Origin of the sequence: Rhizobium changzhiense (assembly GCF_013087625.1) — a bacterium.
Taxonomy (GTDB): domain Bacteria; phylum Pseudomonadota; class Alphaproteobacteria; order Rhizobiales; family Rhizobiaceae; genus Rhizobium; species Rhizobium sophorae.
In genome coordinates this window covers 343,366-521,917 of record NZ_JABFCQ010000005.1, presented here as the reverse complement: position 1 = coordinate 521,917, position 178,552 = coordinate 343,366, and the positions used below count along the sequence as shown (strand labels likewise).

The window sequence follows — 178,552 nt, the reverse complement described above, 5'->3', positions numbered from 1 at the left end:
TTGAGTTTCACCAGAACGAAAGACTTCGTCGCCAGCAGCGCCGCCGCCCTCGTTCAGTGAGGGGGCTTATAGAACTAACCCCTGCAGACAGTCAACAGCGCTTTTTGAAAAATTTGATTTTTCTTTCAGGCCATTGTTTTTCAAGATAAAATTTCGAGCGACGCTCAAAAGCGGTCCTTTCCCGGATTCCGACCGGCCTTACATGGCCAGGAAAGATGAACGACTTTCGACTTTTCGTGGAAAGAACGCTCTTTTGTCTCCTGCGCCCCGACATCATCACAATCTGCTGGTCTTAAGAGACGCATGATTCACACAGGCAAATGCAGGCAGACTGCCTTTTCCTGAGTGATTTGACTTCCGTGCCCAAAATATGCACATCTTTCGCCCCAGCCAGGATGGCCGATACATGCTCCCACAGACGCCTGATGTAAGGACGCGGACCCGACTGCCATGATGACGGAGAAAATGATGATCCGCTCGTTGGGCAACGAGCCTCCGCTTCTAGCCGACGGCAGACGCGCGCCCGACCGGCGCGAAGTTTCCTTGCGCTGGCTCTCGGGCACGTTCCTCACCGGCATTACATCGTCCGTCCTGATGGGTGTCGCCCTTTTTGCCGCCCTTGATGGCCGCCAGCAATTGGCGATCCCCGCCGAAGCCTATGCGAGTGTTGCGGCAGACGCGCATGAGGATACGACAGTGGTCCGCGGTGGCCGGCTGATCGCGCCCGCCATCGCCGCAAAACCGTCCGACCGTGCCATCATGGAAGTGTCCACCGTCGTCCACGACGGCGAAAAGGAAGTCGTGCGCCGCCAGCCCTTCGCGCATGTGAAGATGACGCTGGCCGCCAACCATGTGGCGACGGAGGACTATCCCGACTTCGATCCTCTGGCGATCTTTTCCGCAGACGAGCCGCAGCCCGCACCGCAAAGCCGCACAGGCGCGCTTTACGGCTCCGACGTCGAATCCGAAGTCAGCCTGAAGACCATTCCCTTCCCGACCGGCAAGACCAGCATGCAGATGGCGTCCGGCCTGTCGCTCGAGGAGGTCGAAGAGAACGTACGCTCCAACGGCTCGGTGCTGACCGACGGCAACACTCAGCTCGCAGCCCTTTATTACGTCGATCCGCGTCGCTTCTCCAATGAGGACTCCGATGTCGATCTGACCGCCGGTCTGTCCGCCCGCGTGCTCGAACAGAACATGACGGTCTCCGCATCGGAATCGATCACGCCGCAGACTGAAGAATTCGCCGACGACATCCTGCCCGTGCGCGTCGACACGCCGATCGCCAAGGCGCTGACGGATTCAGGCTATCCGCAGCAATATGCCGATGGCATTGCCGGCTATATCGCGCAGCAACTGGGTTCTGGTGATCTCGACAAGGGCGATGTGCTGCGCATCGGCATCATTCAGAAGGGCGAACAGGCAAAGATCATCCGAGCCAGCGTCTATCGCGGCACGCGCCATCTCGTCACCGTGGCCGTCGACGACAAGGGCAGATATGTGCCCGGCAGCGAGCCGCCGATGTTGGATGCCATCGCCACCGCCTTTGATGACAATTCCTTCGCACCGCCCCCCGGCCAGAACCTGCCGCGTGTCTATGACGGCATCTATCGTGCTGCCCTTTCCTACGGCATGACCAAGGATATGACGGCGCTGATCATCAAGCTGCTCGCCAGCAATGTCGATTTCCAGGCGCAGCTGAGGCCGACCGACAGTCTCGAGGCCTTCTTCTCCGTCGCCGACAGCGCCGGTCAGGCGACCGAGGATTCCGAACTGCTCTATGTCAACGCCCGTTTCGGCGATACGCAGACGCGCTTCTACCGTTTCCAGGACCCCGACGACGGCACGGTCGATTATTTCGACGAGAACGGCAAGAGCATCCGCCAGTTCCTGCTGCGCAACCCGGTTCCGAATGGCATCTTCAAATCGGGCTTCGGCATGCGCCGCCACCCGATCCTCGGTTTCGCCCGCATGCACACCGGCGTCGATTGGGCTGCACCCCGTGGCACGGCGATCATCGCCGCCGGCAACGGCACGGTCGAGAAAGCCGGCTGGGATTCCGGCGGTTATGGCAACCAGACGATCGTGCGCCATGCCAACGGCTATGAATCCTCCTACAATCACCAGAGCGCCATTGCCAAGGGCGTCGTCCCCGGCGCCAAGATCCGCCAGGGCCAGGTGATCGGTTGGGTCGGCACGACGGGCGAATCCACCGGCCCGCACCTGCATTACGAGCTGATCGTCAACGGCACCAAGGTCGATCCGCTGCGCATTCGCCTTCCGGGCGGAAAATCGCTGCAGGGCGAGGCGCTGGCGAAATTCGAAGACGAGCGCAAGCGCATCGATACGCTGCTGAACAACCAGACGCCAGACCAGGTGGCGAGCAAGTAGCGTCCCTTACGCTGCTTCCGCTCCAATAGACGCCTCGGCCACCAAACGAAAAATGGCGGCCCGAAGCCGCCATTTCCCATATCCGGCAAACCGATTTACGCTGCTTCGCTCACCGTCTGCCTCGTCCTGAACTGCAGCCGGTCCGAACCGCTCGTCACCGTCACCGTCGATCCATCCGGCACCTGGCCGGACAGGATCTGCTCGGCCAGCGGATCCTGCACGAACTTCTGGATCACCCGCTTCAGCGGCCTTGCGCCGTAGACCGGATCGTAACCCTTGTTCGCCAGCCAGTGGCGGGCTTCCTCGTCGAGATCGATGATGATCTTGCGCTCGGACAGCAGAGCCACCAGCCGCTTCAGCTGGATATCGACGATCGCGCCCATCTCCTCGCGCTTCAGGCGATGGAAGAGGATGATCTCGTCGATGCGGTTCAGAAATTCCGGCCGGAAATGTCCGCGCACGACCTCCATCACCTGCTCGCGAACCGTGTCGCTGTCGTCGCCGTCCCTCAGCTGCGTCAGATATTCGGCGCCGAGGTTCGAGGTCATGATGATCATCGTGTTGCGGAAATCGACCGTCCGGCCCTGGCCGTCCGTCAGACGTCCGTCGTCCAGCACCTGCAGCAGGATGTTGAAGACGTCGGGATGCGCCTTTTCGATCTCGTCGAACAGCACGACCTGATAGGGCCTGCGGCGCACGGCTTCCGTCAGCGCTCCGCCTTCATCATAACCGACATAGCCGGGAGGCGCACCGATCAGCCGGGCAACGGAGTGCTTCTCCATATATTCCGACATGTCCATGCGCACCATCGCCGTTTCGTCGTCGAAGAGGAAGCGGGCGAGCGCCTTGGTGAGCTCCGTCTTGCCGACGCCGGTCGGGCCGAGGAAGATGAACGAGCCGATCGGCCGGTTCGGATCCTGCAGGCCGGCGCGCGCGCGGCGAACGGCGCGCGACACGGCCTGAACCGCATCGCCCTGGCCGATCACCGATTTCGCCAGCTCGTCTTCCATCCGGAGCAGCTTGTCGCGTTCGCCCTCCAGCATCCTGTCGACCGGAATGCCGGTCCAGCGGGAAACGACATGGGCGATATTGTCGGGGGTGACCACCTCCTGCACCATCGCGCCGCGATCGCCATCCTGCTTCTCGGCATCGACGAGCTGCTTTTCGAGATCGGGAATGACGCCGTAGGTCAGCTCGCCGGCACGCTGGAATTCGCCTTTGCGCTGGGCGATCGCCAACTCGTTGCGGGCATCGTCGAGCTGCTTCTTGAGATCGGCGGCAAGGCCGAGTTTCTGCTTTTCCGCCTGCCAGCGGGCCGTCAGCGCATCGGCCTGTTCCTCGAGATCGGTCACTTCGGTTTCAAGCCGCTTCAGACGGTCGGCGGACGCGACGTCCGTTTCCTTTTTCAGCGCCTCGCGCTCGATCTTCAGCTGCATGATGCGCCGGTCGAGTTCGTCGAGCTCTTCCGGCTTGGAATCCACCTGCATGCGCAGCCGCGCTGCCGCCTCGTCCATCAGGTCGATCGCCTTGTCGGGCAGGAAACGGTCGGTGATATAGCGGTTGGAAAGCGTCGCAGCCGCCACCAGCGCCGCATCGGCGATGCGCACCTTGTGATGCTGCTCGTATTTTTCCTTCAGGCCGCGCAGGATCGAGATCGTATCTTCGACCGTCGGTTCGTCGACGACGACGGGCTGGAAGCGGCGGGCAAGGGCCGGATCCTTCTCGACATGTTTGCGATATTCATCGAGCGTGGTCGCACCGACGCAATGCAGCTCGCCGCGGGCAAGGGCGGGCTTCAGGAGGTTGGAGGCATCCATCGCCCCATCCGCCTTGCCGGCGCCGACCAGCGTGTGCATCTCATCGATGAACAGGATGATCTCGCCGTTTTCCGCCTGGACTTCATTGAGCACGGCCTTCAGCCGCTCCTCGAATTCGCCGCGGTATTTCGCACCGGCAATCAGCGCGCCCATGTCGAGCGCCATCAGCTTCTTGTCCTTGAGCGATTCCGGCACGTCACCGTTGACGATGCGCAGCGCCAGGCCCTCGACGATCGCCGTCTTGCCGACGCCGGGTTCGCCGATCAGCACAGGATTGTTCTTGGTGCGGCGCGAAAGCACCTGGATGGTGCGGCGGATTTCGTCGTCGCGGCCGATCACCGGGTCGAGCTTGCCCTCGCGGGCTTCGGCGGTGAGATCGCGTGCGAACTTCTTCAGCGAGTCGAAACCCTGCTCGGCATTGGAGGAATCCGCCGTCCGGCCCTTGCGGATGTCATTGATGACCTGGTTGAGGCCCTGGGCCGTCACGCCTGAATTCTTCAGCGTCGAAAAGGTCGAGGCGGAGGATTCGATCGCCAGTGCCTGCAGCAGACGCTCCACCGTGACAAAGCTGTCGCCGGCCTTTTTCGCCGCCTCTTCGGCGGTCGAAAGGACCTTGGCGAGCGGTTGTGCCAGATAGATGTTGCCGTTGCCGCCGGAGATCTTCGGCAATTTGGCGAGAGCCGCGTCATTGGCAAGACGGGCGGCCTTGGCATCGCCGCCGGCGCGCTCGATCAGCGACGCCGCCATGCCCTGATCGTCGTCGAGCAGGACTTTCAGCACATGTTCGGGCGTAAATTGCTGGTGACCCTGTGCCAGCGCATAGGTCTGGGCGGACTGGATGAAACCGCGCACCCGCTCCGAATATTTCTCGATATTCATATTCTACCTCCATGGATCGCCCTGCCCTGAAGAGGCGCAGACCGATGATTGAGATCGACCCCCTGAAAAGGCAGGTCGCGCTTTGCCCGTATGGGATTCGGGCGAAGCAGTTCGGAGAGAATATGGTAGCCTGTTCTGCGAGTTTAAAGAGCCCGTAAAACGAAAATCCCCGGCACAAGGCCGGGGATTTTCAAGCTAATTCTGTAGACGGCATGAACTTCACGCTCTCCCCTGAAGGGGAAGCGAGATCCTCATTCCGATGCGACGTCAGCCAGCACTGGCGCCTCGGTAGAGGCGCCCTCGCCTTCAGCAGCGGCTTCTTCGCCCTCAGCACCGCGGCGCGGGCGACGGGGACGGCTGCCGGTGCTGCGGCGGCGGGGCTGGCGTTCACGTGGCTGGCCGCCGGCACCTTCCTCGTCCATGGCGACTTCGGCCGGAATGCCTTCGATCTCCGGCTGTGGGCCGGTTCCATCGATCAGTTCGGACTGGGGTGCCGGTGCAGGCGTCTGAGCGGCTACCGGCTTCGGCTGTGCCTGCGGCTGGTGCTGTCTGCTCTGCTGCTGGTGCGGCCTGCTCTGCGGCGGCTGGACGATAACGACATCGTCGCCGTCATTGTCATTCTCGTTCTCATTGTTGTCCATATCGTCGCCGTCGCGGTCCGCACCGTCGCGATCATTGTACTCGCCGCGGTCGTCGCGCTGGAAACGTTCCTGCATCTGCGCCTGGGCGCTGGCAATGATACGATTGTAATGTTCAGCGTGCTGGAGATAGTTCTCGGCCATCACGCGGTCGCCGGAGCTTTGGGCGTCGCGGGCGAGCTGCGCGTATTTTTCGGCGATGTGCTGCGCCGTACCGCGAATCTTCACATCGGGGCCGGAACTGTCATAGGACCGGGTCAGCGGATTGCCGCCCTTGCGGTTGAAATTGTTGTTATTGTTATTTCCACCGCCGCCACCGCCGCCGTTGTTATTGTTACCACGCCCTCGACCGCGCTTGTTCTGCTGTCCTGGCCTCATAGATCGTTCACCTGAATTCTCTGTTTGTGATGGATACATGGCACCAACCGCCATGACCGGAAAACCGGGTCAGGACCTTTGTGCCGCGAGCATACTGCGCCTTTGCGCCGACCTGCCGCTTGGTTCTCAAGTCAGTTTGACTGATTCACGCATTGGGTCGTGTTCAACCGTTGAAACTCTCGTTTAAAAGAGCGGACCCCCGAGGCAAACCAAGTACCGAACGAATCTCGTTCATTCCTATCTGCCCAACACGTGACCGCAACCTATATTGCTTCACCGGGAAATCCAAGCCTTTTCTTCGCAATAACAATAATGTCCTGTTCAATGCCGCATTATCGTCTTTCACGCGAGCGCAAACACGAGCACCCTGTCGTTCTGACCATAATCTTTCACGGATTTGAGGCACCTGAAGCCTTTCGCTTCAAAGATCGCCGTCACGTCGTTTCGCTGATCGTAGCCGATCTCCAGTCCGACGACCCCATCGGGCCTGATGAACCTTGCCGCATCCTTGGCTATGGCTTTGTAAGCGTCAAGCCCATCCGGGCCGCCATCCAGAGCCGCAGCCGGATCAAATTTCGTCACTTCGGGAGCGAGATCGTCAATGACATTGGAAGCAATATAGGGCGGATTTGAGACAATCGCGTGAAAGGATCCCTGGATCTTCTCGAACCAATTCGACTTTACGGCCTCAAAACGATCCTGCAACCCGTTTCTTTCTGCATTCGATCTTGCCGTCAAAAGTGCATCCGCCGATATGTCGCTGCCGACACCTGACGCATCAGGACATTCGCTCAAAAGCGCAAGGCATATCGCCCCGGTCCCGGTTCCCATGTCAAGGATATGGAGACGGTTTTGCGTCTTTGCAAGGTCTTTGAGATAGACGAGAACCGTATCGACCAGGATTTCCGTATCCGGCCGCGGTTCCAGCGTTTCCGCCGAAAGCCGAAGCGGCAGGCCGTAGAATTCCCGCTCGCCGAGAATGCGATGCACCGGCTCATGACCGAGCCGCCGCTCCAGCGCCTTGAAAATCACTTCGGCCTGCTCGGCAGAAAGCCTCTCGGCCGATCGCGTCAACAGCTCGGTCGGCGACAATTTCAGAAGACCCGCGACCAGCAGCCGCGCATCGGTCGCCGGGTCGACGATACCTGCTTCGGTGAAGCGACGGCGCGCTTCGGCAAGCATATCGGCGACCGTCGAGCTCATTGTTGCTCGCCGAGCTGTGCCAGCTGGCTGGCCTGGTAATCGGCCATCAGCGCGTCGACGACCTCCTCGATCTCGCCTTCCATCATCCGGTCGAGCTTATAGAGCGTCAGATTGATGCGATGGTCCGTTACCCGCCCCTGCGGGAAATTATAGGTGCGGATACGTTCCGAGCGGTCGCCGGAGCCGACCTGGCTCTTGCGATCGGCAGAGCGCTCGCTGTCGGCTCTCTGCCGCTCGGCATCGTAAAGCCTGGAGCGCAGCACCTGCATCGCCTTGGCGCGATTTTGGTGTTGCGACTTTTCCGAGCTGGTGACGACAATGCCGCTCGGCAGGTGGGTGATGCGCACAGCCGAGTCCGTCGTATTGACGTGCTGGCCGCCCGCACCCGAAGAGCGCATCGTGTCGATGCGGATATCTTCAGCCCGGATCTCGATGTCGATCTCCTCGGCCTCCGGCAGCACCGCAACCGTTGCGGCCGACGTATGGATACGCCCGCCCGCCTCGGTTTCCGGCACACGTTGCACGCGATGCACGCCGGATTCGAATTTCAGCTTGGCAAAGACCCCCCTGCCGGTGATCGTCGCGATGATTTCCTTGTAGCCGCCGGCTTCGCCCTCACTTGCCGAGAGCACCTCCACCTTCCAGCCCTTTTCCGCCGCAAAGCGCTCATACATGCGAAAGAGATCGCCGGCGAAAAGGGCCGCTTCCGAGCCGCCCGTGCCGGCGCGGATTTCGAGGATCGCGCTCTTTTCATCCGCTGCATCCTTCGGCAGAAGCAGGATCTGCATCTCCTGCTCGAGCGACTCGATCTGTTCCTTCACCTCGGGCAGCTCGAGCTCGGCGAGGTCGCGCATCTCGCGGTCGACCGATTTATCCTCGAGCAGCGTTTCGAGATCGGCAAGCTCGGCGACCGCCTTCTCATAGACGCGGATCTTCGTCACGACAGGCTGCAGCTCGGAATATTCGGATGCGAGCTTCACATAGACATCGGCAGCCGGGCCAGCCGACATGCGCGCCTCGATCTCGCCGAAACGACGTTCCAGCTCGCGCATCTTTTCAACGGGAAGCTTCGCCACCCTTCACTCCGATTCTTCTTAATCTCTGTCTAAAGGGGAATATTGTGGCTCTCGGCGAAGCGGGCAAGCACCTCGCGCATCGGCATCAAGGCGTGGTGATCGTCCAGCACCTCGTCCATCGCCTTCGTCAGTGCCCCGACATCGAGCCCGAGCAGCATCGCCTTCACCGGTCCGATCGAGGCCGGCGACATCGAGATCGAGCGGAAGCCGATACCGAGCAGCGCCATCGCCGAGATCGGTTTGCTGGCGAGCTCGCCACAGAGCGTCACCGGCGTCTTGTTCCGCTCCGCCCCGCGCACGATATCGCGGAGGATGCGCAAGAACGGCTTGCCCAGTGGATCGAAGCGGTCCGAGACCCGTGCATTGCCGCGATCGACTGCCATCGAGAACTGGAAGAGATCGTTCGAACCGACCGAGACGAAATCAACCGCCTCCATCAGCTCGTCGAGCTGCCAAAGCAGTGCCGGCACCTCTAGCATCGCCCCGAATTGCAGCTTGCGCGGCAGCCCGTGGCCGAAGCGCGAGAGGTGCTGCACTTCCTTCTGCAACAGCTCGCGCACCATCTTCAGCTCGGAAACCTCGGTCACCATCGGCACCATCAGCTTCAGCTCGGTGTCGGCCGATGCCTTCAGCAGGGCGCGCAGCTGGGTGCGCAACAGTCCCGGCCGGTCGAGCGACAGCCGGATGGCGCGCCAGCCGAGTGCCGGATTCTCTTCTTCATGGCCGCGGAAATACGGCACGACCTTGTCGCCGCCGATGTCGAGCGTACGGAAGGTGACGGTGCGGCCCGCCGCCTGCTTTATCACATTGCGATAGAACTGCTCCTGCTCCTCCGCCTTCGGCATGGTGGAGGCGATCATGAACTGCAGCTCGGTGCGGAACAGGCCGATCCCCTCGGCACCCGATTCCGAAAGTTGCGGCAGGTCGACCAGCAGGCCGGCATTCATCATCAGCGCGATCCGCTGCCCATCCTTGGTCACCGGCTCGACGGCGCGCAGCGCCCGGAACTGCTCCTGCCGTCTGGCGCGGAAGCGAACCTTTTCCTCGTAGGAGCGCCGGTGATCGGCCATCGGCCGCAGATGCACATGTCCCTCGTCGGCGTCGATGATCACAGCATCGCCGTTCTCGGCGAGCGCCACCACGCCAGCAGCCTGACCGATGACCGGAATGCCCATGGCCCGCGCAACGATCACCACATGGCTCGTTACCGCCCCTTCTTCCAGCACCAGCCCGCGCACATTGGCACGCGGATAATCGAGCAGTTCGGCCGCTCCCATGGCGCGCGCCAGGACGATCGCATCGCTGGGGAAACCTTCCCCGGTCGTCCGGCCGGTATAACCCGTCAACTGTCTGAGCAGCCGGTTCGCCAGATCCTCGAAATCATGCATGCGTTCGCGCAGATAAGGGTCGGTCAACCGCATCATCCGCGCCTTGGTGTCGCTCTGCACTTTCTCGACTGCTGCTTCCGCCGTCAGGCCGTTGCGGATCGCCTCCTCAAGCTTGCGCACCCAGCCCTGGTCATGCGCAAACATACGATAGGTTTCGAGCACCTCGCGGTGTTCGCCCTCCATCGAGACGTCGCGACGCGACAGCATGTCGTCGATCGAAATCCTGAGCGAGCCCATGGCTTCGGCCAGCCGCCGGATTTCCTTCTCGGCATCCTCGTTCAGCAGATTGGTGACGACGATGCGCGGCTCGTGCAGCACGACGTAACCGAGGCCGATGCCGTCATTATAAGTATCGCCGTCGACGGTGACCGAACGCGTCAGGTCGAGTTCGAGGCCCGGCTTGGTGATCTTCTTGAGCTCGCCGGTGGCGATCATCTCTGCCAGCACCATCGCCGTCGTCTCGAGCGCTTCCAGCTCTTCCTCGCGATAGTTGCGGCTCGCCTTGTTCTGCACGACGAGAACGCCGAGTGAGCGCCCGGTCCTGAGGATCGGCACGCCGAGGAAGGAATGGTAGATTTCTTCGCCCGTTTCCGGCAGGTAGCGGAAGGCAGGATGCGACTGCGCGTCGGAAAGGTTGAGCGGCTGGGCCGAGGCCGCGATGGTGCCGACCAGGCCTTGCCCCATCTTCAATTGCGCCAGGTGCACAGCCTCGCGGTTGAGGCCTTCGGTCGCATAGAGTTCGAGTACGCCGTCGGCGCGCAGCACATAGACGGAGCAAACCTCCGCCACCATGTTGCCGGCGATTTGGCGAACGATCCGGTCAAGACGCTCCTGCGGCTCCAGCGGCTCCGCCATCAACTCGCGCAGCCGCCTGAGCAGCACGCGCGGACCGCCGGAAAGGTCTCTCATGGCGTCTCAAAGCTCCCGAAACAACGCACTTGGTCCCGGCGGGCCGGCCTCATCTCCTCAACCTGAAGGGGCAGGCCGCCCGCTGGGAATCAATTCTTATCCAGACCGTAGCAGGAATGCAAAGTCCTGACAGCGAGTTCTGCATAGGGACCGTCGATGAGGATGGAAATCTTGATCTCGGAGGTGGTGATCGCCTTGATGTTGATGCCTTTTTCGGCAAGTGCACGAAATGCGGTAGCGGCAACGCCCGCATGGCTGCGCATGCCGATGCCGATGACCGATACTTTCACCAGCCCCGATTCGTTCTGCACGACATCGTAGCCGATCTTCTCCTTATGGTCGCCGAGCACCTTGATCGCCTTCTCGACGTCGCCCGACGGTACGGTGAAGGTCATGTCGGTCTTCGACCCGTCCTCGGAAATATTCTGGACGATCATGTCGACATTGATATGGGATTCGGCGAGCGGCCCGAAGATCGCCGCGGAAACGCCCGGCCGGTCGGCAAGACGGCGAAGCGAGATCTGAGCCTCATCCTTGGCATAGGCGATGCCGGTGACTACTTCCTGTTCCACGATTTCATCCTCGTCACAAATCAGCGTTCCGGGCGGGTTCAGCAGATCGCCCATGCCCGGAGCATCGGGATCTTCGAATGATGAGCGCACGAAGGTGCGCACCTTGTGTACCATGGCAAGCTCGACCGAGCGCACCTGCAGTACCTTGGCGCCGAGCGAGGCCATTTCCAGCATTTCCTCGAAGGCGATCTTTTTCAGCCTGCGCGCCTTCGGCACGATGCGCGGGTCGGTGGTGTAGACGCCGTCGACATCAGTGTAGATATCGCATCGGTCTGCCTTGACGGCTGCCGCGATTGCAACGGCCGAAGTGTCCGATCCGCCGCGCCCGAGCGTCGCGATACGGTTGTCGGGTCCCAACCCCTGGAAGCCGGAGATGACGGCGACCTGCCCCTCACCCATCCGTTTGACGATGTCAGAGCCGTCAATCTCCATGATCCGTGCCGCGCCATGCGCGTTGTCGGTGTGGATCGGGATCTGCCATCCCTGCCAGGAACGGGCATTGATATCCATCGCCTGCAATGCGATTGCCAGCAGACCGGAGGTTACTTGCTCGCCGGATGCGACCACCGCATCATATTCCCGTGCATCGTAAAACGGAGAATTGGCGCCGATCACCTTCGGCGTGCCCTGGACCCAGCCAACCAGTTCATTGGTCTTGCCGGACATGGCCGAGACGACCACCGCCACCTCGTGCCCGGCATCGACTTCGCGTTTTACGTGGCGGGCAACGTTCTTGATGCGGTCCAGGTCAGCGACGGACGTGCCGCCGAATTTCATTACGATGCGTGCCATATGCCTCTACCACGACTGGCGCCGGGAAAGCGGAAAACCGGACCCGGCATCACGAAAGCTCTGGGGCAGACCGCTTGGGCCAAAGAACCGGATTGCCAACTTCTGGAACCGCTCTAAAAGCCCAGGCCCCAAAGGCCCCAAGTTGCGGCGTCTCTTAGCGAGTTTGGCGGGGGGAGGCAAGCGCACGCGATAAAAGCTATTGGCGAGCGGGTCCGCGCTCGCCAATCCCCTGATCTGCGCCCCTTGACTTATCCCCTCGATCATCCGACTTCACATGTCAGAACGCAAGGAGTGGACGATGACGGAAACCGCCAGAAGCACGATCGACCAGGGCGAAGTGGACCGCTTCTCGGCGATGGCGGCGGAATGGTGGAGCCCGACCGGCAAATTCAAGCCGCTGCACAAGTTCAATCCCGTCCGGCTCGCCTATATCCGTGACAAGGCCTGCGAGAATTTCAGCCGTGATCCGAAAAGCGCTCGCCCGCTCGAGGGCCTGCGCGTGCTCGATATCGGCTGCGGTGGCGGCCTGTTGTCCGAACCCGTCGCCCGCATGGGCGCCTCCGTCGTCGGCGCCGATCCGTCCGAGAAGAATATCGGCATCGCCTCCACCCACGCGAAGGCCTCCAGCGTTTCGGTCGACTATCGCGCCGTCTCCGCCGAGGAACTCGCGGACGCTGGCGAGACCTTCGATATCGTCTTGAACATGGAAGTGGTGGAGCACGTCGCGGATGTCGAATTCTTCATGACGACCTGCGCAAAAATGGTCCGCCCCGGCGGCCTGATCTTCGTTGCCACCATCAACCGCACGATGAAGGCGGCAGCGCTTGCCATCTTCGCCGCCGAGAACATTCTGCGCTGGCTGCCGCGCGGAACGCATCAGTATGAAAAACTGGTACGCCCGGAAGAGCTGGAAAAGCCGCTGATGGCGAGCGGCCTTGAGATCACCGACCGCACCGGCGTCTTCTTCAATCCGCTGTCGAACCAGTGGAACCTGTCCAAGGATATGGACGTGAATTATATGCTGCTGGCAAAGCGGCCTGCATAGCTCCGACCATCAATAAGTCGGCTAACTTTTAACAGTGCGACATGCAGGCCGAAACTGCAGAAGCCAGACGCTCGGACTGCATGTCAGTTCACGTCTTCCGGCAAGACGGGAATGGCGGCGATCTCAATGCCCTCTTCGAGAAGCGCCTGTGCTTCATCGACCGTCGCTTGGCCGATGATGCCGCGGGCGTCCGCCTCGCCGTAGTGAATCTTGCGGGCCTCCTCGGGAAACTGCGTGCCGACGTCCTCGGAATTGGCCTTGACCGCCGCAACGGCCTCTTTCAGCTTTTGCATGGCCTCCTGGCGCATGGCATCCATCGCCAGCGTCTGCCTCTCGTCCTTCTTCCGCGCCGTTGATACCGAAGGCGCCATCAGCAGCTTGGACACGGCGGCGGAATGGCAGACCGGGCAGGTGAGGAAACCCGTCGCGACTTGGCGGTCGAAATCGGCGCTTTCGGAAAACCAGCCTTCGAATTCATGGGCATTGTCACAGGTGAGCGAATAGCGGATCAAGCGGCGACGCCTCCGGCGATTGCCCCCGCAACCTTCTCGACCGAGAATTCCCGCCCATTCCTCAGGTTCGGGATCTTGTCATGCGCAGCCTTGACCGCACTCGGATCGATCTCAGCGACGATGACCGCCTCGCCGGTGGCCCCGGCCGACGCCAGCACCGTGCCCCAGGGGTCGATGATCATCGAATGGCCGAAGGTTTCGCGGCCGTCCTCGTGCCGGCCGGCCTGCGCGGCGGCGATGACGAAGACACCGTTCTCGATTGCGCGAGCCCTGAGCAGGATCTCCCAATGCGCCTCGCCGGTCTGCTTGGTGAAGGCGGCAGGAACTGTCATCACCTCGGCGCCGGCAACCGCCTGGGCGCGGAAGAGTGCGGGAAACCGCACGTCGTAGCAGATCGCAAAGCCCATTTCGGCAAAGGGGAGCGACAGGACGCGGGCCTCCGAGCCGGCTGTATAGGCGGCACTTTCACGCCAGCTCTCGCCATTGTCGAGGTCGACGTCGAACATATGGATCTTGTCGTAGCGATTGAGAATTCTGCCGTCGGAACCGAACAGGAAACCGCGATTGGCGATCTTACCGTCGGCAAGGGCGATCGCCGTCGAGCCGACATGCATGTGGATGCCGAGTTCCCTGGCGAGCTCCGAGCCGGTCTTGACGATGACGTCATGGGTCTCGTCGGCGAGTACGGCGCGCGCCGCCGCGCGGTCGCGCTGCAGCATGCCGGTCATCTCCGGCGTCTGCACATAGGTCGCGCCCTGGCCAGCGGCCTCGCGCACCAGCCGCGCCATGGCGGCGGCATTCTTCACCGGATCGACCCCGGAACACATCTGGACGGCAGCGGCCTTGAAGCTCATCGGTTCTTCCTCAGGCTGCCAGCATCGGATCGAGCTTGCCGGCCCGATCGAGCGCAAAGAGATCGTCGCAACCGCCGACATGATCGGCGCCGATGAAGATCTGCGGAAAAGTGGTACGCCCGTTCGACTTGCCGATCATCTCCTGGCGAAGATCCGGCGAGTAGGTGGCGTCGTGCTCGACATATTCGACACCCTTTTCTTCGAGAAGGGACTTGGCGCGGGTGCAATAGCCGCAAAACTGCCGTGTATAGATTGTGACGGGTACCATAATCTCTCCAGACCGATGCCGAGTATTTCTGTCATATAGGCTCGGAGAGAGCCCTTGCAAAGGTCAAAACCGTTATGTCGGTCGCACCCGCCTTGCGCAGTGTCCGGCTTGCTGCAGCGACCGTCGCCCCTGTTGTATAGACGTCGTCGACGAGGACGATGCGCTTGCCGAAAATGTCGTTTTCGCAACCCTTGGCGATCGCAAAAGCGCCCCTGACATTGTCTTCGCGCGCCTTGGCGCCAAGACCGACCTGCTGGCTGGTGCGCTTGACGCGCATAAGCGTGGCGGCAAGCAGCGGCTTGTCCGAGAGCCTTGCCATATGGCGGGCAAGCTCGGCTGCCTGGTTAAACTTGCGCGCCAGCATCCGGCTACGGTGTAGCGGCACCGGGATCAGCGCATCGCAGCTTTCGACCGTCCCGTCAGAAGCGCGCAGCATCCAGGCGGCCATCATCGGCGCTAGATCGGTGCGATCGCGATACTTGAGCCCATGAACAAGATCGCGGACGGCATGGTCGTGGGTCGCAGCCGACCGCAACCGGTCGAAGGGCGGCGGGTTGGCGATCGCCTCGGCGCTGAGGATGCCGACGCCGAGATCGTGCGAGAAGGGAATGCCGAGCACCTCGCAATAGGGCCGTTCAATGAAGCGGATGCCGGACCAGCATTTTGCGCAGAGGCCGCGATGGCCGCCTGTGGAAATACCGCAGACGGAGCAGGCGGGCGGATAGAAAAAATCGGCAAGCACCGAGAACGGCCGCAAGAGATGCGCCCGCAAGAATTCTGCCGGTCTTTCGAAATCGATTGGCCCCATGCCGTCGAGACTAGCGTGTTCTTAGCGAAAGGAAAATCGTCTTGCCGCACAGGCGGCGCGGGACTAAGGACATCGTCATGGAAACGATCTTTGACAGAGCCCTGGTCGCCGCACATCGCCATCGCGCGCTTGCAAACAACGACCCGAAAGCCGCCTTCCTGCTTGACATTGCCGCGGAGGAAATGGGCGAAAGGCTTTCCGTGGTCGAGCGGACTTTCGATACCGCCGTCGAACTGCATGGCGCAACCGGTGCTACCGCCCGTGCCGCGCTGGCGACGGGCAAGATCGGCACGATGATCCGCGTCGAGAGCGAGAGGGCCTATGCGATCCCAGGAGAAACCTTGATCGAGGCGCCGCTCGAGGACGTGCCGCTCGAACCGCAATCGGCCAATCTCATCCTTGCGCCGCTCAGCCTGCATCTGACCAACGATACGCCGGGTGTCTTCATCCAGATCCGCCGCGCCCTGAAGCCGGACGGCCTTTTCCTGGCCGCGATCCCCGGCGCCGGCACCCTGCAGGAACTGCGCGAGGTGCTGCTGGCTGCCGAGGTCGAGATGACAGGCGGCGCAAGCCCGCGCGTCATTCCCTTCGCCGATGTGCGCGATGTCGGCAGCCTCATGCAGCGCGCCGGCTTCACGCTGCCGGTGATCGACGCGGAAAACTATACCGTGCGTTATGATTCGCTTTTTCCGTTGATGCGGGATCTAAGAGCGATGGGCATGAGCAATCCGCTCGCAGCCCGTGGCCGGATACCGCTGACGCGTGCTTTCTTCCTGCGCGCAGCGGAGATCTATGCCGAACGCTATGCCGATCCCGACGGACGCATCCGCGCGACCTTCTCCATCATCTATGTCTCGGGATGGGCGCCGCACGAGAGCCAGCAAAAGCCGCTCAGGCCGGGCTCGGCCAAGGCGCGCCTTGCCGATGCGCTGAGGGTGGACGAGCACAAGCTCAGACAGTAGCAGCTGGCTGCTTCTTCAATTCACGGTCAGATTGTTGTTGACCACGTTGAAGACGTCGTGCAGGGCGCCGGAGAAGATTCCAAGAGCCGAAACGAGAGCGCCGCCAATGAGGGCGGCGACCAGGCCATACTCGATCGCCGTCGCACCTCTGGTATCTGCAACAAATGCTTTCAAAAGACGCATGACCCCACCGCTGCGAGAAACCGACAACAAACGACCAATTCCACGACCATCGGGACGACGGCCGGTATTCTTCAGCAACCGGCGCCGACGCCGTAGCCCTGGACGACGCAGACCGAGCCGGGCGTATCCTGGAGGACGCTGCGGCGGATCGTATAACGCTTGCCGCTTTCGCTCTTGGGGATCGATCCTGTCGTGATCGTATCGAAATCCGCCGGAGCACTGGCAAAGACGCTTTTCTTCGAGGAATCCGCAAGCATCGGCGTCAGGATCAGCGTCAGCGCGACCACCGCCGTGCCGAACAGGAGGGCGATATTCAGCGCACCCGTCCTGCGCGAGGCAGACGAGGCCCGTTCCTTTTCCCGGACAGCTTTCCAGAAATCATCGTCCATGACGTCAAGCCTTTTAATACACGCACGCCAGATGCTTGATTGAGGCCGATCTTTGGCAGAAGGTGTTAAACGATCCATTAATATCCACAGCCGAAAATGGTGTGGCACAATAATAATCAGACAATGCTAAAGTAAATCCTGCAACATCGGGATGAGCGGCTCGTCGGCCGGCGGCATCGGATAATCCCGCAGCGCCTGCGGCCGCACCCATTTCAGCGCCTGACCCTCGCGGCCCTGGGGAATGCCCTCATAGCGCCGGCAGATATAAAGCGGCATCAAAAGATGGAAGGTCTCGTAGGAGTGGCTGGCAAAGGTCAGCGGCGCAAGGCAGGCGATCTTGGTGTGGATGCCAAGCTCTTCCTCGAGCTCGCGCACCAATGTTTCCTCGGGCGTCTCACCCGGTTCGACCTTACCGCCGGGAAACTCCCACAACCCGGCGAGCGACTTTCCCTCGGGGCGCTGTGCCAACAGGATACGCCCATCGGCATCGATCAGCGCACAGGCGGCGACCAGCAATATCTTCCGGCCCGCCTCGCTCATCGCGGCTCCCGCTGCCAATAGCAATAATGATAGGCGTCGCGAAAACCGAGGCGCTCATAGAGTGCGATGGCCGGACGGTTGGACAGCTTCACCTGCAGCCAAGCCGAACGGGCGCTGCGCATGCGCGCCCAGCGCAGCGCCGAGGTCAGGATTTCGGTGCCGAGCCCCTCGCGCCGCCGCGCCTCGGAGACCGAAAGCGACATGATGCCGGCGAGGTCGTTGTCCTGGACGCAGAGCACGGTCGCAAGCGGGCCGTCCACCGCGTTCTCGATCATGAACAGGCCGGATGGCGGCTTGATCGCCGAAATGATCTCGGCAAGCGCCGGCTTCAGCGTCAGCGGCGCCTGGTCGACGGCAAGGTTGGCGTCGACGAAGCGGCCGACATCATGGGTCGGCAGGTGATCAAGCGTATCCGGCAGCTCCGCCTCGGCAAGGTCGCAGGTCATCACCACCGTATCGTCGAAGCGCGTCCAGTTCTGCGCGCGGAGAAGTTCGATCAGCACCGGCGAGGCAAGCGGCGTCTGGCGGACCACGGCGGCGCGACCATAGGCTTCGAACTTCCGGCTCGCCTTTTCCAGGCGGATTTCGACGTCGCGATGATCCGAGGGATCGAGCGGCACGATCGAATTCAGCCGGTTGGACGGGTGGCCGGCCGTCAGCCGCACCTGCCAGCTGCCGTCATATTGCACGGATGCCGCCGGCCAGGCGCGGAAACCGACGGCCTCCAGCCTGCGCACCAGCGGCAGATTGTGTGAGGAAATGGATGCCTGCGCCAATGAACGATCAGCTCCGATAGTCGCCATTGATCGCAACATATTCCTTGGTGAGGTCGCAGGTCCAGACCGTTGCCGTGCCCGCACCGAGCCCGATATCGACTTTGACGGGGATATCCTGCGCCTTCATGACGTCCGAGGCAGCCGCCTCGGAATAATCGGGATCACGCTCGCCGTTGACGGCGACCCTGATATCGCCGAACCAGATGGCGAGGCGGTCGCGGTCGGCCATCTCGCCGGATTTGCCGACGGCCATGACGATACGGCCCCAATTGGCGTCTTCGCCGGCGGCCGCGGTCTTGACCAGCGGCGAATTGGCGATCGACAGCGCGATGCGCTTGGCGGCGGCATCGCTCTCGGCACCCGTCACGGTGATTTCGAGCATCTTGGTGGCACCCTCGCCGTCCCGCACCACCTGCAGCGACAGATCCTTCAGCACTTCGTTGAGTGCGGCCCGGAAGGCGGCAAGGCGCGGGTCGTCGGCGCGTTCGATGTGGGCCTGGCCGTCCTCGGCCGCGGCACCCGTTGCAAACAGCATCAGCGTGTCGGACGTGGAGGTGTCGCTGTCGACGGTCATGGAATTGAAGGTCGGGCCGACGCCATCGGACAGAAGCGTCTGCAGCGCGGCAGGCGCAATGTCGGCATCGGTGACGACGAAGGAAAGCATCGTCGCCATATCAGGCGCGATCATGCCGGCGCCCTTGGCGATACCATTGATCGTCACGGCGACGCCGCCGATCTCGGCGCTGCGGGTCGAAACCTTCGGATAGGTGTCGGTCGTCATGATCGCCTTGGCGGCCTCGAACCAGAAATCGCCGGTCGCTTCGACCTGCATCCGGTCGAGGACGCCTGCGAATTTGGTGGCATCGAGCGGCTCGCCGATGACGCCGGTCGAGGCCAGATAGACTTCGTTTTCGGCGCAGCCGACGGCAGCGGCAGCCGACTTCGCCGTCAGTGCGGTCGCCTGGCGGCCCTTCAGGCCGGTGAAAGCATTGGCATTGCCCGAGTTGACGACGACGGCGCGGGCACTGCCATGGGGGAGATTGGCCCGGCAGAAATCGACCGGCGCCGACGGGCACTTCGAGCGGGTGAAGACACCCGCAACTGCCGCCGGTCTGTCGAAGACCATCATCAACACGTCGGTACGGTTCTTGTACTTGATGCCGGCGGACGCGGTCGCCATGCGTACGCCGCGCAACGGCGGCATCGAGACGAAGGATTTCGGAGCGAGCGGAGAGACGGAACCGGACATGATGAGACCTGCCAATGGGCATTTCCAGGCGAAAAATGGAACCGGCTCGCCATCGGGAAATGCGACAACAACGACGATAGTGAAGGGCCCGGAAGAACCGGGCCCTGATGCGAATATTACTGCTTCGGCGCCGGGGCGCCGGGCTCGCTGCCCGGCTCCGGCTGCTTGTTGGCCTGGTCGTAACCCTTGCGCAGCGTCTCGTCCGTGATCTCGATCTTGGCGGACGTCTTTGCCTGGTTCAGAAGCGCAAGATACTTGTCGCGCATGACGAGTTGACGAACCTGATCCTGCACCTGGTCGAAGGGCGGCGGCGGGGCATCGCGCTTATCTTCGACCTTGATGACGTGAAAGCCGAAATCGGTCTTGACGGGCGTCTTGGAATAGGTGCCCTTCTCAAGCGCGAAGGCTGCGTCTTCGAATTCCTTGACCATTCGGCCGCGCGAGAAATAGCCGAGATCGCCCCCTTCCGACTTGTTCGGATCGGTGGACTTTTCCTTGGCGAGTTCGGCGAAATCCTTGCCGGCGTCGAGCTGCTTGATGATGTCCTTGGCTTCGTCTTCAGTCTTGACGAGGATATGACGGGCGTGGACTTCCTCCTGCTTCGGCAGGGCGGCGACTTCCTTGTCGTAGCGGGCCTTGACTTCTTCAGGCGTCACGATGTCGACGACATGTTTCTTGAAATAGGCATTGTGCAACTCGCGGTCGGAGAGATACTGCATGCGCTTCTTGAATTCGTCGGTCTGATCGAGCTTCTCGGTGGCAGCGTCGGCGGCGAGCAGCTTCACGTCGATGGCGGCGGAAAGGGCTGCGACCTTCTTCTGGTCATCGGGAAGCTGCGCCAACTGCGGGTCGAGATTGGCGACGGCGAGGTCGAGTTCCGACTGGTGGATCTCCAGGGTGCCGACCTTTGCGATGACGGCGTCATCGGCATAGGCCGGGGCCTGGAGAGCAACAAAAGTTGCAAACGCCAGAACGGCAAGTTTGTTGGTGCTCAACATGAAATACCCTTCACAGTTACATCGCCGGTTTCAGCATCCCCTGAATCCAGCCCAAAATAGCCATCAACACCGGATTGTGGCCTTTCTGTATCCGCCAAATCCGTTGACATCATTCGACCCCCCTCTTATCTGTCACGCAACCTCGCGTCCAGAACAGTTTCCGGGCGTTTTAAGGCGCGCGCCTGATTTTCGGCTGGGCCGCGGACAAGCAACGCCGGGGATGAATATTGAGAAAGGGCCAGTCATATGGTCAGCTTTGGCGGTATAGCCCGCAAGTTATTTGGGTCTTCCAACGACCGCCGCGTGCGGTCCTACCAGCCGAACGTCACTGCCATCAACTCTATCGAAGAGAAGACGAAGGCCCTGACGGACGAGCAGTTGGCGGCAAAGACCGCGGAGTTTCGCGCCTTGCTCGCCGAGGGCAAGACGCTCGACGACATTCTGATCCCGGCCTTTGCCGTCGTGCGCGAAGCCTCGCGCCGCGTTCTCGGCCTGCGACCTTTTGACGTACAGCTGGTCGGCGGCATGATCCTGCATTCGAATGCGATCGCCGAGATGAAGACCGGCGAAGGCAAGACCCTCGTCGCCACCCTGCCGGTCTATCTGAACGCGCTTTCCGGCAAGGGCGTGCACGTCGTCACCGTCAACGATTACCTCGCCCAGCGCGATGCCGCCACCATGGGCCGCGTCTACGGCTTCCTCGGCATGACCACCGGCGTCATCGTCCACGGCCTTTCCGACGAGGAACGCCACGCGGCCTATGCCTGCGACATCACCTACGCCACCAACAACGAACTCGGCTTCGATTATCTGCGCGATAACATGAAGTACGAGAAGAACCAGATGGTCCAGCGCGGCCACAACTTCGCGATCGTCGACGAAGTGGACTCGATCCTCGTCGACGAGGCGCGCACGCCGCTGATCATCTCCGGTCCGCTCGACGACCGCTCCGAACTCTATAACACGATCGACGCCTTCATTCCGCTGCTGTCGCCCAGCGATTACGAGATCGACGAGAAGCAGCGCTCCGCCAACTTCTCCGAAGAGGGCACAGAGAAGCTGGAAAACCTGCTCCGCCAGGCCGGCCTCCTGAAGGGCAACGCACTCTACGACATCGAGAACGTCGCGATCGTCCACCACGTCAACAACGCGCTGAAGGCCCACAAGCTCTTCCAGCGCGACAAGGACTATATCGTCCGCAACGACGAAGTGGTCATCATCGACGAGTTCACCGGCCGCATGATGCCGGGCCGCCGCTATTCGGAAGGCCAACACCAGGCGCTCGAAGCCAAGGAAAAGGTGCAGATCCAGCCGGAAAACCAGACGCTGGCCTCAATCACCTTCCAGAACTACTTCCGCATGTACGACAAGCTCGCCGGCATGACCGGTACGGCGCAGACGGAAGCGGAAGAATTCGCCAACATCTACAATCTCGACGTCATCGAGGTTCCGACCAACCTGCCGATCAAGCGCCTGGACGAGGACGACGAGGTCTACCGGACCTTCGACGAGAAGTTCAAGGCGATCATCGAGGAGATCCTCGACGCCCACAAGCGCGGCCAGCCGGTGTTGGTCGGCACCACCTCGATCGAGAAATCGGAACTGCTCGCCGAGCGCCTGCGCAAGCAGGGCTTCGACGACTTCAAGGTGCTGAACGCCCGCTACCACGAGCAGGAAGCCTATATCGTCGCCCAGGCTGGCGTGCCGGGCGCCATCACCATCGCCACCAACATGGCCGGCCGAGGCACCGACATCCAGCTCGGCGGCAACCTCGACATGCGCATCGAGCGCGAACTCGGTGAAGTCGAAGCCGGTCCGGAGCGTGACGCCCGGATCCAGGCGATCATCGAGGAGATCAAGGAACTCAAGCAGAAGGCGCTCGAAGCCGGCGGTCTCTACGTCATCGCCACCGAGCGCCATGAAAGCCGCCGCATCGACAACCAGCTGCGCGGCCGCTCCGGCCGTCAGGGCGACCCTGGGCGTTCGAAGTTCTACCTCTCGCTTCAGGACGACCTGATGCGCATCTTCGGCTCCGACCGCATGGACAGCATGCTGACCAAGCTCGGCCTCAAGGAGGGCGAGGCGATCGTCCATCCCTGGATCAACAAGGCCCTGGAGCGCGCCCAGAAGAAGGTCGAAGCCCGCAACTTCGACATCCGCAAGAACCTCTTGAAGTATGACGACGTTCTCAACGATCAGCGCAAGGTGATCTTCGAGCAGCGCCTCGAACTGATGGAATCGACCAATATTTCCGAGACCGTTTCCGACATGCGCCGTGAGGTGATCGAGGACATGGTCGAAAAGCATATCCCCGAACGCGCCTATGCCGAACAATGGGACGCCGCCGGCCTGAAGACCGCTGCTTTGAACATCCTCAATCTGGACCTGCCGATCGAGGACTGGGTGAAGGAAGAAGGTATCGGCGAAGACGATATCCGTGAGCGCCTGACGGAAGCCACCAATGCCGCCTTCACGGAAAAGGCCGAGCGTTTCGGCGACGACATCATGCATTATGTCGAACGTTCGATCGTCATGCAGACGCTCGATCATCTCTGGCGCGAGCACATCGTCAACCTCGACCATCTGCGCTCCGTCATCGGCTTCCGCGGCTATGCCCAGCGCGATCCGCTGCAGGAATACAAGTCGGAGGCCTTCGAGCTCTTCACGGCGCTGCTCAACAATCTGCGCGAGGCCGTCACCGCCCAGCTGATGCGCGTCGAGCTGGTGCAGCAGGCCCCTGCCGAGCCCGAACCGCCGCTGATGCAGGCCCATCACCTGGATCCGACGACCGGCGAGGACGATTTCGCGCCGGCGATCTACCAGGCATCGGAAGTCATCGTTTCTCCCGAAAATCGCAACCCGGATGATCCAGCCACCTGGGGCAAGGTCGGGCGCAACGAGACCTGCCCCTGCGGCTCCGGCAAGAAATACAAGCACTGCCACGGCGCCTTCGAGCAGGTCTGAGGCAAGCCCGCAAAGATCCGCGAAAATGCCGCCTCCGGGCGGCATTTTCTTTTCTGCGGCAATGCCGTAAAGCCGGAATTTCAGCCTTGGACGGCAGACCGATCCGGAACCGTTTCTTAACCCTGTTCTGTCAAGACTTCAGGGGCGATTTGCCTGACCTCAGAGTTTTGCGTGTTCATCGTGGCGGTCATAGAAACAGCGGAGAAGATGCTGCCCGCGGGCCTGCGCCCGATCGGCGGCCGCACGCTGCGCATGCTTGCTGCCGTGCTGACCGAACGCGGTGAGAGGGCGGCCGCCCAGCGCATGGCGCTGACGGCCTTTTCGATTCGTATCCTCAGCGCAGCCCTTGCCTTCGTCTCCCAGATCGTGCTCGCCCGGCTAATGGGCGAATATGAATATGGCATCTTCGTTTTCGTCTGGGTGCTGGTCGTCGTCTTCGGCGATCTCTCATGCCTCGGTTTCCACACCGCGATCGTCCGCTTCCTGCCGCAATACAGGGCAGCGGGCGCTTTCGAGGAAATCCGCGGCCTGACCGGCACGGCTCGCATCTTTGCGCTGCTGTCCGGCACGGCGGTGCTCGCCGCTGGCATGCTCGGGCTGCATTTCTTCGGTGATATGATCCAGGTCTATTATCTCGTCCCGATCTTCATCGGCCTGCTCGCCATGCCGATGATCGCGCTCGGCGACATTCTCGAAGGCACGTCACGGGCAAACCATTGGCCGGTGATGGCGCTGAGCCCCGTCTATATCGTCCGCCCGATCCTTATCATCCTCTTCATGCTGATCGCGATTGCCGTCGGTGCCGAGCATACGGCCGTCACCGCGATGCAGGCGGCGCTCGTCGCCACCTTCGTCACCGCGCTTGGCCAGTATGCCGCCACGCTCTACCGCCTTCGCCGGCATTATGACGACGGCCCGCGCAAGGTCGATTTCCTCGCCTGGTTCAGCGTCGCCTTCCCGATTTTCCTAATCGAGGGCGTGAGCTTCCTGCTCACCAATTCCGACGTCGTCGTCGTCGGCATCTTCCTCGAGCCGCACGATGTCGCCATCTACTTCGCCGCCTCCAAGACGATGGCGCTGGTGCATTTCATCAATTTCTCCGTCAAGGCGGCCTCCGGCCCGCGCTTTTCCTCGATCATCGCCGAAGGCGACCACGCCCAGCTGGCAGCCGCTGCCATCGACGCCGCTCGCTGGACCTTCTGGCCGGCGCTCGGGGTCGGCCTTGTCGTGCTTGCGGCCGGTCATCTGCTGCTGTCGCTCTTCGGCGGCGCCTTCACATCAGGTTATCTGGTCATGGCGATCCTGCTCGCCGGCATCCTCGCGAAATCGCTGGTCGGCCCAGCCGAAACGCTGTTGATGATGGCAGGCAAGCAGAACCTCTGCGTCGCGCTCTATGCCGGCGCATTGACGGCCAATGTCGGCCTCAACCTCGCTTTAATACCGCATTACGGCATCGAAGGCACGGCGATCGCCACGGCTTCGGCCATGGCCGTCGAGGCAATCCTGCTGCATGTCGCCGTGCGCCGCACCCTCGACATCGTTCTTTTCGCCTTCGCCAGCCCCTCCGCCGCAACGCCAGAAATGAGAGTTCGATAGATGGTGCGTGTCCCCCCCGTTACCGAAAGCACCGACAGCGCCGCAAACCGCATGGTGCATGATCTCGCAGCGCTGCATTTCGAAGCGCCGCAGGCCGAGGCTCGCGCCGAGATCGGCCGGCCGGGGCGCGAGCTCTGCCTCTATCCCGGCAAGCTCGGCTATGAGCTTCAGGATGAGCTCGATTTCCTGTCCAACCGGGCGATGGAACCGAATGTCTTTTTCTCCGGCCGCTTCCTCGCCCCCGCCATGCCGCGGCTCGAAGACCGGCAGGTGAACTTCGCCCTGATCCGCGACCACAATGCCGGCCGCAGCCGCATGCGCTTCCTCTTGCCTTTTTCGGTCGACAAGCCGGGCTTTGCCGTCGGCCCATCGATCATCCGCGGCTGGTCGAACAGTTTCGGTCCGCTCGGCACGCCGCTCGTTGATGGCGAGGATGCCGCCGAAACCCTCGACAACCTTTTCGAGGGGCTGACCGCGCGTGATCTTAATCTGCCCGGCATATTGGTACTGCCGGATCTCAGGCTGAACGGTATCTTCGTGCGCATGATCAAGGCCGTGGCGCTCAGCCGCAATCTTCCCGTCACCGTTACCAATCCCTACCTGCGCCCGATGCTGCAGAGCGAGGAAGAGGCGCCGGTCTATCTCGGCAAAACCATCTCCTCCGCGCATATGCGCGAGATGCGCCGCCAGTGGCGCCTGCTGGAGGAACAGGGAACCGCGGTCTATGCCGTCGCCCGCCAGCCGCGCGAAATCCATACCCGCTTCGAAGAATTCCTGGCGATGGAAGCGGGCGGCTGGAAGGGCAAGCGGCGAAGCGCTCTCGTCACCGATCGCTATCATACGGCCTTCGCCCGCGAGGCGGTGTCGAACCTTGCCGCCGTCGATGCCGTGCGTATTCACACGATCGATCTCAACGGCAAGGCGATCGCCGCCATCGTCGTGCTGATGATGGGCGGCGAGGCCTATACTTGGAAGACCGCCTATGACGAGAACTATGCCCGTTATTCGCCGGGCAAGCTGCTGATGAGCGAACTCACCGAATGGCATCTCGACGACGCCAACATCGTCCGCTCCGATTCCTGCGCCGTCTCGGATCATCCGATCATGAGCCGTTTCTGGCAGGAGCGCGAGGAGATGGGAACGCTGGTGATCGGCCTGACGCAGAACAGCGACCGCGACATGCGCCAGGCCACCGCCCAACTTCACATGTATCGCAGCACCCGCAATATGGCGAAGATGCTGCGGGAAAAGATCATGTCGCTTGCCGGCCGGGGCTAAACATTTCAGCAAAATGCGTAGCGGTTCTATCCCTCGCTGGCAGCTCTCTCCCGCAGCAGCCGGCGGATCACTTTGCCGGTGGTGGTTAGCGGCAATGCATCGATGAATTCCACTTCGCGCGGATATTCGTGCATCGAAAGCCGCGTCTTCACCCATTCTCTTATCTCGGCGGCCAGCGCCTCGCTTGGATGATGGCCTGGTGAAAGCACGATATAGGCCTTGACGATCTCGGTGCGCACGGCATCGGGCTTGCCGACGGCGGCGGCGAGCTGCACGGCGGGGTGGCCGATCAGGCAGTCCTCGATTTCGGCCGGGCCGATGCGATATCCCGACGAGGTGATCACGTCGTCGTCCCGGCCTTCGAAGGTCACATAGCCCTCGGCGTCCTGCCGGCCGATATCGCCGGTGAGCAGCCAGCCTTTGGCGAATTTTCGTTCCGTCGCCGCCGCGTCGTCCCAGTAGCCGAGAAACATGACAGGATCGGGACTGGCGATGGCTATCTGGCCCGGTTCGCCGACGGGCAATTCGTCGCCCGTCTCGCTGACGATCGCGACACGATGCCCGGGCACCGCCCGGCCTATGGCGCCCGCTTTGGTGACGCCATAGGCCGCACTCGAAGCGAGCACGAAATTGCACTCCGTCTGGCCGTAGAATTCGTTGACGGTGATGCCGAGCGTATGACGCGCCCACTCATAGGTCTCGCGCCCGAGCGCCTCCCCGGCCGAGCCGATGGTGCGCAGCACCAGATCATAGTTCGAGCGCGGATCGGCAACCGATCTCATCAGCCTTAGCGCCGTCGGTGGAATGAAGGCATTGCGCACCTTCATTTGGGCCATGATGCGATAGGCCATCCCGGCATCGAATTTCTGCGCCGGCGACGAGACCACGGGAACACCGAGCAGAAGGCTCGGCAGCAATGCGTTGAGCAGACCGCCGGCCCAGGCCCAGTCGGACGGCGTCCAGACCTTATCGCCCGACCGCGGAAAACCCTCATGGGCGAACTGCATGCCGGGAATATGGCCGGGCAGGACGCGGTGGCCATGCAACGCGCCTTTGGGTGGCCCCGTCGTTCCCGACGTGAAGATCATCAGCGCCGGGTCGTCCGGACCGGTTTCGGCGATGTCGAAGACAGAGGGATGGCCATCCACCAGTTCGGCGAAAGCAGTCGCATCGGCCCTCGTCCCGTCGATGCTGATGACATGTTTCAGCATCGGCAAGCGATCGCGGATCTGCCGGATGCGTTCGAGACCGAAGCCATTGGTGACGACGGCCGCGGCACCTGCCGCCTTCAGCCGGTATTCCAGCGCCTCGACGCCGAAGAGCAGCGCCAGCGGCAGCGCGACAGCGCCGATCTTGTAGATCGCCACATGTGCGATCACCGTTTCGAAGGATTGCGGCAATAGCAGCGCGACGCGATCGCCGCGTTTGATATCAAGTGAAACGAGCGCATTTGCAAATGCCGACGAACGGTCGGCGAGCGCGCGATAGGTCATTGCGCGGTGATCGCCGTCGGGGCTGAAATGCTCAAGGCAGACGCGCTCGGGATCTCTCGCGGCCCAGTCGTCGCTGACGGCGCGGCCGATATTAAAATCCTCCGGAATCCGCCAGGAGAAATCGCGATAAAGATCGTCGTAGCGATCGTGGGACGGCAGTTGCATGGTCGGATTCCGATAAAATGCTGCATCAGCTAACATCTTGCGGCGCGGATGTGCAAGCTGCAGCCCGAATCGACAGCGATGAGCGCGGCTTCAGAAGTCTCGATCACGGATCATTGTGCGCATGCAGCATAGAATTCTTCATTTGCCACCCTGCGACTTTGGCTGTCTCGCGCTAAATCATGGACACCGCCTGGGGGTCATCCAATTCATCACGGAGTCGTTTCATGGAATACGCAAAATTTGGCAAGACCGGTCTCGAGGTGTCGAAGATCTGCTTGGGCTGCATGACCTTCGGCGATCCCGGGCGCGGCAATCATGCCTGGAGCCTCAGGGAAGAAGAAAGCCGGACGATGATCAAGCAGGCGATCGACCTCGGCATCAATTTCCTCGACACCGCCAACACTTATTCCAACGGTTCCTCAGAGGAGATCGTCGGCCGTGCCATAAAAGACTTCGCCAAACGCGAGGACATCGTGCTGGCGACCAAGGTGTTCAACCGCATGCGGCCGGGCCCGAACGGCGCCGGCCTGTCGCGCAAGGCGATCTTCGACGAGATCGACAACAGCCTGCGTCGCCTCGGCACCGACTACGTGGATCTCTACCAGATCCACCGCTTCGACTATACGACGCCGATCGAGGAAACACTGGAGGCGTTGCACGACATAGTCAAATCGGGCAAGGCGCGTTATATCGGCGCCTCCTCCATGTATGCCTGGCAATTCGCCAAGGCGCTCTACGTCTCCCGGCTGAACGGCTGGACCGAATTCGTCAGCATGCAGGATCACCTGAACCTGCTCTACCGTGAGGAAGAGCGTGAAATGCTGCCGCTCTGCGAGGATCAGAAAATCGCCGTCATTCCGTGGAGCCCGCTTGCGCGCGGCCGCCTGACCCGTGACTGGGACGAGACGACGGCACGCAGCGAAACCGACGAATTCGGCAAGACGCTCTACACCCAGTCCATCGATGCCGACCGCAAGATCGTCGGGGCCGTCGCCGAAATCGCCAAGGCCCGCAACATCTCCCGCGCCCAGGTCGCAACCGCCTGGATCCTGCAGAAGAGTGCGGTGACCGCCCCGATCATCGGCGCGTCCAAACCGAACCACCTGACGGACGCCGTTGCCTCGCTCTCGGTCAAGCTTACCGCCGAGGAAATCGCGGCCCTGGAGGCACCCTACATCCCGCACGCCATCGCCGGCTTCAAGTAGCCGCTGGCTTCTCGGTCCTCAGGCACATGCAAGATAGATCCCTCTCCACTTGGAGAGGGAGATCGAAACTAGCGCCATCCTCGATTGAGATTATTTCTGGCTTTCAGGATCGAGCTGCCGGCGCATCGTCACCAGAAACTGCTCGGCAAGCGCCCTGTCCTCGACCGCGCGGGCAAGAATGACAGCACCCATCATCGATGAGAGTGTCGTCGTCGCATTGGCGCGGCGCTCCTCTTCCGTTTCGCCGGGAACGATATCGGCAAGCGTGTCGACCAGCACGGACAGCCCATCGCTGAAGACCGCGCGGACTGCGCCGCGGCTGCGGCTGACTTCCTGGATCAGCGTCGCAAAGACACAGCTGCCGCCCGGATCGTCAACGGTGCGCCAGTGGATATAATGGTCGAGAAGCGCTGCCAGCGGCCGGTCCGGCGATTCGGCGATATGTTCCTTCCAGCGCGTTTCGACCTTGTCGATCAGCTTGCGGCTGACCTCAAGCGCCAAGTCGTCCTTCGAACCGAAATGACCGTAAAAGCCGCCATGCGTCAGCCCCGCCGCCTTCATGATATCGGCGACGCCGACCCCGTCGAACCCGTTTTCGCGGAAAAGCACGCCGGCAACGCTCAGGATCTTTTCGCGGTTTTCGGCAAATTTTTCGCGGCTGACCCGCATTGTCGTCTCCAGAAATAGTCGCTTGACAAAATATATGACGTCCATCATCAATACGCAAGAAATATGATGGCCATCATGTAAATCGGTCCAGTATCTTCTCGAAGCTGAATTCAAACGGAATCTTGCCCATGGTTTCCACCGTCCTCGCCTCCACCCTTGCCCGGCGCAACATCCACTACGGCTGGGTCGTCGTTGCCGCGACCTTCCTCACCATGCTGGTCACCGCTGGCGCTATGGGCGCACCCGGCGTGCTCATCAAGCCGCTGCAGGATGAGTTCGGCTGGGAGACCTCGCAGATTTCCTCGGCGCTGGCGATCCGCCTGATCCTGTTCGGCTTCATGGGTCCGTTCGCCGCCGCCTTCATGAATTATTTCGGCGTGCGCAAGGTCATCGTCTTCGCGCTGGCGCTGATCGGCGCCGGCTTCATCGGTTCGCTGTTTATGACGACGCTTTGGCAGCTGCTGCTGCTCTGGGGCATCGTCGTCGGCTTCGGCACGGGCCTGACGGCGATGGTGCTCGCCGCGACGGTCTCTTCCCGCTGGTTTACCAAGCACCGCGGCCTCGTCGTCGGCATGCTCTCGGCAAGCTCGGCCACCGGCCAGCTCGTTTTCCTGCCGCTGATGGCCGAGCTGACGGAACGTTACGGCTGGCGCTCAACGGTGTTTTTCGTCTGCGCCATGATCATGGTCGCAGCCCTTGCCGTGCTGGCCTTTATGCGCGACCGCCCGGCCGACCTCAACCTGCCCGCCCTCGGTGAGACGCAGGTGACGCCGCCGCCGGCAAGCACCTCGCTTGGCGTCGCGCTGATGACGCCGATCACCGTCCTTGGGGAAATTTCGAAGACCTCGACCTTCTGGATCCTCTTTGCCACGTTCTTCATCTGCGGTCTCAGCACCAACGGCCTGATCCAGACCCATTTCGTCACCCTCTGTGGCGATTTCGGCATCGTGCCGGTGGCCGCGGCAAGCGTGCTGGCCGTCATGGGCATCTTCGATTTCTTCGGCACCATCGGCTCCGGCTGGCTGTCCGATCGCTTCGATAATCGCTGGCTGCTATTCTGGTATTACGGCCTGCGCGGCCTGTCGCTGCTCTACCTGCCCTTCAGCGATTTCAGCTTTTACGGCCTCTCCATCTTCGCCATCTTCTACGGTCTCGACTGGATCGCCACCGTGCCGCCGACCGTCAAGATCGCCGCCGACCGCTTCGGCCCTGAAAAGGTCGGCCTCGTCTTCGGCTGGGTCTTTGCCGGCCATCAGCTGGGAGCCGCCACCGCCGCCTATGGCGCCGGCCTCTCGCGCACGGAGCTTTCGAGCTACCTACCCGCATTCTTCGTCGCCGGCGCCTTCTGCCTCTTGGCCTCGATCCTGGCGATTACGCTGAAGAAGTCCGGCCTGAGCAGCCCGGCACCGGCCGCCGCCCATTGATATCGGACAAGATCCGGCCTCGAGCGAGGCCGGATCTCTCTACCGGATCAGTCCGATAACTTCGCTTGCCCGTCTTGCGCGTCCAGGCGCTCGCATGTTAGACAGCCGCCCGTTCATATCCGTTGCCCCATTGGCGGAATTGGTAGACGCGCTCGACTCAAAATCGAGTTTCGAAAGAAGTGCTGGTTCGACTCCGGCATGGGGCACCACTAAAATCTTCAAGCTCTTTGTCAGATAGTTCAAGCAACGCAAGCGGGCTGCGTCGTCTCGCGCGGAAGATCTGCGAAAACCCCGCCCACAATGTGAGAGAGCGGCGAGGACAATATCGTGTCACAGAACTTCAAAGACTTCGTATTCGACGCCGCCCGGACACCTGCCGCCCTTGGCAACCGCGACAATGCTGTTGAGCCACCCATGCGCAGGCGCGGCGGTCTCGAAATACGGTGTCGTGCGCAGATAATATTCCGAAGCGTCGACCGTTTCGCCGCGCGCCAAACGCTCGTCGACGGCCTGTGACGCACGCCTTACGCCGCGATAGGTCATGAGGACGAGGCCCCCGTCGTCGGCGACGAGGAGGAGCCTGACATCTTGCTGAAATGTGCCGTCGGCACGAGCGAGCAGGAGATCCGATCCGATCAGCGGCGATACTTCTCCTTTCAGGCGCTCCCCTTGGAAATGTCCGCCCGAGACAGGAAAAATGCGCCGGCCGCCGGCCGGCGTCTGCCCAAGCTCCAGCGTCGGATGAAGCGCGATGAAGAGTGTAAACAGGTGCTGAGATTGCAGGGACACGGTAAATCTCCTATTCTTGGCTGCCTCCAAATTGCGCCAGAGCGTTCCGCCTTCAAAACGCGCTTTGCTTGTCGTCATCGCAAGATAAATTGATCGTGAAGGGAAGCTGATCATGCGACCGTCATTGGAGTCTCTGCGCGTATTGGAGGCGTGTGTCTCCGCCGGCAGCTTCGCGCGCGCAGCCGAACGCTTGTTTCTGACACCGGCGGCGATCAGCCTTCGTATTCGCACCCTGGAGGCTGAACTCGGTCAGCCGCTATTTATCCGCGGCGGTCGGCGAGTGGTCCCGACGGCCGCCGCCTCCGTTCTGGCAAATCGGGTCCGGGAGGCATTAACCGGGATCGGTGAGGCGCTCGCAGAATTTCAGGCGGCGACGCCGCCACTCAGGCTCACGGCGCCGCCGACTTTTGCGTCACACTGGCTTGCACCGCGTCTGGCACGCTATCCTACGCCTGGAGCTTCCGTCATCGAGGTCGACGTCTCGGCGGAAATACGTGATCCGGGCGCATTCGACGTCGCCATAAGGACGGGTCGCGGTGGATGGGCCGGGCTGGAAGAATATCGGCTCGCTCCCGTAGAAGTGACTCCGATGCTATCGCCTTCCCTGCTTGGAACACAGACGCTCGCCGCGCCGGAGGCGCTGACTGACTTCGAGCTTTTGCCGCACCCTGATTGGGAGCAATGGTTTAAGGAGGCTCAATGCGCGACCCCGCAGGGTTTGCGCTTTTTGGCGGTCGATTACCCCACGCACGAGTTGGATGCCAATGCGGCGCTGGCAGGCGTGGGTGTGGCGCTGTTGTCGCCGTCGCTGTTTCGGCCACTTTTGACCGAGGGCCGGTTGATCGCGCCGTTCCCATACGTGCTGAGCGGGCCAGCCTGGCATTTTGCGCTCATCCGCGCCAATGACGCGCGCCAGGCGCCGCGGCAGCTCTGCGCATGGCTTTGCGAGCAGGCACGTGAAGTCGCATGATTCCGAACCAAAGGCACTGTGAAGGCTTGGGCGTGATGGGGCGCCGGCGCTGGCGGCTGTGCGCCAGCGAAAGACGACGCTGCATTACCGCCCGTACCCGATACAATTCTTATTGGCCAGGTCGCTTTGGCGGCGATCTCCGGTCCCCCGAAAAGTCAGATATGAGCCCGTCATACCCCGTTCGGCTGGGAGGCTTGTGAAAATACTCAGCGCCTAAGCGAACCTTACTTGTTCTTCAGCAGCCACATCTTACCGGCCATCGTGATGCCGTAGACATCTTTTGATGCGTCGTCATCCAGGTGCCGCCTTTCGAGAAAACCCGGCTCCTTCAACTCGCCCAGTGTCTTGGCAGTGACCGACTTTATTTTCTGAGGCCGCTCTTTCCACCGGTCAGTTTTTGCATAAGTCACTGTCGCGTTCTCGTGCGTCCATTTATTGGCCGGCTGAGGATAAAGGTCTCCATCCCTGGCGAGTTTAAGTGCGGCAATCTGGGACGGTGTAAGCTCAATCATACTAAAAGATCCTGTGCGGGCGGTGTTTGCGCTGGGAACGCGCTGTTACCAAAGGCGTGCTCATAACACCGACAGACGACTTTCACCACTGCATTGAAATATTCGTGCCACAAAAGGCGAAAACCCGGCTCGTCGGAACCGGGCTTCTTCTTTATCGCATATTTTTTCGTTAATTGCAGCGTCGGACCGTCCTGGTGACCTCGCCTTCGTCGGTCTGGCGGGTGACGCTCCTGGTTTCGCAGCCATTATCGCGATAGCGGCGGTGCTCACGTTCGCGCACAGCACCGAAAGTGACGCCACGTTCGCTGATGGTGATGCCGGGTTGTACCCGCTCATGGCGATAGCCGTCGTCATAGGAACGCTCCCTCACATAAACGCTGTCGGCAAGAACAGGCGCAGCAAACGAGCAGGCGGCAAGGGCCGCCACAGTACAGTTCAGGATGATCTTCCGCATGTCGTTCTCCTTGTCTGATGAAAGGGCAACGAGACAAGACGCAACTGGTTCCAACATCGGTGACGGCCCGACCGTGCAGTGGACGACGTCTGCGCCGCACTAGGCCAGGACTGAGAACGAAGGCTTCAAACAGTAGCCCATCACCCAAATCAACTGTTTAATTTTGCTTGCGCTTCGTCCAAAGTGGCCGCCGCTATAACAAGAGAGGGCGGACGTGCATCAGGAAGTAGGACTTATCGCGACGGTTGCTGTCAGTTTCGTTTTTGCAGCAATTCTGGGCTATGGCGCCGACCGGCTTCGGCTGCCGCCACTCGTCGGCTACCTGATGGCGGGCATCCTGATGGGGCCGTTCACGCCGGGCTTCGTCGCCGATACCGCCCTTGCCAGCCAGCTCGCCGAGATGGGCGTCATCCTTTTGATGTTCGGCGTCGGCCTGCATTTTTCCGCCTCCGACCTGCTCGCCGTGCGCGGCATCGCCGTGCCTGGCGCGATCGGACGTATTATCCTCGCGACCCTCTTGGGCATTGGCCTTTGCAAACTCTGGGGTTGGAGCCTCGGCGCCGGCATCGTCCTCGGCCTCAGCCTGTCGGTGGCGAGCACCGTCGTGCTCTTGAAGGCGCTGGAGGAGCGCAATCTCGTCAACGCGGCAAGCGGACGCGTCGCCGTCGGCTGGCTGATCGTCGAGGACCTGGTGATGGTGCTGGCGCTGGTGCTGCTGCCGGCGCTCGCAGAGCTTCTGGGTGGCAATGCCGCCAATGCGACCAACCACGGCCTCGGCGACCTGCCGCTGGCGATGACGATCGGCCTGACGCTGCTGAAGGTTGTGGCCTTCGCCGCCATGGCGATCTTCCTCGGCCCTCGCATCGTGCCCTGGCTGCTGACGATGATCGCCCGCACGGGATCGCGCGAACTCTTTACGCTGACGGTGTTGGCGATCGCACTCGGCATCGCCTTCGGCTCGGCGGCAATCTTCGGCGTCTCCTTTGCACTCGGCGCTTTTTTCGCCGGCGTCGTCATGAGCGAATCCCAGCTCAGCCACAGGGCGGCGGCCGACTCGCTGCCGTTGCAGAATGCCTTCTCCGTGTTGTTCTTCGTCTCCGTCGGCATGCTCTTCGATCCCTCGATCCTGGTGCGCGAGCCGCTGGCCGTGATCGGCGCGCTGGCGCTCGTCATCCTCGGCAAGGGCATCATCACCTTTCTCATCGTCATGCTGCTCAGATATCCGATCAGCATGGGACTGACATTAGCCGGCGGCCTTGCACAGATCGGCGAGTTTTCCTTCATCCTCGCCGGCCTCGGCGTCTCACTCGGGCTTTTGCCGCATGAGGGCCAGGATTTGATCCTGGCTGCCGCGATCCTGTCGATCACACTCAACCCAATCGTGATCTTCGCAACCGACGGCCTGAAGAAAGTTATCCATTCGAGGTGGCCCTCCCTCTGGGAAAGCTACGGCAGGAAGAGGCAGAAGGCGCTCGGCAAAGAACTGGAAAAGATCAGGGCGCTCGGCGAAGAGCGCGAGCGCCAGCATCAACTGAAGATGCAGCAGCTGATCGAGACTTTCCCGCTGTTCTCCCAAGTCAACGAGGACGCGCAGGAGGAGCTGCTGCTGCTCTTCAAGGCGAAATCCGCACCGCCCGGCGAACGCGTCATCCGCCGCGGCGACCGCGGCGACAGCATGTATTTCATCTCGTCCGGCGCGGTGGAAGTGCGGCTCGCCAGTGGCGCGATCCGTCTGGAACCGGGCGCCTTTTTCGGGGAAATGGCGCTGCTGACCGGCGCACGGCGCACCGCCGACGTCATCGCAGTCGATTTTTGCCAGTTCGAGGTGCTCGAGCGGCGCGACTTCAACATGTTCATGTCCCACCATCCACATCTGCGCGCCGCCGTCAGCGAAATGGCCCAGAAGCGGACGGAAATGAACGTCCTGCGGCAGCAATGGGAAAAGTCGATGGACCTGTCCTGACGCCAACATCACCGCATGTCAGCGGCAATTACGCTGCCGCGATTGCGTCAGCCCGCCGGCCAATAGCCGTCGGAGCGGAAATCCTCCGGGATCGGATCGAGCCGCGACAACGTCTCTGCTGCGAAATCGATCTGCAGCGACAGGTATTTAAGTGATGCCAGCATCGGCACGCCGGTCGCGAATTCCCGAATTCGGGACAGATGATAGCCGCTCTCGCTGATCCGCCGCGCAGCCTCAAGGCGCACATCGTCTCTGCTTGGTCCGCGCCGCGCTTCGGACCAGTCATCCATTTGCACGGCCTGCCCACGGCCGCCTTCGATCACTTTGAACATTCTCACGCCACCCTGTACGTCGACCCTAAATCAGCTTGCCGCAGAATGGCCGATTCGCAATCCCGTGAAATCTTGGGAGAGGCGCTGACACCCGTCATCACGAATTTTTTTGACGGCGGTGGCAGGAAGGACACGGGCGAGCATTTACAGCACCGCGCCCGGCCCCTAAAGCTTTTTGCACTGCAACAGGAAGGAAACGGAATGCTCCGCAGACTTTACGACTGGACCATGTCTCTGGCCGCGCGCAAATCGGCCGAAATCTGGCTCGCCGTCATCGCCTTCGTCGAAAGCTCCATATTTCTCGTCCCCGCCGATGTGCTGTTCCTGCCGATGGCGCTTGCCAGGCCGGAACGCTCCTATCGCTACGCGCTGGTCGCGACCGTCGCTTCCGTACTCGGCGGCATCGCCGGCTGGGCGCTCGGCTTTTACGCCTATGAGACGGTCGCGCGGCCGGTTCTCGAATTCTACGGCAAGCTCGATGCCTTTGAGCAGATGAAGGCCTATGTCACCTACGAGTGGATCCTGCTGCTGCTTGTCACATCAGGTCTTGCGCATCTGCCGCCGATCAAGATCGTGACGATCCTGTCTGGCGTCATCCACGTCAATCTGGGCCTTTTCATTGTTTCGGCGATTATTGCACGCGGCGCGCGTTTCCTCTTCCTCGCTTGGCTGCTGCGCCGCTACGGCGAGCCGATCCGTGACTTCATCGAGAAGCGCCTCGGCCAGATCGTTGGCATCGGTGCCGCTACGATGATCGTGCTATATGTCGGCTACCGCTCTTTCGCTCACTAGAGCATTTTCGTTTTTCTTCGAATAACGAAGACGCTCTCTCACTATATATGACGCAATTCCGGACGCAAAACCGCTTCACACTTTTGCTGGAATTGCTCTAAGCCAAACTTCGCGGAGTTCCGCCATGCCTGCCACTTCCTCGCCGCTCGCCCGCCCCGGCTTTGTCTATTCCATGTTGCTCGCCATCGGCATGGCGGCGGCGGTCGGCACGGCGCTCGGTTTCCAGTATATCGGCGGCTATATTCCCTGTGCGCTCTGCCTGTTGCAACGGCAGCCCTATTATTACGCCATCCCGATCGCGATCCTGGCCGCACTCTCCGAGCTCGTCGGACTGCCGAACTGGATCACCCGGGCGCTCATTCTCGCGGCCGGCATGTTGATGCTGGTGACGGCAGGCATGGGAGTTTATCACGCCGGTGTCGAATGGCACTTCTGGCCCGGCCCGGCCACCTGCTCGACGACGGCAAGCAGCATGACGACCAATGCCGGCGATCTGCTCGGTGAGCTCAACACCATCAAGGGCCCGTCCTGCACCGATGCGGCGCTGCGCGTGCTCGGCCTGTCTTTTGCGGGCTGGAACGTGATTGCCGGAATCCTGCTCGCGGCCTTCGCCTTTGTCGGCGTTCGCAAGGCCGCCGCATAAAATTATGCAGCACTCGAAGGGCTGCAGCGTCCATTGCGCCCCTGAAGGGACGCGTGGCGCTGCAGACAGTTCGATCAGGGCTGCAGTTCGGTATCCCAATAGAGATAGTCGAGCCAGCTTTCATGCAGATAGTTCGGCGGGAACAGCCGGCCGTTATTGTGCAGATCCTGCACCGTCGGCTGGTAGGGCTTCTGAGCCGGGAACATGCCTGCCTGCTTCGGAAGCTTGCTGCCCTTGCGCAGATTGCAGGGCGAGCAGGCTGCCACGACATTCTCCCAGGTGGTCTCGCCGCCATGGGCGCGCGGGATGACGTGGTCGAAGGTCAGGTCGTCATGGGCGCCGCAATACTGGCATTCGAACCGGTCGCGCAGGAAGACGTTGAACCGGGTGAAAGCGGGATTGCGGGACGGCTGAACGTAAGTCTTCAGGCACACGACACTCGGAAGCCGCATCGAAAAGCTCGGCGAGGAAACCGAATGTTCATATTCTGCAATGATGTTCACACGGTCGAGAAATACCGCCTTGATCGCGTCCTGCCAGGACCACAACGACAAGGGGTAATAACTCAGTGGCCGGTAGTCAGCGTTCAGGACGAGCGCCGGCAGGGCCTGTGGGGAGACTGCAATCGTCAAGGGACTCTCCTGATCGATTCGGCATCTGCACCTGTATATTAGGCCGGTTGTTACAGGATTGTGAAGTCCAATAAATTCAGAGGATAAAGGCAATTTGAAGAGTGTTGCCGATCAGCCGATCGGCACCATGTCACGGCGCATCCTCGTGGCGTAGTAGGCCCAGAAAAGCCGTGCCGCTACCGAGCGCCACGGCGACCAGACTGCCGAAAGCTCAGCAAGCGTCTTCGCCTGCGGCCGTGCAGCGAGACCCAATGCTGCCCCGACGGCATTCTGCAGCGCGACATCGCCGGCCGGGAAGACATCGGCATGGCCGCCGCAAAACATCAGATAGACCTGTGCCGTCCACGGTCCGACCCCCTTCAGCGCGGTTAGTTCGCCAAGCGCCTCGCCCGGCGGCTTCAGGCAGAGCCCGGAGAGGTCGAGACGGCCGGAGGCGACCGCTTCGGCGATCCGCGACAGCGTCTCCGCCTTGGCGCGTGACAGGCCGAATTCGCGCCATGCCTCGGCGTGAAGCAGTGCGTAACCTTCGGCTGTCAGCAAACCGTCCGCCGGCAGCATGCGCCGCCAGATCGCCTCGGCGCTGGCGCGCGACACCATCTGCGAGACGATGATATGGGCAAGACCGGCAAAGCCGGGCTCGCGCAACCTGAGCGGAATGGCCCCGGCCTCCGCAACGATCGGCGCAAGGCGCGGATCGAGGCGAAGCAGCGCTTCGAGCCCCTGCGTGACATCGTCTTCGTTGCGAATGATCTGCACTTTGCCTCGCAGTGGTTCAAAAGCCGAATCCATGGCAGAAGAAAGCATGACCACGAGTGAGCGTCAAAAACCTGTCTTTCGTTTTGCGCCGAGCCCCAACGGACCGTTGCATCTCGGGCATGCCCTCTCGGCCCTTCTGAACCGCGACATGGCGCAGGCCGAACAAGCGCGCCTGCTGCTGCGCATCGAGGATATCGACCAGACGCGCTGCACGCCCGAGTTCGAGGCCGGCATCCTCAGGAATCTCGAATGGCTTGATATCAGCTGGGAAAGCCCGGTGCGGCGCCAGTCGGAACACTTTCCCGAATATCAGGCGGCGTTGCACGCACTGATCGAGCGTGGACTGGTCTATCCGGCCTTTCTGACGCGCGGCGAGGTGAAGGCCAGTGTCGCCGCCTACGAGGCGTCGGGTGAATCCTGGCCGCGCGATCCCGACGGCACTCCGCATTATCCCGCAAATGATCGCGAGCGTCCGGCAGACGAATGGCGGGACATGCTGACCTCGGGGAAGAAACATGCCTGGCGGCTCGATATGCGCAAGGCGCTCGACCTGATCGGCGAGCTGCTGTTCTGGACCGAAACGGGCGACGGCAGGACAGGCGAGATTGCCGCAGAACCCGACGTCTGGGGCGACGTCATCCTGTCACGCTCGGATGCGCCATCGAGCTATCATCTTTCCGTGGTTGTCGACGATGCGCTGCAGGGCGTCACCCATGTCGTGCGTGGGCTCGACCTCTTCCACGCGACATCGGTGCACCGGCTGTTGCAGGTGCTGCTCGGCCTGCCGCAGCCGGTCTATCACCATCACCGTCTCATTCTTGGCGCCGATGGCCGCAAGCTTTCGAAAAGCCAAGGCGACAGCGGGCTTGGCGAATTGCGCGCCCAGGGCATGTCAGGGGCGGATATTCGCCGTCTTGTCGGGCTCTGATTGCCTTTCGACACGTTCTCTGCCGACGATCGACAGCGTGTGGGAGAACATCCGGAAGACGCGGAACTTGATCAGCGCAGCATTGATCTCCGCCCCGATGATGAAGATGACGCCGACCATATAAAGGAAGATCAGCACGATCATGACAGAGGCGAGACCGGCATAGGTTGCCGTATAATTGGCGAAGGTCGCGAGATAATAGGCAAAGATCAGCGCGCCGGCGAGCCAGAGAAGCAGCGTCAGCAGCACCCCGGGGATGACGTCGAAGACCCTCCGCTTGCCGGCCGGCAGCCAGAGATGCATGACCAGCAGTCCGACGGTCAGAACCACCAGCGTGCCGTAAATGCGCCAGCTGAAGACGATGTCGAGCGTATCGGCAAACAGCGGGAACCATTTCCTCGAATAATCGAGCGCCAGCGGCAGGGCGACCAGCAGAATGCTGATCGCCGTGAAGATGATGACCGCGATCAACACGTAGCCCAGGCTGGCGAGACGGGTGAAATACCAGGCCCGCGTTTCCTGCACCCGATAGGCGCGATTGAGCGAAATGCGCAGCGCCTCGACACCGTTCGAAGCGAAATAGGCGGCCGCCAGCACCGAGATCGTCAGCAGCCCGCCGCGCGGAATGGTCAGCACCTGCAGCACCTGGTCGGCGAGCGGTTTGGCGATCGCCTCGGGCCAGGTGTCGAAGATCAGATGGATGGCGGTCGAGGAGAACTGATCGGCGCCGAGAAAGCTTGCAAGCGCCGTGCCGAAGATCAGGAAGGGGAAAACCGCAAGCAGGCTCGACAGCGCCACATGGCTTGCCATGGCAAAGCCGTCGTCCTCGACCATGTGACAGATCGCGTCATAGACCACGTCGTAGATCGTGCGCAGCACCTTCGGCATTCCGTCTCCGGCTTTCCAGATTGTATCCTCTGGCCGAATATGGGAAACGAGTCCCATTTTGTACAGGAATCATTCCATGGCGGGAGAGCGCACCATCGTCGTGACCGGATGTTCGTCCGGTATCGGCGCTCATTGCGCGAGGGCGCTGAAAGCCGATGGCTGGCGTGTCTTCGCGACGGTGCGCAAGCCGGACGATCTTTCGGGGCTGGAAGCAGAAGGCATCGAAGCCTTCCTGATGGACTATGCCAGGACCGAGACGATTTCCGATCTGGTCGGCGCGGTTCTGGAACGCAGCGGCGGTCGCATCGACGCCCTCTTCAACAATGGCGCCTATGGCCAGCCGGGCGCCGTCGAGGATCTGTCGACGGCAACGCTGCGCGCGCAGTTCGAGGCGAATTTCTTCGGCTGGCATGAACTGACGCGGCAGGTCATTCCGCCGATGCGCAAACGTGGCCAAGGGCGGATCGTGCAATGCTCGTCGATCCTCGGCGTCGTCCCCTATCGCTATCGCGGCGCCTACACCGCTTCCAAGTTCGCGCTGGAAGGCCTCAGCATCACGCTCCGCATGGAGCTGCAGGGCAGCGGCATCCATGTCAGTCTGATCGAGCCGGGACCGATCGCCACGCGGTTCACTGCCAATGCGCTCGCAAAGATCAAGGAGCATATCGATCTCGAGAATTCGCCGCACGCGGTCGATTACATTAGACAATTGGCGAGACTCGACGGATCGGGGCCGGTCAACCGCCATAAACTCGGCCCGGAAGCGGTCTATTCCGTGTTGAAACACGCATTGAACTCGAAAAATCCGAGGCCACATTATCCTGTAACGACTCCGGCTAAGCAGGGCATGTTGCTGAAGCGGCTGCTTCCGGCAGACCTCTTCTACCGCCTGATGCGCTGGATGGACTGACTGAGAAAGCTGAATCCATGTCCACGGTCACTTATATCCTCGCGATCATCGTCATGGGCGTCGTCGCCCTCGTCCTGATCCGCGGCCTCTTCAACATGATGAAGGGCGGCGATCCCAACCGTTCCAACAAGCTGATGCAGCTTCGTGTGCTGTTGCAGGCGATCGCCGTCATCCTGATCATGGTGACGCTGTGGCTGACCGGCGGCGGCCGCCCGACCTGAGGGGACCAATGGAGCGGGTATTTGTGATGATGGGTACAGAGAGATGAGTGCCGGCTTGAGGAAACACCCCGACGCGGTGTGCGTCAGCATGCCGGGGAGAGTTTGGCGAGAAGGCCAACCCCACTCTCCGTCATCCTCGGGCTTGACCCGAGGATCCATGCCCGTAGCGGCTGATGGACGTGGTGTGGATGCCCGGGTCAAGCCCGAGCATGACGGAGGACGGAGCAGGCGGAAGGAGCCATTCACGGCGCAGACGCCCGTGTCAGGGACATCATCTGCCAACGAAATCAACAATATCGGCCCCAGGCTGAACAGATTTGGTGCGGGAGGATGGGATGATGCGAACGCCCTCCCGTCAAGGGGCGGTGCCATATGGTAAAACTCAACAAGATCTACACGAAAACAGGCGATGATGGCACGACCGGGCTGGTGTCCGGCCCGCGCCGGCTCAAAGACGATCTGCGCGTCGAGGTCTACGGTACGATCGACGAGGCCAATTCCGCGATCGGCCTGGCGCGGCTGCACACGGCCGGCTTGCCTGAACTCGATGCCATGCTGATGTCGATCCAGAACGACCTCTTCGATCTCGGCGCCGATCTCGCTACCCCTGACACTGGTGAGCCGCCGGCCTACGAGCCCCTACGGATCGTCGAGACGCAGGTCGACCGCGTCGAGCACGATATCGACCAGTTGAACGCCGGTCTGGAGCCACTGAAATCCTTCATCCTGCCGGGCGGCAGCCCGGCTGCCGCCCATCTGCATCTTGCCCGCACGATTGCACGACGCGCCGAGCGTTTGATGGTGGCGCTTGCCCGCACCGACGGCGAAATCGTCGGCGAGCCGGCGATGAAATATGTCAACCGGCTCTCAGATTTCCTCTTCGTCGCCGCACGTCATGCAAATGACCGGGGCCATGCGGATGTACTTTGGGTTCCGGGAAAAAACAGATAGGCTTGTCCCGATCACGATCGCCGGGGGGCCTTTATGTTCATACCACTTCACGATGCCAATACGCTGAAACATATCAAGGTCCAGTGGGTGACGCTCGCACTGATCGCCCTGAATATCGCGGTCTGGCTTTTGACCAGCCTGGAGAGCGAGCAGGCAGCCCAGGCAACGACCGTCGGGCTCGGCTACATCCCGGCAATCGCCTTCGGCCACGCGGTGCTGGCGCAGGGCCTCGAAATCGTACCGGAGCCGCTGACCTACCTGACCTACGCCTTCGTCCATACCGGCTTCTGGCATCTCGCCGGCAACATGATCTTCCTCTGGGTTTTTGGCGACAACGTCGAGGATGCGATGGGGCATCTGCGTTTCCTGATCTTCTATTTCGTTTGCGCGGCCGCCGGCGCGCTCTGCCACGGCCTGCTGACCATGACCTCGGAAGCACCGCTGGTCGGCGCATCGGGGGCGGTCTCCGGCGTCGTTGCCGCCTATGTCATGCTGCATCCGCGCGTCCGGGTCTGGGTGCTGGTGTTTTTCCGTGTGCCGCTGCCCCTGCCGGCCTTCGTGCCGCTGCTTTTGTGGATCGGGCAGCAGTTCTTCATGCTGGCGATTGCACCTGATGGCGACGTCTCCTGGGGCGCGCATGTCGGCGGCATCCTTGCCGGCGCTTTCCTGATCCTGGTGCTTCGCCGGCCTGGTGTGCCGCTCTTCGACCGGCAGATCGTCACGCCCCGCGCCGTGAGAAACGACGCAGGCGCCGGCCCGGCCATCGCGGCCGGCACGGACGGGCGGACGGCGCAGCGCTTTCCCTGGGGCCGGCGCTAAACGACAATATTGACGTGAACGTAAACGTCCATATATTGCCGAAGCAAATCGTCTGCCGGCGTCATGGAAGCGTTGAATTTGGAGGAAAAGCGCGTATCCATGTCGCCATTCGACAATCGAAGCGGCGCCCAAGCGCGCATTTTCTAAAAAAAGTCTCTGAAGCCAGTTTCTCCTGAAGGAAGGACCCCATGAAGATACTCGTGCCAGTCAAACGGGTTGTCGACTACAACGTGAAGATCCGGGTAAAGCCGGATGGCACGGGTGTCGAGCTTGCCAATGTGAAGATGTCGATGAACCCGTTCGACGAGATCTCGGTGGAAGAGGCGCTGCGGCTGAAGGAAGCCGGCAAGTGCGAGGAAGTGGTGGTCGTCTCGATCGGTCCGGCCAAGGCCGAAGAGACGCTGCGCACCGCCCTTGCCATGGGCGCCGACCGGGCGATCCTGGTCGAGACCGACGATGCGGTCGAGCCGCTCACCGTCGCCAAGATCTTGAAGGCTGTGGCCGATGCCGAACAGCCCGGTCTGATCATCGTCGGCAAGCAGGCGATCGACGACGACAGCAATCAGACCGGCCAGATGCTGGCGGCGCTGATGGGAATTGCCCAGGCGACCTTTGCCTCGAAGATCGAGATCGGGGATGGCAAAGCTCAGGTCACCCGTGAAGTCGATGGCGGCCTGCAGACGATCGAGATCAAGCTGCCGGCGGTCGTCACCACCGATCTGCGCTTGAACGAACCGCGCTATGCCTCGCTGCCGAATATCATGAAGGCGAAGAAGAAGCCGCTCGACAAGAAGACGCCGAGCGACTTCGGTATCTCCACCACGCCGCGGTTGAAGGTGTTGAAGACCGAGGAGCCGTCGGGCCGCAAGGCCGGCATCAAGGTCAAGTCGGTCACCGAACTCATCGACAAGCTCAAAAACGAAGCCGGCGTGCTGTAATCAGGTTGGAACAGGAGCCATCATCATGACCATTCTTCTTCTGGCTGACCACGACAATACAAGCCTGTCCGATCAGACCGCCAAGGCGTTGACGGCAGCAGCCAAGATCGCCAAGGAACAGGCAAGCGATATCCATGTGCTGGTTGCCGGCAAGGGCGCCAAGCCCGCCGCCGATGCCGCCGCCAAGCTTGCCGGCGTCTCCAAGGTGCTGCTGGCCGAAAGCGACGAACTCGCCAACAACCTGGCCGAACCGCTGGCCGACCTGATCGTCTCGCTGGCTGGCAGCTACGACACGATCCTGTCTGCCGCCACCTCGGTCGGCAAGAACGTGCTGCCGCGGGTGGCAGCCCTCCTCGATGTCGCCCAGGTCTCGGAAATCATCGAGGTGATCTCTGCCGATACCTTCAAGCGGCCGATCTATGCCGGCAATGCCATCCAGACGGTGCAGGCGAACGATGCCAAGAAGGTGATCACCGTGCGCACCGCCTCCTTTGCCTCCGCACCGGAAGGTGGCTCAGCCACTGTCGAGGCAATCCCGGCGGTTTCCGATCCCGGACTTTCGACCTTCGTCGCCGATGCGCTGTCGGCCTCCGACCGTCCGGAACTGACGTCTGCCAAGATCATCATCTCCGGTGGCCGGGCACTCGGCTCGGCCGAGAAGTTCAGGGAAGTCATCCTGCCACTCGCCGACAAGCTCGGGGCTGCCGTCGGTGCATCCAGAGCCGCCGTCGATGCCGGTTATGCGCCGAACGACTGGCAGGTCGGCCAGACCGGTAAGGTGGTGGCGCCGCAGCTCTACATTGCCTGCGGCATTTCAGGTGCCATCCAGCATCTGGCCGGCATGAAGGATTCGAAGGTGATCGTCGCCATCAACAAGGACGAGGAGGCGCCGATCTTCCAAGTCGCCGACTACGGATTGGTCGCCGATCTCTTCGAGGTCCTGCCGGAATTGCAAAAGGCGCTCTGACTGCGTCAAATGCTTTTCTTTCGCACTTGCGAATGACTGGAAAATTATCTTTTATCGGGCTACTACTGCTGCCGGGCGATCCTTCGTCCGGCAGTATTGCTAGAAAATGCGGCGGCGCGGGGGCGAATGCCGTGCGGGGGTTTGGAGATGAATGCGGTGTTGAAGAATATTGGTATTATCGGTGCCGGCCAGATGGGCTGCGGCATCGCGCATGTTTCGGCCGCCGCAGGTTACAGGGTTCACATCTACGATCTCTCGCAGGACCGCATCGAATCCGGCCTTGCCACCATCAACGGCAACCTGGCCCGCCTGGTGACGAACGGCAAGATGACCGAAGAGGAACGCAAGTCGACCTTGTCGCACATCACCGGCTCGTCCGATGTCAATGATCTTGCCCCGTCCGATCTCGTCATCGAGGCCGCCACTGAGGATGAAGCGGTCAAGCGCAAGATCTATACGCAAGTCTGTCCGGTCCTGAAGCCGGAAGCACTGCTTGCCACCAACACCTCTTCCCTTTCCATCACCCGCCTTGCTGCCGCCACCGACCGCCCCGAACGCTTCATGGGCATACATTTCATGAACCCGGTGCCGGTGATGAAGCTGGTCGAACTGGTGCGCGGCATCGCCACCGACGAGAAGACCTTCTCCGCCGCCAAGGAATTCGTCGGCACGCTGGAAAAGACCATCACCGTCGCCGAGGATTTCCCGGCCTTCATCGTCAACCGCATCCTGTTGCCGATGATCAACGAAGCGATCTACACGCTCTATGAAGGCGTCGGCACGGTCGACGCCATCGATACGGCAATGAAGCTCGGCGCCAACCATCCGATGGGACCGCTGCAGCTTGCCGATTTCATCGGCCTCGACACCTGCCTCTCGATCATGCAGGTGCTGCATGACGGCCTGGCGGACTCGAAATATCGTCCCTGCCCGCTGCTGGTGAAATATGTCGAAGCCGGCTGGCTCGGACGCAAGTCCGGCCGCGGCTTCTATGACTATCGCGGTGAAGTACCGGTCCCGACGCGGTAATCAGGCCATCACTAAAACGGGCGAATGGACCGAACGCCCGCGAAATGCTTTCCTTGCCCGGAACGGGAGGAAACGCCATGTCGACCGAAACACCCATGTTCCTGCTGCAGTGCTGCGTCCTGATCGGAATCGCGGGCGTCTTCCTCATAAGAGGAAATGGAGACTCCTGATCGTCGTTACGACCCGATCGCACCCTTGATCAGCGCCTTGGCGTCTTCGCTGTCCCAGGCGGCGGGGCCGTTCATGCCAGAGATCAGGCAGCCCTTGTCGTCGAGCAGCAGCGTCACCGGCAGGCCGAAGGCAAGGCCTTCCTTCTTCAGGCTGTTGAAGACGCCGATCGTGTTGTCGCGGTAAAGCTGCAGCGCATCGACGCCGGTTTCAGTCAGGAAAGTCTTCGGCTTCTCGTCGTCGCCGGTGTCGATATTGACCGGCACGACTTGGAACCTGTCGCTGCCCATCTCCTTTTCGAGTGCGTTCAGCGCCGGCATTTCCTCGCGGCAGGGCACGCACCAGGTGGCCCAGAGATTAAGAAGCACGGTCTTGCCGGCGAAATGGTCGAGCGTCAGCGGCTTGCCATCCGGCCCGTTGAAGGAAACCGCCGTCAGCTTGCGCGGCTCGGTGGCGGCAACCATGGCGGCCACCTGCCCCTTCATCAGCGGTGCCAGATTGGCAGCACGCTCCTTCGCCAGCGAGCATTCGGCCGAAGCGCTGCTGCCGATCCCATTGCCAATCCCTGTCTCCTTCACGTATACCGCTGCCGCACCTGCAACGACACCTGCGACGGCGGCGATTGCGATCAATTTTCCGGACGGCAGGCCGAAGGGTTTTTTCGTCGTCATTTCATTCTCCAGGACGGGCATCTTCCATGGCCGAGAACAACACGGACACCAAATCCTCCAACCAGATGTGGGGTGGGCGTTTCGCCTCCGGCCCGGACGCGATCATGGAGGAGATAAATGCCTCGATCGGTTTCGACAAGAAGCTATTCGCCCAGGACATCCGCGGTTCGATCGCCCACGCGACCATGCTTGCCCATCAGGCGATCATTTCATCAGACGATAAGGACAAGATCGTTCACGGGCTAAACACGATCCTGTCAGAAATCGAAAGCGGCAATTTCGAATTCTCGCGTCAGCTCGAAGACATCCACATGAATGTCGAGGCACGCCTGGCGACGCTGATCGGACCGGCGGCCGGCCGCTTGCACACCGCCCGCTCGCGCAATGATCAGGTGGCGCTCGACTTCCGTCTCTGGGTGAAGGAAGAGCTGCAGAAGACCGAGCAGATGCTGACCAGCCTGATCGCGGCTTTCCTCGACCGCGCCGAAGAACATGCCGAAAGCGTCATGCCGGGCTTCACCCATCTGCAGACCGCCCAGCCCGTTACCTTCGGCCATCACTGCATGGCCTATGTCGAAATGTTCGGCCGCGATCGCTCGCGGGTGCGCCACGCCATCGAGCATCTGGATGAAAGCCCGATCGGTGCCGCCGCACTTGCCGGAACCGGCTATCCGATCGACCGCCACATGACGGCCAGGGCGCTCGGTTTCCGCGAGCCGACCCGCAACTCCATCGATACGGTCTCCGACCGCGATTTCGCCATCGAATTCCTGTCGATCGCGGCGATTGCGGGCATGCACCTGTCGCGTCTGGCAGAAGAGATCGTCATCTGGTCGACCCCGCAATTCGGTTTCGTGCGCCTGTCCGACGCCTTCTCGACCGGCTCGTCGATCATGCCGCAGAAGAAGAACCCGGATGCCGCCGAATTGGTGCGCGCCAAGACCGGCCGCATCAACGGCTCGCTGGTGGCGCTGCTGACGATCATGAAGGGTCTGCCGCTCGCCTATTCCAAGGACATGCAGGAAGACAAGGAACAAGTCTTCGACGCTGCCGAGAGCCTGGAATTGGCAATCGCCGCCATGACCGGCATGGTGCGCGACATGACCGTCAACACCGCGCGCATGAAGGCGGCGGCCGGCTCCGGCTATTCGACGGCGACCGATCTTGCCGACTGGCTGGTGCGCGAAGCGGGCCTGCCCTTTCGCGACGCCCATCACGTCACCGGCCGCGCCGTAGCGCTCGCCGAAAGCAAGGGCTGCGACCTTGCCGAGCTGCCGCTCTCCGATCTGCAGGCGATCCATCCCGACATCACCGACAAGGTCTACGACGTGCTGACCGTCGAGGCTTCGGTCGCCAGTCGCAAGAGCTTCGGCGGCACCGCGCCGTCCGAAGTGCGCAGGCAGATCGCCTTCTGGCGCGCCCGCAACTAAGAGATAGCAGGCGTGGCGAAAAGCCGCCGCCCTTCCTGCGGGCCTCGAAAGACCGCCCAACAATCAGGGTGCACAAGGCAGATAAACTTCGTTATGAAGATGTCCATCATTCGATATGAATGATGCCATCACATGCCGCAGAAGAGGATATCCATGCAGAAGAGCTTGCCGCACCTCGTCCGCCTGACGGCGGTTCTCGCCGTCATCGGCCTTGCCGTTGCCGGATGCGGGCGCAAGGGCGACCTCGATCCGCCGAGCGCTGCGGCAACCAAGGAAGGCGACGTTTCCAAGCCGACGAAACGGCCGGGAACCGTCGACAAGCCCTTCCTTCTCGATCCCCTTCTTTAAGGCACAAACCCGTGAACCATTTCGAGTACCGCGACGGCGTCCTTCATGCGGAGAACGTCCCCGTTCCCGAGATCGCCAAGGCGGTCGGCACCCCTTTTTACGTCTATTCCACCGCGACGCTGGAGCGCCATTACCGCGTCTTTTCGGAAGCCTTCGCCGACATGGACTCCATGGTCTGCTATGCGATGAAGGCGAATTCGAACCAGGCGGTGCTGAAGACGCTGGGCCGCCTCGGCGCCGGCATCGATGTCGTCTCGGAGGGCGAGCTGCGCCGCGCGCTTGCCGCCGACATTCCGGCAAGCCGCATCATGTTCTCAGGTGTCGGCAAGACGCCGTCCGAGATGGATTTTGCCCTTGAGGCCGGCATCTACTGCTTCAACGTCGAATCCGAGCCGGAGCTCGAGATCCTCAACCAGCGCGCCGTCAGCGCGGGCAAGAAAGCGCCGGTCTCCTTCCGCATCAACCCTGATGTCGACGCAAAGACGCATTCCAAGATCTCGACCGGCAAGAAGGAAAACAAGTTCGGCATCTCCTGGGAGCGCGCCCGCGCCATCTATGCCCATGCCGCCAGGCTGCCGGGCATCGAGGTCACCGGCATCGACATGCATATCGGCAGCCAGATCACCGAATTGCAGCCCTTCGACGACGCCTTTAGGCTGCTGCACGACCTTGTCGCGACGCTACGCGCCGACGGCCACACCATCCATCACGTCGATATCGGCGGCGGCCTCGGCATTCCCTACAAGGACGACAACAATCCGCCGCCGCTGCCGGATGCCTATGCCGCAATCGTCAAGAACCAGCTGCGCGGCCTGGACTGCAAGATCATCACCGAACCCGGACGCCTGATCGTCGGCAATGCCGGCATCCTCGTGACCGAAGTCCTCTATGTGAAGGATGGCGGCGAAAAGACCTTCGTCATCGTCGACGGCGCGATGAACGATCTCATCCGCCCGACGCTCTACGAGGCCTATCACGAGATCCGCCCGGTGACGATTTCGGCGGCCAACGCGCCCCGCATCCGCGCCGACGTGGTCGGTCCCGTTTGCGAGACCGGTGATTATCTGGCGCTGGACCGCGAGATGGCGATGCCGAAGCCCGGCGACCTGATGGCCGTCAGCACTGCCGGCGCTTACGGCGCGGTCCAGGCTGGCACCTATAACAGCCGCCTGCTGGTGCCCGAAGTTCTGGTCAGAGGCAGCGATTTTCATACGATTCGCCCGCGCAGAACCTACGCCGAACTGATCAGCCTCGACTCCGTTCCGGCCTGGCTCGACTGAACAAGCCATCACTTTTTGGCGAATAAACGTGAAAAGCCGGTATTACCGGCCGCTCGCCCTCGCCTTCGCCACAAAGAGTGTTATCCTTTCGTTCATGAGCGTATTGCCCCGCAATCGCCGGAAGCGCCCTCTGTTCCAGAACGCCAGATCGCGGAGACCGGACCGATGACAAGCCCCTCGCGGCAGAAGAAAGGTGCATTTGCGTTCCGTCCCTCGCTTGCCCGGCTTGTGACGACGAAACGCCTGTTGGCGCGCATCGTGCTCTTTTTCGAGCAGCTGATGCCGCCTTTGATGCCGGTCCTGTCCGTCATCGCCTTTTATCTCTGCGCCTCCTGGTTCGGCCTCTTCCGCAGCGTGCCGGACTGGCTGCGCATCGTGCTGCTGATTGCCTTTGCCGCCGCTTTTCTGGTTTCGCTCCTCCCGTTCCGCACCCTGCGCTGGCCGAAAGTCGCAGAAGCCGACCGCATGCTGGAGGAGCGCAACGGCCTGCCGCACCAGCCGGTCACCGTCCAGGAGGACGAGCCGGCCTTCGATACGCCCTTCGGCCGGGCGCTCTGGCGCGAGCACCAGACGCGCATGGCTGAAAAGATCGCAGCGCTCGATGCCGGACTGCCGCGGCCTGATATTGCCGCGCATGACCGTTTCGCGTTGCGCGCCGTCCCGGCGCTGCTGCTCGTCACGGCCTTCGGTTATTCGCTGTCGATCAACGGCGGCTCCATCCGCGACGCGTTGCAGGCAGCACCCGAGCAGGTGGTCAGCGATCCGGCGGTGCGCATCGACGCCTGGGTGACGCCGCCCTCCTATACCGGCCGCGCCCCGGTTTACCTGACGGCTGACGGCAACGAGCAGGCGCCGATCGGCATTCCGCAGTTTTCAGGCCTCACTGTCCGCGTCAGCGGCGGAAAGACGGCCGAAAAGGTCGTGTTCCGCAAGGCGACCGGCGAGGCCCAGGATATCGCCGTGCAGGCGGATACCAAGCCGCAGCAGACGGCGGCATCAGCCAGCGAGCAGCAGACGGCGGCACCGGCCAGCCAGGCTCTTGTCGCGCAGACGCATATGATGAAGCTCCAGGAGAACGGCGCACTCGAGGTCAACGGCCGCCGCTGGAGCTTCGACGTGCTTCCCGACAAGGCGCCGGAAATTGCCTTCGACGGTTTGCCGAAGCCCAGCGTCAACGGCGCGCTCGAAATCGGTTTCACCGTCAAGGACGATTACGGCGTCCAGGAGGCGCATGCGGAGATCGTTCCTCTGGAAAACGACCCGACGGCAACGCCGCTCTATCCGCTGCCGGAATATCGGCTGGATATCCCCCGTCGCAACGCCCGCGACGCCAAGGGCGTGACCAGCCGGAACCTGACCGAACATCCGCTTGCCGGCAAGCGCGTGCGCATCACCCTCGTCGCCAAGGATGCCGCCGGCCAGACCGGCCGCAGCCCGCCTCATGAGATGGTGCTGCCGTCGCGGCCCTTCAACGAGCCGCTTGCCGCAGCCGTCGCCGAGGAACGGCAGGTCTTCGCGCTCGATACCCGCAAGATGCCGCAGGCAATCGCCCTGAACGAGGCGCTGACCATCCGTCCCGAGGAGACGATCCCCAAGCTTACCAACTACTTGCTGCTCGAATCCGCCTTGGCGCGCATGAAGCTCGCAAAGGGCGAGGATGCGCTGAAGGATACGGCCCAATATCTGTGGGAGATCGCCCTCGGCATGGAGGACGGTGATCTCTCGCTGGCCGAGCGCAAGCTGCGTGAAGCCCAGCAGAAGCTTGCCGACGCGTTGGACCGCAACGCCCCCGACGCGGAGATCAAGAAGCTGATGGACGAGCTGCGCAAGGCGATGCAGGACTATATGACCGAGCTCGCCCAACGCATGCAGAACGCGCCGATGCAGCCGAACCAGAATGCGCAGAATATCCTGCGCCAGCAGGATCTGGAACGGATGATGGACCAGATCGAGAATCTTGCCCGCTCCGGCAATCGTGACGCGGCCCAGCAGATGCTGTCGGAATTGCAGCGGATGATGAACAACTTGCAGGCGGGCCGGCCGCAGCGCGGTCAGCAGAGCCAGGAAAACAGCGAAGCCCGCAAACAGATGGACAAGCTCGGCGAGATCCTGCGCGACCAGCAGAAGCTGATGGAACAGACCTTCCGGCTCGATCAGCAGCTCAGGGACCGCATGCAGCGCGGCGAGACTGACATGGGCGAGAACGATCCACTGCTCGATGAGATGAATCCCGGAGAGAATGGCGAGCCCCAGGATCAGCAGCAGGGCCAGCAAGGCAAGGAAGGTGAGCAGCCCTCCGACCAGATGACGGCGGAGCAGCTGCGCGAGGCGCTGAAACAGCTGCGCGCTCAGCAGGATGCGCTCGGCAAGCAGCTCGGCGAATTGCAGAAGAGCCTCGGCGAGATGGGCATGAAGCCCGGCCCGGGCTTTGGCCAGGCGCAACGCGAAATGGAAGGTGCCGGCCGTGAACTCGGCCAGGGCCGCGGCCAACCGGCCGTCGAGGGCCAGGGCCGCGCGCTCGAAGCGCTTCGCCAGGGCGCCCGCGACATGATGAACCAGATGATGCAGGCGCAGCAGGGCCAGCAGGGTCAAGGTCCAAACGGCCAGGTGGGCCAGGGCGACCAGAACGGCCGCGACCCACTCGGCCGGCCACGCCGGACCCAGGGACCTGATTTCGGCGATGACGTGAAGGTGCCTGACGAAATCGACGTTCAGCGGGCACGAGAAATCCTTGACGCGATCCGCGAAAAGCTCGGCAACAATCCGCCGCAGGAAATGGAACGGCGCTATCTCGAGCGGCTGCTGGACATTCAGTAGGTCCTACGCCACCACACAATGCATCGCAGTCGCTTTAACAGAATGATTTTAGGCCGGAGCGGCCTAAAATCTAAATCCGGACATCAATCGAGGAAGGTGAGCACCATCTCGTCCGAAGAACGCTCACACCTTTCGGCATTATGCTCTAAGCGACGAGCGCCCGGGCGACAGCCTTGCGGATATCGGGAAGCGCGAAGGGTTTGGCGACGACATCGATGATCTTTTCGGCAAGATCGTCGGCCCGTTCGCGCTGTTCGGCGTAACCGGTCATCAGCAGGATCTTCAGACCTGGAAAGGCGTCTTTTGCCTGATGGGCGAGTTCAATGCCGTCCATCACCGGCATGCGGATATCTGAAAGCAGCAGATCGTAGACCCCGTCCTTGAGCTTCTCCAAGCCCTCGGCCCCATCGGCCGCCTCATCGGTCTCGTGGCCATCAAGCCGCAGGGCTCGGGCCACGAAGGACCGCAGGGAGTCCTCGTCTTCCGTAATCAGAATTCTTGCCATATGTGCATCGCTCCGTATCAGCCCCGCGACGGAAATCACCAGACTTTCCTTTTCGATCGGTAAAGATGACGAAGCGATGGACGAGATGGTTAACAACCCGTCTTGAAGGCAACGCTCAGGCGTCCCCGGTAACCACGCCGACGAAGGGCAGTTCGCGAAAGGCATAGGCGACATCCATGCCGTAGCCGACGACAAAATAGTCGGGGCATTCGAAGCCGACATAGTCGGCCTCCAGCTTTTCCTTGCGCTTGACGCGCTTGTCGAGCAGCACGGCGATCGTGACGTTGCGCGCGCCACGTTCGAAGAGCAACTCCTTGGCAAAGAGCAGCGTCCGGCCGGATTCGAGGATATCGTCGATCAGCAGGACGTCGCGGCCATGCACGTCGCTGTCGATATCCTTGACGATGCGCACACCCTGCGAAACCGTGCCGATGCCGTAACTCGACAGCGTGATGAACTCGACCTCCGGGGCAAGCCCGCTATCATGCAGGGCGCGAATCAGGTCGGCGGCGAAGATGAAGGAACCCTTCAGCACCGCGATGACGAGCAGGTCCTTGGTCGGGCCATTGGCGATCTCCCGCGCCATCGCATGATTGCGCTCGGCGATCTGCTCGGCGGTGAAGAGCGGCTCGATGTTTTTTCCGCGCACGACAGGCATAAGGGCTTGCTCCATGAAAAGAAGGGTAAGCCGTTAGCACATATGCGAGCCTGAAACAGCCTCGCCTGCCATGAAATTAACGGGATTGGCGCGACCTGCGACGCAAAAACCGGCAATCCATGTCCTGTTACGTCTATGGCAGGAAGGAAAGCCGGACTTCCGGCATTTTTCTGCCGGCATGCTGGACGCGAGCCGAGAAGCCACGGCTCTGGCCGCCATAGATCACATCGGCGGGCGGGTTGATGACGATGCTTGCGGTCAGCCGTTCGTCGGTCACGAGATCGGCACGGATCGGATGCACCGTCTGCGTCGTGCCGCTGTCGTTCTCGATAATGCCGTTGATGACGAGCACGCGCATGCCGTTCGCATCACGCGGCGTCACCGTGACATGGGTAAAATGCAGTGATGCGCCGGAAGTGGCTCGCTCGCCGGAAAGGCCGGAAAAACCACCCGCAAGCCCAAAGACGAGCACGGTGAGCGCCAGTACCAGCGCTGCGAAGCTCCGCGTCGACGCGCGCTGAAGCCAGGATTCCACGGTCTGCAGAACAGAAGCAGCCATTGCCGACATGAACGGCGGCGGTGCGGCGTTTGCGGCAGCCATGCGCTTGCGATTGTCGTTATAAGTCCTTGCACTGAATTCCCTAGGCCGCACTTTGCCGAGGGTGACGAATTCGGCGTCGGAGATATCGGCAGGACGCGCCGAGCGGTACCGACGGTTGGCGGGTTCCGGCGGCAGGAAATCATAGGTCTGGCCCGTCCGGCGACTGAAGGAGGATGCTTCCATGATGGCTGCCTCGCAGATGTCCACATGGTTTCGCTGCCAGGGGAAATCTTGGCATTGAAACGAATCCTGCTCAGTCGTAAATTTTAATGGTTAATGCTTCGCAAAGATCGCCATCAAACGGGCGTCTTTCCAGCAAAATTTACCGGCTGTTAACGGTGTTGGTTAACAAGTCGTGCGGTGAAACCCACAACAGACTGAGCTGCCCGTTGATCCATTTCGAGAATGTCGGTTTGCGCTATGGCATGGGCCCGGAAATCCTCCGGGACCTGACCTTCGACATTCCGAAGAAATCCTTTCAGTTCCTGACCGGCCCATCGGGCGCCGGCAAGACGTCGCTGCTGCGGATGCTTTTCATGTCGCTGCAGCCGACGCGCGGCCTAATCCGCATGTTCGGGCGCGATATTTCTGAAATCCCCCGCCCCGAACTGCCGCTTCTGCGCCGTCGCGTCGGCATCGTCTTCCAGGATTTCCGCCTCCTCGACCATCTCACCACCTATGAGAATGTCGCTTTGCCCTTACGGGTACGTGGCAAGGATGAGAGCTCCTACAAGACCGACGTCCTGGAACTTTTGAAATGGGTCGGCCTCGGCGAACGCATCAACGTGCTGCCGCCTGTACTCTCCGGCGGCGAGAAGCAGCGCGCCGCAATCGCCCGTGCGCTGATGGACCGGCCGGAAGTGCTGCTGGCCGACGAGCCGACCGGCAATGTCGACCCGCCGATGGCCAAGCGCCTGCTCAACCTTTTCCTCGAGCTGAACCGCCTCGGCACGGCGGTCGTGATCGCCACGCATGACCTGGCGTTGATGGAGCAGGTGGAGGCTCGCCGCATGATCCTCTCAGAGGGGCATCTCGATATTTATGACTGAGCCCCCGTCCAGACCCCCCGAGAAGGCGTCTGCCAAGACCCAGCAGAAGCGGCCGGAATTGCGCGTGCGTCCGACCGCGCCGATCCTGCCGCCTTCCAACATCCAGGGCAGCGCCTTGATGGTGGTGATATCGATCATGGCCTTTCTCGCCTGCCTGACGCTCGGCGGCGTCAGCATGGTGCGGTCGACCGCGGCAAGCTGGGAGAGCCAGATCTCGCGCGAGATCACCATCCAGATCAAGCCGGACGACAATCTCGACATGGAAAAGGCGCTGACCCAGGCGCGCGACCTGGCGTTGACCTTCGTCGGCACCAAGAGCGGCCAGATCGTCGACGAGGCGGCGACCGCACGGCTGCTCGAACCCTGGCTCGGTCCCGGTCTCGATCTCAAGGATCTGCCCGTTCCTCGCCTCGTCATCATCACCATCGACGAGAGCAATCCTCCGGATTTCGATTCGATGCGGGCGCTGCTGAAGGAAAGCATTCCGCAGGCGACCCTCGATGATCACCGCACCTGGGTCGACCGGCTGGTGTCCATGGCGCACACGACTGTGATGATCGGCACCGGCATCCTGCTCCTGGTTTTCACGGCGATGGTGCTCACCGTCGTCTTCGCCACGCGCGGCGCGCTGTCGGGCAATCGTCACGTCGTCGAAGTGCTGCATTTCGTCGGCGCCGAAAGCTCCTTCGTCGCCACCGAATTCCAGAAACATTTCCTGAAGATCAGCCTCAAGGGTTCGGCGATCGGCAGCGCGCTTGCCGCTCTCTTCTTCGCCACCGCCGGTTTCTGGCAGAGCCGCACCCTCGCCACCCCCGAAACGGACCAGGCGACCGCGCTCTTCGGCACCTTCTCCGTCGGCGTGCTCGGTTATGCCGGCATCTTCGCAACGATGATCGTCATCGCGCTCCTGACTACCTTTACCGCGCGGCTGACCGTCATGCGGACGATCTACGAAATCGATACGCTACGCTCGGACCCGACACGCACCGACGGCATCGGAAGTTGATCGTGACCGTTCCGTTTTGCCATGAAAGCGTCTGTTCTGCGCCGCAATCAGCGTATAATCACGATTCATGACGATGGGACACACGACACCCAACCCGATTCATCAGGACCCGGAGCTTGATCGCCCGGCAGCTTTGCCGCCGCGGCGCGGGCCGATCCGCCGCCTGCTGCGCTGGGGCGGCTTTGCCTGCTTGCTGGCAATCGCCTTGGTGTTCGGCGGGTTCCTGCGTTTCGCCGATTCCGTGACGACGCTGAAGCCCCCGGCCGAACCGAAGGCGGATGCCATCGTGGTGCTGACGGGTGGTTACCAGCGCATCGACCAGGCCGTGGAGCTGCTGCAGAAGGGTGCCGGCAAGCGCTTGCTCATTTCCGGCGCCCACCCGACGACGACGCCGGCACAGATCCGCAAGATGACGCAGGGTTCGGCCGATCTCTTCTCCTGCTGTGTCGATATCGGCTACGATGCGATAGACACGATCGGCAATGCCGAGGAAGCTTCGAACTGGATCCACGCCAAGGGATACCGGAGCGTTCTGATCGTCACCAACAACTACCACATGCCGCGAAGCCTCGCCGAGCTCTCCTATGTCGATCCAGGCATCGAGTTCATCGCTTATCCCGTGGTCAACTCGGATTTGAAGAGCCGCAACTGGTTCACCGATCCGAATGCGATGCGCGTCATGCTAGCCGAATATGTGAAAGTGCTGCTGACCGGCGCCCGCAACATCACCGGCTTCGGCCGCCACACCGGGCTGCGCTCGGCAGGCGTATCCGCCTCAGACTGAGCTTTTACATCAAGGCAGCATCAAATGCTTTTTATGATCGGCAATATCGTGTAGGCCGGTCGCGTGAGCATGCCTCGGGAAAGTTTCATGATCGCTCTGCGTTCCGTACTCTTCAACACGATCTTCTACGCCAACCTCATCATCCGGATGATCGTGCTCTCGCCCTACTATTTCGTGGTGTCGCGCAAGATCGCCTATGCGATCCCGAAGAACTGGGCGCGCTCCAACCACTGGCTGATGCGGGTGATCGTCGGCACCACCTTCGAGATCGAGGGCCTGGAGAACCTGCCTGACGGCAGTTACATCCTGGCGCCGAAGCATCAGTCCTTTTGGGATACCTACGCACTGCTGCCCTGGCTGAAAGATCCGGTCTACATCCTGAAGCGCGAACTGATGTGGATTCCGCTTTTCGGCTGGTATGCGAAGAAACAGCGCATGATCCCGGTCGATCGCGGCGCCCGCGGCAAGGTGATGGTGGAAGTGCTGAAACGCACGAAGGAAGAGCTGTCGACCGGCCGCCAGCTCATCATCTATCCCGAGGGCACCCGCCGCCCGCCGGGCGCAGAGCCGCTCTATAAATACGGCATAGCCCGCATGTACCGCGACCTTAACCTCCCCGTCGTGCCGGTCGCCATGCATCCCGGCCTCTTCTGGCCGCGGCGGAGCATTCGTCGTTATCCCGGCCATTTCAAGGTGAGGATCCTACCGCCGATCATGCCGGGAATGGATCCGGACGTCTTTTTCGCCCATCTGATCGAGGTATCGGAGCGGGCAAGCGACGAGCTTCTGCTCGAAACCGTCGCGCAAAATCCGCATCTGCCGCTCCCGCCGACGGCGGTCGACAGACTGGGCGAGCTGCGCAAATTGAACGCGGCAACTGGCTGAGATCAGGCGGCGCGCAGCCGCTCCACTTCGTTGACGACCTGCTCCAGCCAATGGTCGCGAATGCCCATCTGCTTCAGATGCGTCAGCGTGTTGAAGACATAGGCGTCATTCGGACCAGACTGGCCTTTTGCTTCGTTCACCACCCGCGCCGCCGCAAGCGCATCCAGTGCGCCGGCATATTGTTCATGCTCGCGGTCGATGATGTAGGCGACCGCCTCGACCCGGCGCCGGCCGGCAAGCTGCAACCGCACCCGGCGCTCCAGATAGACGTTGGTGACCAGCTCGCGGGCGCGGAGATAATCGATCACTTCATCCCATTTTTCCGGCGCAATACGGAAAGCCATGCCGCGGCAGGCGCCACCCCTGTCGAGGCCGAGAACCAGGCCCGGATTGTCGCGGGTGCCGCGATGGACAAAGGAGCGGACGCAGAGCGAACGCCTGTAGCCGTAGACCAGGGCCTCTGCCCGCTCCATGAACTCGAAGCCCGGATTCCACATCAGCGAACCGTAGCCAAATACCCAAAATTCGTCCATATCGCACGCCAGACCGGAATCACATTTGCGATTCACCATTGGAGAACATCATGGCAGCGTCAAGCCGATCCGGCAGCAGCCAATTCGGCAGCGGCAAGAAATTCTGGTTGCTGGGTGGAGGCGTCCTCCTGGCGATCGCGCTTTATACCGGCGGCTGGTTCTATGCGGCGTCGGCGTTGAAGACCACGGTGCTGAAGGCGATCGCGCCGCGCGACCAGGCAGGCGTCAGCGGTGAATGCTCCGATATCGAATTCCGTGGCTATCCCTTCCGTATCGGTCTGTTTTGCTCGAAGATCGACGTCGACGACAATGTCAACGGGGTCTCCGCCACCTTCGGCGCGCTGCGCTCGGCAGCCCAGGTCTATGCGCCCGGCAATATCGTCTGGGAACTCGATTCGCCGGCCGAAATCCGCACCAGCAACGGCCTTTCGATCTCGGCCCAGTGGACGAACCTGCAGGCGAGTCTTGCAACCAGGCTGCAGGGCATCGACCGCAGCTCGACCGTCATCGAGGGTCTGAAGGCGATGGCCTTCTCCTCCTACACCGGCCAGACCATGAGCTTCGATGCTGCTCGCACCGAAATCCATCTGCGCCAGAACGGTGCCGATCTCGACGGCGCGATCTCCGTGCAGGACGCCAATACGGCGATCAAGGACTGGCCGCAGATCTTCCCGAAATTGTCGGCGAGCATCGATCTGACCGTCGCCGGCAAGGCCGGCCTGATCGACGGAAGCGACCGGAACGGCCTCAATGGCTCCACCGGCGACCTGCGCCGCATCGTCGCCGACATCGGCGACGGCAAGGTGATGACGCTCACCGGCCCCTTCTCCTTTGACGAGCAGGGCTTCCTCTCCGGAAAATTCAAGCTGGAGATCGAACAGCTCGGCCCCTGGGGCGACAGCCTGAAACAGGCCTTTCCGGATATCGCCTCGACCGTCAACACGGCGACGAAGCTCTTGAAGGCGCTTGCCGGCGGCGGCGACAAGGTCTCCGTCGATCTCGTCGTCGATCGCGGCAATGCCACCGTCAGCGGTTTCATCCCACTCGGCCGGATTCCGCCGATCTGATGCATCTCGCCCAAAAGTGTGCAGCGGTCTTGGGATAACGGGATGCATAGGAAAAGGCCTGAAGCGCCTCGCATGATTCCGGTTCGACGCGAGGCTCTTTACGCTATTCGCTTGATGAAGAAGACTTCCGGGACCGATTGCAGGCCGGGCAATTCGATCGAGCCGGTTTCGGAAAATCCGTTGCGGCGATGCCAGTCCTGAGGCCGGCTTTCATCGCATTCGCTCGACGTCATCAGCAGGCGGGCGCCATCGCCGCGCATGGCGTCTTCCCAGGCAAGAAACAGCGCCGTTCCAACGCCGGACCGGCGGTGTCCGGGCAGGACGCGGATCATTTCCATATAGGGAACCCTGCCCCAGAAGCGGGAGAAGCGAAGGAAACCGACGATCTCATCGGCCTCCCTGGCAACCAGATATTCGCCGAGCGCGACGCAGCGCGATACCCACGCTTCACCGGCACTGGCATCCTCGCGCGCCAGCCAGTCGATATCTGCCTGGCCGGCGCTTACGACCTCCACCATCGCGGCGATTACTTCTTGTCCAGAGCGTGGCGGCCGAAATCCGGCGCGTCGACATCCTGGCCAGCCTGGACGATCGAACGGCGGATGGCGCGAGTGCGGGTGAAGAGTTCGAATATCTTGTCGCCCTCGCCCCAGCGGATGGCGCGCTGCAGATAGGCGAGATCCTCCGAAAAGCGCGCCAGCATTTCGAGGATCGCATCGCGGTTGTGCAGGCAGACATCGCGCCACATGGTCGGGTCGGAGGCAGCAAGGCGGGTGAAATCGCGAAAGCCGGAGGCGGAATATTTGATGACCTCAGACTCCGTCACCGTCTCGAGATCGTCGGCCGTGCCGACGATATTGTAAGCGATGATATGCGGCAGGTGCGAGACGATGGCGAGCACCTTGTCGTGATGCTCGGCATCCATCTCGTCGACCTTCGAGCCCAGCGCTTCCCAGAAGCTGCGCAGCCGCTTCAGCGCCGCCTCGTCGGTGCCGGCGACCGGCGTGAAGATGCACCAGCGGCCTTCGAAGAGGCCGGGAAAGCCGGCATCCGGGCCGGATTTTTCGGTGCCGGCCAGCGGATGGCCGGGGATAAAATGCACATTATCAGGCATATGCGGCAGCATCTGCGCAATGACAGAAGCCTTTGTCGAACCGACATCGGTGACGATCGCCCCGGGCTTCAGGTTTCCCGAGATCTCCTTCGCCACGCTTTCCGAAGCGCCGACCGGCACCGAGACGATCACCAGATCGGCATCCGTGACGGCATCCTGCGACAACGTCGTATAGCGATCGCCGAGGCCGAGTTCTTCGGCGCGCTTCAGCGTATCGGGGCTGCGCGTAGCGACGACGATCTCCCTTGCAAGACCAAGCCGCCTGATGTCATAGGCGAGCGAAGAGCCGATCAGGCCGATGCCGATCAGCGCGATACGATCGAACTGCACGCTCATCGCTGATGACCCATGAATTCGGTGAGCGCGGCAATCACGCCGCGATTGGCCTCCTCGGGGCCGATGCTCATGCGCAGCGCATTGGCGAAGCCATAACCGCGCACGGCGCGCAGGATGTAGCCGCGGCTCGTCAGCAAATCGTCGGCATCCGCGGCGCGCTTGCCGTCGATCTCCGGGAAATGGATGAGGACGAAATTGGCAACGGACGGCGTCACCTTCAGCCCGATCGCTTCGAGCGCCTGGGTTAGTGTCTCCACCCACATCTGGTTGAAGGAGACGGCCTGCTGGATGAAGACCTGGTCGCGGATGGCAGCGGCGGCGGCGGCGATTGCCGGTGCGTTCAAGTTGAACGGCGCGCGCACGCGGTTCAACGCGTCGACGATCTCGGCCGGCGCATACATCCAGCCGACGCGTAGCGCCGCAAGACCGTAGGCCTTCGAGAAGGTGCGGGTCATCACCACATTGGCATTGGAGGACACGACCTCGATGCCGGCTTCATAATCGTTGCGGCGCACATATTCGGCGTAAGCCGCATCGAGCACCAGGACGACATGTTTCGGCAGTCCGGCCTGCAGGCGGCGGATCTCGCTGACGGAAACATAGGTGCCGGTCGGATTGCCGGGATTGGCGATGAAGACGATCTTCGTCTTCTCCGTCACCGCCGCAAGGATGGCATCGACATCGACGGTATAGTCCTTCTCCTTGACGACGACAGGCGTGGCGCCTGCGCCCAGGATCTGGATCTTGTAGACGAGGAAGCCGTGCTCGGTGATGATGCCCTCGTCGCCAGCGCCGAGATAGACATGGCACAGCAGGCCGAGCAGCTCGTCCGAACCGTTGCCGCAGAGGATGTTTGCCGAATTGAGGCCGTGCACGGCAGCGATCGCCTCGCGCAGTTCGATCGCCTGCCCGTCAGGATAACGCCCCAGATTGTCGGCAACCGTCTTGAAGGCCTCGATTGCCTTCGGGCTGGCGCCGAGCGGCGTTTCGTTGGACGAGAGCTTGTAGACACGGGCAACACCCGGCGCATGTTCCTTGCCCGGCACATAGGCTGCGATATCGAGAATACCGGGACGCGGAACGGGTTTGCTCATCTCAACGCTCATGGTTCGACCTTGGAATTGCCGGTAAATCCGGGCTGAAAAACACCAAGTGGCATTAAAGCGGAATGCGATTGTTGTCGAGAGCTATGGGCGTGACACAAGCAGTTGGAGACCATCGGGAGCGACGTCATCTACTACGTGTGGTCGGCACGCCGTGCGGTGCGAGAACCGGCACGAAGACGCGGCGGGAGGCCCGCGCCGCAACCGGCAGCCCCTGATACAGCCGCTTCTGCGCTTCGACGATGATGACGCCCGAGAAGGCCGGCCAAAGCGTTCGGCCGATCCGCTCGAAGGCGCGCCGCAGGCGCAGGATGGTCCTGAGCTTCGAGGGCGGGAAGAACAGCGCTTCAGCCGTCGCGCCCGGCGTGAAATTCGTCTCGCGCAGCAGATTTGTCAGCTGACCGCGGGAATAGGGCCGGCCCGAACCGAAGGGCGTATGCTCCATGCGTGCCCAGACGCCGCGCCGGTTCGGCACGACGATGACCAGCCGTCCGCCCGGCGCCAGCACCCGCCAGAGCTCCTTCAGCGTCTCGCGCGGGCTTTCGGCAAATTCCAGCGAATGCACCATCAGCACCCGGTCGATCGACGAATCCGGCAGCGGCAGTTCCTCGTCGAAAATCAGCGCCGTCGTCGAAAGCGAGCCCATCGGCCAGTTCACCGCGCCCTGCCCGGCCGGCATGAAGGCGAAGGTGCGCTCGGTATCGGCCTGGAAGCGATCGAGGAAGGGCACGGCATAACCGATACCGACCAGGCGCTCCTGCGGCAGCCGCACCCAGAGCGAGGACAGCGCCATGGCGATCGACTGCTCGGCAAGACGTCCGAGCTCGGAATGATAGAACTGGCGTAAGTCGACGATATCGGCGTGCATCGCGACAAATGTTATCAGCGGGCGGTTGGACTTCAAGGCCGGAACCTCTACATTTCCGCGAGACTCCTGGGATAAGGGATTATTGAACGATGAAACCTTTGGAATTAGACGTTTTTCTCTGCCGCACCGACAATTTCGGCGTTCTCGTGCACGATCCGGAGACAGGCTTTACCGCGGCGATCGATGCGCCGGAGGAGGCGCCGATCCTGGAGGCGGCGACACGTCGCGGCTGGAAAATCACCCATATCTTCACCACGCATCATCACACCGACCATGTCACGGCCAACCTGGCGCTGAAGGAACAGTTCGGCTGCGAGATCATCGGCCCGATCAACGAGGCCATTGCCATTCCCGGTCTCGATCGGACGATGGCCGATAGCGACAGCTTCCTTTTTGGCGACCACACGGTCAACGTCATCGAGACGCCCGGCCACACCGCAGGCCACATCTGCTATCACTTCGTCGATGACAAACTGCTGTTTGCCGCCGACACGCTGTTTGCGCTCGGCTGCGGCCGGCTGTTCGAACGCCCGGCCGCCGATATGTGGCATTCCCTGCAGAAACTCGCCGTGCTGCCCGATGAGACCGCCATCTATTTCGGCCATGAATACACATTGTCCAATGCCCGCTTCGCGCTGACCATCGATCCCGACAATGAGCGACTGAAGCACCGCGCCGCCGAGATCGAGGCCTTGCGCGCCGACGGCAAATTCACCATCCCGACGACGCTGGGGCTGGAAAAGGAAACCAACCCGTTTCTGCGCGCCGCCGATCCGGCGATCCGCCGCAATCTGCTGATGGAAGGCAAGACCAACGAGGAAGTCTTCGCAGAGATCCGCAAGCGCAAGGACCATTTCTGATGTCGCCTGAGGACATCATCCGCGAACTCGGCATGCAGCCGCATCCCGAAGGTGGCTGGTACGTGCAGACATTCCGCGATACGGCGGGCGGAGAACGCGGCCATTCGACGGCGATCTATTATCTGCTGAGCAGGGGGCAGTGTTCGCACTGGCATCGTGTCCATGACGCAGCCGAGATCTGGCATTATTACGCCGGCGCGCCGCTCTCGCTGCACCGGTCGGAAGACGGAACGGCAAGCGAGACCCTGACGCTCGGAACGAATCTTCCTGCCGGCGAACGGCCGCAGGCGATCATTCCCGCCAATTGGTGGCAATCGGCCGAGTCCCTCGGCGATTTCACCCTGGTCGGCTGCACCGTCTCGCCCGGCTTCGAATTTTCGAGCTTCGAGATGGCGCCGCCCGGTTGGAAGCCCGGCGGTTAGAGCATGATGCCGAAAAGTGTGAGCGGTTTTCGGGCGACATCATGCTCCAACTATCTAATTTAGAACAGGATTCAGATTTTAGGCCGACCGGGCCTAAAATCTGAATCCTGTTCTAAGGCCTATGCTGCAGCCGCAGGCTGCGCAGGAGTTTTGCCGCGAAACATGTCCTGAGCGGCGAGCACCGCCCCGCCGGTGACGAGCAGGCAGGCGAGAGCAATGCGCCAGCTCGGCTCGGCAAATCCGAACAGCACCAGAATAAGCGTCGAAAGCAGAGGTGCTGCATAACTTGCCGCGCCGAGAATTTGGATATCGCCGTTCTTGACGCCGTAATCCCACGCGTAGAAGGCAGCACCGACCGGAAAGAGCCCGAGCCCGGCGACGGCGACCCATTCGAAAACCGTTTCCGGCCAGACGGTCGTCTCAAGGCCGAGATGGCAGAAGAGCGACAGCATGGAGGTTGCAAGGCAGAAGCCGGTGACGACGTCCGTGGAGACGGCGTCGAAACGCCGCGTCAGCAGCGAATAGCCGGACCATGTGAAGGCGCAGAGAAAAGCAGCGCCGTAACCAATGGCATAGGCGCCGTCGAAATCGATGCCGTTGCGGCTAACGATCAGGAAGGTGCCGCAAAGCCCGGCAAGCGCACCTGCCACATGATACCAGCGCAGCCGTTCGCCCGGCAGCAGCGCCGAACCGACGACGATCAGCAGCGGCCAGAGATAGGCGATCAGCCCCGCCTCCACCGCCGGCGCGTTCCGGAGCGCGGTAAAATAGAGGAAGTGATAACCGAACAGCCCGGCAATGCCGGTTATCCAGACCTTGGCCGGCTGCTTCAGCAGCGCCAGCCGCGAGGGATCGAGGGTCAGCACGACGAGGCCGGGAATGCTGCCGATCGCAAAGCAGACGGCCGAAAGCTGGAACGGCGGCATCTTGCCGGAAGCGGCCGTGAACAACGCCAGGAACGACCACATCAGAATGGCCGTAAAACCGATCAACGTCGCGCGAAGCTTCACCTGTCCCCTTTCACGGAGGCAGAAGCCCCGTCAGCTGTTGCTGCCGTATTTGACGGCAGTGATCGTCACCATTCCATATTCGGTTGGAATGCGCACATAGACAGGAGCGTATACATTTGCCGCGTCCGACTTGGCAAACCAGATTTCCATGCGGTTGCTCTTGCTGAGATAGTCGATGTCCTTGCGGCCTTTCTTGTAGCCCGAGCGTGGCACGAAGCGCACGCTGCAAACGGTCGCCTTGCCCTTGAAGCCATTGGTGGAAAAATCCTCGTCGCCTTTCGGCGACAGCACCAGATCCATGCGCGTCTCGCCGTCGAAGATCGGCAGCGTCTGCGAGCAGACCTTGGTATCGCCGGTGAAGACCAGACCGGAGATCGGATCGAGCACCGAGCGCATGTCGCGCGGCGTGACGTCGATCCAGTTCTTCGGACGCTTCGGCATCGGTGTCGTCGTCGCCGAAATGATGTTGCCGTTGCGGTAGCTGACCTCGTAGACGCGGGCCTTCCTCTTGCCGCTCTTGTAGTAGAGCGAATATTTCAACGCCTGCAGCCTGTTCTTGCGCACGACGCCGGTGACACTGGTCTTGGCCGAAATCGTCGTGACGAGATCGGCAAGACCCGCAGAATTGATGTCGCCGGCGATCTTGTAGCTGTGATCGTCCTCGATCTGCGTCAGGAACGCGGCACGCGCGATCGGCAGGCCGGCGAGCGCCACCCGGTATTCCGTCCGATGCTGGATTTCGGCCGCCGATGCCGGTATGGCAAGAAGTGCGGCGATGGCCGAAATGAAAATCCGTCTGCCCGAATGAGCCATGGAAAAAAGCCTTGTCTTGCTGCGCGCCGGCAGGCCTTGCTGAGCGCTCTATACTCCTGCCGTGAAGGGAAGAAAACAGCAGCTTTTTGACAGAATTGCGGGAAAGGCCAAGGTTTGGCTTGACGCGAGCAGCCTGTCTGACTATAGAACCGCAACTTTCCAATCATGCCCGTTGGATTGCGCGCCTGGCTTTGCCGGGAATGGCAATTTGATGGCCCGAGAAAAACAAGAATAGGTGTTCCATGTCCCGCGTGTGCGAATTGACCGGCAAGGCCGTCCTGACTGGTAACAATGTCAGCCATGCCAACAACAAGACCAAGCGCCGGTTCCTGCCGAACCTGTGCCAGGTAACGCTGATTTCCGACGCTCTCAACCAGCGTTATCGTCTTCGCGTTTCGGCTGCCGCTCTTCGCTCCGTCGAGCATCGTGGCGGCCTCGATGCCTTCCTGCTGAAGGCCAGCGAAAACGAACTGTCGATGCGCGCGCGCCTGCTGCGCCGTCAGATCGCCAAGAAGACCGCTGAAGCCGCTGCTGCGTAAGCTTCTGCCCTTCTTTCATACGGCTTCAAAAGGCTTGAACGGATAATACCGGACAAGCCTTTTGCTTTGCCGGTTTGCTCCTCCAACTGGTGGCATCACCCAGGATAAAAAAATGCTGAAGAACCGCTATACCATTGCCTATGTCGCGCTGATGACGCTCGTCGTCGTCGCCTCCAACTTCCTCGTCCAGTTTCCCCTGAACGCCGAAGTCGCCGGCATCAACCTTGCCGACATCCTGACCTGGGGCGCTTTCTCCTATCCGATCGCCTTCCTGATCACCGATCTGACCAACCGCCAGTTCGGCCCGCAGGCAGCCCGCAAGGTTGTCTTTGCCGGCTTCGTCGTCGGCGTGACGCTATCCTTCTTCACCTCGGTGCCGCGCATCGCGATCGCCTCCGGCTCGGCCTATCTCGCCGGCCAACTGCTCGATATCGCCGTCTTCAACCGCCTTCGCCGCCAGGCCTGGTGGCGCGCGCCGCTGGTCGGTTCGCTGATCGGCTCGGCGCTCGATACGGTGATGTTCTTCTCGCTGTCCTTCGCCGCGTTCTTCGTCTTCCTCGGCCCGAACGATCCCTTTGCGCTGGAAGCAGCCCCCATCCTCGGCGTCTTCGCCACCGAGGCTCCGCGCTGGATTTCCTGGGCGATCGGCGATTTCGCCGTGAAGATGATCGTCGGCCTCGTCATGCTGCTGCCTTATGGCGCGCTGATGAATGTGCTGCGGCCGATGCAGGCTGCTCGCGCCAGCTAATTGAAGCTACGGACGCCGCCGGACCGCGCCGGCGGCGATGGCTGGATGCAGCAGCACCTCTGCTGTCAGATCGTCGATATCACGCGATGAATCGAGCCGCAGCACCGGCGCCGTCTGTGTTGCCAGCCATTGCTCATGTGCCGCAAGGCTGCGGCGTTCGGGACCGGCCGTATCGTAGCTGGCCGCCCATTCCAGGAATTCCCCGCTCTTTACGGCCATGTCGCCGCCGGGCCTGATTCTGTTTCCGTATCGGGCAAGCTCCCGCGCAAGGATGCGCGCCATTCTAAGCTCCGGGTCTATCCTGAGGAACACGATCAGATCGTAGAGCGGCTCAATCGGCCTCCCCCATTTGAGCGCCGATCCGGAAAGTAGCCAGCCTTCGTGCCGCGCCACCTCATCGAGGAGCAGCCCCATGCGCTCGTCGGCCTCCCTCGGCGTCGTGAACGGCGGATCGGTCGGCAACCAGAAGAAATCGTCGGTGTCGAGATGGGCGATATCGAGCTTTTCGGCGAGCGCACGGCCGAGCGATGTCGTGCCGGAACCGGACGCGCCCATGACATGGATATGCACCATGATTTTCCTCCGATAGCTGCTTTAGAACAAAGGCTCAAGCCGGCCGGCTGCGGTTCAATCCGATAGCCAAAGCTTGTGACATCAGTCTGACGCAGCCTGCTTCACACTGTCGGAAAGCCGGAATTCCAGCATCAGATTGCGCTGCAGGATCGAATGATTGTCGTCCGATACCAGGATGATATGGGTCATGCCGTCGGCGGCCTGGAAAGCATCGAGCCCTTCCATATTGTCGATCTGCGAGTTGAAATTGCCTTCCAGCAGCAATTCGCCGTCAACGACAGCGCCGGGCCTGATGTCGGCGCCCTTGATGCGCCGAAGGCGCATGCCGATGCCTTCGGCCATGTTGAAGCGGCGCTCCAGCAGCAGCAGGTCGCCGTCCGGCAGGAAGGCGCCGTCGGTGATGTCGAAGCTGCCGTCCCGCTTGACCGAGAAACGCCCTTTCAGCGGCCCGCTGAGAATGGCCGCCAGCCGATTGCCGTCACTGTCGAGACCGCGTTCGGAGACGACGACTACGCCGCCCCGCAGCGGGCTTGATGCCGGCGCCACGGTGATCGTTTCGATGCCGCGGTTGTCGTCCAGCATCTTTCGCGGGATGAGGATCGGCAAAGTGGCGATCGCTCCCGAGTCGGCAAAGCCAGGATCGGGATAGACATCGACGCGATGAGCCTGCTCGAAGGAGACCAGGATCCGGTCGCCGTCAAGCGCCAGGCCTTCGGCATCCATATGTCCCTTGCCTTCGAAGCTACGCCCGGCGCTGTTCTTCATCGGCGTGATCTCGACATACGAAAGGCCGGAAAGCCTGCCCTTGACGTCGCGCTCGATGCTGCCGGTCAGCCACTGGCCGGTATCGAGCACGACGACGAAATGTTTTTGGTCCGGCCGGAAACGGATGGAGGAGAGCGAGCCGAATAGCGCTCTGCTGGAGACCATCTCCAGCCCGCCGAGAAATTCCAGCGATCCGAATTGCGTCTCTGAAGAGCCGATCCTGAAATCGGAGATTTGCCGGCTAATGACCGGCACCTCGTCGCCGGCCCATGACGAGGAAGCGCCGGCTGCGATGCAGAGAGCGATCGACGCCGCACGGCAGAGGCGCTTGACCGTCATTCTTCCAGCAGCGTCAGCCGGCACGGCGTATCCGGCCGCCGCGCGGCTGGACGGATTGGTCCTCGAACAGTGAGGCAAGCTGCTCGGTCATCGCACCGGCAAGCTCGTCCGCATCGACGATCGTCACGGCGCGGCGATAGTAGCGCGTCACGTCGTGGCCGATGCCGATCGCCAGCAGTTCGACAGGCGAGCGCGTCTCGATCCGTTCGATGACGGCGCGCAGGTGCCGCTCCAGATAATTGCCCGGATTGACCGACAGCGTCGAATCGTCCACCGGCGCCCCGTCCGAGATCATCATCAGGATGCGGCGCTGCTCGCGGCGCGCGAGCAGGCGATTATGCGCCCAGATCAGCGCCTCGCCGTCGATATTTTCCTTGAGCAGGCCCTCGCGCATCATCAGCCCGAGATTGGCGCGCGCGCGCCGCCACGGCGCGTCGGCCGACTTGTAGATGATATGACGCAGGTCGTTGAGGCGGCCCGGTGTCTGCGGCTTGCCGCCGGCAAGCCAGTTTTCACGCGCCTGCCCGCCCTTCCAGGCTTTGGTCGTAAAGCCCAGGATCTCGACCTTGACGCCGCAGCGCTCCAGCGTGCGGGCGAGAATGTCGGCACAGGTGGCGGCAACCGTGATCGGCCGGCCGCGCATCGAGCCGGAATTGTCGATGAGCAGGGTAACGACGGTATCGCGGAACTGGGTGTCGCGCTCCATCTTGAAGGAGAGCGCCTGCATCGGATCGATGATGATACGCTGCAGCCGGGCCGGATCGAGATAGCCCTCTTCCAGGTCGAAATCCCAGGAGCGGTTCTGCTGCGCCATCAGGCGCCGCTGCAGCCGGTTGGCGAGACGACCGACGGCGCCCTGGAGATGCGCCAGCTGCTTGTCGAGGAAGGCGCGCAGGCGCTCCAGCTCGGCGGCGTCGCAAAGTTCCTCGGCGGTGATGATCTCGTCGAACTCTTCGGTAAAGACGTGATAATCGACCTTCTCGTTGAAATCGGCAAAAGGCGTGTTCGGCCGGCGGGTCTCGCCCGGCGTTTCCGAATCGTCCTCACCCTCTTCCATCATGTCGTCGTCGGAGATTTCGGCGCCTTCGGTCTCGCCGTCCTCCATCTGCTCGTCGGCGACCTCGCTGTCCTCGACGGGGGCGGCATCGGTGCCGGCATCCTCGTCGACCTCGTCCTGGTCCTGTTCGTCGCCGCTCGGCTGGTCTTCCTGCTCCGACTGGTCGTCATTGTCGGCGTCGCTGTCATCGTCGCCGTACTCCTCGGCCATTTCCATGGCCGACAGCATGTTGCGGATGACCTTGGCGAAGGCCTGCTGGTCGTTGATCGCGTTCGACAGGTTGTCGAGTTCGGACCCTGCCTTGTCCTCGATAAAGTCGCGCCAAAGGTCGAGCACCTTGCCGGCGGAGGCCGGCGGGCGCTGGCCGGTCAGCTTCTCGCGCACCATCATCGCAACCGCTTCGCCGACCGGTGCGTCTTCCTGGCGCTCGATGCCGGTGAAATTCGCCTTGGAATATTTCTCTTCCGTCATGGAGCGCAGGTTCGACGCCATGCCCTCCATGCGCAGCGCGCCGATCGATTCGACGCGCGCCTGCTCGACCACATCGAAGATCGCCCGGGCATCCGAGCCCTGCGGCGCCATCGTCGCATGCACCCTCTCGTCATGGCAGGCAAGCCGCAGCGCCATCGAATCGCCAAGGCCGCGAGTGACCGCCAGCTCATGCGCGGTCGGCCGCTTGGAAAGTTCCGGCAGCCGAATGCGCTCGCCGGTCATCCCCGGCCGTTCATTGGCGAAGGTCACCTCGACATCGCCGTCGCCGGCGATCGAGCGCACGCAGCCGGTTATCGCCCGGCGCAATGGCTCGACGTCGACGGGCGCACCGGGCTTTGCTTTCGAATTGTCACCGCGAGCTGCCATGATCGGTCGGTCTCAAGCTCCGAGAACGATATTGGCGGCACTTTCCTTCAGCTCGACGCCGAAGGCACGCTGATAGTGCTCGGCGACCAGCGGGCGTTCCAACTCGTCGCACTTGTTGAGGAAGGTGACGCGGAAGGCAAAGGCAAGGTCGCCGAAGATTTCAGCATTCTCGGCCCAGGTGATGACGGTACGCGGGCTCATCACGGTCGAGAGATCGCCGTTCATGAAGGCAGCGCGCGTCAGGTCGGCGACGCGCACCATCTTCGAAACCGTCTCGCGGCCGTTCTTGTCACTGCCGAAGCTCTTCACCTTGGCGGCGACGATATTCACTTCGTGATCATGCGGCAGGTAGTTCAGTGTGGTGACGATCGACCAGCGGTCCATCTGCGCCTGGTTGATCTGCTGCGTGCCGTGATAGAGGCCGGTGGTGTCGCCGAGGCCGATCGTATTTGCGGTCGCAAACAGGCGGAAGGCCGGGTGCGGCCGAATGACGCGGCTCTGGTCGAGCAGCGTCAGGCGGCCGGAGGATTCGAGCACGCGCTGGATGACGAACATCACATCAGGACGGCCGGCATCATATTCGTCGAAGACGAGCGCGACATTGTGCTGATAGGCCCAGGGCAGGATGCCGTCCTTGAATTCGGTGATCTGCAGCCCGTCCTTGACGACGATCGCATCCTTGCCGACGAGATCGATACGGCTGACATGGCTGTCGAGGTTGATGCGCACGCAAGGCCAGTTGAGCCGCGCGGCCACCTGCTCGATATGCGAGGACTTGCCCGTGCCGTGATAACCGGAGATCATCACGCGGCGGTTATGGGCGAAGCCTGCGAGAATGGCGAGCGTCGTGTCGCGGTCGAACAGGTAGTCGGTATCGAGGTCCGGCACATAAGCGTCGCCCTTGCTGTAGGCGGGAACGCGGATGTCGGAATCGATGCCAAAGGCCTCGCGAACCGAAACGGTGGTATCGGGCAGTTCGGAAATATCAAGGTCGATCTTGCTCATCATGTCTCCAAGGCGGGTGATGCCACCCGGCCATACTGTCTCAGGCCATGTCGCAACCGTGACGCCGCGTTTTTTATTCCGCGCCCGTCCAGGTCGGAACGTCGGCGATGCTTCTCCGGGACTGAAACGAAACCTCGGCGGGATAATGACCGCGTGCGAGCATTCTTGAAAGAGTCCCGGACAAGAAACGCCGCGTCCGGAAGGTCGGCGGAGGCGATGTCGGGAAAACGCACAAATATGAGCCGCGTTTGCCTGCGGCCTCAGCCGATTTGGACCATACCCGATTGAAGCCCAAGAGCAAGGACGGGAATTAACAAAAACCGTTCTGCTTCAACAATTGATAGGCCTGGATGACGGCGCGGAAACGCTCCTCCGAGCCGCGGTCGCCGCCATTGGCATCCGGATGGTGTTTCTTCACCAGTTCCTTGTAGCGGCTCTTGATCTCCGCCGACGTCGCATTGGCGTCGAGGCCCATCGTTTCGAAGGCCTTGCTTTCCAGAGATTTCAGCTTGCGCGCCTGCGGAAAACGCGGCCCGCTGCCCTTACCGCCTTCCTTGACGAAGCCGAAGGGATCGCGAACGCGGGTATAGGCGCCGGAGCGGATCTCCGAATGCAGCGGACTGTCCTTCGCCGCCTTGTTGACGCCGACCGTCCATGTCGGCCGATGGCCGGTAATCGCCTCTTTCTGGTAACGCGCGATCTCGCCGTCCGAAAGACCGGAGAAATAATTGTAGCCCTTGTTGTATTCCTTGACGTGCTCGAAGCAGAACAAGAAGAACTGGCCTTCCGCATTGCGGCCGACGGGAGCGCGATGCGCCCCCTTCTTGTCGCACCCGTCCCATTGACAGGTAGGCGGCGCCTGCTCTGTCTCCGGCTCGCGTTTGCGGCGTGTACGGATGCGATCGAAATATTTGGAATCAAGTCTCATGACGGCGCTAATTATGGGGCTGTCGCGAAGCGACAACAAGAATTGACAAACGGGAATGTTGCAGGCTTGGTAGGTACCCTTTTCGCGAACCAGCAAGACCGGATGATGACCCTGCGAACCCGCATCGAAGAAAAACTTGTCGAAGCCTTCGCGCCCGAACGCGTAAGCGTCATCGACGAAAGCCATCTGCATGCCGGCCACCAACCTGATATCACCGGCACCGGCGAAACCCATATGCGAGTGAGGATCGTTTCCGGAAAATTCGCCGGCATGTCGCGGCTGGCGCGCCACCGGGCAATCACCGACCTGTTGAAACCGGAGCTCGATGCCGGCCTGCATGCGCTGGCTGTCGAACCGGCAGCACCCGGCGAACCGACCCGCTGGTAGCGGCACGCAACCCATATGGGCATTGGCCGTCTAAGATCCAAGCAAAATCAGGCTGGCTTTGCGCCGTCTTCCCCGGCCGGACGGATGCGCAGCTTGGTGATGCGGTTCTTCTCCCGCTTCATGACGATGAAACGCTTGCCGTAGAAGGTGAAGGCCTGTCGCTCTTCCGGGATGGTCATCGATTCGTGGATGACGAGGCCGGCGATCGTCGTCGCCTCCTCATCGGGCAGGTTCCAGTCGAGCGCTCGGTTCAGGTCGCGGATCGGCACACCGCCGTCGACGACGACGGAACCGTCGGCCTCCTGGCGCACGCCCTGTATCTCGATATCGTGCTCGTCGGAAATGTCGCCGACGATTTCCTCGAGAATATCCTCCAGCGTGACGATGCCCTGCACCTCGCCATATTCGTCGACGACGACGGCGAAATGCTGCTTGCGCCGCAGGAAGGCGTTGAGCTGGTCCTCGAGGTTGGTGCTGTCGGGCACGAACCACGGCTTCTGCGCGATCTTCACGATATCGAGGTTCTGCGGCTCCATGTTGGGTTCGGCAAGCGCGCGCAGCAGATCCTTGGCGTGGACGACGCCGATGATGTTGTCGATCGTGCCGCGCCGCAACGGCATGCGCGTATAGGGGCTTTCGAGGATGACGCGTACCACGGCTTCCGGCGGATCGTCGGCGTTGATCGCCCGCATCGCGGTGCGGTGGACCATGATGTCGGACAGTTCCAGCTCACCGAGATCGAGTACGCCGCCGAGCCGGTCCCGGTCGGCCTTCACCACCGATCCCTCGCGGTGCAAGAGGTCGACGGCGCCGCGCAGCTCCTCATGTGCCGTTAGCATCGACATCTCCCGCGAGAGATTGATGCCGAACAACGAAAGGATCCGGCGCACGATCGCGTTGACGAAAGAGGAAACCGGGCCGACGACGAGGACGAAAAGCCTGGCTGGAAATGCGACGGCGAGCGCGAAGCGCTCAGGCCTAGAAATCGCCCAGCTCTTCGGCAGCACTTCCGCGAAGATGACCAGGATAACAGTCATGGCCAGCGTCGCCAGCGCCACGCCGGAACTGCCGAACAGCCCGAGGAAGAGGCTGGTGGCGATCGAAGAGGACAGAATGTTGGCGAGATTGTTGCCGATGAGCAGTGCGCCGATCAGCCGGTCGCGTCGCTCGATCAACTGCCGGACGAGGCCGGCACGTTCGTCGCCGTTGACCTCGAGCGTATGGATACGGCTGCGCGAAACGGCGGTCAACGCAGTCTCGGAGCCGGAAAAGAAGGCGGACATGAGCACCAGCGCCGTGATCGAAAGGATCTCCGGCCAGTATGTCGAAAGAAATGCCAGAGCGCCTTCGACCGACATCAGGGATGTTTTTCCCGGAGAAAGCTGATCACTTCGGACGCCGGAACGTCGTCGGCGACGAAGGACTGGCCGATGCCGCGTGTCAGGATGAAGGTGAGCTTGCCGCTCTTGACCTTCTTGTCCTGCGCGATCGCGTCCATCAGCGATTCCGCCGGCGGCAGGTCGCCCGGAATCTCGGACATGCGGGTCGGCAGGCCGACCTCCTTCAGATGCCGCCCGACGCGGCGCGCATCGTCGGGACTTGCGAGGTTCATTCGTGCGGAGAATTCGTGCGCCAGCACCATACCGATCGAAACGCCCTCGCCATGCACGAGGCGGGAACTGTCATAGGCGGTCGCCGCTTCCAGCGCGTGGCCGAAGGTATGGCCGAGATTGAGCAGCGCCCGCTGGCCATTTTCACGCTCGTCGGCAACGACGACATCGGCCTTCGCCTGGCAACTGGTGGCGATCGCCTCGATGCGCGCGGAGCCGCCTGCAAAAACCGACTTCCAGTTCGCTTCCAGCCAGGCGAAGAAATGCGGCTTGTCGATCAGTCCGTATTTGGCGACTTCGGCGTAACCTGCGCGGAATTCGCGCTCGCTCAGCGAATTCAGCACATCCGTGTCGGCCAGAACCAGGTCCGGCTGATGGAAGACGCCGATCAGATTCTTGCCGTGGCGGGAATTGATGCCGGTCTTGCCGCCGACGGAGGAATCGACCTGCGACAGCAGCGAGGTCGGCACCTGGACGAAGCGCACGCCGCGACGGACGATGCCGGCCGCAAATCCGGAAAGATCGCCGATGACGCCGCCACCGAGCGCGATGACGTAATCATTCCGCTCGACGCGCGCCTCAAGCACCTTGTCGCAGGCCGTCATCAGATGTTCGAAGCTCTTGGTCTTCTCGCCGGCCGGCAGGACGACCTCAGCCGAGGCGATACCCGCTTCATCCAGACTTGCGACGAGGGCCTTGAGATAGAGCGGAGCGACATTTTCGTCGGTGACAATAGCCGCCTTGCGGCCCTTGAGGCGGGTGGCGATCTCGGCGCCGGCCCGCGCAATCAACCCCGGCCCGATCAGGATGTCGTAGGCGCGCTCGCCGAGCGGCACATGCACCGTTCGGATGGCGGAGGCGGAGGTTATCGCATTCATGACGCTGCACTTTCCTTCTGAGCTTCGATCACGGCCTGTAAGACCTCGTCGGCCATGATTTCCTTGCGCACGTCGCGCGAGAGCACGGTGAGATCGGCCTGCGCATAGATCGGATAACGCGCATTCATCAGGCCCTCGAGCGTCTGCTTCGGATTTTCGGTCTTGAGCAACGGCCGCGTATCGCGCTTCGCAACCCGGTCCCAGAGCACGTCGAGATCGGCCTTGAGCCAGACGGAAAGGCCGCCCTTCTTGATATGCTTGCGCGTCCGGCCGTTGATGAAGGCGCCGCCTCCGGTGGAGACGACACGCGGCCCGCTCTTCAGCAGCCGCTTGATCACCCGCGCTTCCAGCGCCCGGAACTCCTGCTCGCCATAGGCGGCGAAAAGCTCGGCGATCGTCATGCGCGAAACCCGCTCGATCTCGAGATCGCTGTCGATGAAGGGAATGGCGAGCTGGCTGGCGACGATGCGCCCGACGGAGGATTTGCCGGCGCCCATCAGGCCGACAAGGATCAGATTGCGTGAACCGAGCGCGGCGCGAGCTCTGTCTTTCAAGCTGTCAGCAACGGTCAGCAGTTGTTCACTCATCGGTCCATTCACACTTTGTTTGCAAACGGTATCGACAAATGCAGGTGGAGCGTCAAGTCGCAGGCAAGGGAATCATGGCTTGAATACCGCTTCTTGCACTTGCAGATAGGCTTCTTATAACAGAAGCAGAGCATGAAGGAGTTGCTGGATGCCGACCCTGTTCCGTTTCCTGTTCGTCTGCGCGATCCTCGCCGGGACGGTCTACGGAGCGATGCTGGCGCTTGTGACCTTCGTGGAGCCGCAGCAGCGCGACGTGACGATCCGCATTCCGTCCGAGCGGGTCAATCCGCCCGCTACGGGCGCCATCGACACGACCAGGAAGTGACCGGCATGGTGGATCTCGGCCGCGTCCACGTGGAATCCTTCCTGGAGATGATGAGCGCCGAGCGCGGTGCTGCCGCCAATACGCTGCAATCCTATGAGCGCGATCTCGACGACGTCCGCTCCTTCCTGACGGAGCGCAGCATACGGCTCACCGAAGCCGCCTCCGCCGATCTCGCCGCCTATCTCTCCTCGCTCGCCCGAAAGGGCTTCAAACCCTCGTCCCAGGCGCGCCGGCTTGCCGCCATGCGGCAATTCTACAAGTTCCTCTATGCCGAGGGTCTGAGGACCGACGACCCCACAGGCATACTCGACGCGCCGAAGAAGGGCCGTCCGCTGCCGAAAACGATGGGCGTCGAAGAGGTCGGCAGGCTGCTTTCGCAGGCAGTGGCCGAGGCGGAAGATGCGGCTCCGGGCCAGCTGCAGCGCCTGCGCATGCTGGCGCTCCTGGAACTGCTCTATGCCACCGGAATGCGGGTCAGTGAACTTGTCTCGCTTCCCGCCCGCGTGCTCGATCAGGAAGGCCGTTTCCTGATGATCCGCGGCAAAGGCAACAAGGAACGGCTGGTGCCGCTGTCGCATTCGGCAATATCGGCGCTCAAATCCTACGGGCGCCTCCTGGCGGCGGAAAATGCAGCAGTGAAGGAGCCACAGGAAAGCCCATGGCTCTTTCCCGCTGCCTCGAAGGAGGGCTATCTGCCGCGCCAGGTTTTCGCCCGCGACCTCAAGAACCTGGCGATCCGCGCCGGCCTGACGCCGTCGCTGATCTCGCCGCATGTCATGCGCCACGCCTTTGCCAGCCACCTGCTTGCCAACGGCGCCGATCTGCGCGTCGTACAGGAACTCCTCGGCCATTCGGACATTTCGACCACACAGATCTACACGCATGTCCTCGAAGAGAGGCTGCAGCAGCTTGTCCAGACGCATCACCCCCTTGCCAAACAGGCGAAAAAGCACGAATAGGACCGGCGACATGGGGCGGAGCCAGGAAAACGCCCCGGGCACAAGGAACGGAAACGCACCTCATGCACAATTATCTCGACTTCGAAAAGCCGATCTCCGACCTCGAAGGCAAGATCATCGAGCTGAAGAAGCTCGCAACGGAAGACGAGAGCATCGACACTAGCGATGAGATCGGCCGGCTGGAGGTTCGCGTCCGCGAGGCGATCGTCGAAATCTATTCCAAGCTCAATCCCTGGCAGAAGACGCAGGTCGCCCGCCATCCGCAGCGCCCGCATTTCGCCGATTACGCCAAGACGCTGTTCCAGGAATTCACGCCGCTCGCCGGCGACCGCAAATTTTCCGAGGATGCCGCGATCCAGGCGGGCCTTGCCCGTTTCCGCGGCCAGCCCGTCGCCGTCATCGGCCAGGAAAAGGGCAACGACACCAAGAGCCGTCTGAAGCATAATTTCGGCAGCCCCCGCCCGGAAGGCTACCGCAAGGCGATCCGCATTCTTGAAATGGCCGATCGTTTCGGCCTGCCGGTGATTTCGCTGGTGGATACGGCAGGCGCCTATCCTGGCGTCGGCGCCGAAGAGCGCGGCCAGGCCGAGGCGATCGCCCGCTCGACGGAAATGTGTCTCGGCGTCAAGGTTCCGCTGGTCTCCGTCGTCATCGGCGAAGGCGGCTCGGGCGGCGCCATCGCCATTGCCACCGGCAACAAGGTCTATATGCTCGAGCATTCGATCTACAGCGTCATCTCGCCGGAAGGCGCCGCCTCCATCCTCTGGCGCGATTCCACCCGCGCCCGGGAAGCGGCGACCAACATGAAGATCACCGCCGAGGACCTGAAAACGCTCGGCGTTATCGACGGCATCATTTCCGAGCCGCTCGGCGGCGCCCATCGCGATCCCGACAGCGTGATAGCGGCAACCGGTGACGTGATCGCCAATGCTCTGGCCGAAATGGCACCCCGCTCCGGCGAGCAACTGCGCAATGACCGCCGCCAGAAATTCCTCGCCATGGGCCGCAATCTCTAACGGACATTCGGCTCTTCGCCGATTGGGGCCAAATCTTGGCCACATTGATGTTATCTGTAGCATTCGCGCTTGCGGGGATGTTCCAAGCACGTCATAGGCTGGTAAGGACTTGTAAAGTATAAACCGTCTATGATTCCGTTTGATGCCTGGACTCCATGGGCGGACCGGGTCGCATTATCTTTATGGGCTAGTTGGGATGCGCATACGTCATTTTGCCTATATCTCCCTCATGGCGCTGGCTCTGTCCGGCTGCAATGACGCGTTGGAAACCGCGCAGGTCGATCTTTCCAAGGTCAAGAACAAGGTCGAGCAGCCGCTTCCCAGCCATATCCTCGCTCAGATGTCCGCCAAGGGCATGGACCGCAATTCGCCGATCATGATCCGCATCTTCAAGGAAGAAGGCGCCATGGAGATCTGGAAGGCGAAGACCGATAACCGTTTCGACAAGATCGCCGATTACAAGATCTGTGCCTGGTCCGGCCGTCTCGGCCCGAAGGTAAAGACCGGCGATCGGCAGGCGCCGGAAGGTTTCTACGACCTGACGCGCGCCAACCTGAACCCCAACTCGAAATATTATCTGGCGATCAACACCGGCTTCCCGAACCGCTACGACGCAGCAAACGGCCGCACCGGTTCCGATCTGATGATCCACGGCGCCTGCTCCTCCTCCGGCTGCTATTCGATGACCGACCAGCAGGTGCTGGAGATCTACGCTTTTGCCCGCGACGCTTTCAAGGGCGGTCAGGCGACAGTGCAGCTGCAGGCTTTCCCCTTCCGCATGACCGCGGAAAACATGGTCAAACATCGCCTCGACAGCAATTACGACTTCTGGAAGATGCTGAAGGTCGGCTACGACAATTTCGAAGTGACGAAGCGCCCGCCCGAGGTGAATGTCTGCGAGAAGAAATACGTCTTCAATCAGCAGATAACCGACGGCGGCGCCTTCAATGCCGCCGGCAAGTGCCCTGCTATGTCGACGCCGCCGGCACTGACGGCGGCTCTCGCCTCCTACGGCAAGACCTACGATGCCGACTATGCCAAGGCGATGAGCAAATTTGACGGCATGGCCTGGTACGATCCCACGGAAGCCGAACGCAAGGCCGTGGTCGCCAAGCTGCGCAAGGGCCGCGAACTTGCTTACGCTCCGACCGGCACCTCGCTGGAGGCCGGCCGCATGGTCAAGGTCGCCGAACTCGAAGACCTGATGGCCAAGCGCACCGCGCAGGGCCTCGCCGCCAAGACCGCGCCGGGCGCCACGCCTGCAGCACCTGCCCAGCCGCAGGCAACGGCTGTCGCTGCCGCGACACCTGCGGCCGTGCCGGTGCCGATGCAGAACCCGCTGGCCTTTGCGGCGCCCGAACCGCAGGAAACGGCGGACGCCACGGCAAAGAAGCCGTTCTGGAAATTCTGGGCGAGGAACTGAACGGCTTGAACCCCGTTCTCTACGATCTTCGCGGCTTGAAATGCCCACTCCCCGTGATCAAGACACGCAAGAAGCTTGCCGCCATGGCGAGCGGCACGCTCATTCGCGTCGACACCACCGATCCGCTCGCCGTGATCGATATGCCGCATTTCTGCAATGAGGACGGCCACGAGCTGGTCGAGACGGAAAAGACCGAAAGCGGCCACCGCTTCCTGATCCGCAAGCGCTAGAGCCTTTCCGGGTTAGATTGAAGCATTCTGCCGGAGCAGGTTTTCGTCAGGGCAGAGGCGATTGGCGAAGGGCATACCCCTTGGTACGTCCGAGCCGATCGCCTCTGATCCGGCCCTTCGGGTTGGCTGAAACGGGCCGGCTGATCGACCGGCCGGCTTGGCCGTAGAACTGGGCTACGGCGCGCGCCGGCCGGTCGACCATCCGACTCCGTTTGAGCCAACAGAATGCTGCAATCTAACCCGGAAAGGCTCTAAAGCGCGTCGCGCAAACCGTGCAGCGGTTTTCGCGATAACGAGATGCGTAAAAACAAAGACCTGAACGCGACGGGCAAACCTGAACGATCGCCACGCGCCGAGGTATCTGACCCTAGATTTTTGCGGCGCACATCTCTGCCAACCAAGGCAGAGACTAGCGATCCGCCGAACCCCCACAGTGCACATGAACGAGCCTGAGGGTTCTTACGAAGCGGACGCCTCCACCATAAGGCTGTCGCCCGCGTCTCCAACCTTGCCTGCTCGCGCTTTCGCAGCCGCCGGTGGGAGACCAGGCGCGGCGAAAATTCATCATACAACTACACAGCTTTTGTATGTTGACATTGCACTTTACAGGTTCTAGCCATAGTAAGCCGGTCGGAGGAACGGCAAGAATAGAGGAGGCTATCGATCCAAGTCTTCTGTTTCCACAAGAAGAGCGACAGTGTTCGCGTGTAGAGGTAAGCAGCTGCTCCATCGGACCCGATGAGCATCGCTGATCCATGTTGGTATGTCTCGATGAGCCTTCCAACTCGCGCACCTTTCGGGCCGACCATCAGTGCCCGAGCGTGGAAATATCGCTGGAAGGAGGCGAAGCGTGCAGAGGACTTTCCTCTAAGTCGCAAAGCCGGGGATACAGACTCTGAGAATTCATCGTCATGCAAAACGGGAGGAAAGCATGAAGAACTTTGTTAGACTGGCGGCCGGTCTTATGGTTGCCGCTTCATTCATGAGCGGCGCGGCCAGCGCTCAAACGGTGCTGAAATCGTCCGATACGCATCCGGACGGCTATCCGACAGTCGAGGGCGTCAAATATTTCGGCGAGCTGTTGAAGGAGCGCACGCAGGGCCGCTATTCCCTCGAAGTCTATCATTCCGCCCAGCTCGGCGAGGAGAAGGACACGATCGAACAGGTGCGCTCCGGCGTAATCGAGCTGAATCGCGTGTCGATGGCGCCCTTCAACGGCACTGTGAAGGAATCGATCGTTCCGGCCCTGCCCTATATCTTCCGTTCGGAAGAGCACATGCACAAGGTCATGGACGGCGCCATCGGCGACCAGATCAAGAAGGCGTTCGAGCCGGCCGGTCTGGTGGTGCTTGCCTTCTACGATGCCGGCGCGCGCTCGTTCTACAACAAGACGAAGCCGATCAATTCGGTTGCCGATATGAAAGGTCTGAAGTTCCGCGTTATCCAGTCCGATATCTTCGTCGACATGGTGGCCGCCCTCGGCGCCAATGCCACGCCGATGCCCTATGGAGAAGTCTATTCGGCAATCGAAACGGGCGTCATCGACGGCGCGGAAAACAACTTTCCGAGCTACGACACCGCCAAGCACGCGGAAGTGGCGAAGAACTACTCGCTCGACGAGCATACGATCCTGCCGGAAGTGTTCGTCATGAACAAGGCGGCGTTCGACAAGCTGACGCCGGAGGATCAGGCGGTCTTCAAACAGGCAGCCAAAGACAGCGTCGCCAAGCAGCGCGAGCTGTGGTCAGCCAAGGTCGCTGAATCGCGCGCCAATGTCGAAAAGCTCGGCGCCCAGATCACCATGCCGGACAAGCAGGGGTTCATCGACGCCATGGCCCCGGTTTACGAAAAGCACGTGAAAGACGACGTACTGAAGAAGATGGTCGAGGATGTAAAGGCTGTGCAGTAGCCCTAGCCTGCTTTCTTTGTCGCGGAAAGCGGCGTCGGTTATCGGGGTGGAGAGTTATCGCCACCCCGGTTCACCGCCGCTTCGTGCACATCTTTCTCGTTTCCTCCCGCCAAGGGAGAGTGAGCGCCCAATTTCGACGAGGCCCTGATGTCGAACAACCTGACACCCGTCGTCAATTTTCTGACGCGCCTGAGCAACGCCGCCCTTTGGCTCGCGGGCACCGGCTTGGTGCTGATGACGGTCTTTGTCGCCTGGCAGGTATTTTGCCGCTATGTGCTGAACGACTCGCCGAGCTGGACGGAGCCGGGCTCGGTCATGCTGATGAGCTGGTTCATCTTCCTCGGGGCCGCCGTCGGCATCCGGGAGAACAATCATCTTGGTTTCGACGTGCTGCTTTATGTACTGCCGAAATCCGGCAAGCGCGTCCTGCGCATGATCTCGGACATCGTCATTCTCGCCTTCGGCGCCGGCATGGTCTGGTACGGCGGCGCGCTCATGAGCCTGACCTGGAACACAATCTTGCCGTCGCTGGGTATCTCCGGCGCGTTCGACTATCTGCCGCTCGCAGGCGGCGGCGTGCTTGCCGTGATCTTCTCGCTGGAGCGCATCGTGCTCCGCCTCGCCGGCGAACCGATCGACGATGCGCTGGATGAGATTCTGCCGGCGGAAATCGCCGTCGAGATCGAAAACATCAATGCCGATCCGAACGTCAAATTGAAAGTGTAGCGCGATGGAACTCTGGATCCTGTTCGGTGTTTTCACCACCCTGATGCTGATAGGCACGCCGATCGCCTTCTGCCTCGGCGTCGCCAGCTTCGCCACAGTGCTCTACATGGGCCTGCCGCCGCTGGTCATCTTCCAGCGGCTGAATTCTGGCATGAGCGTATTTTCGCTCCTCGCCATCCCCTTCTTCATCTACGCCGGCGATCTGATGGTGCGCGGCGGCATCGCCAGCCGCATCGTCGCCTTCGCCGCATCCCTGGTCGGCCACGTGCGCGGCGGCCTCGGCCAGGTCAACATCGTCACCGCCACACTGTTCGGCGGCATCTCCGGTTCGGCAGTGGCGGAAGCCGCAGCCGTCGGCGGCCTGATGATCCCGCAGATGAAGCAGCGCGGCTATGGCGCCGATTATGCAGTGAACGTCACTTCGATGGCAGCGCTGATCGCGCTGCTCCTGCCGCCCTCCCACAACATGATCATCTATTCGATCTCGGCCGGCGGCAAGATCTCCATCGCCGACCTGTTCACCGCCGGCGTGTTGCCCGGACTATTGCTCGCGGCTGCGCTCATGGTGACCGCCTACATCGTTGCGCGCTCGCGCGGCTATCCGACAGAACCCTTTCCGGGCTTCGTCATGGTGGCGAATTTGCTCGCCGTCGCGTTGCCAGGGCTGCTGCTGATTGCAATCATCTTCGGCGGGGTGAGGTCCGGCGTCTTTACTGCGACGGAAAGCTCTTGCATCGCAGTACTTTACGCGCTGCTGATAACCCTCCTGGTCTACCGGCAGATGAGCTGGAGAGACTTCGTTCACGCCACGCAGGGCGCCGTGCGCACGACGGCGATGGTGCTTTTGATTATCGGCACAGCCGCCGCCTTCTCCTGGTTGATGGCCTTCCTCAAGGTGCCTGCCTCGCTGGTGATCTGGATGAAGAGCGTCGCCGACGATCCGCTGACGGTGCTGCTCCTGCTCAATGTCCTCATGCTTGTGCTCGGCACTTTTATGGACATGGGGCCGACCATCATTATCTGCACGCCGATCTTCCTGCCGGTTGCGCAGGCTTACGGTGTCGACCCGGTGCATTTCGGCGTGATCATGATCCTCAATTTCGGCATAGGGCTGAACACGCCTCCGGTCGGCGCGGTGCAATTCGTGGCTTGTGCAGTCGGCAAGATCACGGTCTGGGAGGCTATGCGCTCGATCTGGCCGTTCTACGGTGCGGGCATCGTGGTGCTCGGGCTGGTCACCTACATCCCGGCGATTTCGCTGTGGCTGCCGAGCGTGTTCAAATAGGAGTGCGACATGGCGACCGACACGGCCGCAGGTTTCAGGGTCGAGCGAAGGCCGAAACTCTCCGAAGGCGTCGTTTCGGCCATCCGCGCTCAGGTCGTGTCCGGAGTGTACGCGCCCGGCCAAAAGCTGCCGACGGAGACCCGGATGGGCGAACTCTTCGGCGTCAGCCGCACCGTTGTCCGTGAGGCGATTGCAACCCTTGCCGCCGACGGCCTCGTCGAGGCGCGGCAAGGCGCCGGTGTCTTCGTCAAGAACCATCCGACGATTGCCTTCGGTTCGATCAGCGCCGATGTCGGCAACAAGGTTTCCCATGCGCTCAACATAATCGAAGTGCGCATGGGCCTGGAAATCGAGAGTGCAGGGCTTGCTGCGCTACGGCGCAATGCGGCCCAGGAAGCGCAGATTCAGGAAGCATTCTTCGAATTCGACCGGCTGCTCGAGCGCGGCGAAGCAACCGGGAAGAGTGACTTCGCTTTCCACCGAGAAATCGCGGCTGCCACCAATAATTCATATTATGTCGAAGTTCTCGATGCGCTTGGCCTGCGGGCGATCCCCTGCGACGTCGCCTCGCCTTGGGGTACAGATAGCACCCTGTCGCGTGACTATCAGGAAGGCCTGCAGCGCGAGCATTTGGCGATTTTGAAGGCGATTTCTGCCGGGGACCCAGAAGCCGCCCGCGCCGCCATGCGCGCCCATCTGGCGGCAAGCCAGGAGCGCTATCGCAGCCTTCTGAGCGGCCAGCAGGCCAAGTGGCTTTCAAGTATCCTTAGACGCAAGACCTGAAGAAGGTCGCGTAACAACAAACATCAACGATTTAGATCCGCATGCCGGGAATGGCGAGCGGATTGTCCGACAGCGCCGCACGATCGGGCATATCGACGCGCGGCTTGCCGAGGAAGGCGTCGAAGAGATCCTTTACGAAGGCTTCCGGCAGATCCCGGGTGATCAGCACCATGCGCGTGCGCCGGTCTTCCCCCGGCCAGGCGGGAAGTCGCACCGGCGGGTGGAAGATGCTCTGCACCCCATGCAGCACCAGCGGCCGATCCGGCCGGTCGGAAACGGACACGATCGCCTTCATCCTCAACAGCTTCTCGCCATGGGCCGAACGCAGAAGATCGATGAACATCTCGAGCGCCATCGGATCGATCGGCTTCTCCTCAATGATCGAGAAAGAGCGGATCGAGGCATCGTGACGATTGACGTCGTGCGGATCCTGATGTGCGTGCCCTTGTTCGCCAAGATGGTGATGATCATGATGGTGGTGAATGTGGCCATCACGATCATGATCGTGATTGTGATCGCCATCATGATCGTGATGATGATGCGCCTCGTGTGCATCCTCGTCCTGCAGCCAGCGGCCGACATCGGCGATCTTCGTCGCCGGATCGTAGAGCCCATTGACCAGCACCGCGGCACTGCCCGCCTCGGCGCTGTCGGCATCCATCATCGTCGCGCGCGGATTGAGCGCCCGCAGCCGCTTTTCCAGCCCGTCCGTTGCCTCGGCCATCGTCTTTTTCGAGACGATCAGCCGGTCGGCGACCGCCGCCTGCTTGCGGGCTTCCTCGTGATTGTCGAGCGTCTGTAGCCCATTCACCGCGTCCACGACGGTAACGACGCCGTCGAGTTCGAAATTCGTGGCGATGACGGGATTGCCCATGATCGCCTGCATGACCGGTGCGGGATCGGCAAGGCCCGTCGTTTCGATGACGACGCGCTTGACCAGTTTGACGCGGCCCGTCTGCACGGCGTCCATCAGGTTCGCCAACGTATCGACAAGTTCGCCGCGCACGGTGCAGCAGAGGCATCCGTCGGACAGCTCGATAATCGAATCGCCGGAACTTTCGACCAGCAGGTGGTCGATGCCGACATCGCCGAATTCATTGATGATGACGGCCGCATCCTTCATCACCGGATCTTTGAGGATGCGGTTGAGCAGCGTCGATTTGCCGGCGCCGAGAAAGCCGGTCAGGATGGTGACCGGAATCCTGTCGTTGAACGCGCTCATGTTATTTTACCTTAAAGCTCAGAAGGATGTCGGGCGCGGCATTGGCACCGGCACGTTGGCGATCGCGCCCGCCGTATCGCCGCGCGCCATTTTTTCGGCTTGCGCGGCCGGCTGCGGATCCTGGCCCGGAATGAGGCCGGCAAAGACGAATTGCGGATCGTGGTTCATCGGTTGGATATAGGGTGACTGCACCTTCATGCGGCCGACTTCGTCGCGCGTTTCGCTGCGCACCTTGGCGCCCTTGGCGCTGCAGATATCGGCGCTGATGTCGGTCACCTGGTCCTGCCCCGACCCATAGGGTCTCAGCGAACCCAGCGTGTCGTTGCTGGCAGGCTGGGTGGTGAAGCCCTTCTGCAAAAGGTTCGCCGTCGCATCGGCGCGGGCTGCAAGGCTGTCGGTGCCGAGCACGACGGAGACCAGCGTGCGGCCGTTGCGCGTCGCCGACCCGATCTGGTTGAAGCCCGAAGCGCAGATGAAGCCGGTCTTCATGCCGTCCGCGCCGGCGAAACGGCCGATCAACATGTTGAGGCTCGGCACGTTCTGCTGGCCGGTGGTAAAACCCTCCAGTGCGAAATAACCGGCATATTGCGGAAAATCGCGGCGCAGCGCCACCGTCAGCACCGCAAGGTCGCGTGCCGTCGTATACTGCCCCTTGCCGGGCAAGCCGTTCGGATTGACGAAGTGCGAATCCGTCATGCCGAGCTTCAGCGCCTCGCCGTTCATCCGCGTCACGAAGCCTTCCTGCGTGCCACCGATAGCTTCGGCGACCGCGACCGCCACGTCATTGGCGGACTTCACCAGCAGGATCTTCAATGCGCTATCGAGCGTCAGTTTCTGCCCCGGCTTGAAATACATCTTGGCGGCCGGCTGCGCGGCGGCGCGTTTGCTGATGACGATGGGCGTATCGAGGCTGATCTGCCCGGCGCGGATCGCATCGAACACGGTGTAGACAGTCATCAGCTTGGTCAGCGAGGCCGGATACCATTTGCGGAAGGCTTCTTCATGCTCGAGCACACGGCCGGTCTGCACATCGACGAGAATGTGCGGATTGGCATGGGCCAGCGGAACGGAAGCCAGAAACACGGCAGTCGCCGCTGACACGAAAGAAAGCGGCCGCAAGGCAGCAAACAAACGGAAGTGGCTCGTCGACACGGTTCGTCCTTCGGATATCAGGAAAATCTCGAAATCTTCCCCTATTTAGCCTATATGGCTATGACATGGCAAAGGTCATTGACTAAGTAATTTCCACGAGCCTCACACCCTTGTGATGCGATGAAAGATTGTCGAGATTTCATAACAGGAACGCCGATATGCCGATTTTGAACAGAGCCGCGGAGTTGCAGGACGAGGTCGCGGAATGGCGCCGCCACATCCACGCCCGGCCCGAACTCCTCTTCGCGGTGGAAAATACGGCCGCCTTCGTCGCCGAAAAACTCAAGGAATTCGGCGTCGACGAGATCGTCACCGGCATCGGCCGCACCGGTGTCGTTGGCCTCATCAAGGGCAAGGGCGAAGGCCGCCGCACGGTCGGCCTGCGCGCCGACATGGACGCCCTGCCGCTCACCGAGATCACCGGCAAGCCCTGGGCTTCGAAGACGGCGGGCAAGATGCATGCCTGTGGCCATGACGGCCACACCGCCATGCTGCTCGGCGCCGCGAAATACCTGGCCGAGACCCGCAACTTCAACGGCAATGTCGCCGTCATCTTCCAGCCTGCCGAAGAAGGCGGCGGCGGCGGCAATCTGATGGTCAAGGACGGCATGATGGAGCGCTTCGATATCGAAGAGGTCTACGGCATGCACAACCTGCCGGGCCTGCCTGTCGGCCAGTTCGCCACCCGCAAGGGCGCGATCATGGCGGCGACCGACGAATTCACCGTCACCATCAAGGGCCGCGGCGGCCATGCCGCCCAACCGCATAAGACGATCGACCCGATCGCCATCGGCGCCCAGATCGTCGCCAATCTGCAGATGATCGCCTCGCGCACCGCCGATCCGCTGCGCTCGGTGGTCGTCTCGGTGACCAAGTTCAATGCCGGCTTCGCTCATAACGTCATTCCGAACGATGCGACCTTCGCCGGTACGGTTCGCACCCTCGACCCCGAGGTGCGCACGCTCGCCGAGACGCGGTTCCGGCAGATCATCGAGGGTCTGGTCGCGGCCCACGGCGCCGAGGCCGAAATCAGCTTCCACCGCAACTATCCCGTCACCGTCAACCACCCGGATGAGACCGAGCATGCGGTCGCCACCGCCAGCGCCATCGCCGGCGAGGCAAACGTCAACGCCGAGATCGATCCGATGATGGGCGGCGAGGATTTCTCCTACATGCTGAACGCCCGCCCCGGCGCCTTCATCTTCATCGGCAATGGCGATAGCGCCGGCCTCCACAACCCGGCCTACGACTTCAACGACGAAGCCATCGCCCACGGCATCTCCTACTGGGTCCGACTTGCCGAACAACGCCTCGGTCTCTAAAGCGCGTCGCGATCTTTCAGATTCGCTTGCCGCACTTTAGGTCTTTGTTTTCCGCATGTCCTTGGCGCAAAACCGCTGCACACTTTTGCGCGACATGCTCTGGCAACAATTAAGGCTTGGCTTCGCGCCAAGCCTTTTGTATGCATGGCACTCAAGTGGTCCCGTAGCTCAGCAGGATAGAGCACCAGATTCCTAATCTGGGGGTCGCGCGTTCGAATCGCGCCGGGATCACCATTCTTTTCAATCACGTAGATCCCTAATTGCCTGCCTCCGTGTTCAAATGTTTTGACGTGACCGTCGAGCTTGTTCCAGATGAACAGGATCAGAAGCCTAAGCAGGAACTCTGCGCCGCCTTTTGCCGCGGAGCGATCGGTCATCAGCCGGCTTGCCTTTGGCCCTCGATGACCGCGCCATTCGAGAAGATCATGGGCGGGTTCGAAGCGGATGCCGGTGTCTTTGATCATGTCGTCAGGCGGCAGGGGTCGGATCACGGCCAGAACATCCATATCAGCGCGAGTACAACGCAGACGCAAATGACCAGCAGCGTGCCTCGCTCGATCTTCCCGCTCATAAAGGCCACCATCCTGGTAGAGATGCCAGACCGAACGTCAGCGCCACCAGAGCGAGATAGACGCACCATACGAGAGCGTTGCGAACAAGACGAGGTAGGCGAGCCAGATGGCCTTGCAGATGATGTGCAAGGCCTGGTCTTGGGCGAAAGTCGTCTTCCCCCTCACCTTCGCCTCGTCGATCGTCGTGTGTGCCAGCCATTCGAGAAGACCTAGCCACATGTTGCCCGTGACCACTGCGACGCCGGCGCCTTGAATGCCGGAGTGAGCGATCAGGTGATAAACGCGCAGCGGGCCTGATTGTTTGGCGTCGGAGAGGAACTGGCCCTGCAGGGGATAATCGAGAAGCCAATGGACGGCGAGGAGCATAAGCGCCAGCCAGAGAATGGATTCGATCATGGCCGTACCTTTGATGGATGCGTTAGAGAGCTGGCATTCATTCCCCAGATGGCAAAAGCCGCCCGGCGGTAACGGAGCGGCTGGCAATGTGTACAAAGTGCGTAAAAACCCAAATCAAAGGAGCGCTTTCAATGACAGCCCAAGAACTGGTTTCTATGCGCAAGAAAATGCAAATGACCCAGACGCAGGTTGCGAAGGTCATGGCCTTTCCCTGCAAGAATACCAAAAGCTTGAAGATGGTGAAAGCAATATCCGAGAAGTCTATAGGCTCGCCTGGGAACGCTTATCACCACATCGGCGGCCGAGCATCGAGATGTTTCGATCGCCGGTCGACCCAAACTGGATAATCCGAAGCAACCCCTGAACATCCGCCTCGATGCCGATATTATCTAGCTCTACAAGGCCACTGGCAAAGGCTGGCAGTCAAGGATGAACGATGCATGCGAAAGGCGGCCGGCTTAAAGCGCCCTCGATGTTTGTGGACGTGAGAGCTATACGGACACGCAGGCTGCGCTCGCCGCCCGGTCAGCTCGCTTGACGAACGCCCTTCCGTCTTCGCGAAGCTCGACGGGCGCCCAACCCCAGCAGCGCTGCCACAACCCATCCGCCGACAAAACCGATTACGCCCCAGACGAGGCCGGCGAAGCTCACCGGCACCCCAGGCACGAAGTCCCGCCAGGTATTGGCGAAAACCACATCATCCGCATTCCGCATCAGCACGAAGGGCTTGGCGACGGGGGCGGCGGTGCCGAGGCGGAGCTGCTGCGAGAGCAGCGTTTCGTAGCGCGTGATCGTGCTTTGCATCGAGACGCCGCGATCGCGCAGGAAATCGTCGGATGATTGCGAATAGGCGTTCAGCGCCTGCTGGCGATCGAGATCGTGCTCGGCGGCTTGGCGATTGAAATCCTCGACGATGACGCGCAGTTCGTCGATCGCCCCGCCGATCCGCTGTCGGTATTGCTGCGCAAATTCCGGTGCCTGCGAAAAAACCGTGCCGCTGGCAAGCCCGGCGACGATGGTGATGATCCTTGCAATCGGTCCCATGATCGATGCCTCCGGCTATCCCCTGCGCTAACGATCCGCGGCCGGAAAGGTTTCTGCCGTCGAGACAATCGGTAACTCTATGTGATTGAACCGGCGGCGCTTCCGGTGAGTTGATGCCCTGACCAACCCAGAATGACCAACTCAGAAAGAAGGCTTGTCATGAAACAGATTATCCTTGCCTGCACGCTCGCTGCTGCGTCCATCTTTTCAGCAATGCCGTCCCAGGCGGCAAGTGTGACGATCACCACAGATGACGCGCGTCCCCATTACCGGCATGCAGAACGGCCCGATTACCGCCATCCCATGAGGGCGCGGCACGTTTCCCGCAGTTGTTTCACCAAGACGGAAAAGATCCGCCGCCACGGTCATACGATCGTCAAAGAAACCCGGATGTGCCGATAAGGCAATCCATGCAGGAAAAGCCCGGCCGATCCTCCCCGGCCGGGCTTCTCTTCTGATCTCGCCGATGAGGAACTTCGCCATAACAGCCGCGTTTATCGCGAAACAGGAGTATTCATCATGCGTATCAAGATGACTCTTTTGGCCATCGCCTATGTCGCCGTCAGCGTCCTGCTGCTCGCCATCGCTTACCAGCCGCAGGGATCAGGCGCTGCGCAGAAAACGGATCGTCTGGCCGGCTCGTCGTTCCTCGTCGAACGCTTCGCCGGTTGACCGGCTTATAGGCGATGCTGTGGAAATAGTCCTCGCCCGGCGGGGGCCGGGCTCGGAGCGGCCCGTCGTTGGTTAATGCGGGCCGTCGAGCGGAGATCCCCCAAGCAGGATCCGGTTCTGCACCGCATGCACGCCCTCGACCGCCTTGGCGACCGCGGTTGCCCGTTCGATTTCGCCCACCGTGCCAACGGTGCCGCTCAACACAATCTGGTCGTTCTCCATCGTCACCTCGACATCCGACGCATCGATGCCGCCGGCGATCGCCAGCGCGTTGGCGACAGCCGCCTCGACCGATGCGCGATTGGCGATCTCTATTTCCATCTCGGGTTCGAGCCCGTGAAATGTCTGCTCCTTGAAAACCATGATCCGTTCCTCCGTGAAACCTCGTAGGAAACGCTGATCGGCGGAGTTTGGTTCAGCACCCACTACCAGTTGACGCGATAGCGGAGATTGACGCTGCCCGCCTCACCCGCGGAAAATGGGTTGCTCACCGCAGCATCGAGATTGAGGTTCGGCAGAATGGCCTGGCTGACCCCCACCGTGCTCGAGAAGTCGCCGCTGGCATTGCTGACACCTGTTCCTGCCGAAAGCGAGGTTCCCGTCCAGGGATGGATCAGCTTCAGCGCCTGCGATGCCGTCACCGAAGCCTGCCGAGCCTCGACCGCGTCATATTGCACGCTGATGGATCGGCTCGACTGCATATCGAGCGAATCGGACAGGATCCAGCTGCGCGAGCGGCTGAGGGTCAGCGCGCCGCTGCCGCGCAGCGTATCGACGCTGACGCTGGCACCCTGCTGTGACCGGCTTGCCGGGGTGACGCTCGTCCTGGTGATACTGCCCCAAAGCATTGCTTGTTCGGAATCGGGCAACAGCGCCCCGCCTTTGGTCGAGGCAAGCGCGATGTCGGCGCCAGCGCTCGTCTCCCATTCCGCCGGCAGGCGAAAACCCATCGTCGCCTTGTAGGACCGGTCCGACAGCTTGGCCGGCGACCAGATCAGCAGGTCGTCCGCCCTGGCTGCGGCAGTGAGCGAGGGCACGATGGCGAAAAGAATGCATGCTATTTTGAATGTCGTCATGAAGCAGAACGTTTTGCCTGACACAGGGCTGCGGCTCCGAAACCGAAGCAGCAGCGCACAGAAGCGCTCGCAGCGAACGCGATGAGGGATCACGGCCAAGCCGCTCATCCCGGTTTCATCCTCGATTTAATGTATGGCCAAAAGGCCGGCGGCACCGAGTGCCTGTTCTTCGATGGACGCCGCGGCGCCCCGACTTGCCATGCGACCATCACCGGCCGCGGCGGAAGCGAATCCGCCAGCAATGTTATAAGGATCACATCCGGCCGCTGTTCTGTAAACCCCTCAGGGGTTGAAATCTGCTGCACCGCACACTTGCCGCCCCCTCCAAAGCCTAGTAGAGCCTGAGCCTACGAGAGAAATTTTCGCGAAATTCTACATGATGACCGGCAAAAGCGCGCCGCGGCGCCTCAGCATCTTCGGTTCGACGGGTTCGATCGGCCAGAATACACTCAATGTCGTCGATCACCTGGGCGGACGGGAGAACTTCGAAATCTCCGTGCTGACCGGCAGCGGCAACGTCGAATTGCTGGCCCGGCAAGCGAAATCATCCGGCGCGCGGCTGGCGGTGACGGCAAACGACCGGCATTACGAATCACTGAAGAGCGAACTTTCCGGCACCGGCATCGCGGTCGCTTCGGGAAAATCCGGGCTGATGGAAGCCGCGGACCGCGAAGTTGACTGGGTAATGGCGGCAATCGTCGGCACTGCAGGCCTGGCACCGACCCTTGCCGCCGCCCGCCGCGGCGCCGATATCGCCCTTGCCAACAAGGAATGCCTGGTATCGGCCGGCGATCTGTTCATCGCAGCAATCCGGGAAGGCGGCGGCAGGCTGCTTCCGGTCGACAGCGAGCACAACGCGATCTTCCAGGTGCTGGAAGAGAACCAGCGCCACGCCGTCGAGCGGGTCATCCTGACGGCGTCGGGTGGTCCCTTCCGCACCGCCTCGCTGCGAGACATGGCGGATGTGACGGTGGAAACCGCGCGCGCCCACCCGAACTGGTCGATGGGATTGAAGATCTCGATCGACAGCGCCTCGATGTTCAACAAGGCGCTGGAGATGATCGAAGCCCGGCACCTTTTCGGCCTCAGACCCGAACAGATCGAGGTCATCTTCCATCCCCAATCGATCATCCATTCCATGGTCGGCTATACCGATGGGTCGGTGCTGGCCCAGCTCGGCGCGCCCGATATGCGCACGGCCATTGGTTATGCCCTGTCCTTTCCGCGCCGGCCGAACCTGCCGGTCGAGCGGCTGGATTTCGCCAAGCTCGCCAGGTTGGATTTCGAGGCGCCGGATGAGGTGCGGTTTCCGGCGCTGCGGCTCGCGCGCCTGGCGATGACCCGCGGCGGTGTTCAGGGCGCGGTGCTGAACGGCGCCAAGGAAGTGGCGCTCGAGGCCTTCATCGAAGGGCGGCTGTCCTTCCTCGCCATGGCCGAGGTCACCGAAAGGGTCATGGACGACCTCGCCGGCCTGCCGCCGGCTGCCGGCATGGACGATGTCTTCGCCGCCGACAGGGAAGCCCGGCAAAGGGCGGCGGAGCTCATGACACTCGCGATCGCCGAGTGAAATTCAGGCGGGCCGATCGCCGAGTGGTCGCCCGCCTGTGATCCTGACGCCCGCGATTAGCGCAACCGGTTCCCACCCTCGTCGAACAATCGGCAATCCGACGGTTCAAACAGCAGGCTCACCTGCTCGCCCGCCGCAATACTGATCGGTGACCGATGTTCGACGGTCAGTGACTGGCCATCGGCAAGCTGGCAATAGAGATATTGCGTTCCCCCGAGATACTCCGAAAAATCCACCCTGGCCGTCAGGCTGCCTGATAGGTCGGATGCCACCTTTAGATGCTCCGGCCGCAGGCCGAGCGTCACCGCGCCACCAACCGGCCTGTCTGCCGGCGGCAGGCCGCTTTCGATCTGCCGGCTGGCGACCTCGACCAGGCCCCCCTCACCCCAGCGGGCATTGAGCAGGTTCATCCTCGGCGAGCCGATGAAGCCCGCCACGAAGGTATTCGAGGGATTCTCGTAGATTTCCCGCGGCGTTCCCGCCTGTTCGACGCGGCCGTCGCGCAGCACGACGATCTTGTCGGCGAGCGTCATCGCCTCCGTCTGGTCGTGCGTGACATAGATCATCGTGTTGCCGAGTTCGCGGTGGAGGCGGGCGATCTCGATGCGCATCGAAACGCGCAGTTCCGCATCGAGATTGGACAGCGGTTCGTCGAACAGGAAGACGTCGGGCTTGCGCACGATCGCCCGGCCGATCGCCACACGCTGCCGCTGGCCGCCTGAAAGCTGTCCCGGCCGCCGGTCCAGAAGATGATCGATCTTCAGGATGGCGGAGGCGGCCTTGACGCGGGTCTCTATCTCGGCGGCATTCGTGCGCGCCATCTTCAAGCCGAAGGCTAGGTTGTCGCGCACGCTCATATGCGGATAGAGCGCGTAGGACTGAAAGACCATGGCGATGCCGCGCTCGGATGGATCGAGATCGGTGACGATACGTCCCTTGATCTCGACCTCCCCGTCGGTCACGTCTTCCAGGCCGGCGATCATGCGAAGAAGCGTCGATTTTCCGCAGCCGGAAGGGCCGACGAAGACGACGAATTCGCCCTCTGCGATCGTCAGGTCGATCCCGTGGACCACCTGCAGATTGCCATAGCTTTTTCGCACGTCCTGGAGCACGACGCTCTTGTTACCCATACCGTTCGTCATCCCCAAAAAGACCTATCTGTCCGACTGGACCCAGACGAGCATCTCTCCGGGCGCGCGGTTGTCCCAGAGATGATAGGGCACGAAACGCGCGGTGGCGACCTGCCTTTCGGCCGGCGCCTTGCGGTAGAGCGCTGTTCCCCAGTTCGAGGTTTCCTCGCGCTCGACCTTGAGATTGAGGGCAACGGCGTCATTGAGATCCTTCAGCACAACGGTTTCGGCTGTGGAGAGCTCACGCGGCAGGACGATGGCGTTGAGGTCTTCGCCATTGTCCGTGGTTTCGACGCAATAGACCAGCGGGCCGCGCATCAAAGCGACGCGGCCGGCATCCTGGCGCACCTTCGGGTTGGCATATTGCGGCCGAAGCGCCAGCGGCAGGTAGAGGGCGACACGATCGCCCGCGGCCCACTCACGATCGATCCTGACATATCCATCGCGCATATTGGCATTGAGATCGAGCATCTCTCCATTGACGCTGAGGGTTGCACCATCAGCCCAGTCCGGAATGCGCAGCGACAGTGCAAACTTCGCCGGCTTCTCCAGCCTGGTGGTAAAGGCGACCGCACCTTCCCACGGATAGTTGGTGGTCTGCTCGAGTTCGACCTCGGCGCCGTTGGCAAGCTTCAGCCGCGCGGTGCTCTCGCCATAGAGGTGCACGGCGATCTCATTATCCGAAACGGCGTACATGTAGGAGCCGATCGAGGTCACCAGCCGGGCGATGTTGGGCGGGCAGCAGGGGCAATGGTGCCACTTCCACCGGTGGTGCTTGCCGGCACTTTCGAGTGGATTGTCATAGAAGAAGGTCTTGCCGTCGGTCGAAAGCCCCGGCAGCGCGCCGTTGTAAAGCGCCTGCTCCATGATGTCGGCATAGCGCCGATCCGGACCGCGGCCAAGCATGCGGCTCGCCCAGAACACCAGGCCGACCGAAGCGCAGGTCTCCGCATAGGCGGTATCGTTCGGCAGATCGAAGTAATCGGTAAAGCCTTCGTTGGAGGCCGCCGGTCCGATGCCGCCGGTGATGTACATCTGCTTGGTCGTCAGATCGTCCCAGAGCGTTTCCAGCGCCGCGGTCAGGCTATCGTCCTTGTATTCGGTGGCGATGTCGGCCATGCCCGAATAGAGGTACATGGCGCGCACGGCGTGGCCGACGACCTTTGTCTGCGCGCGCACCGGCTGGTGCGCCTGCGCATACTCGTAGGTTTTCTGGTGGTATTCGGAGACATCGCGGCCATCGCGGCTTGCCTCGGCGGTGAAGAAATGCGGTTCGGTACCGCGCTCGTCGATGAAGTATTTCGACAGGTCGAGATATTTCTTCTCATCCGTCACGCGGGCGAGCTTGACCAGCGCCAGCTCGACTTCCTCATGGCCGCAATAGCCTGAGATCTGGCCTTCGCCATGGCCGAAAATCTTGATCATGTAATCGGCATAGCGGCACATGATGTCGAGCAGCTTGCGTTTGCCGGTCGCCTGATAATAGGCAACCGCTGCTTCCATCAGATGGCCGGCGCAATAGAGCTCATGATGGTCGCGCAGATTGGTCCAGCGGCGGGCAGGCTCGACGCGCTGGAACCAGGCGTTCAGATAGCCGTCTTCGTCCTGCAGCTTCTCATACATATCGATGATCTCATCGGCGCGGGCCTCGAGCTTCGGGTTCGGCCGGCGATAGAGCGAATAGGCGATCGTTTCGATCGACTTGGCGAGGTCGGAATCCCAGAACATCTGCGTCGTCCCGCCCCATGGCTGAATGGGAATGACGACCCCCGGGCTCGGTTGGTCGACATCGATCGCCTTCAGCATGCCGGCCTCGACGCAGCGGTCGAGCAGGGTTTCGGCCGTGGAATTGCAGACGGCGTCCTGCCATTTGCCCCAGAAGCCGCCGAGCTCCACATCGGGAACGGCGACGGGACGAAACTGGCGGTCATTGGTTGATTTGGTCATGGGCTCTACCTTCTTGGGATCATTTCACGGCGCCGGCCATCAGCCCGCGCATGTAGTAGCGTTGCAGGAGCAGGAAGACGATCAGGCAAGGGATCGTCATGACGACGACACCGGCCTGGACCGCTCCCCAATTGATGGCGCCGAGCCGTCCGGCGCGAACCGCCGTCATCAGCACCGGTAGGGTGTATTTCTCATTGCTGGAGAGCAGCACGAGTGCGGCGAGAAACTCATTCCAGGCATTGAGGAAGGCAAAGATCGCGACCGTCGCGACGCCGGGAAGCACCAACGGCAGAAGAACGCGCACCAAGAGCCTGAGGTCGCGTGCACCGTCGATGCGCGCGGCCTCTTCGATCTCCTTCGGCACGGCATCGAAGGCGTTGCGCATCATGAAGACCGAGAAGGGCAGTTGCAGCGTCACATAGACCAGCGTCAGCCCAAGCAGCGAATTGTTGAGGCCGAGCTTTGCCAGGATGATGAAGAGCGGCGTCAGGATCGACTGGAACGGGATCATCAGCGTCGCGATGATCAGCACGAAGAGCGCGTTCTTCAGCGGGAATCGATAGCGCGAGAAGCCGTAACCGGCGAGCAGGCTGACGGCGACGGTGAGCACCACGGTGGCGACCGAAACGAACAGCGAATTGATCATGTGCCGCCAGATGCCGGCGCCGAACGTATCGAGCAGTGCGTAGGAATCAATGCTGACGCCTGAGGTCGGCCATGGCGGCAAGGGCGGCAGGCTGGCCTCCGTGCCATGCCGGAAGGACGACAACAGCGTGATTACGAAGGGGGCGAGAAAGAAGATCGAGATAGCGATGCCGGTCAGGTGATAGGCCGACTTCGTCCGGATGGCCTTGCGCGCGCGGCGCTCCCTTGAGGTGGTCATGGACGCTCCTCCCCGACGCGAAGCAGCCAGAGCTGCACGATGCTGATCGCCACCAGGATGGCAAGAAGCACGATCGAGAGCGCTGCGCCATAGCCGAGATTGAACGACACGAAGGACTGATTGAAGATGTAGTAGACCACCGAGATCATCTTGTTCTGCGGTCCGCCTGACGTCATGATGTAGAACTGGTCGAAGGCGAGGATCGAACCGGTGACGGAGACGATCAGCGCCAGCGCAATCGTCTTGCGCATCAGCGGCAGCGTCAGATGCCGGAAACGCTGCCAGCGGCCGGCGCCGTCGATGCGGGCGGCCTCCGTCAGCTCGGACGGAATGGCCTGAAGCCCGGTCAAAAGAATGATCATGGTGAAGCCGGCGATCTTCCAGACGACCATCACCACGATCGTCAGAAAGGCGGTGTCGAAGGTCGCAAGCAGGTTGGGGCTCTTTTCGACGAGGCCGAGCGCCTTCAAGGCCGGGCCGATGAAGCCGCTATCGACATTGGCGAGCCAGACCCAAAGCAGCGAGGCGGTCGCAAGGCCGACGACGACGGGCAGGAAGATGATCGTCCGGTAGGCGCCGACGAACTGCCGTTCCTTTTCGACGAAGATTGCCAGCGGAAAGGCGATCGCAAAGATCGCGATGGTGACGATCACGGTGTAATAGGCCGTGAAATTCAGTGCCGTCATGAAACGGGTATCGTTGACCATGCGGAAATAATTGTTGAAGCCGATCCAGCGGGACGCCCCCATCAGCGGCCAGTTGTGCAGGCTCATCCATCCGGTGAAGAGAACCGGCATGATAAAGAAGACGATGACCAGCGCCATAGCAGGCGCGATGTAGACGAGGCCGCGCCAGTTCGATCTGCGCCGTCGCCTGCGTCGAGGCAATAGGGTCTCTGAACCGGAACCGGTCATCAAACGCTCCGCATCTGTCAATTGAATTTGGCCGGGAAGCTGCCACCGCTCCCCGGCCGCGGCCGAGGGAGAGTTTACTGGCCGCTATCGATGATCGATTGCATTTCCGATTGCGCACTCGAAAACGCGCCGTCGACGTCGTCGCCGAAGATCGCGGCGTTGGTGAAGCTTGCCCATGGCCCGTTGGCGCTGTTGATCAAGTCGTTGAACTGCAGCGTATAGGGGGTCTTGGCCACACCGATCGCCTTCAGGCCGACCTGCATGCGCGGATCAAGGCCCTCAAGCACCTTGTCGGCGATATCGCCGCGCGTCGGCAGGCTGCCATACTTCGCCATGATCTTCTGGCCGTCCATCGAATATACATATTCGAGGAACTCCTTCACCGCGTCGATCTTCTTGGTGCCTTTGGTGATCACGAAGTTGTCGCCGCCGGCAAAGGACGAAGGCTTTCCGTCAACGCCAGGAATGAGCGTTACGCCGAAGTTGATATCGGGATGCTCGGTCACCAGCGTGCCGATGGCAAAGGCGCCAAGGCTCTGCTGACCGATCTTGCCGTTGGTGAAGGTCAGGAAGTTGGCGCCGTTGTCGCTGGCGGCTCCTGCCGGGACGAGGTCCTTCTTGACCATGTTGCGGTAGATATCGACGGCCTTGCGCATCTGCGGCGTATCGAGCGTCGCCGTCTTGCTGTCGGCCGACAGGATATCGGTGCCCGCACCCCAGACGAGCGGCGTGAATGTGAAGATCATGCAGCCGCCGCAGCCGCCGCCGGAGAAATAGAAGCCGTAGGTATCGTCACCCAGCGCCCGGATCTTCTCGGCATTGGCGGTGATTTCGTCCCAGTTCGCCGGTGCCTTTTCCGGGTCTAGACCGGCCTTCTTGTAGAGATCCTTATTCCAGGCAAAGACGGAGGTCTCGACCGAAAGCGGCAGGCCATAAATCCGGTCCTGATAGGTGCCGAGGCGAACATGTGATGGCGAAAGCGAGTTGAAATAGGGCAGGGATTTTGCCCAGTCCGTCAGGTCTTCCAGCTGGCCGGCCGCAGCAAAGGCAGGGTTATAGATCAGATCCATCGAAAGCGCGTCCGGCGCCTGTCCGCCGGCGATCGCCGTCGCATATTTCTGCACTAGTTCGGAGAACGGCACCTCCGTCATCACGACCTTGTTCTCGTGACCAGAATTATAGGCTTCGACGACCTTCTTGAAGGCGTCGCCGATCCCCGTACGAACCCACATTTCGACATTCTCGGCGGCTGACGCGGCCGAAAACAGGCACAAGGTAGCGATGCTGGTCGCCGCCAATAGACGCTTGATCATGACTCTCCTCCCGATATGGCGCATCTCCTCGCGCCTTTGCTCATTCTCTTGTTCTCATTCCTAGGGGGCTTCACCCCCGCATGACTGCCGGACGATCAGCCGGCACGGCAATTTCCTCACTCCCGGTTCGACAGGCCGTCCTTCCGCAAGCGCAAGCACCGTCAATCCGGCTTGCCGCCCGAGCTCCTTCAGTTCCATGTCCACCGTCGTCAGCGGCGGTCGCGTCTGGGCCGCAACAATCTCCCAATTGTCGAAGCCGATGACCGAGACGTCCTGCGGCACCTTGACGCCGCGCTCGCGCAACGCATCCACCGCGCCGCGGGCGATCTGGTCATTGCCGCAGAAGAGAGCATCCGGTTTTTCTCCCGACCTCTTCCAAAGCTGTTCGACCGCATCATGCCCCCAGCTTTCCGACCAGACGCCGTAGAGCACCGGCTCACGGTGACCTGCCACCTCGTGATAGGCGCCGGCACGTTCCCGCACTGAGAAGAAGTCCTCCGGCCCGGTGATGTGCGCAATCCGCCGCCGTCCGATCTTCACGAGCCATTCCACAGCCAGCCGCGCACCCTGTTCGTCGTCCGAACGGAAGGTGACACTGTTCTGCGTCCCCTCCGTGAATGCGTAGACGACAGGCACATGCAAATTCGAAAGATCGACAGGCAGGCGCCGATCCAGGCGTTTTCCCGTCGCAATGATGCCGTCGACCTGTTTGTCCAGCATCGCGTCGACATGGATCTGGGCGAGCGCCGGATCGTCTTCGATGGCGCACAGGAAGACCGAAACGCCGTGATCGACGAGAGCATCCGAGATACCCGCCATGACAGGCAGCGTGAAACGGCCGTAGGTGTCGTTGGTCAGCAGCCCGATGGTGAAGCTGCGCTTGCTGAGAAGACCTCTCGCCAGCGCATTCGGCCGATATCCGATTTCGCCGGCGATCCGCTTCACCCGCTCGCGCGTTTCCGCTCCCATCCGGCCGGTATCATTGAGAGCTTTCGACGCCGTCGAGATGCTCACAGCAGCCGCCGCCGCCACCTCGTGGATGGTGATCCTGCCTCTTTTTCCTCCCGATATGTTCAGAACGTCCCTCCTTCTGAAGTGATCTGAGAAAAGCTTTTACCAATCCTTATGTCAAGTGAGAAAAGGTTTTCTCACTTGACACCCGAGGCTCGCAATTGCGGCAGGAGGCAAACACAGGGAAAAGATTCACGCGAATCGGTCAGGCCGATTGCGATGTGTCAGAGGCGTTAAGACCAAGCGCAGAGCGGATGATCTTGGACGAGCAAGGGAGGTTTGCTGCAGCGCCTTGCGGGAGCAAGACCGATCGCTGTCAGAGCCTCCAAGTGGAGGCCCTGAACTACGGTTCGAACCGAGCGATCATCGAAAAATCAGGCGACGTGCCTTGCGAGGGCGCAACGCGACCAGAGCGAATGCAGCGCCTCGACCAGATGGGCGATATCGGCGTCGGAATGCAGCGGTGTCGGCGTGATGCGCAGCCGCTCGGTCTTCTTAGGCACGGTCGGATAGTTGATCGGCTGGACATAGACGCCGCAATTGTCGAGCAGCAGATCGGAGATCCACTTGCACTTGGCCGCATCGCCGACCAGCACCGGCACGATATGGCTCGGATTGGGCATATGCGGGATGCCATTCTGGTCGAGCAGCGCCCTCAGCTTGCGGACACGGTCCTGATGGCGGGCGCGCTCGAACTGGCTGACCTTCAGGTGCTGGATCGAGGCGACGGCGCCGGCGGCAAGCGCCGGCGGCAGCGCCGTGGTGAAGATGAAGCCGGAAGCGAACGAGCGGATGAAATCGCAAAGTGCCGTCGAAGCGGCGATATAACCGCCCATCACCCCGAAAGCCTTGCCGAGCGTGCCTTCGATGACGGTCAGCCGGTCCATCAACCCTTCGCGCTCGGCGATGCCGCCGCCGCGCGGGCCATACATGCCGACGCCATGCACTTCGTCGAGATAGGTCATCGCGCCATATTTGTCGGCGAGGTCGCAGATCTCCTTGATCGGAGCGATATCGCCATCCATCGAATAGACGCTCTCGAAGGCGATCAGCTTCGGTGCCTTCGGATCGGCGGCCTTGAGCTTGGCTTCGAGATCGGCCACGTCATTGTGCTTCCAGATCACCTTTTCGCACTTGGCATAGCGGATGCCCTCGATCATCGAGGCATGGTTCAGCGCGTCGGAGAAGATGATGAGGCCGGGGATCTTGGCGCCGAGCGTGCCGAGGGCCGCCCAGTTGGAAACATAGCCCGACGTGAAGATCAGCGCTGCTTCCTTGCCGTGCAGATCGGCAAGCTCACGCTCGAGCATGACGTGATGATGGTTGGTGCCAGAAATATTCCGGGTGCCTCCCGCACCCGCGCCACAGTGGTCGATGGCGTTCTTCATCGCCTCGATCACCTTCGGATGCTGGCCCATGCCGAGATAGTCGTTGGAGCACCAGACCGTGACTTCCTTTTGGCCATCCGCGGTGTAGCGCGTCGCCCGGGGAAAATTGCCGCGGTGACGCTCGAGATCGGCAAAAACGCGGTAACGGCCCTCGGTATGAAGCCCGTCCAGCTCGTTTTTGAAAAACGCTTCGAAATCCATCATATGCTCCAGTATCGCGCGAATGTTCTTGATGACTGGACGTCCGCGCGTCAATGCTTACCCTTTGCTTTAACATCAACTGCGGCAAAAGGCCCATATTTTTGAATGATTCCAGATAAAAAATATGCGAGCCGCGATCAACGAAATTGATGCCGTAGAAGGCACCCGAGTTTGCGGACCGTGCAAAAGGCGACGACAGCCCGATTGCAAAAAAATCGGCGCAGCAGTGGACAACCCTTTCTTCCGACATAGTTTTCGGTCTAGCCTGACAAAAAAATAAAAGGGACGGCCTTTGCCCGCTGGGCAACAACCTCGGAGAGAAAAGATGAAGAAAGTTGTCATACTCGCATTGATCGGCCTGTCGATCGCAAGCTGCACGCCGACGCAGCAGGGCGCCGGCATCGGCGCTGCATCCGGCGCCGTCATCGGCGGCGCAGTCACCGGCAACGTCCGTGGCGCGGCAGTCGGCGCCGCTATCGGCGGTGTGTCCGGCGCCCTCATCGGCAGCGTCGCCGAACAGCCCGGCCAGTGCTACTATCGCGACCGTTACGGCCGCCGCTATATCGATACCTGCCCGCGCTGAGCGCGCTCTGAAATCGGCAAATTCAGAAAATCCCGGACACAGGTCCGGGATTTTTTGTGCTAAATTAGCGCGTTGGCAATTTAAAATGGTACACCCCGCGCGATTTTGTCGCTAAGCTGTTCATGGCTGGGCAACGAAGCTTCATTGTAGGCATAACCAAAAGCGGCGGATGCGGATCAGAGGGACAAGCCCGAAAACAGGTACTGCGTATCGGCGAACAGGCACCATGATGGTGGTCGCAGCGGCAGCTGCGTTCTCACCGGTCCTGATCGGCGACGCTTACGCCTTCAAGCTTTTCGGCATCACCATTTTCGGCAAAGAAGAAGACGAAGGCGAACAGGTGCCCGATCCGGTGCGCTACCACGTCGACCTCAAAGCCGATACCGCCGATCCCGACCTGAAAGAAGCGTTGGAAAACAGTTCCCGTCTCCTCAGTGACCAGAAACTGCCGGTGTCCGGCGATCTCGGCGTCGTCGTCAAGGCGCGCGACGATCGAGAGCGGCTGATCGCCACTCTGTATGAAAAGGCCCGTTATGGCGGCCTGGTGACGATTACCATCGACGGTAAAAATATCGACGACCTGCCGCCCAATCCGACATTCGACCGGTCAGGGCCGATCCCCGTCACCGTCGACATTGCTCCCGGCCCCGTTTTCAAGGTCAGGGAGGTCCAGTTCGGCGGCGATGCCGCAAACCATAATCCCGCCGATTACGATCTTGCCCCGGGCGCTGAGGCCGGCTCGCTCGCCATCATCAAGGCCGGCGACAAGATCGTCGAACAATTGAAGAGCGAAGGCCGGCCCTTCGCCAAGTTGACCGAACGCAAGGTCGTTGCCGATCACAACAGCGACACTGTCGATATCGTCCTTGCTGCCGAGGGCGGTCCCATCGCTCCGATCGGCGATGTCGGCGTCACCGGCGAGAAGACCGTCAGGCCAGCTTTCATCCAGCGTTATTCCCGGCTGAACAAGGGTGAAGCCTATTCGCCGGAAACGCTGAAGAAAGCCGGCGAGCGCCTTCGCGCCCTCGGTGTCTTTTCGAGCGTCACCATCCACGAAGGAGATGCATTGGCATCGGACGGCACGTTGCCGATGACGATCGAGGTTTCCGAAGGCAAGAGGCGCTACTTCGGCGTCGGCGCGCAATATTCCACCACCGACGGCTTCGGTATTCAGGGCTATTGGGGCCACCGCAACCTGTTTGGCGAGGCGGAAACACTGAGGATCGAGGGATCGGTCTCGCGGCTTGGCGAAACGACGGATGTCGGCAGCCTCGACTATTCCGCCGGCATTCTCTTCACCAAGCCCGGCGCCTTCTTCCCCGCCGCCACGCTGAAGGCCGGCATCGTCGCCAAGACCGAAAATCCGGATGCCTATAACGCCACGCTCGTCACCGCCTCGCTCGGCCTTTCCTACGAACTAACCGACCAGGACACGGTCTCGGCAAGCGGCGAGCTCAGCTGGGAGCGCGACGACGACGCCTTCGGCACGAACGACTATCTGACTTTCACCTTGCCGATCCAATATGACCGCGACGCACGCGACGACAAGTTCAACCCGACGGAGGGTTATCGCGCAACATTGTCGGCAAAGCCCGGTTACGAGATCTTCAACACCACGCCCTATGCGGCATTCGAGGGCTCGATTTCCGGCTATCTGCCGTTCGGCCAGGAAGACGGCCTGGTGCTTGCCGGCAAGGTTGCCGCCGGCGTCCTGATCGGCGGCGACAGCATTGGGGACATTCCCGCCACACAGCGCTTCTTTGCCGGCGGCGGCGGCTCCGTGCGCGGATACAGCTATCAGGAAATCTCGCCCTACAACGACGATGGCGATCCCACCGGCGGCCGTTCCTATGTGACCGGTTCGCTGGAGGCCCGCATCAAGATCACCGATACGATCGGCATCGTGCCCTTCATCGACGTCGGCACCGTATCGGACAGCACCTTTCCGGGTTTTTCCGATATCCGCGCCGGCGCCGGCGCCGGAATACGATATGCAACGCCTTTCGGCCCGCTGCGGCTTGATTTTGCCATGCCGCTGAACAAGTACGAAGATGGCACAGATTACGGAATCTACGCCGGTATCGGCCAATCCTTCTAGGATTGCCGATTCCGCTGTGTTCCGATCTGTGGGCCGTCATGAAAACGGGGTAGTGTCCGCGCCGATGCAAACGCTGACAAAAATCGTCAACTGGGTCGTACGGCTCACCGGCTATGTCGTCGGCGCCACCTTGATTCTCGCGGTCGTGGCACTGGCGATCTTCGGCTTCACCAGTTTTGGCGCCCGCATCGTCACCGAAAAGATAGCCTCCACGCTGTCCAACCGCGACATGACGATCGAGGTTCGCGAACCGCAAGGCCTTTTGACCGGCGGGCTTCGCGCCGCCGAGATCTCCATTTCCGACACCAGGGGTGTCTTTGCGGAAATTCATGGCGTCGCGATCGACTGGAATCCGCTTGCGCTGCTGACCGGAACCTTCCATGCCAAACGCTTCGAGATCGAAGCGATCAACGTGCTGCGCAAGCCGGTACGCACCCTGCCCTCGCGGCCCGAAGCTGAAAATTCCGGCGGATTCAGCCTTCCGATCAAGGTCGATATAGACCGCATCGCGCTGCCCGATATCAAACTTGCCGCACCGCTGGCCGGCCGCGCCTTTGCGCTCGCCGCCGAAGGCAGCCTTTCGGCGAACGGCGATGGCGGCGAGGCCGTCGTCAATGTCAGCCGTCATGCAGTGCCGGACGCGCGGCTTGCTGCCGACATCGCTTTTGCGCCAGCCGAAAACCGGCTGCGGCTGAAGGCGCAGCTGTCCGAGCCGAAGGGCGGGCTGCTGGCAGGCTTTCTCGGCCTGCCGGACAGCCCGGCCGTCAACATCGACCTGGACGGCCAGGGGCCGATATCCGATTGGAAAGGCAAATTGCAGGCTGCCCTCGACGGGCAGCAGCGCGCCGCAATCGAAGCCCGCCATCAGATTACGGAAGACGGGCTGCACCACCTCGACCTCAAGGGCGGCGGTGACCTGAGCTCGCTGCTTCCATCGGCATTCCGGCCGCTTTTTGCCGGCCAGACCAATATCGATCTTGCCACCACCTTCGACAATCACGGCAAGATCGATATCCAGACCGGCAATATCGCCACCGGCAGCGTCGTAATCGCCGCCTCGGGCACCCTCGATCCGGCCGGCAACAACAGCCTGAACGCCAATCTGCTCGGCACGTCGGGGCCTGTCGATTTCCGCTGGCCGCTCGCCGAAGGCGAAGCGCGCTTCCTTATATCAGGTCTCAACCTGGCACTGACCGGCGATGCGCAGACCGCCAGACTGAACGTCAGCGGCTCGCTCGACACCGCAACCCTGCCGCAGGCCGATGTCGGCAACGTCAAGCTGACGGCCAAGAGCGACGCCTTCAATCTCGCCGCCCGTTCCGGCAGCGTCCAGCTGCGCCTCGTTGCCGGTGACATGAGCTTTGCCGAGTCGAACCTCAATCGCGCCATCCAAGGACCGGTCACGATCGCCTCACCGCTGCAGATCTCGCCTTCCGGTATCGGCTTCAACGGCACCACCGTCGAAAGCGCCAATATCAACGGCAGCCTCAACGGCTCCTATCGGCTGACAGACCAAGCGCTGACCGGCAACCTCAAACTCACCATCAACCCGGCAGCTCTGCCGGCTGCGGCAACAGGCAGGTTCGACGGACCGATCTCGCTCGAAAGCCAGGTGGTCGGCACCATTCCGTCGAAATTCGCGCTGTCCAACCTCGTCCTGAAGTCCGGCACGCTCGAAGCCGCCGGCAACGTTGCGCTCGACGGCGGGATCTTGAACGCCGATCTCTCCGGCCGGTTGCCTGACATCGGCAAGCTCATCCCCGGCGCCAGCGGTGGGGCGGGTTATGCGTTGAGAGTGGGAGGTGAGCTCCCGGCAATCTCCGTCACGGCCAATCTCAAGGCGCCCAGCCTTGAAATGGCCGACCGCGTGCTTGGCAACCTCAATATCGACCTGTCGGGTCTCGCCGATCCCAAGGCCCCGCAGGGCAGGATCGCCGCCACCGGCACGATCGACGGCCAGCCGATCAGCATCAACGGCGACATAAGTTCGCAGGACGGCAAGACGAGCATTCCGGCGCTGACCGCCGAAATCGGCGGCAACCGGCTGACCGGCGATGTGGAGTTCTCGTCCTCCCTGGAGCCGACAGGCGCACTGACCTTCGATTTCCCCAATGTCGGCCTGCTCGCCGCACTCGGCGGACAGAAGGCCGAAGGCGATCTCAAGGGGTCGCTCGGCGTCAGCAGCGATGGCGGCAGGATTGCGCTCAAGCTGCTTGCGACCGGCGACTCGATCCGCCGTGATACGCTTGCGATCGTCAAGCCGGATATCGATGTCACGGTCAGCGATCTCAAAGCCCTTGCGGCAAACGGCACGGTCAAGGCTGAAGAGGTGAGTGCCGGAACGAACAGGCTCGCCGGCCTTTCGCTCGATTTTACCAAGCAGCAAGACCATACCGATTTCGATCTCGATGCGGCCTATGACGGCAATCCCGTGCTGGCCGCCGGCAATATCGAAGCGGCGGGCGGCACGATGCACCTGAACCTTGATCGCTTCTCGGCAAGCCCCCGCAATATCCCGATCGAGCTTGCCGCACCGACGCAGGCCGCCATCGGCGGCGGCGCCGCCAGCCTGAACGGACTGACGCTGAAGACCGGCACCGGTTCGGTGACCGTCACCGGTTCCGCCGGCGAAACGCTGAAGATCGATGCAGACATCCGCGAGCTGCCGGCAGCACTTGCCAACGGTTTCGTGCCGAACCTTTCAGCCGGCGGCACGATCTCCGGAACCATTGCCGTGACCGGAACGCCGGCAGCACCGGTCGCCGACTTCAAGCTCGACTGGAAGGACGCGACGACCGGCCAGACCAAGGGGGCGGGCCTAGCACCGCTCGGCATCACCGCCGGCGGCAAATTCGCCGATAACAAGCTCGATTTCGACACCACGGTCGGCAGCAATGACGGCCTCTCGCTGAAGGCTGCCGGCAATGTCGCGCTCGCCGACCCGAAGGCACCCGTGCTGGATGTCGACGCCGATATCCTCAATCTGCCTGCCCGTATCGCTAATGGTTTCGTTCCCGATCTCGCTGCCGAAGGCACGATTACAGGAAAAGTGGCGGCCTCCGGCTCCCTCGCTGCACCCACCGCCAATTTCGATCTCGATTGGAAGAATGCCGCGACGAGCCAGACGAAACGCGCCGGCCTTGCGAATCTTGGCCTGAAGGCATCCGGAAAATTCACCGACAACAAGCTCGATTTCGATACAGTGATCGGCGGCGCCAACAGCCTCTCGCTGAAAGCAAACGGCAATGTCACCATCACCGGCACGACGATCGGCAACGTCAAGATCGACGCCGCGCTGGCAAATGTTCCGGCAAGCATCGCAAACAGCTTCGTCGCCGATCTCGCCGCCGAAGGGACGATCTCAGGAAGGGTAGCGGCCTCCGGCTCGCTCGCTGCTCCCACTGCCAATTTCGATCTGGATTGGAAAAACGCTGCGACGACCCAGACGAAACGCGCCGGCCTTGCGGATCTTGGCCTGAAGGCATCGGGAAAATTCGCAGACAACAAGCTCGATTTCGACACCGTGATCGGCGGCGCCGACGGCGTCTCGCTGAAGGCTAACGGCAATATCGCCGTCACCGGCACAACAGTCGGCAATGTCAAAGTCGACGCCGCGCTGGCAAATATCCCTGCAAATATCGCAAACAACTTCGTCCCCGATCTCGCCGCCGAAGGCGCGATCTCTGGAACGGTCTCGGCCAGCGGCTCTCTTTCCGCCCCGACCGCCAATTTCGATCTCAATTGGAAAAATGCTGCGACGCGCCACACGAAACGTGCCGGCCTTGCCGCGATCGGCGCGACCGCATCGGGAAAATTTGCCGACAACAAGCTTGATTTCAATGCGGCAGTCAGCGGCGACAAAGACCTCTCGCTGAAGGCCACGGGCAATGTCGCATTGGCCGGTACGGCGATCGACAGCATCAAGGTCGATGCCGAGATCGCCAAGCTTCCGGCCAGTCTCGCAAATGCCTTCGTTCCCGATCTGGCGGCCGGCGGCACGATTTCCGGCACCCTGTCCGCAGCCGGCACACCCGCCGCACCGAAAGCCGACTTCAAGCTCGACTGGGCGGATGCTGCGACCAGCCAGACCAGAAGCGCGCGTCTCTCGGGCCTCGCACTTGCCGCATCGGGACGCTTCGCCGACAACCGGCTCGATTTCGATGCCAATCTCGCCGGCCAGGACGGCCTCTCGCTGAAGGCCGCCGGCAATGTTGGGATTTCAGGCACGTCGGTCCGCAATCTTGACGTCAAGGCCGATCTCGTCAACCTTCCGGCAGGCCTCGCCAACAGCTTTGTCCCAGGTCTTGCCGCCGAAGGCACCGTCTCGGGAACGGCATCCGCTTCTGGCGCGCTTCCGAAGCCGGCGGTCGATTTCAAGCTCGACTGGAAGAACGCCGCGACCGCCCAGACCAAGAGCAGCGGCCTTTCGGGCCTGAGTGCTGCGGCTTTCGGCAAATTCGCCAATGACAGGGTCGATTTCGACGCTAATCTCGCCGGCAAGGACGGCGTGTTGGCCAAGGCGAAGGGCGGCGTCACGATCGCGGGAACGGTCATCCGGGACCTTTCGATCAATGCCGATATTCCGGCGCTGCCGGCAAATATCGCAAATGCCTTCGTTCCCGGCCTCGGTGCCGAGGGCACGCTTTCGGCAAGCGCCATAACGTCGGGAACGCCGGCAAATCCGATCGTCGATTTCAAGCTCGACTGGAAGAATGCCGCAACCAGTCATACCAAGGCTGCCGGCCTGTCCCGCCTTGCGCTGGCGGCGACGGGAAAATACGCCGGTGACAGGTTGGATTTCGACGCCAACCTTACTGGTGGCGGCGGCATCGCGGTGAAAGCTGCCGGCAATCTTGCCATCGCCGGTACGTCGATCCGCTCGGTCGACGTCACGGCGAACGCCACCAATGTTCCGGCCGGCATCGCCAACGGCTTCGTTCCCGGTCTTGCCGCCGAGGGTGCGGTCTCAGCGACCGCAAAGGCCACCGGCGCGCTATCGGCGCCCTCCGTCGACTTCAAGGTCGACTGGAAGAACGCGGCGACGAGCCAGACAAAAGGTGCCGGCCTTTCGCCGTTCACCATCGGCGCATCGGGCAAACTTGCCGGAAACAGGCTGACGGTCGACACCAGCCTTGCCGGTGATGCCGGCATGTCGCTGAAGGGCGGCGGCAGCGTGGTGATTTCAGGCAATCGCGCCATGGACATGCGCTTCACAGGCAATCTTCCTTTCGCTGTGCTCGGCGCCCCGCTTGCGCAACAAGGCTTCGTCGCCGACGGCGTCGCCACCGTCAACCTGCAGATCGGCGGGACAGCCGCAGCACCCGTCATCAACGGCACCGTCTCGACCAATGGCGCCAAGCTCGTCGACGTCCGGCGCAATATGGCCGTCAACAATCTGACGGCGACCGTGACCTTCAATGGCAGCCAGGCCGTGATATCGCGCCTTAGCGGCAACCTTGGCGGCGGCGGCACGATTTCCGCCATCGGCACCATCGGCATCCAGCCGGCGGGCGGCTTTCCCGCCGATATTTCGATCAAGCTCGACAAGGCGGTCTATGTCGATGGAACCCTTGTCGTCTCGACCGTCAATGGCGCGGTCGGCCTGCGGGGGCCGATCATGAATGCGACGCTGAGCGGCAAGCTTCGGCTGGACAAGACCTCGATCACGGTCCCGGAAAAATTGCCGACCTCGCTGAGAGAAATCGACATCCGGCACAAGAATGCGCCGCGGGCCGTCATTGCGCAGCTGCGCGATGACGGCGAGCGAAAACCCGGCGAGAAATCCTCCGTGATCACGCTGGATCTCGAAATCGATGCGCCCTCGCATATCTTCGTACGCGGCCGCGGCATCGATGCCGAGCTTGGCGGCTTGGTGACGATCCGCGGAACGGCGGCTGCACCCATCGTGACCGGCGGTTTCACCATGCGCCGCGGCCGCATGACCATTCTCAACCGCCGTCTGGATTTCTCCGACAAGAGCAGGATCACCTTTGCCGGTGATCTGACGCCGGCGCTCGATATGGAAGCGACCTCGGCCTCCGGCTCGACGACGCTGACCGTCGACGTTGCGGGCCTCGCCACCGACCCCGCGATCACCTTTTCCTCCTCACCCCAGTTGCCGCAGGACGAGGTGCTGGCGCAGCTGATCTTCGGCCAGTCGATGTCGAAGCTCTCACCGGTGCAGATCGCCCAGCTCGCCGACGCCGTCAGTCAGCTTGCCGGCAACCGCTCCACCTCGCTTTTCGAAGGCCTGCGCAACCAGCTCGGCGTCGACGATTTCGACGTCAGCACCGATTCCAAGGGGCAGACGAGCGTCAGCGTCGGCCGCTATCTCAACGACCGCACCTATTTCGAATTGCAGCAGGGCGGCTCGGCCGGCGCCAAGGCGGTGATCAACCTCGATGTCGGCCGCGGCGTCAAGCTGCGCGGAGGGGCCGGTGGCAACGGTGAGGGCGAAGCCGGCATTGTCTACGAACGCGAATACTGATGCATCTCGCCCGAAGCTGTGCAGCAGTTTGAGGACAGCATGGGCTTTAAGCCGGCTTAGAAACCGGTCTTGCTGGTCTTGAGAAGGATGTTGGTCTCGGTCGAATTGATGCCGTTGATCAGCCGGATGCGGCGCAGCGTCTCGTCGAAGGCGGCAAGGTCGCGATCCTCGAGTTCGGCGACGAAATCCCATTTGCCGTTGGTGCTGTGCAGCGCGCGCACCTGCGGCAGGCCTCTCAATTGATCGGCCACCCTGTCGGCGAGCTTGCCGAGCACCTCGATCATGACGATGGCGCGCACGCCGGCGGAGCGCGTCTCATGACCGGTACGGATGGTGAAGCCGACGATCGTGCCGCTGGCGACCAGCCGGTCGATCCGGGCAGCGACCGTCGCCCGTGATGCACCCGTCATCGCCGCAAGCGAAGAGACGGAAATCCGGGCGTTGTGGCGAAGCGCACTCAGAAGTTCGGTGTCGAGATCATCCACGCTGATCACTTTGTCAAAATAGGTTTATCAATCTGCGCAATCATAGTCCATTTCTGACACTTTTCCATCTTTTTGCCGCCAGCCCTTTATCCCACTATCGGCCGAAACAGGCCTCAACACGGAGCCCTCCACATGAATGCCCAATCGCGATCTGTCACCCTCATCGGCGCGCCGCTGGAAGAAGGCTCCGGCCGCAGAGGGGCTGCCATGGGCCCCGCGGCCCTGCGCATTGCCGGCGTCGACCAGACGCTGATCGAGCTTGGCCATGACGTCGCCGATATCGGCGATCTGCGCATCGTGCCGGCAATGGATCTGCCGAACCATCCGAAAGCCCACAATCTGAGGATCGTCGGCGCCTTCACGCGCGCCCTCGAAAGCAGCGTCCACGACGTCGCCGCCTCCGGCCGTTTCCCGCTGATTCTTGGCGGCGACCACAGCCTTTCCATGGGTAGCGTCTCCGGCATGGCCCGTTATGCCGCCAGCAAAGACCGCCCGCTCTTCGTGCTCTGGCTCGACGCCCATGCCGATTTCAATTCCCCGGCCACCTCGCCCTCCGGCAATATTCACGGCATGCCGGTCGCCTTCTTCTGCGGCGAGGCGGAGTTCGCCGAGATCCTGCCGAAGGACCGCCCCTTCGTCGATCCGAAGAATGTCTTCCAGGTGGGCATCCGTTCGGTCGATGCGCGCGAGCGCGAGGAAATCCACGAACACGGCGTCAATGTCTTCGACATGCGGGCAATCGACGAGCAGGGCATCGGCGCCATCATGCGTGAGATCCTCGATGTCGTCACCAAGGCGAACGGCCTGCTGCATGTCAGCCTCGACCTCGATTTCCTCGATCCGGAGATTGCCCCCGGCGTCGGCACGACGGTGCCTGGCGGCGCGACCTTTCGCGAGGCCCATCTGGTGATGGAAATGCTTTCGGACAGCGGCCTCGTCTCGTCGCTCGATCTCGTCGAGCTCAATCCATTTCTCGACGATCGCGGCAAGAGCGCCCGCATCCTGGTGGAGCTGACGGCAAGCCTCTTCGGCCGGCGCATCTTCGATCGCCCGACACGCGCCGCATAAGAGCATGTCGAGCAAAAGTGTGCAGCGGTTTTGCGAAAACGACATGTCTTGAAATAAGATTAGAGGGAGAACGGCCATGAACACTTCGGAAAAACTGATCGCCACGGAACAGCGGCTCGGCGCCCACAACTACAAACCACTCGACGTGGTGTTGACGCGCGGCGAAGGTGTTTATGTCTGGGATACCGACGGCAACCGTTATCTCGATTGCCTCTCGGCCTATTCCGCCGTCAACCAGGGCCATTGCCATCCGAAGATCCTCGCCGCCATGGTCGAGCAGGCGGGCAGGCTGACGCTCACCTCCCGCGCCTTCCGCAACGATCAGCTCGCTTATCTCTACGAAGAGCTCGCGGCTCTCACCGGATCGCACAAGATCCTGCCGATGAATTCCGGTGCCGAAGCGGTGGAGACCGCCATCAAGGCGGTGCGCAAATGGGGATACGAGGTCAAGGGTGTGCCGGAGGGCAAGGCGGAGATCATCGTCTGCGCCGATAATTTCCACGGCCGCACGCTGAGCATTATCAGTTTCTCCACAGATCCCGATGCCCGCAGCGGTTTCGGCCCCTACACGTCGGGCTTCAGCATCATTCCCTTCGGCGATGCAGAGGCTTTCGCCGCCGCAATCAACGGCAATACCGTGGCCGCCCTGATCGAGCCGATCCAGGGGGAGGCCGGCGTCATTATCCCGCCGGCGGGTTATTTCACCCGCATCCGCGAGCTTTGCACGGCAAACAACGTCACCCTCATCCTCGACGAGATCCAGACCGGCCTCGGCCGTACCGGCAAGCTGCTGGCCGAAGAGCACGAAGGCATCGAGGCCGACGTGACGCTGATCGGCAAGGCGCTGTCCGGCGGCTTCTATCCGGTGTCGGCCGTGCTTTCGAATTCCGAAGTTCTGGGGGTGCTGAAGCCAGGTCAACACGGCTCGACCTTCGGCGGCAATCCGCTCGCCTGCGCAGTGGCGCGCGCAGCACTCAAGGTGCTGACGGAAGAGGGCATGATCGAGAACGCCGCTGTCATGGGCGACTACTTCCTCGAAGGCCTCAGGTCGATCCGCTCAAACATCGTCAGGGACGTGCGTGGCCGCGGTCTGATGATGGCCATCGAGCTGGAACCCGAAGCCGGCGGCGCCCGGCAATATTGCCATGCGTTGAAGGAGCGCGGTCTTCTCGCCAAGGACACCCACGACCACACGATTCGCCTCGCTCCGCCATTGGTCATATCAAGAGAGCAGGTCGATTGGGCAGTCTCCCAGATCGAAAAAACGATAAGCTGAGTAAATCGGCGAAATTCTTCTTTAGGATCCCGACTGCAGCGCCACGCGTCTTTTTTGACGCGCGAAGGACGCTGTAGCACTTTGAATTGCTGCAAAAATATCGGCTGGAGGAGATCGGCAGCAAAACTGCCTCCCTTCATCCGAGCTTAAAAACCTTCTCAATCTGGTCTTTCAATTTAGATTTGGGCAACACTCTTTCGCTAAAGTCATCGATAACCGTAACGATGCTTCGCCGAGCGCAAAGCCATCGCGTGGTATGAAGGCAAAGCTTGTCCGCGCCAATGGTGGCGCATCCGCTTCTGCCCTGGCTTACGATAGTTGGGAAGAATTCTAATGGCCACGATCAATTCGACTAACTTCAGCGGCGATACGCTCGAAATTATTGCCTTCCGCCTGCATGACCAGGAATTCTGCGTCAAGACCACGACCATCCGCGAAATCCGCGGCTGGGCGCCGTCGACGCCGATCCCGCATGCGCCGGCCGATGTCATCGGCGTCATGAATCTGCGTGGCTCGGTGATCCCGATCATCGATCTTGCTTTCAAGCTCGGCATGAAGAGCACGGTCGCCAATGAGCGCAGCGCCATCGTCGTCGCCGAAGTTCACAGCATGGTCATCGGCATGCTGGTCGACCGCGTCTCGGACATTCTCACCATCTCGTCCAGCCAGGTCCAGCCGGTGCCCGAGGTGACCGCCTCCTTCGACCGCGCCTATTGCGAAGGCATCATTGCTTCGGAAAATGGCATGATCTGCTTCCTGAACCTCGCCAAGATGTTCAAGGAAAACGAAACGGACGAACTGGCCGCCTGATCCGGTCGATACAATTCGGATATTCGAAAACCGCCCGGCAACGGGCGGTTTTTTATTGCGGAACAAGCAGCAGGCTGCAGGAAAACGGCAGCCTCACTGGATTGGTTGTGCCGCCAGGAGGCGGCACTTTTGCTCATCCGAACAGCGCGAAAGTCGCCCTCAGCGTCACCCAGACACCCCACAGCAGCGGAATGCCGACGACGGCCCAGGCAAGCATCGCCTTGGCGTCCAACCCGCCAGTGCCGATGCCGAAGGAACCCGTCGGCCCGGCATTGACGGCCGCCGACTTCGCCTGCAACGCGGCGACCTCGTCATCGGACATGAACCATTTGTCCGAAAGCGGCCTGATCAGCGCATTGGCGATGAGCCCGAGCGCCAGCATGCCGGCGAGGATATACATGGTGCCGGTATAAAGGGTTGGCCCGGGTGCCACGCCGGCGGCGATCTGCGCTTCGCGGATATAGTTGACGACGACAGGCCCGACGATGCCGGCCGTTGCCCAGGCCGTCAGCAGCCGGCCGTGGATGGCGCCGACGAACTGCGTGCCGAAAATATCGGCAAGATAGGCCGGGATGGTCGCGAAGCCGCCGCCATACATCGACAGGATGATGCCGAAGGAGAGAACGAACAGCGCCTTGTTGCCCATGCCCGCGAAAGTGGGCGCCAGCGCATAGAGCACGATGCCGAGGACGAAGAAGCAATAATAGGTATTCTTGCGGCCGATCTTGTCGGAGAGCGACGCCCAGAAGAACCGTCCGCCGATGTTGAAGAGCGACAGCAAACCGGCGAAACCGGCGGCGATCGTGGCGATCGATGCCTTCTGCCCGGCGTCGAGCTGGGCGAAGCCGACATCCGGCAGGCCGATCAGCGAACCGGCGAAGATTTCCTGCAGCATTGGCGAGGCCATGCCGATAACGCCGATACCGGCGGAAACGTTAAGGCAAAGCACCGCCCAGATCAGCCAGAACTGTTTTGTCCTGTGGGCATCGCGCAGGTGCACATGTTTGGTGGTGATCATCGTGCTCTTGGCTGCAGGCGGCGTCCAACCCTCGGGACGCCAGCCGGCCGGCGGAAGGCGATAGCCGAAGGCGCCGCCCATCATGAAGACGAAATAGATCGCCGCCATGACGATGAAGGTCTGCCAGACGCCGACCGAACTGTCGGTCTTGAAATTATTCATCAGCAGGTTGGCCAATGGGGCGCCGATCATCGCACCGCCGCCGAAGCCCATGATCGCCATGCCGGTCGCCATGCCGCGCCGGTCGGGAAACCATTTGATCAGCGTCGAGACCGGCGAGATGTAACCGAGGCCGAGACCAATGCCGCCGATGACGCCGGCACCCAGCCACATCAGCCAGAGCTGATGAGTGATGACGCCGATCGCGGCAAGAATGATGCCGCCGCACCAGCAGCAGGCGGAAACGACGCCGGCCTTGCGCGGACCGGCCCGCTCGAGCCAGCCGCCCCAGATGGCGGCGGATGAACCAAGCAGGACGAAGAACAGCGTATAGATCCAGCCGAGGTCTGCAACGCGCCAGTCGCAAGTCGTGGTGAACAGCGCCGAGGCGAGTGTCAGATCAGGGCAGGCTGTCGAGGCCGTGATCCCGAGCGATTTGGAAAGCGGCAGCCAGAACACGCTGAAACCATAGGCCATGCCGATGCAGAGATGAATGGCGAGCGCTGCCGGCGGCACCAGCCACCGATTGAACCCAGGCCTTGCGACGATCCTTTCCCGATCGAGCAGGCCCGCCAACGCCCCGTCTGTACGTGTTTCCGCTGCAGTCATGAAAACTCCTCCTTGATTCAAATCGGGTTTGATTTCAGCTTTTACTGGTCACCGGCACATGCGCAGGCAGGTTGCTCCTGCCTCCCCTCCCGCACGGATCGATCCTGGTTTTTAGGACTAAAGCATTGAAATAAAGACCTAAAGCGCGAGGAACGCGCTTTAGTGTGTTGCCGGCTCCGGCTTTCGGATAAGAGGAACGGCCTGAAGCACGAGCGCGTCCAGGCCGTTCTCCTCATTCTCCAGAATTTCGAACAATTGCCGCCGCATGCGCGGGTCCCAGAATTTGTTGATATGGGTAGCGACCCCCTGCGCGGCCTCGCTTTCCGGCTGGCTCTTGAAGAAGGTGGCGATCTGGTTTGCCATATAAACGAGCTTGGTCTTGGTATCATGCGACATCGGCAATGCTTCCGGGCGAGATGCGGTGCGGGTGGGTGAAAATTTCGAAATCCTCGCCACGCACCAGCGCAACGAGCGTCATGCCGGCCTCTTCGGCCGTGCGGATGGCGAGAGCCGTCGGCGCCGAAATGGCGATGAGCACCGGGCTGCCGAGGATCGCCGCCTTCTGCACCATCTCGACGGAGAGCCGGCTGGTGACGACGACGGCGCCGTCCCCGCCTCTTTCACTGGCGCGGATGACGGCGCCGCAGAGCTTGTCCAGCGCATTGTGCCGGCCGACATCTTCGCGCACGGCAATCAGCCCCCTGCCGGGAAGATAGAACCCGGCGCCATGCACCGCCCGCGTCTCAAGATGCAGCGGCTGCGCCTCGTTCAGAAGCGAAACGGCGCGGACGATATCCGCATGCGACAGCGCCAACGGCGATGTTGAAACATCAGGCACCGGCCGGACCGCCTGTTCGATCGATTCGATGCCGCAGAGCCCGCAGCCGACCGGTCCCGCCATGCTGCGGCGTCGTGCCCGCAGCTGATCGGCGACGTCATCGACCAGGCTCACCTGCACATCGATCCCCTGCTCGCCCTCGACGACCTCGATGCCTGATATCTCCGCCGGCCCGGTGATGATCCCTTCGGTCAGGCTGAATCCGATCGCAAAATCCTCGAGATCATCAGGCGTAGCCATCATCACCGCATGCGAACTGCCGCCATAGGAAAAGGCGATCGGCACCTCTTCCGGCACGATGCGCGAACCGGTCTGGAGGATGCCGTTGCGGCGGGCGGTTTCGGGAGCACGGGCGGTGACGGTGAAGGTCATGATGCAAACTCCCCCTTCTCCCCAGCGGGGAGAAGATGCCCGTTAGGGCAGATGAGGGGGTGAGCGACGATAGGCGCGAACGAACGAGCCAAAGCGAGTTCGCATTTGTCGAGCCGCCCCCTCATCCGCCCTTCGGGCACCTTCTCCCCGAGGGGAGAAGGGGAAGCCACACCAGATCGCCCCCGCATCGTCACTCCGCCGCCTCGAGTTTGCCGGCGATGCGGCGTGATTGCCGCGCCTGCTCGTCATATTCGAGCTGCCATTCGCTTGGCCCGTTGGAAGGCGAGACCTGCACCGCCGTCACCTTGTATTCCGGGCAGTTCGTCGCCCAGTCGGAGAAATCGGTGGTGATGACGTTCGCCTGCGTCGTGGGATGATGGAAGGTCGTATAGACGACACCCGGCGCGACGCGATCGGTGATCAGCGCCCTCAGCGTCGTGTCGCCGGAGCGGCTGCCGAGTTTCACCCAGTCGCCGTCGCGAACGCCGCGCTGCTCGGCATCGTGCGGATGGATTTCCAGCCGGTCTTCTGCATGCCAGGCGATATTCTCCGTCCGCCGCGTCTGTGCCCCGACATTGTACTGGCTGAGGATGCGGCCGGTGGTGAGAAGCAGCGGGAAGCGCGGACCGGTACGCTCGTCGGTCGCCACATATTCGGTGCGGATGAACTTGCCCTTGCCGCGCACGAAGCCGTTGACATGCATGATCGGCGAGCCGAGCGGGTTCTTCTCGTTGCAGGGCCACTGCACCGAGCCCATTTTTTCGAGATAGTCGTAGGAGACCATCGCGAAGCTCGGCGTCGTCGCGGCGATCTCGTCCATGATCTCCGACGGATGGCTGTAATTCCAGTCGAGCCCCATCGCCTGGGCAAGCTTCTGCGTCACTTCCCAGTCGCCATAGCCGTTGCGCGGCGACATCACTTTACGCACGCGATTGATGCGGCGCTCCGCATTGGTGAAGGTGCCGTCCTTCTCGAGGAAGGTCGAGCCCGGCAGGAAGACGTGGGCGTAATTGGCGGTCTCGTTGAGGAACAGGTCCTGCACGACGACGCATTCCATCGCCGCAAGCCCGGCCGCGACATGTTTGGTATCCGGATCGGACTGGAGGATGTCTTCGCCTTGGATGTAGATGCCTTTGAAGGTGCCGTCGACCGCCGCATCCAGCATGTTCGGAATACGCAGGCCCGGCTCGTTGTTTAGCTTCACGCCCCAGAGCTTTTCGAAGATATCGCGCGTCGCATCGTCGGAAATGTGCCGGTAGCCCGGCAATTCATGCGGAAAGGAACCCATGTCGCAGGAGCCCTGCACATTGTTCTGGCCGCGCAGCGGGTTCACGCCGACGCCGGGACGGCCGATATTGCCGGTCGCCATCGCCAGGTTGGCGATCGCGATCACCGTGGTCGAGCCCTGGCTGTGTTCGGTAACGCCGAGGCCATAGTAGATCGCGCCATTGCCGCCCTTCGCATAGAGCCGCGCCGCGCCGCGCAGATCCGCCGCCGGCACGCCGGTGAAGATCTCGGTCTCTTCGGGACTGTGCTGCGGTTCGGCGACGAAGGCCGCCCAGTCCTCGAACTCAGACCAGTCGCAGCGCTCGCGGATGAACGCCTCGTCAAAGAGCCCTTCGGTGACGATCACATGCGCCAGCGCCGTCATGACCGCAACATTGGTGCCGGGCTTCAGCGGCAGGTGATAGGAGGCCTCGATATGCGGCGAGCGGACGATATCGGTGCGGCGCGGATCGATGACGATGAGCTTGGCACCCTGGCGCAGCCGCTTCTTCAGCCGCGAGCCGAACACCGGATGCCCGTCGGTCGGATTGGCGCCGATGACGATGACGACGTCGGAATGCTCGACGCTGTCGAAATCCTGCGTGCCCGCCGACGTGCCGAATGTCTGGCCGAGGCCGTAACCGGTCGGTGAATGGCAGACGCGGGCGCAGGTGTCGACATTGTTGTTGCCGAAGCCGGCGCGGATCAGCTTCTGCACCAGATACGTTTCCTCATTGGTGCAGCGCGACGAGGTGATGCCGCCAATCGCCTCGCGGCCGTATTGATACTGGATGCGGCGGAACTCCAGCGCCACATGCGCGAAGGCCTCATCCCAGCTCACTTCCCGCCAGGGATCGCTGACTTTTTCGCGGATCATCGGATTGAGGATGCGATCCTTGTGGGTGGAGTAGCCATAGGCGAAGCGGCCCTTGACGCAGGAATGGCCGCGATTGGCCTGACCGTCCTTCCACGGCACCATGCGCACCAGTTCCTCGCCGCGCATCTCCGCCTTGAAAGAACAGCCGACGCCGCAATAGGCGCAGGTCGTCACGGCCGAATGCTCCGGCTGGCCGATCTGGATCACCGACTTCTCCGTCAGCGTCGCCGTCGGGCAGGCTTGGACACAGGCGCCGCAGGAGACACATTCGGATTCGATGAAGTTCTCGTGCATGCCGGGCGAAACGCGCGAACCGAAACCGCGCCCCTCGATCGTCAGCGCGAAGGTTCCCTGCACTTCCTCGCAGGCGCGCACGCAGCGCGAACAGACGATGCACTTGGAGGGATCATAAGTGAAATAGGGATTGGACTCGTCCTTCGGCATCCATTTCAGATTGATCTCGCCATTGCTGCGCGCCTTGACGTGATTGTCGCCCTCATAACCGTAGCGCACATCGCGCAGGCCGACGGCGCCCGCCATGTCCTGCAATTCGCAATCGCCGTTGGCCGCGCAGGTGAGACAGTCGAGCGGATGGTCGGAAATATAGAGTTCCATCACGCCGCGGCGGATATCCTTCAGCCGCCCCGTCTGCGTGTGCACCACCATGTTTGCCGCCACCGGCGTCGTGCAGGAGGAGGGCGTGCCGTTGCGGCCATCGATCTCGACGAGGCAGAGCCGGCAGGAGCCGAAAGCATCGACCATATCGGTGGCACAGAGCTTCGGTACCTTGATGCCGGCCTCCATCGAGGCGCGCATGATCGAGGTGCCCTCCGGCACGCTGATCTGCCGTCCATCGATGGTGAGCGTCACCATGGCCTCGGATTTCGAAGCAGGGGTGCCGTAGTCGATTTCATGGATGAGAGACATGATTGGTCTCCTTGCTTGAGATGGTAAGGTCAGCGCAGGCGTTCCATGAAAAACGCGTCATTCCGCCGCCTCCACCAGAGGTGCCGGCGAAAAATCCTCCGGGAAATGCGTCATGGCGCTCATGACAGGATAGGGCGTGAACCCACCCAGCGCACAGAGCGAGCCGAACTTCATCGTGTTGCAGAGATCGGCAAGCAGCGCCCGGTTCTTCTCCGGCTCGATCCCGTGTGCGATCTTGTCGGCCGTCTCCACGCCGCGCGTCGAGCCGATGCGGCAGGGCGTGCACTTGCCGCAGCTTTCGACGGCGCAGAATTCCATCGCGAAACGCGCCTGCTTCAGCATATCGGCCGTGTCGTCGAAGACGACGATGCCGGCATGGCCGATCAGTCCGTCCCTGGCGGCGAAGGATTCGTAGTCGAACGGCGTGTCGAACAGTGCCCGCGGGAAATAGGCGCCGAGCGGTCCGCCGACCTGCACGGCCTTGACCGGCCGTCCCGTCACTGTACCGCCACCGATCCTGTCGACGATATCTCCGAGCGAAAGACCGAAGGCCGTTTCATAGAGGCCGCCGTATCTGACATTGCCGGCAATCTGCAGCGGGATTGTGCCGCGTGAGCGGCCCATGCCGAAATCGCGATAGAAGGCCGCACCCTTTTCCATGATGATGGGCACCGAAGCCAGCGAGATCACATTGTTGATGACGGTCGGACAGTTAAACAATCCCTTATGCGCCGGCAGCGGCGGCTTGGCGCGCACGACGCCGCGCTTGCCCTCGAGACTGTTGAGCAGTGCCGTCTCCTCGCCGCAGACATAAGCGCCGGCGCCGGTGCGCACCTCGATATCGAAGGCGCGGCCGGATCCGAGCACCGATAGTCCGAGAATGCCGGCCTGGCGCGCGATGCCGACGGCCTCGGTCATCGCCGCGATCGCATGCGGATATTCCGAACGCGTATAGACGAAACCCTTGCTCGCCCCGGTGGCGAGCCCGGCAATCGCCATGCCCTCGATCAGCACGAAGGGATCGCCCTCCATGATCATCCGGTCGGCAAAGGTGCCGCTGTCGCCCTCATCGGCATTGCAGACGATATATTTGCGGTCGCCGACGGCATCGAGAACGGTCTTCCACTTGATGCCGGTGGGAAAGCCGGCGCCGCCGCGGCCGCGAAGGCCGGAATCGGTGACTTCCTTGACGATATCGGCTGATGTCATCGAAACGGCGCGGCGAAGCCCGGCAAGACCGCCATGCGCCTCGTAATCACCAAGCGAAAGCGGATCGGTGACGCCGCAGCGGGCGAAGGTCAGGCGGGTCTGTTCCTTGAGGAACGGGAGGTCTTCAACCTCCCCGAGACAGAGCCGATGCTCGCCTCCATCAATCATCCCGGCATCGAACAGTTCAGGCACATCCTCTGACTTCACCGATCCATAGCCGATGCGCTTCCCGGCAACCTCGACCTCGACCAGCGGCTCCAGCCAGAACATTCCGCGCGAGCCGTTGCGCACGATCTCGGCATCGAAGCCGCGGGCGGCGATTTCCTGGGCAATCGCCTTTGCCACCTTTTCGGCCCCGAGCGCCAGCGCTGCGGCATCGCGCGGAACATATATCCTGACTGTCATCGGCGTGCCTCCGCGACGAGTTCGGCCGCCGTCCGATCGTCGACCCGGCCATAGACCTCGCCGTCGAGCATCGCCGCCGGCGCGCAGGCGCAGAGCCCGAGACAGTAGACCGGCTCCAGCGTTACGCTGCCATCGAGCGTCGTCTGATGAAAATCGATGCCGAGCAGCGCCTTGACGCGTTCGGCCAGCGCATCGCCGCCCATCGACTGACAGGCTTCGGCGCGACAGAGCTTCAGCACATGCCGGCCAGCGGGATGGTCGCGATAATCGTGATAGAAGGTCACCACGCCATGCACCTCGGCGCGGGAGAGGTTCAATTCCTCCGCGATGACGGGCATGGCTTCCTGCGGCACATAGCCGAATTCTTGCTGAACCTCGTGCAGAATGGGAAGCAGCGGCCCTTCGAGAAAGCGAAGATCGGCGACGATGGCTCGGGTGCGTGCTGCAATATCGCCTTCGGCGATATGAATGGTCATAAGGCAGCCCTCCCAGCGGCTTGCTCGTTGCGAAATAGCGGGCCTCCCCCAGCCGAGCGCTATTCCGTCACCACCATCTCAGGGAAGCAGCCGGCGATCAATAAAGCTATCTCGTTGCTTGATAGCTTTTTTCTATCAAAGTTCTTCATCTTGCACGAGCACTCTCGCTTCATGCAGCAAAGCCGAGACAAGCGGCGTAAACGGCTCGCGATAAGGCGCAACAAGGCCGACCAGATGATGCGCCTCCGGCTCGACGATCGGGATCATGCGAATTTCGACCGGAAATCCGAAGGATTTTGCAACGTTGCGCGGCATGATGCTCGCCCAGCGTCCGGTCCTGACATGCGAGAACAACACTATCATCGAGTTGGATTCAAGCGTCGGATGCGCCGTGGCGCCTGCTTCCGTCAAGTGGCGGTTGATGATGCGGCGGTTCTGCATGTCGGCAGTCAATAGACAAAGCCGAAGGTCGCCGATCTCCCGCCAGGTCACGTTGTCGCGATCCGACAGCGGGCTGCCGGCAGCCGTGATCAGATTATAGCGCTCGGCATAGAGGGGAACGGTCGTGACGCGGCCGAGCGGCTCGTTTTCGAGATAGGTGATGCCGGCATCGATTTCGAGGTTTTCAAGCATGCTCAGCACCTGCAGCGAATTCCGCGAGACGATCGAGAAGGTCACGCCGGGATGCCGCTCCTGAAAAGGCGTGGTGATGCGCGACAGCATGGCGAGCGCGGTCGGAATGGCGGCGAGGCGAATGTGGCCGGAAAGGCCGCGGCGCGCGGCGCGCATCTCCTCGCGCATGGTGCGGGCATCGCCGACGATGCGCCGGGCCCATTCGAGCACGCGCTGTCCCTCCGGCGTCAGTCCCTGGAACCGCGAACCGCGCTGCACCAGCATGACGCCGAGCTGATCCTCGAGCTGCCGGATGGCCGCCGAAAGCGTCGGCTGCGAGATCCCGCACTCCTCCGCGGCGCGGCCAAAGTGCTTTTCATTGGCAAGGGCGATGAAGAATTCCAGCTTGTCGATCATCCGGTCTCCCGATCCGGCATGACATCATCCGGGTCAGTTCATCTTTGACGCAGCAGCCGTGCTCCGCAAGGGCGATCTCTAGATCAGGATGATTTCAGGCCCGATCGGCCTAAAATCTGAATCCTGATCTAAATCAAAGAAATAGAGCATGATGTCGTCCGAAAACCGCGCACACTTTTCGGCATCATGCTCTAACTGTTTTCTGCAGCCGGAAAAAGATCGAACAGCGATTCGAGGAAGGCAAGCACGCTGACATTGCCGATGCTGTAATAGACCAGCCTGCCCTGACGGCGCGTATGGACCAGGCCTTCGAGCCTTAACCGCGCCAGTTGCTGCGAGACCATTGCCTGCTGTATGCCGAGGATATTTTCGATTTCACTCACCGTCCGCTCCTCGTTCGCCAGTATGCAGAGGATCAGAAGCCGGGTCTGGTGCGCTAGCGCTTTCAGCAGGTCGCTCGCTTCATGGGCTTTTCCAGCGAGTGTGTGCAATTCGTGGCCGGTCATCCCCGGCTTGGGTTTGGGCAACGGCATTCGGTATCTCGGAAGGACGGCGATGAGGTAGATCAGCACAATAGCATATTCGCAGAAGCGAATTGGTCAAAATGAAGAAATGCCAAAAAAGGTCCAAGTAAATCAGCAGATAAGCTGACCGCCATTGATCTCGATCACCTGTCCGGTGATGTAACCCGAGAGGGCGGGAGCCGCCAGGAACAGATAGGCGGGAGCACAATCCTCCGCCGTGCCGAGCCGCTGCAGGGGGATGGACTTTCTCGTCTGCTCCAGCTTTTCGCGGGAGGAATAGCGCTCATGGAAATCCGTCTCGATCGTTCCTGGCGACACGCAATTGACGCGGATTCCGTCCGGTGCAAGCTCACGGGCAAGCGCCTTGGAATAGGTTGCAACGAAGGCTTTCGAGGCCGAATAGATCGAAGAGCCGGGGCTGCCGCCGGTCAGCGCCGAAATCGAAACCGTGTTGACGATGGCTGCGCCTTCAGCCGCCTTCAATGCCGGCAACAGCGCCCGCGTCAGCGCCACGACCGATGTCTGGTTGAGCCGCACGACCGCCTCATATTCTGCGTCGGTGAGCGTGGCAGCGGGAAAACGGCCAAGCATGGTGCCGGCATTGTTGACGAGCACATCGACCTTATCAAAGAAGGCGAGAGCATCCTCGGCAAATTGCGCTGCCCCACCGACCGCGGAGAAATCGGCATTAAGCAGCAGCGCCCGTCTTTCGGATTCAGCCGTCAGCAGGAAATCCGGCAGGTCGCGTCCCGGCTTGCGCCCGGTATGGACGATCACCTTCGCGCCGCAGTCCAGGAACTGCCGGGCCACTTCAAGGCCGATGCCGCGGCCGGCGCCAGTCACTACGACATTGCGATTTTCGAACAGTCTGGGATGGAACACGAAGCCGTCCTCCTCGCGGACAGTGCCGCCGGTTGTGTCATTCGCCCTTAACATATGAGCGCGCCGACTGAAAGAAAGGCGCGTATCGATCTTTCCTGGTGAGGCCAGGGGTTAGTTTTCGGTCTCCAGAAGCCGCGCGCCCGGCCCTTCCTTGCCGAGCCGGTCGCAGGGATTGCGCAACGGACAGCTTTCGATCGACAGGCAGCCGCAGCCGATGCAGCCGGTCAGACGGTCGCGCAGCAGGCTAAGCCGCCTGATTCGCGCGTCGAGATCATCCTTCCACAGCGCCGACAGCGTCTGCCAATCGGCGACGGTCGGCGTGCGCCCCTGCGGCAGGGACTCGAACGCCGCCTGGATTTCCGAAAGCGGAATGCCGACACGCTGCGCCACCTTGATGATGCCGAGCCGGCGAAGCACATCGCGCCCATAGCGCCGTTGATTGCCGCGGGAGCGGATGCTCGAGATCAGCCCCTTGGTCTCGTAAAAATGCAGCGCCGAGACGGCCAGGCCGCTGCGCTCCGCCACTTCGCCGACCGTCAGGAGCTTGCCGAGCGGCGTTGCCGGAATTGTATCCATTACCTCTTGACCTCAAGATTAGTTGAGGTTTTATAAGCCTTGCTCCAGCAATCGTAAAGCCCAATCGCGAGAAGGAGCGGCGCATGAAAACATCCATCAGGCTGGCGGTGATCTACGGAAGCACAAGAAAGGGCCGCATCTGCGACCGGGTGGTCAAATGGCTGACGCAGGAGCTCGTCCGCTTCCCGCAATTCGATATCGACATCATCGATCCACTGGATTTTGCGCTGCCGCCCGACCGTGACATGGCGCACCCCGAAATCGACAGGCTCGCCGGGCGGCTCGGCATGGCCGACGCCTTCATCATCGTCACGCCGGAATACAATCACAGCTTCAGCGCCGCGTTGAAATCGACCATCGATCTGTTTTTCGAGCCCTGGCAGGGCAAGCCGGTCGCCTTGTTTCCTATGGCGGCATCTCCGGTGGCTTGCGCGCGGTCGAGCAATTACGGCTCGTCTTTGCGGAACTCCATGCCGTCACCGTCCGCGATTCGGTCAGCTTTTCCGCGCCATGGAGCCGCTTCGACGTCGCCGGACGGCTTGACGATCCGAGCGACGCTCTGCACACGCTCGACCGGATGATGGCGCGGCTGGAATGGTGGACGCGGGCGCTCATTGCCGCGCGCGGTGATCATCCCTACGCCGATATCGCCGCTTGAGACGAAGGGCTCCGGTTCCGTTCCCGGCAGGTACGGAACCTTTGGGAACACCCGGGCAGATCCTCCGCCCGGGTGTTTTCCGTCACATCCGGTTCATTCCGGCCGCACGGACGGGATCGCGATTTTGCGGTTGCGGGGAGAAAACCCCGGTGATAGTTTCCGCGCAAATAACAGGGGAGCTCCGTATTGCCGGGGCTGAGATGTGAGGCGCAAGCCTCTGGACCCTTCAAAGCTGATCTGGGTAATGCCAGCGGAGCGAGGTTCAGATGTTCTCAGGCGCACAAGTGTCACTCTATCCGATGTCCGACAATTTCGTCGGCATCATTCTCGATGCCGTCAAGGCGCTGGATCCCTATCGCGACCGGCTGCGCATCGAGATCGACGACATCTCCACACTGCTGGTCGGCCCGCCTGACATTCTCTTCGCCGCCATGCACGATCTTTTCGTCGCCGCCGCAAAAACCGGCGAGCATTGCGTATTGTCCGCTGCTGTTTCACGCGGCTGCCCGGGCGAGCCCGACGACGCCATCTGCGGCAGCAACCCCTCCCTTGGCCAAGCAGAACCGCTTGCCGATCGTATAACAGCCGCACTTGCCGCCGTTGAAACCACCGCCGAGACCGGGCAGCCGACCGCTGCGCAATTCTCGCTCTACGTCATGGGAACCGGCAGCCATATGGACGAGATCTATGGCTGCATCGACTTTCTGAAACGTTCCGGCACCTTCGACCGCGCCAAGAATTTCTGCACCAGGCTTTCTGGCGATGCCGGCGCCGTCTTCGCAACCATTCGCGAGGCCTTCTATCGCTTCGGCGACCCCGACGGGCATGTGACCCTCGACATCACGATGTCTGCCAATAGCCCGACGAAAGCGTGAATCGAACGCCGATGACACCGTCACCACCATTGGTTTCGCGCCTTGCCGCGCTTCGCGCGGCTCTCTACCGGGGAATACCTGCCTTACTCGCCGGCTGCGTCTTCTTGGCAGCATGGGAACTCTATGTCGATCTTTCCGGCATCAAACCTTCCATCCTGCCGGCGCCGTCACGCATCGTCATTCAGGGCTGGCTGAACCGCGAGGCGCTGATATCAAACACCTGGCCGACGCTCGGCGCGACAGTCGGCGGTTTCGCGCTGTCGCTAGCCTTCGCCTTCGTCTCATCGATCCTTATGGATTTCATGCCCTTCATGCGCCGGGCATTGCTGCCGATCTTCATCGCCAGCCAGACCCTGCCGCTGGTGGCGATCGCGCCCCTCGTCGTCCTCTGGTTCGGCTTCGGCCTGTTGCCGAAGGTCCTGCTGGTGGCGCTCGTCACCTTCTTTCCGCTGCTCGTCGCCTTGCTGCAGGGCTATGAATCGACCGACCGCGACATCGCCGAATTGCTGAATTCGATGAAGGCGAGCCGCTGGCGCATTTTCCGCCTGGCCCGGCTTCCCTCCTCGCTGCCCTATTTCTTCGCCGGCCTCAGGATCTCGATCACCTATGCTGTCGTCGGCGCGATCTTTGCCGAATATGCCGGCGCCGCCCGCGGCCTCGGCATTTATATTCTCAACGCCAAGAACAATTTCCGTCCCGATCTCGTGCTCGCCGCCGTCGTCGTCAGCGCCGTGCTGACACTCTGCCTGTTCGGGCTGACGCTGATGATCCAGCGCCTCGTCATGCCTTGGCAACCATCCGGAGAGCGGCGCCGATGAGCGATGCAATGGTTGAACTGCGCAACATCTCGAAATCCTTCGACGGCATGAGGGTGCTGGGCGATATTTCGCTCGCTGTCGCAGACGGCGAGTTCGTTTCGATCGTCGGCCCGTCCGGCTCCGGAAAATCGACGGTGTTGCGACTGCTGACACAGGCGCTTCGACCCGATTCCGGCGCCATGCTTTTCAAGGGCGCGCCGCTGGAACAGGCGCCGCATTCCTTCGCCTTCATGCCGCAACGCGATGCGCTGATGCCCTGGCGCCGGATCATCGACAATGCGGCACTCGGCCTCGAGGTGAAGGGCATGAGCCGCCGCGCGGCCCGCGCCACTGTGGCGCCTTTGTTCGAGAGCTTCGGCCTTGCCGGCTTCGAACACCACTATCCCTCCGAACTGTCCGGCGGCATGCGTCAGCGCGCCGCGCTGTTGCGCACCGTCGTCCAGACCCAGGACATGCTGCTGCTCGACGAGCCTTTCGGCGCGCTAGACGCGCTGACGCGCACGCAGATCCAGGAATGGCTGCAGGGCATGTGGACCGAGCACCGCTGGACGGCGCTGCTGATCACCCATGATGTTCGCGAGGCCGTGTTCCTCTCCGACCGGATCTACGTGCTTTCGGCCCGTCCGGCGCGTATTATCCGCGAATTCCGCGTTCCCCTGCCCCGTCCGAGAAGCATCGCCGATCTCGGCTCGCCGGCGGCCCAGGCGATCGAAACCGAAATCCTGCAAACCCTGCTTCATCCGCTAGAACAGGATGATTTTAGGCCGGCCGGCCTAAAATCTGAATCCTGTTCTAATTTAAAGAGTTAGAGCATGATGTCGTCCGAAAACCGCTCACACTTCGGCATCATGCTCTAGAGACCTGAGGAGGTCACCATGCTGCTTCTCACCCGCCGCCAGACGATCTTCGCCGCCATCGCGGCAAGCCTCGCCGGCCACACCGCCTTCGCCCAATCGGCGCCCGCAAAGGTTCGCATCGCGCTCGACTGGACACCCAACACCAACCATATCGGCATCTATGTCGCCAAGGCGAAGGGCTTCTATGAGGCGGCCGGGCTCGATGTCGAGATTCTCCCCTTCACCGATACCAGCGCCGGAACGCTGGTGTCGAACGGCGTTGCCGATTTCGGCATCAGCAGTGAGATCGAGACCCTCACGCAGCGCGCCGGCGGCGGTGACGTGAAGATGGTCTACGGCGTCGTCCAGACGGAAACCGCACGCCTGATCTTCAAGGGTGGACGCGACGACATCAAGAGCCCGAAAGACCTCGACGGCAAGACCTATGGCGGCTTTGGCGGAACCTGGGAGAGCGCGCTGATCTCCGCGATGATCCGCAATGACGGCGGCAAAGGCGACGTCAAAACCGTTACCCTCGGCACCTCCGCTTACGAGGCGCTGGACAATGGCTCGATCGATTTCACGCTGGAGATCTACACCTGGGAAGGCATCGCGGCCGAACTGGAAAACCGGAAGATCGGCCGCTTCCACTATTCCGATTATGGCATTCCCGACGAGCAGACAACGGTCATCGTCTCCAGCGACGCCTATCTCTCGGCAAACCGGGAACACGCCCGCGCCTTCATCCAGGCGACACGAAAGGGTTATGCCTACTCCGTCGACCATCCCGACGAAGCCTGCGACCTGCTGATCTCTGGAAGCAACGGCGCGCTGATGAATGCGGAACTGGTAAAGGCTTCTCAGAAGGCATTGATCGAGGGGCACTTTCTGAAATCCGAGGCCGGCGTGATCGGTACGCTCGACCCGGCAAAGGCCGAGGCCCTCGGCGGCTTCCTGCTCGAGAATGGCATTCTGGTCGATGCGAATGGCGCCGCACTCAAGGAGAAGCCGGACTTTTCCACCTATTATACCAACGAACTTCTCGACTGAGCCCAACGCCTGCCTTGCCCGTCGCGGCTTTCCGCTGCAAAGTCCGAGACCCGGAGCATGATGCCATCCGAAAACCGCTCACACTTTTCGGCATCATGCTCCGGGCAGGGCGGGGGATAAGATGCGACAACAGGAGAGATTGGCCGGAGCGGACTTTCTGCGCGCGACGGCCTGTCTGCTGGTGCTTGCCCACCACTTCGCGCTGCGGCTGGATATGCGCAGAATCCCTGACGAACTCGGACCGACCGCAAACATCCTCCGCTTCGGTAATTTCGGCGTTGCCATCTTCTTCGTGCTCAGCGGCTTTCTTCTTGCTCATCCCTTCTGGCGTGCGCTCGACGCGGGCAGCGACATGCCGAGCCTGCGGCATTACACGATCCGCAGGATGGCGCGCATCGCTCCGGGCTTCTGGTTCGCCGCCACCGTCAGCTTCGCCCTCAGCCTGACGCTGCTTGCCCTGCCGCTGACCCAGGAGCTTACGCTCCGCTACGTCTCCGGGCTGCTGTTCATGAGCCAGTGGCATTGGCGCACCTTCTTTCCTGTCGAAGCCGACGGGCCGCTCTGGTCCATTCCCTTCGAGGTCACCAGCTATGTGCTTCTGCCGGTCTGCTTTCTCCTGCTTTTTCGTGTGCCCGTCCTCAGGCAGCGCCCGTTGTTTGCTCGCTTCGCCTGGTTATGCGTCATCACAGCCGTACTCCTGGCTCATTTGCTGATCCTCACCTTGTTTCCGCTCAACGACATCGGACGCGGCTGGCAGTACGGCCTGCAGGGCGGGGCGAAGGAATGGATGCCGAGATATAATCCGATCGGCTTTTTCGCCGTCTTCGCGCTCGGTGCGCTTGCCGCTGGCGTCGAGGCCATGCTCCCAGGGAGGCGTTCCTCCTGGTTCGATGCCGCAGCGCTGCTCGCCCTCGCCATTGCCGGCTACCGCCTCGTCATATCGCCCGGCGGCTCCGCCGAGGGTTACGGTTGGCTCGAAATCCCCTATGGCTTTCCGGTCTTCCCGCTGGCGGTCGGGGCCGCCCTCGTTTCGCTCAGCCATTCGCAACATCTAGGCAGGCTGCTCGACAACGCTCCTGTCCGCTATATCGCAAAGATCTCCTTCGGCATCTATATTTGGCAGGAGATCATCCTGCTATTGATCCAGAGGCTCGACCCGGGTTCGTTCGGCGTTTCCTCGGAAAATGTCGTCACCGGCTGGCTGCAATCTTGCGGGCTGGCGGCAGCGCTCATCCTTCTGGTAGCAAGCCTCAGCTACCACCTGCTGGAAAAACCGGCGATCGACGTCGGAAATCGACTGACATCCCGCCAATCCAATCGGGCTACTCCTTTCAAAGTATAAGTTTCCGGATAGCGCAACTACAGGCGTTAAGGTTAACGCGAAATACTCCCATTTTTGGCGTCTTTAGGGTTACGGAATTCTTATTTATACCGATGACAAACGATACGTGACGATGTATCTGTCTCCTTGCTGTTCAGTATCGCATCTAAACTTGTGGACCTTGCGTAATGAATGCTTTTACTTCGAAGACGAATTCGCGCTTCGATCCATCTCAGCGTCAGGACAAAACCAAGACCCTGGTTATAGCGAACTCCAACATTCGCCAGCCGGATAGCTTCTCCCTTGTCGAAAGAAAAATGGCTGTGCGGCTGGGTGTGAAGCGTTTGATCGATATCGTCGCCTCAGTCAGTGCCCTCATCGTGCTGGCGCCGCTTTTTCTGGCAATCGCGCTTTTCATCAAACTCGACGACGGCGGTCCGGTGTTTTTCCGCCAGATCCGCTGGGGATTGAACGGCCAGAAGATCACGGTCTTCAAATTCCGATCGATGCGCGCCGAAGCTTGCGATCCCAGCGGCATCCAACAGACGGTCAAGGGCGACAGCCGGGTGACAGGCATCGGCGCGGTGCTCCGCAAGACCAATATCGACGAGCTGCCGCAGCTGCTGAACGTCCTCAAGGGTGACATGTCGCTGGTCGGCCCGCGCTGCCACGCCATCAATATGCGGGCAGCCGGCCAGCTCTACGAGGAACTGGTGCCGGACTACCACCATCGCCATATCATGCGACCCGGCATTACCGGTCTTGCCCAGACACGCGGCTGGCGCGGCCCGACGGCACGACCGTTGGAAGCCCGCGCCCGCATCGCCTGTGATATCTATTACGTCAGGAATTTCAGCCTGCTGCTCGATCTTAAGATACTGTTCAAGACGGTCGTCATCGAGCTGCGCGGCGGCACCGGCTTCTGAGCCGAAGCCGGCATCTTGGTACATCGGCCCTATCGGCCGCTTCTTCATTTCAAGCCGCCCGCTGGACACTCTCTGCCGTATTCCGACAGGTGAACAGACACAAAAAAGGCGGCTGTTAAAGCCGCCTTTGATCGTCGCAGTCGGTTGCGATCAATCCTGCTGGACGACGCCGCGCAGATGCGTCAGTTCCATGATGAAGTGTTCGAGCTTCGACTTGTGCTCGTGCAGCTCGGCATGTTCGAGTTCCTTGCGGGCGGCCTCGATGCGACGGGTCAGTTCGTCCTTGTGGAGTTCCTCGACCGGAACCGCGGATTCGGCAAGCAATGTGCAGCCGGTCGGCAGGATATCGGCAAAACCGCCGAACACAACGTAGTCCTGCTTCTTACCGGAGGCCGAACGCACGCTCACGACGCCCGGCTTGATCGTCGTCATCGTCGGCGCATGGTTTGCCATGACCGTCATCTCGCCTTCAGTCGCGGGGATGACGACCTCGGTCACCATCTCCGACAGCAGCAGACGCTCCGGCGAAACGAGCTCAAAGTTGAAATTGTCAGCCATCAGTGACTTACCTTCTCGGCTATGGCTTTCGCATCTTGCAATTTAGTCCCGCAGAACGGGCAGTGCATTATCGCTTGATCGAGATAACCGAGGCCTTCCTCGCTCTGGACCAACCCCACCACCATCATCAGCACGCCATTATCGGCGCGATAGACAGTCGGCGCTGCTGGTTCCGGAAGATCCGCCACGACCCCTTTCAGGGAGTCGCAGCAGAATATCTCGTCTAGCGCATCGCTCATTAAGCAGCTGCGAGCTTCTTGGCCTTTTCGACCGCTTCTTCCATCGAGCCGACCATGTAGAAGGCAGCTTCCGGCAGATGATCGTATTCGCCGTTGACGAGGCCCTTGAAGCCCTTGATCGTGTCTTCGAGAGCAACCAGCTTACCCGGCGAGCCGGTGAAGACTTCGGCGACGAAGAACGGCTGCGACAGGAAACGCTCGATCTTGCGGGCGCGCGCGACAGCGATCTTGTCCTCTTCGGACAGTTCGTCCATGCCAAGGATCGCGATGATGTCCTGCAGGGCCTTGTAGCGCTGCAGCGTCGACTGGACCTTACGGGCGACTTCGTAGTGCTCTTCGCCGACGACCATCGGATCGAGCATGCGCGAGGTGGAGTCGAGCGGATCGACCGCCGGATAGATGCCCTTTTCAGCGATCGAGCGCGACAGAACCGTCGTTGCGTCAAGGTGAGCAAACGAGGTCGCCGGCGCCGGGTCGGTCAAGTCGTCGGCCGGAACGTAAATGGCCTGAACCGAGGTGATCGAGCCGGTCGTCGTCGTGGTGATGCGTTCCTGCATCTGGCCCATGTCGGTTGCGAGCGTCGGCTGATAACCGACGGCCGACGGGATGCGGCCGAGCAGAGCCGACACTTCGGAACCTGCCTGCGTGAAGCGGAAGATGTTGTCGACGAAGAACAGAACGTCCTGGCCCTGGTCGCGGAAGTGTTCGGCGACCGTCAGGCCGGTCAGGGCGACGCGGGCGCGGGCGCCCGGCGGCTCGTTCATCTGACCGTAAACAAGTGCCGCCTTCGAGCCTTCGCCGCCGCCATGCTTGTTGACGTTCGATTCGATCATTTCGTGATAGAGGTCGTTGCCTTCGCGCGTGCGTTCACCGACACCGGCAAAAACCGAGTAACCACCATGCGCCTTGGCGACGTTGTTGATCAGTTCCATGATCAGAACGGTCTTGCCGACGCCGGCGCCGCCGAACAGGCCGATCTTGCCGCCGCGTGCGTAAGGAGCCAGAAGATCGACGACCTTGATGCCGGTGACGAGGATCTGCGATTCCGTCGACTGCTCGACATAAGACGGCGCATCCTGGTGGATGGCGCGCTTGTGAGCAGTGACCAGCGGACCGGCTTCGTCAACCGGCTCGCCGATGACGTTCATGATGCGGCCGAGCGTCTCGTTGCCGACCGGAACCATGATCGGAGCGCCGGTATCGGCGACTTCCTGGCCGCGGACGAGACCTTCGCTCGAGTCCATCGCGATGGTACGGACGACGTTTTCGCCAAGGTGCTGCGCAACTTCGAGAACCAGGCGGTTGCCGTGGTTGGTGGTTTCCAGCGCGTTCAGGATCTTCGGCAGTTCGCCTTCGAAAGCAACGTCGACGACGGCGCCGATAACCTGGGTGACTCTGCCGACAGAGCCGATCTTGGGGGTAGCTGCCTCAGCCATTTTCTGACCCTCTTTTCCTAGCCTCAGAGCGCTTCCGCGCCCGAAATGATTTCAATGAGTTCCTTGGTGATCTGCGCCTGACGCTGGCGGTTGTAGCTCAGCGTCAGCTTGTTGATCATCTCACCGGCATTACGCGTCGCATTGTCCATAGCGCTCATCTTGGCGCCCATCTCACCTGCGACGTTCTCAAGGAGCGCGCGGAAGATCTGGACGGAGATGTTGCGCGGGATCAGATCTTCGAGGATCGATGCCGGATCCGGCTCGTATTCGTAGACGGCGCCTGCATGTACGGCATCTTCGGTCTGCACAGCTCCCGTTGAAGCCGGGATGAGCTGCTGCGCCGTCGGAATCTGACTGATCACCGACTTGAACTCGGAATAGAACAGCGTGCAGACGTCGAACTCGCCGGCAGCATACATCTCGATGATGCGCTTGCCGATCTGGTCCGCATTCTCGAAGCCGACGCGCTTGACGTCGCGCAATTCCTTGCGCTCGATGATCAGCGACGAGAATTCGCGGCGAAGGATGTCGTGACCCTTCTTGCCGACGGTGAAGATCTTCACCGTCTTGCCTTCGGCAAGCAGCTTGCGGACATGTTCGCGTGCAAAGCGGGCGATCTGCGAGTTGAAACCGCCGCAAAGACCACGTTCGGCCGTGCAGACCACCAGCAGATGGACCTTGTCCTGGCCGGTGCCGGTCATCAGCGTCGGTGCGCCGTCGGCATCGGTGACGGCCTTGGCAATGTTCGCCAGAACCGCACCCATGCGCTGCGAATAAGGCCGGGCGGCCTCGGCCGCCTCCTGCGCACGCCGAAGCTTCGCCGCGGCGACCATTTTCATCGCCTTGGTGATCTTCTGCGTCGCCTTGACGGAGGCGATCCGGTTTTTCAGATCCTTAAGTGAAGGCATCCGTGATCCGTCCTAACTTAGGGCCTGATTACGAGAAAGACTTTGCGAAGCTATCGAGAGCAGCGGTGAGCTTGCCCTTGGTATCGTCGCTGATTGCCTTTTCCGTGCGGATCGCGTCGAGGATGGCGGAGCCTTCCGAACGCAGATATGAGAGGAAGCCCTGCTCGAACTTGCCGACCGAAGCGACCGGCAGCTTGTCGAGATAGCCGTTGACGCCTGCAAAGATCACGGCGACCTGCTCTTCCGTCTTCAGCGGCGAGAACTGCGGCTGCTTCAGGAGTTCGGTCAGGCGTGCACCACGGTTCAGCAGGCGCTGTGTCGCAGCGTCGAGGTCCGAACCGAACTGGGCGAAGGCGGCCATTTCGCGATACTGGGCGAGCTCGCCCTTGATCGAGCCGGCAACCTGCTTCATCGCCTTGATCTGTGCCGACGAACCGACGCGGGAAACCGACAGACCGACGTTCACGGCCGGGCGGATACCCTGATAGAACAGGTCGGTTTCAAGGAAGATCTGACCGTCGGTGATTGAGATGACGTTGGTCGGAATGAAGGCCGACACGTCGTTGCCCTGCGTTTCGATGACCGGCAGAGCGGTCAGCGAACCGGCGCCCTTGTCGTCGTTCATCTTCGCAGCGCGCTCGAGCAGGCGCGAGTGCAGGTAGAAAACGTCGCCCGGATAGGCTTCGCGGCCCGGCGGGCGGCGCAGCAGCAGCGACATCTGGCGGTAGGACACGGCCTGCTTGGACAAGTCGTCGTAGCCGATCAGCGCATGCATGCCGTTGTCACGGAAATATTCGCCCATGGCGCAGCCGGCAAACGGAGCCAGGAACTGCATCGGCGCCGGATCGGAAGCGGTGGCGGCAACGATGATCGAATACTTCAGTGCACCGCGCTCTTCGAGCACCTTGACGAACTGGGCGACGGTCGAACGCTTCTGACCGACGGCGACGTAGACGCAGTAAAGCTTTTCGCCTTCCGGACCGTTGTCGTGAATGGCCTTCTGGTTGAGGAAGGCATCGAGAAGGATCGCGGTCTTGCCGGTCTGGCGGTCACCGATGACCAGCTCGCGCTGGCCGCGGCCAACCGGGATCAGCGCGTCGATGGCCTTGAGGCCGGTCGACATCGGCTCATGAACCGACTTGCGCGGAATAATGCCGGGAGCCTTCACGTCGACGCGCGAACGGCGCGTCGCGTTGATCGGGCCCTTGCCGTCGATCGGATTGCCGAGCGCGTCGACGACGCGGCCGAGCAGTTCCGGACCAACCGGAACGTCAACGATGGCGCCGGTCCGCTTGACGGTGTCGCCTTCCTTGATGTCGCGGTCGGAGCCGAAGATGACGACGCCGACATTGTCGGATTCGAGGTTCAGCGCCATGCCGCGGATGCCGCCCGGGAACTCGACCATTTCACCGGCCTGGACATTGTCCAGACCATAGACACGAGCGATACCGTCACCGACGGAGAGAACCTGGCCGACTTCCGAGACTTCTGCCTCTTTGCCGAAATTTTTAATCTGGTCTTTGAGAATTGCGGAAATTTCCGCGGCGCGGATATCCATCAGCCAACCTCTTTCAATGCGAGCTTAAGGGTAGAGAGTTTGGTACGAAGAGACGTATCAATCTGGCGGGACCCGACCTTCACGATCAGACCACCAAGAATTGACGGATCAACCGTGACGGCAATCGTCACGTCTTTGCCGGTAACGCTCTTGAGTGCCACCTTCAATTCGGTTTCCTGCGCTTGCGAAAGCGCATGTGCCGAGGTGACCTCGGCGGAGATTTCACCGCGATGGTTCGCGGCGATGATGCGGAAGGCCTTGATCATACCCGGCAGGGCAAACAGGCGGCGGTTGCGTGCCACGACCTTCAGGAAATTGGCGAAGAAACCGCTGATGCCAGCCTTCTCGCTGATGGCGACAATCGCCTTCAGCTGGTCTTCAGCGGAAAAAACCGGGCTTGCGACGAAGCGCTTCAGGTCGGCGCTCTCATCCAGCATAGCCTGGAAATGGTCAAGATCGGCGGTTACGCTGTCGACGGCGCCCTGCTCGAGCGCCAGTTCGAAAAGCGACGAGGCATAGCGTTCTGCAACACCAGAAGTAAGCTGGGACGTGTCTGCCACTGGCACAAATTTCCCTGATTTCAACCCAAAATCCGGCTCTCGGCGGGCGCCGAACCTATGACCTTGAATTCGTTTTGATTTCCCCCAGAAATCACAAGAGAAGCCTCTTGCTTCTTCCGAAATTCGGGGTCCGTCTAACATAGGATGTTCGGACTCGCAACACGCGTAATGCCCGAATACGCCTTTCACATGAATTTCTGTCTGCAAAATCGCGCAATGGCCTGAAAGCAGGCCGAAGAAGCCATCTGCCGGCAGCGAGCGTCACGTCTGGGTGAAGCCGAAAACGTAGAGCAGCGGTAGCGCGGCCAAAGCGATCTGCACAACCAGGAGTAAATAGTTGACGAGATTACTCCCCTTATCGGACAGGATCGAGATGACACGGGCAAAGGCAGCCATCGCGAAGGAGGCGCCGAGCGCCATATAGATCCAGTCCTGGGCGAGCATGATCGCCGACAGCCCGAAACCGAGATAGAAACCACCCATCGAGCGTCCCTCGCCGAAGCCTTCCGGCCGCCCCTCCTGCGCCTGCAGACCGAGAAGACGGAAAGTATGGCCCGGCGCAAACATCATGATGAAGCCGGCGAGTGCCGTGAAAGCGGCGGAGCAAAAGGCAAGCTGTTCGCCAAGCTCGGTCGGAAAGTAAAACTCCATGCATCAGCCCCAAATCACCCGGATGAATCAGTGTTTTATGGCATGGGCGGAAAAAGGAGGGAATGGTGGCGTCATCATTCAGAGAAAACTCTGCGGATCGATATCCAGCTGCACCTGCACCGATCCGCGCTCCTTGGGCGATTGCGACAGCATCGCCCGCAGGAACCCCTGCATGTCCGAGTTCCGCCTCCCGTGGACCAAAAGACGGAAGCGGTGGCGGCCGCGCACCAGCGCAAGCGGCGCTTCGGCCGGGCCGAGCACCGAGATACCCGACACCTGCGGTGCGGCGTTGCGCATGCCGCGCGCATGGTTTTCAGCATCATGGCGGGTTTCAGCCGAAACGATGATCGAGGCGAGCCTGCCGAAGGGCGGCAATAGGGCGCGTTCGCGTTCGGTGATCTCGCGCTCGTAGAAGGCGTCGGAATCGCCGGAGACAATTGCCTGCATGACAGGATGCTGCGGCTGATAGGTCTGCAGCAGCCCATGGCTCTTAAGCCCGGTGCGCCCGGCCCGGCCCGTCACCTGCGACAAAAGCTGGAAGGTGCGCTCGGCCGCGCGCGGATCGCCATTGGCAAGGCCAAGATCGGCATCGACGATGCCGACTAGCGTCATCAGCGGAAAATTGTGGCCCTTGGCCACGAGCTGGGTGCCGATGACGATATCGGCTTCGCCCTTGGCGATCGCTTCCAGCTCCAGCCGCAGCCGCTTCACCCCGCCCATGATATCCGAGGAGAGAACGATCGTCCGCGCCTCCGGAAAATGCCGTTCGACCTCCTCGGCGATGCGCTCGACGCCTGGCCCGCAGGCGACGAGATGGTCGAGTGTGCCGCAGTCCGGGCACGCCTCCGGCGTGCGCTCGGCATGGCCGCATTGATGGCATTGCAGCTGCTTGCGGAAACGATGCTCCACCAGCCAGCTCGAACATTGCGGGCATTGGAACCGGTGGCCGCAGACCCGGCAGAGCGTCAGCGGCGCATACCCGCGCCGATTGAGAAAGAGCAGCGCCTGTTCGCGCTTCTCCACCGTCTTGCCGATCGCCCGGATCAGCACCGGCGACAGGAAGCCGCCCCGCTCCGGCGCGTGCCTGCGCATATCGACCAGATGCAGGTCCGGCATCGCTGCATCGCCGAAACGCGTCGGCAGGTGGACGGTGCTGTAGCGTCCGCTCTGGCCGTTGACCTGGCTTTCGACCGACGGCGTCGCCGATACCAGGATGACGGGAAAATCGCCGATGCGGCCGCGCACGACAGCCATGTCGCGAGCATTGTAGAAGACGCGATCCTCCTGCTTGTAAGCGGGATCGTGTTCCTCGTCGACGATGATCAGGCCGAGATCCTCGAAGGGCAGGAAGAGCGCCGAGCGGGCGCCCGCCACGACGCGCACTTCGCCGGTCACCGCCTGGCGCCAGACCTTTTCGCGCATGCGCGGCGCAAGATCGGAATGCCATTCGGCCGGCTTTGCCCCGAAACGGTCCTGGAAACGCTCCATGAAACTCGCCGTCAGCGCGATCTCCGGCAGTAGGATCAGCACCTGCTTGCCACGTTTCAGCGTCTCGGCAATCGCCTCGAAATAAACCTCGGTCTTGCCGGAGCCGGTCACCCCGTCGATCAGCGACACCGAAAATTCGCCCTTGCCGACATCGGAAACGATCTCTTCGGCCGCCTGCTTCTGCGGCCCTTCGAGACGTGCGGCGGCAAAATCCGGATCCGGCATCGCAACGACCGGCGGCGGCGGCAGGAATACAGTCTCGAAGATACCGAGCGTGATCAGCCCATCGACGACACTCGTCGAGACGCCCGCCGCATGCGCAAGGCCGCTGCGTGTCCATGAAAAGCCGTCGGAGGCGGTATCAAGCACCCGGGCGCGCGCCGGCGTCATCCGCTCCGGTTCGCCGCCGACGAGCTTCAGCCCCTCCACCATCGGTTCCGGCTCGAAGGCGTTCGGCGCCCGGAGCGCCATCCGCGCGACGAGGCCGGGCGGCGAGAGCGTATAGGTCGCCACCCAATCGATGAAATCCCGCATCTCGCTCGAAAGCGGCGGGCAGTCGAAGACATGGCTGATCGGCCGAAGCTTCTTCGGATCGACGCCGTCCTCGCCGCCGTCCCAGACGACGCCGATCACCTGCCGCGGGCCGAGCGGCACCTGCACGACCGAACCGGGCTCGACCGCCATGCCATCCGGCACCGAATAGGAATAGGGTTTCGGCGCCGGCATCGGCACCAGCACGGGAACCGTTCGGTTCGCGGGCGGTGCCTCGAAAAGCGCGCCAAAGAGATCGGACGAATCTGTGCTCATCGCGCGAGACCATGCCCGCAAATCGATCGAATTGGAACCGCAAAGAGGGAGCGACGCGTTCCGGGTCGTCGCGACGATTTAAAGGGTGAAGCCCAGAAACTGCGCTTCACCTGGCAAGGCTGTCGCCACTGCCGGAATAGGCTTCACTTGTCTCGGCATTGCGTTGCCGCAGGCGCAGGATCGCCGATGCCTCGCGCGGATTGGGCGGCAGGACAGCGTTCTTCAACGCGATCGAATAGGCGTGTTTCGGATGTTCGAGCACGTCCCTGGCATCTCCGCTCTCCACCACCACGCCCTTGCGCATGATCACCACGCGGTCGGAAATGTAATAGGCCGTCGCAAGGTCATGGGTGATGTAGACGATCGAGACGTTGAGAGCGTCACGCAGATCCCGGAAGAGATTGACGATCGACATGCGCAGCGATGCGTCGACCATCGACACCGGCTCGTCCGCCACGATCAGCTTCGGCTCGGGTATCAGCGCACGAGCGACGGCGATGCGCTGCAATTGGCCGCCTGAAAGCTCGTGCGAGAAGCGGCCTTTTATCTCCGCCATCGACAGGCCGACGCGCTGGAGGGCAACGTCGGCAAGCGCCTCTTTCTCGGCGCGGCTCTTCGCGCCCTTGAAGCGATGGGCGGTGGCCAGCAGGTACTCGTCGATCCGCGTCAGCGGATTGAAAGCTTCGAACGGATTTTGAAAGACCGGTTGGACCTTGGCCATAAAAGCCTCGCGATCCTTGCGGGAACGCACGGCCTTCACATCCGTACCGTCGAAATGAATGCTGCCCCGATCGGCCTTTTCGCTGCCGAGGATCATTTTCGCCAGCGTCGATTTTCCGGAGCCGGATTCGCCGACGATCGTGAATATCTCGGGTTTGTCGGCGCTGAGCGCAAAGCTGACATCGTCGACCGCCTTCATCTTTTCACGCGAGAAGAAACCGCCGATCGGAAAGAGCTTGGTCACATGGTCGAGTTCGAGAAGGAAATTGCTGCTCATTGGATCTGGTACTCCCCGGCACGGAAGCATGCGACTCGCCCGCCCGTCGCGCTCGGCAGCATGGCCGGCACTTCACGTGCGCATTTGTCGATCGCGATCGGACAGCGTGGATGGAAACGGCATCCCGAAGGCGGATCCGAAAGTGCCGGCGGCTTGCCCCTGAGGCTCTTTCGCGTCGAGACATCACCGATGCGCGGCAGGCTGCCGATTAGGTGGACGGTGTAGGGATGCTGGGGATTGTCGAAGATCGCCTGCGTCGGCCCCTCCTCAGCCAACCGTCCCGCATACATGATGGCCAGCCGGTCGGTGATGGCGGCATGCACCGACATGTCGTGAGTCACGAAGATGACCGAGGACTGCATGCGGGCCTGCACTTCCTTGATCAGCGCCAGAACGTCCTGCTGCACGAGCACGTCGAGCGCCGTTGTCGGCTCGTCGGCGATGATGAATTCCGGCTCGCAGACAGTGGCGAGAGCAATCGTCAGACGCTGGCGCATGCCGCCCGAAAGCTGATGCGGAAAGGCCTCGAGCACATGCGGATCGAGATGTAGCCTGGCAAGATGCGCCTCGACGCGCGCCCGGAAGGCGGCGGGATCGAGGTTCATATGGCGGGAGGCAAAATCGGTGAAGGCGTGTTTGACCCTTCTGACCGGGTTCAGCACGTTCATCGAGCCCTGCATGATGTAGGAAAGATGACGCCAGCGTGCCGCCTTCATCTTGTTTGGTTCGCCGTAGACATCGATCGGTCCGTCGGCAAAATTGAATTTCACCGTTCCGCCGACGACGCGCATCGGCGGCCGGATGGCGCCGGCCAGCGTCTTGATCAGCGATGTCTTGCCGCTCGAGGATTCGCCGGCAATGCCGTAGATCTCATTCCTGCGGATGGTCAGGCTGATATCGTCGACCGCGCGGATCTCCCGTCGCACGCCGAAATAGTCATTGACGTAATAGCATTTCAGCCCGTCGATCGTCAGTGCGTCCATGGCGTTTTCAGCAAGGGTCAAAGGCTGCGTCCTCATCAGGTTCTGCATCTCCTCAAGCTCCCATGCGGGCGAGCCGCGAACGCGGGTCGATATATTCGTTGACCGACATGGCGAGCATGAACAGGCCAAGGAATAGGATGACGACGAAGAGCATCGGAAAGGCGACCCACCACCATATGCCCGATACCATCGCGGAATGCGCATTGGCCCAGTAGATCATGCCGCCGATCGTCGGCCGGTTGATGTCGGAAAATCCGAGCACCGAGAGTGTCACCTCGAGGCCGATCGCCCAGATCATATTGTTCATCGTCGTGAAGAAGACGATCGGCATGACATAGGGCAGGTGTTCGCGGATGAGGATCTGCCGTGTGCGCATGCCCGAGAAGACCGCGTGCCGGGTGAATTCCCGCTGCCGGAGAGACAGGGCGACGGAACGGATCAGGCGGCTGTCATGCGTCCATCCGAGCAGCGCTGCGGTGATCGCCAGCATGAACCACGTCATCTGGTCGCGGAGCACGAAGACCAGAAGCAGCAGGATCGGAATGTTCGGTAGTGCGCCGAGCGTATCGTTGACCGCCATGATGATCTGGTCGGTCCGGCCACCGATATAGCCGGAGATCAGCCCGACGGCGATGGCGATGATGCGGCTGACAAAGGCGACGATGATGCCGAAGAACAGCGTATTGCGCATCGAGGCTGCGATCTGCCAGAAAACCTCCTGGCCGCGCGAGGTGGTGCCGAGCCAGAATTCGGCCGAAGGGGGCATGTCGGGCGCAACGACATAGATGGCATTCTCGTCATAGGGCGAGAAGAACGACACCACGATCAGCGCCAGGATGATAGCGATCAGGATGGTTCCGAGCAGGAACTCCTTGTTGTAGCGCAGCAGGTCTCTGAGGACTTTGAACATCACGGATTACCCCAGTTTCACGCGTGGATCGATCAGCGGATAGATGATGTCGATCACGAAGACCGCGGCGGCAACCGCGATGATGGCAATTGTGGTGACACCGAGCACGAGACTGTAATCGCCGGAATAAATGCCGGAGATCAGAAGCTTGCCGATCCCGGGATAATTGAAGACGAACTCGACGATGACGGCGCCGCCGAAGACGTTGCCGAGACTGAGTGCCAGGCCGGTGACCTGCGGCAGCATGGCGTTGCGCGCCACATATTGCGAAAAGATGCTGCGCGAGCGCACGCCGCCAAGTTCGGCATAGACGACGTGGTCGTCGGTGACGATGTTGGAAACCAGCGAGCGCATCGAGATGAACCAGCCGCCGATGCCGACGAGCACGAGGGTCAGGGCCGGCAGGATGCCGTGTTCGATCACTGAGCTGATGAAGGCCCAGTTGAAGGCGGGCGCGAGATTGACCTGCGCGCCGTCGCTGATCGGCAGGATCGGCCAGATGAAACCGAAGAGGATCACCAGGCTGAGGCCGATGATGTAGGTCGGGATCGGCTGCAACGCCATGATGATGATACCGGCAACCTTCAGCAGCTTGCTGCGGCGGAAATAGCCGGCAAGCGCGCCGAGAAAATTGCCGATGATCCACGAGATGATTGTTGCGAGCGTCAGAAGCCCGACCGTCCAGGGCAATGCCCGGCCGATAACGGTCATCACGGGGGTCGGGAAAGAGGAAAGCGACGGGCCGAAATCGCCGGTCAGGACGCGACCCCAGAAAGTGAAATACTGGTCGAGCAGCGGGCCGCCGGTGCCGTAAAGTTCACGCAGCGATTCGCGAAGGATTTCGACGGCCTGCGGATCGGTGGAGCCGAAGCTCGTCAACAGCGACACGGTCTGCTCGATCGGATCGACCGGCGAAAAATGCGCGATCAGGAAGGCCAGCGTGATGCCGGTGAAGACCACGAAGAGAAATTGCAGAAAGCGTTTTGCCGCATAGATCAGAAAGCCGTTCATGACATCGACCCTTCAATAGCAGAACGGAAACAGCCGGCGGCCGGCTGTTTCCTTTGTTGTGCCTCGATCAAGGCTTCGGCGCATCCGGATTGGCCTTCAGCCCGACCACCATGTAGCGGATGTTCGACCAGTTCGGACCCGAGGCCGAATAGGGGTTGTCCGCGCTCGGATAGTTGGTCCAGTAGGTCGTATCGAGCGGTGCGAACTTGTTGTAGGCCATCAGCGGGATCATCGGCATTTCCTCGACGGCAAGCTTCAGGAAGTCCTGGCCGAGCTTGGCGACATCCGGCGAATCGAAGGCGATCGATCGGTTCTTCTCGATCAGCTGGTCGAGACGCGGATCCTGCCAGCGCTGCAGATTGCGCGGCGGCTGGATCTGCCCGACCGGCTTGATGAACTCCGAATGATAGCTGTCGAGGAAGAAGGAGAGGTCGGGATGACCGCCCCAGGTCTCGATGCTCCAGTAGATCGCGGTCTCGAAATCGCCGGTGCTGAGGCGCTGGCCATTGGTCGGGCCGGCGACGTCGACCTTGGTGGCGATGCCGGCTTGCGACCATTGCTGGGCAATCACCGTGCCGGCGCGGGCAAGCGTCGGGATGGCATCGCCTTCCACCTGCAGGCGGATCGTAAAGGGCGTGCCGTCGGGCTTCACCCACTGGCGGCCGCTTTTCTTGAAGCCTGCCTTCTGCAGCAGCTCGGTCGCAGCCTCAACGTCCTTCTTCCACCAGCCGAAGCCGAAGGTACGCTGCAGCTTGGCCGGATCGGTCGGGATCTGATCGGCCCATTGGCTACGCACCATATTGGCGATCTGCGACGAGATATTGGGATCGTAGGGCTTGATCTTGCGGGAACCGGTGTCGAGTTCGAAATTCGTCAGCCAGTCCTGCATTGGTGCGTAATAATCGTCCGGGGCAGAACCCGTCGGCGGCGTGGCAAGGGCGGCGATATTGGCCGCGCCGCGATAGGAGCCAAGCGCCACTTCGCGGATATCGATCAGCAGAGCGAGAGCCCAGCGCACGTCCTTGTTGTCGAAGGGTGCCTTCTTCGTATTGAAGAGAACGGAAGGCAGCGTCGGGTCCGGATGCGCGAAAGGAAAGCCCTTTAGCCAAGAGGCCGTGCTCTTGCTGTCGCGCATGATCGAGAACATGCCCTCGGGCGCCATGTCGTTGATGACGTCGAGATTGTGGTTGCGCTGTTCGATAACGCGGGCCTCCGGATTGCCGGCCGCACGATAGACGACGTATTTGACCTCGGGCGGCTGTGATGCAGCCAGGCCGATCGACGTGCGCTGCCAGTCGTCGCGCAGCTTCCAGATCGTCCAGTTGCCGCCCTTGTCATAGCTCTGCAGCTGGTAAGGGCCGAGCGAAACCGGCGGATTATTGTTGAAGGACAGCGGATCTGCGGCTTTCTCGAAGACGTGCTTCGGCATGATCCAGGCGGCATTCCAGCGCACGGTAAAAAGCGTGTGGAAGCGCGAGTTCGGTTTCTTCAGATGGAAGACGACCGTCTGCGGATCCGGATTTTCCATGCTCGCGACATTGACGGTGAAGGGCGCGCTCCAGGCCATGCCGGGATGGTCGATCTGCGTCTGCACGGTATAGACCACGTCATCGCTGGTGAATTCGACGCCGTCGCTCCAGAAGATGCCCTTGCGCAACTTCACCGTCATCTCGGTGAAATCGGCGTTGTAGCTCGGCGGCTCGCTGGCCAGCGCATTCTGCCAGGCATCCTTGCCGCCCTCGGGATTGATGAACCACAGCGTATCGGTAGTCAGCTGCTGCAGGCCGTTGATGTTTGCCGCCGCCCCGCCGCCCGGAGCCCAGAGGTTGAACCAGTCGGCATTCTGCTGCGGCGTACCCTGGATGATCAGCGTTTCGTTGCGCGGTATGCCGGCAATGAAATCCTGCGCAAATGCCGGAAGGGCCATGAGCGACAATAAGGCAATGGCTGCATATTTACGGAACTTCATCGGATGTTCCTCCTCCTCAACTCGCCACGGCGAGCGCTTCCCGTAATCAATTGACGATGGCGTCCAGCGAACCCCTGCCTGCGCGTGCCGCAGGGCACATGCACTCCTCGGCGGCGGGAGAACTCACGCCATAGTTATCGACAATTTTTTGAGAAACGGCAACTGATAATTTCTACAGACTATAAAAAATTGCGCATTTTCAGGCAGTTTTGGCGTATGGCAGTGATGCGCTTTTTTATATTATTGACAAAGTGAGCGTTTGGCTTAGCTTTTGCGGCGAGCGCGGCGCCCTCCCAAGAGGCCGTACTTCATCACCAGACAGGTCAGCTGCTTTCGGGAGGAGGCTTTGGCATGACCGTTCAAGAGGACACCAGGATGAGCAGCCCCTATGACGTGACAATTTCCGTTCACGCCAACCGGCCGACCGGCAAATACGAACCCTTATGGAACTGGTTCGGATACGACGAGCCGAACTACACTTACTCCCCGCACGGCAGGAAGCTGCTCAAGGAACTGACGGAGCTCAGCCCCGAGCCGCCGCGCATCCGCGCGCACAATCTTCTGACCAGCGGCGATGGCCTGCCTGCCCTCAAATGGGGTTCGACCAATGCCTATACCGAGGATGCGAACGGCAATCCTGTCTATGATTGGACAATCATCGACAAGATCTTCGACACCTATGTCGAAGCCGGCAACATCCCGCTCATCCAGATCGGCTTCACGCCCGAAGCGCTCTCCGATTTCGACGGTCCTTATCGCCACCAATGGGAGCCGGCCGACAAATACGCAACGATCACCACCGGCTGGACGGCCCCGCCAAACGACCTGAAGAAATGGGGCGACCTCATCGAAGCATGGGCGCGCCATCTTGCCGAAAGATATGGCGAAGACGTCGTTTCCAGCTGGCCGTGGGAAGTCTGGAACGAGCCGGACGGTCACTATTGGACCGGCACCATCCCGCAGTTTTGCGAAATGTATGACGTCAGCGCCAAGGCCTTGAAACGCGCGCTTCCGAAGGCCCGCGTCGGCGGGCCGCACACCTGCGGCGCCTTTGCCAACGAAAAGGCCCAGACCTTTCTGCGCGCCTTCCTCAAGCATGTGGTCGACAACAAGTCGCCGATCGATTTCCTCGCCTTCCACGCCAAGGGCAATCCTGTGATCTACGAGGGTCACGTCCGGATGGGCTTGCACAAGCAGCTCCGCGACATCGAGACGAACCTTGCCATCATCAACGAGTTTCCGGAACTCCGGCACCTGCCCGTGGTGATCGGCGAATCCGATCCGGAAGGCTGTGCGGCCTGCTCCGCACGCGTTCATCCCCAGAACGGCTATCGCAACGGCCCGCTCTACGGCGTCTATGTCGTCGAAAGCATGATCCGCACCTATGAGCTTGCACGACGCGCCAACATCCACATCGAAGGCGCGGTCACCTGGGCCTTCCTCTTCGACGATCAGCCCTATTTCGACGGCTTCCGCGATCTTGCAACCAATGGCGTCGACGAGGCTGTCCTCAACGGCTTCCGCATGCTTGGCAAACTCGGCGGCGACTGGCTGGAATCGGAAAGCGATTATCGCCGTGATATCGAAGATATCATGAGCCATGGCGTTCGCGGCAAGCCCGATGTCAATGTCGTGGCGACCCGCGACGACAAGGGCGTTTCCATTCTCCTCTGGCATTATCACGACGATGATGAAGCCGGGCCGACCGCCAATATCACGGTCAATCTCGACGGCTGGGGCGACAAGTCCGCCTCGCTCAAGCATTTCAGGATGGACGAGGAGCATTCCAACGCCTTTGGCGTCTGGAAGGCGATGGGCAAGCCGCAGAATCCGGCCGGCGAAGACTATGCCAGACTGGAAGCCTCGGGAAAGCTCGCCGAGATCGACGGTGAGGCGTCGGTCAAGGTCGATGACGGCAGGATCGCCCTCAAGGTCTCCCTACCGCGTCAGGGCGTGTCTCTCCTGCGCCTTGATTGGTGAGCCGTTAGGCGAAGGGAGCTCGATCGAAAGTCTGCGCTCCCTTTCAAACGACCGGTCAATTCTCGCTGACATAGGCAAGATAGCGTTTCTTGCTCGGCTGCAGATGGTCGACGCAGAGCTGGGCGAGAACCCAGTTATCTTCACCGCGCAGCATCTCGATCATCATCCGGTGATGTTCGTGCGAGATGCGTAGCGACTCCTTGCTCGACATCGAATTGGCGCGCACCGGCAGGCTGAGCCGCATATAGAGCTCGATCGATTGCACCAGATGGGCATTACCGCAGGCGCCGAAGAGCGTCAGGTGAAATTTGTCGTTGGCCTCGTGCACACCCCTGAGATAGCCGGATTCGACGTGGCGGCCATGCTCCTCGTGCAGCGCCAGCAGCTCCGCGATCAATGCCTCTGGCGCCGGCAGCTTTATCCACAGCGCTGCCTGCCGTTGCAGCAACTCACGCACATCGTAGATTTCCTGAACCTGGCGAGCAGTCAGCGAACGGACCGTCGCCCCCTTGTTGCGCTCCCGAACAACGATGCCCATCGTCTCGAGCTGCACGATCGCCTGCCGGGCGAAATGGCGCGTGACATGAAAGCGGGCAAGGAGCGTGTCTTCGGTCAGGCGGGTTCCGGGCACAAGCCGCCCGAAAATAATGTCCTCCTCCAACGCGCGGGCAATGCTTAGATCATCATGCTCGATGCCGTCTTCGCGGCTTTCGTTGAGCGTCTGCAATGTCATCTCCTCTGACGGCGGCGGGCCATGTTACAGTGGATCGCGTTCCGGGTCGAACCGGCTCAGGCGATAGATATCCTCGACAAGCGCAAGCGTCTTGATGTTATCGCCCGGCGATGTCTCCATCGCGACCTTTCCATCGAGGCTGTCGAGGAAATGCGCAATGGTCGCGTCATAGGCGCCCTGGTAGATCACGTCGGGATCGAAGCTTTCCCGGCGCTGCTGCGCACCCTCAGCCGAGAGCAGATTGCCGTTAAGTTCGACCGTGCCGCGCGCCCCGAAGATGCGCAGGTGATCGCACGGCGTCGGCGGCGCGCCATGCGCGGCGAGATTGGCATTGATGGTGACGAGAACCCCGTCGCTCGTCCGGCGCAGGACGACGCTTGCGACATCCTCCGCGACGATATCACGATTGCTCCTCTCAAGCCGTGCACTAACCACCTGCATCTCGCCCAGAAGATATCTCAGCGTATCGAGATGATGGATCATGACTTCCATGACCAGCAGCCGCTCCTGCGTCCGGAAGAACGGCTGGCGTATCAGCGCCGGCCTTCTTCCCTCCGCATCCGCGATCATGCCGCTGGACAGGAATTCGAACTGCACCTGGCGGATCTCGCCGGCAAGCCCCTCGTCGAGCCACGCCTTCAGCCGCCGATAATAAGCGCGGAATCTCCAGTTCTCGTGGATCATCAGCCTGCCCCTGCCGAAAAGGCTTTCCAGCAGGTCGACCGCCTCGTCGTAGGAGGGTGCGAGCGGCTTCTGGCAGATGATGTCGAGGTCCTTTGCTGCCGCCAGCCGGACCAGTTCGACATGGAATTCCCGCGGCGCGCAAATATCAACGGCATCGAGCTGCTCAGCATCTAGCATCGCCTGCGCGCTCGTATAGTTGCGCGCGATATCGAAGGCGGCAAGCCGGGCTTCGATGGCGCTCGGCGACGGGTCGGCAATCGCTACGACCTCGGCTCTTTCCGATTGCCGCATCCATGCAGGCAGATGGTAGGCACTGACCCAGCCGGCACCGACAATGCCGATACGCCGTCGTTCCGTTCCCATCATCGCGCTTCCTCTGTATTCAATCCCATTTTATCAATAATCTATCCTGTTTCTTCGCAAAAGCCAATCGGTTGATTGATAATCGAAAGCACGAATTTCGAGATTCCCATTGTATTTTATGGTGATTGCCGACGAAATCCAAAAATACGATACAGTGGCGCCATCTTATTTATTGACAATCCTTCGTATCCCTCTACCCTGCCGCCACGGCCATGGATCAATTTGGCGAGGGAGGAACAGGTTTGTCGAACGGTCTTCGCCGCAAGCTGACGAGTTATGGCGATCAGGGATTCTCCCTTTTCCTGCGCAAAGCATTCATCAAGGCCATGGGTTATTCGGACGATGCGCTCGACCGTCCGATCGTCGGCATCGCCAATACCTATAGTGATTTCAATCCCTGTCACGGCAATGTGCCGCAACTCATCGAGGCCACCAAGCGCGGCGTCATGCTGGCGGGTGCGATGCCCATGGTGTTTCCGACGATCTCGATCCACGAGAGCTTTGCATCGCCGACCTCGATGTATCTGCGCAACTTGATGGCGATGGAAACGGAAGAGATGATCCGCGCCCAGCCGATGGATGCCGTCGTCCTGATCGGCGGCTGCGACAAGACCCTGCCGGCCCAGATCATGGCAGCCGCCAGCAGCGAGATACCTGCGATCTTCCTGCCGACCGGCCCGATGGCCGTCGGCCACCACAAGGGCGAACGGCTTGGCGCCTGTACGGATTGCCGCCGCTTCTGGGGACGCTTCCGCGCCGGAGAGATCGACGAGGCCGAGATCGCCGAGGTCAACAACAAGCTGGCCAGCTCGATCGGCACCTGCACGGTGATGGGCACGGCGAGCACCATGGCGAACCTGACCGAGGTCATGGGTCTCTGCCTTCCCCGCGCCGGTTCGGCGCCCGCCGTCGAATCCGAACGTGTCCGCCTCGCCGAGGAGACGGGCCGCATCGCCGCGCGTCTCGCCATGGATGAGGCTTCCCCAACCGTGCGCGATATCCTGACGCCGCAGGCAATCCGCAACGGTCTCGTCGCGCTGCAGGCGATGGGCGGCTCGACCAATGCCGTCGTCCATCTTGCCGCAATCACCGGCCGCCTCGGCCTGCGCCTCGACATGGCCGAACTCGACCGGCTGGGCCGAAGCATTCCCCTGCTCGTCGACCTGCAGCCCTCCGGCCAGCACTATATGGAGCAGTTCCACGAGGCGGGCGGCGTCCCGGCTCTGTTGAAGGCGGTGCGCCATGAAATCGACGGCAGCGCCCCGACGGTCTACGGCAGAACGATCGGCGAAATCATCGACGATGTCGTCGACGAACCGGGCCAGACCATCATCCGCACCGTCGAGAAACCGTTGAAGCCGATCGGAACGATCGCCGTCTTGTACGGCAACCTTGCGCCGCGCGGCGCCGTCATCAAACAATCCGCTGCCTCCACGGAACTGCTCCAGCATATCGGACGCGCGGTGGTCTTCGATTCCGTCGAGGATATGACGCTGCGCATCGACAGCGACGATCTCGACGTCCGTGCCGATGACGTCCTGGTTCTGCGCAATGCTGGGCCGAAAGGTGCGCCCGGCATGCCGGAAGCCGGCTATCTACCCATCCCCCGCAAGCTCGCGCGGCAGGGCGTGAAGGACATGGTGCGGATTTCCGATGCCCGCATGAGCGGCACGGCCTTCGGCACGATCATCCTGCATATCGCGCCTGAAGCCGCCGATGGCGGCCCTCTGGCGATCGTCCGCACCGGCGATCGCATTCGCCTCGACGTCGAGGGCCGGCGTATCGATCTCGATATCGACCAGGCGGAATTCGATCGCCGCATGCTTGAAGTCGTCAACCGGCCTTCCCCTGCCCCGTCGCGCGGCTATGCGAAGCTCTATCAGGAGCGCGTGCTCCAGGCTGACGAAGGCGCCGACTTCGATTTCCTGCAAAGCGAGGAGCTCGATGCGCGATGAGCGCCGCTGATTTGGAGGCACCACTTTGCCTGCCCCGCCGGCCGCTGACGCGGCTGCCGCGGGCGGCACTGCCGCAAGGCACGGTCGATACGCATTTCCACGTCTTTCGCGCCGGCGCTCCGCTCAACACACCACGCAGCTACACGCCTGACATCGCGACGATTTCCGACTGGATCGAATTCTCCGGCAGCCTTGGCATCGCCAAGGGCGTATTGGTGCAGCCAAGCGTCTATGGCCTCGACAACAGGGTGCTGCTCGAGGCGCTTGCCGCCTATCCAGATCGTCTGCGCGGCATCGTCGTCATCGATCCCGAAACCACACAAACCGAGATAGAGCGGCTCGACCGGCTCGGCGTGCGCGGCGTGCGGATCAATACGCGCAACAAGGGCGGCCTCCCGCTCGCCGCCGCGAAGACACTGGCGGAAAACATTGCTCCTCTCGGCTGGTCGCTGCAATTGCAGATCAATCCCGAACAACTTTCCGATATTGCAGCAACGCTGTCCGGTATCCGCCTGCCCATCGTCATCGACCATCTCGGCTTCATTCCGCTTGCCAGAGAGACGAGATCGTTGCATGTCGATGCCCTGAAAAGACTGATGGACAGAGCCGAGGCCTACGTCAAAGTAACCGCGCCCTATCGTCTGACGAAGGACGTGAATTACGACGGTTTTGCCGAGGTCGGCAGCGCCCTTGCCGCCAGCCATGCGGAAAGGCTGCTCTGGGGCAGCGATTGGCCGCATACCGAATTGTGGGACGGCATGCCCGATGACGCGGAGCTGGTAGAGACCATGCAGGCCGCCATCGACGACCCCGCGATTGCTGAAAAGATTTTTGTTCGAAATGCCGAAGCGCTGTTCTTCGGCCGCTGAATTGGAGAGCACCGATGGCCAGACTGACTGAAGATGCCAAGGGCGTCTATGTGATCGCCGTAACCCCCTTCACCGATGACGGCGCGCTCGATCTCGCCAGCATCGACAGCATGGTCGATTTCTACGAAGGTGCCGGCGTCACCGGCCTGACGGTGCTTGGTCAGCTCGGCGAGGCTCCGAAGCTGACCGCCGAGGAATCGCGAACAGTCGTCGAACGAGTGCTGAAGCGCCTCGACGGGCGGCTTCCCGTCGTCGTCGGCGTTTCGGCGCCAGGGCTTGCGCCGATGAGCGAACTCGCCGAAGCCGTCATGGGTGAGGGTGCCGCCGGCGTCATGGTCGCGCCACCCTGGACCGTCAAGACCGACGATCAGGCTTTCGCCTTCTACCAGTCGGTCGGCGAGGCCCTGGGCGATACGCCCTTCGTGCTGCAGGATTATCCGCTCACCACCAACGTGACGATCGCGCCCAAGGTCATCGAGCGCATCGTCAACGAGGTGCCGAACTGCGTCATGCTCAAACATGAGGATTGGCCGGGTCTGTCGAAGATCTCAGCACTTCGCGCCGCCAGCGACAAGGGCACCATGCGGCGCATCTCGATCCTCTGCGGCAATGGCGGGCTTTTCCTGCCCGAAGAGATGGGCCGTGGTGCCGATGGCGCCATGACCGGCTTTTGTTATCCCGAGATGATGGTTGGCGTCGTCGAGGCCTATGCAGCCGGAAATCCCGATCGTGCCCATGCGATCTTCGATGCCTATCTGCCGCTCGCCCGCTACGAACAGCAGCAGGGCATCGGCCTTGCCTCGCGCAAATACGTGCTTGCCAAGCGCGGCGTGATCAAGTCCGCCACCCTGCGCAAGCCGGGTGCCAAGCTCTCAGCGCTCGATATTGCCGATGTCGAGCGGTTGCTGGCGCGCCAGGCCATTCGCCTCAAGGAGATCGGGGCGTAACACACCGGCGCCGCAAATCCGAAACCGCTGGATCATCGCTATGGCGCTGCAGCGCGAGCAGATGCGTATGTCCGTCTCGTCCGTCAGGCTGAAACCCAAGCGACTCCCAGAACCTCGCCGCACCATCGTTACCCGCATGAACGGTGACGACGGTGCAGAACGAACGCGCATGTTCGAGCAGAGCCAGGGCAAGCATCCGGCCAATGCCGCGCCCACGCATTGCGGGACGAACGTAGAAACGCCGCATCCGCAGCGCCCCTGATATGGTGGAGTCGACGGTCATGCTGCCGATGCCGACGAGCGCGTCATCGACATAGGCGCCAAGCAGCCTTTCGCCGTGATGTTCGAACCTGTTATCGCCGCTCGACCATTCGTCGATAAGGCGGGCGACATGGCGATAGCCTTCCTGTCGAGCTTCGCTTTCGAGATCTGCGATCTCCTGCGGCAATCGATCGCGGAGCCGGCGGATGTCGATCGTCATGGCAATGCCGGTGGTTAGATTGCAGGAACCGGCATCTCGCTGCGCGGCGCCGCAACCGGCAGGCCGACCGGCACGAAACTCGCGTCACCATCTCTAGCCATGTCATGCACCGTATGTTTCTCCAGCGCCTTCGTCACCTCGTTGAGATCGCCGTCCAGCTGTTCGGCCGGAATGAGATTGCCGATGACGAAATCGAAGCGGTCGCCGCGTTTGTTCAGCAGTTCGTGAAAGACCGTCATGTCGCGAAGCTCCGTCGACCATTTCGCCAGCCAGTAGAACAGGCCGGAATTGCGCGCCGTCACATGGACGGGAAGGATCGGCAGATTGTATTTGCGTGCCAACCCGACAGCCGAGGTCTTCCACGGACGTTCATTCAGCCGGCCGTTCGCCCAATAGGCGATGCGGCCTGAGGGAAAGAGCACTGTCGCCTTGCCTTCCTTCACCGCATGGTTGGTCAGTTGCAGCGTTTCGCGCGCTTTCAGCTTGCTCTTATGCTCCTCCCGCCATTCGACGGGAATGATCATCTCGGCAAACCGCGGATTGACGCGGATGGCATCGCGATTGGCAAAGAACATCATGTCCGGCCGGCGCGTTTTCAAAAGATCGAACACGGCAACGCCGTCGGCGATGCCGGTCGGATGGTTGCTGACGAGGATGAAGCCGCCGGTATCGGGAATGCGTTCGCCATGGGTGATGCCGATGTCGAGCTTCAGCACGTCGCTCAGATATTCGAACGATTGGAAGCCCGGCATTTTGGCGACCGCATTGGCGAATTCGAGCGCCTTGTTGTAGCGCAGCAGCGTATAGAGGAATGGTCGCATGACCGGCCAGAGCGGATTTTTCACGATCCTCTGGCCGCGTTCGGCAATCAGCGTATCGACGATATGACCGGGCTTTCCCTGTGAAACGAGAGCGATCGCTTCCGCGAGCTGTCCGAAAGCCGTCATGGAATCGCGCCGTGCCATGAAAGATCCTGTCTATGGGGAATAAGCTATCGCAGTAGAATATGATCGAAGGATGACAAAGGCTTGGCCGGCATTAGCAATTCCATAACTGTTCCTGCTCCAAATTGGCGGACTTGAAGGCAAAATCAAGGCCAGCAACGTGAACGAACTGCTTGTTATCGCCGATCAGCGCCTGATGGCGGAACGGGCCGCGTGGCTCGAAAACCTCGCCAGTGAGCGCCGTCTTTCCGAGCACACGCTCGACGCTTACGAGCGCGATACCCGCCAGTTTCTGACCTTTCTGACCGGCCATCTCGCCGGCCCGGCTACGCTTGGCGATATCAGGGAGTTGCGCTCCGCCGATTTCCGCGCCTTCCTGGCGGCCCGGCGCAAGCAGGGGTCCGGTGCCCGATCGCTCGGCCGCAATCTCGCCGGTCTTCGTTCGCTGCTGCGCCACCTCGAAAAGAAGGGCCTGGTCAACGCCGCAGGCGCCGGCGCGGTGCGCTCGCCGAAACAGCCGAAATCACTGCCCAAGCCGCTGTCCGACACCCAGGCGATCACCGTCGTCAGCGACGACGCCCAACTCCATGACGAACCCTGGATTGCGGCGCGCGACGCCGCTGTCATGACGCTGCTCTACGGCTGCGGCCTGCGCATCTCCGAAGCGCTGGATCTTACTCCCGCCGCCCTGCAGAAGGGCGCGACGACGCTGCGCATCACCGGCAAGGGCAACAAGACGCGGCTGGTGCCGCTGCTGTCTGTGGTCTTCGATGCCGTCGAGAAATACCGAGCGCTCTGCCCATACCATCTCGCAAGCGGAGAACCGCTGTTTCGCGGCGCCCGCGGCGGCAAGCTGCAGGCGGCGATCATCCAGCGCACCATGCAGAAGATGCGCAGCGCCTTCGGTCTGCCGGAGACGGCGACACCCCATGCACTGCGCCACTCCTTCGCCACCCATCTGCTTGCCGGTGGCGGTGATCTGCGCACCATCCAGGAATTGCTCGGGCATGCCAGCCTTTCCACAACACAGGTCTATACCGGCGTCGATGCATCGCGGCTGCTCGAGGTGTATGATCGAGCGCATCCGCGCGCCTAGCGCATCGGCACGGAATCGGAATTGATTTTTGGAAAGCACGATGCGTTGATTTAAAGTGCAGTGCCATGAATCCGATTTGATGTGATGCGCTTTAAGTTTCGTTAACGCATTCTCTTAAAGGAATATGCGCAAGCCGGGCGTAGAGCATGAAACGCACAAGGCATGTGATCGGAACACCCATCATGACGACATCAATCGGCCGCCGGACGTCTTACCTCGCAGTGCCGGCCAATCTGTTGCTCTGGCTGATCGCAGCCTTTCACATGCTGCTTCTTGCCGCTCTGTTTGCCGCCTTCCTGACTGCAAGGCCGGCAGCGGCCGAAGACGTGGCCTGCACCGGCCGCAACCTGATGGTCGAGCTGCAGCAGAACGACCCTGCCCGCTACGCAGAGGCGCTGAAGGAAGCCGGCGCCACGCCGAACGGCAGGGGCATATTCTGGAAGATCGAGAAGCCGGGACTTGCAGCCTCGTGGCTGCTCGGCAGCATGCATGTCACCGATCCGCGCGTGCTTGCCCTGCCGCCGCGCGCCCAGGCAGCCCACGACGCCGCCGACACGATCATCATCGAATCCGACGAGATCCTCGATGAGCGGAAGGCGACCGCCGCCCTGCTCGCAAAGCCGGAGCTGACGATGTTCACCGACGGCACGACGATCGACAAACTGCTTTCCCCCGAGGATTACAAGCGTCTCGAAACCGGCCTCAAGCAGCGCGGTATCCCGATCAGCGCCGTTTCCCGGATGCGACCCTGGATGATTTCCAGCGCCGTCGCCCTGCCGGCCTGCGAAATCGCCCGCAAGGCAAAAGGCGCGCAGTTCCTCGACCAGAAGATCGCCACTGATGCGATTGCCGAAGGCAAGCAGGTCAAGGGGCTGGAAACCCTTGCCGAGCAGATCCAGGCCATGGCCGATCTGCCGGTCGAATTTCATCTGAAATCGCTGATCGAGACGCTGGAACTCGGCGACAAGATGAGCGACGTCGTCGAGACGATGACCGACCTCTACCTCTCCGGCGACATCGGCATGACCATGCCGATGCTGAAAACCGTGACACCGGAGGAAGAAGGCGAAAACAGCGATTATGCCGCCTTCGAACAGCGCGTCATCCTCGACCGCAACAAGGTGATGGCCGAGCGCGCAGCGCCCATCCTCGACGGCGGCAACGTCTTCATGGCCGTCGGCGCCCTGCATCTGCCCGGCAAGGACGGCGTCATCGAACTGCTGCGCCAGCAGGGCTTCACCGTGACTGCGGTGAACTGAGGCCGCCGGCGGTCAGCTGGTCATCATTCGGCCGAGCACGCTGCTTTCCGACAGCGCCGATACGCGCATCCAATGAAACAGCCGCCTGCCTCACGGCAAGCGGCTGCATGCGTTGTTGCGAATATGTAAAATCACATATGGATCGGCTTGAAGAAGGTTGCGAGCGCAGCCTCTTTCACCGCTTCCGACATTGTGGGATGCGCATGGCAGGTACGACCGAGATCTTCCGACGAACCGCCGAATTCCATCAGCACGGCGATCTCGTGGATCATCTCGCCGGCGCCGAAGCCGACGATATGGCCGCCGAGCACCCGGTCGGTTTCCTTGTCGGCAAGGATCTTGACGAAGCCGTCGGTCGCCAGCATGGCACGCGCCCGGCCGTTCGCCGTGAACGGGAACTTGCCGACCTTGTAGGCGACGCCCGCCGCCTTCAGCTCTTCCTCGGTCTTGCCGACGGAAGCGATTTCCGGCTGGGTGTAGACGACGCTCGGAATGACCTCGTAGTTCACATGGCCATGCTGCCCGGCGAGGATTTCGGCAAGCGCCACGCCCTCGTCTTCCGCCTTGTGCGCCAGCATCGGACCCTTGACCACATCGCCGATCGCATAGATGCCGTCGACATTGGTCTTGTAGTGGCCGTCGATCTCGACACGGCCACGATTGTCGAGCGTAACACCGGCCTCTTCGAGGCCAAGACCTGCCGTATAGGGCTTGCGGCCGGTGGCAATCAGCACGACCTCGGCGTCGAGCGTCACCTTGTCGCCGCCGTTGACCGGCTCGAAGGTGACCTTGGCGCCCTTGTCGCCCTTTTCGACGCCTGTGACCTTGGCGCTGAGATTGAAATCGATGCCCTGCTTGGCGAGCATGCGCTGGAATTGCTTGGAGACTTCGCCGTCCATGCCGCCAAGGATGGTGTCGAGATATTCGACGACGGTGACTTTGGCGCCGAGGCGCGACCAGACGGAACCGAGCTCGAGGCCGATGACGCCGCCGCCGACCACGATCAGCGTTTCCGGCACCTTCTCCAGCGCGATGCCGCCGGTGGATGAGATGATGGTCTTTTCGTCGATCTCGACCTGCACGCCGGGAATGCCGGCGACGTCGGAGCCGGTGGCGATGACGATGTTCTTGCTTTCGATCTCCTGCACCTTGCCGTCGTCGGCGGTGACGGAGACCTTGCCGGCCGAGACGATCTTGCCGATGCCCTGGAAGGCATCGATCTTGTTCTTCTTGAAGAGGAAGGCGACGCCGTCGACATTCGACTTCACCGTCGCATCCTTGTGGGCCATCATATTGCCGAGATTGAGCGTCGGCGCCGGCACGTCGATACCGAGCGCGCTCATCCCGTGGCCGGCCTGATGGAACATTTCGGAGGCATGCAGCAACGCCTTCGACGGAATGCAGCCGACGTTCAGGCAGGTGCCGCCATAGGTCGCCCGCTTTTCGACGACGGCGACCTTGAGGCCAAGCTGGGCTGCCTTCACAGCGCAAACATAGCCGCCCGGGCCGGTTCCGATAATGATCACATCGTAGGACATTGCTTCTTTCCCTTTGGATTTTTCGTTTAATGGGCCGCGCGCGACATCAGGCCGAGGAATTCGAGAATATACTGCATGCTGTTTTTCGCTCTGTCGGTCTAGCGGCCGCCGCTCACATTGAGGATCGCGCCGGTTATATAGGAAGCCGAAGGTGACAGAAGATAGAGGATCGCATCCGCCACCTCCTCGGGCGTGCCCGCGCGCTGCATCGGGATCGACGGCGCCAGCTCGCGCGGCCGATCCGGCAAACCGCCGGAGGCATGGAGGTCGGTTTCGATGACGCCTGGCCTTATCGCATTCACGCGGACACCTTCGGCAGCGACCTCGCGTGCCAGCCCGACGGTGAAGGTGTCGATCGCTGCCTTCGAAGCGGCATAATCGACATACTGCGTCGCCGAACCAAGAATCGCCGCCATCGACGAGATGTTGACGATCGCCCCACCCTTCCCGCCATGCCGGCTCGACATGCGGCGTATGGCCTCCGCGGCGCAGAGTATCGAGCCTGTCACGTTGACGCGCAGCATGCGCTCGATCCGCTCTGCCGACATCTCGTCGACGCGCTGCGGATAGTCGACGATGCCGGCATTGTTGACGAGCCCGTCGAGCCGGCCGAAATGCCGGTCGACTGCCGTAAACATCGAGACGATATCCGCAGCATTGCCGACATCGCCCTGGATCGCCACGGCCTCGCCGCCATCCCCAGCGATCGCCGCGACGACGGCATCGGCGGCCTGGCGGTTGGCGGCGTAATTCACCGCAACACGCCAGCCCTGGCGCGCGGCGAGCCGCCGCGCGGCCGCAGCGCCGATACCCCGGCTTCCGCCGGTAACGAGAACAACAGGTGCATCGCTCATGTCGCACACTCCTTAAATGTCAGCACGTCCCAGGGTGCCACCGTAGCCTTGCCCTCGCCCCAGGCGCTGGATTCGCGAATGGCGGGACCAAGGCCGGGGAGAACGAGTTTTTCGGCCGCCGCAGCCCCTTCGGGCTGCAGGTTGTCCATCTCGCCCTCGGCATCCATGCCATAGACGGCGCCCTGCCAGACCGTGCAGGCATCGAGATCGGCGCCGGTAGCGTCGCCTTCGGGGCAGTTGAACATCAGGATGCCGATGGCGCGCACCGGATCTTCCGACGGCATGACATAACCGTCCATCACGACGGGTGTCCTGAGTGCGCTGACCTTGAACTGGTTGCTGGCGGCAGCCGATGGAGAATTCAGCGGTGCAAAACGCAATTCATAGGCACCGTCGCGATCGGCGTAGACGGCCTGCTCCTGCTTGCATTCGGCACCGAAGGTGGAGGCCGGCGCGACGAAAAACGCGGCGGCTGCGATTGCAGCCACGCCTGTCCGTCTCGCCGCGATCCCCATCCTTCCGCTCATTGCAGCTTCGGCTCCTTCCGGCCGTCGGCATTCTCAACAACGCTGAAATCCGTCAGCAGCACCAGCGCGCGGCCATCCCTGTCAAGCCCCGAGAAGACCGGATAGAAACCGTCGCCCCAGCCGCTCCAGAACACCGCGACATTGCCTCGTCTGCCGGTGACCGGCCGGTGCAGCGCATAGATGCCCTTGTTGGCGTCGAGGTCCGACGCCAGCACGTCGTCGTAATAGTTGACGTCGGAATCCGGTTTCTGCGCCTGCACCTGCACTTCGCGCTCTCCGATCAAACCAAGCGTATCGGCATCCATGTAGCAGCCGAGGCCGGCATCGACGGGGTAGCCGAAGATCTCGCCGTCCTTCAGCGTCGCCGGGTCCTGCCCGGGCAGGACCGCAAGCTCCCAATGATCCGGCTTGCCCTCGGCAAACCGCATGCTGGCGGCGGCGACGCGCCCGAAGGCCTGGTAGAGCGTCACTGGATAGTCGCCTGGCGCAACCGTTCTTGCGAGCGCCGGACGGTCGGGTTGGGCAAGCGGGTCGGCGGCAACGATGCGCCCCGATGTCAGCTCGACATTGCCCATGTGGATCACGTCGATCGACCGCCCGGAGAGTTCGGCATCACCAAGCGCCACCAGCTCGAAATTGCTGCTTGCCTTGCCGATATCCCAGCTGGCGGCCGATGCGGAGGCCGGGACATGCGCGGCGGCAGCGCAAAGAAGAAGGCGCGCCGCTCGCATGATCCGGTTCCGCATCGAAAGCGCTCCCTTAGAGATCGAGAACCAAGCGTTCCGGATCTTCCAGGCTTTCCTTGACGCGCACGAGGAAGGTGACCGCTTCCTTGCCGTCGACGATGCGGTGATCGTAGGACAGCGCCAGATACATCATCGGACGGATGACCACCTGACCGCCGATCGCAACCGGCCGCTCCTGGATCTTGTGCATGCCGAGAATGCCGGACTGTGGTGCGTTGAGGATCGGCGAAGACATCAGCGAACCGTAGACGCCGCCATTGGTGATGGTGAAGGTGCCGCCCTGCATGTCGGCCATGGAGAGCGAGCCATCACGGGCTGCCTTGGCAAGACGGCCGAGTTCCTTCTCGATTTCGGCGATCGACATCTGGTCGGCGTCGCGGATGACAGGAACGACGAGGCCTTTGTCGGTGCCGACGGCCATGCCGACATGGCAGTAGTTCTTGTAGATGACGTCGGTGCCGTCGATTTCGGCGTTAACGGCCGGCAGTTCCTTCAGCGCATGCGTCACGGCCTTGGTGAAGAAGCCCATAAAGCCGAGCTTGACGCCGTGCTTCTTCTCGAAAATGTCCTTGTACTTGTTGCGCAGATCCATGACCGCCTTCATGTCCACCTCGTTGTAGGTGGTCAGCATGGCGGCGGTGTTCTGCGCATCCTTGAGGCGCTTGGCGATCGTCTGGCGCAGGCGCGTCATCTTCACGCGCTCTTCGCGCGAGGCATCCTCGACCGTCGACGGGCCGCGCGCGGCGGCAGGCGTCGCCGCGGGTGCGGCCGCCGGAGCGGAAATGCCCTTGGCAACGGCGGCGATGACGTCGCCCTTCAGCACCTGGCCGCGCTTGCCGCTACCGTCGATCTGATCGGCGGAAAGGTTGTTTTCGGCAAGCATCTTCGAAGCTGCCGGTGCCGGCGGCATGGTGGAGACGGAGGCGCTCGATGACGACGCAGCAGCAGCGGCAACCGCCGGCTGGGGCGGAGCGGCGGCCGGTTGGGCGGGAGCGGAAGCAGCAGGCGCCGCGGCCGGTGCAGCAGCAGCCGGCGCCGCAGCAGCGGCAGCACCTTCGGCGATCTGGCCGAGCAGAGCGCCGAGGCCGACGGTCTCGCCGGCGGCAACGACGATTTCCGAAAGCGTGCCGGAGGCGGGTGCCGGAACTTCGATGGTCACCTTGTCGGTTTCAAGCTCGAGAATCGGCTCGTCGGCCTTGATGGCGTCGCCGACCTTCTTGAACCAGGTGCCGACGGTTGCCTCGCTGACGGATTCACCGAGAGTTGGAACGCGGATTTCTGTGGCCATTGTTCAGATCCTGATTTCGTGTGTTTTCGTTTATGCGTTTCAGACGGCGGGCGGCCGCGAGATGATCGAGGGCATCGGCAGGATATCGAAGCGGAAACCGAAACCGGAAGCGATGATCGGATCGCCGTCGGCAAGAACCTGCGCCGCCGCCTGATCCTCGACCTCGACGATCGCCATGCCCCAGGCGCCTTCACCCTCGAAGACGGGGCCGACGATGATCGCCGATCCCGCAAGAGCGTTCCGATGCCAGTATTCGGCATGGCGTTTCATCGCCGCCATTTCCTCCCCGGTCCCGTCATGCGGGAAAGTGGGGCGCGGCGGCTGCAGTCTCAGAAAGAAATAAGCCATTGCGCCCCCCTCGTTTTAACCGCCCAATGCATCCTCGAGGAATGCGGCGAGCTGCGACAGATGCTTGGACATCAGGCCCGTCGCCGGCGAGGCGGCGGCCGGACGGCCGGTATAGCGGACGCGCTGGTACTTCGCGTCGATATGGGCGAGCACCCATTCGAGGAAGGGGTCGATAAACGACCATGCGCCCATGTTCTTCGGCTCTTCCTGGCACCAGACCATCTCGGCATTGCGGAAGCGCGACAGCTCGTTGATCAGCGCCTTTGCCGGGAACGGATAGAGCTGTTCGACACGCAGGAGATAGATGTCGTCGATGCCGCGCTTTTCACGCTCTTCGAGAAGATCGTAATAGACCTTGCCGGAGCACAGGACGACGCGGCGGATCTTGTTATCCTTCTGCAGCTTGATCGGGCCGTCCTTGATCACCTCGGCATCGTCCCAGAGCAGGCGATGGAAGGCGGATTCGCCGGCCATTTCGGCAAGCGTCGAGACCGCCCGCTTGTGGCGCAGCAGCGACTTCGGCGTCATCAGGATCAGCGGCTTGCGGAAGTCGCGCTTCAGCTGCCGGCGCAGGATGTGGAAGTAGTTCGCCGGCGTCGTGACGTTGGCGACCTGCATGTTGTCTTCCGCGCAAAGCTGTAGGAAACGCTCGAGGCGGGCCGAGGAGTGTTCCGGACCCTGACCTTCATAGCCGTGCGGCAGCAGGCAGACGAGGCCCGACATGCGCAGCCACTTGCGTTCGCCCGACGAGATGAACTGGTCGAAGACCACCTGCGCGCCGTTGGCGAAATCGCCGAACTGCGCTTCCCAGAGCGTCAGCGCATTCGGACGGGCGAGCGAATAGCCATATTCGAAACCGAGCACGGCCTCTTCCGAAAGCATCGAATTGATGACTTCGTAGCGCCCCTGCGTCGGCGAAAGATTGGCGAGCGGGATGTAACGCTCTTCGGTTTCCTGATCGTAGAGAACCGAGTGACGCTGCGAGAAGGTGCCGCGTTCGCAATCCTGGCCGGAGAGGCGGATCTTGCTGCCTTCGACGCAGAGCGCGCCGAAGGAGAGCGCTTCGGCCATCGCCCAGTCGATACCCTCGCCGGTAGCGATCATGTTGGCGCGGTTTTCCATGAAGCGCTGGATCGTGCGGTGCGCGTTGAAGCCCGCCGGGATCTCAGAGAGCTTGCGGCCGATCTCCTTCAACGTCTTCATCGGCACGGCGGTCTTGCCGCGGCGCTGCTCGTCGGCATTGTCGGCCGTGCGCAGGCCCGACCACTCACCGTCCAGCCAGTCGGCCTTGTTCGGCTTGTAGTGCTGGCCGGCTTCGAACTCCTGCTCGAGATGGGCGCGCCAGTCGGCCTTCATCTTCTCGACTTCACCGTCGGTGAGCAGGCCCTCGGCGACGAGGCGGGCCGCATAGAGCTGCAGCACGGTCTTGTGGGCGCGGATCACCTTGTACATCTTCGGCTGCGTGAAGGACGGTTCATCGCCTTCATTGTGGCCGTAGCGGCGGTAGCAGAACAGGTCGAGCACGACCGGCTTGTGGAACTTCATGCGGAATTCGGTGGCGATCTTCGCCCCATAAACCACCGCTTCCGGATCGTCGCCGTTGACGTGCAGGATCGGCGCCTCGATCATCTTGGCGACGTCGGACGGATAGGGCGACGAGCGCGAGAAGGCCGGGTTCGTGGTGAAGCCGATCTGGTTGTTGATGATCACGTGCATGGTGCCGGCAACGCGGTGGCCGCGCAGACCGGAAAGGCCGAGGATTTCGGCAATGACACCCTGGCCGGCAAAGGCCGCGTCGCCGTGGATCAGCAGCGGCAGCACCTTGGCGCGTTCCGAAAGCGGGATGATGTCGCCGTCCCAGACGGTGGCATTCATGTCCTGCTTGGCGCGGGCCTTGCCCATGACGACGGGATCGACGATTTCGAGATGCGACGGGTTCGCCGTCAGCGAAACGTGGATCTTGTTGCCGTCGAATTCGCGGTCGGAAGAGGCGCCGAGATGGTACTTGACGTCACCCGAGCCCTCGACTTCATCAGGAGCAGCCGAGCCGCCCTTGAACTCATGGAAGATCGCCCGGTGCGGCTTGCCCATGACCTGGGAGAGCACGTTGAGGCGGCCGCGATGGGCCATGCCGAACACGGCTTCCTTGAGGCCGAGATGACCACCGCGCTTGAGGATCTGCTCCAGCGCCGGGATCAGCGATTCGCCGCCGTCGAGACCGAAACGCTTCGTGCCCTTGAACTTGACGTCGAGGAACTGTTCGTAGCCTTCGGCTTCGACGAGCTTGGCAAGGATCGCCTTCTTGCCTTCCGACGTGAAGGCCACACCCTTGTCCGGTCCTTCGATGCGCTCCTGGATCCAGGCTTTTTCTTCCGGATTGGAGATGTGCATGAATTCGACGCCGAGGGTCGAGCAATAGGTGCGCTCGAGGATTTCGATCATCTCGCGGAGCGTCGCATATTCGAGGCCAAGCACATTATCGATGAAGATCTTGCGATCGTAGTCGGCGGCCGTGAAGCCGTAATTTTCGGGCGAAAGCTCGTGATAGTCTTCGACCGCGGCAGCAATGCCGAGCGGGTCGAGCTTGGCGTGCAGGTGGCCGCGCATTCGATAGGCACGGATCATCATGATGGCACGCACGGAATCGCGCGTCGCCTGCAGCACCTCGGTGCTGTCGGCAGGCTTACCTGCAGCTTCGGCCTTGGCCTTGACCTTGGTCTCGATGACCTTTTCGACGATGCCCCAATCACCGTCGAGCGCCGAGACGAGATCGCCGCTTGCCTGAAGCGGCCAGTTCTTCTTGCGCCAGGAAGCGCCCTTGGCCGCCCTTTTCACATCGCTGGGATCCTCCTCCAGCGCCTTGAAAAAGGACCGCCACTGATCGTCGACCGATGCCGGATCTTCTTCGTACCGCGCGTAAAGCTGCTCGATATAGGCAGCGTTGGCGCCATCCAGAAACGAGGTGATCTGAAACTGCTCGTTGGCTTCTTGCCGTGCCATGGTGATATGCGGACGCTTCCGTCCGCCTCCTGACTTTGATGAATTTGCCGGCTTGACGGCCGGCTGTCGCATTCCGATTGCCGCCTGTCCGCGGCGCATCTGCTGTCTCGTGTTGTCGAGGCCGGGCGGAAGGCGCAGATGCCGTTCCTCCGCCCGGTCTATATAGGTGGCTTAGCCCTTGAGGACTTCAACCAGCGTCTTGCCGAGGCGGGCCGGAGAGGGCGATACCTTGATGCCTGCCGATTCCATCGCCGCGATCTTCGATTCCGCATCGCCCTTGCCGCCGGAAACCACAGCGCCGGCATGGCCCATGGTGCGGCCCTTCGGCGCCGTACGACCTGCAATGAAGCCGGCCATCGGCTTCTTGCGGCCCTTCTTGGCTTCGTCCTTGAGGAACTGCGCTGCGTCTTCTTCAGCCGCACCACCGATTTCGCCGATCATGATGATCGACTGGGTCGCTTCATCGGCCAGGAACATTTCCAGGACGTCGATGAACTCGGTGCCCTTGACTGGGTCGCCGCCGATGCCGACGGCCGTCGTCTGGCCGAGACCTTCATTGGAGGTCTGGAACACGGCTTCATAGGTCAGCGTCCCCGAGCGGGAAACGATACCGACCGAACCCTTGCGGAAGATCGAACCCGGCATGATGCCGATCTTGCACTCTTCCGGCGTCATGATACCCGGGCAGTTCGGACCGAGCAGGCGCGACTTGGAGCGGTCGAGACGAGCCTTGACCCGCACCATGTCCATGACCGGTATGCCTTCGGTGATGCAGGTGATGAACGGGATCTCGGCGTCGATCGCTTCGATGATCGCATCAGCGGCTCCTGCCGGCGGAACGTAGATGACCGTCGCGTTGGCGCCGGTCTTTTCCTTGCCCTCGGCAACGGTTGCAAAGATCGGCAGGCTTTCGCCCTTTGCGCCGGTCCAGGTTTCGCCACCCTTCTTCGGATGGATACCGCCGACCATCTGCGTGCCGTAGTAAGCAAGCGCCTGTTCGGTGTGGAACGTGCCGGTCTTGCCGGTCAGCCCCTGAACGAGGACCTTGGTGTCTTTATTGACGAGAATAGACATTCTTTCAGATCCCTCAAAATTAGCCGTTGATCGCCGCGACGATCTTCTTGGCCGCATCGTCCAAGTCGTCAGCCGCCGTGATCGCCAGACCCGACTCGTTCAGGATCTTCTTGCCGAGCTCGACATTGGTGCCCTCAAGGCGCACGACGAGCGGAACCTTGAGGCCGACTTCCTTGACCGCGGCAATCACGCCCTCGGCAATGACGTCGCACTTCATGATGCCGCCGAAGATGTTGACGAGGATGCCTTCGACCTTGGGGTCTGCGGTGATGATCTTGAAAGCTGCAGCAACCTTCTCCTTGCCGGCGCCGCCGCCGACGTCGCAGAAGTTAGCCGGCTCCTTGCCGTAGAGCTTGATGATGTCCATGGTCGCCATGGCAAGGCCTGCACCATTGACCATGCAGCCGATGTTGCCGTCGAGCGCGACATAGGCGAGATCCCACTTCGAGGCCTCGATCTCCTTGGCGTCTTCTTCGGTCTCGTCGCGCAGCGCTTTGACGTCGTCGTGACGGAAGAGCGCATTGCCATCGAAAGACATCTTTGCATCGAGGACGCGCAGGTGGCCGTCCTTCATGACGATCAGCGGGTTGATCTCCAGCAGAGCCATGTCCTTCTCGCCGAAGGCCTTGTAGAGCATCGGGAAAAGCGTCTTGGCGTCTTCGGCGGCAGCACCCTCGAGCTGAAAAGCCTTGGAGATCGCAGCAACGTCGGCAGCCGTCACGCCGGCTTCCGGATCGATGGCGATCGTCTGGATCTTCTCAGGCGTGTTGTGGGCGACAGCTTCGATGTCCATGCCGCCTTCGGTGGAGACCACGAAAGCCACGCGACCGACCGAGCGGTCGACCAGCAGCGAGCAATAGAGCTCGCGAGCGATGTCGGCGCCGTCTTCGATGTAAAGGCGGTTGACCTGCTTGCCGGCTTCGCCGGTCTGCGCCGTCACCAGCGTGTTGCCCAGCATTTCCTTGGCATGGGCGACGACTTCGTCGATCGACTTGGCGAGACGCACGCCGCCCTTGGCATCAGGGCCGAGCTCCTTGAACTTGCCCTTGCCGCGGCCGCCGGCATGGATCTGGCTCTTGACCACGTAAAGCGGACCGGGAAGCGACTTGGCGGCAGCCTCGGCTTCTTCAACCTTGAGAATAGCCACACCTTCGGCAACCGGCGCGCCATAGCCCTTCAGCAGAGCCTTGGCCTGATATTCATGAATGTTCATGGGTGTATCCCTGTTTCGATTACTTCAGCCCAGCGACTACTTGAGGGCAGGCGCGATGTTGATGCAGGCTTCGCAGAGACCGGCGACGGCGCCGACGGACTTGTCGAAGGCTTCCTTCTCGGTCTTGTTGAGATCGATCTCGATGATGCGCTCGACGCCGCCGGCGCCGATGACGGTGGGAACGCCGACATACATGTCCTTGACGCCGTACTGACCGGAGAGATGGGCCGCGCAGGGCAGAACGCGCTTCTTGTCCTTGAGGTAGGATTCGGCCATCTCGATCGCCGAGGCGGCCGGCGCGTAATAGGCCGAGCCGGTCTTCAGCAGGCCGACGATTTCGGCGCCGCCGTCACGGGTGCGCTGGATGATCTCTTCGAGGCGCTCTTTGGTGACCCAGCCCATGGTGACGAGATCGGTGAGCGGAATGCCGCCGACCGTCGAATAGCGGGCGAGCGGCACCATCGTGTCGCCGTGGCCGCCGAGAACGAAGGCCGTGACGTCCTGGACGGACACGTTGAATTCCTTGGCGAGGAAAAGACGGAAACGCGAGGAGTCGAGAACGCCGGCCATGCCGACGACCTTGTTGGCCGGAAGGCCGGAAAACTTCTGCAGCGCCCAGACCATGGCGTCGAGCGGATTGGTGATGCAGATCACGAAAGCGTTCGGGGCATATTTCTTGATGCCGGCGCCGACCTGCTCCATGACCTTGAGGTTGATGCCGAGAAGGTCATCGCGGCTCATGCCGGGCTTGCGGGCGACGCCCGCCGTGACGATGCAGACGTCAGCGCCTTCGATCGCGGAATAGTCGCTGGCGCCCGTCAGATTGACGTCGAAGCCTTCGACCGGCGATGACTGGGAAATATCGAGACCCTTGCCCTGGGGAATGCCGTCCGCGATGTCGAAGAGAACGATGTCGCCCAGTTCCTTCAGGCCGGCGAGGTGCGCCAGCGTGCCACCAATCATGCCAGAACCAATGAGTGCGATCTTGTTACGCGCCATTTCGCTGTTTCCTTTGCGATCAAATTCGACGAACGGACGCGCAAGGCACCGCCCAATGACGCAATCGCATAGACCCAAAGCCTAAAAATGGCAATCCATTAATTTTGATGCAGCATTTTCAATCGTTTAGATACAAAAATTCTTACGTAAACGTAAGGTATTCTGTCACCAAATTGTTACTCTGCGGCGCGTTTTTCATGGTGCAGCGCAAGATATTCCGCACTGCGCATTTCGAACAGTCGCGATGCCGTGCGGTCGAATTCGAAGCCCTCGGTACCGCGGCGGTGCAGCAGCAGTTCCTCCGGCATGGCCGCCGCGGAAATGTAAAGCCGCACGGCATGATCGTAGAACGTATCGACAAGAATGATAAACCGTTTGATCTGGTTCCGCTTTTCCGGCCCGAGCAACGGAATGTGATCGAGGAAGACCGTATCGAAACGCTCGGCTATGGCCAGGAAGTCGACCGCCCCGAGCGGTTTGTCGCAAAGATCGGCGAAAGTAAAGCGCGCCATGCGGTCGACGGCGAGCGGCACATGGATGTGGCGCCCCTTCATCGGAATATCCAGCGGCTGCGCCTTGCGCCCATGCAGCGCCTGCGTCCAGGACGCATCCATTGCCATGTCGTTATGCTCGTTGATCGGGACCAGATAGACCGGCTGGCTGCTTAGCTTCTCCATCCGGTAGTCGGTCGGCGAATCCAGGGTGACGACATCGACATGCTGCTTGAGCAAGTCGACGAAGGGCAGGAAGAGGCCGCGATTGAGACCATCCCGGTAGAGATTGTCGGGCTCGACGTTCGAGGTCGCGACCAGCACGCATCCGCGCGCGAAAAGCTCGGAGAACAGCCGCGACAGGATCATCGCATCGGCGATGTCGGTGACCGTGAACTCGTCGAAGCAGAGCAGTTCTGCCTCGTCGTAGAGCGCTGCGGCGACCGGCGGCATCGGATCGGCCTGCCTGGTCTCGCCGTTCTTGAGCTTCAGCCGGTGCGCCGCGATGCGGTTGTGCACATCTGCCATGAATTCGTGGAAATGCGCCCGGCGTTTCTTCCGGCATGGCGCCATGGCGAAAAACATGTCCATCAGCATGGTCTTGCCGCGCCCGACGCTGCCGTGGATATAAAGCCCCTTGATGCCGTCGGCGGATTTCTTCTTGGCGGCAAACAGCCAGCCGAGCGCGCTCGATTTTGCCGCCGGCCGCCGCTGCTTCAGCCCGGCGAGCACCCGGTCGAGGCTCTTTGCCACGTCTAATTGAGCGGAATCGACCTGGAGCGCGCCCGATGCGGTCAGCGCTTTAAGCTGTTCGCAGACGCTGAGCGCATAATCCGGCATTGGTTGCATGAGGGCATATCCGCCTGTCAGTCAACGGCGGAGACCCGCCGGAACATTTACCGGCTGAGACTGATCGACTGGCCTGTGCTCGTCTGTCCCTCAAAACGGTTATCTGCCGTCTTGTAGACGCTGCCGAGCTGGTTGCCCGAGCGGTCCTTGAGCAGCACCTGCTTGCCGGCGACCTCCCAGGAGCCCATCGCCGTCAGCTCGCCGACGCAGCCACGCGTTCCGCCGCGCGATCCGCTGCCGAGATTGGTCAGCGTCAGGAACATGTCGCAGCTGCCGTTGACACGCCAGCTTCCGACCATCGATTCCTTGGTGATATCGAGCGCATTCGCGGCCATTGCGCCGGGCTGAGCGCCCGGCATCGGCGCCGTCGCCGTCGGCGCGGCCGGAAACTGCGAGCTGCCGGTCGGCGGCGGAAGCTGCCCGCCCTGCACCGAGGGAACGGGCTGCGCCGTCAACGGCGCCGGGCCGGCACTGGCGTTGGAGCTGTAATCATATGCCGTACGCTGACAACCGGCTAGCGACAGAACCACCACCAGACCTGTCATCGCATATCGCAACTGCATCATCATACTCCTGAATTCGGCCATCGCCGTAGAGAAACGGGCGTGAGACAAGTCCGATTATCGTAATTCGCTTTGGTTAATCAAGTCGGGCGGCATAAATTGCCCGTGACAACAACTAACCAAAAAACGATACAGTTCAACTGTCCCGCTGCAAAACTTCCTGCACATAGAATTTGTCAGCAAGGTGGTGCGCGCGTTCATCTCTGTCAGGATCCCTGTCGAACTCACCCAATATCCCGGAATGGCGCTCCAGCGCACCCTGCAGAGGGATTGCACCAGCACCGATGCAGAGGCCTTGTTCGCGCACCGAGGCAAGCCACGACCTGATCTCGGTGACGGCTTCGGGATCGAAGCCGTCTATCCCCGCCATCGGTACCGAGGCTGATCAAACGCGGCGCTCGACCATCATCTTCTTGATTTCGGCGATCGCCTTGGCCGGGTTGAGGCCCTTCGGGCAGGTCTGCGCACAGTTCATGATCGTGTGGCAGCGATAGAGGCGGAACGGGTCCTCGAGATTGTCGAGGCGCTCGCCGGTCGCCTCGTCTCTGGAATCGATCAGCCAGCGATAGGCCTGCAGCAGAACGGCCGGACCGAGATAGCGGTCGCCATTCCACCAATAGCTCGGACAAGAGGTCGAGCAGCAGGCGCAGAGGATGCATTCATAGAGGCCGTCGAGCTTCTGCCGGTCCTCGTGGCTCTGCTTCCATTCCTTGGCCGGCGCCGGCGACACCGTCTTCAGCCACGGCTCGATCGAACGATGCTGGGCATAGAAATTGGTGAGGTCCGGAACCAGATCCTTGACGACGGGCAGATGCGGCAGCGGATAGATCTTCACCGCACCCTTGATATCGTCGAGGCCTTTGGTGCAGGCGAGCGTATTCGTGCCGTCGATATTCATCGCGCAGGAGCCGCAGATGCCCTCGCGACAGGAGCGGCGCAGCGTGAGCGTCGGGTCGATCTTGTTCTTGATGTAGAGCAGACCGTCGAGCACCATCGGGCCGCAATCGTCGACATCGATGTAGAAGGTATCGATCGACGGGTTCTGACCGTCGTCCGGGCTCCAGCGGTAGACGCGGAACTCGCGGGTGTTCGTCGCACCCGCCGGCTTCGGCCAGACCTTGCCTTCGCGCATCTGGGAGTTTTTGGGGAGAGCGAGTTCAACCATAGTAAGATCCTAGTTTGCCGACAGGAATTCTGTCTTCACATAACCCTTGCAACCGCCGAACACAGCGTTGCTGGCACGAACGAAGGCCACTGCACCAGAACGTTCCAAAACATCTGCTTTAGTTCCGGGTCGAACCACACAAGCGAGATACTTGGACATGAACTGATTGCCGACAACCAGGGAATCGTGGGCAGCCTTAGCCGCTTTGGCCGAATTCCAAACTCCAACTTCGTTACTTGTGGCGGCACCGACGCCGCCTGGAGCTCGCAACTTGTAGTGATCGGCCGGCAAGGCAGAGGACGACACCATCAAGGTAACCGCGACAATCGAGAGAAAGACAGCTTTCTTCATTTTAGTATACACGTGCCTTCGGCTCGATCTTGTGCGGATCGATGCCTTCGGCAATGAGCTCGGTGTGAACCGGCCGGTAGTCGAGCTTGACGTCGCCTGCCTCGTTGACCCAGGCGAGCGTGTGTTTGCGCCAGTTGACGTCGTCGCGGCCGGCGAATGCACCCTCGGTATAGTCTTCGCGTGCATGCGAACCGCGGCTCTCCTTGCGGGCCTCGGCGCCGTAGATCGTCGTGATGGCGTTGGCCATCAGGTTCTGCAGCTCCAGCGTCTCGACCAGATCCGAGTTCCAGATCATCGAGCGGTCGGTGACCTTGATGTCCTTCATCTCGCCCCAGATCGCCGAGATACGCTGGCAGCCGGATTCCAGCGATTCCTGCGTGCGGAAGACGGCGGCGTCTTCCTGCATGGCGCGCTGCATCTTCTCGCGCAGTTCCGCCGTCGGCGTGCCGCCGCTGGCATGACGCAGACCGTCGAAGCGGTCCATGATCTTGTCGCAGGCTGCGACATTGAGATGCGGGATCGGCGCAGCGCGGTCGATCACCTCGCCGGCGCGGATCGCAGCGGCCCGGCCGAAGACCACGAGGTCGATCAGCGAGTTGGAGCCGAGGCGGTTGGCGCCGTGCACCGAGGCACAGCCGGCTTCACCCACGGCCATCAGACCGGGGATGATCCGTTCCGGATTGGCACCGTCGGCGTTCAGCACTTCGCCCCAATAATTCGTGGGAATGCCGCCCATATTGTAGTGAACGGTCGGCAGAACCGGGATCGGCTCGCGCGTGACGTCGACGCCGGCGAAGATCTTAGCGCTCTCGGAAATCCCCGGCAGGCGTTCATGAAGAACGGCCGGATCGAGATGATCGAGATGCAGGAAAATGTGGTCCTTCGCCTTGCCGACACCGCGGCCCTCGCGGATTTCCAGAGTCATGCAGCGCGAAACGACGTCGCGCGAGGCAAGGTCCTTGGCCGAAGGCGCGTAACGCTCCATGAAGCGCTCGCCCTCGGAATTGACGAGATAGCCGCCTTCGCCGCGCGCGCCTTCGGTGATCAGACAGCCCGAACCGTAAATGCCGGTCGGATGGAACTGGACGAATTCCATGTCCTGCAGCGGCAGGCCGGCGCGCGCCACCATGCCTCCGCCGTCGCCGGTGCAGGTATGGGCTGATGTTGCCGAGAAATAGGCGCGGCCGTAGCCGCCGGTCGCCAGCACTACCATCTTGGCGGCGAAGCGGTGGATCGTGCCGTCATCGAGGCACCAGGCGACGACGCCGATGCAGCGGCTGCCGTCTTCCGACATGATCAGGTCGAGCGCGAAATACTCGATGAAGAATTCGGCATTGTTGCGCAGCGACTGGCCGTAAAGCGTATGCAGGATGGCGTGGCCGGTACGGTCGGCGACGGCGCAGGTGCGCTGTACCGGCGGGCCTTCGCCGTAATTCTGCATATGGCCGCCGAACGGGCGCTGATAGATCTTGCCTTCCTCGTTGCGCGAGAACGGCACGCCGTAATGCTCGAGCTCATAGACCGCCTTCGGCGCTTCCATAGTGAGATATTGCATGGCGTCAACGTCGCCGAGCCAGTCGGAACCCTTGACGGTGTCGTAGAGGTGCCACTGCCAGCTATCCGGCGTCATGTTGCGCAGCGAAGCGGCGATGCCGCCCTGGGCCGCGACCGTGTGCGAGCGGGTCGGGAAGACCTTGGTGATGCAGGCCGTGCGGAAACCCTGCTCGGCCATGCCGAGCGTGGCGCGCAGCCCGGCGCCGCCGGCGCCGACGACGATCACGTCGTAGGAGTGATCGACATACTTGTAGGCTTTGCCATTCTGGGCGGGTGAAGTCGGTGCCATGTCAGTCTATCCTACGAATGCGATTTTCAGAATGGCGAAGAGACAGAGGCCGGCAATCAGGATCGCAAAGAACGTGTTCAGCATCAGGAGAGCGATCTTGCCGAACTCGCCATGCACGTAATCCTCGATGATGACCTGCATGCCGAGCCTCATGTGAATGACTCCGGAGATCACCATCAGCCCCATGACGACCGCGACGAAGGGGTTCGACAGCGCGCGAACCACATCCGCATAGGGCGCGCCGGCATAGGCGAGCATGAAGATGACGAAGAACAGGATGAGCGGAACATTGGCGACGGCCGTCAGCCGCTGGCGCCAGAAATGGTCCGTGCCGTCCTTGGCGGAGCCGAGCCCGCGAACCTTGCCGAGGGGGGTGCGCATATCCATGAGAGGACCTTCAGAAGCGAATGAGGAAGCCGATCACCCAGACCAGCACGGTCAGACAGAGCGACCCGATGATGTTGGCGATGGCGAGCTTGGTCGAGAATTCTTTCCCGAAGCCATAGCCGAGATCCCACATGAAGTGGCGGAAGCCGCCGAGCATGTGGTGCAGCAGCGCCCAGGTATAGCCGAGAAGCACGAGCTTGCCGAGAAGGCTGCCGAGCACCCAGTTGGCCCAGTCATAGGAGCCCTGGCCGCTTGCCGCCGCGATCAGCCACCAGGCGACGAGCAGCGTGCCGACGTAGAGCGCGCCGCCGGTAATGCGGTGGACGATGGACATGACCATGGTGGGAATAGGCTTGTAGATTTGCAGATGCGGCGATAGGGGCCGGTTATTTGTCACGTTCGCCATCAGAACCTCGCGGCGGCTTCTCTGCGCTCCCGGATTTCGGAGCATGCTCAGTCAACCACACGAATGACAAAATTCTCTGTGTGCGTTGCATCAATTGCGACGTTTAATCACCGGGAACGCCGACGACAAGCACAATCGCTGTCTGCTTTTAATTTAATCGATTCGCGTTACCGGGAAGTTTGCAGGCTAAAGAAACTGGTCTCTTCCGCTCAAATTTTGTGCCGGTTGTCGGACCTGAATGGACAAGCGCCGCCTTTTGGCGCAATCTGGCGTTAACGATTTGTTAGGGATCGGAATTCCGGAGGCCGGCCACCCATGTTTCGCAGTCTGTCCGCAGTCGCCCTGCTTGCCCTGTCCGCACTCGCTGCACTTCCCGCCGAAGCCGGCGACCGCCGTCATGATCGTCGCTTTTCCGACCACCGCCACGCTTTTCATGGCGGACTGCTTCTCGGCGAACGTGTGAACTGGCGCAATCGCGGCATCCGTTTCGACAATGCCTATCGATATCGGAACCGCAAAGAACGGATGCCGTTCCTGAAACAGTTTTCATCGCCGGCGACCAATCGCGTCACCCGCAACAATATCATCGTCGTCGTACCCCAGGCGCAGAGTGACCGCGGCGACACCTATGCTGGTACGTCTTACGTCTATCAGGCCGATGGCGGAACCTATGTCGGTGGCGAGCGCTATGGCTTCTATCCTCCCGCGCGGCCTGAGCCGCTGGCCCCGAAAGCGAAAGTCATCGATATTGCAGTGCAGGACGATCCCTGTGCCTATGAGGCCAATGTCTGCGTCATCCGGCCTTAGAGCATGTCGCGCAAAGTGTGCCGCGGTTTTGCGACAACGACATGCGTGAGAACAAAGACCTAAAGCGCGAGGAGCGAATTTGAAAGATTGCGACGCGCTTTAGGGCACGATGACGAACATAGGCGGCTCAAATGTGCCCGGCCCCACTCTTTCGTGACGCGGCTACGTCAATACGGATGGCGCACATCGGCGGGAGATTCGTGTCCTCAAACGTCGCCCGCCGTGGCGTTCCGCTATCCGGCATCCAAGCATCCCAGGCTCTGTTCATTTCCTCGA

General features: G+C 61.6%; 171 protein-coding genes, 2 tRNA genes, 2 pseudogenes and 1 riboswitch (1 of these 176 cut by a window edge). Of the genes and pseudogenes, 71 read left to right on the top strand and 104 right to left on the bottom strand.

All coding sequences use genetic code 11. From position 1 onward, the window contains the following. The first annotated feature begins 450 nt into the window (after window positions 1–450). On the top strand, window positions 451–2,391 hold the full coding sequence (locus G9X68_RS25360) for a M23 family metallopeptidase (protein WP_171604725.1): 1,941 nt from the start codon (window positions 451–453) through the stop codon (window positions 2,389–2,391). A gap of 95 nt (window positions 2,392–2,486) precedes the next feature. On the opposite strand, the gene clpB is transcribed toward G9X68_RS25360, so the two are convergent. From clpB to G9X68_RS25330, 6 genes are all read right to left on the bottom strand, one after another. Further along, window positions 2,487–5,087 (bottom strand): ATP-dependent chaperone ClpB, encoded by a 2,601-nt coding sequence (gene clpB / locus G9X68_RS25355; RefSeq protein WP_171604724.1) that lies wholly within the window; start codon window positions 5,085–5,087, stop codon window positions 2,487–2,489. Window positions 5,088–5,338: 251 nt separating this feature from the next. Further along, a complete protein-coding gene (locus G9X68_RS25350; RefSeq protein WP_171604723.1) occupies window positions 5,339–6,103 on the bottom strand; it encodes a DUF4167 domain-containing protein in 765 nt (254 codons plus the stop codon). Between the two features lie 342 nt (window positions 6,104–6,445). Next, window positions 6,446–7,306 carry a peptide chain release factor N(5)-glutamine methyltransferase gene (gene prmC, locus G9X68_RS25345; protein WP_171604722.1) on the bottom strand — a complete coding sequence of 287 codons (861 nt, stop codon included), beginning with the start codon at window positions 7,304–7,306 and terminating at the stop codon, window positions 6,446–6,448. After that, the gene (gene prfA, locus G9X68_RS25340; RefSeq protein ID WP_171604721.1) at window positions 7,303–8,382 is read right to left on the bottom strand and encodes a peptide chain release factor 1; all 1,080 of its coding nucleotides are present in this window, start codon (window positions 8,380–8,382) and stop codon (window positions 7,303–7,305) included. The genes prmC and prfA overlap by 4 nt, the downstream gene beginning before the upstream one ends. Window positions 8,383–8,411: 29 nt before the next feature. Further along, a complete protein-coding gene (gene ptsP / locus G9X68_RS25335; protein ID WP_171604720.1) occupies window positions 8,412–10,679 on the bottom strand; it encodes a phosphoenolpyruvate--protein phosphotransferase in 2,268 nt (755 codons plus the stop codon). Window positions 10,680–10,768: 89 nt separating this feature from the next. Further along, the gene (locus G9X68_RS25330; RefSeq protein WP_168313044.1) at window positions 10,769–12,043 is read right to left on the bottom strand and encodes an aspartate kinase; all 1,275 of its coding nucleotides are present in this window, start codon (window positions 12,041–12,043) and stop codon (window positions 10,769–10,771) included. A 298-nt stretch (window positions 12,044–12,341) separates the two neighbouring features. Between G9X68_RS25330 and ubiG the strand changes: the two genes are divergently transcribed. Next, window positions 12,342–13,088, top strand: coding sequence for a bifunctional 2-polyprenyl-6-hydroxyphenol methylase/3-demethylubiquinol 3-O-methyltransferase UbiG (gene ubiG, locus G9X68_RS25325; RefSeq protein WP_171604719.1), 747 nt, complete (start codon window positions 12,342–12,344; stop codon window positions 13,086–13,088). Window positions 13,089–13,171: 83 nt separating this feature from the next. On the opposite strand, the gene G9X68_RS25320 is transcribed toward ubiG, so the two are convergent. Genes G9X68_RS25320 through G9X68_RS25305 form a run of 4 tightly spaced genes read right to left on the bottom strand, consistent with a single transcriptional unit; the run spans window position 13,172 to window position 15,530 of the window. Further along, window positions 13,172–13,600 (bottom strand): DUF1178 family protein, encoded by a 429-nt coding sequence (locus G9X68_RS25320; protein ID WP_171604718.1) that lies wholly within the window; start codon window positions 13,598–13,600, stop codon window positions 13,172–13,174. Beyond that, window positions 13,597–14,454 carry a carbon-nitrogen hydrolase family protein gene (locus G9X68_RS25315; protein ID WP_171604717.1) on the bottom strand — a complete coding sequence of 286 codons (858 nt, stop codon included), beginning with the start codon at window positions 14,452–14,454 and terminating at the stop codon, window positions 13,597–13,599. The genes G9X68_RS25320 and G9X68_RS25315 overlap by 4 nt, the downstream gene beginning before the upstream one ends. Window positions 14,455–14,464: 10 nt before the next feature. Next, window positions 14,465–14,722: a glutaredoxin 3 gene (gene grxC / locus G9X68_RS25310; protein ID WP_171604716.1), complete on the bottom strand. Its 258-nt coding sequence runs from the start codon at window positions 14,720–14,722 to the stop codon at window positions 14,465–14,467. 31 nt (window positions 14,723–14,753) lie between these two features. Continuing rightward, window positions 14,754–15,530 carry a ComF family protein gene (locus G9X68_RS25305; protein ID WP_171604715.1) on the bottom strand — a complete coding sequence of 259 codons (777 nt, stop codon included), beginning with the start codon at window positions 15,528–15,530 and terminating at the stop codon, window positions 14,754–14,756. 77 nt (window positions 15,531–15,607) lie between these two features. On the opposite strand from G9X68_RS25305, the gene G9X68_RS25300 reads away from it, so the two are divergent. Then, window positions 15,608–16,492: a methyltransferase domain-containing protein gene (locus tag G9X68_RS25300; protein ID WP_171604714.1), complete on the top strand. Its 885-nt coding sequence runs from the start codon at window positions 15,608–15,610 to the stop codon at window positions 16,490–16,492. A 15-nt stretch (window positions 16,493–16,507) separates the two neighbouring features. On the opposite strand, the gene G9X68_RS25295 is transcribed toward G9X68_RS25300, so the two are convergent. The 6 genes from G9X68_RS25295 to G9X68_RS25270 all read right to left on the bottom strand — a co-directional run bounded on the left by G9X68_RS25295 (window position 16,508) and on the right by G9X68_RS25270 (window position 20,627). After that, on the bottom strand, window positions 16,508–16,675 hold the full coding sequence (locus G9X68_RS25295) for a Flp family type IVb pilin (RefSeq protein ID WP_171604737.1): 168 nt from the start codon (window positions 16,673–16,675) through the stop codon (window positions 16,508–16,510). A 71-nt stretch (window positions 16,676–16,746) separates the two neighbouring features. Next, window positions 16,747–17,064, bottom strand: coding sequence for a hypothetical protein (locus G9X68_RS25290; protein ID WP_003543245.1), 318 nt, complete (start codon window positions 17,062–17,064; stop codon window positions 16,747–16,749). A gap of 126 nt (window positions 17,065–17,190) precedes the next feature. Next, entirely contained in the window at window positions 17,191–17,604 is a 414-nt protein-coding gene (mutT, locus tag G9X68_RS25285) for an 8-oxo-dGTP diphosphatase MutT (RefSeq protein ID WP_011653687.1), read from the bottom strand. Then, on the bottom strand, window positions 17,601–18,407 hold the full coding sequence (locus G9X68_RS25280) for a GNAT family N-acetyltransferase (RefSeq protein ID WP_171604713.1): 807 nt from the start codon (window positions 18,405–18,407) through the stop codon (window positions 17,601–17,603). The genes mutT and G9X68_RS25280 overlap by 4 nt, the downstream gene beginning before the upstream one ends. Beyond that, complete coding sequence (gene argJ / locus G9X68_RS25275; RefSeq protein ID WP_171604736.1) at window positions 18,388–19,629, bottom strand: bifunctional glutamate N-acetyltransferase/amino-acid acetyltransferase ArgJ; 1,242 nt, start codon at window positions 19,627–19,629, stop codon at window positions 18,388–18,390. The genes G9X68_RS25280 and argJ overlap by 20 nt, the downstream gene beginning before the upstream one ends. Window positions 19,630–19,745: 116 nt before the next feature. Then, window positions 19,746–20,627: a peptidylprolyl isomerase gene (locus tag G9X68_RS25270; protein WP_171604712.1), complete on the bottom strand. Its 882-nt coding sequence runs from the start codon at window positions 20,625–20,627 to the stop codon at window positions 19,746–19,748. A gap of 246 nt (window positions 20,628–20,873) precedes the next feature. On the opposite strand from G9X68_RS25270, the gene secA reads away from it, so the two are divergent. The 3 genes from secA to G9X68_RS25255 all read left to right on the top strand — a co-directional run bounded on the left by secA (window position 20,874) and on the right by G9X68_RS25255 (window position 26,465). After that, window positions 20,874–23,591, top strand: coding sequence for a preprotein translocase subunit SecA (gene secA / locus G9X68_RS25265; RefSeq protein ID WP_171604711.1), 2,718 nt, complete (start codon window positions 20,874–20,876; stop codon window positions 23,589–23,591). A 171-nt stretch (window positions 23,592–23,762) separates the two neighbouring features. Further along, complete coding sequence (locus tag G9X68_RS25260; protein WP_171604710.1) at window positions 23,763–25,187, top strand: oligosaccharide flippase family protein; 1,425 nt, start codon at window positions 23,763–23,765, stop codon at window positions 25,185–25,187. Then, window positions 25,188–26,465, top strand: coding sequence for a GNAT family N-acetyltransferase (locus G9X68_RS25255; RefSeq protein WP_171604709.1), 1,278 nt, complete (start codon window positions 25,188–25,190; stop codon window positions 26,463–26,465). Window positions 26,466–26,491: 26 nt separating this feature from the next. Here the strand turns inward: G9X68_RS25255 and G9X68_RS25250 are convergent, their stop codons facing one another. Next, window positions 26,492–28,123, bottom strand: a complete 1,632-nt coding sequence (locus tag G9X68_RS25250; RefSeq protein WP_171604708.1) for an AMP-binding protein — start codon at window positions 28,121–28,123, stop codon at window positions 26,492–26,494. Window positions 28,124–28,347: 224 nt separating this feature from the next. Here G9X68_RS25250 and G9X68_RS25245 point away from each other — a divergent pair, with 224 nt between their 5' ends. Then, window positions 28,348–29,328, top strand: coding sequence for an aldo/keto reductase (locus G9X68_RS25245; protein ID WP_168293511.1), 981 nt, complete (start codon window positions 28,348–28,350; stop codon window positions 29,326–29,328). A 90-nt stretch (window positions 29,329–29,418) separates the two neighbouring features. Here G9X68_RS25245 and G9X68_RS25240 read toward each other — a convergent pair whose 3' ends face one another. Continuing rightward, on the bottom strand, window positions 29,419–29,997 hold the full coding sequence (locus G9X68_RS25240; RefSeq protein WP_171604707.1) for a TetR/AcrR family transcriptional regulator: 579 nt from the start codon (window positions 29,995–29,997) through the stop codon (window positions 29,419–29,421). A gap of 128 nt (window positions 29,998–30,125) precedes the next feature. On the opposite strand from G9X68_RS25240, the gene G9X68_RS25235 reads away from it, so the two are divergent. Both G9X68_RS25235 and G9X68_RS25230 read left to right on the top strand, forming a co-directional pair. Continuing rightward, window positions 30,126–31,421 (top strand): MFS transporter, encoded by a 1,296-nt coding sequence (locus G9X68_RS25235; RefSeq protein ID WP_171604706.1) that lies wholly within the window; start codon window positions 30,126–30,128, stop codon window positions 31,419–31,421. A gap of 124 nt (window positions 31,422–31,545) precedes the next feature. Further along, window positions 31,546–31,630, top strand: a tRNA-Leu gene (locus G9X68_RS25230). 121 nt (window positions 31,631–31,751) lie between these two features. Here G9X68_RS25230 and G9X68_RS25225 read toward each other — a convergent pair. Beyond that, the gene (locus G9X68_RS25225) at window positions 31,752–32,210 is read right to left on the bottom strand and encodes a DUF3237 family protein (protein WP_171604735.1); all 459 of its coding nucleotides are present in this window, start codon (window positions 32,208–32,210) and stop codon (window positions 31,752–31,754) included. Window positions 32,211–32,322: 112 nt separating this feature from the next. Between G9X68_RS25225 and G9X68_RS25220 the strand changes: the two genes are divergently transcribed. Further along, window positions 32,323–33,180, top strand: coding sequence for a LysR family transcriptional regulator (locus G9X68_RS25220; RefSeq protein ID WP_171604705.1), 858 nt, complete (start codon window positions 32,323–32,325; stop codon window positions 33,178–33,180). Between the two features lie 224 nt (window positions 33,181–33,404). Here G9X68_RS25220 and G9X68_RS25215 read toward each other — a convergent pair whose 3' ends face one another. Then, entirely contained in the window at window positions 33,405–33,692 is a 288-nt protein-coding gene (locus G9X68_RS25215; RefSeq protein WP_003543268.1) for a hypothetical protein, read from the bottom strand. Between the two features lie 169 nt (window positions 33,693–33,861). Further along, a complete protein-coding gene (locus tag G9X68_RS25210) occupies window positions 33,862–34,146 on the bottom strand; it encodes a hypothetical protein (protein WP_171604704.1) in 285 nt (94 codons plus the stop codon). 214 nt (window positions 34,147–34,360) lie between these two features. Between G9X68_RS25210 and G9X68_RS25205 the strand changes: the two genes are divergently transcribed. Beyond that, window positions 34,361–36,109 carry a cation:proton antiporter domain-containing protein gene (locus tag G9X68_RS25205; protein WP_171604703.1) on the top strand — a complete coding sequence of 583 codons (1,749 nt, stop codon included), beginning with the start codon at window positions 34,361–34,363 and terminating at the stop codon, window positions 36,107–36,109. A gap of 47 nt (window positions 36,110–36,156) precedes the next feature. Here G9X68_RS25205 and G9X68_RS25200 read toward each other — a convergent pair whose 3' ends face one another. After that, window positions 36,157–36,441 (bottom strand): hypothetical protein, encoded by a 285-nt coding sequence (locus G9X68_RS25200; RefSeq protein WP_171604702.1) that lies wholly within the window; start codon window positions 36,439–36,441, stop codon window positions 36,157–36,159. Window positions 36,442–36,642: 201 nt separating this feature from the next. Here G9X68_RS25200 and G9X68_RS25195 point away from each other — a divergent pair, with 201 nt between their 5' ends. Both G9X68_RS25195 and G9X68_RS25190 read left to right on the top strand, forming a co-directional pair. Further along, the gene (locus tag G9X68_RS25195) at window positions 36,643–37,233 is read left to right on the top strand and encodes a YqaA family protein (RefSeq protein WP_171604701.1); all 591 of its coding nucleotides are present in this window, start codon (window positions 36,643–36,645) and stop codon (window positions 37,231–37,233) included. A gap of 124 nt (window positions 37,234–37,357) precedes the next feature. Beyond that, a complete protein-coding gene (locus tag G9X68_RS25190; RefSeq protein WP_171604700.1) occupies window positions 37,358–37,876 on the top strand; it encodes a disulfide bond formation protein B in 519 nt (172 codons plus the stop codon). 74 nt (window positions 37,877–37,950) lie between these two features. On the opposite strand, the gene G9X68_RS25185 is transcribed toward G9X68_RS25190, so the two are convergent. After that, window positions 37,951–38,508 (bottom strand): HNH endonuclease, encoded by a 558-nt coding sequence (locus tag G9X68_RS25185; RefSeq protein ID WP_003543279.1) that lies wholly within the window; start codon window positions 38,506–38,508, stop codon window positions 37,951–37,953. 111 nt (window positions 38,509–38,619) lie between these two features. Next, window positions 38,620–39,312 (bottom strand): DNA-3-methyladenine glycosylase family protein, encoded by a 693-nt coding sequence (locus G9X68_RS25180; RefSeq protein ID WP_171604734.1) that lies wholly within the window; start codon window positions 39,310–39,312, stop codon window positions 38,620–38,622. On the opposite strand from G9X68_RS25180, the gene gluQRS reads away from it, so the two are divergent. Next, window positions 39,311–40,192, top strand: a complete 882-nt coding sequence (gluQRS, locus tag G9X68_RS25175; RefSeq protein WP_171604699.1) for a tRNA glutamyl-Q(34) synthetase GluQRS — start codon at window positions 39,311–39,313, stop codon at window positions 40,190–40,192. The two genes, G9X68_RS25180 and gluQRS, sit on opposite strands and share 2 nt — an antisense overlap. On the opposite strand, the gene G9X68_RS25170 is transcribed toward gluQRS, so the two are convergent. Further along, complete coding sequence (locus G9X68_RS25170; protein ID WP_171604698.1) at window positions 40,157–41,080, bottom strand: YihY/virulence factor BrkB family protein; 924 nt, start codon at window positions 41,078–41,080, stop codon at window positions 40,157–40,159. The genes gluQRS and G9X68_RS25170 overlap by 36 nt on opposite strands. Before the next feature lie 76 nt (window positions 41,081–41,156). On the opposite strand from G9X68_RS25170, the gene G9X68_RS25165 reads away from it, so the two are divergent. From G9X68_RS25165 to G9X68_RS25135, 7 genes are all read left to right on the top strand, one after another. Beyond that, window positions 41,157–41,990 carry an SDR family oxidoreductase gene (locus tag G9X68_RS25165; protein ID WP_171604697.1) on the top strand — a complete coding sequence of 278 codons (834 nt, stop codon included), beginning with the start codon at window positions 41,157–41,159 and terminating at the stop codon, window positions 41,988–41,990. Window positions 41,991–42,007: 17 nt separating this feature from the next. After that, window positions 42,008–42,211, top strand: a complete 204-nt coding sequence (locus G9X68_RS25160) for a twin transmembrane helix small protein (protein ID WP_012759165.1) — start codon at window positions 42,008–42,010, stop codon at window positions 42,209–42,211. A gap of 372 nt (window positions 42,212–42,583) precedes the next feature. Continuing rightward, a complete protein-coding gene (locus G9X68_RS25155; protein WP_171604696.1) occupies window positions 42,584–43,162 on the top strand; it encodes a cob(I)yrinic acid a,c-diamide adenosyltransferase in 579 nt (192 codons plus the stop codon). Window positions 43,163–43,195: 33 nt separating this feature from the next. Then, window positions 43,196–43,981, top strand: coding sequence for a rhomboid family intramembrane serine protease (locus tag G9X68_RS25150; RefSeq protein WP_171604695.1), 786 nt, complete (start codon window positions 43,196–43,198; stop codon window positions 43,979–43,981). A gap of 188 nt (window positions 43,982–44,169) precedes the next feature. Next, window positions 44,170–44,919: an electron transfer flavoprotein subunit beta/FixA family protein gene (locus G9X68_RS25145; protein ID WP_171604694.1), complete on the top strand. Its 750-nt coding sequence runs from the start codon at window positions 44,170–44,172 to the stop codon at window positions 44,917–44,919. A 25-nt stretch (window positions 44,920–44,944) separates the two neighbouring features. Continuing rightward, window positions 44,945–45,886: an electron transfer flavoprotein subunit alpha/FixB family protein gene (locus G9X68_RS25140; protein WP_171604693.1), complete on the top strand. Its 942-nt coding sequence runs from the start codon at window positions 44,945–44,947 to the stop codon at window positions 45,884–45,886. Between the two features lie 147 nt (window positions 45,887–46,033). Continuing rightward, window positions 46,034–46,915 (top strand): 3-hydroxybutyryl-CoA dehydrogenase, encoded by an 882-nt coding sequence (locus G9X68_RS25135; RefSeq protein ID WP_171604692.1) that lies wholly within the window; start codon window positions 46,034–46,036, stop codon window positions 46,913–46,915. A 176-nt stretch (window positions 46,916–47,091) separates the two neighbouring features. Here the strand turns inward: G9X68_RS25135 and tlpA are convergent, their stop codons facing one another. Next, window positions 47,092–47,754 carry a thiol:disulfide interchange protein TlpA gene (gene tlpA / locus G9X68_RS25130; RefSeq protein ID WP_171604691.1) on the bottom strand — a complete coding sequence of 221 codons (663 nt, stop codon included), beginning with the start codon at window positions 47,752–47,754 and terminating at the stop codon, window positions 47,092–47,094. Between the two features lie 26 nt (window positions 47,755–47,780). On the opposite strand from tlpA, the gene argH reads away from it, so the two are divergent. The 4 genes from argH (at window position 47,781) to G9X68_RS25110 (ending at window position 53,629) form a co-directional block, all read left to right on the top strand. Beyond that, window positions 47,781–49,184 carry an argininosuccinate lyase gene (gene argH / locus G9X68_RS25125; protein WP_171604690.1) on the top strand — a complete coding sequence of 468 codons (1,404 nt, stop codon included), beginning with the start codon at window positions 47,781–47,783 and terminating at the stop codon, window positions 49,182–49,184. Between the two features lie 153 nt (window positions 49,185–49,337). Further along, entirely contained in the window at window positions 49,338–49,532 is a 195-nt protein-coding gene (gene lptM, locus G9X68_RS25120; protein ID WP_026265471.1) for an LPS translocon maturation chaperone LptM, read from the top strand. A gap of 11 nt (window positions 49,533–49,543) precedes the next feature. Beyond that, window positions 49,544–50,812, top strand: coding sequence for a diaminopimelate decarboxylase (lysA, locus tag G9X68_RS25115; protein ID WP_171604689.1), 1,269 nt, complete (start codon window positions 49,544–49,546; stop codon window positions 50,810–50,812). Between the two features lie 165 nt (window positions 50,813–50,977). Next, window positions 50,978–53,629, top strand: a complete 2,652-nt coding sequence (locus tag G9X68_RS25110; RefSeq protein ID WP_171604688.1) for a TIGR02302 family protein — start codon at window positions 50,978–50,980, stop codon at window positions 53,627–53,629. A 145-nt stretch (window positions 53,630–53,774) separates the two neighbouring features. Here the strand turns inward: G9X68_RS25110 and G9X68_RS25105 are convergent, their stop codons facing one another. The 3 genes from G9X68_RS25105 to G9X68_RS25095 form a co-directional block, all read right to left on the bottom strand. Beyond that, entirely contained in the window at window positions 53,775–54,134 is a 360-nt protein-coding gene (locus tag G9X68_RS25105) for a response regulator (RefSeq protein WP_003543311.1), read from the bottom strand. Window positions 54,135–54,249: 115 nt separating this feature from the next. Beyond that, a complete protein-coding gene (hpt, locus tag G9X68_RS25100) occupies window positions 54,250–54,792 on the bottom strand; it encodes a hypoxanthine phosphoribosyltransferase (protein ID WP_064840895.1) in 543 nt (180 codons plus the stop codon). Between the two features lie 133 nt (window positions 54,793–54,925). Continuing rightward, entirely contained in the window at window positions 54,926–55,576 is a 651-nt protein-coding gene (locus G9X68_RS25095) for a hypothetical protein (RefSeq protein WP_171604687.1), read from the bottom strand. A 206-nt stretch (window positions 55,577–55,782) separates the two neighbouring features. On the opposite strand from G9X68_RS25095, the gene ftsE reads away from it, so the two are divergent. The 4 genes from ftsE (at window position 55,783) to G9X68_RS25075 (ending at window position 59,117) form a co-directional block, all read left to right on the top strand. After that, window positions 55,783–56,442 (top strand): cell division ATP-binding protein FtsE, encoded by a 660-nt coding sequence (gene ftsE, locus G9X68_RS25090; protein ID WP_003543317.1) that lies wholly within the window; start codon window positions 55,783–55,785, stop codon window positions 56,440–56,442. Beyond that, window positions 56,435–57,448: a cell division protein FtsX gene (locus G9X68_RS25085; protein WP_171604686.1), complete on the top strand. Its 1,014-nt coding sequence runs from the start codon at window positions 56,435–56,437 to the stop codon at window positions 57,446–57,448. Before ftsE ends, G9X68_RS25085 begins: the two co-directional genes overlap by 8 nt. Window positions 57,449–57,515: 67 nt before the next feature. Then, the gene (locus tag G9X68_RS25080; protein WP_171604685.1) at window positions 57,516–58,232 is read left to right on the top strand and encodes a YdcF family protein; all 717 of its coding nucleotides are present in this window, start codon (window positions 57,516–57,518) and stop codon (window positions 58,230–58,232) included. A gap of 87 nt (window positions 58,233–58,319) precedes the next feature. Next, entirely contained in the window at window positions 58,320–59,117 is a 798-nt protein-coding gene (locus G9X68_RS25075; protein ID WP_171604684.1) for a lysophospholipid acyltransferase family protein, read from the top strand. A 2-nt stretch (window positions 59,118–59,119) separates the two neighbouring features. Here G9X68_RS25075 and G9X68_RS25070 read toward each other — a convergent pair whose 3' ends face one another. Continuing rightward, window positions 59,120–59,650, bottom strand: a complete 531-nt coding sequence (locus G9X68_RS25070) for a gamma-glutamylcyclotransferase (RefSeq protein ID WP_171604683.1) — start codon at window positions 59,648–59,650, stop codon at window positions 59,120–59,122. Between the two features lie 50 nt (window positions 59,651–59,700). On the opposite strand from G9X68_RS25070, the gene G9X68_RS25065 reads away from it, so the two are divergent. Next, complete coding sequence (locus G9X68_RS25065) at window positions 59,701–60,717, top strand: DUF2125 domain-containing protein (RefSeq protein WP_171604682.1); 1,017 nt, start codon at window positions 59,701–59,703, stop codon at window positions 60,715–60,717. A gap of 98 nt (window positions 60,718–60,815) precedes the next feature. Here G9X68_RS25065 and G9X68_RS25060 read toward each other — a convergent pair whose 3' ends face one another. The 4 genes from G9X68_RS25060 to G9X68_RS25045 all read right to left on the bottom strand — a co-directional run bounded on the left by G9X68_RS25060 (window position 60,816) and on the right by G9X68_RS25045 (window position 64,174). After that, window positions 60,816–61,235: a GNAT family N-acetyltransferase gene (locus G9X68_RS25060; RefSeq protein WP_171604681.1), complete on the bottom strand. Its 420-nt coding sequence runs from the start codon at window positions 61,233–61,235 to the stop codon at window positions 60,816–60,818. Window positions 61,236–61,243: 8 nt separating this feature from the next. Beyond that, the gene (locus G9X68_RS25055) at window positions 61,244–62,167 is read right to left on the bottom strand and encodes a prephenate/arogenate dehydrogenase family protein (RefSeq protein ID WP_171604680.1); all 924 of its coding nucleotides are present in this window, start codon (window positions 62,165–62,167) and stop codon (window positions 61,244–61,246) included. After that, window positions 62,164–63,261, bottom strand: a complete 1,098-nt coding sequence (gene hisC / locus G9X68_RS25050; RefSeq protein ID WP_171604679.1) for a histidinol-phosphate transaminase — start codon at window positions 63,259–63,261, stop codon at window positions 62,164–62,166. Before hisC ends, G9X68_RS25055 begins: the two co-directional genes overlap by 4 nt. Window positions 63,262–63,397: 136 nt before the next feature. After that, window positions 63,398–64,174 (bottom strand): class I SAM-dependent methyltransferase, encoded by a 777-nt coding sequence (locus G9X68_RS25045; protein WP_171604678.1) that lies wholly within the window; start codon window positions 64,172–64,174, stop codon window positions 63,398–63,400. A gap of 53 nt (window positions 64,175–64,227) precedes the next feature. Here G9X68_RS25045 and gloB point away from each other — a divergent pair, with 53 nt between their 5' ends. Together gloB and G9X68_RS25035 are read left to right on the top strand one after the other, a co-directional pair. Continuing rightward, a complete protein-coding gene (gene gloB / locus G9X68_RS25040; RefSeq protein ID WP_171604677.1) occupies window positions 64,228–64,998 on the top strand; it encodes a hydroxyacylglutathione hydrolase in 771 nt (256 codons plus the stop codon). Beyond that, entirely contained in the window at window positions 64,998–65,420 is a 423-nt protein-coding gene (locus G9X68_RS25035; RefSeq protein WP_171604676.1) for a cupin domain-containing protein, read from the top strand. The genes gloB and G9X68_RS25035 overlap by 1 nt, the downstream gene beginning before the upstream one ends. 119 nt (window positions 65,421–65,539) lie before the next feature. On the opposite strand, the gene yddG is transcribed toward G9X68_RS25035, so the two are convergent. After that, entirely contained in the window at window positions 65,540–66,430 is an 891-nt protein-coding gene (gene yddG, locus G9X68_RS25030) for an aromatic amino acid exporter YddG (RefSeq protein WP_171604675.1), read from the bottom strand. Between the two features lie 30 nt (window positions 66,431–66,460). Beyond that, a complete protein-coding gene (locus tag G9X68_RS25025; protein WP_171604674.1) occupies window positions 66,461–67,243 on the bottom strand; it encodes a DUF3108 domain-containing protein in 783 nt (260 codons plus the stop codon). Between the two features lie 242 nt (window positions 67,244–67,485). On the opposite strand from G9X68_RS25025, the gene rpmB reads away from it, so the two are divergent. After that, window positions 67,486–67,782: a 50S ribosomal protein L28 gene (rpmB, locus tag G9X68_RS25020; RefSeq protein WP_018243798.1), complete on the top strand. Its 297-nt coding sequence runs from the start codon at window positions 67,486–67,488 to the stop codon at window positions 67,780–67,782. Window positions 67,783–67,894: 112 nt separating this feature from the next. Next, window positions 67,895–68,530, top strand: a complete 636-nt coding sequence (locus G9X68_RS25015; protein ID WP_171604673.1) for a VUT family protein — start codon at window positions 67,895–67,897, stop codon at window positions 68,528–68,530. Between the two features lie 6 nt (window positions 68,531–68,536). Here G9X68_RS25015 and G9X68_RS25010 read toward each other — a convergent pair whose 3' ends face one another. The 5 genes from G9X68_RS25010 to G9X68_RS24990 all read right to left on the bottom strand — a co-directional run bounded on the left by G9X68_RS25010 (window position 68,537) and on the right by G9X68_RS24990 (window position 74,055). Then, window positions 68,537–69,103: an ATP-binding protein gene (locus G9X68_RS25010; RefSeq protein WP_171604672.1), complete on the bottom strand. Its 567-nt coding sequence runs from the start codon at window positions 69,101–69,103 to the stop codon at window positions 68,537–68,539. 81 nt (window positions 69,104–69,184) lie between these two features. Further along, window positions 69,185–70,207: an esterase-like activity of phytase family protein gene (locus G9X68_RS25005; RefSeq protein WP_171604671.1), complete on the bottom strand. Its 1,023-nt coding sequence runs from the start codon at window positions 70,205–70,207 to the stop codon at window positions 69,185–69,187. 13 nt (window positions 70,208–70,220) lie between these two features. After that, window positions 70,221–72,122, bottom strand: coding sequence for a cobaltochelatase subunit CobT (gene cobT, locus G9X68_RS25000; protein ID WP_171604670.1), 1,902 nt, complete (start codon window positions 72,120–72,122; stop codon window positions 70,221–70,223). Between the two features lie 12 nt (window positions 72,123–72,134). Then, on the bottom strand, window positions 72,135–73,127 hold the full coding sequence (cobS, locus tag G9X68_RS24995; RefSeq protein WP_064647653.1) for a cobaltochelatase subunit CobS: 993 nt from the start codon (window positions 73,125–73,127) through the stop codon (window positions 72,135–72,137). A 310-nt stretch (window positions 73,128–73,437) separates the two neighbouring features. Then, window positions 73,438–74,055 carry a J domain-containing protein gene (locus tag G9X68_RS24990; RefSeq protein WP_018482761.1) on the bottom strand — a complete coding sequence of 206 codons (618 nt, stop codon included), beginning with the start codon at window positions 74,053–74,055 and terminating at the stop codon, window positions 73,438–73,440. Window positions 74,056–74,157: 102 nt separating this feature from the next. Here G9X68_RS24990 and G9X68_RS24985 point away from each other — a divergent pair, with 102 nt between their 5' ends. Further along, window positions 74,158–74,442, top strand: coding sequence for a BolA family protein (locus G9X68_RS24985; protein WP_018243805.1), 285 nt, complete (start codon window positions 74,158–74,160; stop codon window positions 74,440–74,442). 47 nt (window positions 74,443–74,489) lie between these two features. Here the strand turns inward: G9X68_RS24985 and G9X68_RS24980 are convergent, their stop codons facing one another. The 3 genes from G9X68_RS24980 to G9X68_RS24970 are packed head-to-tail and all read right to left on the bottom strand — an operon-like array spanning window position 74,490 to window position 77,517. Continuing rightward, window positions 74,490–75,800 (bottom strand): HlyC/CorC family transporter, encoded by a 1,311-nt coding sequence (locus tag G9X68_RS24980; RefSeq protein WP_171604669.1) that lies wholly within the window; start codon window positions 75,798–75,800, stop codon window positions 74,490–74,492. Beyond that, entirely contained in the window at window positions 75,800–76,930 is a 1,131-nt protein-coding gene (aroB, locus tag G9X68_RS24975; protein ID WP_171604668.1) for a 3-dehydroquinate synthase, read from the bottom strand. Before aroB ends, G9X68_RS24980 begins: the two co-directional genes overlap by 1 nt. Continuing rightward, the gene (locus G9X68_RS24970; RefSeq protein WP_171604667.1) at window positions 76,927–77,517 is read right to left on the bottom strand and encodes a shikimate kinase; all 591 of its coding nucleotides are present in this window, start codon (window positions 77,515–77,517) and stop codon (window positions 76,927–76,929) included. Before G9X68_RS24970 ends, aroB begins: the two co-directional genes overlap by 4 nt. A 148-nt stretch (window positions 77,518–77,665) precedes the next feature. On the opposite strand from G9X68_RS24970, the gene G9X68_RS24965 reads away from it, so the two are divergent. The 9 genes from G9X68_RS24965 to G9X68_RS24925 all read left to right on the top strand — a co-directional run bounded on the left by G9X68_RS24965 (window position 77,666) and on the right by G9X68_RS24925 (window position 86,173). Then, window positions 77,666–77,842 carry a hypothetical protein gene (locus G9X68_RS24965; protein WP_012759201.1) on the top strand — a complete coding sequence of 59 codons (177 nt, stop codon included), beginning with the start codon at window positions 77,666–77,668 and terminating at the stop codon, window positions 77,840–77,842. A 5-nt stretch (window positions 77,843–77,847) separates the two neighbouring features. Continuing rightward, on the top strand, window positions 77,848–78,801 hold the full coding sequence (gene xerD, locus G9X68_RS24960) for a site-specific tyrosine recombinase XerD (protein ID WP_171604666.1): 954 nt from the start codon (window positions 77,848–77,850) through the stop codon (window positions 78,799–78,801). A gap of 62 nt (window positions 78,802–78,863) precedes the next feature. After that, window positions 78,864–79,817: an acetyl-CoA carboxylase carboxyltransferase subunit alpha gene (locus tag G9X68_RS24955; protein WP_171604665.1), complete on the top strand. Its 954-nt coding sequence runs from the start codon at window positions 78,864–78,866 to the stop codon at window positions 79,815–79,817. A gap of 196 nt (window positions 79,818–80,013) precedes the next feature. Then, window positions 80,014–81,240, top strand: a complete 1,227-nt coding sequence (locus G9X68_RS24950) for a L,D-transpeptidase family protein (RefSeq protein WP_171604664.1) — start codon at window positions 80,014–80,016, stop codon at window positions 81,238–81,240. A 5-nt stretch (window positions 81,241–81,245) separates the two neighbouring features. Further along, window positions 81,246–81,470 (top strand): sulfurtransferase TusA family protein, encoded by a 225-nt coding sequence (locus G9X68_RS24945; RefSeq protein WP_017989572.1) that lies wholly within the window; start codon window positions 81,246–81,248, stop codon window positions 81,468–81,470. A gap of 931 nt (window positions 81,471–82,401) precedes the next feature. Continuing rightward, window positions 82,402–83,379, top strand: coding sequence for a TRAP transporter substrate-binding protein (locus G9X68_RS24940; RefSeq protein WP_171604663.1), 978 nt, complete (start codon window positions 82,402–82,404; stop codon window positions 83,377–83,379). Between the two features lie 147 nt (window positions 83,380–83,526). After that, window positions 83,527–84,105 carry a TRAP transporter small permease gene (locus G9X68_RS24935; protein WP_171604662.1) on the top strand — a complete coding sequence of 193 codons (579 nt, stop codon included), beginning with the start codon at window positions 83,527–83,529 and terminating at the stop codon, window positions 84,103–84,105. Window positions 84,106–84,109: 4 nt separating this feature from the next. Further along, complete coding sequence (locus G9X68_RS24930; RefSeq protein WP_171604661.1) at window positions 84,110–85,390, top strand: TRAP transporter large permease; 1,281 nt, start codon at window positions 84,110–84,112, stop codon at window positions 85,388–85,390. Between the two features lie 9 nt (window positions 85,391–85,399). Further along, window positions 85,400–86,173 (top strand): FadR/GntR family transcriptional regulator, encoded by a 774-nt coding sequence (locus tag G9X68_RS24925; protein ID WP_171604660.1) that lies wholly within the window; start codon window positions 85,400–85,402, stop codon window positions 86,171–86,173. A gap of 31 nt (window positions 86,174–86,204) precedes the next feature. Here the strand turns inward: G9X68_RS24925 and G9X68_RS24920 are convergent, their stop codons facing one another. Then, complete coding sequence (locus tag G9X68_RS24920) at window positions 86,205–87,395, bottom strand: CobW family GTP-binding protein (RefSeq protein ID WP_171604659.1); 1,191 nt, start codon at window positions 87,393–87,395, stop codon at window positions 86,205–86,207. Between the two features lie 18 nt (window positions 87,396–87,413). Then, on the bottom strand, window positions 87,414–88,547 hold the full coding sequence (locus G9X68_RS24915) for a serine hydrolase (protein ID WP_171604658.1): 1,134 nt from the start codon (window positions 88,545–88,547) through the stop codon (window positions 87,414–87,416). Between the two features lie 158 nt (window positions 88,548–88,705). Between G9X68_RS24915 and G9X68_RS24910 the strand changes: the two genes are divergently transcribed. Then, window positions 88,706–89,869 (top strand): M20 aminoacylase family protein, encoded by a 1,164-nt coding sequence (locus G9X68_RS24910; protein ID WP_171604657.1) that lies wholly within the window; start codon window positions 88,706–88,708, stop codon window positions 89,867–89,869. A gap of 157 nt (window positions 89,870–90,026) precedes the next feature. Continuing rightward, window positions 90,027–90,103 (top strand) — tRNA-Arg (locus G9X68_RS24905). A gap of 374 nt (window positions 90,104–90,477) precedes the next feature. Here the strand turns inward: G9X68_RS24905 and G9X68_RS24900 are convergent. Next, the gene (locus G9X68_RS24900) at window positions 90,478–90,837 is read right to left on the bottom strand and encodes a DUF3307 domain-containing protein (RefSeq protein ID WP_206679849.1); all 360 of its coding nucleotides are present in this window, start codon (window positions 90,835–90,837) and stop codon (window positions 90,478–90,480) included. Here G9X68_RS24900 and G9X68_RS24895 point away from each other — a divergent pair. Together G9X68_RS24895 and G9X68_RS24890 are read left to right on the top strand one after the other, a co-directional pair. Continuing rightward, complete coding sequence (locus tag G9X68_RS24895; RefSeq protein WP_171604656.1) at window positions 90,836–91,201, top strand: hypothetical protein; 366 nt, start codon at window positions 90,836–90,838, stop codon at window positions 91,199–91,201. The two genes, G9X68_RS24900 and G9X68_RS24895, sit on opposite strands and share 2 nt — an antisense overlap. Beyond that, window positions 91,159–91,325: pseudogene (locus tag G9X68_RS24890) on the top strand (BrnA antitoxin family protein); the annotation flags it as partial. The gene G9X68_RS24895 and the pseudogene G9X68_RS24890, both read left to right, overlap by 43 nt. Window positions 91,326–91,362: 37 nt before the next feature. Here G9X68_RS24890 and G9X68_RS24885 read toward each other — a convergent pair. Then, a complete protein-coding gene (locus tag G9X68_RS24885; RefSeq protein WP_171604655.1) occupies window positions 91,363–91,881 on the bottom strand; it encodes a DUF2937 family protein in 519 nt (172 codons plus the stop codon). Window positions 91,882–92,040: 159 nt separating this feature from the next. Here G9X68_RS24885 and G9X68_RS24880 point away from each other — a divergent pair, with 159 nt between their 5' ends. Both G9X68_RS24880 and G9X68_RS24875 read left to right on the top strand, forming a co-directional pair. Further along, window positions 92,041–92,283 (top strand): hypothetical protein, encoded by a 243-nt coding sequence (locus G9X68_RS24880; protein ID WP_171604654.1) that lies wholly within the window; start codon window positions 92,041–92,043, stop codon window positions 92,281–92,283. A gap of 117 nt (window positions 92,284–92,400) precedes the next feature. After that, on the top strand, window positions 92,401–92,553 hold the full coding sequence (locus tag G9X68_RS24875; protein ID WP_003543398.1) for a hypothetical protein: 153 nt from the start codon (window positions 92,401–92,403) through the stop codon (window positions 92,551–92,553). A gap of 72 nt (window positions 92,554–92,625) precedes the next feature. Here G9X68_RS24875 and G9X68_RS24870 read toward each other — a convergent pair whose 3' ends face one another. Together G9X68_RS24870 and G9X68_RS24865 are read right to left on the bottom strand one after the other, a co-directional pair. Continuing rightward, on the bottom strand, window positions 92,626–92,916 hold the full coding sequence (locus G9X68_RS24870) for a BON domain-containing protein (RefSeq protein ID WP_171604653.1): 291 nt from the start codon (window positions 92,914–92,916) through the stop codon (window positions 92,626–92,628). Window positions 92,917–92,978: 62 nt separating this feature from the next. Next, window positions 92,979–93,629 (bottom strand): hypothetical protein, encoded by a 651-nt coding sequence (locus G9X68_RS24865; protein ID WP_171604652.1) that lies wholly within the window; start codon window positions 93,627–93,629, stop codon window positions 92,979–92,981. Window positions 93,630–94,005: 376 nt separating this feature from the next. On the opposite strand from G9X68_RS24865, the gene dxr reads away from it, so the two are divergent. Then, window positions 94,006–95,196: a 1-deoxy-D-xylulose-5-phosphate reductoisomerase gene (gene dxr / locus G9X68_RS24860; RefSeq protein ID WP_171604651.1), complete on the top strand. Its 1,191-nt coding sequence runs from the start codon at window positions 94,006–94,008 to the stop codon at window positions 95,194–95,196. Window positions 95,197–95,252: 56 nt separating this feature from the next. On the opposite strand, the gene G9X68_RS24855 is transcribed toward dxr, so the two are convergent. The 7 genes from G9X68_RS24855 to hemA all read right to left on the bottom strand — a co-directional run bounded on the left by G9X68_RS24855 (window position 95,253) and on the right by hemA (window position 103,983). Continuing rightward, window positions 95,253–96,338 carry an ABC transporter ATP-binding protein gene (locus G9X68_RS24855; RefSeq protein WP_171604650.1) on the bottom strand — a complete coding sequence of 362 codons (1,086 nt, stop codon included), beginning with the start codon at window positions 96,336–96,338 and terminating at the stop codon, window positions 95,253–95,255. A 12-nt stretch (window positions 96,339–96,350) separates the two neighbouring features. Then, window positions 96,351–98,273 carry a glycoside hydrolase family 127 protein gene (locus G9X68_RS24850; protein WP_171604649.1) on the bottom strand — a complete coding sequence of 641 codons (1,923 nt, stop codon included), beginning with the start codon at window positions 98,271–98,273 and terminating at the stop codon, window positions 96,351–96,353. A gap of 19 nt (window positions 98,274–98,292) precedes the next feature. Next, on the bottom strand, window positions 98,293–99,156 hold the full coding sequence (locus G9X68_RS24845) for a carbohydrate ABC transporter permease (RefSeq protein WP_012759218.1): 864 nt from the start codon (window positions 99,154–99,156) through the stop codon (window positions 98,293–98,295). Beyond that, a complete protein-coding gene (locus G9X68_RS24840; protein ID WP_171604648.1) occupies window positions 99,153–100,070 on the bottom strand; it encodes a carbohydrate ABC transporter permease in 918 nt (305 codons plus the stop codon). Before G9X68_RS24840 ends, G9X68_RS24845 begins: the two co-directional genes overlap by 4 nt. Before the next feature lie 74 nt (window positions 100,071–100,144). After that, window positions 100,145–101,383: an ABC transporter substrate-binding protein gene (locus tag G9X68_RS24835; protein ID WP_171604647.1), complete on the bottom strand. Its 1,239-nt coding sequence runs from the start codon at window positions 101,381–101,383 to the stop codon at window positions 100,145–100,147. Between the two features lie 60 nt (window positions 101,384–101,443). Next, complete coding sequence (locus G9X68_RS24830; protein WP_240604073.1) at window positions 101,444–102,397, bottom strand: LacI family DNA-binding transcriptional regulator; 954 nt, start codon at window positions 102,395–102,397, stop codon at window positions 101,444–101,446. A 371-nt stretch (window positions 102,398–102,768) separates the two neighbouring features. Further along, the gene (gene hemA / locus G9X68_RS24825) at window positions 102,769–103,983 is read right to left on the bottom strand and encodes a 5-aminolevulinate synthase (RefSeq protein WP_171604645.1); all 1,215 of its coding nucleotides are present in this window, start codon (window positions 103,981–103,983) and stop codon (window positions 102,769–102,771) included. A 325-nt stretch (window positions 103,984–104,308) separates the two neighbouring features. Between hemA and G9X68_RS24820 the strand changes: the two genes are divergently transcribed. The 3 genes from G9X68_RS24820 (at window position 104,309) to G9X68_RS24810 (ending at window position 113,151) form a co-directional block, all read left to right on the top strand. Next, window positions 104,309–104,566 (top strand): YMGG-like glycine zipper-containing protein, encoded by a 258-nt coding sequence (locus G9X68_RS24820; RefSeq protein ID WP_065281468.1) that lies wholly within the window; start codon window positions 104,309–104,311, stop codon window positions 104,564–104,566. A gap of 169 nt (window positions 104,567–104,735) precedes the next feature. Next, window positions 104,736–106,664: an autotransporter assembly complex protein TamA gene (locus G9X68_RS24815; RefSeq protein ID WP_171604644.1), complete on the top strand. Its 1,929-nt coding sequence runs from the start codon at window positions 104,736–104,738 to the stop codon at window positions 106,662–106,664. A gap of 64 nt (window positions 106,665–106,728) precedes the next feature. Next, entirely contained in the window at window positions 106,729–113,151 is a 6,423-nt protein-coding gene (locus tag G9X68_RS24810) for a translocation/assembly module TamB domain-containing protein (RefSeq protein ID WP_171604643.1), read from the top strand. Window positions 113,152–113,207: 56 nt separating this feature from the next. Here G9X68_RS24810 and G9X68_RS24805 read toward each other — a convergent pair whose 3' ends face one another. After that, complete coding sequence (locus G9X68_RS24805) at window positions 113,208–113,645, bottom strand: Lrp/AsnC family transcriptional regulator (protein WP_171376692.1); 438 nt, start codon at window positions 113,643–113,645, stop codon at window positions 113,208–113,210. A 123-nt stretch (window positions 113,646–113,768) separates the two neighbouring features. Between G9X68_RS24805 and rocF the strand changes: the two genes are divergently transcribed. The 3 genes from rocF (at window position 113,769) to G9X68_RS24790 (ending at window position 116,790) form a co-directional block, all read left to right on the top strand. Continuing rightward, on the top strand, window positions 113,769–114,704 hold the full coding sequence (gene rocF / locus G9X68_RS24800; RefSeq protein WP_025396247.1) for an arginase: 936 nt from the start codon (window positions 113,769–113,771) through the stop codon (window positions 114,702–114,704). A gap of 76 nt (window positions 114,705–114,780) precedes the next feature. Beyond that, window positions 114,781–115,980: an ornithine--oxo-acid transaminase gene (gene rocD / locus G9X68_RS24795; RefSeq protein WP_171604642.1), complete on the top strand. Its 1,200-nt coding sequence runs from the start codon at window positions 114,781–114,783 to the stop codon at window positions 115,978–115,980. A gap of 333 nt (window positions 115,981–116,313) precedes the next feature. Further along, window positions 116,314–116,790 (top strand): chemotaxis protein CheW, encoded by a 477-nt coding sequence (locus tag G9X68_RS24790; protein ID WP_003543427.1) that lies wholly within the window; start codon window positions 116,314–116,316, stop codon window positions 116,788–116,790. Window positions 116,791–116,923: 133 nt separating this feature from the next. Here G9X68_RS24790 and G9X68_RS24785 read toward each other — a convergent pair whose 3' ends face one another. From G9X68_RS24785 to soxR, 10 genes are all read right to left on the bottom strand, one after another. Beyond that, entirely contained in the window at window positions 116,924–118,576 is a 1,653-nt protein-coding gene (locus tag G9X68_RS24785; protein ID WP_171604641.1) for an OFA family MFS transporter, read from the bottom strand. A 159-nt stretch (window positions 118,577–118,735) separates the two neighbouring features. Next, window positions 118,736–118,972, bottom strand: coding sequence for a formate dehydrogenase subunit delta (locus G9X68_RS24780; RefSeq protein WP_171604640.1), 237 nt, complete (start codon window positions 118,970–118,972; stop codon window positions 118,736–118,738). Then, window positions 118,962–119,786, bottom strand: a complete 825-nt coding sequence (gene fdhD / locus G9X68_RS24775) for a formate dehydrogenase accessory sulfurtransferase FdhD (RefSeq protein WP_171604639.1) — start codon at window positions 119,784–119,786, stop codon at window positions 118,962–118,964. Before fdhD ends, G9X68_RS24780 begins: the two co-directional genes overlap by 11 nt. Before the next feature lie 190 nt (window positions 119,787–119,976). Further along, a complete protein-coding gene (gene fdhF / locus G9X68_RS24770; RefSeq protein ID WP_171604638.1) occupies window positions 119,977–122,856 on the bottom strand; it encodes a formate dehydrogenase subunit alpha in 2,880 nt (959 codons plus the stop codon). 57 nt (window positions 122,857–122,913) lie between these two features. Continuing rightward, window positions 122,914–124,470: a formate dehydrogenase beta subunit gene (locus G9X68_RS24765; protein ID WP_171604637.1), complete on the bottom strand. Its 1,557-nt coding sequence runs from the start codon at window positions 124,468–124,470 to the stop codon at window positions 122,914–122,916. Further along, the gene (locus G9X68_RS24760) at window positions 124,467–124,946 is read right to left on the bottom strand and encodes a formate dehydrogenase subunit gamma (protein ID WP_171604636.1); all 480 of its coding nucleotides are present in this window, start codon (window positions 124,944–124,946) and stop codon (window positions 124,467–124,469) included. Before G9X68_RS24760 ends, G9X68_RS24765 begins: the two co-directional genes overlap by 4 nt. Before the next feature lie 135 nt (window positions 124,947–125,081). After that, on the bottom strand, window positions 125,082–125,975 hold the full coding sequence (locus tag G9X68_RS24755) for a LysR family transcriptional regulator (RefSeq protein WP_003543441.1): 894 nt from the start codon (window positions 125,973–125,975) through the stop codon (window positions 125,082–125,084). A gap of 191 nt (window positions 125,976–126,166) precedes the next feature. Next, the gene (locus G9X68_RS24750; RefSeq protein WP_129421924.1) at window positions 126,167–126,508 is read right to left on the bottom strand and encodes an ArsR/SmtB family transcription factor; all 342 of its coding nucleotides are present in this window, start codon (window positions 126,506–126,508) and stop codon (window positions 126,167–126,169) included. A gap of 102 nt (window positions 126,509–126,610) precedes the next feature. Further along, window positions 126,611–127,381 (bottom strand): SDR family NAD(P)-dependent oxidoreductase, encoded by a 771-nt coding sequence (locus G9X68_RS24745; protein WP_171604635.1) that lies wholly within the window; start codon window positions 127,379–127,381, stop codon window positions 126,611–126,613. Window positions 127,382–127,492: 111 nt separating this feature from the next. Beyond that, a complete protein-coding gene (gene soxR, locus G9X68_RS24740; protein ID WP_168314778.1) occupies window positions 127,493–127,957 on the bottom strand; it encodes a redox-sensitive transcriptional activator SoxR in 465 nt (154 codons plus the stop codon). A gap of 83 nt (window positions 127,958–128,040) precedes the next feature. Between soxR and G9X68_RS24735 the strand changes: the two are divergent. The 7 genes and pseudogenes from G9X68_RS24735 (at window position 128,041) to G9X68_RS24705 (ending at window position 134,441) form a co-directional block, all read left to right on the top strand. Beyond that, window positions 128,041–128,615, top strand: a pseudogene (locus G9X68_RS24735) (NADPH-dependent FMN reductase). Window positions 128,616–128,777: 162 nt separating this feature from the next. Continuing rightward, a riboswitch (TPP riboswitch) is annotated at window positions 128,778–128,891 on the top strand. Next, window positions 128,882–129,490: a YkoF family thiamine/hydroxymethylpyrimidine-binding protein gene (locus tag G9X68_RS24730; protein WP_171604634.1), complete on the top strand. Its 609-nt coding sequence runs from the start codon at window positions 128,882–128,884 to the stop codon at window positions 129,488–129,490. It overlaps the preceding riboswitch by 10 nt. Window positions 129,491–129,501: 11 nt before the next feature. After that, the gene (locus G9X68_RS24725) at window positions 129,502–130,308 is read left to right on the top strand and encodes an ABC transporter permease (protein ID WP_171604633.1); all 807 of its coding nucleotides are present in this window, start codon (window positions 129,502–129,504) and stop codon (window positions 130,306–130,308) included. Beyond that, window positions 130,305–131,117 carry an ABC transporter ATP-binding protein gene (locus G9X68_RS24720; protein ID WP_171604632.1) on the top strand — a complete coding sequence of 271 codons (813 nt, stop codon included), beginning with the start codon at window positions 130,305–130,307 and terminating at the stop codon, window positions 131,115–131,117. The genes G9X68_RS24725 and G9X68_RS24720 overlap by 4 nt, the downstream gene beginning before the upstream one ends. A gap of 66 nt (window positions 131,118–131,183) precedes the next feature. Next, window positions 131,184–132,194: an ABC transporter substrate-binding protein gene (locus G9X68_RS24715; protein ID WP_171604631.1), complete on the top strand. Its 1,011-nt coding sequence runs from the start codon at window positions 131,184–131,186 to the stop codon at window positions 132,192–132,194. A 121-nt stretch (window positions 132,195–132,315) separates the two neighbouring features. Further along, window positions 132,316–133,536: an acyltransferase family protein gene (locus G9X68_RS24710; protein ID WP_171604630.1), complete on the top strand. Its 1,221-nt coding sequence runs from the start codon at window positions 132,316–132,318 to the stop codon at window positions 133,534–133,536. Window positions 133,537–133,703: 167 nt separating this feature from the next. After that, window positions 133,704–134,441, top strand: a complete 738-nt coding sequence (locus tag G9X68_RS24705) for a sugar transferase (RefSeq protein ID WP_171604629.1) — start codon at window positions 133,704–133,706, stop codon at window positions 134,439–134,441. Window positions 134,442–134,591: 150 nt separating this feature from the next. Here G9X68_RS24705 and G9X68_RS24700 read toward each other — a convergent pair whose 3' ends face one another. The 13 genes from G9X68_RS24700 to G9X68_RS24640 form a co-directional block, all read right to left on the bottom strand. Beyond that, entirely contained in the window at window positions 134,592–134,999 is a 408-nt protein-coding gene (locus tag G9X68_RS24700) for a F0F1 ATP synthase subunit epsilon (protein WP_012759246.1), read from the bottom strand. Next, entirely contained in the window at window positions 134,999–135,238 is a 240-nt protein-coding gene (locus tag G9X68_RS24695) for a hypothetical protein (protein ID WP_003543462.1), read from the bottom strand. The genes G9X68_RS24700 and G9X68_RS24695 overlap by 1 nt, the downstream gene beginning before the upstream one ends. Then, window positions 135,238–136,674 (bottom strand): F0F1 ATP synthase subunit beta, encoded by a 1,437-nt coding sequence (gene atpD / locus G9X68_RS24690; protein ID WP_097580624.1) that lies wholly within the window; start codon window positions 136,672–136,674, stop codon window positions 135,238–135,240. The genes G9X68_RS24695 and atpD overlap by 1 nt, the downstream gene beginning before the upstream one ends. A 23-nt stretch (window positions 136,675–136,697) precedes the next feature. Beyond that, complete coding sequence (locus tag G9X68_RS24685) at window positions 136,698–137,582, bottom strand: F0F1 ATP synthase subunit gamma (RefSeq protein WP_097580623.1); 885 nt, start codon at window positions 137,580–137,582, stop codon at window positions 136,698–136,700. Window positions 137,583–137,610: 28 nt separating this feature from the next. After that, the gene (gene atpA, locus G9X68_RS24680; protein WP_003589851.1) at window positions 137,611–139,140 is read right to left on the bottom strand and encodes a F0F1 ATP synthase subunit alpha; all 1,530 of its coding nucleotides are present in this window, start codon (window positions 139,138–139,140) and stop codon (window positions 137,611–137,613) included. Further along, window positions 139,140–139,706: a F0F1 ATP synthase subunit delta gene (locus G9X68_RS24675; protein WP_012759251.1), complete on the bottom strand. Its 567-nt coding sequence runs from the start codon at window positions 139,704–139,706 to the stop codon at window positions 139,140–139,142. Before G9X68_RS24675 ends, atpA begins: the two co-directional genes overlap by 1 nt. 255 nt (window positions 139,707–139,961) lie before the next feature. Further along, window positions 139,962–140,351, bottom strand: a complete 390-nt coding sequence (locus tag G9X68_RS24670; RefSeq protein WP_012759252.1) for an AGROH133_08824 family phage infection protein — start codon at window positions 140,349–140,351, stop codon at window positions 139,962–139,964. A gap of 78 nt (window positions 140,352–140,429) precedes the next feature. Beyond that, window positions 140,430–142,646, bottom strand: coding sequence for a primosomal protein N' (locus G9X68_RS24665; RefSeq protein WP_171604628.1), 2,217 nt, complete (start codon window positions 142,644–142,646; stop codon window positions 140,430–140,432). A gap of 106 nt (window positions 142,647–142,752) precedes the next feature. Beyond that, a complete protein-coding gene (locus tag G9X68_RS24660; RefSeq protein ID WP_171604627.1) occupies window positions 142,753–143,643 on the bottom strand; it encodes an ABC transporter ATP-binding protein in 891 nt (296 codons plus the stop codon). After that, window positions 143,640–144,674 (bottom strand): ABC transporter ATP-binding protein, encoded by a 1,035-nt coding sequence (locus G9X68_RS24655; protein ID WP_171604626.1) that lies wholly within the window; start codon window positions 144,672–144,674, stop codon window positions 143,640–143,642. The genes G9X68_RS24660 and G9X68_RS24655 overlap by 4 nt, the downstream gene beginning before the upstream one ends. A gap of 4 nt (window positions 144,675–144,678) precedes the next feature. Further along, the gene (locus G9X68_RS24650) at window positions 144,679–145,536 is read right to left on the bottom strand and encodes an ABC transporter permease (protein WP_168310286.1); all 858 of its coding nucleotides are present in this window, start codon (window positions 145,534–145,536) and stop codon (window positions 144,679–144,681) included. Window positions 145,537–145,542: 6 nt separating this feature from the next. Next, window positions 145,543–146,547 carry an ABC transporter permease gene (locus G9X68_RS24645; RefSeq protein ID WP_171604625.1) on the bottom strand — a complete coding sequence of 335 codons (1,005 nt, stop codon included), beginning with the start codon at window positions 146,545–146,547 and terminating at the stop codon, window positions 145,543–145,545. A 67-nt stretch (window positions 146,548–146,614) separates the two neighbouring features. Then, window positions 146,615–148,516, bottom strand: coding sequence for an ABC transporter substrate-binding protein (locus G9X68_RS24640; RefSeq protein WP_171604624.1), 1,902 nt, complete (start codon window positions 148,514–148,516; stop codon window positions 146,615–146,617). 351 nt (window positions 148,517–148,867) lie between these two features. Here G9X68_RS24640 and G9X68_RS24635 point away from each other — a divergent pair, with 351 nt between their 5' ends. Further along, a complete protein-coding gene (locus G9X68_RS24635; RefSeq protein ID WP_171604623.1) occupies window positions 148,868–150,496 on the top strand; it encodes a GH39 family glycosyl hydrolase in 1,629 nt (542 codons plus the stop codon). Between the two features lie 55 nt (window positions 150,497–150,551). Here G9X68_RS24635 and G9X68_RS24630 read toward each other — a convergent pair whose 3' ends face one another. Both G9X68_RS24630 and G9X68_RS24625 read right to left on the bottom strand, forming a co-directional pair. Beyond that, entirely contained in the window at window positions 150,552–151,223 is a 672-nt protein-coding gene (locus G9X68_RS24630) for a GntR family transcriptional regulator (RefSeq protein WP_171604622.1), read from the bottom strand. Window positions 151,224–151,253: 30 nt separating this feature from the next. Next, entirely contained in the window at window positions 151,254–152,279 is a 1,026-nt protein-coding gene (locus G9X68_RS24625; protein ID WP_171604621.1) for a Gfo/Idh/MocA family protein, read from the bottom strand. A gap of 239 nt (window positions 152,280–152,518) precedes the next feature. Here G9X68_RS24625 and G9X68_RS24620 point away from each other — a divergent pair, with 239 nt between their 5' ends. The 3 genes from G9X68_RS24620 to G9X68_RS24610 are packed head-to-tail and all read left to right on the top strand — an operon-like array spanning window position 152,519 to window position 156,047. Next, window positions 152,519–154,231, top strand: coding sequence for an IlvD/Edd family dehydratase (locus G9X68_RS24620; protein ID WP_171604620.1), 1,713 nt, complete (start codon window positions 152,519–152,521; stop codon window positions 154,229–154,231). Continuing rightward, window positions 154,228–155,100, top strand: coding sequence for an amidohydrolase family protein (locus G9X68_RS24615; protein WP_171604619.1), 873 nt, complete (start codon window positions 154,228–154,230; stop codon window positions 155,098–155,100). The genes G9X68_RS24620 and G9X68_RS24615 overlap by 4 nt, the downstream gene beginning before the upstream one ends. Window positions 155,101–155,114: 14 nt before the next feature. Next, window positions 155,115–156,047, top strand: coding sequence for a dihydrodipicolinate synthase family protein (locus tag G9X68_RS24610; RefSeq protein ID WP_171604618.1), 933 nt, complete (start codon window positions 155,115–155,117; stop codon window positions 156,045–156,047). Here the strand turns inward: G9X68_RS24610 and G9X68_RS24605 are convergent. Together G9X68_RS24605 and G9X68_RS24600 are read right to left on the bottom strand one after the other, a co-directional pair. Beyond that, on the bottom strand, window positions 156,028–156,528 hold the full coding sequence (locus G9X68_RS24605) for a GNAT family N-acetyltransferase (protein WP_171604617.1): 501 nt from the start codon (window positions 156,526–156,528) through the stop codon (window positions 156,028–156,030). The two genes, G9X68_RS24610 and G9X68_RS24605, sit on opposite strands and share 20 nt — an antisense overlap. Window positions 156,529–156,542: 14 nt before the next feature. Next, window positions 156,543–157,493 carry a GNAT family N-acetyltransferase gene (locus G9X68_RS24600; RefSeq protein ID WP_171604616.1) on the bottom strand — a complete coding sequence of 317 codons (951 nt, stop codon included), beginning with the start codon at window positions 157,491–157,493 and terminating at the stop codon, window positions 156,543–156,545. Between the two features lie 139 nt (window positions 157,494–157,632). On the opposite strand from G9X68_RS24600, the gene G9X68_RS24595 reads away from it, so the two are divergent. Next, window positions 157,633–158,568 (top strand): tyrosine recombinase XerC, encoded by a 936-nt coding sequence (locus tag G9X68_RS24595; RefSeq protein WP_171604615.1) that lies wholly within the window; start codon window positions 157,633–157,635, stop codon window positions 158,566–158,568. Window positions 158,569–158,750: 182 nt separating this feature from the next. Further along, a complete protein-coding gene (locus G9X68_RS24590; RefSeq protein ID WP_171604614.1) occupies window positions 158,751–159,827 on the top strand; it encodes a TraB/GumN family protein in 1,077 nt (358 codons plus the stop codon). A 131-nt stretch (window positions 159,828–159,958) separates the two neighbouring features. Here G9X68_RS24590 and lpdA read toward each other — a convergent pair whose 3' ends face one another. The 18 genes from lpdA to sdhC form a co-directional block, all read right to left on the bottom strand. Continuing rightward, window positions 159,959–161,365 carry a dihydrolipoyl dehydrogenase gene (lpdA, locus tag G9X68_RS24585; protein ID WP_171604613.1) on the bottom strand — a complete coding sequence of 469 codons (1,407 nt, stop codon included), beginning with the start codon at window positions 161,363–161,365 and terminating at the stop codon, window positions 159,959–159,961. Window positions 161,366–161,463: 98 nt separating this feature from the next. Next, window positions 161,464–162,219: an SDR family oxidoreductase gene (locus tag G9X68_RS24580; RefSeq protein WP_171604612.1), complete on the bottom strand. Its 756-nt coding sequence runs from the start codon at window positions 162,217–162,219 to the stop codon at window positions 161,464–161,466. Next, complete coding sequence (locus tag G9X68_RS24575; protein WP_171604611.1) at window positions 162,216–162,746, bottom strand: hypothetical protein; 531 nt, start codon at window positions 162,744–162,746, stop codon at window positions 162,216–162,218. The genes G9X68_RS24580 and G9X68_RS24575 overlap by 4 nt, the downstream gene beginning before the upstream one ends. Beyond that, entirely contained in the window at window positions 162,743–163,492 is a 750-nt protein-coding gene (locus tag G9X68_RS24570; RefSeq protein ID WP_171604610.1) for a DUF4241 domain-containing protein, read from the bottom strand. The genes G9X68_RS24575 and G9X68_RS24570 overlap by 4 nt, the downstream gene beginning before the upstream one ends. Window positions 163,493–163,505: 13 nt before the next feature. After that, the gene (gene odhB, locus G9X68_RS24565; protein ID WP_171604609.1) at window positions 163,506–164,780 is read right to left on the bottom strand and encodes a 2-oxoglutarate dehydrogenase complex dihydrolipoyllysine-residue succinyltransferase; all 1,275 of its coding nucleotides are present in this window, start codon (window positions 164,778–164,780) and stop codon (window positions 163,506–163,508) included. 39 nt (window positions 164,781–164,819) lie between these two features. Then, window positions 164,820–165,128, bottom strand: coding sequence for a YciI family protein (locus G9X68_RS24560; RefSeq protein ID WP_011653809.1), 309 nt, complete (start codon window positions 165,126–165,128; stop codon window positions 164,820–164,822). Window positions 165,129–165,143: 15 nt separating this feature from the next. Next, a complete protein-coding gene (locus G9X68_RS24555; RefSeq protein WP_171604608.1) occupies window positions 165,144–168,128 on the bottom strand; it encodes a 2-oxoglutarate dehydrogenase E1 component in 2,985 nt (994 codons plus the stop codon). 171 nt (window positions 168,129–168,299) lie between these two features. Next, entirely contained in the window at window positions 168,300–169,202 is a 903-nt protein-coding gene (gene sucD, locus G9X68_RS24550) for a succinate--CoA ligase subunit alpha (protein ID WP_065281498.1), read from the bottom strand. Between the two features lie 19 nt (window positions 169,203–169,221). Next, window positions 169,222–170,415, bottom strand: a complete 1,194-nt coding sequence (sucC, locus tag G9X68_RS24545) for an ADP-forming succinate--CoA ligase subunit beta (protein ID WP_171604607.1) — start codon at window positions 170,413–170,415, stop codon at window positions 169,222–169,224. Between the two features lie 36 nt (window positions 170,416–170,451). Continuing rightward, window positions 170,452–171,414: a malate dehydrogenase gene (gene mdh / locus G9X68_RS24540; RefSeq protein WP_003543522.1), complete on the bottom strand. Its 963-nt coding sequence runs from the start codon at window positions 171,412–171,414 to the stop codon at window positions 170,452–170,454. 176 nt (window positions 171,415–171,590) lie between these two features. Beyond that, complete coding sequence (zapE, locus tag G9X68_RS24535) at window positions 171,591–172,754, bottom strand: cell division protein ZapE (RefSeq protein WP_171604606.1); 1,164 nt, start codon at window positions 172,752–172,754, stop codon at window positions 171,591–171,593. A gap of 47 nt (window positions 172,755–172,801) precedes the next feature. After that, a complete protein-coding gene (locus G9X68_RS24530) occupies window positions 172,802–173,317 on the bottom strand; it encodes a protease inhibitor Inh/omp19 family protein (protein WP_171604605.1) in 516 nt (171 codons plus the stop codon). Window positions 173,318–173,453: 136 nt separating this feature from the next. Next, on the bottom strand, window positions 173,454–173,687 hold the full coding sequence (locus tag G9X68_RS24525) for a hypothetical protein (RefSeq protein ID WP_244956240.1): 234 nt from the start codon (window positions 173,685–173,687) through the stop codon (window positions 173,454–173,456). Window positions 173,688–173,702: 15 nt separating this feature from the next. Next, the gene (locus tag G9X68_RS24520) at window positions 173,703–174,482 is read right to left on the bottom strand and encodes a succinate dehydrogenase iron-sulfur subunit (RefSeq protein WP_088677571.1); all 780 of its coding nucleotides are present in this window, start codon (window positions 174,480–174,482) and stop codon (window positions 173,703–173,705) included. A 9-nt stretch (window positions 174,483–174,491) separates the two neighbouring features. Further along, on the bottom strand, window positions 174,492–174,833 hold the full coding sequence (locus tag G9X68_RS24515; protein WP_171604604.1) for a succinate dehydrogenase: 342 nt from the start codon (window positions 174,831–174,833) through the stop codon (window positions 174,492–174,494). 1 nt (window position 174,834) lies between these two features. Next, window positions 174,835–176,676, bottom strand: a complete 1,842-nt coding sequence (sdhA, locus tag G9X68_RS24510) for a succinate dehydrogenase flavoprotein subunit (protein WP_171604603.1) — start codon at window positions 176,674–176,676, stop codon at window positions 174,835–174,837. Window positions 176,677–176,682: 6 nt separating this feature from the next. Next, window positions 176,683–177,063 carry a succinate dehydrogenase, hydrophobic membrane anchor protein gene (sdhD, locus tag G9X68_RS24505; RefSeq protein WP_171604602.1) on the bottom strand — a complete coding sequence of 127 codons (381 nt, stop codon included), beginning with the start codon at window positions 177,061–177,063 and terminating at the stop codon, window positions 176,683–176,685. 10 nt (window positions 177,064–177,073) lie between these two features. Next, the gene (gene sdhC / locus G9X68_RS24500; RefSeq protein ID WP_012559217.1) at window positions 177,074–177,469 is read right to left on the bottom strand and encodes a succinate dehydrogenase, cytochrome b556 subunit; all 396 of its coding nucleotides are present in this window, start codon (window positions 177,467–177,469) and stop codon (window positions 177,074–177,076) included. Between the two features lie 315 nt (window positions 177,470–177,784). Here sdhC and G9X68_RS24495 point away from each other — a divergent pair, with 315 nt between their 5' ends. Continuing rightward, a complete protein-coding gene (locus tag G9X68_RS24495) occupies window positions 177,785–178,276 on the top strand; it encodes a hypothetical protein (RefSeq protein WP_171604601.1) in 492 nt (163 codons plus the stop codon). A 127-nt stretch (window positions 178,277–178,403) separates the two neighbouring features. Here the strand turns inward: G9X68_RS24495 and G9X68_RS24490 are convergent, their stop codons facing one another. Beyond that, window positions 178,404–178,552, bottom strand: partial view of a RidA family protein gene (locus G9X68_RS24490; RefSeq protein WP_171604600.1) — the end only. Its footprint extends 205 nt past the window's final position; only the last 149 of its 354 coding nucleotides appear in the window; its start codon lies beyond the right edge, outside the window; its stop codon occupies window positions 178,404–178,406.

Excerpts from the sequence above, each read along its gene's own strand:
- G9X68_RS25360 (WP_171604725.1), top strand. The coding sequence starts at position 451 with ATGATGACGGAGAAAATGATGATCCGCTCGTTGGGCAACGAGCCTCCG.
- clpB (WP_171604724.1), bottom strand. The coding sequence starts at position 5,087 with ATGAATATCGAGAAATATTCGGAGCGGGTGCGCGGTTTCATCCAGTCC.
- G9X68_RS25350 (WP_171604723.1), bottom strand. The coding sequence starts at position 6,103 with ATGAGGCCAGGACAGCAGAACAAGCGCGGTCGAGGGCGTGGTAACAAT.
- prmC (WP_171604722.1), bottom strand. The coding sequence starts at position 7,306 with ATGAGCTCGACGGTCGCCGATATGCTTGCCGAAGCGCGCCGTCGCTTC.
- ptsP (WP_171604720.1), bottom strand. The coding sequence starts at position 10,679 with ATGAGAGACCTTTCCGGCGGTCCGCGCGTGCTGCTCAGGCGGCTGCGC.
- G9X68_RS25330 (WP_168313044.1), bottom strand. The coding sequence starts at position 12,043 with ATGGCACGCATCGTAATGAAATTCGGCGGCACGTCCGTCGCTGACCTG.
- ubiG (WP_171604719.1), top strand. The coding sequence starts at position 12,342 with ATGACGGAAACCGCCAGAAGCACGATCGACCAGGGCGAAGTGGACCGC.
- G9X68_RS25315 (WP_171604717.1), bottom strand. The coding sequence starts at position 14,454 with ATGAGCTTCAAGGCCGCTGCCGTCCAGATGTGTTCCGGGGTCGATCCG.
- grxC (WP_171604716.1), bottom strand. The coding sequence starts at position 14,722 with ATGGTACCCGTCACAATCTATACACGGCAGTTTTGCGGCTATTGCACC.
- G9X68_RS25305 (WP_171604715.1), bottom strand. The coding sequence starts at position 15,530 with ATGGGGCCAATCGATTTCGAAAGACCGGCAGAATTCTTGCGGGCGCAT.
- G9X68_RS25300 (WP_171604714.1), top strand. The coding sequence starts at position 15,608 with ATGGAAACGATCTTTGACAGAGCCCTGGTCGCCGCACATCGCCATCGC.
- G9X68_RS25295 (WP_171604737.1), bottom strand. The coding sequence starts at position 16,675 with ATGCGTCTTTTGAAAGCATTTGTTGCAGATACCAGAGGTGCGACGGCG.
- G9X68_RS25290 (WP_003543245.1), bottom strand. The coding sequence starts at position 17,064 with ATGGACGATGATTTCTGGAAAGCTGTCCGGGAAAAGGAACGGGCCTCG.
- mutT (WP_011653687.1), bottom strand. The coding sequence starts at position 17,604 with ATGAGCGAGGCGGGCCGGAAGATATTGCTGGTCGCCGCCTGTGCGCTG.
- G9X68_RS25280 (WP_171604713.1), bottom strand. The coding sequence starts at position 18,407 with ATGGCGACTATCGGAGCTGATCGTTCATTGGCGCAGGCATCCATTTCC.
- argJ (WP_171604736.1), bottom strand. The coding sequence starts at position 19,629 with ATGTCCGGTTCCGTCTCTCCGCTCGCTCCGAAATCCTTCGTCTCGATG.
- G9X68_RS25270 (WP_171604712.1), bottom strand. The coding sequence starts at position 20,627 with ATGTTGAGCACCAACAAACTTGCCGTTCTGGCGTTTGCAACTTTTGTT.
- secA (WP_171604711.1), top strand. The coding sequence starts at position 20,874 with ATGGTCAGCTTTGGCGGTATAGCCCGCAAGTTATTTGGGTCTTCCAAC.
- G9X68_RS25255 (WP_171604709.1), top strand. The coding sequence starts at position 25,188 with ATGGTGCGTGTCCCCCCCGTTACCGAAAGCACCGACAGCGCCGCAAAC.
- G9X68_RS25250 (WP_171604708.1), bottom strand. The coding sequence starts at position 28,123 with ATGCAACTGCCGTCCCACGATCGCTACGACGATCTTTATCGCGATTTC.
- G9X68_RS25245 (WP_168293511.1), top strand. The coding sequence starts at position 28,348 with ATGGAATACGCAAAATTTGGCAAGACCGGTCTCGAGGTGTCGAAGATC.
- G9X68_RS25240 (WP_171604707.1), bottom strand. The coding sequence starts at position 29,997 with ATGCGGGTCAGCCGCGAAAAATTTGCCGAAAACCGCGAAAAGATCCTG.
- G9X68_RS25235 (WP_171604706.1), top strand. The coding sequence starts at position 30,126 with ATGGTTTCCACCGTCCTCGCCTCCACCCTTGCCCGGCGCAACATCCAC.
- G9X68_RS25220 (WP_171604705.1), top strand. The coding sequence starts at position 32,323 with ATGCGACCGTCATTGGAGTCTCTGCGCGTATTGGAGGCGTGTGTCTCC.
- G9X68_RS25215 (WP_003543268.1), bottom strand. The coding sequence starts at position 33,692 with ATGATTGAGCTTACACCGTCCCAGATTGCCGCACTTAAACTCGCCAGG.
- G9X68_RS25210 (WP_171604704.1), bottom strand. The coding sequence starts at position 34,146 with ATGCGGAAGATCATCCTGAACTGTACTGTGGCGGCCCTTGCCGCCTGC.
- G9X68_RS25200 (WP_171604702.1), bottom strand. The coding sequence starts at position 36,441 with ATGTTCAAAGTGATCGAAGGCGGCCGTGGGCAGGCCGTGCAAATGGAT.
- G9X68_RS25195 (WP_171604701.1), top strand. The coding sequence starts at position 36,643 with ATGCTCCGCAGACTTTACGACTGGACCATGTCTCTGGCCGCGCGCAAA.
- G9X68_RS25190 (WP_171604700.1), top strand. The coding sequence starts at position 37,358 with ATGCCTGCCACTTCCTCGCCGCTCGCCCGCCCCGGCTTTGTCTATTCC.
- gluQRS (WP_171604699.1), top strand. The coding sequence starts at position 39,311 with ATGACCACGAGTGAGCGTCAAAAACCTGTCTTTCGTTTTGCGCCGAGC.
- G9X68_RS25180 (WP_171604734.1), bottom strand. The coding sequence starts at position 39,312 with ATGCTTTCTTCTGCCATGGATTCGGCTTTTGAACCACTGCGAGGCAAA.
- G9X68_RS25170 (WP_171604698.1), bottom strand. The coding sequence starts at position 41,080 with ATGCCGAAGGTGCTGCGCACGATCTACGACGTGGTCTATGACGCGATC.
- G9X68_RS25165 (WP_171604697.1), top strand. The coding sequence starts at position 41,157 with ATGGCGGGAGAGCGCACCATCGTCGTGACCGGATGTTCGTCCGGTATC.
- G9X68_RS25160 (WP_012759165.1), top strand. The coding sequence starts at position 42,008 with ATGTCCACGGTCACTTATATCCTCGCGATCATCGTCATGGGCGTCGTC.
- G9X68_RS25155 (WP_171604696.1), top strand. The coding sequence starts at position 42,584 with ATGGTAAAACTCAACAAGATCTACACGAAAACAGGCGATGATGGCACG.
- G9X68_RS25150 (WP_171604695.1), top strand. The coding sequence starts at position 43,196 with ATGTTCATACCACTTCACGATGCCAATACGCTGAAACATATCAAGGTC.
- G9X68_RS25145 (WP_171604694.1), top strand. The coding sequence starts at position 44,170 with ATGAAGATACTCGTGCCAGTCAAACGGGTTGTCGACTACAACGTGAAG.
- G9X68_RS25140 (WP_171604693.1), top strand. The coding sequence starts at position 44,945 with ATGACCATTCTTCTTCTGGCTGACCACGACAATACAAGCCTGTCCGAT.
- G9X68_RS25135 (WP_171604692.1), top strand. The coding sequence starts at position 46,034 with ATGAATGCGGTGTTGAAGAATATTGGTATTATCGGTGCCGGCCAGATG.
- tlpA (WP_171604691.1), bottom strand. The coding sequence starts at position 47,754 with ATGACGACGAAAAAACCCTTCGGCCTGCCGTCCGGAAAATTGATCGCA.
- argH (WP_171604690.1), top strand. The coding sequence starts at position 47,781 with ATGGCCGAGAACAACACGGACACCAAATCCTCCAACCAGATGTGGGGT.
- lptM (WP_026265471.1), top strand. The coding sequence starts at position 49,338 with ATGCAGAAGAGCTTGCCGCACCTCGTCCGCCTGACGGCGGTTCTCGCC.
- G9X68_RS25110 (WP_171604688.1), top strand. The coding sequence starts at position 50,978 with ATGACAAGCCCCTCGCGGCAGAAGAAAGGTGCATTTGCGTTCCGTCCC.
- G9X68_RS25105 (WP_003543311.1), bottom strand. The coding sequence starts at position 54,134 with ATGGCAAGAATTCTGATTACGGAAGACGAGGACTCCCTGCGGTCCTTC.
- hpt (WP_064840895.1), bottom strand. The coding sequence starts at position 54,792 with ATGCCTGTCGTGCGCGGAAAAAACATCGAGCCGCTCTTCACCGCCGAG.
- G9X68_RS25095 (WP_171604687.1), bottom strand. The coding sequence starts at position 55,576 with ATGGAAGCATCCTCCTTCAGTCGCCGGACGGGCCAGACCTATGATTTC.
- G9X68_RS25085 (WP_171604686.1), top strand. The coding sequence starts at position 56,435 with ATGACTGAGCCCCCGTCCAGACCCCCCGAGAAGGCGTCTGCCAAGACC.
- G9X68_RS25080 (WP_171604685.1), top strand. The coding sequence starts at position 57,516 with ATGACGATGGGACACACGACACCCAACCCGATTCATCAGGACCCGGAG.
- G9X68_RS25075 (WP_171604684.1), top strand. The coding sequence starts at position 58,320 with ATGATCGCTCTGCGTTCCGTACTCTTCAACACGATCTTCTACGCCAAC.
- G9X68_RS25070 (WP_171604683.1), bottom strand. The coding sequence starts at position 59,650 with ATGGACGAATTTTGGGTATTTGGCTACGGTTCGCTGATGTGGAATCCG.
- G9X68_RS25065 (WP_171604682.1), top strand. The coding sequence starts at position 59,701 with ATGGCAGCGTCAAGCCGATCCGGCAGCAGCCAATTCGGCAGCGGCAAG.
- G9X68_RS25060 (WP_171604681.1), bottom strand. The coding sequence starts at position 61,235 with ATGGTGGAGGTCGTAAGCGCCGGCCAGGCAGATATCGACTGGCTGGCG.
- G9X68_RS25055 (WP_171604680.1), bottom strand. The coding sequence starts at position 62,167 with ATGAGCGTGCAGTTCGATCGTATCGCGCTGATCGGCATCGGCCTGATC.
- hisC (WP_171604679.1), bottom strand. The coding sequence starts at position 63,261 with ATGAGCAAACCCGTTCCGCGTCCCGGTATTCTCGATATCGCAGCCTAT.
- gloB (WP_171604677.1), top strand. The coding sequence starts at position 64,228 with ATGAAACCTTTGGAATTAGACGTTTTTCTCTGCCGCACCGACAATTTC.
- G9X68_RS25035 (WP_171604676.1), top strand. The coding sequence starts at position 64,998 with ATGTCGCCTGAGGACATCATCCGCGAACTCGGCATGCAGCCGCATCCC.
- G9X68_RS25025 (WP_171604674.1), bottom strand. The coding sequence starts at position 67,243 with ATGGCTCATTCGGGCAGACGGATTTTCATTTCGGCCATCGCCGCACTT.
- rpmB (WP_018243798.1), top strand. The coding sequence starts at position 67,486 with ATGTCCCGCGTGTGCGAATTGACCGGCAAGGCCGTCCTGACTGGTAAC.
- G9X68_RS25015 (WP_171604673.1), top strand. The coding sequence starts at position 67,895 with ATGCTGAAGAACCGCTATACCATTGCCTATGTCGCGCTGATGACGCTC.
- G9X68_RS25010 (WP_171604672.1), bottom strand. The coding sequence starts at position 69,103 with ATGGTGCATATCCATGTCATGGGCGCGTCCGGTTCCGGCACGACATCG.
- G9X68_RS25005 (WP_171604671.1), bottom strand. The coding sequence starts at position 70,207 with ATGACGGTCAAGCGCCTCTGCCGTGCGGCGTCGATCGCTCTCTGCATC.
- cobT (WP_171604670.1), bottom strand. The coding sequence starts at position 72,122 with ATGGCAGCTCGCGGTGACAATTCGAAAGCAAAGCCCGGTGCGCCCGTC.
- cobS (WP_064647653.1), bottom strand. The coding sequence starts at position 73,127 with ATGAGCAAGATCGACCTTGATATTTCCGAACTGCCCGATACCACCGTT.
- G9X68_RS24990 (WP_018482761.1), bottom strand. The coding sequence starts at position 74,055 with ATGAGACTTGATTCCAAATATTTCGATCGCATCCGTACACGCCGCAAA.
- G9X68_RS24985 (WP_018243805.1), top strand. The coding sequence starts at position 74,158 with ATGATGACCCTGCGAACCCGCATCGAAGAAAAACTTGTCGAAGCCTTC.
- G9X68_RS24980 (WP_171604669.1), bottom strand. The coding sequence starts at position 75,800 with ATGTCGGTCGAAGGCGCTCTGGCATTTCTTTCGACATACTGGCCGGAG.
- aroB (WP_171604668.1), bottom strand. The coding sequence starts at position 76,930 with ATGAATGCGATAACCTCCGCCTCCGCCATCCGAACGGTGCATGTGCCG.
- G9X68_RS24970 (WP_171604667.1), bottom strand. The coding sequence starts at position 77,517 with ATGAGTGAACAACTGCTGACCGTTGCTGACAGCTTGAAAGACAGAGCT.
- G9X68_RS24965 (WP_012759201.1), top strand. The coding sequence starts at position 77,666 with ATGCCGACCCTGTTCCGTTTCCTGTTCGTCTGCGCGATCCTCGCCGGG.
- xerD (WP_171604666.1), top strand. The coding sequence starts at position 77,848 with ATGGTGGATCTCGGCCGCGTCCACGTGGAATCCTTCCTGGAGATGATG.
- G9X68_RS24955 (WP_171604665.1), top strand. The coding sequence starts at position 78,864 with ATGCACAATTATCTCGACTTCGAAAAGCCGATCTCCGACCTCGAAGGC.
- G9X68_RS24950 (WP_171604664.1), top strand. The coding sequence starts at position 80,014 with ATGCGCATACGTCATTTTGCCTATATCTCCCTCATGGCGCTGGCTCTG.
- G9X68_RS24940 (WP_171604663.1), top strand. The coding sequence starts at position 82,402 with ATGAAGAACTTTGTTAGACTGGCGGCCGGTCTTATGGTTGCCGCTTCA.
- G9X68_RS24935 (WP_171604662.1), top strand. The coding sequence starts at position 83,527 with ATGTCGAACAACCTGACACCCGTCGTCAATTTTCTGACGCGCCTGAGC.
- G9X68_RS24930 (WP_171604661.1), top strand. The coding sequence starts at position 84,110 with ATGGAACTCTGGATCCTGTTCGGTGTTTTCACCACCCTGATGCTGATA.
- G9X68_RS24925 (WP_171604660.1), top strand. The coding sequence starts at position 85,400 with ATGGCGACCGACACGGCCGCAGGTTTCAGGGTCGAGCGAAGGCCGAAA.
- G9X68_RS24920 (WP_171604659.1), bottom strand. The coding sequence starts at position 87,395 with ATGAGCGCGTTCAACGACAGGATTCCGGTCACCATCCTGACCGGCTTT.
- G9X68_RS24910 (WP_171604657.1), top strand. The coding sequence starts at position 88,706 with ATGCCGATTTTGAACAGAGCCGCGGAGTTGCAGGACGAGGTCGCGGAA.
- G9X68_RS24895 (WP_171604656.1), top strand. The coding sequence starts at position 90,836 with ATGGCCGTACCTTTGATGGATGCGTTAGAGAGCTGGCATTCATTCCCC.
- G9X68_RS24900 (WP_206679849.1), bottom strand. The coding sequence starts at position 90,837 with ATGATCGAATCCATTCTCTGGCTGGCGCTTATGCTCCTCGCCGTCCAT.
- G9X68_RS24885 (WP_171604655.1), bottom strand. The coding sequence starts at position 91,881 with ATGGGACCGATTGCAAGGATCATCACCATCGTCGCCGGGCTTGCCAGC.
- G9X68_RS24880 (WP_171604654.1), top strand. The coding sequence starts at position 92,041 with ATGAAACAGATTATCCTTGCCTGCACGCTCGCTGCTGCGTCCATCTTT.
- G9X68_RS24875 (WP_003543398.1), top strand. The coding sequence starts at position 92,401 with ATGCGTATCAAGATGACTCTTTTGGCCATCGCCTATGTCGCCGTCAGC.
- G9X68_RS24870 (WP_171604653.1), bottom strand. The coding sequence starts at position 92,916 with ATGGTTTTCAAGGAGCAGACATTTCACGGGCTCGAACCCGAGATGGAA.
- G9X68_RS24865 (WP_171604652.1), bottom strand. The coding sequence starts at position 93,629 with ATGACGACATTCAAAATAGCATGCATTCTTTTCGCCATCGTGCCCTCG.
- dxr (WP_171604651.1), top strand. The coding sequence starts at position 94,006 with ATGATGACCGGCAAAAGCGCGCCGCGGCGCCTCAGCATCTTCGGTTCG.
- G9X68_RS24855 (WP_171604650.1), bottom strand. The coding sequence starts at position 96,338 with ATGACGAACGGTATGGGTAACAAGAGCGTCGTGCTCCAGGACGTGCGA.
- G9X68_RS24850 (WP_171604649.1), bottom strand. The coding sequence starts at position 98,273 with ATGACCAAATCAACCAATGACCGCCAGTTTCGTCCCGTCGCCGTTCCC.
- G9X68_RS24845 (WP_012759218.1), bottom strand. The coding sequence starts at position 99,156 with ATGACCACCTCAAGGGAGCGCCGCGCGCGCAAGGCCATCCGGACGAAG.
- G9X68_RS24840 (WP_171604648.1), bottom strand. The coding sequence starts at position 100,070 with ATGACCGGTTCCGGTTCAGAGACCCTATTGCCTCGACGCAGGCGACGG.
- G9X68_RS24835 (WP_171604647.1), bottom strand. The coding sequence starts at position 101,383 with ATGATCAAGCGTCTATTGGCGGCGACCAGCATCGCTACCTTGTGCCTG.
- hemA (WP_171604645.1), bottom strand. The coding sequence starts at position 103,983 with ATGGATTTCGAAGCGTTTTTCAAAAACGAGCTGGACGGGCTTCATACC.
- G9X68_RS24820 (WP_065281468.1), top strand. The coding sequence starts at position 104,309 with ATGAAGAAAGTTGTCATACTCGCATTGATCGGCCTGTCGATCGCAAGC.
- G9X68_RS24815 (WP_171604644.1), top strand. The coding sequence starts at position 104,736 with ATGCGGATCAGAGGGACAAGCCCGAAAACAGGTACTGCGTATCGGCGA.
- G9X68_RS24810 (WP_171604643.1), top strand. The coding sequence starts at position 106,729 with ATGCAAACGCTGACAAAAATCGTCAACTGGGTCGTACGGCTCACCGGC.
- rocF (WP_025396247.1), top strand. The coding sequence starts at position 113,769 with ATGAATGCCCAATCGCGATCTGTCACCCTCATCGGCGCGCCGCTGGAA.
- rocD (WP_171604642.1), top strand. The coding sequence starts at position 114,781 with ATGAACACTTCGGAAAAACTGATCGCCACGGAACAGCGGCTCGGCGCC.
- G9X68_RS24790 (WP_003543427.1), top strand. The coding sequence starts at position 116,314 with ATGGCCACGATCAATTCGACTAACTTCAGCGGCGATACGCTCGAAATT.
- G9X68_RS24785 (WP_171604641.1), bottom strand. The coding sequence starts at position 118,576 with ATGACTGCAGCGGAAACACGTACAGACGGGGCGTTGGCGGGCCTGCTC.
- G9X68_RS24780 (WP_171604640.1), bottom strand. The coding sequence starts at position 118,972 with ATGTCGCATGATACCAAGACCAAGCTCGTTTATATGGCAAACCAGATC.
- fdhD (WP_171604639.1), bottom strand. The coding sequence starts at position 119,786 with ATGACCTTCACCGTCACCGCCCGTGCTCCCGAAACCGCCCGCCGCAAC.
- fdhF (WP_171604638.1), bottom strand. The coding sequence starts at position 122,856 with ATGTCTCTCATCCATGAAATCGACTACGGCACCCCTGCTTCGAAATCC.
- G9X68_RS24765 (WP_171604637.1), bottom strand. The coding sequence starts at position 124,470 with ATGACAGTCAGGATATATGTTCCGCGCGATGCCGCAGCGCTGGCGCTC.
- G9X68_RS24760 (WP_171604636.1), bottom strand. The coding sequence starts at position 124,946 with ATGACCATTCATATCGCCGAAGGCGATATTGCAGCACGCACCCGAGCC.
- G9X68_RS24755 (WP_003543441.1), bottom strand. The coding sequence starts at position 125,975 with ATGATCGACAAGCTGGAATTCTTCATCGCCCTTGCCAATGAAAAGCAC.
- G9X68_RS24750 (WP_129421924.1), bottom strand. The coding sequence starts at position 126,508 with ATGCCGTTGCCCAAACCCAAGCCGGGGATGACCGGCCACGAATTGCAC.
- soxR (WP_168314778.1), bottom strand. The coding sequence starts at position 127,957 with ATGGATACAATTCCGGCAACGCCGCTCGGCAAGCTCCTGACGGTCGGC.
- G9X68_RS24730 (WP_171604634.1), top strand. The coding sequence starts at position 128,882 with ATGTTCTCAGGCGCACAAGTGTCACTCTATCCGATGTCCGACAATTTC.
- G9X68_RS24725 (WP_171604633.1), top strand. The coding sequence starts at position 129,502 with ATGACACCGTCACCACCATTGGTTTCGCGCCTTGCCGCGCTTCGCGCG.
- G9X68_RS24720 (WP_171604632.1), top strand. The coding sequence starts at position 130,305 with ATGAGCGATGCAATGGTTGAACTGCGCAACATCTCGAAATCCTTCGAC.
- G9X68_RS24715 (WP_171604631.1), top strand. The coding sequence starts at position 131,184 with ATGCTGCTTCTCACCCGCCGCCAGACGATCTTCGCCGCCATCGCGGCA.
- G9X68_RS24710 (WP_171604630.1), top strand. The coding sequence starts at position 132,316 with ATGCGACAACAGGAGAGATTGGCCGGAGCGGACTTTCTGCGCGCGACG.
- G9X68_RS24705 (WP_171604629.1), top strand. The coding sequence starts at position 133,704 with ATGAATGCTTTTACTTCGAAGACGAATTCGCGCTTCGATCCATCTCAG.
- G9X68_RS24700 (WP_012759246.1), bottom strand. The coding sequence starts at position 134,999 with ATGGCTGACAATTTCAACTTTGAGCTCGTTTCGCCGGAGCGTCTGCTG.
- G9X68_RS24695 (WP_003543462.1), bottom strand. The coding sequence starts at position 135,238 with ATGAGCGATGCGCTAGACGAGATATTCTGCTGCGACTCCCTGAAAGGG.
- atpD (WP_097580624.1), bottom strand. The coding sequence starts at position 136,674 with ATGGCTGAGGCAGCTACCCCCAAGATCGGCTCTGTCGGCAGAGTCACC.
- G9X68_RS24685 (WP_097580623.1), bottom strand. The coding sequence starts at position 137,582 with ATGCCTTCACTTAAGGATCTGAAAAACCGGATCGCCTCCGTCAAGGCG.
- atpA (WP_003589851.1), bottom strand. The coding sequence starts at position 139,140 with ATGGATATCCGCGCCGCGGAAATTTCCGCAATTCTCAAAGACCAGATT.
- G9X68_RS24670 (WP_012759252.1), bottom strand. The coding sequence starts at position 140,351 with ATGGAGTTTTACTTTCCGACCGAGCTTGGCGAACAGCTTGCCTTTTGC.
- G9X68_RS24665 (WP_171604628.1), bottom strand. The coding sequence starts at position 142,646 with ATGAGCACAGATTCGTCCGATCTCTTTGGCGCGCTTTTCGAGGCACCG.
- G9X68_RS24660 (WP_171604627.1), bottom strand. The coding sequence starts at position 143,643 with ATGAGCAGCAATTTCCTTCTCGAACTCGACCATGTGACCAAGCTCTTT.
- G9X68_RS24655 (WP_171604626.1), bottom strand. The coding sequence starts at position 144,674 with ATGCAGAACCTGATGAGGACGCAGCCTTTGACCCTTGCTGAAAACGCC.
- G9X68_RS24650 (WP_168310286.1), bottom strand. The coding sequence starts at position 145,536 with ATGTTCAAAGTCCTCAGAGACCTGCTGCGCTACAACAAGGAGTTCCTG.
- G9X68_RS24645 (WP_171604625.1), bottom strand. The coding sequence starts at position 146,547 with ATGAACGGCTTTCTGATCTATGCGGCAAAACGCTTTCTGCAATTTCTC.
- G9X68_RS24640 (WP_171604624.1), bottom strand. The coding sequence starts at position 148,516 with ATGAAGTTCCGTAAATATGCAGCCATTGCCTTATTGTCGCTCATGGCC.
- G9X68_RS24635 (WP_171604623.1), top strand. The coding sequence starts at position 148,868 with ATGACCGTTCAAGAGGACACCAGGATGAGCAGCCCCTATGACGTGACA.
- G9X68_RS24625 (WP_171604621.1), bottom strand. The coding sequence starts at position 152,279 with ATGATGGGAACGGAACGACGGCGTATCGGCATTGTCGGTGCCGGCTGG.
- G9X68_RS24615 (WP_171604619.1), top strand. The coding sequence starts at position 154,228 with ATGAGCGCCGCTGATTTGGAGGCACCACTTTGCCTGCCCCGCCGGCCG.
- G9X68_RS24610 (WP_171604618.1), top strand. The coding sequence starts at position 155,115 with ATGGCCAGACTGACTGAAGATGCCAAGGGCGTCTATGTGATCGCCGTA.
- G9X68_RS24605 (WP_171604617.1), bottom strand. The coding sequence starts at position 156,528 with ATGACGATCGACATCCGCCGGCTCCGCGATCGATTGCCGCAGGAGATC.
- G9X68_RS24600 (WP_171604616.1), bottom strand. The coding sequence starts at position 157,493 with ATGGCACGGCGCGATTCCATGACGGCTTTCGGACAGCTCGCGGAAGCG.
- G9X68_RS24590 (WP_171604614.1), top strand. The coding sequence starts at position 158,751 with ATGACGACATCAATCGGCCGCCGGACGTCTTACCTCGCAGTGCCGGCC.
- lpdA (WP_171604613.1), bottom strand. The coding sequence starts at position 161,365 with ATGTCCTACGATGTGATCATTATCGGAACCGGCCCGGGCGGCTATGTT.
- G9X68_RS24580 (WP_171604612.1), bottom strand. The coding sequence starts at position 162,219 with ATGAGCGATGCACCTGTTGTTCTCGTTACCGGCGGAAGCCGGGGTATC.
- G9X68_RS24575 (WP_171604611.1), bottom strand. The coding sequence starts at position 162,746 with ATGAGCGGAAGGATGGGGATCGCGGCGAGACGGACAGGCGTGGCTGCA.
- G9X68_RS24570 (WP_171604610.1), bottom strand. The coding sequence starts at position 163,492 with ATGCGGAACCGGATCATGCGAGCGGCGCGCCTTCTTCTTTGCGCTGCC.
- odhB (WP_171604609.1), bottom strand. The coding sequence starts at position 164,780 with ATGGCCACAGAAATCCGCGTTCCAACTCTCGGTGAATCCGTCAGCGAG.
- G9X68_RS24560 (WP_011653809.1), bottom strand. The coding sequence starts at position 165,128 with ATGGCTTATTTCTTTCTGAGACTGCAGCCGCCGCGCCCCACTTTCCCG.
- G9X68_RS24555 (WP_171604608.1), bottom strand. The coding sequence starts at position 168,128 with ATGGCACGGCAAGAAGCCAACGAGCAGTTTCAGATCACCTCGTTTCTG.
- sucD (WP_065281498.1), bottom strand. The coding sequence starts at position 169,202 with ATGTCTATTCTCGTCAATAAAGACACCAAGGTCCTCGTTCAGGGGCTG.
- sucC (WP_171604607.1), bottom strand. The coding sequence starts at position 170,415 with ATGAACATTCATGAATATCAGGCCAAGGCTCTGCTGAAGGGCTATGGC.
- mdh (WP_003543522.1), bottom strand. The coding sequence starts at position 171,414 with ATGGCGCGTAACAAGATCGCACTCATTGGTTCTGGCATGATTGGTGGC.
- zapE (WP_171604606.1), bottom strand. The coding sequence starts at position 172,754 with ATGCAACCAATGCCGGATTATGCGCTCAGCGTCTGCGAACAGCTTAAA.
- G9X68_RS24530 (WP_171604605.1), bottom strand. The coding sequence starts at position 173,317 with ATGCAGTTGCGATATGCGATGACAGGTCTGGTGGTGGTTCTGTCGCTA.
- G9X68_RS24525 (WP_244956240.1), bottom strand. The coding sequence starts at position 173,687 with ATGGCGGGGATAGACGGCTTCGATCCCGAAGCCGTCACCGAGATCAGG.
- G9X68_RS24520 (WP_088677571.1), bottom strand. The coding sequence starts at position 174,482 with ATGGTTGAACTCGCTCTCCCCAAAAACTCCCAGATGCGCGAAGGCAAG.
- G9X68_RS24515 (WP_171604604.1), bottom strand. The coding sequence starts at position 174,833 with ATGAAGAAAGCTGTCTTTCTCTCGATTGTCGCGGTTACCTTGATGGTG.
- sdhA (WP_171604603.1), bottom strand. The coding sequence starts at position 176,676 with ATGGCACCGACTTCACCCGCCCAGAATGGCAAAGCCTACAAGTATGTC.
- sdhD (WP_171604602.1), bottom strand. The coding sequence starts at position 177,063 with ATGGATATGCGCACCCCCCTCGGCAAGGTTCGCGGGCTCGGCTCCGCC.
- sdhC (WP_012559217.1), bottom strand. The coding sequence starts at position 177,469 with ATGGCGAACGTGACAAATAACCGGCCCCTATCGCCGCATCTGCAAATC.
- G9X68_RS24495 (WP_171604601.1), top strand. The coding sequence starts at position 177,785 with ATGTTTCGCAGTCTGTCCGCAGTCGCCCTGCTTGCCCTGTCCGCACTC.